Below are 230,686 nucleotides of genomic sequence, written 5' to 3'. Positions count from 1 at the left end.
ACCGTCTGCTGGCCCTTGATATGACACTGAAACGTGCACTGAAAGGCCGCCTGGACCTCATGACGCCTGCCATGAATGTGATGAAAGAGCTGATGAGCATTCCTGATTTCGGCAATGACGATGAAACACCTTTCAGCGCTGAGAAAAAAGCGGTCGCTAATTTCAAGAAAGCTATTCTGCTCGTAGCAGGTGGCGCTGTTCAGAAACTCATGCAGGACCTGCAGAATGAGCAGGAGATCCTGATGAACATTGCTGACATGGCCATCGAAACGTTCACCGCAGAAAGTGCGCTCCTGCGTCTGTTGAAAAGAGTGGAGCTGGAAGGTGAAAGCGCCAATGCCATTCAGGCGGATATCGTTCGTACTTATATCAACGATACTGCTGACCGTATCAACAAGTACGCAAAAGATGCCATCAATTCATTCGCCAGCGGTGATGAACAACGTATGATGCTACTCGGTATCAAACGTTTCACCAAAACCGCACCGTTTAACACCAGGGATGCACGCAGACGCATCGCTGATAAACTGATCGCAGAAAATAAATACGCCTGGTAAGCTTCGCCATCGCAATTTTTCAATATTTTCGAGTGCCATCCGTAAGAGCGGGTGGCATTTTTTTTATTACTTTGTCGTGGGACTATGAGGAGATTCGCACTATTACTACTGATACAAACAGCATATACAGGTCTACAACTGCATGCACAAGCATTCCTGAAGATGGCACAACCACTCAGGACAGAGATCAATTCCAGCAGCGCCAGACAATATTTCTCAGGCCGTACCTGCGAGAACTGCAAGGTATTGCTGAACAATGACAGCATTCATGTATACCCCAATGGCGTATTTGCACTAAAGCGTGATCTGAAACCAGGGAAAACGACCATGGTGCTTTCGGCTACCGACAGCTCCGGGAAATTTGTATCACGCACTTACCATTTTTACTACAATCCACCGCCACCAGTGCGGGTGACGCCTTCTTTCCGTATCGACTATGTGAATATCTCGCCTAAAACCAATGCAACTCTCTCTGCGGGCGATACCTTACGGGTACGTATGAAGGGGTACCCCGGAGCACAGGCCAGCTGGTTCAATGGCACGCCTGTACCGGAATTACCTGCTGCTCAGACAAGTGGTATACCCGGCTTTTACCAGGGGTATTATGTATTGACGGAGGCCGATTCCATGCTGGATGGCAAGATCAATGTTTACCTGAAATATAAGGGGCAGACAGCGGTATTGCCCGGCTCATTCCGTTACACTTTTCAACGCAATACGCAACTAATAGCCCGTACTATCGATGATCAGACCTACCTGACCATCTCTCCCGAAGGCGACAGATTAGGCCCGGAGAAAATGGGCTACCTCGACGGAGACGTGCTGCTACATGTGACCGGGAAAGAAGGTAGTCACTTCCGGGTAAAACTCAGCGCCAATCAGTTTGCTTATATACCCGAAAGCCTGGTGGACACCATGACGGTAACAGAACCCGTTCCTCAGAGCATCGTAAATGAGGCCCGGGTATGGAGTGATAAACAATTCGACTACATCTCTGTCGGCCTGGCCGACAAACTACCTTACCTCTCCACCCAGGAAGTAAATCCCGGTAAACTGGTCGTAGACATCCACGGCGCGATGTCAGAACCCGGTTTTCTGCCGGAGACGCAAAGCACCGGAGAGATCAGCCGGATAGACTGGAAACAGGTAAGTCCTGATGTGTTCCGCATAGCAGTTTCACTGGCACATAACCAACCCTGGGGTTACAAGATATTTTACACAGACAGCAACCGGCTCACCATCCGGATCAAACACCAGCCCGCCAGTCTCCAGTTAAAAGACCTGACTATCGCAGTAGACGCTGGTCACGGAGGGGGGAATATCGGCACCGCGGGTGCTATGGGCGTAGCCGAAAAGCAACTGGCCCTGAACATGGCAATGTTGGTGAAGGTGGCCCTGGAGAAAGAGGGCGCCCATGTCATCACAACCAGGGTGAGCGACGTATTTGTGGATAACCAGGCCCGTCTGTATAACTACCGCCAGCTGGCGCCCGACCTCCTGTTGAGCATTCACATGAATTCATCTGTGAATCCGGTAGACGTAAAAGGCACCGCCAATTACTATAAATATCCCTTCTGTGAACCCCTGAACCGGCACATCCACAACCGGCTCCTTGAAACGGGACTGGCCGATTTTAAGAACAACGCCAATTTCAACTTCATCCTGAATATGCCTACAGAGATGCCCACAGCCCTCATAGAAACACTTTTCCTCAGTTATCCGGAAGATGAGATCCGGATACTCGATGAGAACTTCCGGCTGGTACTGGCAGACAAGATCGTACTGGGTATCAAAGATTTTCTGCAGGAGCAGGCGGGGAACGACAGGTAATTTTTCCCTTTTGAGTAAAAACTTTTCCCGATGCGATATGATAAGTAAAGCTGACTACGTCAAATTTGCGCCTGATTTTCAACTACGCAAATACTATGATGAAGTTTACGGGCCATTATACGAGAGCAGCTTTACTATTTTTTGTCGTTCTGCTCGCTCTCTTCACCGCAGCCAATGCGGCTTCCTTTAATGAAGACAACAACGGTATCATAAAAGGGAAAGTAAAGACCTCAGATGGGAAACCGGCTGCAGATGTACCTGTGATCCTCCAGGGGACTACACATGCTACCACTACGGACGGTGCAGGTAGTTTCGCTTTCCGTGGTGTTCCGGCAGGCAATTACCAGATCATTATATCACAACCTGGCTTCGCCAATATCATAAAAGAAGTTACTGTCACCTCAGGACAGACCGTTACCCTGGACTTCCAGCTGGATATCTCGCGTAAGGAACTAAACGAGGTAGTGATCACCGGTACACAGAATAAACTGGTGAAACGCAGCAGCGAATATGTATCCAAATTGCCCCTGGCCAATATAGAGAACCCTCAGATATATACAACCATTACCAAAGACCTGATGGCGAATCAGCTGGTATACTCTGTAGATGATGCAATGAGGAATGCTCCTGGTATTGCCAGGCTATGGGAATCTACCAACCGTAGCGGCGATGGTGGTTCTTACTACAGCTCCCGCGGTTTTATCGTACAGAGCCAGTTGCGCAATGGCGTAGCAGGTAATGTGGCTGCCAAGATCGATGCTGCCAACCTGGAAAGGATTGAAGTGATCAAAGGCCCGTCTGCTACACTTTTCGGTAGTACACTCACTTCTTATGGAGGTCTGATCAACCGTGTCACTAAAAAACCATATGATCACTTTGGTGGAGAGATCACTTACGCTGGCGGTAGCTTTTCCTACAATCGTCTGCAGGCAGATATCAACACACCCCTTGACTCAACCGGCAAAGTAGCGCTGCGCCTCAACACCGCATATACTTACGAAAACAGCTGGCAGGACAATGGTTTTAATAAAAACTTTGCTTTTGCACCAAGCGTTTCATATAAAGTAAATGACAGACTCTCCTTCCTGTTCGATGCCGAGTTCTATAGCGGAGAAGGAACAGGTAATGCCATCTTCTTCTTCCCATGGGGCCTGAAGATGTCCAGCTTGAGTGCCCAGAGCGCTGATAAGGTGAATGTCGACTATAAACGCTCTTTCTTCAATGAGGATCTTACACAGAAGTCAAGGAATATGAACTTCTTTGCTACCATGAACTATAAGATCTCTGACGAGTGGACATCACAGACAGTCTTTACCAATACCAACAGTTTTTCTGATGGCGCTGGCCCTTATTTTTACCTGCTGCCCGGCGATTCAATTTCACGTAACGACCAGTTCACCGATAACAGTAAAGTAGGAATAACTGAAATACAACAGAACTTCATAGGTGACTTCAGGATCGGTAAAATGAGAAACCGTTTTGTAGGTGGTCTGGACTTCTTTTTCCTGAACGAAGATGAATACTACTCTGGCGGCACTTATGATATCGTTCCGTCTCATGGTACTATCACAGATTACAATGGTTTTAACCGCGCCAACATGGACAAGATCTATCAGAATGGCGGTTACTCCTTTACATATCCTGTCATCTACAAAGCTTACACTTACAGTGCTTATGCATCTGATGTACTGAACATCACAGATAAACTGGCCGTACAGGCAGCGTTGCGTATCGATTATTTCGATCGCAAGGGCACTTACGATAATACTACAGGTAAAACAGGAGCTGATGGTTACACCCAGACGGCTTTATCTCCGAAATTTGGTGTTGTTTACCAGATTATTAAAGACAAGCTGTCCGTATTTGGTAACTATCAGAATGGTTTCAAAAACGTAGCAGGATATGATTCCAGCAAGGGAAAAGCTTTCACACCCGAACAGGCTAACCAGATTGAAGGTGGGGTGAAAATGGACCTCTTCGATGGCAGACTGACCGGTACTTTCAGCTACTACGACATCCAGGTAAAAGACATTGTACGTACAGATCCTGAACGCCCGCTCCGCAACATCCAGGACGGTACACAGCTCAGTAAAGGATTTGAAGCACAGATCATTGCTAACCCGATCCAGGGCCTGAACATCATAGCCGGCTTCGCGTATAATGATTCCAAATACGAAAAGTCATCTGCTGACGTGGAAGGCCGTCGTCCGACTACGGCCGGATCTCCGGTTCTTGCAAACCTATGGTTGAGCTATCACTTGCCTATCAGCGCTACCCGGGGTCTGAACTTCGGCTTTGGCGGTAATTATGCCAGCGAAACCAAAGTAGTTAACTCTGCATCCCTAGGTATCTTCACGCTGCCCGAATACACTGTACTGAATGCAAGTATCTCTTACGATACTAACAAATTCCGTATCGGTGCAAAAGTAGATAACCTGACAGATAAGCATTACTGGATCGGTTATTCTACAATGAATCCGCAGAAGACAAGAAGCATTACGGGAAGTATCGCTTTCAAGTTCTAATACGCTTATTAAGTATAAAAGAAACCGCCGTCTTAAATGTTTGAGACGGCGGTTTCTTTTATACTACAGTAGCTATTCTTTCCTGTTTGACGCCAGCCTCTGGAATATGTCTGCAATCCTGATCAGTATTTATACCAGAGATTTTAAGCAAAGAACGCTTTCAAAGCTTCGCTGTAAACTGATCATGAACCTAAAAAGGCGGGCTTAAGCAACTGAGCAAACTTCCATACCCCTCCTAATCGATTCATTATCAGCCATAAAATGTTTAAATAAACTTTTGGCCATTCCCTATTTGTTCAACAATTTCGATTGTTCATGATTCATGAACATGAATAAAATATGAACAAGCTACACGAACCGGACATATTAAGGGATACCATCTCCAATTTCAGCAAGCTAACCGGAGGAAAGATAAAGCAAAAGCTATCACCTAATCCACTTGCAGATGCATATGTTCAAATTACTCTTGGTGAGCAGAACTGCGACTTACTGGTAGAAATTAAAAACGAAATCCGCCAGACGCATCTTCCAGCAATTATTCAGCAATTTGGCCGCGATAGGGAAAAATGGTTGCTGGTGGCGAGATATATTCCAGCTCCCCAGAAGGAACGCCTGAAGGCTGCATCCATCAACTATCTTGAAACAGCAGGTAATTGTTATATCAATGTGGTTGGCATGTTTATTTATATAAACGATAAGGAGGTGACTCCATGCAGGCAAACAGAAAATGGCAAATTATGGAGTGCCACAGGACTGAAATTCCTGTCTGCCTTACTGTCTAAGAACATGTCGGGTATAACTGATGTTACAGGTTCTATTACCACTTAGTACATGAACAAACAAAGAGCCGCCTCAATCAACTTGAGACGGCTCTTCCTTATATTTTCCCCCTGTTTATTTCTTCTCTATCTTCCCTGCAATATCCTCCCAGGAATAATAATGAAACACCTTACCATTACTCATCGCAACAAACAATCCTTTTGAGAATTTATTTCCCAGCGGCGTTGCTGTAACATCTGAGCCATCGCTTTCCAGCGTAGATACCGGCACTTCGGCAATAAGCGTATGTTCATTCGCATGACCATTATCGCCCTCTCTTCTGTACACCATGAAGGAGTTATTCTGCTGATTAGATACCAGTATATAACCAGTTGAATCAGTAGCGGGATAAATTGAAATCCCTTCATGGTCTGAAGCAAATCCTTCCTTTGCAAACAGTGCCAGTTCTTTGTTATCCCATTTGGAAGGATCAGCTGCATATTTGCGTACACCTACTGTTTCATCAGAATAATAAATATATCCCAGCTTATTATCCACCGCGATAGACTCAATCTCCTTCTTACCACTGTAGGCGCCAAACTTACGTACAAGCCTGCCTTTCACAGCACCACCTTCCTCCACCAGCCGGTATTGCCAGAGGTAACCATCTGCGGGGCCATTCTTGCGACCCACCACGGCAAAGATGGCGGCATCTTCAGGACGGGTATATAAGGCTATGCCCATAGGCGCCCTCTCCTTTTCTCCCAGGAACACAGGAATACCGCCATTATCCAGTGGTGTAAGGTCAGGAAGACGGAACATACGAATGCTGTTTGTTTCACGCTCTGTCAGCACGGCAATATCCACCGGCTGTCCATTTAATTTAAATCCGTAAGCGATGTCCACATTGTTGGGACGTTTCAAGCCCAGTACTTTGTTGACGATCTTTCCTTCCAGGTCGAAGGCATACAATCCTCCATCACTATTCTTATCAGTGCCGATGATCAGGCTTTTTAACGTATCTGCCTTATTGATCCATATGGCAGGATCATCTGTATCATATCCTGTTTCCTGTGTAACGATCACAGGCTTCAGGCCATCCTGCCTTACTACCGTCTTTGCCGAGTTCACCTGACAGGCCCCGAGCAACACCAGACCACTTAAAGGCGCCAATATATTTTTTAACATGTATTCTATCCTTTTTTATAAAACAACAAACCTCCAATGATTACAGATCGAACTTCAGACCGAAGTTATATCTTGGACGATAGTACTCTGCCTGCATCGTTCTTGAAGAAATACCCTGATAATAACGCAGCGGCTGGTTAGTCAGGTTATTGGCTTCACCGAATACCCTTAACTGTTTTGTCAGTTTAAAAGAAGCATTCAGATCCAGGAAAAATTGCTTATCATAAAAACGGTCGTCGAAATCATCGCCACCCAGTTCATCGAGATAAGATGCGGTATAGTTACCAGATAGTCTTGCAGTAAAACGGCTGCTTTCGTAAGAAAGAGATGCATTGAACATATGCGGCGCAGTACCGGGTAAAGTTACATCAGTACGTTTGTCGCCGTCAGCATTGTAAATACCATCTGCTTTAGATTTGGTGTAGGTGTAGTTCACATACACACCAAAACCTTTCAGGAAGCCAGGCAGGAAATCCAGCTGACGTTGCAGGGCTACTTCAAATCCGTATACTTTTACATTATCACCGTTACGTGCCTGCTTATAAGTCCACTCTTCTCCCGCAGGAATAGGATTGGTAGCTACATCTTTATAGTCTGCTGCAAATTTCTCCAGCGTATAAGCATTATCTCTGTAAGTATAGATAAAGTCACTGATGCTCTTATAGAAAACACCTCCTGACAGGATACCTACCGACTTGAAGTACTGTTCTGCCATCAGGTCAAAGTTCAATGCACGTGCAGCTTTCAAATCCGGATTACCTGCGCTCAGTTCTGCATCATCAGCAACGCTGCTCACATAAGGAGCGATGTCGTAGTAGTTAGGACGGGCAATAGAAGTAGTGACTGCCGCACGCAGTACCAGATCATTATTCACGTTGTATTTGAAAGTGATACCAGGCAATACATTCGTGTAACTGTTCTGTACCTTACGTGTTCCTTCCAGCTCTTCCTCCTCCGCCACAACGTTACCTTCATAATCAATATGTGTATTCTCAATACGTACACCGGCAATTACTGACAACTGTTTTGTCAGGTCCTGATCCCAGCGGATATAACCTGCGGTGATCCTTTCCTTTGCATTGAAGTTAACAGCCAGGTATTCTGCCGGGTTGTCGCTCTTTTCAAATTTACTTGCGTCATCCAACTGCTGAGCGCCCAGGAATGTATTGATCACGAATGTACCAGGAGTGTATTTCTCGCCTGGCTGATATCCCTTTCCGCTGATCTTGATATTGGAGATCTCCGCCAGATTACCGAATTCATTGATCGGCTCATATTCGAAAAAGTTATTCGTTCTTTCTTTGTCTTTCAGACGCAGCCTTCCACCTACACGCAGACGGCCTTTCTGACCAGGTACTACGCTGAAAGGAAAACGCAGGTTCAGTTTCAGGCCCAGTTCATTCTCACGTGTATAGTCGTGATTCTCTGACAGTGATTTGAAAGCAAAATCCTGGTCAGTCAGTGAATTGGCAGTCACCAGCGGGAAACGGTTATCTGACAGGTCCAGACTTACCGGACCATCATCCGCTCTGTATTCAATATAACGCTCATGAGGCCTGTCTTCGCTGGCAGTAGAGAAACTTGCTGCCCAATCCAGGTCTACTTTACTACCCAGGAGGTGCTCACCACGCAGGGAGTAGTTCTGAACGCGCTGATCTTCCAGCCTGCGGTTTTTGTTACGGCTGTTATCAATACCACCTTTTGTTTCGCGGCGTACGGAACCAACATACCCGGTAATAGCGTCATTATCATCGTATTCAGGCTCTATATCTGTAATACGCAGGCGATAACGGTTCTCCCTGTCATCGCGCCAGTTGTACATAGCATTCGCATAGATGGTGTTCTTTGCATTGATCTTATAATCCAGTGCTGCAGAAGCACTCCTCCGGATACGCTGTACATTATATTTACGTACTTCTGATTCAGAAGTAAAGATGTTTCCGAAATCATCTTTGCTCCAGGTAGCTTCCATATCGTCCGAACCGTAGTCATTATTATTGTAGGACGCACTCAGTACAGCACCCAGCTTGCTATCAAAGAAACGGTTAGCGAGTACAAGGCTTCCGGTATATAATGCTTTATTGCGGATAGGGTTCACACCACCGGAGAGGGTAGCTGAAACACGTGGGCCATTAGGAGCGGCGCGTGTTACCAGGTTTACAGAACCGCCAATAGCGTCTGCATCCATATCAGGTGTCAGGGTTTTATTCACTTCGATGGTCTGCACCATATCTGAAGGGATGAGGTCCATCTGTACGCGGCGGTTGTCGCCTTCAGCAGAAGGAATACGGTCGCCGTTCAGGCTTACGGAGTTCAGCTCAGGCGCCAGACCACGGATTATAATATTACGGGCTTCCCCCTGGTCATTCTGCATAGTGATACCAGGTATACGCTTGATCGCGTCTCCCACGTTCGCATCCGGGAAACGACCGATCTGGTCGGCCGATACGATATTGGTGATATTAGGATTGTTCCGCTGCTGGTTCAGGGCCTTCGCTTGTCCGCGGAGACGGTCCCCAATTACCAGTACTTCTTTTCCGGCTACGCCGCCAGCTTCCATTTTCAGCTTCAGATCAGTGGCTTTGCCCGGGGCAACGGTCACCTCCTGGCTGAAGGTCTGATAACCGATATAGGTTACTTCCAGGGTGTAAGTACCGGCAGGTACACTCAGGAATTCGAACTTACCCTGTTGGTTGGAAACGGTGTAGTGATTACCTGGTTTTAATTTAAGTGTCGCACCGGGTAACGATAATAGCTGGTTCTTATCGACAATGTTGCCGGTCACCAGTCCGGTTGTCTGTCCGAAGCATATGATGCTTAGCCAGGAAAAGAAAACAGTGAATAACAGTTTTTGCATATTGGTAGAGAGTTAATCCGTTTGTTCCGCAAAGGTGCATTTGGGTATTCCTGAAGCCAAATTGTAGGGGTATACAAAAAGGATACACCGTTACAATGGGCGTGAACAACAAGGCAACATGTGAAACAAAGTCGCTTTAACTATATGGTTATCAATCACAATCAGCGTAACAGAATGTCAGTTAAGAAAATATTACCGTAACATTAAGCGAATGTTAAGTGCTGCTTGCCTTCTCTTTTGCGGAACGTTTGTTGTTTTAATTTCCTCTTTTGGATATTGTTACCCGAACCGTTTACCGTTTCAGGTAACACAAACCGGGCTGTATCCTGTTTGGCTAATTGCAATCTTTGGATATTGTTACCTCGAACCGTTTGCCGTTTCAGGTAACACAAACCGGGCTGTATCCTGTTTGGCTAATTGCAATCTTTGATATTGTTACCCCGAACCGTTTGCCGTTTCAGGTAACACAAACCGGGCTGTACCTGTTTGGCGGCAATCGCTGTTCAGCTTTGTCAAGCGTATGAACTTTGGGAATATTATTTGGCGGCATCAAGCGTGGCCCAAACAGCTAAGGCCCGGTTTTGTGTTCCTGAAACGCTTACGGTTCTGATCTCCCAATGATTGGTAAAGTCCTTCTTTCTCTGACAACAGTTAGGTAGAGTTTAAATAAAACCTTATTACTCTGGTCGTATACTTGCTAACTATAACATCAATACTATCTCGATGCCTTCCCTCTGGTCTCGCACGGAGCAGATCTAGTCTTAAGTCAGCATACATGTCCAATATTTTAATCCCTGACTTAGTCAATATTTTAGTTGACATAGTCATTTTATATAATATATCTAACAGGATATCAACTCCCTACAACGAATACTGCTCATAACGACGAGTTGACTGATGAACCTTTTGTCTCCACAACAAATCGTCCTCTTTTGTTTACTGCATTTACCAGTTTTGAGAAGAGCATGTCCCTGTACAGCGTTAGTTTGACGACAATATTGATTGTATGCCCCCCGTCAATATTTCCGTCTACAGTCGCTAATTATAAACAGATCGTTAATAAGATCGGAATCTAATTGGGAGCCTGAAGTTGCGGGCGGTTTCAGGAAGGAATTGCGGGCCTTCGGCTCTTTGACACACGCTTGATGTCGCATAATCAAGATTCCAAAGCCCATACGCTTAATCATGTTCAATAGAAATCCAACTCAAAGAGGCGCCGACCGCAATCCTTTCCTGAAACCAAAGCAACGGAGGAAAACTGATGGCTTAAAGACCGTAACAATAAAAACCAAAGAGGCGCCGACCAGAATCCTTTCCTGAAACCGAAGCCTTAGAGACCGTAACGATAAAAACAGAAGAGGCGCACGCCATCTCGCAAACCCAAAGCGACGGAAGACAGCGATGCCGCAAAAAATCATAAACTCTGAATAAACGCCGTCAGGCTCTCGCCCTGCTGAAGATTGAGCTTCTTCCGAAGACGATACCTCACCACACGCAAACTGTCCTGGGAAATACCCAGCAAGGTGGCAATGTCATTAGATTCCATATTCATCTTGAGAAGCGCTACTAAGCGGAGGTCATTAGCAGTAAGTGTATCACAATACTTTTTCAGGTTGTCAAAGAAAGCCTGATGTACCTGTTCGAAGATATTGCGGAAATCGACCCAGTACTGGTCGTGATTGAAACTATGATTGATCTGGCTTAGCAGCTGTTTGAGCTGCTTCTTCTGATCGCGTTTGTCATCCTTCACCATTTCATCCAACCTGACACGCAATTCTTCCAGCAGCTGGTTTTTCTGAATAAGATGCAGCGTATGTGTAGTCAGTTCCCTGGAACGCACTTCTAATTCTTCCTTCAGCTTACCTTCCTGCAACTGTTTATTCTGCAAAGCCGCCTCCATGAGTTCTTTCTCCGTTTCAAATATCTGCGTGTGCTGCTGCCGGAGTATTTGTTCATTACGCAACTTCAGGCGCTGCCGGCTAATGATCAGCACTCCCATAGCCACCAGTAGGAGGATGACGATGATGATAGCGGCGGTGATGATCCGGTTCGTCTTACGGGCATTCTGCAGCCGCTCTATCTCGTTGTTCTTCTTTTCAATGTCATAGACCGTCTGCAACAAAGCCACCTGTTTGCTGTTCTCATCAGAATACGTTTCGAGCAGGTATTGCCGGCTCAGTTCCAGGTAATAAAAGGCGCTGTCATTAGCTCCAGCCAGGTGATGTGCTTTACCAAGATCGCGGAAAGCCCCACTTAGCTGCCGCTGCTCATGCAGCTCGAACGCCAGTAGCAGGGCCCGGCGGGTTTGTACCAGTGCATTCGCGTACTGACCGGTTTTACGGCATACATCTCCGAGGTTGTTCAGGATCTCGATCCGGGCGATCTTTTCTCCGCCCTGTATATTCAAATCCAGGGCTCTGTTGAAATAGTAAGAAGCCGAATCGTACCGGCCAAGATCTTCATAAATGCTGCCGATGTTCTCGTAGATCTTGGACATGCCCGGTTTATCATCTACAGAAAGGTAGGCCGCCAGTGCGCGGCGCTGGTACAGGAAGGCACTGTCATATCGCTGTTGCTTTTCGTAAAGGTGGCCGATCTTTCCATAGGTCAGCGCAACTCCTGTCTTATTGTTCAGCTGATGGAAGATGGCGAGCGCATCTTCATATTGCCGGTGGGATAGCTCCGGCTGTTTGTTATAATAATATAACATCCCGATGTCGTTCAGATTGCCGGCCAGCTGCTGCTGTGCGCCTTCTTTCCGGAAAATGTCACTGGCCTGGAGATGATAGTCCAGTGCCTGGGGAAAATGACCCAGGTGGAAACAGATCTGCCCCATCTGAACAAGACACCTGGCCGCCGCCAGGGGCTCTTTCTTTTCCACTGCCCGGTTGTAAGCTTCTTTTAGGGCCAGGAATGTAGAATCCGGCTTTATCTGCTCATAATCATCCTGATCCGGTAGCTGTAATCGGGAGAGTTTGTCGCTCTGCGCAAACAATCCACCCGACAGCAGCCCGCTTAATATCAGCAGTAAAAGGGAACGCATCACTAACATAATCAACAGGTAAAGCGCAAAGGAACGGGTTTAATGTTATCTTATTGTTAACCGGAGCCGGCAATTGGATTCTCCCGGCAGGCACCAAAGTACCGGTAGAGGTCTGCGATTCTCATCACTTCTTGTTATGAGCAATAACCCTGGGTTATTCCAGGCGATATAACTCATTAATATACAATTACTAAATAAATCAAGCCTTTAGTCGCCCGAAGCCATAGTCTACTGAATAAGTAGATTGATTTATATTTGGGAATCGTTTCATAGCTTTAAGGTGTGTAAACAAACAATAAAATGGCAGACGAGATACAAGCTTTTAATGATTACCGGGCCAAAATGAACGAGGTAATCCTGGGTAAACAGAACAAGGTCATTAACCGTTTATTTAATCTTGATACAAACACCTATGCAGAAGGCGCATTAAGTACCAAAGTGAAGGAAATGCTGGGATTGGTTTCATCTATGGTGCTCCGTTGCGACGACTGTATCAAATACCACCTCGGAAAATGCCATGAACAGGGGGTTACCACTGACGAAATGTATGAGATCTTTGCTGTAGCCAACATTGTTGGCGGTACTATAGTGATCCCACACACCAGAAGGGCAGCCGAATATTGGGAGGCGTTATTACAGCAGGAACAGGCTTAAAAGGGAACAGTTAGAAGTATTCCGTATTGCGTAAACCGCAGAGGACAAACAATTCGTAACTTTGCCAACCGTTTTTCACTTTTTCTTTAAAACATTCAGATGTCAACAGCTACTATAGCTCCGCAGGCGTTAACGGCGAAGGATTTTGCAACGGACCAGGAAGTACGCTGGTGCCCGGGTTGCGGAGATTATTCGATCTTAAAACAGGTACAGACTATCATGCCCGGCCTGGGCATTCCAAAGGAAAATATCGTGATCGTATCCGGTATCGGCTGCTCCTCACGTTTTCCTTACTATATGAACACATACGGTATGCACTCGATCCATGGTCGTGCTACCGCTATTGCATCCGGATTAAAAGCCGTACGTCCTGAGCTCAGCGTTTGGGTAGTGACCGGCGATGGTGATGGCCTCTCCATCGGTGGTAACCATACCATCCATCTGCTGCGCCGTAACTTCGACATCAATGTCATGCTGTTCAACAACCAGATCTATGGTTTGACGAAAGGCCAGTACTCTCCTACCTCAGAAGAGAACAAAGTGACCAAATCCACTCCTTTCGGCAGCATCGACCATCCTTTTAATCCGCTGGCGCTGGCATTAGGTGCAGATGCTACCTTCATTGCCCGCAGTATGGACCGCGATCCTAAACACCTGCAGGAACTGCTGAAACGCAGCCATGCACATAAAGGTGCTTCCTTCCTGGAAATATACCAGAACTGTAACATCTTCAACGATGGTGCATTCGAGATCTTTACCGAGAAAGGTAGCAAAATGGAAGAAACCCTGTTCCTGGAACAAGGTCAGCCGCTGATATTCGGCGCCCAGAAGAATAAAGGTATCCGCCTCGATGGCTTAAAGCCGGTAGTAGTGGAACTGGGTGGAGAATACAGTGCCAGCGACCTCTGGATCCATGACGAGAAAGACTTCTATAAAGCACAGATCCTCACCCGTATGTTCGACGATCCTCGTATAGAAGGTCACCTTCCCCGTCCTTTCGGTGTGTTCTACCAAGCCTTCCGTCCTACTTACGAAGAGCAGCTGAACGCACAGCTGGACGCCGCCATCGCTCAGAAAGGCCCTGGCGATCTGGACAAACTACTGGCAGGTAGAGAAACCTGGACTATCAAATAAGAAATTTTACCACCACCAATAAAAAGAAAAAGCCATTCGATATGAATGGCTTTTCTTTTTATCGTTAATTGCTTTATTCGTTAATGTGTGATGCTTCCCGGGTCGAGCAACACCTTATACAACAGGATCACCCCAAACAGGATCAGGCTTGCCCCTGCTATCTTATTCAACCATACCACATTGCTTAAGGTCAGCTTATGCCTGATCTTATCGGCTACAAATACTTTCAGAATATCCGTAGATAGTACCCACACCAAAGCCGTTGCATACATGATGATACGATGGCCTACTGCCGTCGAACTGGAAGATACGCACACCCCCAGCCAGAAAATGATCACACCGGGGTTCAGTGTATTCATCAGGAAGCCGGCCAGCCAGATCTTCAGATAGTCGTGAGTGCGGAACATTTCCGGTCGTTCATCGCCGGTGCTGATCATCACCTTTTTGAAAAAGAGTCCGTATATACCCATACCTATGAGCATGATACCACCAATGATGCCAATGTATTTTTTATATTCCTCAAGACCAGTAATGAACGATGTTGCCAGGTTGCCTGTCAATACAAAAAATATATCACTGAAAGACACTCCTAAAGCGAAGCTCACGCCTGCCTTAAATCCATTATTAATGCTGTACTTTATGATGGCGAAGATAACGGGACCTACAGAAATCGATAAAAATAAGCCCAACGCCATCCCCTGTGCCAGTGCTGATATCATGCGCTACAAAATTCCGTCGCCGTCGCTGCTACGGCTATCTTTATGTAAAAATAAAGGGTAACCTGATTGCTGAAGTTACCCCTCTTTTTATTTATAGAATCGTTAAATTTCTCAGACTGATTTTACACTCAGGAACTGCTCCCAGTCTTTTAGCTTGTCGCCCTTTAATACACGTGGGAATTTGTTCATAGCGCCTTCTTTTCCTTTCGCCCGCATATAATCAATGAACACTTCGTTAGGCAGTATTTCCACAAACAATTCCTTCAGGGCTGAAGTCCTTTCTACCGCATAATCATCATTCACCTCAGCCAGGGTCTGATCAATGATCTCGCGGACACGGTTAGCGTCTACATTCACATCGTCAGTACCGATATACCAGCGGTGCGCAAACAGGCTTTCATAAGGGAAACCTGCTACGGTGAATTCCTTGATGGTGATACCCATCTTCTTCTGCACCATATCGATGGCCTTGTTCATGTTATCGATACTCATGTGTTCCCCGCACAGGCTCAGGAATTGCTTGGTGCGACCCACGATCACGATCTCATGTTCCTTTACGGAAGTGAACTTCACCACATCGCCGATCAGGTAACGCCATGCACCGGCACAAGTAGAAAGCATAACAGCATATTCCACATCTTCCACCACTTCATGGATCATATACGCTTTCGGATTAGGCTTTACTTCACCATCTGACGTAAAGTTCTCTTCATTGAACGGAATGAACTCATAGAAGATACCGGTGTTCAGCACCAGCTTGATGCCCTTTACACCAGGCCTTGCCTGGAAACCGAAAGAGCCTTCGGAAGCCATATAAGTTTCAATGAAATTGATCGGTTTTCCCAGTAATTTCTGGAAGCTGTCCCGGTAAGGCTCGAACGATACCCCACCATGGATATATACGGCCAGGTTCGGCCAGATTTCGTGAATATTCTTAACGCCGTGGTATTTGATGATCTCTGCCAATACGATCTGTACCCAGGCAGGCACACCACATACGGTACCTACGTCCCACTGCGGCGCCTTGCGGACGATCAGCCGGATACGTTGTTCCCAGTTTGGCTTTTTGGAGATATTACCGCCCGGTTTGTAAAAACGTCTGAACCAGCGCGGAATGTTCTTGGCCTGGATACCACTCATATCCCCCTCATAGTAGTCTCCTTTCTCGTACAAGGCAGTGGTGCCACCCAGCATCAGGATACCCTTGGTAAAGGACTTGGGGGGTATATTGAAGTTAGCCATGGAATACAGCTGCTTTACGCCCACTTTCTTGACGTTTTTCAGCATATCCCGGGTAACAGGTATGTGTTTACTCGCCGACTCCGATGTACCGGAGCTAAGCGCGAAGTACTTTATTTTTTCCGGCCAGCTGACATTAGCCTGTCCTTCCAGACACTTATGCCACCATTCTGCGTGCATCTTGTTGTAGTTATGCACAGGTACAATCGAGCGGTACTGTGCCATGACATTCGGACTGTTCAGGATCTCCTGAAATTTATAATGTTGTCCGAATTGAGTGTCCTTGGCCTTCGCCAGCAGTCTGTGTAATACCTGGAGCTGATATTGGCGAGGTGTCCCTAACTTAAATGTAAATTTCTTCCTGATGCGCAGTGACCTGGATATAAGATTTCCTAAAATGGCCATTAATTTACCTTCTCATTTATTAACTGCAAAAATACGCCGAATTTCGGATTGCTACGGTTCGATTTTGGATTACAGGTACCTTACCTCTGGCAATCTTATACAAACATATTACTAAAAACGATATGGTTAGAAAAAAAATTCCCGCGTACCTTTGCCCCATGTTAAAAGCTACCCTACTCAAAGCAACAAAAGCCGGTGGAGATGTTCTAAAGCAGTACTTTAACGGCTCTTTCGAAGTATCCAGCAAAAGTTCCGTGAATGATCTGGTAACAGAAGCTGATAAGAATGCAGAAACTGCCATTTTCAGTGTGATCAGGGAAACATTCCCTCACCACTTCATCCTCAGTGAAGAGTCTGGCGAGATCACTTCAGATTCCAATATCAAGTGGATCATCGATCCCCTGGATGGTACGGTGAACTTTGCCCATGGCATTCCGATCTGTTGCGTTTCCATCGGCATTGAGCAGGATGGAGAGATGATCCTGGGAGCTGTTTACAACCCTTTCCTGAACGAGTTCTTCTTTGCAGAAAAGGGACAGGGCGCTACCCTCAATGACAAACCAATCAGGGTTTCTACCAAAGATGAAATGAAAAAGGCCTGCATGGTAACGGGCTTCCCTTATACCTGGCAGGAATATACTCATAGTCCGATCGACGTATTTGAGTACTTCGTAAAACAGGGACAACCGGTACGCCGGCTCGGGTCTGCCGCTATCGACCTCTGCTGGGTAGCTGCCGGTCGCTTTGATGGGTACTACGAGCATAGCCTCAACGCATGGGATGCTGCCGCAGGATTCCTGATCGTAGAGGAAGCAGGAGGTAAAGTAACCGACTTCAAAGGTCACCGCTACTCTCCTTACCAGCGTACGCTGATTGCTACCAATGGCCTTATTCATGAGCCACTGGTCAACATTGTAAACGGAAAATACTGATCTAATATCATACACCATGAGTGAAGAAAGAACAGAGATAAACTCGCTCGGCGAGTTCGGACTTATAGAACTACTTACCAAGAATATAGAGATCCAGCAGGCCAGTACTATCCTGGGTGTAGGTGATGATGCCGCTGTTATTGATCATTTCGGCCGGCAAACGGTGATATCCACCGATATGCTGGTAGAAGGTATCCACTTCGACCTGATGTATACGCCCCTGAAACACCTGGGCTATAAATCAGTTGTAGTAAACCTTTCTGACATATATGCAATGAACGCTACTCCTACTCAGATCACCATGAGTATTGCGTTCAGCAATCGCTTCTCTGTAGATGCACTCAACGAATTTTATGAAGGCGTGTATGCCGCCTGCGAAAAATATGGCGTGGACCTGGTAGGTGGAGACACTACTTCTTCCCAGAAAGGTTTTGTGATCAGCGTAACTGCTATTGGTGAAGTAGCGCCTGATAAATTCGTAAAACGCTCTACAGCACAAAAGGGAGACCTGCTCTGCGTATCCGGCGACCTGGGTGCGGCTTACCTCGGACTCACACTCCTGGAAAGAGAGAAACAGATCTACCTGGAAAGTCCGCAGTTGCAGCCCGACCTGGAAAACCAGACCTATATCATCGGTCGTCAGTTGAAACCGGAAGCCCGCCGCGATATCATTGATTTCCTGCAGGAACAGGATATCCAGCCTACCGCCATGATGGATGTTAGTGATGGCCTCAGCTCTGAGATCCTGCACATCTGTAAGCAGAGTAATCTTGGGGTGGTACTATATGAAGAGAAGATCCCTATCGCCAGCGAGACAAAGGAAATGGCCCTGAAGTTCTCTCTCGACCCTACAGCCGCAGCGCTTAGCGGAGGAGAAGATTATGAACTGCTCTTTACCATGAAACAGGCTGACTACGATAAGATCGTGCTATCTGAGCAGATCAGTGTTATCGGGTATATGACCGACATCAGTGAAGGCGCCCATATCCTGACAAAAGGCGGCAATAAATTTAAACTGGTGGCACAAGGCTGGAATGCCTTCCAGCAGTAAAGGAATAAATAAAAAGGAATCAGGGATTGCATGAACGCGTATATCGCAACATACAATCCCTGATTCCTTTTTTATGGTCTTATTCGACTACTACTGTTACTGTCTGGCTGTTATGTGTCGGAAAGAATATTCCGGCAAATACACAGAACTTCAGCTGATAGGTTCCCGGCTGGTCCGGCATGATCACTTCCATCCGGATGATACGCCGATCAATGGCCCTGCTCAAAGTAAGGTCTGATTTCACGCCGCCCAAAACCTGTTCCTTCTTTGCAAACGCGTATCCTATTACTGCTTCATGCGCTTTATCCACCGGTACCGGTGTATTGTAACCATTTCTCAACGACAGGATGAAAGGCATACGCTCGCCCCGTTTCGCCTTTACGTGTTTCATGGCAGGCACCAGCGTGATGAGCGAATAGGAATAATAATGATCCTCAGCGTAAGCATTCCATGGACCTTTAACTGTATTAAAGCTGTCTGTTACCGGCAAGGGATTATCAGGCGTAAAAACAATCAGCGCCGGCTTGCCCCATAACTGCTTTTCGGTATCCCAATAGTTATACTGGTTACGGCGGGTGTAACGATTGTTTACCACATAGCCCAGCTCACCACTATAGAACATGTACTTGGATGGCCATTGATAACTGTTGATGAACACTACTGGCCGACCGGCAGCCTGCCGCTTGATCTCGTCTGCCCAGGGTTTATTGTGATGTATCTCCGGACGTATTTCAACACCTGGCATAAAATCCCATATCATATAAACCCTGGTAGCCAGTACAAGGATCAACGTGAATGCAGCCATGTAAGGCAATATGCGGAGCGACCATTTCAGTGAACGTTTACGTCGAACTGACTGATGCGCCAGTACCATTGCCGGTGTAAACAACATCACCGTCCAGTTGGTCTCCACCCTGCCCTTGAAAGTACTTAACAGGAAGAATGCCAGTACACCTATCATACAGTACTTCAAAGTCCTTTCAAACGCACTCTGGATAGGGCAAACGAAAGCGTAATACAACACAAGCCATCCTGCCACCGGACCAAATAAAAGCACCTGCCCCAGGATATACTCAAGGGTAAACCCGATCTGATAAGTGCTCGCGTTCCTTTCTACCAGGTGGTACTGCAACGAGGGGAAATCGTGTGCATACTGCCAGTAAAGGTGTGGCACGAACAATATGGTGGTAATGATACAGGCAACATAAAATTTGAATACCCGCAGGAGGTTCAGGTTAGATATAACCGTGAAGGCCACCAGCAGAATACCATGGTATTTGCTGTAGAACATCAGGGCCATACTCAAAGCCAGCAGCAGGGTATTCTTCCAGCTCTGCTGTTCCAGGAAATCGCGGTATACCAGGAAATAGAAGGAGGCAAAAAACACCAGCGGTACGTCTGGCACAGCCAGCATACCACCCAATTGCATGGCCGCCATGGAACAGAGCAACAGGTAGAACAGCCGGTTATCTCTGCGGGGTATCAGCTTGTCAGTGATGACCAGTGTCAGTACACTAAGGATCACCATGCATAAACGAACACCAAACTCATTATGAAATAGCCCATACCCGATTTTGATCAGCAAGGCCACCATAGGTGGATGATCAAAATAACCCCAGTCAAGATGACGGGAGTATACCCAATAATAGGCTTCATCATCCATCAACTCGGTAAATCCAGCCTGTATCAGTCCAAGTAAAAGCCATACCAGGAGAAATAAGTTCTTGTACTGGTCTTTTTTAAAGTAATGTATGATGCCCATGAAAATTACAGGTTGAAACCGCTAAGATAACCCAATTAAATGTTTCAACTCCCAGTCAGTATCCAAAACTACCATGGCGTCCAGATACCCGGGTGCTATTTTGCCCAGTTCATGTGATACGCCGGCAACAATTGCCGGGTAGGTAGAAGCCATGCGCAGCGCTTCTTCCGGCAGGATGCGCACTTTGGTGATGCAGTTCTTTACCGCCTGGTGCATGGTAAGCCTGGAGCCTGACAGTACTCCCTGGGCATTCACATAACGGTCTTCCTGTTCCACATATACGTAGTCTCCTTCAGCGCAGGCTACTACGGCGTCTGTAATCAGGAACAAGCGGTTGCCCATCACCTTTTTGCTGATACGTACGGCGTTGAAATCTACGTGTATCCCATCGGCTACGATGCTGGCATGTACGGAAGGATGATCATAAATAGCACCCACCAGACCTGGTGCACGGCTCTGCAGGGGAGACATGGCGTTGAAGAGGTGAGTGGCGGTAGTGATGCCATCTTCAAATGACTGATAGGCAGTGGCATAATCGGCATTGCTATGCCCGGCGGACACTATCACGCCGGCGTCCTGTAATTGTTTTACCAGCGCCGGATCACAGCATTCCGGCGCGAGCGTCATCATTTTAATGATGCCTTTCCCGATTGCCAGTAATTCTTTGATATCAGCCGCAGTAGGTTGTTTGATATATTGGGGAAGGTGTGCTCCTTTTTTCTCGGGGTTAATGAACGGTCCTTCCAGGTGGAGGCCCAGTACACCTTTTCCTCCTTCCTCCCAGTATTGCCGTACGGCTTCGATTGACTTTCTTATCACCCCGGAAGAATGTGTAGGAATGGTAGGCAGAAAAAAAGCGGCGCCGCCGGCGCTGCAATATTCGTAAGTCGCCTTTAAGGTAGCGCTATCCGGCGTAAAAGGAAACAACCTGCCATTGCCGCCATAGATCTGCAGATCAATGAAAGCCGGCGCCAGTATAGCTCCTTTCAGATCGGTCAGTTCAGCCTCTGCTGGTATCTGTGCCTGCGGCAATACCTGTTGTATACGCCCCTCGTCCGTAACCACGGCATAGCCATCCAGCCATAAATCTCCTGTGAAAATCCGCGTGTTAATGTAAGCCCTAAGCATTGACAATGTTTTAAGTATCTATGATAACAGTCATAGTCAATACCAGCCGGCAAGTCCTATGAACTGCGTTACACTTCGTATAATTCCAGTGGCAGGCCGTCAGGGTCTGTAAAAAAGGTGAACCGCCTGCCGGTGTAAGGATCTGTGCGTATAGGCTCGGGAGTTACATTATGGGTTTTAAGATGGGCTACCACCTGTTCAATATTATTCACTGAAAAGGCCAGGTGCCTCAATCCAACGGCTTCCGGCCCGCTCACTCTTGGCGGCGGGTCAGGAAAGGAAAACAATTCTATCACGTAATGCCCGTTCAGGGACAGGTCCAGCTTGTATGACCGGCGTTCCAGCCGGTATACTTCACGAATGATCTTCAGTCCGAGCACTTCTGTATAAAAACGCTTACTTCGCTCATAGTCAGCGCAAATGATAGCAATATGATGTATACCCTTCAACATTAATTAAAATACCTGGAATTTATCTGCATCCTTCAGGAAAGGAAAGTTCTTCCTTGCCTCGTCCAGGCGGGAGCGTTCTAGTGTAGTAGTAAAAATATCCTCATCGTGCGATTTCCTGTAAAGGATCTCTCCCAGGGGATCGATCAGGCTGGAATCGCCGCTGTGGTAAATATTGTTGCCGTCGTTACCGACCCTGTTCACACCGATGGCATAACACTGGTTCTCAATGGCGCGGGCATGGATCAGTGTTTTCCATGGGGTACTTCTGCGCTCGGGCCAGTTGGCCACATTGATCAGGACGTCGTAAGCCGGCGCACCGGTTTCCGGAACGATCGCGTTCCTGGACCATACCGGGAAGCGCAGGTCATAACAAACATTCAGGCAGATCTTCCATCCTTTCACCTGGGCAATCAGGCGCTTGTCGCCCGGCTGGTAATGTTCATGCTCGCCGGCATAACCGAACAGGTGACGTTTATTGTAGATGCCGTATACTCCGTTAGGCTGCATCCATAGCAGACGGTTGTAATATTGGCCATTCTCTTCGATGATCAGGCTCCCGGTGAGAATGATGTTCTTCTCGGCAGCTTTCTTCTTCATCCACTGTACGGCACTACCGTCCATGGTCTGTGCCAGTCTTTCAGGGGCCATACTAAAGCCTGTGCTGAACATTTCCGGCAATATCACTATCTCTGTACGTTCCTGAATAGCGTTGATCTTTTCATCGAACATGCGAAGATTTTCCTCTATATTCTCCCAGTGCAGGTTGGTCTGTATAAGCGTTACCTTCAGATCTGACATAAATTTTCAATTAAATTCCTTCTTGCAAATTACGATGACTTCGTTTAAAAACTATGAAAATTATCCGCTATCTATCCGGGTTCTTTTGCGATTTGTTCAACTATGTCCTGTATCAGCTCGGGTTCATACCCCTTTTGCAACAGGTATTGCATGGTTTTATACTTCCTTTTAAGGTACTGTTCCCCCTTCAGGGAAGCATACTTCTTAGCTGCCAGGGTATTTAAAGTCTTGTCATAGTCGTCGCCATCGATCTCTTCCATACCCATTCGGATACAATACTCAGACACCTGCCGCTGCTTCAGCTCCTGCACGATCTTCTTACGGCCCCACTGTTTTGTACGAAACTTTCCCCCCGCAAAGGCGCGGGCAAAGCGTTCTTCGTTCAGGAAATTCTCCGATATCAGGTCGGCAATAGCTGCATCTATCTCCTCACCACGCAGTCCCAGCTCAATACATTTGTATTTCACCTCGCTGTGGCAGCGCTCCTGGTATGCACAATAATGGCGCAGTTTCAGTATGGCGGAAGACATATCGGTATAAATAAAAGCTGCAAGAGACGGGGATCCCTTCTCTTGCAGCCAGTTATAGTACGGTTATTTTTTAACGATCATCAGGCGGGCGTAGTTCAGCATGATCTTCTTTTCGCCACCGCCCTTAGGGAAGTTCACGGTCGCAATACGGTTGTTCATTGGCCCTTCCAGGTTCAGGATGGTGCCAAAACCGAACTTCTGGTGTTCCACTTCCATGCCTGGCTCCATGATAGCCGGATCATCCGGGGTAAAATTCGGAGAAGGCACATGGTTGCCGGGTGCCGCGTTAGGAACAGGTCTTGGCGCAGGACGCGGACCTGAGGACTGCGGTGCTGCCTGGGGCGATTTCTTCTGCATGCGGTCAAACATGTTGCCGCCACCGCCGCCCCATAAACCGTTGCCGCTATTAATAGGGCTGCGGTTCACATTACCGCCGCCGGCATAACTGCGGTCGATGTATTTTTCAGGCATCTCTTCCAGGAAACGGCTGGACTCATTGTTCACCAGCTGTCCAAAGCGATACCTGCTATTCGCATAAGTCAGGAACAGACGAGATTTTGCACGGGTGATCACCACATAGAACAGACGGCGCTCTTCCTCCAGTTCTTCCCTGGAGTTGATGGACAGGCCGCTTGGAAAGAGGTTTTCTTCCAATCCTACAGAGAATACCACAGGGAATTCCAACCCTTTTGCTGCGTGGATGGTCATGAGTTTCACAACATCGCTATCCTCATCATTCCCTTTATCTGCATCTGTCAGCAGGGTGATCTGCTGCAGGTAGGTACCCAGGGATTTTTCTGATTCCACCAGTTCACCATCTTCCGTAGGTGTTTCGGTGAATTCCTTGATAGAGTTCAGCAATTCCTGGATGTTCTCGTAACGGGCCAGGCCTTCTGTTGTTTTATCGTTGAACAGTTCCTTTACAATGTTGGTGGATTTTCCGACCTGTAAAGCGATGTCATAGGCATTATGTTTACCCAGCATCGCCTGGAAGCTGCGTATCATCATCACGAAATTCTCGATGGCTTCCAGCGTACCGGATTTAAATCCGAACTCCTGTGCCCTTTCCAGTACGTTCCAGAAAGTGATATTATGATCATTAGCCAGGACAGATACTTTGTCTATCGTGGTCTTACCGATGCCACGCACCGGATAGTTGATGATACGTTTGAGGCTCTCCTCTTCCTGTGGATTGGTAACGATACGCAGGTAAGCAATGAAGTCTTTGATCTCCTTACGCTGATAGAAGGACAAGCCTCCGAAGATGCGGTAAGGGATCGCTTTGCGGCGCAGGTTTTCCTCAAAGGCACGGCTCTGGGCATTCGTACGGTACAGAATGGCAAAGTCGCGGTTGGCGTAATGATAGCGCAGCTTTTGTTCGGCGATGGTATCGGCTACGAACTTACCCTCCTCATTGTCGGTCATGGTGCGCACCAGCTTGATCTTTTCCCCGTCGGCATTATCTGTCCACAGGTTCTTTTCGATCTGGCCTTTATTATTAGCGATCACCTCGTTAGCTACATTGAGGATGGATTTGGTACTACGGTAGTTCTGTTCCAGCTTCACCACCTTTGCATCTTCATAGTCCTTTTCGAACTGGAGGATATTCTGGATGGTAGCGCCACGGAAGGAATAGATACTCTGGGCATCGTCCCCCACCACACAGATATTTTCGTGGGCAGCGCCTAACAGTTTGATGATCTCGTACTGGGCAGGGTTGGTATCCTGGTACTCATCGATCATGATATATTTGAACTTGTGCTGGTATTTGTGCAGTACTTCCGGGAAGCTTTTCAGCAACACGTACATTTTGAACAGGAGGTCATCAAAGTCCATGGCGCCGTTCTTAAAGCAGCGTTTGGCATACATATCGTACAGCTTTCCGGTAAGCGGTCTGTTGGCCCGCATATCTTCCTGCTGAACGGCGTAGTCATGCTGATACTCCTCTGGCCCCATAAGGCTGTTTTTAGCCGCAGAAATGCGGTTATATACGAGAGCGGGCTTATAGTGCTTATCGTCCAGATTCTGCTCGTTTATAATGGTTTTAAGCACGCTTTTGGCATCATCGGAGTCATAGATCGTAAAGTCGTTCGGATAACCGAGGCGATGTGCTTCCGCTCTGAGCAGGCGGGCAAATACCGAGTGGAAGGTACCGATATAGAGGTTACGGGCTTCCGTACCCCCCAGGATCTTTTCCACACGCTCTTTCATTTCGCGGGCGGCCTTATTCGTAAATGTCAGCGACAGGATATTAAACGCATCCACCCCGTTGCGCAACAGGTGTGCGATACGGGTGGTCAGCACTTTCGTCTTACCGGAGCCGGCGCCTGCCACAATCATCAGTGGTCCATTGATATGTTCTACTGCTGCGCGTTGCCGCTCATTCAATTCATCTAAATAATTTGCCTTCATTCGATTTATTAAAGATCCCTGTCTTTCACCCGGGAAATGATGTTTGAATATTTAAAAAGGGAAGGCATAAAATTACGAAAGAAAGCATTAAGGGAGAAAAGGAAAAAGGAGAAAGGACACAGACCTGCCGCTACGCGTGGTTTCCGCGAGCATTATCCTCTCCCCTTTTCCGGAAGGGGTCAATATCTTGCAATACGGGATTTAAGCATTTTACGGGCAAAATGAATGCGGCTTTTTACTGTTCCCAGCGGCTCATTTAACATAGCAGCTATTTCATAATACTTATACCCTTCAAAATAAAGCATGAAAGGTTGTTTAAATATTACGGGGAGGTTATACACCGCCATATGTACATCTTTGATGCGCAGATTGGTCTCTGCAGAATTACCGATGCATGGCTGTTGCTGATGCAGCAGATATTCTCCGGCGGAATTGTCCAGCAAACGGAACTGCCTGTTTCCACGCCGGTAGTTGTTGATGAAGATATTGCGCATGATTGTATACAGCCATGCCCTGATATTGGTGCCTGCCAGGTATTTATCACGATTGGCCAGCGCCCGGAACAGCGTTTCCTGGTAGAGGTCCTTCGCAGATTCCGAATCTTTTGTTAAGGTAACTGCATACGGTCTGAGAAAATCCGCATTTCCCAGCAGCAACGTATTAAATTCTGTGGATGACATAATGGTGATAGTTTAAGCATCTGAAATAATTGTTGATTCAGCTGATAAACCTTGCTTTAAGGGAAACAGTTATTGTTGTAAATGTCAAATATCATATGTAAGGGTATTTAAAATGTACAAACAGTTATATCAATTCATGTGCGCAGAAATGAACATTCGAATGATACTTGGGGGGAATAAAAAAGGCTGCTTTCTCAAACTAATAGTACACTTTGCTACATTGTCCCACATGTTATGTTATACAGAAAATAGGCTGTAACTGCAATCCCGTTCGAACATGACTTACCTGTAACTTTCCGGGAAAGCCAGGACTATGCCACCTGGTGAATAGAGGTGTTTCCATAAATTTATTTTTTTGGTTAGTGTACTGGGGGAATGACTCTCTCTTACGGTTCCTGAATTGTTTTCTTATTTTTTAAAACTGATTTCCTTTTCCCGATTTTCAAGTATCTGATTTCTTAGGTGCAAAAAATGATCTGTTAGTTTACTTTATTGGGTATATCAAATACTTAAACACACACATTGAATATGCTAAATACAATACGAACTAAAAACATCCAACTGACTGACTCTTAACACAATTTAACGAAAGCTATTGTATTTACCAAAAAAAGAGAGGGGCGATAATATATAAATAATAAACGCTGATTATCGCTTTTTCTATATAGCGTTAATCAGCGTTCGTTTTTATGTAAGGTTGACCTTGTTATGCTTACAGGCAGGCAATTTTTCTTACTCTGTTTTCATGACGGCCGCCTTCAAATTGCGTATCAATAAATACATCCACAATTTGTTTTGCAACACTGTCATCAACAAAACGTGCAGGGATACACAGTACGTTGGCATTGTTGTGAGCACGCGCCAGGCGCGACAATTCCTCTCCCCAGCAGATAGCGGCCCGTATGCCCTGATGTTTGTTTGCTGTGATAGCAACACCGTTACCACTACCACATACCAGGATACCAAAAGCTGCCTGTTCCCTCTCTACAAGCGTGGCTACAGGATGCGCGAAGTCAGGATAATCTGCAGCATCACTTGAATGCGCGCCCACATCTTTTACTTTTAGTCCCTTTCCTTCCAGGTAAGAGATAATCTCTTCTTTATATTCAAATCCCGCATGGTCAGAGCCTACGGCTACCGGCAACGTAAGATTAAATAATGGTTGTGATGACATAAGACAAAAATTTAAAAAGTGAAGCAAAAGTCAGAAAGCGCAACGCGGAATATCCTATGCAGTTTTACAAGGGACATTCCGCGTTATGCCTAATTAACACGCGTCAGATTAAGACCATTCTTCTACTTCGTTCTCTTCTTTCTCCATTCCTTTCAATGCTCTACCCGAAATATAAATACTTATTTCGTATAAAAGATACAATGGCGTAAATACGATCAGCTGATCTATTACATCCGGAGGTGTGATGACAGCAGCCAGTACCAGTATCACCACTACGGCATGCCTTCTGTAAGTACGCAGGAAATCCGGCGTAATGAAACCGATCTTTGTCAGAAAGAAAACAAGGATCGGCAATTCAAATAAAACGCCCATCCCTAATACGATCTGGGTCATCAATCCAAAGTAATCGTCAATGAAGAACTGGTTGACTGCTTTATCTGTAACAGTATAACCCGCCAGGAAGTTGATGGTAAAAGGCGCCATCAGGAAATAGCTGAAGGCAATCCCCAGGAAGAACTGGAAGGATACCCAGAAAATGATTCCTCTTGCTCCCCTTAATTCACGCTCTTTCAGCGCAGGTTTAATAAAGCGCCAGAACTCCCAGAAAATATATGGGAACGCTACTACCAGGCCGAATATAAAAGCCAGTTTGAACTGCAACATCACCTGTCCTACCAGTACGTGGTTCTGAAAGACGATGGGCACAGGCGTAATACATAATTTATCTCCTAATCCAACCAGGTGGCCCAGTTTGCATAGAGCCACATATGAAGGGAAATTAGCGTTTGTTGGGCCAAAGATCACATCGTCCAGTATTTCTTTGGTATACACAAATCCGAAAATGCTCACTACTATCAGCGCAATGATCGAACGCACTATATGCCAACGCAGGTCTTCCAGGTGGTCAAAGAAAGACATCTCTGCTTTCTCCTCATTATTTGCAAAAATTTTCTTGAACATATCTTAAGTCGGGCTGTGAATGTTTTATCCTAAGGAGCACAAATATAGCTGTTGCGTTGAACAAAACAGAGCCTCTGCCCTCATTAGTACAAAGTTTTAAGGGAAATTAAAGGTAAGCGGTGGTTAAGACAGATCAATGATATGATACAGGGGATAAAGGGCTGAAAAAGGCAAAAATGAACCAGGAGTAAAGATGTTTGAAAAGTCAGGTTGAAAACCGGGTGGTGAAGCTGCGTAAATCAGCTCCGCTAGGAGCTGTGGTGTTTGTAGCCCGGTGTGCAACCCCGGCGAACAGAATGTGTCTGATTTTCAGACAAAAAAAGAGCCAGCCCGAGAAGAATCAAGAGCCGGCCTTTCATCCATTGTTTGTTAACCCCAAAAAAGTTGAATTCGAGAATGTCTTTGTTTCCAGATTCACATTGCATCCGATTGATGGCAAGCTTTCAAGATGTTTGTGTTTCTGGTTACTTTTAAATTTCTATCACAAAAATAGAAAGAAAATATGTTATTATCAATGTTGTAACAATTTTTTTTACATCCTTTTAACAAAAATCAAATCATTGTGTTACATCATCTGCAGCAAATGTATAAAATTAGTGTTAAATACCTACTACTTTTTTTAAATCGTTTTAGCAGGCTCGATGTTTAACGACATTGCAAATATATTAAAAAAATAATAACAATATCAATTCCTGATTTCTTTTCTTTTATAAAAAAGTAGTAAGCTCTCCTAAATAATTGACATTTAAGCAACTAAAAATTGTGATCCAAAGATAAAAAAAGTCAATTTATCCTGAATTTTATTAGAGAACCTTCATTTTTACCATTTCTATCCTCGTCTCCGTTACATTCAGCACATCAAACTCATAATCGTCGATGATAATCCTTTCCTTCAGACGAGGAATTTTTTCATGGTGATTGATGATATAACCCGACAAAGTTTCGCTCTCATCTTCCGGGAAATCAAAACCGTATTTTTCATTCAGGAAATCCAGCTCCAGCCTTCCTGAAAAAATATATTCCTTCTCTGCTATCTGTTTCTCCACGAATTCTTCCACGTCATGCTCATCCTTGATCTCTCCAAAGATCTCCTCCAATACATCCTCTATGGTCACAATACCGGCTGTTCCACCAAATTCATCTACCACCCAGGCAATACTTCTGCGTTCTTTATTGAATTTGCTCAGCAGGTCGATGGCGCTCATCGTTTCGGGTACTGCCAGGATCGGGTGAAGAATAGCTGAAATCTCAGCAGGACTTTTAAACATATCCAGCTGATGAATATAGCCAAGGATATTATCGATCGTATTTTCGTAAATGATGATCTTAGAGAGCTTGGTCTCCATGAATTTCCGTTGTGCTTCCGAGATCGGGCTGCTGATCTCCAGCGCTTCGATCTCCTTACGGGGTATCAGGCAACCGCGGATCTTCACATGTGCAAGCGACAATGCATTTTCAAACAACTCGGTATTCAGTTCCTGGTTCTCCGTTACATGCTGTTGCGACTGACGGATGAAATGCTCTACGTCTACCCGGGGAAAGGTAGTCGCTGTTTCCACTATACGTACGTTGAACAGGTATTTCAGTATCCACTCGGAAATAGACACCAGCAGGCTGCCAATCACATACAATGGTTTAGAGATCACGGAAATGGGTAAAGCAAAAAAGCTTAACAATCCTTCCGGACGGGAACGGAAAATAGCACGGGGAATAAAAAAGCCAAAGGTCAACAGAATCAATGTGCCTAATATCACATCAATGAAGAGGAATATTGGCTGCTGTATAGTGTTCTGCTGAGGGGGCAACATGAGGTTCCATATCGGCTGCAGAAAGCTATGGAACATAATCCCGTATATCACCACAACAATAGTTAATCCCAACAGACTGGTTGCCAGAAAGCGGGAGGGGTTGTCATTAAAGCTGGCCAGTATTTTACCGGTAGCCCGCCCCTGTTTCTTTTTCAGCTCAATGCTCAACTTGTTCACATTGGCGAAAGCCGTTTCCAACCCGGCGAAGAAACCTGCCAGCAATACCAGTATGGCCAGGATCAGGAGTGTATAAGTATCCATAATATAGTTCAAAAGTAAGGAATTATAGATTCCACATTATAAGTACGGTCATTCCTTATACAAAGATTGCACCGGAACCTTATGTGTCACTACAGGAATCCGGTCACCAGCTTCTTTACAGCTGCATATGCCGTTTCCAGATCATCGTTCACTACAATTTCATCAAATTCATGGGAGAATGACATTTCATACCGGGCCTTGCCAAGCCTTTCCTCAAGAGAGGCCTGCGTTTCCGTACCACGTTCACTAAGACGTACCCGTAGGGTGTCCAACGTTGGCGGTGCAATGAAAATAGTTAATACACCTGTATGATATTTCTCTTTTATGGACAGGGCTCCTTTCACATCAATATCCACCATCGGCACTTTTCCGTCGTCCCATATGCGTTGTAACTCACTTTTCAGGGTTCCATAGTATTTCCCCGCATACACCATCTCATATTCCGCGAAAGCGTTATCATCTATTTTCTGATGGAAATCGTCCAGGGACAGGAAATAGTAATCTTTCCCATGCACTTCTGTCTCTCTGGCAGTACGGGTAGTAGCTGAAATAGAAAATGCAAGCTGTGGCAGTTCAGACAACAACTTTTTTACAATGGTGGTTTTACCTGCTCCGGAGGGAGCAGTGATAATGATGATCTTATTGGTCATGTTCTACTGCTAATTATCCAGGTTCCGCTATAAATCACAAGCTGCAAGCGACTGGTGCGGGCATCGTACCATATGATATGATCGTTCGCGCCAATCTCTTGCAGCTTGCAGAATTCCTTATATTATCAGACTCTTTTAATATCTGCACCGAGTTTTCTCAATCGTTCGTCGATATATTGGTAACCGCGGTCTATCTGTTCAATGTTTTGAATAGTGCTCTTTCCTTCTGCGCTCAGTGCGGCAATCAGGAGGGATACACCTGCACGGATATCCGGTGAAGACATGGTAATACCTCTCAGGGCATGCTGTCTTCCCAGACCGATCACCACGGCACGGTGCGGATCGCACAATACGATCTGTGCGCCCATATCTATCAGTTTGTCCACAAAGAACAACCTGCTCTCAAACATCTTCTGGTGGATCATCACGCTACCTTTTGCCTGAGTAGCCACTACCAGCACTATACTCAGCAGGTCAGGCGTGAATCCCGGCCATGGATGGTCGGATATCGTAAGAATGGATCCATCCAGGAAAGTCTGGATCTCATATTTATCCTGTGCGGGAATGTAAATATCATTATCCCTGATCTCCAGCTGAATACCCAGCTGACGGAACTTCTCCGGAATAACACCCAGGTGTTGCACACCGGCGTTCTTGATGGTGATCTCAGACTGGGTCATTGCTGCAAGTCCGATAAAGGAGCCGATCTCGATCATATCCGGCAACATCGCATGACTACAGCCTTTCAGGGATGATACGCCCTGGATAGTCAGCAGGTTAGAACCTACGCCGGTAATGTTGGCGCCCATGCTGTTCAGCATTTTGCACAACTGCTGCAGGTAAGGCTCACATGCCGCGTTATAAATAGTGGTCACTCCGCTGGCCATTACAGCCGCCATTACGATGTTGGCAGTTCCGGTCACTGAAGGCTCGTCCAGCAGCATATAAGCTCCTTTCAGGCCACCGTCTCCGGCTTCCAGGCGGAAGTAGTTATCATCATTATCGTATACAAATCTGACACCCAGTTTCTCAAAACCGATGATGTGGGTATCCAGCCTGCGACGTCCTATCTTGTCGCCGCCCGGTTTGGGAATATATGCTTTCCCAAAGCGCGCCAGCAAAGGACCGGCTATCATTACCGACCCCCTCAGTCTACCGGATTTCTTCTTGAATTCTGCACTCTCCAGGTAAGGAAGATTGATCTGGTCAGCCTGGAACTCGCACGTATCACGGCTGATCCTGTTGATTTTCACTCCCATGTCTCCCAGCAACTCGATGAGCAGATTCACATCAAGAATATCTGGAATGTTGCTGATGGTTACTTTCTCGGCTGTCAGGAGGACAGCGCTGATGATCTGTAAAGCTTCATTTTTGGCACCCTGGGGCACAATTTCCCCTTTCAGACGGTTGCCGCCTCTGACTTCAAAAGCACTACTCACTTGTTCCTGTTTTTATTGTATTTGTTGTTACTGTGCTTGTTACTGCTTTTTCCGCTGTTGTTTTTGAACTTGTTCTGCTGGAAGTTCTTACGTTTATTACTTCCACTGCCGCTACCGCTACCGGTACGTGGCAGGAACTCAGCGCTTGTATTGAAGTTAGGTGCGTTGGCAATTGCAGCTGCACTTGGAGGAGGTGTATAACCTGGCTGGAACTCCAGTCTGCCATCGGTGATGCTGTTTAATTCTGCCTTGATAGCATCGTCATGCACACTTTCCTTGTGCCAGTTGCTATAGGCCAGTTTCATGTAGTTGCCTATACATTGGGTGAACCCTTCTTTCTTTTCAGGATTATCCTCATTGATCGCTTTATCGATCACCATCTCCAGGTTTTTACCGAAGTGACGGTTACGTGGATACTTTTTAGGGTAAGTCAAACGCTCCGGTTTTGCCCTCAACGTCTCCCTTGTAGGGATCGGATATGGTGATTCCACATCCAGTTTGAAATCGGATATTAAAAACAAATGGTCCCATAGTTTATGCCTGAAGTCCTCCACATTACGCAGGTGAGGATTCAGTGTACCCATCAGCTCGATCAGTGACATAGCATTCCGTTGACGGTGGTCCATATCCTCGATACTCAGCACGTATTCGATCATCTTCTGGATATTCCTTCCGTACTCCTTCATTATCAAATGGTTACGGGTTGTATTGTATTCCATATGGTTAATTAAAAAATAATCTGTGTAAATTTTGAAAGGTAAGATCTGCTTGCGCATTCACAAAGCAACAAAAGCTGATTGGAGAACATCTTTGTACCTGGTCTTCTTCCAGGACGGAATGACTTTTAATGTGAAAGCTACCGTTCCTTGCAAACATACCAAAAAAAATACTAATTAAGAATTATTCGAACGCCAGTTTCCCCCAGTTTTCGAGCTCTTCTTCTGTCCAGATCTCAGGGAAGAAGACGATCCGCTTATGACGGGGAGGCAAATACTGCTGCCAGTTGGTTCCTCCGGTTGCAGCAATGTCTTCGGGTTTGCGGTTCAGGTATCTGACGGCGGACTTATAATGCATCAGCGGCCACTTCACGTTAATGTTCAGGTCGTATTCTTTCAGCAGGGGCATTACCTCCTGTTGTACTTCCGGAGGTAACTGTTTATATCGCAGCTGCATATTATTGTCCCGGTAACGCTCTGCCAGGAACAGGAATTCATGCATATACTTCTGCTCAAACTGTCGCAGGGTCAGTGTTTTCTTACCGGTAGCCAACTCGGTAGCCCCGCTGCGCCAGTAAATATTATCCAGGACCTCAGACAGTTCTTTTCCATTCAGCCCTACCCGTTGCTGTTCATATACCAGGTTGACAAGACCGGTAGAACAGATCTCTATCTTACGGAACTGGCCACTCTGAAAACCGCTTGCCGGCAACAGCGCCATCCTGAATTGGAGGAACTGCTGCTTATCCATGCCATCCACCATGATCTCAAAAGAGTTGATCAGGTTGCGGAAATAGTTATTAATACGCTTCAGCTGCGTTTTAAACAGGTCTGCCGTCAGCACCGGCGCCTGACATACCTGCTCGATGGCCTGTAACGTCAGTTTGAAATATAGCTCAGTGATCTGATGATAAATAATGAAAATGTTCTCATCGGGTATAGGCGTACGGGGATGCTGCAGGTTTAATAAAACATCCAGTTGAATATAATCCCAATAGGTAAGGTAATCCGCATACAGGAGCCCGTCAAGATAAGAAGAAAGATCCTGACCCATAGCGGCATACTTCTCTTCCAGCCGCTTTATTTTATCGGCAATTTCTGTTGTAACCATAATAATGATAGAATTAGTGATCCCTTCCCGGCCGCCAGTCAGTCATATGCTACACTACAAGATAAGCAGACAGGAAGGGGTGGCGGGTCCCCCCTATTCCACAACGTTGATAGTGCGGTAAAAGCTTTCTTCCAGTGATATAAGTGTCTCGGTCCTTTCTATACCTTTTATCTTCTGTAGTTCGTCATGTAGTATCCTTCTCAGCTGGGAAATGTCCTTACAAATAATCTCTGCAAACATACTATAACTACCGGTGGTGTAGTTCAAACGAACCATTTCAGGGATCTTGCGCAATTCTTTAGCCACTGTGTCATACATGGAACTTTTTTCAAGGTAGATACCGATGAAGGCAATGACATCATAACCAATCATTTTTAAATCTACATGCAATTTTGTACCTTTAACGATACCCAGTTCTTGCAATTTCTTCATTCTAACGTGGATCGTGCCACCGGAAACGAAAAGCTTCTTCCCGAGGTCAGCGTAGGAGATTTCTGCATTATGCATCATTTCACTGATGATCTGCAAATCTAGTTTGTCAATATTCAAATTGTGGCTCATTTTTACAATTTGTTTTGGAATGTTTTAAACCTATATGCAAATATTTGAAAAATTTCGAAAATTCAAAAATTTTTCTTAAAAAATTTGCAAGAAAAAGGTTATGTCTTTAGATTTGCATCATAATAGTTCTTCAAACGGCGGTTTTCAACAAAATAGTCGGCCTAAAAACTGAATATAATTGAAAAAACACTGCAAATTATTGAATAACTAGCTCTTTTAAATTGTGGGGTGATGAAACTGGCAGACATGCCCTCTTGTCTCGGGGGTGGGGATCACAGGATAAACACAACATAATGGGTTGACCACTAATCTTATTTGTGTTGCGGCTAACTGCCTCGTGAAGGTTCGACTCCTTCCCCTACAGCGATTTTTTGAAGCCTGTTCCGGTAAGCGGAACAGGCTTTTTTGTTTTAAGCACTCCCCCACCGTCCAGCCTGCCTTAGCAACTTTCTTTTATTCCAGTTATTAATCAATCCCCTCTGATATACTTAATTGGGTGACATACAACACTCTACACCATAAGATTATTTTATTGTAACCCAGCACGTAAACAATTATTTAAATAATCCTTGTAAAGCCTTTACCATGGCCTATTCCCATATATAACCCATATATAAGCCATATATAAGCCATATACGACCCATATATAACCCATATTTAAGAGATATGGGTTATATATGGGTTATATATGGTTAGATAGTGGTTTATAGTTGAGTTACAGTAGGCAAGGCATAGGAATTACAACCATCTTAGAAGGTGTAGTAAAGCCATATTCCCGTTGGAGCCCCGGTTGATGATATAGCAAAAGGGTTGTATGCAGGGTGTCGAAGCATCGCCGCCCTGGCCCGTGGACATACTGTAGAAGGTCGAGTTAGAAGGGATGATTTCCCGCGAGATACAGCCCCCCGCAGTGGGCATGTGTTTGTAGCGCAGGGTGCAACCCCGGGGCCAGGTGGCCCCCGGGGATTTTAGGGCGTCCGGGGAAAACATTATTTTTGCAGCGATGGGACAAAAGAAATTACAACGCTTTGCAGAAATTGAGACGTTTCCGAATGTATTAATATACCCGGAAGGCATGCCGGGAAAATGGCATACGTTCTTCAAAAATAGCCATCCACTGACCCTGGAACTGGCCTGTGGTAAAGGAGATTATACACTGGGGCTCGCCCGCCGCTTCCCTGAAAGGAACTTCCTCGGCGTGGACCTGAAAGGCAACCGCATCTGGCGCGGCGCCAAGACTGCCCTGGAAGAACCATTACCCAATGCCGGCTTCCTCCGCACCCAGATAGATAAACTGGCCAACTATTTCGCCCCCGGCGAGATTAATGAGATATGGATCACCTTCCCTGATCCGTTCCTGCGCAATTCCAAGTCTAAAAAACGGCTGACACACCCCAGGTTCCTGCAGCTATACCAACCACTGCTGGCTAAGGACGGTACTATCAACCTGAAAACAGACTCGGCAGAACTATATGCCTTCACTCAGGAAGTGATCGCAGCGAGTGGCTGTACCTTAGTGGAAGATATTCCGGACATTTATGCCATGACGGAAGTACCTCCCCTGTTGCAGATAAAAACCTTCTATGAAGGAATGCACCTGGAAGACGGCCGTACTATCCGGTACCTGAAATTCAGACTGCCGGAGGCTCCGCTTGACTGGCGCGCCATAAAATTACCATCCGATGCCGAAGCCGTTGAAGGAGGGGATTGATTTCTACTACAATGAACACGGCTATATGGTGTTCACTGAACATTTCCTCCTTGAAAGGGGCTATTGCTGCGGTAACGGCTGCAAGCACTGCCCATACGCATATGAAAAAGTGCCCGAACCAAGACGTACCGATCTACTTGCCGGCCGGCAGACCGGCAATAAAGAAGAACAGAGTAACTATTGATGGAAGGCACGAAAAATAAAGGATGACGGAATATTAAATTTTAAAGCCGTACTTTGGCTTCCAGGAAAGCAACAGGTTAAACGGACTAAAACGACGCCCCTGGCGTATACTGTATTAGAAATTATTATATGTCGGTATTAAAGTTAAAGCTGGACCAGGATCAACTGCTGGAAGATTTCTTCGAATCGACCCACGTTATTGGTATTGTGTCTTCCGCCCGCGACTACCAACTGTGCTGGCAGATTAATAACTACATGCATCTTGATTTCCGGGTGAACAATTCCCTGGAAATTAACCTGTCCAAAAACAACAGGGCATTCTATTTCAGCGTTTTTGAGTTTGAGGAACCGACAAAATCGTCCGTTCATTATTTCTATAACAATCACTGTCAGGCAGAGTTCCTGCTGCCTGAACTGAAGAATGTAGACTATCTCTGGATGGTCAAAGGTGATTATTATCAGTTAGAGGACGTTAAGAAATTAATAGATCAATTACGCCACGTAGAGCTTGTACAATTAGTATCTTTATTGGATATTAGAGAGATCAAAAATAAGATGAATCTCATCTTCTGACCGGCACGCCTGGTCGTTCCTTCACCGAATTGCACCCGTGAACAAGGCTTTTGTTTCATGCTTAAATTCTTTTGTTATGTGGGAAGAAAAAAAGAACCAACTGTACCGTTCCTTCGAGTTTAAAAACTTCAGAGAAGCGTTCGCATTTATGACAAAAGTTGCCCTTGTTGCTGAAAAGATGGACCATCACCCTAACTGGACAAATGTTTATAACAAGGTAGAGATATACCTATGTACACATGATGCGGGAGGTGTGATCACGGAAAAAGACCATAAGCTGGCGAAAGCCATAGATGGCTTGTTGTAAAAATATATTAGCAAACAGTGATTCGTATTTATTTACTTTTCCTGTTGTTTTGTTACTCCATTAATGCTTCGGCCCATACATCCGCAAGAGACACCCTGGTAGCAGATTTCGATCATCTGTCTTCAACCGTCGATTTGCGGCCATACGTTATGAGCCTGGAGGATAAAGGGGGATTACTAACACCACAACAGATTATTTCAGCATCTTTTAACCACAACTATCACCTATTCCATGTAGAGAAAAAGCATATTGGAAAAGGCAATAATTGCTGGCTGAAACTGCATGTGAAGAATGCAGGCAGCCAGGATTCTGCACTGACACTTTTCACCGGCTGGCATGATGATATGAGCTGGTATGTGCAGGATACTACAGGCAGTCGTCCGCGCCTGCTGATGCAAACGGGTCTGATGAAAGACCGTGGCGATGTGGTGCGCTGGGAGCATTACGGATTCAATGTAATTGTACCTCCCGGACACACACGCACCTTCTTCCTTCATATCAATAACAAATATTACAACGAGAACGGGCTGATGCCTGTGCTCTTTGATGCCCTTCAATATAGCCAGTTCCGTACCAACCAACTGGAATATTTCCGGGGAGAAAGTATTCTGATCCATGTATTGCTCGGTATGTTGCTGGTATGCCTGGCTATTGCCGTCATCAACTACATACAGCTGCCAGACAAGTCATACATGTATTTTGCTGCATACATGCTGGGCCTGATCTTGTTCTTTACACTACGCCTGGAAAGCCAGCCCTATCAGCTATCGGTCTTCTATCGCTGGCCCATGCTCAAATATTACTGGGATGTTCCGGCGTTGCTGTTCTGCTTTTACCTGATGTACCTGGCATTCGGGAACACCTTCCTGAACCTGCAGGAGCGGTATCCTTTCATGGAGAAGCTGTTTACATCGGTGGCTGCAATTATCGGCGGTATTATCATTATCTGTTTCTATTGTATTGCCCAGGAGCAATACCAGGTGCCGGTGATGATATATAGCTATGTATACATTTCTACTTTACTTCCGCTGCTGGTGGTATTCATAGCACTGGCCAAACGTTCCCGGCATCATCCGCTGGTGCGCTTCTTCCTGTTTGGCTCCCTGTGTTTTTACATGGCCAGCTTCGGCTCCTTCCTGATGCTTATCCGCCCGCTGGGACTGATCAATGCTTTAGGTGAAATGTCGGCCCCTTCCCTACTCATCGTAGCAGGTGTATTGCTGCAATCCATGTTCTTCCTGGCAGGCCTTAGCTACCGGAACAAACTGGTGCATCATGAAAGGACCCGTACACAGGAACTACTCATCAAACAGCTGAATAAGAATAAAGAGCTGCAACATAAGCTGAATGAGCAACTGGAAGAACTGGTAAAAGAGCAGACCACTGAAATATTACGCAAGAAACAGGAGCTGGAAGAGCAACGCAAGATGCACCTGGAGACAGAATACGATAAAAAGCTGACGGAGATAGAACTGAAGGCCATCCGTGCGCAGATCAATCCCCACTTCATTTTCAACTGCCTGAATTCCATTCAGCTCTTTGTGATGCAGCGGGATTTTGAATACGCGCAGAAATATCTGTCAGACTTCTCTTATCTGATCCGTAAAACGCTGGACTTCTCCCGGCGTAATTTTATTTCCCTGGCAGATGAAATTGCTTATCTGAATACTTATCTTGGGTTGGAGAAGATGCGGTTCGAGCATAAGATGGAATACGAGATCATTGTCGATCCTGCCATTGCCACTTCAGAGCTGGAAGTACCTGCCATGCTGCTGCAACCTTATGTAGAGAATGCGGTGAAATATGGGATGACCAACAGTAATTATCCAATCGGTAAGCTGCTGATACAGTTCAACCAGACAGACCCCGATATGCTGGAATGCCTGATAGAAGATAATGGTATCGGCATCATCCGCTCCAAAACACTGCGCACATTGCCTAAACATCATCAGTCGTCTGGCATGGAGATCAGCTTTAACCGGGCGGAACTGCTGAACAAGATGTACAATACAGGTATACATATCGACGTCATAGACAAATCAGAAATTAATAATACAGAAAGTGGTACTATTGTAAGGATCCTGATTCCCCAACTCTAGCCATACAAGCATATTGGACTATGATAAAAGCAGTTATTATAGACGATGAACGCAATAGCCGGGACATCATATCCCTGATGCTGGAAAAATATTGCCCCGATGTACAGATCGCAGCTACTGCATCTGACTGCGCAGATGGCATTGCCACCATTCGTGAACATCAGCCGCAATTGGTATTCCTGGATCTTGAAATGCCCGATGGAACTGGCTTTGACGTATTACTAGGCACTAAGGATGTGCCCCCCTTTGAAGCAGTGTTTGTGACAGCTTTTGAGAAGAAGTTTCTCCACACCATACGCTTCAGCGAAGTAGAGATCATTCTGAAGCCTATTGACAGGGAAAGTTTGACGACTGCCGTCAATAAGATCACCAGCCGCATTCATGCAAATGCCAGCACTACCCGTTATAAGGTGCTCTTAGAAAATTTTAACAGCGGGAAAAATATCAACATGGACCTGGTGATCCCGCTTACACAGCAGGAGGATATGATCATCCCTCTGAATACGATCGCTTATCTCGAGGCCAATACTGAGAAGTGTACTATCCACCTGGTGGATAAGGAATTGCTGCAGGCGGAGCGTTCTTTCCGTTATTATACCGATCTGTTTGGCCCGCTGCGTTTCTATCAGATCAACAATCATCAGATGGTGCAGCTCTCTCAGATCAGTAATATTGAGAATGATGGTAACAAAGTGTTGCTGAAAAACGGCGTAAAGCTGGAGGTTGCTGACAGAAGGAAGAAGGATCTTGTCAGCCACTGGAAACAGTACAAATAAAAGAAAGAGGACGTAGTAAAATAAACGAAGGTCCCTGGAAACATAAAACCTACCTGATTCTCTCAGGTTCCCGGATAAAAAGAGGATGTAGCAAATTGATGAACGTCCTTAAAAGTGCATAAAACAGCTCATGACCGTATCAAATACCGGATAAAAGAGGACGTAGTAAAATAAACGAAGGTCCTTGGAAACATAAAGCCTACCTGATTCTCTCAGCTATGAGGATAAAAGAAAGAGCCTGCATCTTCCGATACAGGCTCTTTCTTTTATTTGTTGAAGGAAGTATTATCCGTTCATAGAGATCAGGAACTCTTCGTTGTTCTTAGTTCCTCTCATGTGTTGCAGCATGAAGTGCATAGATTCTTCTGTGTTCATGTCTGCGAGGTGATTACGCAGGATGTGGATGCGCTTCAGGATATCTTTTTCCAGTAACAGGTCGTCACGACGGGTAGAGGAAGCAGATACGTCAATAGCAGGGAAGATACGTCTGTTGGCCAGTTTACGGTCCAGTTGCAGTTCCATGTTACCGGTACCTTTGAATTCTTCAAAGATCACCTCATCCATTTTGGAACCTGTATCGATCAATGCTGTAGCAAGTATTGTTAAAGAGCCACCGTTTTCGATCTTACGGGCGGCGCCGAAGAACTGTTTAGGTTTCTGCATTGCGTTTGCTTCCACACCACCGCTCAATACTTTACCGGAGGCAGGAGCTACGGTGTTATGTGCACGGGCCAGACGGGTGATGGAATCCAGCAGGATCACTACATCGTGTCCGCATTCTACCAGGCGTTTTGCCTTCTGGAGAGCGATAGCAGATACTTTTACGTGTTTCTCAGCCGGTTCGTCAAATGTAGAGGCAATTACTTCTGCTTTTACACTACGTTCCATATCGGTTACCTCTTCCGGACGTTCATCGATCAGTACTACCATGAGGTATACTTCAGGATGGTTTGTTGCGATAGCGTTTGCTACTTCTTTCAGCAACATCGTTTTACCGACTTTAGGCTGTGCTACGATCAAGCCACGCTGACCTTTACCGATAGGGGTAAACAGGTCCATGATACGGGTTGAGTAGTTATTTGAAGTAGTAGTAAGGCGTAATTTTTCGAAAGGGAATAACGGCGTCAGGTAGTCGAATGGCACACGGTCGCGCACTTCTTCAGGAGACTTACCATTGATCGTTTCTACTTTCAGCAGTGCAAAATATTTTTCACCTTCTTTCGGAGGGCGTACGGAACCTTTAACAGTGTCGCCTGTTTTCAGTCCGAACAGCTTGATCTGTGAAGGAGAAACGTAGATATCGTCTGGTGAACTGAGGTAGTTATAGTCGGAGGAGCGCAGGAAACCGTAGCCATCAGGCATCATTTCGAGCACGCCTTCGCTGATAATTATACCATCAAATTCTATATTAAAAGCAGGTTCTTTCTTATTTGCAGGGAAGCGCTGTTTCTGCGCCAGCACCGGTTCTTCCGGCATTACGAAATCGTCTTCGTCCTCTTCTTCTTCCTCCTCTTCAGCTACGGGTAAAGATGTAATTACATCTTCCTCCTCTTCTTCTTCAGCATCTTCAGTAAATTGTGGAATGATCACATCATCATCATCGTCGAAAGTAAGAGAGGGGATGTCAAGGTCTATATCGAAGTTCTTTTTCTTTGGTTTGGTTTCCTGAGTTTTAGGTTCTTCCAATTCAGACTCTTTGCTTTTTACGCCACTGGCAGCTGGTTTTCTGCCGCGTTTGGGTTTTTCATCTGCAGCTGTGGTTTCTGCTACATGTGCTTCTTCAGCTTCTTCTTCTTTCTTTGATTTCCGCTTACGTGTTTTCTTTTCTTCTCCATTTGCCGGGTTACCTTCAGAGGCCATTACTGCCTGCTTATCGAGTATTTTGTAGATAAGATCCTGTTTGCTCAGTTTTTTGGCGTTTGGCACATCAAGTTTCTCTGCAATGTCAAGCAGCTCAGGAACGAGCATGTCGTTCAATTGTAAGATGTCGTACATCATCGTGTGTTGTCAAATTTAAAAGTGTTGTGAGGTGGGTACCACTACATACCAACATACACCAATTACAAATAATTGTTTTTTGAGTCCAATAAATTTAATCTGGTTATTAAATCTGATAGGGAATGTTGAGTTTAGGACTGCCGATGAAGATGGAAATTAGAACTTAATCAGGCAGATTATAACGCAAGATTAAAACAAGTTTCGCTATTATCCAAAAAAAATGCACTGCTCTAACCCGTTACAACAGCAGCCAGATAAGCTTCCGTGCAGTACATCCCCCTATAGAACCCTGTCCCATAGCCTGTCTATGGTCTTGACGCTGTATATCTATCAACATTCCTGCCAAACAGCGCGTAACAGGTAGCTATTTATTTTAACATTTTATTTACTCACCCGGCCCTATAACCCAATTCCACACTATGCAGTATGCTCTATATCTCTTAAATTTGCACACCAAAATTTATATTAATATGAGCCAAAGAGTGAAAGTCAAGCAGATACTGCAGGACGAAAAAACAGATTATCCTGTTGTGGTAAAAGGTTGGATACGGTCTTTCCGTAACAATCAGTTTATAGCGTTGAATGATGGCTCTACCAATAATAATATCCAGGTGGTACTGGACATTGATGCTGTTACGCCGGAATTGTTAAAACGTCTGACCACCGGCGCTGCCATCAGCGTATCCGGACAGGTGATCCCTTCCCTGGGTAAGGGTCAGCGCGTGGAAGTAAAAGCGATTGAACTGGAAATACTGGGCGACTGTGATCCGGAGAAATATCCACTGCAGTTGAAAAACCGCCCCAGTCTGGAATATCTGCGTGAAATAGCGCATCTGCGTTTCCGCACTAATACGTTCGGTGCTATCTTCCGTCTCCGTCATTCCCTGGCCTTTGCGGTACATAAATTCTTCAATGAGAGAGGATTTGTATATCTGCATACGCCAATCATTACGGCTTCAGATGCAGAAGGCGCAGGAGAAATGTTCCATGTAACATCCTTCGATCTTAAAAATCCGCCACTGACAGAAAGCGGCGAAATTGACTATAAAGAAGACTTCTTCGGCCGTGCTACCAATCTGACAGTATCCGGACAGCTGGAAGGAGAGCTCGGCGCCATGGCCTTTGGTGATATTTACACCTTCGGACCTACCTTCCGTGCAGAGAATTCCAACACTGCCCGTCACCTGGCGGAATTCTGGATGATAGAACCGGAAATGGCGTTCTATGATCTGGAAGACAACATGAACCTGGCAGAGGCATTCATTAAATCCGTTATTGGCTATGCACTGGAAAACAACAGGGAAGACCTGGAATTCCTCGCACAACGCCTGGCAGATGAAGAAAAACAGAAGCCACAGCAGGAACGCAGTGAAATGGGACTGATCGAAAAGCTGGAATTCGTACTGAACAACGAGTTCACACGTATCACCTATACCGAGGCCATCGACATCCTGAAGAACAGCAAACCTAACAAAACAAAGAAATTCAACTACCTCATAGAAGAATGGGGCGCCGATCTGCAGAGCGAACATGAACGTTACCTGGTAGAGAAACATTTCAAGAAACCAGTGATCCTGACGGATTATCCCAAAGCTATCAAAGCGTTCTACATGAAGCAGAACGAAGATGGCAAAACCGTACGGGCAATGGATATCCTCTTCCCTGGTATCGGTGAGATCGTAGGTGGTTCACAGCGCGAAGAGAACTACGATAAACTTGTTACACGCATGCAGGAAATGCACCTGCCTGTTGAAGAAATGAGCTGGTACCTCGATACGCGCCGCTTCGGTACTGCGCCTCACGCAGGTTTCGGACTCGGTTTTGAAAGGCTTGTGCTGTTCGTAACAGGTATGGGTAATATCAGGGATGTAATTCCATTCCCAAGAACACCGAAGAGCGCTGAATTTTAAATAAATTTGGAATTCATTGAGTAAGATATGAAACGCCGTTCCTGATCAGGGACGGCGTTTTTGCTTAATGAACATTGTTATCAGACACACGGCAACTATGGAGCCGATTGCCGCGATTGATCACGTTATGATGATGGCGGTGAATGATTACCTTATACATCATCTGGATTGTTTTATGGAATTTACCCGCCCCCGCATCTATATCCCTGAAAGCGCTTTCAGTCATTTATTCTTATACACTCTAAACCTATTCACTATGGCTGAAATAAATACCGGCAGCTCCGATCGCGGCCACAAAAGAGGAACCCGTTCAAGGAAATTAAGTACACGTGTAGACATGACACCTATGGTAGACCTGGGCTTTCTGCTCATCACTTTTTTCATGCTTACTACTGTGCTGACACAACCTCAGACGATGGACCTGAAGATGCCCGCAGATGATAAGGAACATCCACAAGCACTGGCGGAAAGCAAATCCCTCACCATTTTGCTCGGGGCCAACAACAGCGTTAGGTACTATGAAGGCATCGGTAATGATCCCCTCCATCCTCCGGTAGTAAAGGCTTCTTCTTTTGCCAATAACCATGGCATACGGGATGTCATTATAGACAAACGTGAGCGGGTCATCAAACAACATAAGGAAGACGGCCTGATGGTACTCATCAAAGCAGATAAATCTGCCAATTATAAGAACGTGGTGGACATTATGGATGAGATGCTGATCAATCATGTGGAAAGATATGCGATGGTAGACATTACGCCGGAAGATGTAGCTTACTTAAAATAAGTTAACTTAGTAATGTAAAACTCATTACTATGGCACTAACTCAATCCATTCCAGTTGTGGACCTCGCCGCCTTTACTTCGGGCGATGCTGCCAGTAAAGCCGCTTTCGTGGAGCAGCTTGGTAAAGCTTACGAAGAAGTAGGTTTTGTAGCGGTAAAAAATCACGGCATCTCCGACGAGCTCATTGCAAAACTGTACAAATACGTACAGCTGTTCTTCACATTACCGGCAGAGACCAAGCGATCTTACGAGATCCCCGAACTGGCCGGCCAGCGCGGTTATACCTCTTTCGGTAAGGAACATGCCAAAGGATATGAAGCGCCAGATCTGAAGGAATTCTTCCAGTTTGGACAAACTGTGGAAGATGATGATCCGATCAGTAACGAATATCCGCCAAATGTAGCGGTAAAGGAGATCCCTGCTTTTTCGCCCACCTTTTTCGATGCATACCGTGCTTTCGAAAAATCTGGTAAAGCACTGCTACAGGCGATCGCGATCTACCTGGGACTGGATGAGCATTACTTTGACGAATATATACACAATGGCAATTCCATACTGAGGGCCATCCACTACCCTCCTATTACGCAGGAACCTGCTTCTGCCATCCGTGCAGAGCAGCATGAGGACATCAACCTCATTACCCTGCTGGTAGGCGCTTCTGCTGATGGTTTGCAGATACTGGACAAACAGGATAACTGGGTGCCTGTCACATCACTGCCGGAGCAGATCGTGGTGAATGTAGGCGATATGCTGCAAAGACTGACAAACAATCGCCTGAAATCAACCACACACCGCGTAGTAAACCCACCCCGCGATATGTGGCATACGAGCCGTTTCTCCATTCCGTTCTTCCTTCATCCCAAATCAGAGATGCCACTGAACGCACTGGAGAGCTGTGTAACGGATGAAAATCCGCTGGCTTATGAACCCATCACCGCCGGTGAATACCTGGATGAAAGATTGAGAGAAATCGGCCTGAAGAAATAACGGCTGCTCATAGAAAAAACAGGGCTGAAAGACAGATCGTCTGCTTTTCAGCCTTGTTTATAGTCATATACACGAATATTTTCTAATTGACACTTTCCTGCGCCCCCAATTGCTTTTTGGCCAAGGTCTTTTCCACTTCCAGCACTGCCGTATTGCCACTGAACAATTGTACAAAATAGTCCTTCATCTCCTGCGTCATCCGGTAATCGTTCTGTGGGAAGTTCAGAAAATAACTGTGCTGCCGGCCTACCTGGTCGTGAAAGTTGACGTAACTCGCATTGTTCGCCAACGGACGTTTCAGCTTTTCTCCCAGCTGAGGCGTCATGGTAAGCAGGTGAGCCCCCTTCAGCTGCCAGTCTGACCGGTTGTAATGAATATAGATCTTATTCGCAAAGCGGATGCGCTCTACCCATTCCTTATGGCCTTTTGAAGGTACGCATGCCGCATTCAGTATAACATTGTCAATGAACGGCTCCGCATTCAACTGATCATAAGGCTGGTGTTTCATCATTTCCATGAAAATGATGTTTCCCATACTATGACAGAATGTAGAAACTTTTATATGCTCTGCCCAGTCTTCTTTTTCCCGGCGGGCCTGCTGTATGAGCTGCAGTAGCCGGAAGTAATGGGCCGCTGATAACCTCGCATTGCTACGGGCAAACTTAAAGTTCCTCGAGGGCTTGTAGGTCGTGTTGATGCTGGCATAATCAAACATGACTACATTCACATTATACTGCGAACGCATTAATAATGCCCGTTCCACGTTGGTAGTAAAGATCTTCCCCATCCCTTCCGCATATACGACTATATCGCGCTTCTCCGGCATCAGCCGCATTGCATCTGTCAGAGTCTGCACCTGGATGACGTTCCATTTACCGGCCTGTTTTTGCAGGACGAAGTATTTCAACCCTGCCGTATCCACAAATTCATCCACAAAACGCAGACTATCCTTGTACAGGTGCCTGTTAGTAACGAATACCAGGCAGGTATCCGTCACGGCCGGCCTGACACAAGTGGTCTGCAGGCTAAAATTGCCCCAATAAGCGTCGCTGTTGTAATATGACAATTGTGCATGTGCGCTGACTGAAATCGTTATGCATAGGAGAATGAGGAGTTTTCTCATAAACTACTTTATTATTAAACCATTCAATACCAACCGCTTAAAGGTTATCATACTAGGGTGGGAATATGGATTGACCTGAAAGTATAGTTTATATACAACAAGGATTATGCCTGTACGCTTCTCACTTAACAAAAGAAAATCAATTGTTTGTCGTTTTCCTGTTTGATATTGTCAGGAAATTATTGAAATTCGGGCAGCCGATTAATTGCCAAAAAGTGTTTCTGCGTCACATTCCTTTCTTACGGGCTGTTTTTATGCACAGCATCACTGCGTACGGGGGACCCCAGGGTCACCTGGCTATGATGTTGAAAACGTTCGTACACCAGAGAAGGGATGTAACCGAGCAGGAGCTGATGGAGTACAACGCATTCTGCCAGCTCTTACCAGGTGCGTCTTCCTCACAGACGCTGACACTCATTGGTTACAAACGGGGCGGCGTAACGCTGGCTGTAGCCACACTCCTGATATGGATAGCTCCTGCCTGCCTGTTAATGGGATCGCTCAGTTTCCTGTTGCAATATTTTGACCAGAAAGCCCTGAACGTAGATATCTTTAAGTACGTACAGCCAATGGCTGTTGGTTTTCTGATATATGGCAGCCTGCGGGCGTTTAAGATCAGCATCCGCAGCCTGGCTACTGCCGTCATTATGGCGGTTTCCCTGCTCACAGCATACTTTTTCAAATCTCCCTGGACCTTTCCCGCGTTAATCATCCTGGGTGGGATCGTATCCAATTTCAGTAATAAGCGTATTCCTGACATTAAAGACAAGCCTAAAAAGATACAGTGGACGAACATCTGGCTGTTTGCCCTGCTGTTCATACTGGCGGGTTTCTTTTCCGAGCTGGCGCGTACACATGACTGGATCACGCGCCGTCCGTTCAACCTGTTTGAGAACTTCTACCGTTTCGGTAGCCTGGTGTTTGGCGGTGGGGACATCCTGATAGCGATGATGCTGGAACAGTATGTATCACGCTCCAACACCCGCTTTATGAATGCGGAAGAGCTGCTGACCGGAGCCGGTATCATGCGGGCTTTACCCGGCCCTACTTTTTCTATTACTGCATATGTAGGCGGCATGGTAATGCGCAGCCTTGGGCCGGGTTATCAGTTGCTGGGATGCATGCTGGCGCCTATTGCCATCTTTCTACCCAGCCTGCTGCTGGTTTTATTCTTCTTTCCTATCTGGCATAACCTGAAGAAATACGTTGTCATCTACCGGGCATTGGAAGGTATCAATGCCACCGTAGTGGGGATCATGTGGGCAGCCACGATCATATTGTTCCTGGCTATCCCACTTACCTGGTACAACGTTGCAATTACCATTGCTACCTTAGTTATTCTCACTGCATCACGTATACCGTCCCCATTTATAGTATTGGCCTGCCTGCTACTGGGTTGGCTGATGTAAGGCTTTATTTAGGCTTGGTCGTTGTCTGATTCCTTTTGAACACCATTGCAGCCAGACCTGCTGCCAGCAAGCCAAGAATACCATTGGTGAAAAACACGTTACCGAACAGGTAGATCCAGAAATTATCTTCCGTCTGTGCACCTGAGATGAAGTGCAGGGCTATCGTAAACAATGTAACAATAAACACGGCCCATATCGTAGTTCTAAATCCCATAGCGAATAATGCCATGGCAGAGGTCTTTTCATGATGCTGGCTGTTATAGTGAATAACGGAGAACAACACCCCCAGGAACATCAGCAGATTTCCGAAGTACCCCGTCCATAAAGCGCCCGCCATATTAGTGAAATAAAATATAACAGTGAAGATAAGGGACACAACTGCTATAATGATCCCATAAACAGGAGCAAGATTGACATGATGGCGATGATTTGCTGTTTGCATAACGGTTCCGTTTTAAGGTGAAAAAATCATTGTGCTGTAGATTCAATATGCTGGATCACTTTACGCAGATCATTCTTTGTTTTATCTATATCTTTCCAAAGATCACCTACATCCCTGATCCTGTCTGCCATGTTCCCAATATTAAAATCGGCAATGGCAAGATCATCGGTCAGCTCATCCCAGTTCAAAGGTGCGGAAACAGTAGCTCCCGGCTTAGGACGTACGGAATAAGGAGAAGCGATGGTCTGTCCACGGCTGTTCTGCATATAGTCTATATACACTTTTTTATTTCGTTTCGATTTATTGCGGATCACACTTGTAATAGCTGGTAACTCCTGCTGCACCTGTTTCGCCACGTATTCGGCGAACAGGCGGCAGGTTTCATAATTATATTTAGCGCCAGTAGGCACATAAATGTGCAGTCCTGAAGCGCCGGAAGTTTTACAAAATGCCGTCAGCCCGAGTTGGTCCAGCAAGGCCTTGATAGCCTGTGCAGTTTCTACCACATGTTTAAAGGCAATATTCTCAGGATCGAGGTCCAGTACCAGGTAATCCGGGTTGTCCAGGTTTTTCACCCGTGACAGCCAGGGATTGATCTCGATACATCCAAGATTGACCATATACGCCAGCGTGGCGGCGTTGTTGCAAACGAGGTAATCCACATCACGGGAGGCAGAAGCAGCATGTAGTTGTACCGTTTTCAGCCAGTCCGGAGCCGATTCTGTATCAATATCCTTCTGATAGAAACCAGGGTCATTAATGCCATTGGGGAAACGGTGCAAGCTTAGTGGGCGGTCTTTCAGGAAAGGCAATACATAGTCGGCCATCTCCATATAATAATCCAGCAGTGTCCCTTTTGTGATCTTTTCGTCCGGCCAGTATACTTTCTGCTGGTTGGTCAACGTCACCTTTTTACCATTCAGGGTTACCACACGTTCCTTTTCATGCGAACGCGCAGCGGCTGGAGCAGCATGTGCTGCGGCTTTTTTTGTGGCCATCTTTGTAGGTTTTGCAGTTTCCTTATGGACTTCTTTTGCTGTCTTGTCCTTCCTCAATCCCATGAATATTGGCTGACGCAGATGCCTGTCGCTGGTCCAGGAGGAGAATTTCACCTGACATACCAGCTCGGGTTTCACCCAGGTGACAGGTGTATTCGTTTTTACCTTCTCCTTCAACGGAGAGGTCTTTTGCCGGTAAGGCTGCATCTTATCATACAGCTCGTTGATAAGCGCTCCATTCAATCCGCCGCCACAGTTACCGACATATTTCAATTCATTATTATCATCGTAGATACCCAGCACCAGCGATCCTATTTTCTTCCTGCTTCCCTGCGGATCCGTATACCCGCAGATGATAGCTTCCTGTTCATCCACAATCTTGATCTTCAGCCAGGACATAGATCTGCGGCCTTCAGCGTAGAGACTCTCTGCTTCTTTGGCAATGATGCCCTCCCAACCTTTCTGCTGGGCCGTTTTATACAGCTTTTCACTATCGTCCAGTACATGTTCAGAGTAGATCACTGTTTTGCTACCCAGCTGTGCGACGACATCTTTCAACAGTTCCTTTCGCTGAATAAGTGGCAATGCCTGCAGGTCCTGCCCATCCAACTGCAACATGTCGAACGCCACATACACCAGGTTGCCGGAGGCATCATTCTTATAGTTCTGCAACGCCTGAAAATCTGAGGTGCCGTCTTTTTTCAGGATCACTACTTCCCCATCCAGCACTACATCATGCTTCAAGCCTTCCAGTGCTTTCACTACTTTCGGATAGTCTTTATTAAAAGACAAATGATTTCTTGAATACAACTCTACTTTTCCTTTCCGCACGTCGGCTATTGCCCTGTAACCGTCCCATTTAGTTTCAAACAGCCAACCTTCCCTGCTAAACGGCTTATCTACCAAAGTCGCCATCATGGGCGTAAACAGCTCCTTCTTAGCGGATGCTGCTTTTGCTTTTGCCGGTGCTACTTTTTTTTTAGTACCCTTCATCTTCTCTTTCTCTTTCACACCTCTGTCCTTGATACGTTGCGGCGTAAAGTTTTCACTGTCGTAAGCTGACTTCACCGCATAATCGTCTTTATGTTTTAGCAGTAACCAGGCATTGTCATCCGAGTTTTTCATTTTCACGAGGGCAAACTCACCTTTCACTTTCTTACCTTTCAGGCGTATTTTCAGGTTACCTTCCCGGATTTCTTTGTTCGCTTCTTTATCAAAATCTTTACCCTCTTCATGCAGCAGTTCATAGTTCCCTTTGTCCCATACGTAGACGAAGCCTGCGCCATAATTCCCTTCCGGGATGACACCTTCAAAGTCTTTATAGTCATAAGGGTGGTCTTCCACCTGCATGGCCAGTCGTTTGTCAGACGGGTTCATGGAAGGGCCTTTCGGTACAGCCCAGCTTTTTAATACACCATCTACTTCCAGTCGGAAGTCGTAGTGTAAACGGGAGGCATGATGCCGCTGTATCACGAAGATGTGTTGTTTACCTGCACTCTTCTTCTTCGCGCCTTTAGGCTCGGAAGTGACGTTAAAATTGCGCTTCTCATCGTATGTTCTCAGACTCATGATGCACGTTTTTTATGACTACGGCTACTGCTGCTGCCAGACCCGCCGGTATTCCCCAGACTCGCTTTCAGCTGATCGAACAGATCGGTGCTCTTGGTATGTACGATCTTCATTTTCTTCACTGTACGGCGTTTGCCACTTGCTTTGGCTTTGATGATCTTGAGCAATTCTTCATGATAAGTATCTCTAAATTGACTGATGTCAAATTCAGTAGTATAACTTTCCACGAGTTGCACCGCCATATCCAGTTCTCTCTTGCTGATCTTGCTATCGGAAGGGAGAGACAATTCTTCCGGCGAACGTATTTCCTGTTCAAACCTCAATTGTTGCAACATCAGGTAGTTGTCGCGGGGACGTATAATGACGAGATGTTCACTCGTTCTGAGTACAAAACGCCCCAGTCCGGCCTTACCCGTTTTCTGCAATGTTTTCAGCAATAATTCGTATGCTTTCACGCCCGCTTTGTCGGGTTCTATGTAGTACGGTGTTTCAAAATAGATATCGTCTATCTCCGCCTGATCTACAAAGGACTCGATCGTGATGATCTTGCTTTTTTCAGGAGCAGCCTCCTGAAAATCTTCGTCTTCCAGGATAACATATTCATCGTTTAGCAGGTATCCCTTCACGATCTGTTCCCAGGGCACTTCTTTTCCTGTGTCTTCATTCACACGTTTAAACTTTATATGGGCGTGATCCTTTCTATCCAGCATGTCCAGGTCCAGTCTGCTGTCCTGCACGGCGCTGTACAATTTGATGGGTATATTCACTAACCCAAAACCGATTGTTCCTGACCAAACAGCTCTCATAAAAAATAATTTAAGGGTGATGTTGAATAAAAACCAAACTATATGCCATGGCACGCGATTTGGATTTTTATGCTTTGTAACAAAAACCTTTATTTATGGAAAAGCCAGGCGAAATGACCACCCTTAGCCGGGTGATGCAAAAATTGCATGACAAGGGCCTCGATCATGAATTAAAGATGAGTGACCATGGCAGAATGCAGAATGTTGAAAAACAAAAAATATACAATCCGGAAGAACTGAAGATCATTAAAACGTACAGGTTTGAGGGGGAATCTGACCCGGCTGATATGTCAGTGTTGTATCTGATAGAAGATCAGGACGGTGAGATAGGCTATGTACTGGATGCTTATGGCGCCTATAGTACACATGAGGAATCCGGATTTGACGAATTTCTACAGAAAATACCAGTAGAAGACAGGGAAGATCAGTTGATCTTCGCATAATATAACTCGTTTTAAAAAAGCAGGGACCAGGATTAAGCGACAGGGTGATATCAGCTTAATTCCTGCTCCCTGCTTTCATTTTAACAGGTTTCTTTTCCTGTGAGTGTGATTTCATGAATTTCAGCAGTACTTTTTCATCGTTATGAAGGCCTCCGGTGGATGCTTTATTCCTTCCGGCGCGTAATTCTTCCAGATAAGGTTCCAGATCACACCGTTCATAAGCTTCGAGAATCCTGGGATGGATATAGTATTTCTTGCAGACGGCCCTTGTATTACCCAGTTTTCCGGCCACACTGTCGATAATATGCACCAGGTTCTGTTTACATTCTGTTGCTGAGCTGAACGGGGTAAGATCAGCCAGCAGATTAAGTGCATTCACGGTACCTGACCATGTTCTGAAATCTTTACAGGTATACTCTTCTCCTGTCCACAGCTTCAGGTATTCGTTAATATCTCCGGAATCGAGGCTCTTATGCTCCTCTCCCTCGTAATATTGAAATAATTCCTGTCCGGGGATATCCCTGACCTTCTGTAGCAATTTGGCTAATTGGGCGTGTTTTAGCGTGATTTTGTGCAGGATGCCCTTCTTTCCCTTGAATTTAAAAAAGGCCGTATTTCCGTCTATTTTGACGTGTTGCACCTGTAATGTGGTAAGTCCGTATGAGCCATATAACTTTTCATAGGAAGCATTGCCTACCCGGATAAGGGTTTCCTGCATAACGCTGAGCGCGATAGCTGTAACCTTTTCTTTATCAAGGGTTTTCTTACGCAGGGCAGCCGCGATATGCTTGCGTAATTGCGGTAGTTTCTCCCCAAAATGTAGCAGGCGGTCGTACTTGGTTTCATTGCGCACCCTTGCCCAGGTGGAGTGGTAGCGGTATTGCCTCCGTCCCAAAGCATCAATACCAGTAGCCTGTAAATGGCCATTAGCATATGGGCAGATCCACACGTTTTCCCAGGCGGGAGGCAGTACCAGCCCCCGGATCCTGGAGAGGACCTCTTCGTCCGTAATAATCTCGCCGTGCTGATCACGGTACTGAAAGCCGTCTTTCACTCTTTCCCGGCTATACCCTGTAGTACCAGACTTCACATATCGTAATTTCACCGCTTTGGCTGTAGCCATCGCTTCTGCAATCAGGTCTATCATCTTTCAGTGTTTCTAGTAAGAAAGGCCTCTTACATTGTTGTAATGCAGAGGCCTCCCGGGTTCCCATCTATATCTTTCTTATTCAGCAGCAGCTTCTTCGTTTATGGAAGATTCTGCCAGTTGAGTAAGTAATACGTCTGTTTCCTTTTCTTCGTTCAGTGTCTGCTCGAGCAGTCGTGCTGCATCTTCATGTCCCATTCTGCCTGCCAGTGTACGGAGGCTGCCGTAGGTGGAGATCTCGTAATGTTCGATCTTCTGGCTGCAGATGATCAGACCTGCATCTCTAACAGCAGTATCTTCTTCTGTGTCATCTATACATTCCTGTCCTTCTGCTATCAGACCTTCCATGGCCGGGCATTTTTTTGCCTTAGGCGTCTGGCCCAGTGATTCAAATACCCTTTCAAGGCGGGTTACATGTTCTCTTGTCTGTTCCTGGTGGTGCGCGATGGCATCCATGAGTTCTTCTGAAGTAGCGGCCTTTTGCATTTTACCGAGGGCTTTCACCAGCGCTTTTTCTGCCCAGTACATGTCTTTTAACTGGTCCAGGAACAATTGATGGAACTTGGAGTTCGGCATGTCTTCATTTTGGTTTCTGCTGCTCCTGGAACGGGATGAGCTGCTTGTTCTGGATGAACTGCTACGGGACGTAGACATTGATTTGCTGTTTGCAGCACTTCTACCGGTTGTCCGGGACTGGGACTGATTATTGCCTGTCCGGGATTTTGATTGGGTTCTTGTTGCCATATTATTTGGAGTTTAATAGTGATCAATTTACTCTTCCGGAATTACTCTGGAGTCTTCTTCGTCGTAACTATTGAAGCTTTCCATGATCGTTTTGTCGGGGAAGAGATCCGGCGATCTTTCCTGTACATCTTCCCTGTCCTGCTCTGCGATGAATTCCGCCCTTTCTTCTGTAGCCAGTTCCTCTTCCTTTTTCTTTGCTTTCGGGTTAGGAGGGGAACGTTTGATATCGTGGTCAGGTACTTCATTCGGCACAGGAGGCGGAGGTCCTGGCGGCGATGGCGGAGGTGTTATTTCCGGACCTGATGGTCTTGGCGGTTCCTCTTTTGGAGGGGGCTGCTTTTCAGGCACCCCACCCGGAGGAGGATTACCCGCTGACATATGATAATATTGCATAGTCTGAGTTTTTTACGTGAATGATTGCTTTTACAGTTGTGCAGTAGTATCCGGGCGCTTTTCAACCATGTGCTGTTTGTTATAAAAGACAAAGTTCATTCCATCACCTATCAGCATACCTGCGGAATACATATCAGACATAGCTCTATTATGTCAAAACCCTTACCTGCAAAGCATTTAAACAGTATAATACTTACTGTAACGCTTATATGAAGCGATTTAGCAGCCACGACAGGAATGCCTGTAGAATATGCATTTCACTGTGTGGAAATTGTTGGATAGTTGTAAATTCGAAAACTTACTACAATCACCGGGAAAAATGCATATACCTGTACAAAAGAAGATCAGATTAGGATTCTTCATCGCTTTTACTGTTATCATAGTTGCCTCTATATGTTCCTTCCTGGTAACGAAAAATCTGCTGGACAATGCCCGCTGGCTGAATCACACCATAGAGATATCCAAAAGTCTGGAAGTGATCACAAAACAGCTGAAGGATGCAGAATCAGCTATCCGGGGGTACAGTATTACCAGAGATACCGCTTTTCTGCGGCCCACCATGCAGCAACGCAGTATCAAGATAGAAGAGGAGTATATGATGCTTCGCAGAATAACCGCCGACAACCAACAGCAGCAACTGCATCTGGACACTCTGAAAAAACTGCTGGACAAGAAATACCAGCAACTGATAGCCGGAGAAGCCAAACTGACCTCTCCGCAGAAGGACACCTCGGCGGTATGGGAGGGGGAAAAATCTATGGAGAGGATAGACCGTAAGGTCCAGGACATGTTAAACATAGAAAACACCAAGTTGCAGCAGAAATCGAGGTTACAGAGCTTCTTTTCGGCCATCTGGATACCGGTGATCTTTATTTCCTCGCTTATGGCCATCCTCATTGGCATCTATTCATATGTGACCCTCACACGGGAATTCCGGCTGCAATTGCATATTGAATCCCGTCTGAAGTCTTATCAGCATGACCTGCAGCAAAATATCAAACTGCTGAATAAATCTAACGAGGAACTGGAGCAGTTTGCCTATGTGGCGTCTCACGACCTGCAGGAGCCTTTGCGGAAGATCTCTACTTTCAGCGACCGCCTGCAGACCAAATACGGCGACCAGTTGCCTTCCGATGCTACAGATCTGATACACCGTATGGTGGGCGCCGTAGGAAGAATGCGGATACTGATCAACGACCTGTTATTGTTTTCGAGGGCGGGGCGTATCACTCCGGAAAATATCGTGAAAGTAGATATGACACAGCTTATACAGGAGGTGATCAGTGACCTGGAGGTCAGTCTGCAGGAAAAGAGGGCGGTCGTTAATATTGCATCCATTCCGGTTATAGAGGGAACGCCTACGTCCTTTCACCAGTTATTCCAGAACATTATCGCCAATGCGATCAAATTTGCTCATCCTGAGCGGCAGCTGGTGATTAACATCAGAGCTGAGCAGGAAAATAATGAATGTAAGATCTTCATTGAGGATAATGGTATAGGTTTTGACCCTGCATATGCCGAACGCATCTTTTTATTATTTCAAAGGCTACATGGTATGAGTGAATATTCCGGCACCGGTATAGGGCTGGCCATCTGTAAAAAAATAGTGGATAGCCATCACGGGCATATTACCGCATTGGGAACACCTGGCCGGGGCGCTACCTTTATCATTACTTTACCATTAACACAAACTCTCTATAATGAAGAAAGTTAAAAGCGCCGGAAAAATTAGCATTCTTATTGCTGAGTTGAATTTACCCATGTTGGGAAAATATCGGTTCAAATAACGGAACTGCCAAATGCTTAGAGAATGACAGATCAACCCGTACACATACTAATGATAGACGATGATGAGGACGATTTTTTCCTCGTCAGCCAGTTATTGCAAGACATTTCTCCGGGGCAGTACCAGCTGGACTGGGCGCCTACTTATTCTAAAGCGGTAGAACAAATAGACAGGAAGGTACATGACATTTACCTCGCCGACTATCGTCTGGGGCCTTATACAGGTATAGACATCCTTCACCACTTCCAGCAGCTGGATTACAAGGCGCCGGTGATTATGCTGACCGGTAAGGGGGACTATACGATAGATAAGGAAGCGATGCAGGCGGGGGCTTCCGACTACCTGGTAAAAGGCGAGATCAGTGCCGACCTGCTGGAACGCTCTATCCGTTATGCGCTGGACGAAGCCCGCCATCTTCGTATCATAGAAGAAAATGAGAAGAAGTATTTCGGTGTATTTGAAAAGGCACATGACCTCATTATCCTTGCAGACTGTAACAAGAATGTGATTGACGCCAATCCTTCTGCTATCAGGACTTTACAATACACCAAAGAAGAGATGTTACAGCTGAACCTCAAGCAGCTATTCTTCCAGGAGGAGCAGTGCAAACATTTCTTCGATCATATCTGCGGAGTAGAAACAAGTGTACGTACGGAGTATAACTTCCTCACCAAACAGGGAAAGAAACTCGATGTGATGGTGAGTGCTGTAACGCTGGATGAGCAGGAGCAGATCTTCCTTTGTGTGGTGCAGGATATTACTGAGAGAAAGCGGGAGGAGCTGGAAAAACAGCAACAGCAGAAGTTCGTTGTAACCGGCCGTATTGCGCGTGTGATAGCGCATGAGGTACGCAATCCGCTGACAAATATTCTATTGGCGGTAAGTCAGTTCAAAGGTGAGCCCGTCAGCGTGGAAGATAGCCAGATATATGTCGATATCATTGAGCGGAACTGTACCCGCATCAATCAGCTGATCACAGAACTGCTGCATTCAACAAGGATGATAGAACTGAACATCCGGCCTCACGGTATCAATGAACTGACAGACAAAGCACTGGCGCTGGCGCAGGACCGTTTGCAGCTCAATGAGATCAGCGTGAAGAAAGATTATCTCAAGCAGGATGTCATGATCCCTGCGGATGAAGATAAGGTGGTGATTGCGTTGCTGAACATCATCATCAATGCGGTGGAAGCTATGACACCCGGAAAGGGATTACTTACTTTACAGACCGCCAAACAACGGGATAAGGCGGTGATCACTATCACTGACAACGGTCCTGGTATTCCGGAAGAAACCAAAACACGGTTATTTGATCCATTCTTTACCAATAAGCCGAAAGGAACTGGTTTAGGGTTAACGAGTACACAGAATATCATCATGAACCATAAAGGCACTGTACATGTGGAGAGTGAGATCGGGGAAGGAAGTGTGTTTACAATTGTGCTGCCATTGAACTAAAAACATTAACAGTCAGGAAATGGATGCTACAGACATACCAGCATTCATTTCCTGATTTGCTATATCACTGCGCCTTCAGCTTTTCGTCTGCGTTCTCAATTGCTTCTTCCACTGAGTGGGATTCCTTCATTGCCATTCTTTTCTTTGTTTCTTCTGCCAGCCTCGTGTAATAGTTATGCAGCGTATCCAACTCTTCTTCTGTCAGGTTTTCCACTACAATGAGGCGGTTGCTGGCCAGCTTATTTGCTGCGATCAATTCATTCAGTTTCAGTTGTACTGACTTGGAGTCTTTATTCTGTGATTTCTGGATAATGAATACCATCAGGAAAGTGATAATTGTTGTACCGGTATTGATCACCAGCTGCCAGGTATCGGAATATCCGAAAAACGGCCCGGTAATACCCCATACAATAATAGCCGCCAAGGCAATAAAGAAAGCCCATTGCGACCCGGTAGCCTGCGCCACTTTCGAGGAAAAGCGCTCAAAGAAGCCGGCGCTTTTTTTATCCCCGTTCTCCATCTGCTGCTGATTATTTTGCGGATCCATAAATGCAAGGTTTTATACACATAAAATGGCAAATAGCATACCGGGCATAGAAAAGGCCCGCTGGATAACGGGCCTGTGTTCAGTATAAACAAACATTAAATTGATATCGCTAGTAATTAATATTGAGTAATCTTAGTTTATTGTACAAGGTTTTACGGTCGATGTTCAGTAGTTGCGCTGCTTTCGTCTTATTGTATTTCACCTCTTTGAGTACATTGATGATCTTGTTGTACTCTGCCTGCAGTGCGACTGTTTTCAGGTCATTCTCATTTGTGATGGAGATCAGTTCACCCGACATATTCACCTGGTGATCTTCCTCGTATGGTTGCTGTGCAAACGACTCTTTCATTTCCAGCGGCAATGTAGACAATGTGATGTCTTCATGCTCCGGGGTGAGGAGGCATGCGCGGCGTATCACGTTTTTCAGTTCACGGATATTACCAGGCCAGTTGTATCTGCTGAAACATTCCCATACTTCATTGGTGATCTTACCACAGTTCTTTTGCAGTTCTCTTTCCACCTGGCGCATAAATGCGTCGACAAACAGCGCAAGGTCTTCCACCCTCTCGCGCAGTGGCGGAATGTAGATGGTGAACTCATTGAACCTGTGGAAGAGGTCTTCACGGAAGCGGCCTTTTGCTACAGACTCAGAGAGTTTTTCGTTGGATGCTACGATAATCCGTACATCTATTGGTATCTCTTTGAGGCTGCCCACTCTGCGGATCACCTTTTCCTGGATCACGCGCAATAAGGCTACCTGGATATCGTAAGAAAGATTCGCTACTTCGTCCAGAAACAGGGTACCACCATGGGCCTGTTCGAAGGCGCCTATTTTGGTATTGATAGCGCCTGTAAAAGATCCTTTCTCATGACCGAACAGTTCACTTGCTGCCAGTTCTTTGGAAAGGCTACCACAGTCCAGCGCTACGAAGGGCTGGTTATGCCGTTTACTATGATGATGGATGAGGTGTGCTACAGATTCCTTACCTGTACCGGTTTCACCGAAGATGATCACACTGTAGTCGGTAGGCGCCACCAGTTTAATCTGGCGGAAAAGTTCCTTTGCGCCGTTACTTTCACCATAAACGTATTTATGGTTTTTGTCCAGCATTTCACCATCGGGCTCTCCATCTGAGGATTCGGGTACGGATCCGTTACCAGCGGAGGTACCATTTACTGTACGCATTGGCATAGATTCTTCACGTTCACGTTCAGCATCCATGTGAGCAAACGCTTTGTGCACCAGGTTCAATATTTCGTCGGGATAAAGTGGCTTGGAAAGGTAGTCGTAGGCACCGTTCTTCACCATATCCACCGCAACTCTGACATCGGTATACCCAGTGATGATGATCACGATAGTACGAGGGTTGATCTGAAGAATATCCTGCAGCAACTGCGCACCATCTGTGTCTTTCAACCGGTAGTCGCACAACACCAGGTCGAAAGTTTTTTCTTTCATCATTTTCAAAGCAGTTGCACCGCTCATGGTAGTATCCACCTTGAAGCCATGTTTACCTAGAAACTTGCTTAATAACGTACAAATATTGATCTCATCATCAATTATCAGAATATTTCTCATAATATTTATATGTGGTGTTTGACAACTGCTAATTTAAATTTACAAATTAATCCCGATCTACTTTCGTCTTAGCATATCGCTCATTAGCTCATCCAGGTTCGTCACATTAAATGGTTTTGCCATGAAGTAAGTAGCTCCGGCATTTAATGCTTTTTGCTTTTCCATACCGTTGTCGTACGCACTGATCGTAATTACCGGTAAGGCGGGGCATTTCTTTTTGATAGCTGGTAATGCTTCCAGGCCAGAGCCATCTGGCAAGTGTATGTCCAGGAAAAGCAAATCCGGTTGTTGATGCTGTAAATATTGCATTCCTTCTGTCAGTGCGTGAACATATTTTACTTTATATCCATGTTTGACCAGACTTAATTGCAACAGTCGACAAATATCAGGTTCATCGTCAATGATCAAAATAAACGACCCTTTTTTCCCCTCGGTAGTCAATATTTTATCAGACGGACGCTCCACGTCCGTTTTTATATGCTGTGCCATGCGTTCACTTGTACCATTAAATTGATTATCAAATGCTTGAAGATGTATTCGTACAAAAACCGGTTCTATATAATATTAAATCCTCCCTAATTCGTCCAAAAATACCCAGATACTATGCTTTCAAATATCAATCCATGACCAACCACATGATTTCCATGGCCTTTATATCCGATCCAGCCACAAAGGTGTGGAATTATCTCCACAGTATTTGTAGAGACTACCCGAAATGCGATCAGATACACAACAATTGTCCGGGGTAAGATCTGGTGGTATGGAAATTGAATCTTTATCTATGGAATAAAGATTTTTCATTCATAGCTGTTGTTTTAGTTATTGTCCCGGGTAGCGATTCCCGGGACAATTTTTTTTCATTAACATCTCATTCACACTTTTCTTATTTCAAGCATCTACATTTGAACATCCAATGTTTAATCCAATGCATCTGCGGGGTGCAGATGTCAAATATTTTAACAGGTTGTTTTCTTGTTTTAAGTGAAGAGCCAGGTTGTTTAGCCTGGCTCCTTATCATTCTTAATAATTTCTTAACCTGCTTTATTTTGTCCTCCTCTTTATTACTGTTAATATTAGTAGTCTATTAGCCGAACGTTGACCTGATATGAACTAGCCAACATCCCTCAAAGTAAATGTTACCTATATGAACGTGACTATAGAATATGGTATAGTCGGAATTCCAGAGCACCATATTAAAATAACCCATCAGTTGCCCCCACAGTATGCAGCTTATCACTGCGATTTTGCGGAGCCGGTACTTGTGACCAGTCCTCCAGTTGATATCATCTACCATACTACTACCGCCAACGGCTGCAGTCTGAGCAACAATATATTCATCGTTAAAGAGCCTGTACAGCTGTTACCGAGAGTTAAAGAAGGGTTGAGTGTGGTGTGCTGTATGATAGAAGGTAGTATCAACCTCTCCTATCTGGATATGACAAGCGTTCCCCTGCTCCAGGGACAGTATAATTGTTTTCACATCATCGGTCAGCAGCAACCTACGCTTTTTAGTCCCGGGATCTATGAAGTACAGTATTACGGATTTAGCCGGGATATGCTTGCGACATATGCGAGTCATTCCAAATTAGCTAAGAAATGGTTGTATAAGATAGACATGGACATGCCTGTACTCCTTACTCCGACTCCAGGGATTATCTGGGAGGGGCTGCATCATCTTAATCATGAACTCAAGTTCTCCGTCATTAATACAGGCCTCCGCAAAACATGGTTGCTGGGCAAGCTACAGGAACTCCTCATCCTCATTCTCGAACAACAGGATACTAATACTGTGTCCTCTTCGCATGATGTTACCTTTAATACTATTAAGACGTTTATCCGTAATAACATCGATAAAGAACTGACTATCTCTCAACTGGCGTCTACGTACTTTGTCAGTGCTTCTAAACTCCGGCAAAGTTTTATTAAGTACTGCGGTATGTCGTTCAGTGATTATCAGCTGCAGGTGCGAATGGAAAGAGCGAGGGCGCTATGTATAGAGAATGAAGTGAGTATAGCGCATATTGCGTATGTGCTGGGGTATAAGAACCCTTCGGCGTTGACGAAGGTGTATAAGCATTATTATGGAGAGACGCCGAGTGAGACGAGGAGGAATAAGGGGTATAACATGCCATCTTGAGGACAGCATGTTATAGTAGTAGCATTATCCTACGAACTGCAGCACGCTTTGTCTGCCATCCTGAGATGTGTTGTTAATCGTGTGCCACATAAATTCGAGATCATCTACATATATACTTTCGTCTATAAACATGGTTGCCGGTTTTGCAGTCGTAATTGTGTCTGCTGTCGCTGTACATGTATAAAACGAATCGATACGGTCGGGAATGCATGTAACAACACCAGGCAGTCCGAATACGCTGGCACTCTGAACACGCAAAGTTCCGTTCTTCAAACCGTGTGATTTTCTGTCTGGTATAATTGCAGCCGTCACCATGGAGGTAGCAGTCAAAATAAGTCCCAGCATTGAGAATTTTTCTATAGTTGTTCTTTTCATGCAAATGAGTTTACAAGGTTAAGAATGTTCAATGTTCCCGATACGATTATTAATTTACCGCTTTATCTGCGCGTGAGGTTAATAGATACGGCGGAGCATTAGTGAAAAAGACCATCTTCAGTAGTTCGAACAAAAAATGACTGCGAAAATGCCTATCGAGGATAAGTAAATATGCCTCCGCGGATAATTTGTGAAACAATTATTAACCTAACTTTAATATTGCGACAGTAAAGAATTCAGCCTATAGACGAATCGAGAACCCAACGGAAGAGTATTTTAACCCTGTTATTACCATTGTACATTTCTAACCGGACCAAGTAACAGCTTATGACCATCATGCTAAGCCCATCGGGCGAGGAATAGTATTTCCACCCCGTTAGCCCACAACATAATCAGACGTTGTTACTTTTTATTTAACCATACATTCTTTATATGGTGACCCAAATACAGAATCGCCTTTTAAGAAGGGACAATACAGATCAGCATGTGCATACTTATATCCCACACAGCTATCCTGTCACCTACGGAAAGCTGCGAAGGCCTTTGCAACTATAAACTAGCTAAACAGCCCCCCATTTATGGACTGGTATGCCTGCACTGATCTGAGCTGGAAGAGAATATGCTACCATTTTTTCTGCTCTGCCATAACCGATGTTCATAAACCTATTCCATCATAAATAATAACTAATCAATCATATGACAATCGACATTTTATATCGCCTTAAACATATAGATAATCTCATCCGCATTAAAGGAACAGGAACCCCTGATCAATTAGCACACAGGCTGGGCATGTCAAGAAGAAGCCTGTTTGATTATCTGAATCTGATGAAAGAATATGGGGCACCGATTAAGTATTGTTCTTCCCGACAGAGCTATTATTATGAGACGGAAGGCCGTTTTATGGCAATGTGTGCTTTTAAGGAAGAAGGAGAAGAAATTAATATCTAAAGACCCTCAAACCATTTATATGCAGGAAGATAAAAGTATCACCACGATTGTCAACTTAGAAGCGGAAGAAAACGTTGTAGAAGAAGCTCCGAAAGGAAAAGTTGAGAAGAAAAGCGGCAAACGTATCGGCTTCAATTATATCATTTACAAGAGCCTCAAAGAGAACCGCAAGAATGATGTAATGAAGTGTATCTATATTAAGGGACTGTTCAACTTTGGCACCTGCGTTATTAAGGAGGGTACGCTAGGTGACAGTACAGATAAACATGGCCGCGATATAAAGGACCGCCTTGTCTGGCAAAAGGAATTACATGAGAAACTTCATGGCAAAGTACGTGTTCCCCGTTATCTGGGAAGTTTCGAAGAAAATGGCAACTATTACCTGGTGATTGAACATATCAAAGGAGAATCTCTTGTACATGCATTCAGGAAACACAGCAAAGACTTGAGAGATGGTCTGATTACGAGGAATAGGCTGGGACAGAAATTCCTGGGATATCTGTTGAAAATAATTGATCTGCTGGAAGTACTTCACAAACATCAGGTAGTACACAGGGATGCGTCTTCTAACAACTTCATGATCACTCCAGGAGGGAAAATAGCGCTGATAGATCTGGAGTTAAGCTATTCGCTTGACCGGCAATTTCCATCTCCGCCGTTTCAGTTAGGCACACATGGCTTCATGTCTCCACAGCAAATAGCTACATTGACACCTACTGCAGAAGAAGACATCTTTGCGTTGGGTGCTATTATCTTCCAGATGTGGACACATATATCCCCTGGTAAAATTGTGGATATGTATCACACTGAGTTTGTTAAAAGAATTAACTTCTTTATTCCTGACCAAAAGATAGCCAACATTGTTGCGCTGTGTATGGACCCTGTAGTGGAGAACCGTCCAACATTAGATGCTATCAGGAAGGTCATACAGGAATATAAATCAACATCCCAAACTAAAAGTCAAAGAGGCCAAAGCCAGCCTTATCAATACAGCAGACAGGAGATACTAGACGCCGTGCAACAGTCAATTGCAACGTATAGCAGCCCATGGCTTGCAGACCCTGACAAAGGATGGTTCGCTGATAATGGCAAAGAACCAGCTAAGGATAACGAGAAGATTAGCAAATCCTGGTTTGGCAGTTTCAATCAGGGAGCCGCTGGAGTAATTTACATGCTGAGTACGGCTAAGTCTGTTGGTATTAATATAGATACGACGCTACCCTTCATACAAAAGGGTCTTGATCTGATTCAGCAAAAATATATTGATAAGAAAATCAGCTCCTCTCCCGGTTTACACTTTGGAGCAGCTGGTATTGCTGCAACTATTACCAATGCTATACAATCAGAATTACTCGAATTTCAACCGAAGTATGTCGATTGGATACAGAAATTATTGGATAAAGACAATAAGGGCCTTGATATTCTTAACGGCATATCCGGCCAGGGGCTTGCCAATATAATGTGTGATCCTGTCATTACGGACAAGCAACTTCGGGAAAGAACACACAGCTATGTACAACAGCTGCTTTCTCAACAGCAGGAAGACGGCTCGTGGATAACGTCTCCTAAGAGCAAGAAAAAGAAAGTCGCAAAGGGATTTTTAATAGGTATTTCAGGCATTGTATACTTCCTGTTAGAATATACCCAAGTGTATAATGATAAACAGGCACTTGCAGCAGCACTCAGAGGACTAAAGTGGCTAAGCAAAAGCGCGAAGCAAAATAAAGAGTCAGTCTATTGGCCATCAAATTCCGGCAAAAAGAAGCATAGTTCTAATACATGGTGGGCGCTTGGGGCTGCTGGTATTGCACTCTCTTTTATTAAAGCTTATGCCTTAACCCAGGACGCTGAGCATCAGAAATTTGCCACCAAAATACTAAACGCTCACAAAGAAAAAGGAGTTAATAATGGCCTCAGCCAGGCAAACGGCTTAAGCGGTTTAGGAGAAGTATATCTGGAGGCATACCAAACTTTCAATGACCCTGTTTGGCTGCAAAGAGCTGACTGGATAGCTCAGCATATAATGCACCTACAGAAAATTCACCTTAAAAATGGCCCTTACTGGCTGACAGAGCACGAAAAACAACCAGTTGCCAGTTTTGCGACTGGAAATAGTGGAATTCTTCACTTTCTGCTGAGATTTTGCTATCCAGATAGAATTGGGTTTCCAATGTCTCCATTTCATCACTCCGAAGCGGCCATTCAAACTCCAAACCTCATTACACAAACGCAAAGTGTATGAATATACTATTAATGGTAGACTCAGCTTCTACACTGTTTCAAAAAAAAGTAAACGTCACGCTCGTTCATGCAGAAAGTAAGGCAGTGATCAATAACCATGCACTTAATGACTTTCCTTTACCAGAGCAGTTCAATAAACCCACTATATTAGATATTGAAAATACACGCTGGCGAATTGTGAAAGTTGAAACTCTGCGTTCAGGTAATTACTTCCGTTCTGCTAAGGTTCAGTTATACGTGCTCCCACCGGATAGTATTGTGGATCCCAATAAATTCCTTGTGCCTACCTTGGTACCGCGGGAGCAAATTATAACTACTGACGCAGCGCAGGCATTTAATGATTTCACATTGCACCTTTCACATGATGAGTGGTTACAGTTCGAATTTCTCCCACTTTCAAATATCGAGCAGATACAAGAAACAACGGCAATAATAGAGTCTATCATAAATGCTCCAGATGAAAATAATAATCTATGGGGATATTCATCTTATCATATCAGAGATCTGACCTGGAATTATCGCCTTGGAATTCCATTTGAAGATTTCTGCGGCTTTACCGGTATTGCGGATAAAGGTAATATTGTACTCTCCAATGCAGCCTTCGTTAAAAATGGGTTTGCACTACGATCCAGTGATCATATTTACTATGGCATTGTTAATAATGGTGTGATTACCAAATTGGCAATAAAGAATTTCGACTGCCTTGATGAGGAACTTTCAAATGTACTATCTAAATATGGCTTAACGTTCGTGGACTGGTGTAACGCAAGTATATTAAGTTAACATCGCACACGCTAGTTCACCTATCGTACAAAATCAGAAAAGCTCTCCTAGGAGAGCTTTTCTGATTTTCCACTATGCTGGATCCTAAAAAGATGACGGCCTTTTATCAACAGGCCCTGAGACTGTTCACTTGTATGATCAGTATGAACATTAATAACCTTCGCATTGTAAAAAAGATCTACTTTTTCGGCTGACTGATAACCAGTCACTATCCTTTTTACATGGAAATGCCTCAATATATAATTGATTCGCCTTTCGTTGTCCTTTATCACCTCACTTTCAATACCGTCCGGAATATCAAAAATATCACTTACAACAGGAGCTTTAAATAACTTTTTAGGTCTGCTGGCCGTCTTAGCCAGGCCATTGATATCTTCAATGGTTTTAGTGCTGTAAAGCAGCCTGAGAGAAATACTGCCATGTACAAACAATGTATGTCCTATCTTCTCAACAAGATTTTTTGTTTTCAGCCAACGCCATAATTCGTTACTTCCATCATACAAGGCGGTAGATGCGCCGGGTCTGACATTTTCAGACTTCGCATACCTGGGATGTCGGAATCGCCAATCACCGTTAATATTTTCCAATTCATTATTTCCCCAAATGAAATGCACATATCCTTCATTTTTCTTTGCCTTTTCCTCCAGGGAATAGATCAGCCAAAGACACTCAAGGACATCGTCACTATCATTGAGGCAATTGCCCAATATAACTAAATGCCCATTCTCAAAAATCCAATTAAGCTGTTTATCTATGACCCTTGCGCGTCCCAATATTCTACATAAATTCCGAAAGTTCCCGCCGATGTCCGACACCACGAATATATTTTTATTCCTTTCAAAGACACTCATCTCATCTGCAAGTTCACGCTTTAAGCGCAGCGAAAAGAATCGATGTTGTTTTGCGGGATCGGTATGCGGTATTTGCAATGATATTTCTACTTTTTCGGGCATACGTCTTACTTTCTTGATCCTGAAAAAAACTCCCTTAAATCATCTCTCACAGTTACCGGGATCGCACTTACTTTCTTATAGGCCTTACGATTGTGTGTATAATAAATTGTAGGTCTATCAATGACCAGACCTAGACGATAAGATTGATTAGAGCTGTCTAAGATCAATTTATTCTCAATTACTGGCAACTCACCATGTTGCTCCTGGAAATATTTATTAACGGTTGCTTTCCCTCCATTTGCACTGATGATGATGTAATGGAGCTCCAATAAGTTCTCCTTGTGCTTAAGAATACTATCAATAGTCTTCTCCCGGCAACTTGGACAACTAGCCTCAATAGGCAATATCAGGAAGGCGAGCGAATCATTAACTTCCGCCTGGACGATTGCGCCGTTTACAACATTTATAAGACTCTTAAATATCGAATCCTTTTCTGTTTCTTCAGTTATCATTTGAACGCTTCTTTTGCTGACATCTGGCTTAGCACAAGAAAATATTGTTATAGATAAAATGACAATAGCATTTTGAATGGAATAGCTTTTCATTATTCTTTGTTTGACATGTGGGTTAACGGCATTTGAGTATTATCATCGGTATAGGCCAACCGTACAAAATGTAAGGCTTTCTTGTCTTCATATTTCGTCCTGGTATAGATCGATCCATCATTTAAAAAAAGCAGGAAACTAAAAGAAATTCCTTCGCCAAGCATGGTTTCACCAATTATCTTAAAATTCTCATCAAAGACCATAACACTTCTCTTCTTCCGGCCCTTTTTCGAGTCAAAATCCGCTTCCGTCATTTTTTGTTTTGCCAATCTGAGGTACCTTTTCCTGTGGGGATCGAATAAAACTTCACCATAGGAATCACGTAAAGAATATACTTTATAGCCATCTTCTTTCCTAAGCTGCTCTTTGGAAACGGGCTCAATATCCTCTTTCTGAAACTTACTTCTGCCAAAATAAGCGACATGATAATCAGTTAAATTAGTTTCATATAGATTAGGATCTGCCGCGAAACTAAATACGAAGTTTCCTTTATTATTTACACAGTAACCATAATCCACAAATGAATAACCTAGTAAATTATTTTGATAAACCTCCGGAAGAGAATAATATGGGGTTTTCTTTTTATTTTTCAAGTCAATTTCATATAAAGGACTCCACTCCCTTTGTGCTTTCAGTGATTTATCATCAATTGACGGTTTTATACACATATACACGAGACTATCTTTAAAAACTACTGGAGAAGTGCTGGTAACGTATGGTCTCCTGGATATATCCTCCGGAGATTCGAGCCTACCTTTTACTACACCTGCACTATCCAAAAGGTATAATGAGCTCAAAGTAGTAACGTATATGCTATCAAAGCACTTCACAAATATACTCGCCTTATCAAGTTTACCACTTTTAATCCAGGTGCGCAAAGAAACGTTTTTTATTAACTTACCAGAATAAAAATCATAAATGTTAAGCGACTTCGAACCGCGGTCGTAAAACGACATATAGACATTTGAATGATCATTAAATAAATTTAATGCATCTATACGCTGGGATGTATGCTCATCTAATGTGAAATGCAATGTATCCCCAACTGGCTTCAATCCAAGATCTCCATATACAGGATCTGTATATTTATAAACTGCTTTCGCCACTTCTTTTCTTTCACCACAGCCTATGAACAGCAAACAGATAACAAGGAGCATCACTAGCTGTTCCAAACCGCTAATTTTGTTACTTTCACTTTTCATTATATTGATTTTATATCTAAAAATGTTTGCTTTACGAACACATTCAAATTAGGATTGCGTGGTGCATTTTTTCTGCACTAGACCATCACTTGGCAGGGCTTCAACAAATATATGAATTGATATTTCCACCGTGTTTATAGTGTACAGCGATTCGTCGCGCTACATAAAATGGATAGCCTTACAAATGAACCGTCATAATGAATATGTATTATAGTATACTTATAAATAAAGGCAGGAAAAGTGCACTGCAAACAGCTAACTTAAAACAACGATATATCCCATTCCCGTGACCATCCTAATCTTACTTATGAAAAAAATATCTATCAAAAACACATCACTAGGCCTTATTCTCATAGCAGCATCCGCTGTTATAGCTGCTGTAGTTCCGGATACATTAAGTGGAAAAAGAGTCAACAGTGAAACATTGAGAGCCTTCGGTGACACTTCTTCCGGAGCTGACCAAGATGCTGGACAACCGGTCATTAGTTGTTGGCCTGAGGTAGAAGCAGTCATGAGTTGTACGGCTACTGCTGCCACCGACACAACAACTGGTTTCTTTGCTGTCAAAAGTTCACACCCAATCGGTGGGTTTGATTACCAAACTCAAGGTAATACTTCACTAACAGCCGGTCAAGCAGGTGATCAAAAAAGCATTTCCGTACTGGTCAGTTAAATCGCGTGTTTGATAGCCTGCTTTTAATAAACGGCCACTACTATCAAACACTAGGTAACACATCGCAAACAAACCCAAATGACGGAGTAGATCAAAATAGTCAGTTAGTACAAATACAAGTTTAATAAAAAGGGAAATATTCTTAAACCCTAAATGTAAAACACCGATTCAACTTTTATTCAAATTAATGTCATTACTAAAAACACCCATCTATGAAGAAGATTTCTGTTAAAAACATTTCTTTACTAGGCCTCGTGCTAATGGCAGCATCGGCCGCAACAGCCGCTATCATTCCTGATAAATCAAATGCAAGAAGAGCTAACAATGGAACATTAAGAGGCAACAGCGCAACTGCCGCGGGTGCAGATCAAGATGCTTCCTTCCTAGTTATATCTTGTATCAATGAGGTAGAAACAGTCATGTCGTGCACTGCTACAGCTGACACTAACACAACAACTGGCTTCTTTCAGAATGAAAGTCTATTGCAAATTGGATTATTTTTTTATCAAACAAACGGCAATACCTCACAAACTGGCGCAATTACTGGTGATCAGAACAGCATCCTACAAGTAGTAAGTTAAATATATTCATCCAAAATGTGTATCATACAATAACTAAAAAATTATCATGAAATATCCATCTTCTAAAAACATATCACTGCTAAGTGTAGTCTTACTAGTTGCATCCGCAGTTACTGCTGCTGTAATACCCAAAGGGCTAAACGGGAAACGGCTTAACAACGGAACCTTAAGAGCCGCAAGTGCCACACTTCACGGTGCAGACCAAGATGCCCCAGCAGCGATATCATGTATTCCTGAGATAGAGACATTAATGTCCTGCACAGCCACCTCATCCTGTACAACAACTCAAGGTTGCGTCAATAGTTGCGAAATGAAGGTACCCCCGTTCTACTATCAAACTCAAGGAAATACATCACAAACAGGTGCACAAGCGGGTGATCAAACAAGTATATCTGTTTCATGTTAGATGCAGAAAAAATGCATCCTCTATTGCTAACTTTAAAAAGCAATGATTTAATGGCCATTAAATCTATATATCGGTTTAATAACTATCAAAAAAAATTTCTATGAAAAAGGTTTCTGTTAAAAACTTATCATTATTAGGTTTAGTCCTAATGGCAGCATCTGCTGTAACTGCAGCAGTGGTTCCAGACAAATCAAATGCAAGAAGGATAAACAATGGATCATTAAGAGTCGCCAGCGATACAGCTGCCGGTGCAGATCAAGATGCTCCCGCAGCAGTATCATGTGTTGCTGATGTAGATACACTACATAGCTGCACAGCCACCGCTGGAAGTAATACAACAACTGGCTTCTTTCCTAACCAGAGTTTAATCCAAGTAGGTGGATTTAACTACCAAACTGTAGGCAATACCTCTCAAACAGCCGCTCAACAAGGTGAGCAAGAGAGTGTACTTGCATAATGATAATAATATAATATTTAATCGGGTTGTCAATATAGACAACCCGATTAATTGTATTCATTAGATCTACCCAAACTTAATTCTTTTGTTTATATGAAACTATAAAATCCCCTGTATTTAGAGGCCTCTTAGGTCATGCTTCACTATGGCATAACCAGTAAAAGCTTTGCCACCGCGGCATTTACCCTCTCCATGGGCACCAAGCAAGGGAACGGTATTTACACAAAAAAAGGTTCTTCCAGTTTGTATTAATATGTAACTTCTACTATTTATCCTTAAAGTTTCAACTCATCTGACACCTCTAACATCGTCAGACGAACTATGAAGCATTTATTTCTTTTGAAATCCACTCTGGGATTTGGGAGGGCATTCGAAAAGAAATATTGATTCAAATTAGCGCCAGATCAAGCTTAAACTACATTGTATAAGCTGTCGGATTAAATCTGAACTATTTCAAATAACATTCACATAAAAATCATTCCCTATCATGCCGAATCAATCAGAAAGAAGCATACTCCTCCCTTTTGAAATCGCCGGCACTATCGAGTAAAATTTTGCTACCTAAAGCATCAACTCTATATAACTTTTTATTTTCAACTAATAATGCTTCTGACTTACCATTCGCATGTCGGGTATCTGTATTTATAACTTTTCCGTCATAGTGTATGCTTATAGTATCACTTACCACTGTATGCCCTGTAACGATACATGAAGAAGAATAATAAGAAAGTATACTATCAATATGTTCATGAGCCAATTTTCCGTGATAATATCCTCTATACCAAAATGGTGAATATGAATCACTCATAACCGTCTTAATGGCGCCATCAGGGAATTGTTCAAAACTTTTATCGCAATACCTTCTTGCTATTGAATTTATCTCATATAGAGACAACTTCAATTTCCCAATTTCAGGGGAAATTCCGCCATGTGTGAATAAGAAGTCCCCAATTTTTTCAACTACATTTTTTGTCCTTAACCACTTGCCTAATTCAGTTTCTTGATTATACAACTCTTTAATTGACCTATTAAGCATGTCGGCATTACGCTTATACTTCTCATGTACATATCTACTATCTCCCTGAAGATTCATTATTTCATGGTTGCCCAATATAAAATGTACGTATCCTCCCTGTGCACGCGCTTTTTCTTCCAATGAATAAATTAGCCACAAGCATTCAGTCACCTGATCTCCACGATCAAATATATCACCTGATAACACCAAATGTCCCGTTCCGAAAGTCCAACTAAAATTTTCATCAATGACACCATTTGATTGAAGTAATTCTCTAAATGCTTTAAAATTCCCTTCAATGTCAGACAATACAAACAACTTATCTGCTTTTTCAAAGGAACTGGGTTCTTCATTTAACTCTTTTTTTAATGTCACCATGAAGGAATTTTCAAAACGATCGGTTGAAACCTTAAAAGAACTTCCCTTTTTTATATCATTACTAGTTATAGAAGCTCCATTAATTTTGGCAATTTCTACCGAACCTGGCTTGTTCCACACGTATGGCCCATCCTCCATCAATATCAATTGCCGTTTCACTAAATTAATCAGAGCTCTTCCACTGTCAGCTCTCGGATCAAGTTTAGGATAGTGAGGTATTAATTTGCCGCGATCATTCATAACAAATATACTGGGATAACTTTCCACACCTAAGTTGCTAACAATATCATGCTTGCTTCCCTCACCACCCGTATATAGACTTTTTCCATTTCCAGTTGTGTACTTTTTTTGTCGGATGCTTTTTTGCCATTGATCTTTAGCTTCATCAATACTTACACTGAGGAACACGACATTGGTATCTTCTTCAAAAAGATTTTCAATTTTTGTGAGAGCGGGTACCATTTGCATACATCCTTTGCATCCTGTAAACCAAAAATCAATGACAACCACCTTTCCCTTTACGTCATTCTCCGTGAAGGATATGCCTCCTGAATCCAACAATTTGAATTTCACGTCTCTTCCTCCCATTTGTTTCTTTCGTCGTTCGACTTCATACTCCCGGACAGCCTCTTTATAAGCTAAAAATCCGGGTTCCCGATAATAATCAGCCAGGATTTCTTCAATTTGTGGTTCAAACCCGATAGTTTTAATTACTCCATTAGTATAATGGAAGAAAAAGGCCAACACTTCTTCTCTTATAATACCTTTATATTTTCGTTTTGCCAGTTTATATCTAAGGACATATTCATCCACTTTCTCCTTTCCAAGAATGGAAGTATCAGATCTCTTATCTTTAAAAAATTTATTCCTTTCTCGAAGGGCGTCGTACCTTAACCTCTTCCATAAGTAGTACGGATCCCCAACAACTGGAGATTCAAATTGCAACCACTTAGCTGCTGGGCCATTCATTGTTGAATCATATATCTCGCATAGATCGTGATTGGTTAACCCAAATCGGTTAACCATTTCCGACTTCGACGAATCCATTGAGACAGCACTTCCAGTCAAAAACATGAACCTGGTCAATCGGCATTCCTCGATGTCATATAGCGCCTTCTCTTTAATTATACTGTACGAAAAATCAGATATTTTCCCTTTATAAGATTCAATTAACTTAGACGTAATGCTCAATTTATCATTTAAATAAGCATTCCACAGGAAATAATCATTCAAGCTTTTCAGGGGTTTAAGTTCTCCGGATAGAGCTTTAAATAAAACCGTGTTTTCTAGACTATCTTCAATTGAGCCTAAGCTTCTGATTAACTCCCATTTGGCATGCCCCCTGCCTGAAAAAACGGGTTGACCACTCTCATATGCTACCTCTATACTATCTCCAGCTTCAAGCTGATAACCTATTCTTGATTGTTTTCCAATAAAAGGCCCAACAATATGAAGTGGCTTAATTATCAAAAACTCGTGCTTTATCCGCTTATCAAATACCTTGACCTTTTGAGATTTGGGCTGGTCTCCAGTATAAGTAATTCTTTCTACTGGGAATGTTATTAGGTCTATCATATCCCCCTTGTAATCGGGCGGTACCTGCCCCTGAATTAAGGCTCTTTCCTCTGAAGGCCTATTCTTCTTTTGGGCATTACAGTCATAAATTTTAAAAAAGATGATCAATGATATAATCAGGAACTTGGGCTTCATTTTCAACAGTAGATTTTTCAGAAAAAAATTTGTCAATAAATTGTTCAATAAATTGATTAAACAGTTTTTACAAGATCAAACCTGGTTTAGCCTGACAAAACATTTATGCACTTTTGTTAATTCGAATGTCAAATCCTTCATATTACTCCTATTTGTATAATTAATCTGGCTCACACAGACAAGATTTACTAAAGATTTAATACCCATCATTCTGGCTTATATTTTCCAGCTTTATATCTGGAAGTGGAATGGGAGCAATTGCTTTTTCATTTGGATAAGTCAGCGTTTTGCGATCAGCATTTAGAGCATCCTCCCTTATAACCGGCTTATGCCACCGTTGTAGGTCATACATTCTAAGCCCTTCAAACGCTAATTCCTTTCTGCGTTCTTTATAAATCGAATCAATCAAAGCACGACCGGAAGCAGTTAGCAGAGGCACATTGGGATTCGCCCTCTGCCTAATGGCATTCAAATAACTACGGGCATTATCTTCATCCTTTAACATTGCGCATGACTCCGCAGCCATCAGGTAGGCTTCTGAGGAGCGGACAACGGGATGATAATAATCCGCTAGACCAACACTTCTAATCCCAGCTACATCAACCGGGAATTTCGTTACATTCCAGGATTCGCCCGAAATTGAAACCCATTTTGAGCGAACATCATTTGAATCACTTCGAAGTATAAACGCTATATCTTGGGTTGCGACAAAGTACAAAGTCTCTCCCCTCAAAAACCGGCCAGTGAAACTGGTTTCAAAAACATCACTGGGTGCTGTCTGAAACAGAACCTCTGTTTGCAAAAATGGCCTATTATAAAATAGCCCATTAGGATAGCCATTACTGATCGTCATGAGAGGTATCTGTTGGCATAACTCTTCTGCTAGGGCTCTTGCTTCAGCATAGTCACCTCTAAATAAATAGACTCGCGCTAATAAAGACTTTGCTGCGTATTTATTCATATACCTTATGTCCTCTACATGCTCTGGCATTAACTCAATGGCTGCCTTCAGATCTGAAATCATGCCTTTATAAACGTCCCCCACGCTTTGTCTTGTAAAGTGTTGCGTCACATCAGACGTTGTAATGTATGGAACCCCAGGATGGGACCCGTCAGAAGAAAAACTAAAGGTTTGAGCGAATACATTTACTAATTCAAAGTATAAAAGAGCCCTAAGCGCGTATGCTTGCCCTTTAATGTTGTCTGCCTTACCTGGATCCTCGGCATGATACTTATCAGCATTTTCAATAATAAAATTACATGCTCTTATTATAAAATAGTCGCCTTGCCATGTGCCATTCATATTTGTACCTGTTGGCATATCTAAATGTCCAGTTTGTTCTCCTTTTTGCTGAGACCAGGTATAATGTAAAAGCATCAGCTGGGGGGGTAATGCTAAGGGCTTTAAATTGTCCGCCGCAATCTCAGGATAAACTTCCCCCAAAGCATAAACAAAATTTTCGCTTATCAAGCCATAAGTACCGTTTAGAAATTCGCTCATACTATTTAGATCTCTAACATACGCTTGCCTATTTAATAACCGATTGTCAACCACTTCCAGAAAATCCTTCTTACAAGCGCACGTACCTAAATATATAAATAGAAGAAAAAATAAGTTCTTGCGACGTTTCATATAAATAAAGTATTAAATCCTATGAATTTAAATTCACTAATTAAAAAGTAGCATTCAAGCCTACACTGAAAGAGCGTTGCTGAGGGTACAAAAAATTGCCTGCACCATATGCGTTTACATTTTCTGGATCATCGCCTGAATATGTTGTCCACAAAGCCACATTATGTGCTTGAACGAATATTTTCAAACCTTCCAAATAAAATCGACTTAAATGTTTCTTATCTAATTTATACGTCAAAGAAATATTCGACAATCGGATAAAATCACCATCAAATAAATATCTGGTAGAAGCAGCGGTACCCATGTCATACTCAGTACCATTTGTGCTATTTAATAACCTTCGGGGATTGGGTGTCACATCGCCCGGTTTTTGCCACCTCTTCAGTGCGGCTATACTTTGATTAAGGTATGGGCTTTGACCATCATTTTGCAAAAATGCTCCATTGTAGAAAATCTTTGAGCCATATTGATAATAGAGCATTGCAGACAATTCTATTCCCCTCCATGAAAATGTATTTGTGAAAGACCCGAAACCGTCGGGCTGAGTTTTACCTACATATTCCATTTTAGCTGCATAATAGTCGTCTGTTTTTTTTCCCAAGGAATCAATCCACATAGGCCTGCCATTAACAGGATTCACACCCGCCCAAATCGGCAACTGAAAGGAATTATACTCATGTCCTACCTGGTTGACAACTCCACCTTCACCCATTATTAATGGATAGTATGCTTTCACCAATTTGTTGGTATTTCTGCTCCAATTCGCATTAACGTTCCATGTAAATTCCCCCTTACTAAGTATGCTTGCCGTTACCGCTAACTCTATGCCTGCATTTTTTATATCCCCAATATTGGATGTAATCGTATTAAAGCCGGTCGCCAACGGCAACGGAATATTATGGGCAATTAAGTTCTTTGTCTTTCTGCTATAGATATCGATTGTAATACCAACTCGTTGTTTTAAAGTCTGAAGTTCTAAACCGACATCCCAGGTAAAAGTCTCTTCCCATTTAATACTAGGGTTACCTGGATTGTTATATTTATTAGGGATGACACTGTTGCCATTCAGAAATTGTTGCATAAGCAATTCGTCATACCTTATATAATCTAAAATTGCCGCAGAATTACCCGCTGGGCCAAAACTTGCTCTTATTTTTAGATAATTTAGCCAATTCTTATACCTCTTTACAACCGCCTCTTCCGAAACGATCCAGCTTCCCCCCATTGACCAATAGGTTCCAAATCGTTCGTTTCTACCGAACTTAGAGGAACCATCGGCCCTAGCAGAACTCGTTAAATAATATTTATTCCTGAATCCAGTGTTCAACTGGCCAAAGTAAGATAGTGATGTATTTCTCCCAGCAGCACTCCCAGCTCCATACAATTGACCTCCATTTGCCTGATCAAGTAAAGGGTTGTTAGCAAATCCTCTTACCTCAACATTCGATGTTTTCCTTGTTCCTATCTGTACTTCTTGGCCAACCAAAAGCTGGACGTCAAAATCTCCACTAATTTTTTTAACATATTGGAGTGTATTTGTATTAATAATATTGGCCGTTTTGAAATTCTCTTCCCTTACTCTACCTCCATAGGCTAAAGTTCCATTAATTGCTAAGAAAGGATGTACCTTCTCCTTTAATTCATTAAGCATAAAGTCAACTCCAAAAGTTGAGCTTAGTAAAAAACCGTTTAAGAAATTTACCTCTCCGTAAAATTTGCTCAAAGACCTATATGCTGTGTTCTTATTGATATTTAGCTCAGCAGCAGCCAAGGGATTCGGTACTAATAAAGCTTCTCCCCCTTGTTGCCCCCACGAATAATTGTATATAAATTTACCAGAAGAATCATATATTGGATTCAATGGCGAAGCGGCCTGCATTCCGTCAAAATCAGCTTCGTTATTATAATTTTGAACATTATAAGATTGAGATGTATTAAAACCAAGTTTCAGCCAGTTTGTAGGACGAATCTCATAGTTTACGCGAAAAGACTTACGATCATAACCTGTATTTTTAACAACACCATTTTGCTTAGTATATTCAAGATTAATATAAAAATTAGACCGCTCATTTCCACCTGATATCGAAAGTTCATTTGCCATAGTCATGGCATTATTACTAAACAATTTATCTCCCCAATTGGGTGGCGGATAAAAGCTTAATTCCCCCTTTTCATTCAGGTAAGTATTAAATTTAGGCCGATCCGGGCTAGGAGTGACTTGTAAATCAGTTAAAATATCCGCATCTGTAATTCCCGGCTTTGAATTACGGTAGGCTTCAAACAGTAATTCAAGATACTCGCGCTGATTTAGTAAGTCTACCCGTTGCTTTAAACGTGAGGATATATCTGTCTGATGACGAAAGTTAAAGATAGTTTTACCAGCTTTCCCTTTTTTTGTCGTTATCAGTATTACTCCATTACTTGCCTTCGCCCCATATAAAGCAATTGCCGCAGCATCTTTCAGCACTGAAATAGATTCGATATCGGAGGGGTTTAACTGAGCCATTGGATTACTTACAGGAGATGATTTATCTGATAATTCACTAATAGGTCTTGCAGGATCCTGAGAAACGGGTATACCATCCATCACAATCAATGGATTTCTTACTGTCGCCCCACCAGCAACACTTCCGCCAGTAGCTATTCCTCTTAAAAGGAAATTAACGGGGGCACTTCCAGGCTGCCCGTTTCCACTCGTAACCACTAATCCCGGAACTAACCCCTGTAGACTTTTGTCAAAACTTCTATTTGGTAACGTTTGTATCTGCTCCCCTTTTATAACTGTTATTGCACCAGCTATCTGTCGCCTTTGTAATGTGCCATAGGCTGTCACAACCGTCTCATTCAAATTATTATCCCCAGGCTTTAATTGTACTTTTAAATTGGTTCTTCCAGCCAGCGGCATCTCGGCCGTCACAAATCCGGTATAACTCACCTGTATGATATCACGCTCACCTGCATGGTTCAACATGAAGGAACCATTTTCCTTAGTTGCTGTGCCAAATGCAGTTCCCTTAAGCCTCACGGTCGCCCCCGGCAACGGCACGCCCTTATCATCCGTCACCACCCCACTCACACTCATCACCATCACCGTATCTTTCTTTCTATCCGCCACAATTGATCTTATAAATATCTTATCCTTATTCCCCTTCACATACTCATACGTCAATCCCAGCGGTGGCAACATCTCAGCCAGCGCCTCTTCGATCGGCGTAGCAACGAACTTCACCCCCACCAGCTGGCTCGTATTCAACTCACCGAAAAACAACACCACTCCCGTCTGTTTCTCAATAACATTAAAAACATCTCTTAATGAAATATGGCCGTTTGTGATCGTCACATTACGACCAGGTTGCGCACTCTTCTGCGCATGTAAGTAAATGCTGGGAAGCAATAGCCAAAGCAAGGCCATTAAGCTACGCCTCGCATAGCAGTGAGTAAATTTTTGTTGCATAAGGACAAGACTAAAAATGGTTAGTTAATCACAGTACAGTCACCTGACGTTTTTATTAGTAATGAATTTAGGTAAGACATAGTTATCACCCTTTATACCCGTAATGATTAAAAACACCATTCATTGGGTGAGTCGCTGTGCTAAAAAAATCTGGCGGAGAAGTCACCCATGCATGCAAACCCTTGAAATTGTGGGATTCTGGGCTATGTTAACTCATTATTAAGAAAAAAAACCAAAGAAACCGTGTAACTTAAAGTATCGTACATCAGGACTGGCAACAATAAATTAATGGGGAATGCTATGATATTAACTTAAAGGAGGCTAAGTTTACACGTGCTTTTACCATAATAAATTTCACACCAACTCATCAGCCAGCATGCACACCGATGCGAACGAAGAACTGCTGTTAACAGAGTTGAAATCAGGAGACACAAAAGCCTACAAAACGATATACATGCGTTTTGAGAAACCATTGCTGTTTGAAGCCAATCGGCTACTAGGCAATATGGAGGAAGCTAAAGATGTGGTCCAGGATTTCTTCATCGATTTTTTCGAGAAACAGCGATATAAGAACATACATACCAACCTGAAGGGTTATCTGTTTATGTCTATAAGATATAACTGTATGTTGATGTTAAAGCGCCAGAAGAGCCTGCATAAGACCTTACAGGAATATTTTAATGTTCAGGAAGAGCCAACTGTATTCCTGGAAGCAGAACAGGAACCGAGCATCTACGACCTGATAGACAAAAAAGTGAACGATATATTACAATGTATGCCAGCACAGAGAAGCAAAGCATTCCAACTTTACGTATTACAGGGACTAAAAAGAAAAGAAGTAGCCAATGTCATGGGGCTTAGCGACAATACAGTGAAAACACACCTTGCCACTGCTATTAAAACAATACGCGAAAAATTGTCATAATCTTATATTAATTATCTCACCCATTTCGGGAGCAAGATACTCTTATACTTGAATTAATAATCACTCAATGGAATTAGACAGGGATCATATTCATCAACTGATGAATGAAAAAGTGATGGGGGTTATTAGCGAAACTGACGAGCAACACCTTCAAAATGCATTAAAAGAGTATCCGGACCTACAAGCCGAATTAGATGAGCTCCTGCTTGAATACACTAATTGGTTAGAACAGCCCGCCATACAGCAAATGGACAGTGAAGCCGCTTTCGCTTTAATAGAGGATGAAGTCAGAAGAAGGAAACAACTTCGTAGACGGAGAGGGTTTACTTATTTCTTCATCTCGGTAGCAGCGACTGTGGCGCTACTTATATTCTTTACATATCCCCTTTTTACAAACCGATCAAATAAATCCGATGCAGGCCCAAAATTAGCGTTCAACAAAACGCTTCAATTACAATTGTCTAATGGCGAAGTAATAGATCTTTCTACTAAACAAGACAGTATTACAGTCAATGGTGGTACTCAGCTCAATAACACCAACAAGACGCTGACATATACCACTAAAGACAAGACCCCGTCTGAAAGCCAGGTAAATAGCCTGTGGGTACCTCCTGGCATGGACTATCATATTACACTATCCGACGGAACCCTGGTTTTCCTAAACAGCGCCACCACTCTGAAATTCCCTTTCCACTTTGCAGGCAATATCAGAGAGATCTCTGTTGAAGGGGAAGCCTACTTACAGGTCGCCAAAGATCAAAACCGGCCTTTTGTCCTGCATACCCCAAGAGGGACTGTACAGGTATTAGGCACGACCTTCAACGTGAATACTTATGATTCCGGCAGAGTAAAAGTTTCCCTGGTAGATGGCGCTGTTGCTTTCGAATCTGCTGATAAAAAGACCGTCCTCAAGCCAGGTCAGGCCATTACTTATTTAGATGCAGAAGGATCGGATGTTACATCTCTGAATGAAAATGAACTGCTTTGGGTTAAAGGAAGATATAAACTGGATAATACGCCAATGACGGAAATCACTAAAGTATTACCCCGTTGGTATGGCGTACAGGTCGTAATAGATAATCAGAAGGTGGCGGAAAAGCGATTCACCGGTACTATTCTGAAATCAGAACCTATCCAGGAATTCCTGGATGCAATCAAACTCACAACGGGAGCAGAATCTTATTATAAAGACGGCATTTTACATATCCGTTAAAATAATATCCGCTACCTCCTAAGTAATAATATCAGCTACTAACTATATTTCCATATAGTTAAAGTAGTAGCTATGGAACCTAAGACCCTACCCCAAAAGAACCCTGACCGCATATACCTGTATGCTGCCATCATTATATCATTAATCCAGTTTTATACCTTCAAATACCTGTATCCCTACCCGAATTTCCTTCCGGACTCCTACAACTATCTGCGTAGTGCCCTAAGGAATATGAACGCCAATCTCTGGCCGGTAGGATATCCCAAACTGATCAGCCTTGTGGGGTTCTTTACGCATTATGATACGGCATTGATCTTCGTACAGTACTTTATCTATATAGCCGCAGCACTCTATTTCTTCTTCACTTTTCTCAGTATCATCCAATGCAGCAAATGGGTGAAGATCGGCATATTCGTTTTCCTGTTCCTGAATCCGGCTTTTATCTTCATCAGCAATTACATCTCCAGTGATATATTCTTTACCAGCCTTAGTCTGATTTGGATCTCACAGTTATTCAGAATAATAAAGACACCCCGTCCGGCACTGATCATTGCACATGTATTCATACTACTCTTCGCATTCGCCGTTAGATATAACGCATTGTTCTATCCTATTATCAGCATTGTTGTAATCCTGCTTTCAAATATGCCTAAAGGAAGAAAGGCATTCGGTATAGTGCCTATCTTTTTGACGCTGATGACCTTCGCTATGTACACATCGAACGAGAATAAAAGACTCTTCGGTACACAGCAGTTTTCAGCTTTCGGAGGCTGGCAGTTGGCCAGTAATGCGTTAACAGCCTATGAGTATGTAGAAGAAAGAAATCCTGCACCTGAGAAATTTGCAGCATTGCATACCATGGTCAATAATTACTTTGACACCCTGAAACTGAAGAAGCAAAGAAGAGCTGAATTGGAAGGTGAAGAAGAAGACGATGAAAACAGAAGTCTGACCGCCCACTACCTCTGGTATGAAAAAGGCCCTCTACAAAAATACTCCCGGGTCATAACACCTACCGGTTCCAAAAGGATGGCTACCGTTGGCCCTTTATTTAAAGACTACGGCACCTATCTTATTTTTCAACATCCAGGGGCTTTCTTCAAATATTATATTTTACCCAACACAAAACAATATTTCTTCCCTCGTCCTGAATTCTTAAGTAAATATAACATGGGAAGATCTGTTGTTAAAACCGAAGCTGTGAAGTGGTTTAATTATGATAGCGAGACCGTGGTTACCCGTATCGGAAGAGGAGATACCAGTCTCTTCGACTACTACCCCGTCCTCATCGTCTGCATCACCCTCCTCTTCCTCGGTGGTAGCATTCTCTATTTCATGAAGAAATGGTACCTCTTTACAACGGATCAATTCCGCCAGGCGCTGCTGATTGCCCTCCTCTTCTGGATCACCAACCTCTTCTTCAGCGTCTTCGCCTCCCCTATTGTATTACGGTACCAGCTGTTCAACATGGCCCTTGCCTTCACCTTCGCCCTTCCCCTGGTGGATTTCTTCCTTCGCGCAGAAACCCCTCCGGCAGATGCAGGCACCCCATTAGAGGATACAGAAAATCCGGATCCTGACCCGGAAACGACCGCCCTCCAACCCCTATAATAAGAAATCCGTACTTTTGCCCCAATGCAAAAATACGCTAACATACTCTCCGCCTTCAAAATCGACGCGCTCAATGAAATGCAGCTCGCGAGTATTGAAGCCAATCAAAAGGCTGACAACGTCATTCTCCTCTCCAATACCGGCTCAGGAAAAACACTCGGTTTCCTGCTTCCCGTGCTGGAACTATTAGATAAAAACACACCTGGTACCCAGGCGCTGGTCATCGCGCCTTCCCGCGAACTGGCCATGCAGATCGAAAAAGTCTGGAAGACCATGAGCACAGGTTTCAAAGTAACCTGCTGTTATGGCGGTCACCTTAGAGAAACTGAAGAAAACAACCTGCTGGAGGCACCGGCATTGATAGTGGGCACCCCGGGAAGACTGGGGGATCACATCCGTAGGGAGAATATCAAAACAGAAGGTATCAAGACATTGGTGCTGGACGAATTCGACAAGTCATTGGAACTCGGTTTCCAGGAAGAGATTGAATTTATCATAGAATCCCTGCCGAACCTGAAAAAACGTATCCTCACCTCTGCCACTGAAACAGTAGAGATCCCTGATTTCGTAGGACTACAAGACCCGGTAAAACTGAACTTCCTCACCGAAGAAAAATCAGAAGCACTGGCTATTCAATACGTCGAAAGCGAGGACAAGGATAAAATAGACACCCTGTTCAGGCTGATCTGCCACCTCGGCAACCGGTCAACCATCGTCTTCTGCAACCACAGAGAAGCTGTGGAAAGAACAAATGGCCTGCTAAAAGAAAAAGGCCTGACAACGGTATTCTACCACGGCGCCATGGAACAACAGGAAAGAGACGCGGCATTGTGTAAGTTCCGGAACGGCACATCGAATATATTAGTGACTACCGACCTCGCCGCCCGCGGACTCGACATTCCAAACATTCGATACATCGTTCACTACCACCTGCCGCACACCGCAGAAACATACACCCACCGAAACGGTCGTACAGCCAGAATGGACGCCAGTGGTACCGCTATCCTCATCATCGGACCAGATGAAAAGATGCCGGCGTATGTAGAGGAAGAAGCCACTCTGATTACATTAGAAGACAACTACGAACTACCGGAAAAACCCAAATGGACCACCTTCTTTATCGGCGCCGGTAAAAAGGACAAGGTAAACAAGGTAGACATCGTCGGCTTCCTCACCAACAAAGGACAGCTAAAGAAAGAGGACGTAGGGTTAATTGAGGTAAAAGACTTCTTCTCCTTCGTAGGCATCCGTAAAAGCAAAGCTGCTCACACACTCGCTCTCATCCAGAAAGAAAAGATTAAGAACAAGAAAGTCAAGATCGACGTAGCGAAATAAAAAATCCGGCCGTTCACCAAAAGGCGAACGGCCGGACAATGCAAAAAGAAATCACTTCGCAATCCACGGACGCGTATTCAGATCATCCGCACCCTGCCGGGTAACGGCTGTGTTACGGTTGGTCCCATTCAATGATTGCTCTTTCTGAGGGTAAATAAATCTTACAGGTACCTTGCCGTCATTCAGGTTGGAAGGGCCGGGAACTATCGCCGGCATACCAGTCCTTCTCCAGTCAAACCAGGCTTCCAGTCCGTTGAAGTAATAAGCGATCCATTTCTGCAACGCGATCTTCGCCAGTTTCTCCGCCTGCGTGCCAGTGTAGGCCACTGCCGTCTGTGTTAGATAGTTGGCAGGCATAGTCACATCAATACCATATTGAGATGGCACGATGCTCTTCCAGTAACTGAAGTTGGCAGTGATACCATTGGTGTAATAAGTAGCAGCATCACCCGTAGTGATCATGTTACGCTCCCTTGCTTCCGCCAGGGTGAATTGTAACTCAGCGTAGGTCATGAGTAAGGCTCTCGGCGCTGCTGGATCTGGTGGGGCCTGACCGATGTCATTACATACCAGGCAGGCGAAGGTATAACCCACCCTGGATACACTCTGTACACCACCATTATAGTTCAACGCATCTGCGTTGCTCAGTCCATTAGGAATACCAGCTATTACCGGTGTACCTGCAGCTACAGACTTTTGTGTCGGGCGACCAAATACTTTCAGACGCGTATCGCCCAGTGCTGTCAAACGGTCAACCAGCGTCTTACTCACCCTGAACTCATCAAATGAACCCACGCGGGCAGTATACAGCGGCCACTGGTTAGGCGCTGCAGAAAGATATTCCAGTTCCGCATTATCTTCATTACCGGTGAATACAGGATAAGTAACAGGATCAGCCACGATAGCAGACATTTCCGCACTTACATCCTTCTGCTTTGATAAACGCAGCAGATAACGCAAACGTAGAGAGTTGGCCAGCTTACGCCATTTCGTGATAGCTGTAGCACCGCCACCATACAGGATATCTCCATCAAGCGCTGGTGTAGCCTTTGCCAGCAGGGTATTGGCTGTTTTCAGATCGTTCAGGATGCCAGTATAGATGTCCTCCTGCTTGTCGTACTCCGGCTGATAAATGCCTTCCTGCTTCGCTCTTCCAGCCTGTGAATAAGGCACATCGCCATAAGCATCTGTTACCTGGGCAAACATCCAGGATTTCAGTACCAAAGCTACACCCAGATAAGGACTGGTAGAGTCAGTACCTACCGTAGCGAAGATGTTCTGCAGATTGCGGTAGTTGTTATATACGTCGTCCCAGATACCGTTCTGCTCTCCCCAGAGATAACGGTCTTCATTCACAAACTGGATCTTTGCATGATGCTGTACAACTATGTTGCCAATACCCCAGGCAGCGTTCACCTGCTCGTTCATCATATTCCTGATCACACCACTCAGCAGCAGATCAGGCGTTACATTGGTGGGGCTGTTCTCGTTCGTGTTCGTCTCACTGAAGTCATGCGTACAGGCGGATAAAAGGCCGGCTAGTAAAAATATCTTTAAGAATTTCATGATTGCTTGTTTTGGATGATCATCATAATTTGAAGCTCAGGTTCACACCGTAACTACGGCTGCTCGGTAAACTCATGTATTCAATACCTGGCAATGCAGTGCCACCGGAATAAGACAATACCTCAGGATCTACGTGTGGTACATTATCCCACAGGAAGAGGTTACGGCCCACCAGCGATACGTTCATGCCTTTAATGATCCCCTTTTTGAATGAACCCGGGAAGGAATAACCGATCTGCAACTCACGCAGCTTCACAAAAGAAGCATCGTACATCACACCCTCAGCTATATTACGCCCGCCGGTCCAGGCGCTGTGCCACTCACGCACACCTACCTTGGTTGTGTTCTGCGTGAAAGTACCATCTGCATTCGCTACCACACCATTACCAATTACACCATTACCTGGTTTGCTTATATCATAACCATCTGCTCGGCCTTCCAGGGTTTCCTTGATGATACCTCCTTCACGGCCCACCGTCTGCGTATGAGAATACAGTTTACCACCATGGCGGATATCGAACAGGGCGCTCAGTTTTACACCTTTATAGGTGAAACTATTACCAACGCCCATCAGCCAGTCCGGGTTATAGTTACCCAACCGGATCTTATCTGTAGTTGCTATCGGACGACCATTCGCAGCAAATACCATCTGACCGGTGAACTTACCGCTCTTATCATAGTATGGCGCATTTGCATCTGAGCTCTGTACTCTCGCGAAACCGATACCGTACAGATCTCCCATACGCTCTCCTACCCTCGCTTCTACAGATACGCTCCTGTCGGCCATTACATAGTTCTTCAGACCATCGGTCAGCTCAATTACCTTACTGCGGTTGGCAGAGAAGTTCACGTAAGCATCCCAGGCGAAGTTTTTTGTTTTCACAGGAGTGACGTTCAGCATCACTTCCCAACCATTGTTACGGATAGAACCAGCGTTGATCACACGTCTTTCGTAACCGCTGGTGTTGGATAAAGGAATATTCAGGATCTGGTTCTTGGTATTACTCTGATAATAAGTCACATCCAGTCCGATCCTGTTCTGCAGGAAACGGATGTCTGCTCCAAATTCAAACGCAGAGCTGATCTCTGGTTTCAGGTTCAGGTTAGATAAACGGTTGGTTTCTTCATACACCTGATATGCGCCATAAGGGTCGCTACGGTTGAAGGTCTGTGTAAATGCAAAAGGATCGGTGTCATTTCCCACCTGCGCAAAGCTGGCTCTCAATTTAGCGAAGCTGATGGCAGCTGGCAGTTTGATCATATCACTGATAATACCGCTCAGCGCTACGGAAGAATAGAAATAAGAATTCTGCTCATCACCGAAAGCTTTCAGATCTTCCGGCAATGTCAATGCACTGCTCCAGTCATTACGGCCGGTTACATCCAGGAACAGTTTGTTCTTGTAGGAAACACCCGCTGAACCGTAGAAACTGTTGATACGTTTACCAACATTGTTCTGGTTATTTACCAGCGCTATCCTGGAATTGGTCAGGCGATAAATACCAGGCAGGTTCAATTGTCCCGCGATATCTTCATTGAAACGGGAAGTCTGGCGCATCTGGTTACCACCCAGGGTAGCATTTACAGAGAAATTACTGTTGATCTCTTTGTCTGCAGTGAACAGGAAGTCCGTATTACGCTCCTGGTTGATGATGTTGACCTCGCGGTACTCTCCAAATGGGAAACGCTGCGTGCTGAATGCCCTGCGGTATTCCCTGCGCTCATTGCTCCAGTCGGTAGCAGTACGTACCTGCAGGTTCAGCCAGTTGGTCAGATCATATCTTAAGATGATATTGCCGATAATACGGTCGTAATACTGACCATTAGTGTTCTGATAAACAGTAAAGTAAGGATTGTCGTGATAGTTGTAGTTCCAGTTATACTGCTGTTTGCCTTCCAGCCCGCGCATCCACAGGCGTTTCAGGTCGCTTACACGTACAGAAGCTGGTAACCAGCAGTTGAACAGGTACATGATACTTTCTGTACCATAGCTGATAGAAGGACGGTTATCACTCTCGCCCTTGATATAACTTACAAATGCCCTTGCAGTGAATTTAGGTGTCAGGTGATACCCTGCAGAAAAACTGGTGGTATGCCTGTCAAGGCCTGTATTAGGTACGATACCCTTCTGGTGCAGATTGGTATAGCTCAGACGGAAATCGCCGTTGTCATTACCACCTACCAGGGCTACGTTGTTAGTAATAGTATTGCCGGTTTGCAGGAAGTTCTTCAGATTGTCATTGTCAGGCTCCCATAAAGTAGGCGTGATCACACTACCTGCCGGTGCGTTCATATCACCGCCGGTAAAAGGAATGGGCTGGCCATTCAGCGTACGGGGAGAATTGAACTGTGGGAAGAGCTGTCCTTTGAATGCTGGTCCCCAGCCTTCGTCAGTACCGTCGGCTAAACCGGCGCCACCTCCGTTTACAAAGGCGAAATCGCCACCGCTACCGTTACCCTGACCATATACTTTCTGGTATTCAGGCAACTTCAGGGCCGATTCGAAAGTAACATTGCTATTCACTTCCACACCCAGACCTTTCTGTTTACGGCCTGATTTGGTTTTGATCATTACCACGCCATTCGCTGCACGGGAACCATACAGCGCAGCAGCAGCAGGGCCTTTCAGTACGCTCATGCTTTCCACATCGTCCGGATTGATAAAGCTGGCGCCATTACCGAAATCCACTTCCGTGTTGTTACTGCCTGAACCACCGTTGATGGCATTGCTGATAGGTACACCGTCCACCACATACAGCGGCTGGTTCTTGTTCAGATCTACCGAACGCTCACCACGGATGGATACCCTGGCGGAACCACCTACTCCGGAAGGACTCCCGATCACCGTCACACCGGCCACCTTACCGGCCAGCTGATTCACGATGTTGGATTCCCTGGCTACGGTCAGGTCTTCGCCCTTTACTTCCTGTAAGGCGTATCCCAGTTTCTTACGTTCTTTTTTGATACCCAGGGCGGTTACAACCACTTCCCCCAGTCCCCTGGTATCTGTAGCCAGTACGATGTTGGCGGCAGCAGCGCCCTTTACTTCCTGTGTAGTGAAGCCTATGCTGCTGATAATAAGGATGTCATCATTGCCGGCGGAGAGGCTGAAGTTGCCGGCGTTGTCTGTAATCGTTTTTTTGTTCCCCCCTTTAACTTGAATAGTGGCACCAGGTAATGGTTGGCGGTCATCTCCGGATATTACTTTCCCGGTGATGACTTGCTGGGCCATCGCACCAAAGGAAAATAAAAGGAGGAAAATACCTGCAAGAAATGTCTTCAGGCGCAGACTGGTTGCGGTCATAGCAGAATATCGGTTTTAATAATTTGATGAATCTGCTGCGAAGGTTGCAAACCAATCTTACCTTGGCTTTAACAAAGTATTAACAATCAGTTAAATAAATCCTTTCTCCAGGGAAAGGAAGACTTCCCGGGGATTCAAATGCTGCCATAACATGGTGTAAACCGCCTGAGCTACAGGCATATAGGCGCCTACCTCCATATTCATTTCAAACAGGCACTTGCTGGCATAATACCCCTCAGCCACCATGTTCAGTTCCAGTTGGGCGGCTTTTACAGAGTACCCCTTACCGATCATATTGCCAAAAGTACGGTTACGGCTGTGGAGGGAATAACAGGTTACCAGCAGATCGCCCAGATAGGCGCTGGCGTTGTAATTGTGTGAGCCAGCTTCTGCATGGTCTTTTCCATACGTGTCCAGGAACTGTTGCATTTCCCGGAAGCAGTTGGTAATATATACACTGAGGAAGTTATCGCCATATTCCAGGCCATGGGCAATACCCGCCCCCATCGCATAGATGTTCTTCAGCACCGCTGCCAGCTGTACACCGATCACGTCGCGGTTCACGATCGTTTGCAGGTAACTGTTGGTGAACATATCCGCTATGGCCTGCGCTGATTTCTCCTGCAAGCCGGAAAATGTAAGGTAAGACAGCTTTTCATTTGCCACCTCTTCCGCATGACAAGGGCCAGTAATGGCAAAATACTGATCCAGGGGAAGATCGAACATTTCAGACAGGTAATCATTGATCAGCAGGTTGCTGCCCGGCACCAGTCCTTTCACCGCAGAGACGATCTTTTTACCTTTCAGGGCCTCCGGCGATAGCTGCAGCATTACTTCTTCCAGGAAAGCGGAAGGCACCGCAAGTACCAGCACATCACTGGCGGCAACCACCTCTTCCAGGTTGCTGCTCAGGTCTACCAAAGTGGTATCGAAATATACTGAAGTGAGATAATGCCTGTTATGATGGCGCAGCTGCATATAACGGATCGTGTCTTCATTCCTGATCCACCAGGAGATCTTGTTCCCATTATCTGTCAAAATCTTGGCTAACGCTGTTGCCCAACTGCCGCTACCGATAATACCTGCTTTCACGTATCTGTCTTTTTTCACCGCAAAGTAAGGAATTTACGGGCTAATATTACCATATCGTTAAGCCCGCACCGCCGATGGTTAAAATGCCTCCCTTGTGAAACTTATTCTCGTAGTACCTCATTATCCCGGCACTATTCATTAAAAGACAACTATTACGAACCTATGAAGACTCTCCTCCACAAACTGAGCCTGCCAGCTCTTATGTTCGTGCTGGCATCCATGATCCTCGTTTCCTGTAGCAAAGATGATGTACAGAAACTGAAACCAGAAACACTCGGCGCTACACAGGCCGATGTGAACTTTAATGAGGAACTGGCTTACCGCTGGGCGCCTGTACATTACCAGGATGTTGACCAGACCGGCGATTATGCTGTGGGTGGTAAATCTGACTACATCACCGCTATCAATTTCGATGGTGACTGGGTTGGTACCAACAACTGGAACAACATTGCAGGTAACTATGCCGCTGCCGCACATGTGTATTATTCAGTAGCGGAAACCAGCACTCACTGGTTTATCAACTACGCCTTCTTCCATCCGCGCGACTGGACAGATAACCCTTTCGGTTACTACCTCGACCAGCATGAGAACGACTTCGAAGGTATTGAAGTGGTAGTAAGAAAAGACGGTTCTACCTATGGCGCCCTGCAGGCAATGGTAACCACCTTCCACAAAGATTTCTATAGCTATACCGTTTCCGGCAGCTCATGGCAGAACAACCACGAGAACAACGACGGTACCATTACTATGGAAACTTACAACAACGAATCTCACCCTACTACCGGTCATGAAGCCAAAGGCCATGGTCTGAAGGCTTACCCTTACGTAAACATAGTAGGCGATGGTGTCCGCTATGTACCAGGCCGCACAGCCGGTGTTCCGACCAACGCGGATGACCGTAATGTTTCCTACAAACTGGTAGACGTATTTGCTGCCGGTGGCTTATGGGAACAGCGTAACAACACCCAGTTGTTTAACAGCCCTTCAGGCGGTCTGGTTAGCAGCTACGGTGACGGCGGGGCCAATGCTCCATGGGCATGGAACGACGGTGATGATGGCGATGTTCAGAGCGGTGAGATCGCAACCGATCCTGCCAAGATGTTCAACATCTACTACAAAAACCTGGGTACGTTCGATCTGAACTATATCCGTAACCAATACAAGGGACTGAACTAATTCTAATAACGGCCGGGTACTTAGGACTACTCATATATAAAATGTAGTCAAGCCATATATAACCCATATATAACCCATACCTTTTAGAGATGGATTATATATGGGTCATATATGGCTTGTATATGGGTTATATATGGGTTATATCCGGAAACAAGCTATGGTAGCAGCCTTACAAGGATTGTTTGAAAAGCTGCAGATGTACCCTCCTTGTTATCAGACAGTTTTATAAATACGGAATATACTATATCTATTGTTGGCGCCCTATTTCTGCTATCCATTTGTTACCCAGCCCCTGTTTCTCATCCGGCTTGTCGCCTGCCACAATCTCCAGTTTTCCTCCATTGGTGATCTCCGAATGAGTAATCCAGTTGCGGTCCAGTTTCTTCCCGTTCAGCCATACCTCGTGAATGTAGACGTTCCGATCGCCGAAGTTTTTCACATGAACAGAGAAGGGCTTCCCACCCGGCCATTGCCATTCTACTGACTCAAATAGGGGAACATTCAGATAGTATACCGGCGATCCTATACACGCAGGGAAAATGCCGGTAGAGACCAGTACGAACCAGGAAGACATCGTACCTGCATCATCGTCCATTGTTCTGACATAAGCTGCAGGCTGGTTCTTGTAAATAAGATCTATCTCAGAGCCGATACCACGGCTGTTGTCGTTGAAATAATGCTGTACCATGGTATCCACGGCTATCTTGTGTATCAATGCCTGCGACTTCCATGGCTGGTTGGTCACGTTATACATGAACGGCACCTGCAGGTCGGGCTGGTTGGCATGACAGTAATAGTCATTCCCGAAAAATTCATCCAGTTGGGAGATATATGCCTGCTCGCCACCACACAACTCCATCAGCCCTTTCAGGTCAAACGGTACGAACCAGCGATATTGCCAGATGGTGCCCTGGTACAATCCCCGGGCCTGCATACGGTCTACATCCCTGCGGCTGAGGTCCTGGAAATCTTTCTGCCAGTACTTTTTATACTCAGCCGCCTGTTGCCTGTACTGGTCACCGCGGGCCTTGTCTTTTAATGCGTAATAAATCTCTGACAGTGCCCAGGCATCGTAAGAAGACTCCAACGCCTTGTCAGGATGTGCATAATCCAGATTCATTATCTCCTTCTCCACTGAATCAGCAATCGCTTTGAAATCCAGTTTGTAGCCTTTTTTCATAGCGTCCAGGAGTACTACGATAGCATGTTCTGTTCTTACAGTAATAGAAGGCTCGTGCAGGGTAGCGTAATCCTTTTTGCCATGCTTATATAATCCGGCGATAGAGGTGGTCATATCCTGGTACTCCTGCGGGAAGGCGATGGACAATAAAGGCAGCTGCGCGCGATAGTTGTCCCAGATGGCCCAGCCATTGTAGATCTTACTACTGGTATGCTGCAGACTGCCATCGGTGGCTGCATAAGCACCATCAGGTTCTGATACTACATAGGGAGACTGCATGGACCTGTAAAACAGCGAATAGAACAACTTTTCCCTTGCAGGGTCACCGTTTACTTTGATATGCCCCAAGGCCCTGTTCCAGTCCTGCTCACTGTTGCGTTTTACGACATCAAAAGCATCTCGCGTGATAGCTGCTTTTGCATAGGAGGTGCCTACGGAAGATAATCCAACGCGTACACCCAGGTCATTGTCTGTGGTAGCCGCCACCAGTTCATGGGCTTTGGTGGCCGTCCATTTCACGGGATGGTCTGTTTCCAGGTAATAGTAGATCCTGTAAACACCAGCGCTGCAGGTGGTTTTTGACTCAATCCAGCCGCTTACTGCACTCCCGTCGATAGTATGTTCCTCTGCCACAAAACGGCCTACATGAGCATGTGCAAGGTCAACGAGCAGCCCTTTTTTGCCTGTGGGAAAATGGTACTGGTGCTGGCCGGCATTTTTATATACTGTGAAGGAAGCTTTAATGCCATTTGTAAATCCTACGTGATAATAACCGGGAGAGGCCTGTTCCTCATACTTGATCAGGTCTGCCTTTACAGGACCATCACCGAGAAAAGGACGCACCAACAGGTTACCACCACATCCCTGGCAGCCCACACCTTCCATACGGTTGTGGGTAAATCCGAGAAACTCTTTGGCCAGGTATTCATACCCCGTATGTGTATCGGGATAGGTTTCCGGACCAATGCTTAACATGCTGAAAGGATAAGAAGCGGAGGGAGACATTTGTCCATGATCGCCGGAAGAACCGAGGAACACATTCACCTGACTTGTTTGCTGAGCAGCTGCCGAAAGAGAGAACAGGCTCAGTAAGTATATAAGACTCTTTTTCATACAAAAGCCCTAAATATATAGCACACAGCCCGCATATAACAGTGAACTGTTACAGGCGGGCTGTTAAATATATATTATCAGAACTTGCTCCTGAGGGCGGTTATTCCGCAGCTTTTGCTGTTGCGGATTCCGCTTTAACTGGTTTCGCCAGTTTAGCGGCTTTCTTAGCTACCTTTTTCTTGGCAAGTGCTTTCTTTTTAGGTTTATCCAGGCCTTTACTCAATAGTTTCGCAGCTTTTTTGATCCTGTTTTTGAACTTGGTATCCCCCAGTTCTTTTTTCAGGTCTACTAATAAGAGGTCTAATTTCTTTTCTATGGTGGTGCGTGCTTCTTTACGGGATGCCTTGGCCGGCTTAGCGGTCTTCGCAGTATCTGTACTTGACATAACTTATGAAACGTTGGTTAAATATGATAACATAAATTTAATGTTAAATTAACACAGCCCAATGTTAAGTTTTTGCAGGCCAGTGCAACGGATCACAATTTCCCGGTTGTACAAAATACTAACATGCCCTCCAATGTTAAGTCTTCATGATAATTTGGCTTACCTCTTCCTTCAGCTCGCTGCTTCATCTATTTTTAGCAGCAGCCTGGAAATATGACAACAGATCAACCTGAGAACCCATCAGACCTCCTTACGGAAGATGCGCCCACCTTTGAAATCCTCTTTAACACTTACTGGGAATCCTTATACCAGTATACAGCCCGTGTATTGTGCAGCGAGGCCGATGCCCAGGACCTGATCCAGGACCTCTTTACTGATCTCTGGGAACGACGGCATCATTTGCACATTACCACCCACATCCGCTACTACCTGTTTAGCGCTGCAAGGAAAATGATACTCCGCAAGTTCAGGGACGACGGGGTAAAGGAGAGATATCTGGAAAAGCTTATGCAGTACGGTGAACAGGGTTCAGAACTTACGATGAGCACTATCATTCACAAAGACATCATTGCCCGGTTGCAGGATGACCTGCGGATGCTGCCAGAAAAGGAACGCCAGATATTTACCTGGTCACATTTTGATGAATTAAGCATCAGGGAGATAACATCAAAAACAGGAACGGCGGAACAAACGGTGCGGAATCAGTTAAACAGCGCTTACCGGAAAGCGCGGACGTTAGTGAATAAACTGATTATCATGCTATAGCCTTCATATTACCATTTAACCGCTAAAATAACAGACACAATAAAGAAGTGTATCAGAGATAGACAAATCTCCGGGCATCTTCTACATGCCTACCAGCCTTCGTCATGTACGTAAATCAAAAGAGCCTGTATCGTACATGATACAGGCTCTTCTCTTTATAATGGAATAGCTTTATTTTCCTTTGTTTTCGAACAACTCTTTCTTCGGTACCACTCTTACCTTTTTCCCCTGATCAAGATCTTTCGATACGGCGGAATAAGGAGCGCTGATCACCTGATCTCCCGGTTTCAGTCCTGACAACACTTCGATATTGGCATCATCCTGTACACCGGTAGTAACCGTTACCAGTTTCACAGTTTTATCTGCCTGCAGTACAAAAACCACCTCTTTCAGATCTTTACCGCTTTCCTTCGCAGCCGCCAGATCTTCTTTCTTAGCGCCTACGGCTTTGGAACTATCAACAATGTCGCGGGTAGTTACTGCATTGATAGGTACTGCCAGGACATTGTTCTTCCTGCGGGTCTGGATATCGACGCTGGCGCTCATACCTGGACGGAAAGGGAAATTCTTCGGGTGTGCAGGATCGATCAGATCTTTATAACTATCCGGCAGGATGCGGATATGTACGATATAGCTGGTTACCTGTTCTGCAGAAGAAGTTGAAGCAGAAGTGCTGCTCGTAGCTGCCCCTTTGCTGGAACTGGCGATCTGAGTCACAATCCCTTTGAATTTACGATCGCTGTAAGCGTCCACTTCTACGATGGCGGTGTCATTATATTTTACACGGGGAATATCATTTTCTCCTACATCCACCTGCACTTCCATCACATTCAGATCTGCGATACGCATGATCTCTGTACCGCTCATCTGACCGGTACCTACTACGCGTTCCCCTTTTTTAACTGGCAGCAGCGATACCACACCACTCATAGGCGCTACGATTGTAGTACGTTTCAGATTGGTGTTGGCTTCCGTTAGTCCGGCTTTTGCACTCTGCACCGCATAACGGTTGCTGTTCACCTGCTCGGCGGCAGCGTTATAGTCTGCCAGCGCAGAACGGTAAGTAGCTTCTGCTGTTTCAAATTCACTGCGGGACACTACTTTCTGTGCCAGCAGTTCCTTGTTACGGTCGTAAGCTGCTTTGCTCTGTTCCAGTTTAGCTTTGAATGCATTCAATGAAGCGGCGGTATTGGCCAGCTGGGCCTGGGCCTGGCTGAGGGAAGCAGTTGCCTTATCGCGTACGGAGCCGTATACATCGGCATAGATGCGTACCAGCACCTGTCCTTTCTGTACGGAATCGCCTTCCAGTACAGGAAGATCTACGATTTCGCCGGATACGTCAGAGCTGACCTTTACTTCTGTTTCAGGGTAGATCTTACCACTGGCAGAAACCACCTCTATAATAGTTTTTTCAGCGGCATTGTCTACTGCCACTTTAATGCTGTCGTCCTTGCCAGCTCTGCTTACGGCCACAATGACAACCAGCAAAATAATGATCCCCAAGATCCAGAAAAGTGTCTTTCTCTTCATAAAAAACGGCGTATTTCAAAAGGAAGGGAGCTGCTACAACGAGACCTTCTGGTCCCTGTAAAACTCCAGTAGTTTCATTCTAAATATATATTCGTATTGGGCTGATACCTTATCAATCTGCGCTCGGAACAGGTTGTTTTGGGTAGTAATATAGTCAATTGTATTCATTAAACCCAGATCGAACCTCTTGGTAGCAAAATCGTACGCACGCTGGGAAGACTCCACACCCTTGGATGAAGCGGAAAACTTCTGTATAGCGGCCATTGCATTAGCATGGGCCGTATAAATATCCCTGCGTAATTGCTGAAGGTCCTGATCTAATGTCAGCTTTTGTGTTTCAATATTCAGTTTGGCCTGTCTTACAGCAGTACGTTGTGACCATCCGTTCAGGATAGGAATATTCAGTGAAACGCCTACAGACTGACGGAAGTTGTTGTTGATCTGATCGCTGAAAGGAATGGTGACCAGTTTATAACTAGGCGTCTGGCCGGTGGCCTTTACCGTATAAGTGTTCCCATTTATTGCTACCTCACCGATATCCTGTGTAAAAGGTGTATACCCTGTAATGACCTGATTTTTTGCACTGTTGGCATAACTGGTGTTCAGGTTACCGGATGCCGACAGACTTGGATATAACAGCCCTTTCTGAGAAGCATAAGTACGTTCCAGGGATTTTATTCTTAACAGATCTCCTTTTATGCCAGGGTTATTGTTCTGTGCTGCACTGAAAACCATTTCCGGGTCTACTTCATCCAGGCGGGGAATAGGTATTTCGGCAATATTTGCAGGCACCTGCGGTACATAAGGCACGTCAAATCCCAGGTTCAGATACGCTTTCATTTCCAGTGTGGACATGATCACGTTGTTCTGTGCCGTGATCAGGTTTACACTATCGTTGGCCAGTTTTGTTTCCAGGTCGGCCTGGTCACTTTCCGGTTTGGAGCCGGCAATCACCAGTTTTTTGGTATTCTCCAGCTGGGAGCTGGTCAGCTTAACCTGCAGCTCACTGATATGTACCTGCTCCATGTTGACCAGGATCTGTAAGAAAGCTGCAGCAATGTTGAACGCCACATTATTTTTCGCCCTCTCCAGAAAACGGTCCTGCGCCTGCGCCTCATATTTATTGGAGGCTATCAGGTTACGACGGGAGAACCAGCTAAAGAGATTAGCACTGGCACTCACCCCCGCGCCAACGTTGAAGTAAGATTGAGTAATGATCGTATTGGTATACGGGTCAATGTTACGGCCGGAACCATAAGTAGCCTGCACGCCTGTGCTGAGGGTAGGGATCTGCGCCAACTTGCTCTGCTGGTACGTCAATGCCGCAAAACGCTTCTGTACGTCTTGTTGCTTGATCGATATGTTGTTTGCCAGCGCATAGTCAACAGAACGTTGGAGTGTCCAGGTGTCCTGCGCCTTTAAGGTCGCAGAGTTAGCAAACAAGATGCACAGTGCCAGGATACATCCCGGGATTTTGGATATTTTCATGACCTTCCAAAAATATAATAATTGTGATGATAACATAAATAAATTCTTTATGAATGGCGTAAAATATTCGCAAACAAACAATTCCCGACACCGGGATCCTCATCAGACCCAGTGCCTGCGCACAGCAGCTTGATAAGATTACCTGACGTCGGGAATTACCGGTAAGAAATTATGCGATTTTCCCGTCACGGATCTGTATGATCCTGTGACCATAAGTTGCATTAAGTTCGGAATGGGTTACCTGAACTATCGTAATCTTATCCTTTTCGTTTAACTGTTTGAACAACTCCATGATCTCCTTCGCCTGGTCTGAATGGAGATTACCTGTTGGCTCGTCTGCCAGTATCACTTTAGGCTCACCCACCAATGCACGGGCAATGCCCACCAGCTGCTGCTGTCCGCCCGATAACTGATTGGGGAACAGGTCTTTCTTGGCCACTATATTGAACCGGTCCAGGATGTCGGCTACACGGCTTTTCCGTTCAGCGGCCGGCATGTTCTTATACAATAAAGGCGTCTCGATATTTTCATATACGGTCAACTCGTCTATCAGGTGGTAAGCCTGGAAAACAAACCCTATTGCACCCCTGTGCAACTGTGTACGTTTCTTTTCATTCATTTTATGCACCGGCTCTCCGTCAAACAGGTACTCTCCCTGGGAGGGTTCTTCCAGCAATCCTAAAATATGTAAGAGGGTGGATTTACCAGAACCCGAAGGGCCCATAATGGATACAAACTCTCCTTCAAAGATTCTGAGATCAATATCTTTTAATATTTCATTCTTACCAAATCCTACGGGATAATGCTTGGAGATATGTCTTAACTGTATCATCAGTGTATGCTGTTTTATTAGTTACCCGGCCCGGTCCCCCCGGTTGCCGGTAGTTTATTTTTTCAATATAATCTATTCTGATCTTAATGCCTTCACGGGGTTCATGGCTGCTGCCTTTACCGATTGAATACTTACCGTAAGCAGCGCTATCATAACGGCAATAATACCCGCCAGCAGATAGATCCACCACTCCAGGGATATTCTGTAAGTATAATGCTGCAACCATCTCACCATAATGTAGGAGGCGATGGGACTTGCTATCAGAATTGCGATCAGCACCGGTTTCAGGAACTCCTTCGACAACAACATTGTCACCTGGGCTATGCCGGCCCCCAATACTTTACGGATACCAATTTCCTTCTTCCTGCGGGCAGCAGCAAATACAGACAGTCCCAGCAGACCAAGACAACTGATCATGATAGCCAATGTCGCAAACACGTTAATCAGCATTCCCAGTACCTGTTCGTAGGCGTATTTACGTTTGTAGGTCTCGTCAACGAAGGTATATTGAAATGGGTAGTCAGGATTGAACGACCGGTATATTTTTTCCATCCGCCGCAGGCATTCACTTACGGACAACTGTGGATTAAGCTTCATTGTAAGAAAGCCCCTCCAACCCGGATTGTAAGGAATAACAACAGGACTGGCCGGCATATAAGACTTCATCCATACAAAATCTTTCACCACGCCGGTGATGGTTCTGTCCTGGCCATTCACCCGCACCTGCTGCCCTACTACCGGCTCTTTCAGGTGCATTGTTTTTACGGCTGTCTCATTCAGCATCATCGACAGAGAATCGGCTGCGGAGAGAAAATCGCGACCTTCCTTTAAGGTAATGCCAAACGTTGATACAAAGTTCTCGGTTGCCGTGAGCACGCCAAAGTTGATATTCTCTTCACCCGGCAACTGCCCCGGCCATTTCAATGCCCACATACTGGCCCCTGCCTGCGCAATGGAACTCAGCGTAGCACTTCCGTTCACAGCCGCACCAGCGTTAATGACTTCCTGTCTGAACGCATCATAGTCATCATAAACATTGCCTTCCAGCTGTATATCAACCAACCCTTTGGGATCATAACCGATAGGTTGGTTACGTATAAAGTTAATCTGCCGGTAGATGACGATTGTCACAATGATCAAAACAATGGCCAGCGTAAACTGGAACATTACCAGTACCTGCCTTGGACGGAAATTACCCCTGACCTCCACTAACGCGCCTTTCAATACCTTAACAGGTTTGAATGCCGATAGAACAAAGGCAGGATAACTACCGGAAACAATGGCCGTGAACAAGGCCAGTAGTACAATGGCCAGCCAGAAGGAAGCCGGCGCCTGCGAAAGCTGTAAGGTACTATTGGCAAGGGTATTGAATGTTGGCAGGATGCTCCACATCAGCGCCAGCGCCAGTACAAGAGATATGACCACCAACAATAACGACTCATTCATAAATTGCCAGATCAGCATTTTCCTGTTAGCACCAACGCATTTCCTCACACCCACTTCCCTCGCGCGACGCTCACTCTGTGCTGTACTCAGATTCATGAAGTTCACACACGCTATCAGCAGAATGCCCAATCCCAGTAGAGCAAACAGGCGCACGGAGGATATCTCGCCACCCGCAATTTTGCCTTCCTTTATCTCTCCATATAATTTCCATTTATTCATGGCATGCAGCAAGAGGTAACTGGTAGCGGGAATTGTTGCGTTCTGTTCATGCAATACATTCCCGATCTTGCGCTCCACTACTGCAGGATCGGCGGCTGGTAGCAGCTGTATGAACGTATTGATACCAAAATTCCCCCATTCGTCTCCCCGCACCCAGGGCTCCATACTTCTGTATAAAGCCCAACTTAACAGATAAGAGAATTGAAAAGTAGAATTTGATGGAGGGTCTTTTACCACAGCAGTTACTATCAGGGGGCGCTGTACATCCAGCTTTACTATCTGACCTATAGGATCTGCATCGCCAAATAATTTCCTGGCAGTACTCTCTGTAAGAATAATAGTATTCTCCTCTGTCAGCTTACCCTGCCCCTTTATAAGCGGGAAGGTAAACACCTCCAAAAACTTAGGATCGGCATAAAGACCTGGCAACTTCATGGACTTCTCGCCTACCTTCAGCAAGTGAGGAAACGGATAGGAAGTGCGTATCACTTCTTTGATCTCCGGTGCAATCTTTTGCAGGAAAGGCCCTAATGGCACCGGTGTATTGCTCGCTCCTTCATCTCCTACCTTCACATGATATATGTAGCGGTTATTTTTATGAAAATCATCATAACTGAACTGGAACAATACATACAGAATCAGCGTGAAACTGACGGCCATCCCAATGGCAAGACCTGCAATATTGATGGAGGAGAATACGCGGTTCCTCCATAAATTCCTCCAGGCCATTTTCAGATAATTCTTTATCATAAAATTCCTTTTTGTAAGTAATTAAAAGCTATGGGCGGGTAGACACCTGCCCATGACACATTTCACTTGTCATATTTAAACGTAACTACTAAAGAAACTTCTTACTCGGTTCGCAATGACTTCACAGGGTTGGTCATTGCCGCCTTCATGGTCTGTATGCTGACCGTAGCCAGTGCAATGACCACAGCCACACTGCCAGCTGCCAGAAATACCCACCAGGGTACATTAATACGGTATGCAAACGCCTGCAGCCAGCGGTACATCAGGTACCAGGCCAGGGGTGTAGCCACCAGCAGCGCAACAGCTATCAATCTGATGAAATCTGTAGACAGCAACAAGAGAATATTACTAACGGAAGCCCCCAATACCTTCCTGATACCTATCTCCTTTGTACGCTGTATTACGATATAAGAGATCAATCCCAGCAATCCCAGCGTGGCCAGGAAAATAGCCAGAATGGCAAACGTCAGTACCAGCCGGCCAAAACGGAAGTCGCCCCGGTATTGCCTGTCGAAATCATCATCTACAAAGAAATAATCAAACCTTCCCTGGGGCAGGTACCTGTTGTATATTGTCTCTATACCGGCAATAACCTTTTTAATATTTTCAGGATCAACAGTAATGGTCATCGGCGCAAATGCTCCCGGTTCAATGCGCATCGTCAGTGGAGCAACTGTCTCTCGCAGAGAGCGATAATTGAAATTCTTAATTACACCAATGATGGTTCCCTTTCTACCCCACTGGTCGAATTTCTTTCCAATGATCTCTTCCGGTTTGCTATAGCCCATGGAAGATACAACTGCTTCATTTACCAGCATTGCCTGCGTGCTGTCAGTAGCCATTTCCGGCTGGAATGCACGTCCTGCCACTACTTTTATCTGGTATTGCTTAATAAAGTCATAATCTATAAAGTACAGGTTAATATTGCTGGCCTGCATTTCGCCATTCTTCATCTCAATATTACTATATGCTGAAGCCTGGAACCGGCCCGGTATGGCCGACGAAAAGGTGGCGCCCCTCACACCGTCTACATTCAATACCTGCTGCCGGATGTCATACCATTTCTCTTTCATATTGTCGATACCACCAAACTCCACCACCATCTGCTGCTCCTTCTTAAAGCCCAGATCCTGATTCTGCAGGTATAATAACTGGTGATACACGATCATTACACCGGCTATCAATACAATGGTGATGACGAACTGGAACACCACCAACCCTCGTCTCAGGAACAACCCTTTGTTGCTGCTACTAAAAGCTCCTTTCAGCACCACCACCGGTTTGTAAGACGACAATACGACAGCGGGATAAATGCCAGCCAGCAAACCTACACCTATCGCTATAAACAGGAACCATACGATAGTTCCGGTGCTGAATATATTGTATGCTATTTCCTTTCCGGCCAGCAGGTTAAAGGATGGCAGCAACAACTGGCTGAGCGTCACCGACAATACAAAAGCGAATAAGCTAAGTAACAGCGTCTCACACAAGAACTGAAACGTCAGCTGTGATTCGTAAGCGCCTACCGACTTCCGTACCCCTACCTCTCTTGCCCTTTCAGTTGCCCTGGCTGTAGCCAGATTGACGAAGTTGATAACAGCTATCAGGAGGATGAAGAGAGCAACGATGGAAAATATGTATATGTTGGTAAGACTTCCCTGTGCATTTCTTTTAGAGGTCATGTATACATCTCTCAAAGGTTCCAGATGTAATGTGTAATACATGTTGTTCCGTTTCATCATACTTCCTACATGCCTTTCCATAAAGGCCGGGAACTTCTTCTCCAGTTTAACAGGGTCTGCACCCGGTGCCAGCAACAGGTATGTACGCATGCCAAAGCCACCCCAGCTATCTGTAAGGTTATCACCCATCTTTTCAACTGTAGCCATAGAGAGTACCATATCAAACGGCAGATGTGAGTTCTCTGGCACATCCTTCATTACGCCTGTTACTCTAATGGTAGCTTTTCCTCCATCTATCTGAAAGGTCTTACCCAAAGGATCTGCCGATCCGAAATATTTCTTTGCCTTACTTTCAGTCAGTACAGCTGTAAAAGGTTCTGTCAATACCTGCTTTGCACTACCCCTGGTAAGAGGGAACGAGAATATATTGAATAAAGTAGAATCAGCTATCGCCAGTCTATCCTCAAAATATTTGTTAGTGCCGAGGGTTACTAATGTGTTTGATAAGTTTATCCTGACAGACGAAGCCACCTCAGGGAAGTCAGCCTTAATATTGGGCCCCATAGGAGCAGACGTGATATCTGCCTCTATCAGCTCGGTTGGCGTCTTTACATCGGTTACCAACCTGTATATCCTGTCTTTATTCTTATGGAATAAGTCATAGCTCAACTCAAAGCGCACATACATAAATATCAGGAAGCAGCAGGTCAGCCCTATTGTCAGACCCAGTATGTTGATGAAGGAATAGAACTTCTGCTTTCTGATGTTCCTCCAGGCTATCTTCAGATAATTCTTGATCATACAGTTTCTTTTTACGGTTGGCTATTCAGTTCTCAAAGAGCGTACAGGATTTGCCAATGCTGCTTTTATTGCCTGAAAGCTTACTGTCAGCAGCGCTATTGCTACCGCCAGGCCTCCGGCCATTATAAATACCCCCCAGTTGATATTGATGCGATATGCATAGTCTTCCAGCCATCTGTTCATAATATACCAGGCTACAGGCACTGACAGGGCAATGGATATTATAACGATCTTCAGAAAATCGCTGGTCAGCAGTGTTACAATGTTGGAAACAGAAGCACCCAATACCTTCCTGACGCCTATTTCTTTCACCCTTTGTCCGGTAGCAAATGTGGCCAACCCGAACAGGCCCAGGCAGCTGATAAAGATGGCGATGCCTGCGAAGTAGTTAAACAGTATGCCCGTACGTCTGTCCAGTTTATATAGCTTATTGAGATTATCGTCGATGAATGTATACCTGAAGGGAAACCCTGCATTGTAGCGCTTATAAAGCCGCTCTGCCGATGCGACAGCCTTGTCCATTTCCCCGGGTTTTGTCTTTACGTACACTTTATAGCTAACAGGACGGTAATGCACTACCAGAGGGCCGATCTTCTCATGGAGGGATGCATAGTGGAAGTCCTTAATGACACCAATGATGGTGCCGTCAATGTCCCAGAGTCTGAATTTCTTGCCCACAGGATCCTTCATTCTCATCATTTTTGCAGCCGTTTCATTGATAATGAAATGCGCAGAATCAGCCTTTGAATTGGTAAAGTTTTGTCCTTCGGCAAAGCCGAACTTCATCATTTCCATGAAGTTCTTATCTGCGGAGAATACATGCGCGATCAGCGTTTCATTCTTCTCTTTACCATCCCAGTAGGTATCGCCGGTACTGTTGTCGATACCCGTCATATTATGATTGGCGGTTGCCGCTGCCGCTACGCCGGGAGCTGCTGACAGCTCCTGAACAGCAGCTTCCAGATGATCATACATCTGGTTGGAGGAGAAGGAAAAGACATTCTCTTTATCGTAACCCAGTGCTTTCGATTTTATGTATCGCAGCTGCTGTCCTACTACCAGCGTACTAACTATCAATACGGTGGCAATGAGGAACTGCACTACCACCAACACACGGCGGAAGGAGACATTACTGCCGGAAAGCGTCAGTCCTCCTTTTAATGTTTTCAGGGGGTTAAACGAGGATAATATAACTGCGGGGTAAATACCGGCTACTATCAACGTCACCAGCATAGCCAGACCGATGGCAAGCACCATCTGCAGATTTTGCAGGCTGAAAGAAAGATGTTTGCCAGTAAGGTTGTTGTAGAATGGTATCAGTAACAGGATGATCGCAATAGCCAGTACCAATGCCAGCATAAATACCAGCACAGACTCCCATACAAACTGGATGAACAGTTGCCTTCTGCTGGCGCCTACTATTTTACGAACACCCACTTCAGCAGCTCTTTGCATGGCCCTTGCAGTGGAAAGGTTTACATAGTTCACACAAGCGATCAGCAGTATCACAACAGCAATGATCAGGAATATCCGTACTATTTTGATGGCGCCCTCACTTAGGTCCGGGTTATACAGATGGACGTCGAACAAGGGCTGTACATTATATTTTATGCCTGGTTCCTGGTTGCTGTCAGGACGTAATGTAGCCAGGGCAGCTGCCACTTTCGCAGTGGAAGTATTGGGCGCCAGTTGCAGGTAGGTGGTGAAATAAAAATCTCCCCAGTCGGCATCCAGAGACGGCCAGGACTCACTTTTCACGAACTTTGCCTGGAGTATGCTGAACGGCAGCATAAACTCATACCGGATACTGGACTGTTCAGGAAAATCTTCCATCAGACCGGTAACAACATAATTCTTACCATCTCCTGCTATGACCTTTCCCATTACGTCAGTAGTACCAAAATATTTCAGGGCAGCGCTGCGTGTTACAACGAGAGACATATTGTCCGGGAAAGGATGCTGTGCGTCGCCCTTCAACAAAGGGAACGTAAACAGTGTAAAGAAGGAAGGCTCTACAAAACCCATCCTGATATCAAAGAAGTCGTTGTTGTTGTAAGTGAACTTCGAGACATCTCCCCAGTTATCCCTGGTGCGTACAGCTTTCTGTACGCCTGGAATATCTTTTACAGCGTGTATCGCAATAGGTCCCGGCATCCCCTCCCATGTCTGTACATCACTGCCGGAGCTAAAGCTGACGGTCAGCTTATACAGGTTCTTTCCGTTCTCATGAAACCTGTCATAACTTAACTCATCCTGCACCCATACAAGTATCAGGATACCCACTGCAAGGCCGATAGCAAGACCACCTATATTAATACTGCTGTACATTTTATAGCGGCGCAGGTTACGCCAGCCAATCCGCAGATAGTTGTTAAGCATATGAGTAAGTTTGGATGATGATGATGGATATTATATCAGCTGATCAGACATGGAATTGTTCCTTGATATTCTCAGTCACGACACGGCCATCGAACAGGTTGATCACACGATGCGCAAAACCGGCGTCATAAGGGCTGTGTGTTACCATGATCATGGTAGTACCGGCTTCGTTCAGTTCCTGCAACAGTTTCATTACTTCTTCACCATTGGTGGAGTCCAGGTTACCGGTAGGCTCATCCGCCAGGATCATTTTAGGATTCGCTACTACGGCACGGGCAATAGCCACACGTTGCTGCTGACCACCGGACAGCTGTTGCGGGAAGTGGTTACGGCGGTGCATGATGTTCATGCGTTCCAGCACTTTTTCCACTTTATCCTTTCTTTCGCTTGCTGGCACTTTCAGGTACAGTAATGGCAACTCCACGTTCTCGAATACGGTCAGCTCGTCTATCAGGTTAAAACTCTGGAATACGAAACCGATAGAACCTTTTCTGAGCTGTGCACGCTGACGCTCGCTCATTTTGGCCACTTCATGGTCCCAGAAGTGATATTCACCGCCACTGGGATTATCCAGTAGTCCGAGGATATTCAGTAAGGTAGATTTGCCGCAACCGGAGGGGCCCATAATAGCCACAAACTCTCCATCTTTCACTTCCATATTGATCCCATTCAGGGCAGAAGTTTCTATTTCTTCTGTTGTAAAAATCTTTTGCAGATTGACTGTACGTATCATCGACTTCGGTTTAATAATTTGTAAATCGGGTGTTTATTATTCACTTCTCAACAGCCCTGTAGGGTTTGCACTGGCAGTTCGGAAGCATTGTAAAGCAATCAGAATATAGGTTAAACTGAAGGTAATGATACCTGCAATTATAAATGGCACTACGCTCATGCTGGTGTGGTAGGCATAATCGTCCAGCCAGCGATCGGCTACGATATAGGCCACCGGCCACGCAATGATATTGGCAATCAGTATGACTGATGTATACTCTTTCAGGAACAGGTAGATAATATTGCGGGTATCCGCCCCCAATACTTTTCTTACGCCAACTTCTTTCGTGCGGCGGGTGAGGCTGAAGGCCACCACTCCGGCAGCTCCCAGCAATATAATAATAAAGTTCAGTGCAGTAGCTACATTGGCAGCCTGCTTCAGGCGGGTTTCGTTACTGTACATGGCCTGAAATTTATCATCCATAAAGAAATAATCGAACGGAGAATCGGGGAAACGGGCTTTCCACACTGATTCAATACCGGCGATAGACTTCCTGACGTCTGCAGTTTGCAGTTTAATGCTAAGGAAGCGATAGTATGCACCGGTATTCTGGGAAAAGAAGATCATAGGCGCGATCTTCTGTTGCATAGTTGTGAAGTGAAAATCCTTCACGATACCCTTTACCCGGAATGTTCCTCCCTGTGGGCCGGCAGCCACCAGCTGTTCTCCTACTCCTGTTTTCAGGTGTAGTACTTTCACAGCGGCTTCGTTGAGCACCACATCTTCAGGATTGTCCTGGTCTGTAAAGAAAGTGCCTGCCAGCATCTTTAGTCCGAAAGTAGTTGCGTAATTCCCATCGGTTACCAGCGTTTCCACATTCACGGGCGCATCGCTGGTACCACCGGGAGGTATGATGGGCGCACTTCCACCATTCATGCCGTCGGGCACTTCGTAGGAAATTGTTGCGCTCTTTACTCCCGTATTTCTCATCATTTCATCCCTTACCAGTTGTATACGTTTTAAACCTGCGGTATCCCACTGGCGTGGTACGGAAGAGATGACCACCACCTGCTCTTTGTTATATCCCAGCTCTTTTTTGAAGAAATAATCGATCTGCCGGGAGATGTACAATGTGCATACAAATACCAGCACCGCCAATGAGAATTGAATTACCAGAGAGCCCTTTCTAAACAATAATTCCCCTTTACCTACGGAGATCTTCCCTTTCAATACTTTCAGCAGATGGCTGGCCGTCAGCACGAAAGCAGGATAGACACCGGCAATCAGTCCTACGATAGCCACCAGCAATACATAGAACAACACCATTATTCCTGAGAAGGACCATACATGGGGCAGGGTTTTGTTCAGCACCTGTCCGAACAACGGACGCAACATTTCAAAAAAAGCAATGGAAAGAAAGGCCGCTATAGCAGTCAGTACAAAAGATTCCGCCAGAAATTGTGCGATCAGCTGCTGGCGTTTACCACCGAATACTTTCCGCAAACCGATCTCTTTTAACCTGTACACAGAGGTCCCTATACTGATATTCACATAGTTGATCACTGCCATCAGCAGGACGAAGAAAGCAATGACCATCAGAATGTAGCTCATCTTTCTTACCAGTCCGTTATTCGTATCCAGGTAGAAGGTATCCATAGGTACCATCTGAATACTCATGTTATCTTTCAGCTGCTGGTTGCAATGCATGGTTACCAGGTTTTTGACAGGCCCGGCCAGCTGCTCCGGCCTTACGCCTGGTTGCAGTGTTATGTACGAAGCCATGCTTATACTGTTCCAGTCCTTGTCGGCATCCGGTGCAAGGAAGTATGCAACATTCTGCATGGGCAGGAAAATGTCCGTCTTAAAACTATTGATGGTCGTCACTGTATTGAGACGTGTTTCACGTTTCAATACCCCGGTGATTGCGTAGTTCTTTTTACCGTCCCTGCGTGTATCAATGGTCAGGACTTCATCCAGTACATCTGTTCTTCCGAAAAACTTCATAGCCGTTTCTTCCGTGATCACAATGGAATTGTTATCCCGGAAAGGATGGGCAGGGTCTCCCTGCAAGAGGGGTAATCCGAAAGCGCTTATGGCTGTAGTATCGCCTGGCTGCAATGACATGCGGAAATGGCGGTCTTTATAGGAGGCGTTCGCACTACAGGGAAAAGTTCTGTAGTAGTTGGCCACCAGGGAAGGATATTGCTCCTTTAATGTTTTGGCCAGCGGGGCCGGTGTGATGAGGGGCATGTACATATTATCTGCCTTCCAGGCGGATTGCAGGTAATACTGTTGGGGCAGATCTTTCAGGTTACTGTTTACCTGTCTTTCTTCCCAGATATATACAGCTATCAGCAGAGAGAACGTAATACCAATGGCCAGACCGGCAATATTTATAAAAGAAAACAGCTTCCTTTTGGCCAGGTGCCTCAATGCAATAGTGATGTACATGCCTGTCATGCTGCATATGATTTATCAGGTGAGCGTCCATGGCGCCACCTCTGCCTGCTTGCAGAGGTTGGCACCGGAACTAAAACAACTGTAACTGCCAGATTAAAATACTAAAACCTCTTTGTCTCCGAAATTCTCATACGATGACGTGATCACCTGTTCGCCCTCCTGCAAACCTTCCAGCACTTCGAAATACTGCGGGTTTTTCTGTCCAAGGGAAATATTACGTTTCACAGCCCTCTTACCGCCCTTGTCCAGCACATACACCCAGTTACCACCGGTATCGGAGAAGAAGCCACCTACCGGCAGCAGGATAGCTGAAGAAGACTTGCCCAGCTCCAGGCGGATAGGAGAAGATTGTCCGCGGCGTATGCCCTCCGGTGTCTCCTTTTCAAACTTCATGTCCACATTAAAACGCCCGTTCTTTATCTCCGGGTATACTTTAATGATGGATAAGGGATAACTTTTATTGTTGAAATCAAAAGTAGCTTTCAATCCGGGGAACACTCTGGACACGTAATGCTCGTCTACTTCAGCACGCATCTTAAACCCATCCAGGTCGTCTATCTGGCCGATGTTCTGACCAGCGGTGATGCTACCCCCTACTTCAGCATCCACGGAAGACAGCTGTCCGTCAATGGGTGCTTTCAATACCAGGTTGCTAAGGTTATCTTTCATCATCTGCAGGTTACGCTGGGTACGTGCAATGGTAGATTCCAGGCGGTTGATCTGTATCAGGGCGTTCTCCTCCTGGAAGCGCTGGCTCTCTATTTCTATCTGCCGCTTTTTCACAAGACGCTCATAGTCAATCTTATTCTTATTGAACTCCTGGCGGGATACGATCTTCTCGTCTACCAGCTGTCTGGTACGGTCGTACAGGTCTTTGGCCTGCTCTATCTGGTAGTCCAGGTCAGCAACCGTCTGCTGCATAGTGTAGCGGTTCTGTTTCAGGGACTGCCGGGTATTCTGTAATTCATTGATCAGGCGGTAGATCTCTGTCTCATGGTTCACGAAGTCCATCATCAGGTTCTGGTTGTCGAGGCGTAGGATACTGTCTCCTTTTTTGACCATACTACCCCCTTCGAGGTATTTCTGGCTCACATATCCCCCTACAATGGCATCCAGGCGGATGGTTTTCAATGGCAATACAACGGCTGTTACGGCTATATATTGATCAAAGGTCCCTTTTGAAACGGTAGACACTGTGATTTTATCCTTCTCGACATTCAGTTTCGAGCGGTGATCAGCGAATATGAGGTTATAAAGAAGCAACAGCGCGACAACGGCTCCTCCGCTGATAAAGGAGATCCTCTTTTTTGACCAGTACTTCTTTTCTATTTTTCTGTCCATAGGTTAAACTAAATTCCTGTTCCAGGTAAGACAACCGGCATGCCAAAGCGGGAAACTCAATACCACAGAGGGATTTCGGCAGGAACACCTGTTTTTATCGTCCTGTAACGCACACGGGACGTTCATTTCCGGACAATTTCCTTTAAGCCCTCCATGGGCCGCAGTAAAACCGAAATCTTTTTATAATATTGCCAGTGGCCGCATCCGCCAGGGCTGTCATTCCACTCCTCCTGTCAGGAACACTGTTTGCGGATCATTTGCAAAAACAATAGACAAGATCTTATTATGACTACACCGTTGCCCGGTAAAATTCTTATTGTAGATGATGACATGGACGTGCTCAGAGCCGCCCGGCTGTTATTGAAACGTCACTTCGAACAGGTAGACTTTGAACGTAATCCTCAGAAGATCCCCTATCTGGTGTCCAATTTCGAGTATGATGTGATACTGCTGGATATGAACTTCACGCGCGACCTGAGTAGCGGCAAGGAGGGATTTGAGTGGCTGGACCGCATCCTGGACATACGCCCTGAAGTAGCAGTGGTACTTTTTACGGCTTACGGAGACGTAGAGATGGCCGTAAGGGCTATCAAAGCCGGGGCGGTAGATTTTGTACTCAAGCCATGGGAGAATGAAAAACTCCTGGCTACCATGCAGGGGGCCTACAATAAAAAACACGGCAGTAAGGATAAGATCAATGCTACGCCGGCAGCTCCACATTCGGATGTACATATTATTGGCAACAGCCCTGCTATGTTACAGGTGCTGGACACCGTAAACAGGGTGGCTGCTACCGACGCCAATGTGCTGATACTGGGGGAGAACGGTACGGGAAAGGACCTGCTGGCCCGGCATATTCACCAATTGTCCCTGCGGAACAAAAAGCCCTTCGTGAGTGTGGATCTGGGTGCTATCAGCGAAACATTGTTTGAAAGTGAGCTGTTCGGTCATGTGAAAGGCGCCTTCACGGACGCACGGGAAGACAGGAGCGGTCGCTTTGAAGAGGCAAACGGAGGCACTATTTTCCTGGATGAGCTGGGAAATATCTCATTGCCCCTGCAGGCTAAACTGCTGACCGTACTCCAGAACAGGGCCGTGACCAAGGTGGGAAGCAACAAGACCATTCCGATAGATGTCCGGCTGATCACTGCCACCAACAGGAACATACAGCGTATGGCCGCGGAGTATCAATTCCGGCAGGACCTTCTTTATCGTATCAATACTATCGAAATACAACTGCCTGCGCTGAGAGACCGTCAGGAGGATATTGTTCCGCTGGCAGAATACTTCCTGCAATTATATGCCACGAAGTACAAGCGGCCGGTAAATTCCCTGCATGAATCGCTGGTACAGCAGCTGCGCCAGTATGACTGGCCGGGCAATATCCGTGAGCTGCAGCATGCCATGGAAAGGGCTGTGATCCTTTCACAGGGTAAAACACTCATGCCCAAGGATGTATTCGTCAAGAATCCCGTACAGGACCAATCCCTTAATACCGGCTACAACCTGGAGGAAATGGAACGCAACATCATTACCCAGGCCATGAGAAAATGCAATGGCAACATCACTGAAGCGGCCAGGGAACTCGGCTTAAGCAGGGCAGCCCTTTACAGAAGACTGGAAAAGTATAACATTTAGCGCTTACAATGAACAGGTTCAGTGTCAATATATTACTGCGCATCATCTTACTCACGCTCAGCACTATCACCAGTGTGTGGGTATGGACAGCACTTGGCGCCTTTCCGGGAGTAGCCATGGGTATCCTTATCTGTATGCAGATATATGGCATGTATTATTACATCAACCGGGTGAACAGGAAGCTGACGCTTTTCCTGGAATCTATCCGGTATGAAGACTTCTCCATCCGTTTCAGCGCAGACAATAAGCTGGGGAAAAGTTTCCAGGCGCTGAACCATCAGTTCAACGAAGTGCTGGAAGCTTTTCGTCAGACCAGAGCAGAGAAAGAAGCGAACCTGAAGTATATAGATACCATCGTTCAGCATATCAGTATCGGCGTGCTGTCGTTCGATGCTGAAGGCCGGATAGAGCTGATCAATCCGGCTGCCTTCCGCCTGCTCGGCATCTACCGGTTGCGTAACATTTCGGAACTGAAAACAAGCCATCCCGCCCTGCCGGAATACCTGATGGAAATACGCTCGGGCAATAAACTGCTCTACCGCACCCGGCAGGAACAGCAGCTGTCCATTCACGCCGCCAGCGTACGCCTGCAGGGACGCCTGGTCAAACTGATCTCCATCCAGAACATTCATGCAGAGCTGCAACAGAAAGAGCTGGAGGCCTGGCAGAACCTTACCAAGATACTCCGCCATGAGATCATGAACTCCGTCACTCCTATTGTGTCCCTGATCGGCACCATGCAGGATATCGTAGAGCAGGACATCTCGCCGGAGGCTGCACAGAAAGAGGCCATTGCCGATCTGCAGGAAGCCCTGGAAACCATCAAGAGCCGCAGTAAGGGTATCATGAATTTTGTGAACGCATACCGCGACTATACCACCCTTCCCAAACCGCAGTTCACCCATGTAAATATTAAAGAACTGCTGACCGGGGTAAGTAGCCTGCTGTTGCCAGAACTGAAACAGGCGGGTATCTACTACCACTATGAAATAGAATCGGCAAGCACAGAAATACATGCAGACGTGGCACAGCTACAGATGGTGCTTATCAACCTCATCAAAAATGCGATGGATGCCCTGGAACAAACGCAGACGCCATCCATAGAGGTAAAGGCCACCATGAACAATCCCAACCAGGTGCATATAGAGATCACCGATAATGGTCCTGGTATAGACGCCGACGCGATGAATAAGATCTTCATTCCATTCTATACCACTAAGAAAAAGGGCAGTGGCATCGGTTTAAGCCTGTCACAACAAATCATACAGTCCCACGGCGGACAACTGAAAGTGAGCCGCTCGGGGCATAACGGTACCACCTTTTCTGTTTTATTACCGGTTGCCTGAAACTATTCAGTCAAAGAAATCGTACTTTAAGTACATAATGCTAGTCTATGTACAAAGCAAGCTCTTTTAACCTGCTCTATACTGCCACGTTATTAGTTCACCTGTCCGCTATCTTTTTCCACCTGGACATCCTCTGCTACATTTCCAAGTTCCTGTTGCCGTTCATATTAGCAGCTTATTTCATTACCGGAACGGAGGGCATCCCCGCTATTTTCCGTATATCCCTGCTGGCGGCGCTGTTGCTTTCGGGCTTTGGAGATATGTTCCTGTTGTTTTCTGAACAAAGTACACTTTTCTTTACCTGCGGGCTGTTCACCTTCATGCTTTCACTGCTTTCCTATATTGGCTTTTTCCTGAAGATCAGGTATACGAATTATCCGCTTCCATTATGTAAGTGGCCCTTCATCCTGGGAATGGCTGCCGGTATCATTGCGTTCATTTTCTTCATGTTGCCTTATCTGGGGCAGATGACGCTGCCGGTACTCTTTTTTGCCGTTACCGCCTATATCATGCTACAGTCTGTGATGCATGCCTTCCGGCTCGGGGAACAGCCGTCGGGCTGGTATTCACTGGCAGGTGCCTGCCTCTATATCGTTTCGTGTACGCTCATAGCCATTCATTACTTTTACCGTCACCTGGAGATGGGCACTTTCTTTATCATGCTGACCTACGGGATAGCACAATGGGGATTGGTGACCGGTGGCCTCCGTTACCTGCAGATGCGCCGCGGCTATGCCGTGCCGCAATGAATGGGAACAAATTAAACCGTACATTTGGTGCTCGCTTGAGTACTTATGCAACAGACAGATTTCTTAGTGATTGGCTCTGGTATTGCCGGACTTACTTATGCCCTTAAAGTGGCGGCAGCATGTCCTGATAAAAAAATTACCATCATCACGAAAACACGTGAGGACGAGACCAATACAAAATACGCACAGGGTGGAGTAGCCGTAGTTAATGATCTGGAGAATGACAGCTTTGAAAAGCATATTGAAGACACGCTGATTGCCGGCGATGGCCTGTGCAATGAGCAGATCGTGGAGATCGTTGTGAAGGAAGGACCGGAACGTGTCAATGAGATCATAGAATGGGGCGCCAATTTTGACAAGAATGCCGCCGGAGATTTCTCTCTTGGCAAAGAAGGAGGGCATTCCGAATTCAGGGTGATCCATTATAAAGACGTTACCGGCAAGGAAATAGAACGCGCCCTGCTGGATGCAGTACATAAACACCCGAATATAGAGCTGGTTACCCACTGCTTCGTGGTAGACCTCATTACCCAGCACCATTTAGGTTATCTTGTTACCAAGGCCATGCCCGATATAGAGTGTTACGGCGTATACGTGCTGAACCTCCTTACCAATAAAATTGAAAAGGTCCTCAGCCGCATTACTGTACTGGCAACAGGCGGGAATGGCCAGGTGTACCGCAGTACCACCAATCCGACCATTGCTACCGGCGATGGTGTTGCCATGGTGTACCGCGCCAAGGGAAGGATAGAGAACATGGAGTTCATCCAGTTCCATCCTACAGCTTTGTATCAGCCGGGTGTGAACAACGCCTTCCTGATCACAGAAGCGGTACGTGGCGACGGAGGTATTCTTCGTAATATCCATGGGGAAGATTTCATGCATAAGTATGATCCACGTCTGTCCCTCGCTCCGCGCGACATTGTAGCAAGGGCAATAGATAGTGAAATGAAGATCACAGGTACAGAATATGTCTACCTTGATTGCCGGCATATGGACCAGGAAAAGTTCGTTCATCATTTTCCGAACATCTATGAGAAATGCCTGTCTGTAGGTATTGATGTGAAGAAGGATATGATACCGGTGGCTCCGGCGGCTCACTATAGCTGTGGGGGCATCAAGGTCAATGAATACGGCCGTACTTCTATTAATAATCTATACGCCTGTGGGGAATGCTCCAGCACCGGACTACATGGGGCTAACAGGCTTGCCTCCAACTCCCTGCTGGAGGCAATGGTATTTGCACATCGTTGCTACCTGGATGGTGTAAACAAAATTGACAGTACCTCGCACAAGCTCAATGTACCGGACTGGAATGCGGCAGGTACTACTGCACCAAAAGAAATGATCCTCATCACCCAGAGCCTCAAGGAGCTGAAACAGATCATGAGCGATTACCTGGGTATTGTGCGTACCAATGAGCGTATGCAACGCGCCAGCCGCAGGCTGGACATTCTGCACGAAGAGACCGAATCATTATACGAAAGAACAGAGGTATCGCCACAACTGTGTGAATTAAGAAACCTGATCACCGTTGGCTATCTCATTGTAAAAGGCGCCGCCTTCCGTAAGGAAAGCCGTGGCTTACATTTTAATACTGACTATCCTGAAAAGAGTTCCCTGGTACAGAATATTGTGTTATAGAAATTGATGACATGTATTATTTGTTACTGGTATTTATGTACGGCATTTCAATACTGCCGTTATGGTTATTATATCGCATAAGTGATGTTTTATACCTGATCGTTTATCACATTGTTGGTTACCGCAAAGCAGTAGTATTTGACAACCTGCGCCAGGCATTTCCGGAAAAGACACCTGAAGAGATCACCCGGCTGGCGAAACAATACTATCTCAATCTGACAGATATGATGGTGGAAACCGTCAAGCTGCTGACCATGAGCCGCAAAGAATTACAGCGCCGCTTTACCTGCGACCTCACCGTGCTGCATGAGTTATATGCAAAGGGTAAAAGCTGCCAGATGCACCTGGGCCATAATTTCAACTGGGAATGGGCCAACCTGTTCTGCATGCAGGGCGTTAAATATCCTTTTCTCGTCGTTTATATGCCATTGACCAATAAAGCGGGCGACCGCATGTTCAGGCATTTCCGTGAAAAATCGGGTAGCATACTACTACCGGCCAACGACATCAAGGAAAGCATGCAGCCGTGGATCAACAAGCAGTACCTTATAGCGCTGGTAGCAGATCAGAACCCCGGTAATCCACGCCGCAGTTACTGGTTTCCCTTTCTGAACAGGATGACTGCTTTTTATAAGGGTCCGGAAATGACCGCAAGGAGAAGTGATATACCTGTAGTGTTTGTAGACATCCGGAAAACAAAAAGAGGATATTATCATGCCACCTTAAAACTGGCATTTGAAGAGCCTTCATCGGTGCCGGAGGGAACAATTACCGAATCGTTTGTAAAATACCTGGAACATAATATCCGGGAGCAACCTGAAGTATGGGTATGGAGCCACAGAAGGTGGAAACATGAGTACAAAGGGGAGCAGGAAAGCTGAATTGACCAGCGTAACAGCTGAGGCGTTCTCCTGATCAATTCAGCCTTTAAAACTATTGCACTGCAGCACTGTCTCTCTTCATTGTAGTATCAGTAGCTGCCGGTGGGGGCGGTGGAGGTACTGCTGCCTGCACCATAATGTTATTTGTAACGGCTTTTACACCGTTCACGCCTTTAACGGCATCTTCTGCAGCCATTTTAGCTGCTTCGTCAGGCACTTCACCATTTAGCGTCACAACTCCCTCCTTCACTTCAGCGCTTACACCCGGAGTAGCCGTCAGTTTTTCATTGACTGACTGCTGAACATTACTGTCGCTAGGCTGACAGGCGAACAAGCATACGGCCAGGAACATCATTCCCGCCATCAGGAAAGTTTTACATTTCATGGTTAAAAGTTTAAAAATTTAAAACAAATAACATGCTAGACTGTTGGATTGTTCGGCTACAAACAATTGTTAATCAGCCATTATCTGCAAAACCGGGGTATAATGTCATTCCTCCATCCACGAAAAGGGTGGTTCCTGTTACGTAATCACTCTCATCACTGGCCAGCCATACAGCAGCTTTAGCCACATCTTCGGGCACCCCTACTCTGCCGTATGGGATCAGTTCCAGGAGCTTTTTCTCATCTTCAGGAGTATCCCATGCGTCTTCATTGATTCGCGTTTTAATAGCGCCGGGAGCAATACTGTTGACCCTAATTTTATGTGGTGCCAGTTCCTGTGCCATAGACTGCATCAGCAATTTTACGCCGCCTTTGCTCGCAGCATAATTCACATGTCCTGCCCAGGGTATCACTTCATGTACGCTACTCATACAAATGATCTTTCCCGCAGCCTTTGAACGGCCCTCCACAACGCCTCTCCGTTTAAATTCACGGGCGGCTTCCCTTGCACAGATAAACTGACCGGTAAGATTTGTATTGATCACCTTATTCCATTGCTCCATTGTCATATCCAGCAGGGAAGCATCCTGCTGAATACCAGCATTGGCAACCACTATATCGATCGTACCAAAGCGGGAAAATATTTCCGCAAACATGGCTTTGACTTCCTCCTCCTTACTGATGTCGCATTGCCTGATAAAGCCGTCGCCACCGGCAGCTTTGATCTTTTCCAGCACTTCTTCGGCGCCCTTCAGGCTTTTGTCGCTGTGGTGGTTCACTACCACTTTAGCCCCGGCTTCACCAAATGCTCTGGCTATAGCAGCACCTATACCGCTGCTGCTGCCGGTAACAAGTGCAATTTGTCCGTCTAAAAGTTTTCCCATTGCAAGGTTTTTCCCTTAAGGGGTCAAAAAGCATACCTGCAAAAACAGCGAAGGCTCCGCAGCAGAACCACGGAGCCCTCATTTTGAGTATTGTAACCTTAGTTTAGTACATTCTTTTCCTTTACAACCTTCAGCCCTTTCTGTGCTTTCATGGCATTGAAGCCACCTTCTACGTTGCGGAGGTTGTGAATACCTTCCCGTTTCATAATAGAGCATGCAATGATGCTACGATAACCTCCCTGGCAGTGTACATACAGATTGTGATTATCGTCGAAATCAGCCAGATTTCCGGGGTCTGTCATGTCGCTGAGGGTAATGTTCATCGCGCCTTCAATATGGCCGTCTGCATACTCCGCAGGCTTACGTACATCCACAATTACGAGGTTGTCATCATGTGGCAGGTCCATCGCCAGTTCGTCGGCTTCTACGGTAATGATCAGGTCACGTTCTTCACCAGCAGCGACCCAGGCTTCATAACCACCCTGCAGGTAACCGGCTACGTGGTCGAACCCAACACGCGCAAGACGTACGATGGTTTCTTCTTCTTTCCCCGGGCTGGTCACCAGTATGATCTCTTCTCCGAATGGCAGCAGGCTGCCTGCCCATTCAGCAAAACGTCCTTCCAGGCCAATGCTGAGAGAGCCGGGTACAAATCCTTCTGCGAACTCATTTGCAGGACGTGTATCCAGTATCAGGACTTCTTCCTTCATTTTCTGTTTGAATTCAGCTACCGATAAGGGACGGTTGCTTTTTTTCATCACTGCCTGCAAAGCATCATATCCTTCCTTGTTGATACGTGCATTGATAGGGAAATAAGAAGGGGGCGTATTAAGACCGGAAGTTACTTCTTCGATAAACGCTTCTTTACTGTCAGCCTTCAACGCATAGTTTGTGCTCTTTTCATCACCCAGTGTGCTATAGGTATGAGGACCCAGGTTTTTACCGCAGGAAGAGCCGGGACCATGCGCCGGATACACGATCACATTGTCGGGTAATACTTTGATCTTATTATTGAGCGAATCATACAGGTATCCTGCCAGTTCTTCTTTGGTAAGATTGCCACTGAACAGATCAGGGCGTCCCACATCACCTACAAAAAGCGTATCGCCGGTGAAGAGGCTATGCGGCTGTCCGGCTTCATCACTCAACAGGTAGCAGGTCGATTCCAGCGTATGACCGGGTGTATGCAATACTTCAAGTGTCAGCTTGCCGATGGTAAATTTCTCCCTGTCTTTAGCGAGGTATATCGGGAAGTTGGTAACAGCCTCAGGACCGTATACGATTGGAGCATTGGTAGCAGTAGCGAGGTCGAGATGACCAGACACAAAGTCAGCATGGAAGTGCGTCTCGAAAATATACTTAATGGTAGCGTTGCGCTCTTTGGCCAGATCAAGGTAAGCGTCTATATCCCTCAGGGGATCTATCACAACGGCTTCACCCTCAGACTCAATAAAGTAGGCGGCTTCTGATAAGCAATTGGTATAAAGTTGCTTGACGAACATGGTTTTTGATTTCTGCAAATTTACGGATTTATCCGCAGGCGAAACGTCTGACAAATAGCCATATATGTACGGCATTAAAATGTCTTCTGTAACCTTTATTACATAATCAGCGACAAAGCGAAGATGGGAGGTTGCCGCATTTCAGCCATTGTTCCAGGCGGGCTGCAGGTTTGTAGCCCCGGTGCAACCGGGTCAATGCACACAGATATTTGCATACGTTTCAGCAACGTACACACAAATACATCTGAAAAAATCAGGGTCTAACTAAAAGTTTTCATAGATATACTCTTAGTTAGACCCGAATATTTTTTGTACTCTGTTCGACCAGTACTCCAAAACCAGATTAGCCTACCAGCTCCTCCACGAATTTGGCAACTTCTGCTATACGTTGTTTGTTGATCGTATAGTGAATGAATTTACCATCTCTCTCTGTAATCACAATGCCGGCACGGCGCAGAATAGCCAGATGTTGTGAGGCAACTGACTGCTCAAGACGCAGCTTAACGTAGATTTCAGTTACTGTCATTTTCTTATGATCTTCCAGCAACTTAATCATTTGCTGGCGCAGCTTATGGTTTATTGCACGCAAAACCATAGCAGCCTTCTTAACGGCAATGTAATCCAATTTAATTTGGTCTTTTTCATTGGTACCTCTAGAAATAATAAGAGTATTAGAAGAGGTCGTTAATAATGTTTTTTCCATCGCATAATAGTTTTAAAAAATGATGAAATGAAAGGGATCAACGGACAGTAAACCCATAACTTGTTAGAAAACAATAACCGGGTATCGATTTATACAAAAATATAATATTAGTCGTAATAAAAAAAACTTCTATACCTTATTTTTTAATATATGGATGGGGTTTACTTGCCAAATAAACATAATTTGACAGTTCCATGACACAAATTGACGTAAGTGTAGGGATTACGCTTCTTAATAAGACATAAAAAGCCCGTTATCATGACGATGGAGGTCATTTTCTACATTACAAACGACCTATTTTTTCATTGTAGAGTGGAAGGGTTTGAGGTAAAAAGGGCTAAAATATGCTACATCTTCGAACGCTTTGCGTTCATAAGCAGCAGTAGCCAACGGCACCATATCCGCAGCGTTTAATATATAAGGAACAAATAAGGCGTTAGGATTGTGCGGCATTAGTTGCTGCCATTTATCGCTGCCATTACCAAAAAAATATGTCTTCCTGGCTGCAATCTGTTCAGTGAATGCTTCGGGCGTGAGTACTAACGCATGAGGAGCTACCAGAATATTCAGGGCGACATCGTACACTGCTGTATATACTTCCATTCTTCGCGCATCCAGCATAGGGCAATATAAGGCGTCTGTATCTTTCACGCGGGCCAACATGCCCTGCGCCATCATCTGTAAAGTAGATACTGCTATCAATGGTTTCTCCCAGGTGTAACACAGGCCTTTTGCTGTAGCTACGCCTACACGTAGTCCTGTATATGAGCCAGGTCCTGCACTGACAGCGATAGCGTCAATATCAGCTGGACTCACCTGCTGCTCCCGCATGATCTCCTGTACAAACAATACCATACTTGCAGCATGGTCCTGTTGTTTATCATTTACCAATGTCTGTAAAGGTTGCCCGTCTTTCGACAGACAAACAGACCCAATTGTAGTAGCAGTATCGATATGCAGTATCAGAGACAATGTATACAGTTTAATTATTTCATACAGCGGTCACATTGATGCCGGCTTCCTGTGTCAGCAGTGCACTTATTTTGTACCGTTCATTTCCTGTGGCCTTATATACAGCGTCCAGCACGGTATATACCCGCCTTACGCCAATTTCCTCACACCATTCAAAAGGCCCCTTCGGATAATTGGTACCCAGGCGCATCGCGATATTGATATCTTCACGGGATGCTGTTGCTTCCTCTGCAGCCATATAGGCTTCGTTAATGATCATGCAGACAACTCTCGGCGTTACCAGTCCTACCCTGTCTTCCACTATTTCATATTCCCAGCCTAACTCTTTCATGATCTGTGCCAGCAGAGGTTTTTGCTCCTCTTCTATCACAGATACTTCCGTAACGGGCATCGCCACAAATCCGGGGAGCCAATTGCAACCTATCAGATTAAATCCCTGTTCAAAAGCATAATTATTCATTACGTCTGCGAGGGAAGTTCTTACGATAGCTGCCAGTACAGGCACCTGCGGATATTTCGCATACACGCGTGCACGGTCAGTATGTTCATCAAAATCCAGGTCTATGATCAGCCCGTAATCTTCCAGCGTCCCTATGCGATCTGCTGTACTCACCCGCTGCACCCGGTGCCCACTTAAACCACCCTTTTGAAGGAAAGCAGCATAATGTTGCTCTTCTCCTATAACGAGGATATTCATGTGCAAAATTTTCGCAAACCTATTAATTAATAACTAATAATAAGGCCCTATTTTTACGGTCATGGAAAAACAGATCGTCAATACTAAGAATGCGCCTGCTCCAATCGGCCCGTACAATCAGGCTATACGGTCAGGCAACCTGCTATTTGTATCCGGACAAATAGCACTCAGCCCGGACACCAATCAACTGGTACTGGATGATATCAAGACCGAAACCCACCAGGTAATGAAGAACCTGAAAGGTATTCTCTCCGAGGCGGGTATGGACTTCGATAATGTACTGAAGACGACCATCTTCATTATGAACATGAACGATTTCGCGCAGATCAACGAAGTATACGGTTCTTATTTCACCGGCGACTATCCTGCCCGCGAAACCGTTCAGGTAGCTGCGTTGCCTAAGGGTGTGAATGTAGAGATCTCTGTGATTGCCAGCAAATAATTTCTGCATACAGATGGCTGGCGTGCCGGCCATCTGTATGCCCATTATCATGTTAAGCGGCTATTTGGTTCCAAATAATGTAGCCGCCAGTCTGGCGTCGTGCCCATACACATCATCACGGAAGTTCAGCCGGCCGTCACTGTCTATAAACGCTGTAAAATATCCTATATATACAGGTACCTTCTCTTTCAGCGTAATGAACTTTTCCTTATTCCCGTTCATAGCCGCTACTATCTTTTGCTCCGTCCAGGCAGAATCCTTACGCAGGAGCCATTCCGCCAGACGCTGAGGCTCTGACACGCGTATACAGCCGTGGCTGAAAGTACGTTTGCTCTCTCCGAAAAGCCCTTTGGAAGGCGTATCGTGCAGGTAAATATTATATTCATTCGGGAACAGGAACTTGACCTTGCCCAGTGCATTTTTACCTCCGGGTTTCTGGCGAATGATGTAGGGGAAGTTGCCTCCTGTATATTTAGCCCAGTTCAGCGAGCCCGGATTAACAGGACTACCGCTGCCTGTTACCACTTCCATGTTCTGACGGGCCAGGTAACCGGCATTCCTTTTCATGGCTGGCAATACCTCATGTACCATGATGCCGGGAGGCACATTCCAGTAAGGACTGAATACGACATACTTCATTTCATTACTGAAAATAACCGTGTTTGTACCAGGTTTTCCCACTACCACATTACAGCTCCAGTCCAGTTTATTGCTGTCGTATACATATAGTTTGAAGGCAGGAATATTCACGAGCAGGTATTCAGCAGGAGGCTCCGCGGGTACCCAGCGGATACGTTCCATATTGATCAGGATCTGCTGGATACGTTTGTGGGGAGATACGTTCAGTGCATTCAGCAGGGACGGCTGGATAGCGCCGTCCCGCTTTAAACCCATACGGTCCTGGAAATTGCGTATAGCCGTATCCAATACGGGTGTAAACAGCTGGGAAGTGTCAGCAACCGCCAGATCGCCCAAGATATACAGACGCTGTTTTACAGCGGCAACAATGCTATCGCGTTCGCCTTGTTTATACAGTTTCCGTGATGCTTTCAGCGAATCCCAGGGTGCCTTCTCCAGTACCGCCAGTTTTTTCAACTGATTCCGGAGCAGTTTATATTGTTTGTTCACCGGTTCCTCAAAAGCACTCGCAGGTCTGTTCACCATTGAATCGAGTAGGCTTTGCATGTTGATCTTCTTCCGGGGAATGAACCATTCCAGCGATTTGGCGCTGTCTGAAGTCAGGCCGCTCCAAACTTTATTACCATAGGCGAAAAACTGGGCGGTCAGCAGTAATTCTGCTCTGGGCATGGCTTTGTCGTTCCGGCGGAACCTGTCTCCCTCCATGACCAGCGTATCGTACAGTTCGCGTAGCGGTTTACTGATGATGGTACTGTCGTTCAGTCCGTAGTCGGCATCGGCCTTCATCATATTAATAAAGTTACCTGCCTGTTCTGTAAGCCGGCCGTCGTTCCCTACCCAGGCATAGTGAAAATCGCGTTGCCGGTAGAAGTCCCGGATATATTCTGCATTGGCGGTATCACTTTGCAGGAAACTATTTACCTGATTACTGTCCAGTTTAAGATCAATGTATTCCTGTCTGGTGTAATGGCTGGTATCCCTGTCCCGTCCTTTTTTTCTTCTGCGGCCCTCACCACAGGAAGAGAGTATGACGGTAGTTAACAACAAAAAATGGCACATGTAACGTAAAGACATAAACGCAACGGAGTTTTAGTAGTAAGTCTGATTGTCCCCTGCGGGTAGTTGCTTTGTAGAACAACAGCTATCCCGGTAAAATGTTTGATGGCACAAATGTAAAACGCTTAACACGATATTGTGTTAAGCGTTTTAGATAAAGCTTTAGGCTGGAATTATAATTTGATCTCTTCTTCGTTGGCGTCGAAGAACCGATATTCAGTAAGGTGGTAGTTAGAGTCAGCTTTGATCTTGACCCATTTCTTATACTGGAAGTACCACTTCCACCGGCGGGAGGTCAGGAAACCTTTAGCCAGATAGGCATAAAATATAGGGTGCACCCTGATGGTAAGCCCCTTATGCTGATGATTAATGAGGTATTGCAGGTTCTTTTCGATTTCGTCGATAATCAGTACGGAGGCCCCGATCTTACCGGTACCATGGCAGGTAGGGCAATCTTCCGCCACTGAAATAGTGACTTCAGGTTTCACGCGCTGACGGGTGATCTGCATCAGGCCGAACTTAGAGATAGGCAGGATGGTGTGTTTCGCCCTGTCCTGCGACATGAATTTCTCCATGGCTTCATAGACTACCTTCTTATTCTCCGGCAACTTCATATCAATGAAGTCGATGATGATGATACCTCCCAGGTCGCGAAGCCTCAACTGACGTGCTATTTCTGCAGCTGCTTCCAGGTTGGATGCAAGTGCATTCTGTTCCTGGTTATTGCTGGAGCTTTTGTAGCCGCTGTTGACATCTATGACATGCAATGCTTCTGTTGCTTCAATGATCAGGTATACGCCGCTGTCCAGGTTGACGGTCTTCCCGAAGGAAGCTTTCACCTGGCGGGTAACGCCATAGTGATCAAAGATAGGAGCGCCGTTATGGTAATGCTGAACGATGTCCTGTTTTTCGGGGGCTATTTTTTGTATATAAGCCCTCGTATCAGTGAACATGTTCCTGTCATTGATAACGATCTTGTTAAAGCTTTCGTTAAGAAGGTCACGTAGTATGCTGGTTGTTTTAGCCTGTTCACTCAGTATCTTCTGCGGTGGCTGTGCTGCGCGCAGGTTAGCCTGTATATTTTTCCAGGTTTCGACGAGTGTGGTCAGGTCCTCATGCAGTTCTGCCGTTTTCTTTCCTTCAGCCGCCGTACGGACAATCACACCGAAATTGGGTGTTTTGATGGCCTCTACGATCTTCTGCAATCTTTTTCTCTCTTCGGAAGAGTGTATCTTTTTAGATACAGCAACAATGTCATTAAAGGGTGTTAACACGATAAACCTTCCGGGTAGAGAAATTTCGCAACTAAGACGGGGACCTTTAGAAGAAATAGGCTCTTTTAGTATCTGCACCAGGATATTGGGCTTTCCGCCCAGCACATCTGTGATTTTGCCGGTCTTTACAATCTCCGGCTCATTCTTAAACTTTGTAAAGTCAAACCCCTCGGGGGTTTTATCTGAAATAGCCTGCTGGGTAAATTTTAGTATAGAACGTATATATGGGCTAAGATCTGTGTAATGTAAGAAGGCATCTTTTTCAAACCCTACATCGACAAAAGCCGCATTAAGGCCCGGGATCAACTTTTTCACCCGCCCCAGGTATAAATCCCCTACAGAAAAGTTGGGATTGCCGCTTTCGTGATGCAATTCCACCAGTTTCTTATCTTCCAGCAACGCTATTTCCACACCAGTTGGTGCCGCATTTATAATAAGTTCCTTGTTCAAGCGTCCAAAATTTTAACCATTATAACTTCACCTTGAGTTATGCACGGCTATTTAATAACAGCTTACTGCATACCAGATTACAGCTGGCGAAACGCCAGCATACGTAGATGATGGATTGCTTAAGGGTTTAGCGATCAGCAGGTAATATCCGGAATTCTAAGCGGGATTTGTGGAAAAACCTGCATGACTCCAGCAATTTAATAATAATCGCCAAAATCATGCAGGATATATAAAAATTTTTGTCCGATCACCGCGCCGCAAATAAAACCTGGTTAGTATAAATGGCGGGAAACAGGAGAAAATTATTTCTTATTCTTCTTATGCCGGTTCTTTCTCAGTCTTTTTTTACGTTTGTGAGTAGCAATCTTATGTCTTTTTCTTTTCTTACCGCAAGGCATACGCTAATAAGTTTTTAAATGTTTAAAAAATGAATATTATTTAATACTCTTGATATAATTGTCTATTTCAGCCTTCAGCGAGGGATCCTTCAACAGTGTCTTACATTTTTCCAGCAATTCAACTGCTTTTTTTACGTCACCTTTGCCTCGATAAGCTTCTGCCAGTACAAATACAGCTTTAGCCTCGTCGGGATGTTTCTGAGTGAACGTCTCCATCCTGTCTATGGCTTTATCAAACTGATTTGACTGAATAGCAAGATTTGCCAATGTGATCTGAGCTTCTGCATTATCAGGATTGGCTGCTACCACATCCCTGAGTTTCTGGACACCTACCATAGGCTCTGTATTCATATACAGAAGCGCCTGTTTTATTTTAAGGGAATCATTACCCGGACTAAGCGTTATCGCCTGGTCCAGGAGGGTAATGGCCTGTTTGGTCTCCCAATTCATTACAGCAGGGTCCTCTGCGTGTTCCAGATGTTCTAAAAATAAATTGGCTGCAAAGGTGAGGCTTTTTTCGGAATTTTCCAACTTGGCGGCTTCGCCAAGATAATACGCAGCTACGGGTAGTTGGTTAAGGCTATCCCAGGAGGCATATAATTGTTTGTAAGCGGCTATCTGCTGGTTCTTAACATCACCCCGGACAATGTTCTCCAGGCGGGCAATAGAAATTAATTTATCAGCGGGGACTTTTTGCTTGGCGGAAGCCAGCAATTCGTCGAAGGCAATAGTTTTTCCCTCCTGACCCTCATGTAAATGAGTGGCAGTTGGCATCGCTTTTTTATCCGAATGAGGTACGGTGCGGCCAAACGCTACCAATACTACAAGTATTGTCGCTGCGGCACCGACCAGGAGAATTTGTGATTTTTGCACGCCTTAAATATTAGGCTGCAAAATTACGAACTTTTAAGCTTCTTTACTTCTGCAACGAATTCTTTAGAAGGCTTAAAGGCAGGAATGAAATGCTCCGGAATCTCAACGGCAACGTTCTTCTTGATGTTACGGCCAATTTTAGCAGCTCTCTTTTTAGTAATGAAGCTACCAAAGCCCCTTATATAGATATGCTCGCCATTAGCCAACGCTTCCTTGACCTCCTTAAACATGGCTTCTAGTGTTACTAACACATCTACTTTAGGTATGCCGGTTTTTTCAGCAATATTGTTAATTAAGTCAGCTTTTCTCATAATTGAAGCGAAGGATTACTTGTCCCAAAATTATTTATTTTTTTTTAATTGCTGAATTTTAAGCAAATAAATTTTATCTTTTTTTCTTATACCAAGGTTTTGTATAATATATCTATCTGTAAATCACTTACTAATACTCTCTAACTCTAAGAACGGGCAACCGGAAAAAGAGAGGGACTCCATGCTCTAACCCAGTACAAGTACACTTCCGATTAGGGTAATCACAAAATTTCACTAAACCACTCATTAACGAATATACAAAAAATAATATTCATTTAGTCTTTTTTTTCTTGACTTAATGAAAAAAGATCCATCCAGATCAAGCACTAACAGATAAAAGGTCTTTGCTTATTATAACGCATTTTTCGACATATTCGTCTATCGTTCAACAAGTTCTGTTAATTATTACTGCAAAGCCGCTACAGCTGAATATTATCAAAAATAAATCTAATGCAATCCTGCTATTTTTCCAATAGTGTCGTTACCACAATCTTTAATTTCCGGTAAATACATAAACATGTAGGCTGCCTTCTCCCCTGTGTCCTTTTCACTGATCCTTTTATATTTGCAGAAATGAAGCAGTTTTTTACGAACACCTTGCTGGAGTGGAACAAACATGAGAATACCCGCTCCATGCCATGGAAAGGTGAGAAAGACCCCTACCGGATATGGCTGTCTGAAATTATTCTCCAACAAACGCGTGTAGAACAGGGATGGGCTTATTATGAAAAGTTCGTACTAAACTATCCGACAGTGAAGGAGCTGGCGGCGGCACCAGAAGAAGCAGTATTCCGCCTGTGGCAGGGATTAGGTTATTATGCACGTTGTAAGAATATGCTGGCAGCTGCAAAACAGATCGTATCTGCCTATCATGGCCACTTTCCCAACACATACGACACGATACAATCACTCAAGGGCATTGGCCCCTACACGGCTGCAGCCATTGCCTCCTTTGCGTTCAATCTGCCACATGCCGTTCTGGACGGCAACGTGTTCCGTGTACTGTCCCGCTTTTTTGATATAGATACTCCGATAGACAGTACGGCAGGCAAAAAACAATTTGCTGAACTGGCTCAGGAGTTGTTACCTCACGGACAATCAGCTTCGTATAACCAGTCCATTATGGACTTTGGCGCCGTAGTATGCAAGCCTCAGCAACCTGCCTGCAACATCTGCCCCCTGGCAAGTAAATGTAAGGCCTTTCAGCTGGGACTCACCGGCCTGCTGCCTGTCAAGGCGAAGAAGCTGGTCATCAGAAAACGCTACTTCTATTATCTCGTATTACAGTATAAAGACCATGTCTTCATCCGCAAACGTACGGAAAACGACATCTGGCAGAACCTCCATGAGTTCATTCTGATAGAAACTCCCGGGCCGGAAGACGTAACAGCGTTACAGTCTACAGCCGCCTTTAAAAATATTATGAAAGATATACGTTACAACACAGATGCGGTCTCCGGGACATTCAAACAACAGCTTACACACCAGACAATCCATAGTCAATTCCTCATACTATCGACTGACAAAAAGCCTGAAATGCCCGGCTACACGGCCGTTCCACGGAATCAACTGGATCATTACGCCTTTCCTAAGACCATCACAGACTTCCTTAAGAATAGGAATATCACCCTATTCTAATACGAAAACCTACTGTTTACCAACAGCGCCCAACTTGCTGCGGCAAGGTATTTGAGCTAAAGTATACGTTAAAATTTTCACTGTCGATTTGAAAAAAACATTAACTTTAGAAAGGTTGTTCATTTAAAAGAAGCGTATATTTTCAATAGTTTAAAATCAATAGATTAAAACCTGCAACAATGAGAGGTGTTAATAAAGTAATCCTGATTGGCAACTTGGGTAGAGATCCAGACGTACAGTTCTTAGAAGGCAATATTGCCGTAGCCAAATTCTCTCTGGCAACGACAGAAACATTCAAAGACCGGGCTGGCAAGCTTATATCCCAAACAGAATGGCATACAGTAGTATTATGGCGCGGACTGGCTGAACTGGCTCAAAAGTACCTGCATAAAGGCAGTCTTGTTTATATAGAAGGACGCCTCCGTACCCGTAGCTGGGAAGACAAAGAGGGTAATAAGAAATTTGCCACTGAAGTGGTGGGCGACAATCTGGTTATGCTGGACAAACGTATGGACCTTAATAACTCCGAACACGCCATACATCATAGCAATACAGGGAGTAACACTGGTGACAATTTCCCCAATATGGAAATCCCCCCCCAATTGAACGATACAGCGGACGATCTTCCTTTTTAACTATCCGGTAAAAAATACTAATTCTTTTTTGATTGATAATCCCATTATGGGACATTACTTATATTTGCATATAGGGAAAGCGATTCAATTTAAGACCTGAATTACTTTCCCCTTTTTTTGGAACTTACTTTGCTATAAGCAGGGAGTTCTAATATTTCTCACGTCAAAGTTGAACAATTTGTACACCTATCCGGCAAGCATTTTACCTGGTAAGCTTACCCTGTTGCAAGCAGCGGCGCCAATCGCCACTCCGAACGTGGTTATTTATCTGCTTGTGATATTCATACTCCTACTCATGGCTTTTATTGTTTCCGGTGCTGAAGTAGCTTTCTTCTCCCTGAACTATAAAGACCTGAATGCCCTGAAAACCAGACAAAACACCAGTGGTAAGCTGATTACCAAACTCCTGGAAAAGCCCCGCTCCCTGCTGGCCTCCCTCCAGATAGCTGGCATCCTCCTATCCCTGGCGTTTATTATGGTGACCAGCTACCTCATCACCCAGATGGAAGATCTTCAGACCTTCCCTGTAGTGTCTCTGGTAGTACGTATAGCCATCATCATTTTTGTACTGCTTTTCTTCGGGCAGGTGCTTCCCCGCGTATGGGCCGCCCAGAACAATATCCGGTTTGCCACCTACTTTGCCTGGTTTGTCAGCATTGTACATGCCACCCTGGAACCCGTAAGCGACTTTTACGTAAGTCTTAGCGAAAGCATAGAGGCCCGCTTCTTCCACCGGGGCGCTGTCAACTACCAGGAGATAGACGAGGCCATTGAGATGAGTGTAGACCCTACTGCTTCCCAGGAAGAAAAAAATATCCTGAAAGGCATCCTCAAATTCGGCAATATCACCGTTAAACAGATCATGCATACCCGCCTGGATGTATCAGGCATCGAGTATGAAGATCCCTTTGACGCCGTTGTAAAAAGAGTGGCTGACCTCCATTATTCCCGCCTCCCGGTGTATAAAGGCAACCTTGATAATATCGTGGGCGTGATCCATACCAAAGACCTCCTGCCCCACCTCGATAAAGGCAAAAGCTTTGACTGGCACACCGTAATGCGGCAGCCATTCTTTGTACATGGCCATAAACTGATCGAAGACCTGCTGTCTGAATTTCAGACCAGGCGTATGCATTTTGCGGTTGTCGTGGACGAATTTGGCGGTACTTCCGGTATCGTTACCCTGGAAGACATTGTGGAAGAAGTGATCGGTGATATCAAAGACGAATTTGACGAAGAAGAATTCAACTACAGCAAAGTAGACAACTATACCTACGTTTTTGAAGGCAAGACCATGCTCAATGACGTCTGCCGTATCATGAACATTCCTCCCGATACCTTCGAGGTAGTAAAGGGCGAAAGCGACTCTATCGGGGGCCTGATCCTGGAACTGGCAGGTAAATTCCCTGAAGAGAACAGCGTCATATCGCATGACGACTACGATTTCACCGTACTGGAAGTCAGCAAGATGCGCATCCAGAAGGTACAGGTAACCGTCAGGCAAAATGTGGAAGACGAGAATTAGTGCGGGACTTTTAATACAAGAAACTACTATGAAATTAACCGGGAATACTCTTTGTCTGCTGTTGCTGCTGGCTTTTTCCGCCTGTCAGCAAACCTATACTCCCAAGCCGCGCGGCTATTTTCAGATCAACTTTCCCAAGCGGGAATACCGTCTGTTTGACGTTCCCGGCTATCCATACACCTTCGAGTATCCTGTATATGCCAGTGTTGTAAAGGATAGTCTCTTCTTCGGCGAGAAAACAGAGAATCCCTACTGGATCAACGTGGAATTCCCATCTCTGAATGGTAAGATCTATATGAGCTATAAAGAGATCGGCAAGGGCGGAAAGAACAATTTCCAGCAACTGGTGAACGACGCCTTCAAAATGACCTATAAACACACCTATAAGGCGGAATACATAGAAGAAAAGGCCATCAATACTCCTTTCAATGTAACAGGCCAGTTCTACGACGTAGGTGGCAACGCGGCCTCCGCCAAACAGTTTTTTGCCACCGACTCTTCCCGGCACTTCCTCCGTGGCGCCCTTTACTTCGATGCCACCCCCAATGCTGATTCTCTCGCTCCGGTACAACAGTTCCTGCAGCAGGATATGTGGCACCTGGTGGAAACACTGAAGTGGAGATAGGCCATTTACTATTTTTGTACCTTTGCGTCTTTAAAGGAATACCCGTCCGGTAAGCTCATTGCCAACACATCCGGCCGGCCATCGTTTTTATATGATCATCATTGACGACAAGTACATCAGCGACGAATTAATTGAGGAACAGTTCGTCTGCAACCTGGGAGCCTGTAAAGGCGCCTGCTGCGTTGCGGGCGATTGCGGGGCGCCGCTGGACAAGGAAGAAGTAAAGATCCTGAAGAAGATCTATCCGAAGATCAAGTCTTACCTCCGTCCCGATGGTATCGCTGAAATAGAGCAAACCGGCACAAACACCATCGACGACGAATATGGTTATGTTACGCCCATTGTAAATAAAGGCATTTGCGCCTACGCCACTATCGATTCCCATGGTATTGTGGGCTGCGGCATTGAAAAGGCCTTTAACGACGGCGTAATTGACTACAAAAAGCCGATTTCCTGCCACCTCTACCCTATCAGGGTCACGAAATATGAATCTTTTGAGGCATTGAACTATGACCGCTGGGATGTGTGCAAACCCGCCTGCAAGAACGGTAGAAGCCTGCGTGTGCCGGTATACCGCTTCCTGCGCGAAGCACTTATCCGTAAGTATGGTGAGGAATTCTACCAGGTGCTGGATAAAATCGCCACCAAGCAGTATAAGGCAGAGTAACCGTAACTGCTGATGCTATCCCTCATTTCCCTATCTTTACCAGTACTAATTGTTGTTTAATCATCCCGGCGTATAGCAACGCTGGTATGGGTTTTGTAATTCCGAATCAGCAATCCGACAACTTATGCATCAGAATGCCTCCACTTTTCTTGAAAATAGTGAGAAGAAAGCGACAAACCTCAGTCATCGCCAGACGATCAATTATAACATTGGTAAGTACAATACGGCCGTCAAAGCGGGGAAACAACAGTTTGCCGATCTGAATACCGCGCGTGAAAGAGCCAAGAACATCAAGTGGAGGGCACTGGAGAATCTCGACAAACACCTGGAAGAATTTGAGTCAAACTTTACCCGCCGCGGCGGTAAAGTGATCTGGGCAGAGAATGCACAACAGGTGCTGGACGAGATCCTGGCTATCTGTGAGGCCAAACAGTGCAAAAGTATTGTGAAGAGCAAGTCTATGGCCACAGAAGAAGTTCATTTGAATCACTTCCTGGCACAGCATAATATTGAATGTGTAGAAACAGATCTCGGAGAATATATCCAGCAGCTGGATGGCGAACCGCCTTACCACATTGTTACACCGGCCATGCATAAAAGTAAGGAAGACGTAGCTAAATTGTTCGCCGACAAACTGGGCACCGCGCCTAACCTGACGCCCCAGGAGCTGACCATGATAGCCAGGGAAAAGCTGCGGCAAAAGTACCTGGATGCTGAAATTGGTATAACAGGCGCCAACTTTATCATTGCAGATATAGGCGGTGTAGCAGTGACGGAAAATGAGGGTAATGCGAGACTCAGTACCGCATTCCCCAAAACACATATCGTGCTGGTCGGCATTGAAAAAATGCTGCCTTCCATCAATGACCTGGCGCTGTTCTGGCCTTTACTGGCTACCTATGGTACCGGTCAGCAGGTGACAGTATACAACTCCATCTTCAGTGGTCCCCGCCAGGAAAATGAAATAGACGGTCCGGAAGAAATGTATGTGATCCTGATGGACAACGGCCGTACCAATATACTGCAGGACACGGATGCCCGGGAAAGTCTGTATTGCATTCGCTGCGGCTCCTGCCTGAATGCCTGCCCGGTTTATAAAAACATTGGTGGCCATAGCTATGGCACTACCTATAGTGGCCCCATTGGTTCTGTTATTACCCCTCATCTGCAGGGAATGGAGTCCTTTATGCATCTCAGCTATGCCTCCTCCCTCTGTGGCAACTGCACGGAGGTATGTCCTGTAAGGATCAATATTCACGAATTACTGCTCCATAATCGCCATAAAGCCGTTGAGGAGAACTATACCTCCGGCGGCGAAAAAATGTCCTGGTTTGGCTGGAAACAGGCCAGTCTGAGTCGCAGGATGATGAACCTTGTGGGAGGTAAAACCAAAAACCTCTTCATGAAAAAGTTCTTCGCCGGGGCCTGGGGAGACAACAGAGAGCTGCCTGTGTTTGCGCCCAAATCTTTTAACCAGCTATGGAAAGAGAGAAAAAAATAGTATCTTTTTAATATGACACTTATCGCTATACTGTTACCCTGGCTTTCCTTTATGCTTAGAGGAAGGATACTCACAGGCATTTTATGCCTGATATTACAGATCACTTTGATCGGTTGGATACCTGCAGCTGTCTGGGCCTGTATATCATTACAGAACTCCCGGGAAGACAGAAGGACCAGGAGATTGATCAGGGCTATGAAGGAAAGCAAATAATTATCTGGGGCCAAAAGGCACATCTATCTGAACGCGGGTTGCCTTCCCATCGGAAGCGGGTTTCCATTCCGGGCCTTCCTTTACGACTCTCAGTGCTTCCGCGTCGCAGTCCGGCTGTAATCTTCTGGTTATTTTGATGTCTTCCAGCGTGCCGTCTGGCATTACGCGGACAGATACTCTTACCCTTCCGGTTATATTTGCAGCAGCGGCTGATGCCGGATAATGTACATTTTTAGCCAGGTATTCCTTGTATTGCTCATACCCTTTCACAGGCGTAGGACGCTGATAAACACTCTCCTGCTGATGCTGGCCCTTGTATTTTTTATTGTAACCGGTTGTAACCACTTCTGACAATGCACTTGCCTGCTCTTTCAGTGTAATATCCAGATTATTATCCGTCTGGTTCAGGTCCAGCTTCTTTTGATTGTAGCCAATGGCGGCTACTACCAGCTTTAAATCTTTTGTGGTGTCAGCTACGCGGATAGAAAAATTACCCTCATTATCGGTCAGCACTCCTTTACCGGTGCCTTCGACAGTAACAGCTACGCCCGGCACTCCTTCTGCATTTAAGGCTTTTACTCTCCCCTGGATCAGTCGGGTGCTCATAGAAGGCGCCGGGGCAGGGGCGGGAGCAGCAGCAACGGGATTTCGGGCAGCCATTTCCTCCGTCGATTTATATGGAGCAGCAGCGGCGACCTCTGTCATTCTTCCATCCAGACTGTCGGCCAAAGAAGGTGCAGCAGCCAGCGGTCTGCTGGAATCATCGCCTCTCATAACGCTGGCCAGCGGCGATTCAACAGCAAATGCACCTGCTCTACGGTCTTTAAGGGCGAGCAAACCAGTGTCTGCAGGTATCGATACGGCAAGCGGTTTTTCCGGGGTCGCGTTCCCCCATGCTACCGGCTCTTCCCGGTTATAGTACTGTAAAGTATCAGTTATAGAACTGTCAGAGACAGCAACATGCTGAGATACAACAGGCCCCCTGAATCTATTCACCTGCATGAGCCAGATCAAGCCGGTGCAGACCAGTAAAAGCACCCCTGCAGCGGCCAGCCAGCGGTAATTCAGCACAAATAGTCCTCCTTTCTTTTCTTCCCTACCCTGTACCCTTCTTTCAAGACGCCTGTTCAGATCGGCCAGGTTAACACGCTGATCCGGCTTGCGCTCAGCGAAACCCTCCAGTGCATCAGCCAGGAACGGATCGTCCAATGCCTGTTTTTCCAGGGCATGCATCGCCTTGTTATCCAGCTCTCCTGCCAGATACCGGCGGATCAGCTCCGGATCCACATTATGGTTCATATGACTGTGCTTATCAGGCATCTTGTTGTTCCATACAAATTTTCAGGTTTCGCTTACCGTTCTGGATATAGCTCTTCACTTTCTTCATATCATATCCGGTAATATCCGCTACTTCGCGATAGCTTTTTTCCTTCAGGTAAAACAGGTCCACACTGCGCTTTTGCTCTTCAGGCAAAGCTTCCAGGCATTTTTCCATGCCCTGCAGGTGCATCTCTATGTTTACTCCGTTCTCATGATGTGCAAAAGAGTCATTTTCCATAACGGGGAGTCCTTCGAGAGAAATTTCCCTTCCCTCCCTGTTTTTCATGGAGCGCAGTTTCATCAGGCAATGGTTCTTCGTCAGCACATGTAACCAGCTCTTAAAATTTTGAACCTCATGCTGCTGCAACTTGGCAATCAACTCCTCAAAGATTTGCATAACAGCATCCTTACTGGCCTCTTCATCAAAATAGCGCAGGCATACACCATACACCAGGTTCATGTAGCGCTGGTACAGCGCAGCCAGATAATCCAGCTGACCGGAGCGTTTGAACTCCTGTATCAACACTGCATCATCTGCATCCTTCATGATATTATGGTGTAAAAATGCCATAGCTTAGATGAACAATAGTAAAGAATTTTTAGCAAAAAAGCACTGGCGTTTGCCAGTGCTTTTTTTATGCTTTCAGCGCCTGAGAGGCTTAGTGTCTGAAGTGACGGGTACCAGTCATTACCATTACCATACCGTTCTGCTTACAGAATTCTATTGAATCATTGTCCCTTACGGAACCGCCAGGCTGGATCACTGATGTGATACCTTCCTCATGAGCAATGCGCACACAATCATCGAATGGGAAGAATGCATCAGAAGCCATTGCAGCACCTTTCAGACCAAAGCTGAACTGGTTCGCCTTGGCGATAGCATGACGTAATGAGTCGATACGGGATGTCTGGCCACAACCTTTACCGATAAGTTGTTTGTCTTTCACCAAAGCAATAGCATTGGATTTCAGATGTTTACATACGATGTTGGCAAATTCGAGGTCGGCCTTTTCAGCAGCTGTTGCTGGTCTTGCGCCAGCCTCGTTCCACTCCTGGTAGTTACCCTTATCATTTTCCTGCAGCAATACGCCGTTCAGGACATTCTTGTATACATAAGGCGCCTTCACCGGCTGCAATTGCTGCAGCAGGATGCGGTTCTTCTTTGCCTGCAGCACAGTCAGCGCATCAGCATCAAAACCAGGAGCTATCAATATTTCGAAGAAGATCTCGCTGATAGATTCAGCAGTAGCCTTGTCAATCACAGCATTGGTTACCAGTACTCCACCAAACGCGCTTTCTTTATCACCCGCCAGTGCAGCATCCCATGCAGCCTTCAGGGTTGGACGGCTGGCAATACCACATACGTTGGTATGTTTGATCACTGCAAAGGTGGTTTCTGTAAACTCCTGGATCAGCTGGCAGGCAGCATCTACATCCACAAGATTGTTGTAAGACAGTTCCTTGCCATGCAGTTTATTGAAGATCTCCGACAGGTCACCATAGAATACACCTTTCTGGTGAGGGTTCTCTCCGTAACGCATTACCTGACCCTGCGGAGCTGATACCTGGAAGTATGCAGCAGGCTCATTGTTCAGGAAGTACTGCGCAATTGCTACGTCATAATTTGCACATACTTCAAATGCTTTTGCAGCAAATGCCCTACGTTCTTCTACGCTGGTAGCACCGCCATTGTCAGTCAGCACTTTTTCCAGGTCGGCATACTGATCTTTGGAAGCAACAATCACTACATCTTTGTAGTTCTTAGCTGCTGCCCTGATGAGGGATACGCCACCGATGTCTATTTTCTCAATGATTGTTTGTTCTTCTTTGGTGCTCTTCACTGTTTCCTCAAACGGATACAGGTCTACAATCACCAGATCCAGCTCAGGAATAGCATACTGTTGCAGTTGCTCGAGGTCCTGTGGATTCTCACGACGAGCCAGAATGCCTCCGAATACTTTCGGATGCAGGGTCTTTACACGTCCGCCCAGAATAGATGGATACGCTGTCAGGTCTTCCACCGCTTCACACTTCACTCCCAGGTCCTCAATAAATTTCTGGGTACCGCCAGTCGAATAAATAGTTACTCCCTGTTCGCCTAACTTTTTTACAATGTTCTCCAGGTTATCTTTATAGAAAACGGAGATCAATGCTGATTTAATTTGCTTTTGCATGTATGGAAATCATTAGAAATTTACAACGTAGGCTCCCTGATCCGGAACCGAAAAGAAGCGCAAAGTTAGCACGTAACAATCACTTTTCCATTGTCGAATGTTCCGCAGTGAACTGGAAGCATCAAAAATATAGCATCCCACTTCAAACATCCGCTCCAATTGTCTGATATCCACCTGTGGATTATGTGATAGTAAAAGATAATCTGTCCGGAACTTTTTCTGCAGATCAACCTTGGGAAGGGCACTGTCTACAATAACAAGCCTTTTTTGCCCCAGCGTTAGGATGTGCACACCGGCAAGTCCGGTATTGGTCGTATCATCGGTTGTATTCAAGCGCTGTTCGATGCCATACAACATATGCGCAGGCCGTAAATAACGGTTGTATAAAGAGTCATACCCTGTCACTTCCACATCGCCCATGGTAGTTACCCGGCGCCCTTCAATGGCATCCACCAACGTATGGCTGGGTATATTATAAACAACCATTTTATGCTGATACTGTTCATTTATCCGCGGGAACATTATACTGATACTCCATACAGCGGCCCCTGTCAGCGCTACCAGTAATCCCTGCCGCCATTGATGCAGCCACCAGATGAGCAAGCCGGCTATACAGATATACAGGCAGACCACACTCAGCAGAGATATATTGATGTCCGTGATCAAAGCGCCAGGCAAATGCCCTATCCAGCTAACAACCTCGTTCATCCACTCCATTAATGCCTTCAACGCCACGCCGGTAGCATGCGCAAGTACCGGCACGCATCCGAAGATCAACAGCAGAATTTCACCATACAACACAATGGTCGATAAGGGTACCGCCAGCATATTGGCAGGAAGAAAGAAAACAGGGAACTGATGGAAGTAATAAAGACAGACCGGCAACGTCATTACCTGTGCAGCTAATGTGAGTGCTGTCATATCCCATAACTTATCCAGCCATTTACTACGGCTCTGGAATAAATAGTACGTCCGCCGATAACAGATCACGATACTTAATACTGCCAGGTATGATAGCTGGAAGCCGGCGTCAACAAGCAAGCGTGGATCATAACACAGTAACAGGAAAGCCGATGCAGCCAGTGTGTTATATATATTCGTATAGCGGTCCAACATAAATTTCCCAACCGTGATGAAGGTAAACATCACGGTCGCACGTAATACAGATGCAGCACCTCCGGTTAATAGCGTAAACGCCCATAATAACAGGATAATAAGGATTCCTTTAAGTTCTTCTGAAAAACGATGCTTTGGCCACCAGCGCAATAACCATAATAGTCCACCGTAGATAAGGGCCAGGTGCATTCCTGAGATAGCAATAATATGCACAATGCCTGTATTGGTGTACTCCTGCACCATCTTCCGGTCCAAATCATAACGGTAGCCGATTAACAATGCTGCTGCAAGTCCTGCTTCCCGGCCGCCAATGTACTGCTGCAGTGTATGCAAACAATATTGCCGGCACTGCAATATCCATTGCATAATGAGGTTCGCTTCCCTTCCTTGCAGGCCTTTCCACTGCCCTGCTCTCAGGAAAACCTGATGGTATATCTGCTGATTTGCGCAATAGCGACGGTAGTCAAAAGCACCGGGATTACCACTGTATTGCACTGGTGTTGTCTGTGATTGTATCAGTAAGCGGTCGCCGTATTGCAGATGTGCTGCAGCGCTATCTTTCGTTAGGTATACTAACAACTTTCCCTTCGCAGGCATACTGATGTTATCACGGATGATATGACGTATGCTAACGACTGTTTTATACGATCGTGCTTTGGGTTGTAATGGTTCACTTACCGTTGCCAGCAACAGGTCTCCCGGTTTCACCAATGCCTCAAAATAATAGCGGCTATGGCGTATATCTGATTGATATATGAGCAAACCTCCACTGCAAACAACCAACAGTTGTAGTGCAAGACCACGCAGCCAATCGTACTGGAAGCGGATATAAAAAGGCAGTTTTTTGAACACGAGTAATACCAATCCCAGCAAACCCGCAGCAGCAAGAAGTATCAGCGGATTAAACGGTATATATAACTGTACTGATATACCGGCGGATAAGGATAAAATCAGGCGCAAAAATGGCGCACGCTTAAGAAAGGCTACAAACATGACAACTTTATATGGTTAACGAATTCAAGTGGTGAAAGTAAAGCTTTCACACATGAAATATGTTTTTAAGGTATGATAAATATCCACCTACTTGATAAGTTTAAAGGACGGAAAATATTTTTAAAATAGGACTGTTTTTACATATTCATAAATTTCGATAATTGTTAACTAATTGTTTTACAGTAGAGTAACAAATTACATATTACCACATCTGTTATTGATTAGTTAACATCTTTTTAATATTTAATATTTATAGTAAACTGCATTACCGGTCACGCTATTTATACACATAAATAGTCGTGTCTTTAATGGTTATTTTGAGGGAAAAGAAAGAGCCTGATCTTCATCAGGCTCTGATTATTTTAAGACCTGCCAATACTTTTTCAAGGCAATTATTAGTTGTTCTGCAAAAGCCTGAGGGGCTTTAGTTCACCGTTTTTAATGTACTACCACTTCGCTACTACTTCGCTACCACTATACTACGAATGTATATCTACAGGCGCTGTAGTCCTGCGTTACGCCTGCTATTCTATAGCCAGGGCTATAGAATAGTGGCTATAATGCTATAGTAGAGAGCCTATAAGCTATAGACTTCACCGAATAGGTACCGGATAGGTACCGGATACATACCTCGGTGCCCCCTACGGGATATTTAACACACATTTCCCGGGGATGAATCCCCGGGCTACAAACACACGACCCCTAACAGGGTCGATTGACTGGGATATTGATCAACACACTCCCCGGGGATGAATCCACGGGCTACAAACACACGCCCCCTAACAGGGTCGATTGACAGGGATATTGATCAACACACTCCCCGGGGATGAATCCACGGGCTACAAACACACGATCCCTGGCAGGGTCGATTGACAGGGATATAAACAGCTACAAAAGCCATTTAACATCCTTTATTCTCCGGGAAAAGTATAAATTAGTACACACACATCAACTGCTTAACACCAACAAAATGCGTAGAAAACCTATTACCCTGCTTATGTTGACAGGCTTTGCCTGCCTTACGGCCAGGGCACAGTCAACAGAGACCCAGCTATTGCGTTCCCCATCTATCAGCCAACATCAGATCGCTTTTAACTATGCCGGCGATATCTGGACAACAGATGAAAACGGACAGCACCCTCAGCGTATCACTGTCAATCCGGATGTAGAACTGGATCCTATGTTATCTCCTGATGGCAAATGGATCGCCTTCAGCGGTAATTATGAAGGCAACGTTGACATCTATGTAGTGCCTGCAAATGGTGGCACTCCACGTCGTATTACCTATCATCCGGATGCCGATATCATACGGGGATGGCATGGTAACGATAAGATCCTTTTTGCCTCTACACGTTATTCGATCTCACCTCGTTTTCAGCAGCTGTATGAAGTAAGCCTGGATGGAGGCATGCCGGTAAAGCTGAAAATGCCGGAGGCACACCAGGGCAACATCTCTCCTGACGGATTATACACTGCCTACATTAAACAACCCGATCCAACGGAAAGAGGTGGTACCTATCATCCTTTTAAGCACTACAGGGGCGGTAATATGCCGCGTGTCTGGATATTTAACAACCAGACCAATGCGGTGACAGAGATTCCGGATGCAGGCTCTAACAACATCCATCCAGTATGGTTGGGCAATGATGTATACTTTCTAAGTGACCGTAATGGCACCATGAATGTTTTCCGGTATTCTTTGTCTGCAAAGACGGTTACACAGGTTACAAACCACAAAGACTTTGACGTAAAAACGCTTTTCTCTGATGGGAAAACGCTTGTCTATGAGCAAGGCGGCCGTATCAACAAATGGGATGCTGGCTCAGGCAAGAGCACGGCACTCAGCATCAGTCTGCAGGCAGACCTGCCTTATAAGCGTCCTCATTTCGTTAATGCGTCCCTCAATACACTCAGCAGCATTAGCCTTTCCCCAACCGGTGTGAGGGCGGTGGTACAGTTCAGGGGTGATGTACTGACAATTCCGGCCGACAAAGGCGATGTGCGTAACCTGACCGCTACAACCGGTATTCATGAGCGCACACCTGTATGGTCTGCAGACGGTAAATCCATTGCTTATTTCTCTGACGCCAGTGGTGAATATGCTTTGCATATCCGCGACCAGAAGGGCCAGCAGCCTCCTGTTATCATTCCCCTGGAACCTGGCTTCTATTATAGCCCTGTCTGGTCGCCGGATAGCAAAAAGATCGTATTCAGAGATAAACGCCTGCGTTTACAATACTTAGATCTCGACAGCAAGAAGATCACGCAGATAGATGAAGACACTTACGATCGTCCTGACCAGAACTTCAACTCCAACTGGAGTCCCGATTCCCGCTGGATCGCCTACAACAAAAGGCTTCCTAACAACCTGCAGGCCATCTTCCTGTACAACCTTGCCGACAGGAAGAGCTATCAGCTCACTGATGGACGCAGCGAGGCAAATGAGCCCGCGTTCAGCAAGGACGGCAAGTACCTGTTCTTCTATGCGAGCACCAACTATGCGCTGAATACAGGCTGGCTGGATATGACCTCATTTGAGCGTAACACCATTAGCAACATTTATGCTGTAGTACTGGCCAACAATGTGCCTTCTCCACTTGCTCCGGAGAGTGATGATGAGCAGGAGAAAAAAGAGCCTGCCGCTAAGGATACCTCGAAACAGACACGCATAGACCTCGAGAATATTGACCAGCGCGTAGTAGTGCTTCCCGTGCCTGCCCAGAGCTACAGGCAACTGAATGGTTTAGTGAATGGTAAACTGTTATACCGGTCAGATAATACCCTTTACAGTTACGATATCGCAAAGCGCAAGAGCGATGTGCTCATGAGCGGCATCAATGGCTATGCCGTGAGCCAGAATGGAGAGAAACTACTGTATGTCACCGCTACAGCAGCTGGTATTGTAGGTACTGCCACTAAAGCAAATGTAGGGGAAGGTACGCTGAACATCAGCAACATCCGGACCCTGGTAGATCCTACCGCAGAATGGAACCAGATGTTTGATGAACTATGGCGCATAGAACGTGATTTCTTTTATGTAGATAATATGCATGGCGCCGACTGGAAAGCCGTGAAAAAGAAATACCAACGCTTCCTGCCCTATGTGGGACATCGCGAAGACCTCAACTACCTGTTCAACGATATGATGGGAGAACTGGTAATTGGCCACAACTATGTTGGCCAGGGAGATTTTCCTAAACCGATCACTGAATCTGTAGGCCTGCTCGGCGCCGACTACAGCATTGAGAATGGTCGTTACCGCTTTGCGAAGATCTATTCCGGCTTGAACTGGAATCCACAATTCCAATCACCGCTGACACAACCGGGTATCAATGTTAAAGAAGGGGATTATCTGCTGGCGGTGAATGGTATTCCCCTGGATGCGAAGACTAATCTTTATAGCCTGTTCCAGGCCACTGCCGGCAAGCAGGTACGCATACTGGTGAATCAGCAACCAGATACGAACGGCGCCAGGGAATATACGGTGGTGCCTGTTACCAATGAGGTGATGCTGCGTCATATGAATTGGGTAGAAGGCAACCGTAAAAAAGTGGATCAGCTCAGTAACGGTAAACTGGCATATGTCTACATGCCTAATACCGGAGGTGATGGTTATAACTATTTCAACCGCTACTACTTCTCCCAATTGGATAAGAAAGGCGTGATCATAGACGAACGCTTTAATGGCGGTGGATCGGCAGCTGACTATGTAATAGACCTGCTGAACCGGGACCTGCTGAACTATTGGGCTACCCGCGAAGGCCGGCCTATGACCACTCCCGGCAACGCTATATTCGGTCCGAAAGCCATGATAATAAATGGCTATGCGGGTTCCGGTGGTGACCTGATGCCGTTCATGTTCCGCGAAAAGAAACTGGGACCATTGGTCGGCACCACTACTATGGGCATCCTGGTCGGTATCTACAATTATCCGCAACTAATGGATGGCGGTTTTGTGACGGCGCCGCGATTAGGCATTTTCAGTAAAGACGGCAAATGGATCATTGAAAACAAGGGTGTAGAACCTGATGTACAGGTGGAAATGGCCCCGGCTGATGTTATTGCAGGGAAAGATCCTCAGTTGGAAAAAACAGTGGAATTGCTGATGAAGGAGGTTAAAGATGCTCCTGTCGTGAAGAAGCCAAACGGACCTGTAAGGGCGGAATAAACCTGTTGGGTTGACATCAACCTGCCATCATAGGATACTCGCAGGTGAGCTCACAGGAGCAGGACAAGCCTGCCGGTATCATCAGTCTTTTACACTGCCGGCAATTATCTATCGCCAAACAAAATATCAAAAGTGGTGTTATTTTAACAGAGGAAGTATCAGAGGAGCATTCCATAGGGAGAAAGCAATCATTTCCCCCTATTACAGAGGGCTTTGGAGTGCTTTTGATATGGATTTGAGGTGGACTTGAGTTGGACTTAATATCAACAAGAGGAGGTTAAGATAATATAAGAAGAGGGAGTATCAGCTAACTGATACTCCCTCTTTAGTATGGTAAAAGGTTACCCTTATTTGTTGCTCAGGTACATGCTCTTCTCCTTATACAGGGTTCTGAAGTAAGGATCCCTTAGATCTTTGATGAAACGGATCGCTTCACCGGTAGATTTCATTTCAGGGCCGAGTTCCTTGTTCACGCCCGGGAACTTATTGAAGGAGAATACCGGCTCCTTGATGGCAAAACCGTCCAGTTTCTTTTCGATCTTGAAATCAGTGAGCTTATTGGCACCCAACATTACTTTAGTAGCGATATTCAGGTATGGTACCTGGTATGCCTTCGCAATGAACGGTGTGGTACGGGAAGCACGTGGGTTAGCTTCGATCACGTATACCTGTCCGCCCTTAACAGCAAACTGTATATTGATCAGACCACGGATGTCGAGCGCGCGGGCGATCTTTTCCGCATAATATTCCATGGTGGTCACTTCCATCGGGCTCAGGTTGAACGCTGGCAGCACGGCGTTACTATCGCCACTGTGGATACCTGCTGGTTCTATGTGCTCCATTACGCCCATTACATGGAAGTTCTCCCCATCAAAAATAGCGTCGATCTCTGCCTCCTGGCAACGGTCCAGGAAGTGGTCGATGAGGATCTTATTACCTGGCAGGTGTCTCAGCAGGCTGAGTACAGATGCTTCCAGTTCTTCCTCGTTGATCACGATACGCATACGCTGACCACCCAGTACATAAGACGGGCGCACGAGTACAGGATAGCCTACTTCTTTGGCTACTTCTATCGCATCGTCAGTAGTATATGCGGTACCATATTTCGGATAAGGGATCTTCAGCTCTTTCAACAGGTCAGAGAAACGGCCACGGTCTTCAGCGATATCCATGTTATCGAAAGAGGTACCTATAATTTTGATACCTTTTTCTTCCAGGCGTTTTGCCAGCTTCAGTGCTGTCTGTCCACCCAGCTGAACGATCACCCCTTCTGGTTTTTCCAGTTCTATGATCTCCCACAGGTGCTCCCAGAATACCGGTTCGAAGTACAGTTTGTTTGCCATATCGAAGTCGGTAGATACTGTCTCAGGGTTACAGTTCACCATGATAGCGTCATATCCGCAATCCTGGATGGCCTGCAGACCATGTGTACAGCAGTAGTCGAACTCGATACCCTGACCAATACGATTAGGACCGGAGCCCAGCACGATTATTTTCTTTTTGTCGGAAGGCTTGCTTTCGTTTACAGTATCGAATGCAGAATAGAAGTATGGCGTTACCGCTTCAAACTCAGCGCTACAGGTATCCACCATTTTATAGGTACGGGTGATGCCGAGTGCTTTACGTTTCTGATATACTTCGTCTTCTTCACAGTTACCGAACAGGTGAACCAGCTGCATATCGGAGAAGCCCATCCTCTTGGCGTCGCTCAGCAATTCTTTTGGAACAGTATTCAAATCATGCTCCATCAGCTGCTTTTCCATGCTCACGATATCGTTGATCTGGTTGAGGAACCACTTATCGATGTACGTCATCTGGTGGATGTGTTTCACGGAAACACCTTCCATCAGGGCGTCTTTAATACGGAAGATACGGTCCCAGGTAGGCGTCTTCAGTCTTTCCAGCAGCTGCTCACTCTTCATGGCAGACTTACCGTAGTAACCGAGGCCCAGTGCATCATTTTCCAGGCTCTGGCAAGCTTTCTGCAAAGCTTCCGGGAAGGTACGGCCGATAGCCATTACTTCACCTACAGACTTCATCTGTAATCCCAGGGTCTGATCAGCACCTTTAAATTTATCGAAGTTCCAGCGCGGCATTTTTACGATCACGTAGTCCAGCGCAGGTTCGAAGAAAGCGGAGGTAGTTCTGGTGATCTGGTTTTCCAGTTCATCCAGGGTATAACCGATAGCCAGTTTCGCAGCGATCTTGGCGATAGGATAACCGGTGGCTTTAGATGCCAGTGCGGAAGAGCGGCTTACACGAGGGTTGATCTCGATCGCGATCAGCTCTTCATTTTCTGGATTCAATGAGAACTGTACGTTACAACCACCGGCAAAGTTACCGAGGTCGCGCATCATCATCATGGCTTTATTACGCATGTCCTGGAAAGCGGTATCGCTCAGGGTCATGGCTGGCGCCACAGTGATAGAGTCACCCGTGTGGATACCCATTGGATCCAGGTTCTCCACTGTACAGATGATCACCACGTTGTCCTTGCTGTCGCGCAACAGTTCAAGTTCGAACTCTTTCCATCCGAGTACCGCTTTTTCCACGAGTACCTCATGGATAGGAGATGCCTGTAAACCGCGCTGCAGCGCTTCGTCCAGTTCATCCTTGCTGTGTACGAAACCGCCGCCGGTACCACCCAGCGTGAAGGAAGGACGGATTACCAGCGGGAATCCTATTTCCTGTGCAAACTCTTTACCTTCCAGGAAGGAGTTAGCGGTTTTGGCCGGCGCAACAGGTACACCCAGCTGGATCATCCACTGACGGAACTGTTCACGGTCTTCAGCCTTGTCTATGGCCTTGATGTCCACACCGATCAGGCGAACGTTGTATTTTTGCCATATTCCCAGCTCATCCACCTCTTTACAAAGGTTCAGCGCTGTCTGTCCACCCATGGTAGGCAGTACGGCATCAATCTGCTGTTCTTCCAGTATCTGTTCTATACTTTCTACCGTTAACGGCAACAGGTATACCTTATCGGCCATCATAGGGTCAGTCATGATAGTAGCCGGATTGGAATTGATCAATACTACCCTGATACCTTCCTCACGCAGCGAACGGGCTGCCTGGGAGCCGGAATAGTCAAATTCACAAGCCTGGCCAATAATAATAGGACCAGAACCAATAATAAGAACAGATTTGATAGAAGAATCTTTCGGCATTTGCGTATTCTATTGAAAAATTTAAAACCTAACTGATTTTAATACCATTCACCAGACAAAAAAATCGTGCAAAATTAAGGGTTTCAAAGTTTATTGTTGCAATTAAATTTAACGCCTTCGAAGAACCATACCTGCAAAGCCTTTACAGACAAGCCCTTAGCCTGACGAATAATATTAATACACATATTTCCCTGGTGTCTCATCTATTTCTGCGGGGGAAGACACCTCACATATCCGGAAAAACGCATATATTTATGGCATAACTGTTATTGCGCTTTTCCACCCGGTATGAAAAATTGGATTCCTTAATACTGTAGCGAAATCCCGGAGATGGATGTAGCCGTATATTAATATGATTTACTAGTCATATTATTTTTATAAGACAAATGGGGTGGCAATATTTCTGAGATTAAGAGACACTTGTAAACGAACGATGAGCATTAGATCGCAATTTTTATAACAGTAATTATATATCTGATCTTTAATTCAAACCCTGATACCTGATGAAAAAAATTCTATTTTTCGGAATACTGGCATGCAGTCTTGCATTTAACGCCTGTAAAAAGAGCTCGGACGACCAGGGCGGCGACACTGAGCAACCGACAAAAATCGACACTGTTTATCTGAACGACAGAGTAGCACTGGCCTCCAAAGTAAAAGTTGCCTATGGCATATCCACCCCGGGAAGCATACCTGCAGCAACCACCGCAAGCGGTACTCCTGTACTGGTTGAAAACAAAAACATTGTAGACGCTATCAGCGGCCGATACATTGTCATTAAACCATCCTTCAGCTATTATGAGTCAACGATCAAGGGGTATTATGTATCCATCGTTGGCAGCAGCGTGCATTTTGAAGTAGATTATTCCGCCAGCCGTGGTTTTTACAGACAGGCGCCACAGGTGCAAGGCTCCCTGTTTCGAGAAGGCGACTATGTAGACTCGTCCATTATCGTGAAACTACCCAAATATATTATAGGAGATACATTGTCCCTCTCCTACGCCGCTTACGATTCGTTGGGCCATGTCAGCAACAAGGTAATGGCACATGTGCGTATTCACAGCCAGAACGGTATTGCAGACTATCAGGACTTTGTGGGTAGCTGGAAAGTGAACAGGAAAACGGATGCAAATGGCGTATGGCAGAACTATTATATTCCGGATACATCCCGCACCAACTTTGCCTGTGAGAGCGGCAAGGTGCAATACTGCCTGAATAATCAGCAGAGCTGTTTCCCTGGCATTGCAGCTATAACAGCGGTTACCAAATATGACCTGATGTTCACAGACATGAATGAATACAGTGAGTTATTCTCTGCCACGATCTCCCGTGTCATCATGGACAATTCGACCTGCGATAAACTGAACTATGGTACGCAAACAATCAGCAAGCTGGAGAAAGGCGGATGGTCATTTAATCCGGAAACAAAGATCATGACCATAGTGGTTGATAATAATGGCATTGAATTCAACAACTTTTATTCGTACCAGGTGAAAGTCCTGGAAATGACGCCTCAGCTGGTTACTTTGGTGAGGCTCGACAACACCTCTTATACAGTGGAACTTGTTAAAAAATAATCATCTCTTTATTTCGTCATATGTGAAGGGCTGATCATAATGATCAGCCCTTCTATTTTCTAAAACCTCCGGTTGCACCGGCTACAAACGTGCGGCACTTACGGAGCCGATCTATGCGAATGATTTCGTTATGTTCCCCAGCCGCCATATTATCGTTTGTTCCCGGGGTTGAAACCGCGCCCTACAAACACACAGCACCTACTGAGCCGATCTATGCGACCTGCCCCGGTTCAACGAAAATTACGCTTTCACTTTCTTGCTCATCACTGCTATAAACAAACCCATCAGGGCGATAATTGTGAATGAAATACGCAGACTGGTAGCCTGTGCTACAAACCCTATTAAAGGAGGTCCCGCCAGGAAGCCCAGGTAACCAATGGTGGATACTGCTGCCAGGGCCATACCGGGTGATGATGGTTTGCTCCGGCCCGCTGCACTATAAACCAGCGGCACCACAGAAGATACACCCGCTCCCACCAGCAGGAAGCCAAATATCGCTGTACTGAAGTATGGCAATGTTACCGCCAGCAACAAGCCTCCTGCTGTCAGGGCGCCGCTCACCTGCAACATCCGTTTGGTACCGAAACGTACGGTCAGCCAGTCGGCCACAAAGCGGAAAGCGGCCATTGTACTCATAAAGGCGGTATAACCCAGACCGGCGGTTCTTTCTGAAGCGCCGACCACTTTTTTGAAATACACGCCACTCCAGTCAAACATCGTCCCTTCACAGATCATCGAGCAAAAAGCGATGATGCCCAGTGTCAGCAGGATCTTATCAGGCCAGGCAAACAAAGGCGTCTTTTCCGTTCCGGCTGGCGCATCGTGCGTTACCGCATACCTGATAGCAACACCCACGATAGCAATTCCCAGCACCATGATGAGCAGAAAATGCTGATAAGGCACTACCGTCAGCGCAGCCATACCGGAACCGATGGACGCACCGGCAAATCCTCCCAGGCTCCAGAGCCCATGGAAGGAAGCCATAATAGAGCGACCATACATGGCTTCTACAAGTACTGCCTGTGTATTTACAGCGATATTGGCCAGGTTGCCACAAAAACCGAACAACACGAGGCAGCCGAACAACTGCCAGCTGGTTTCGGTCAGACCCAGCGTAGGCAGTACGCCTGCATATAATAATCCGGCAATCATCAATACCTGACGACTACCATACTTGCTTACAAGTACTCCTGCCACGGGCATAGATAACATTGAACCTATGGGCAGTGCCAGCAACATACTACCCAGCGCGCCTTCGGAGAGGTGCAGCTTTTCCTGGATAGCCGGAATCCTGGAAGCCCAGCTTGAAAAGCATAGTCCTGTCAGAAAAAACAAAGCGCTTACGGCAATGCGTGTAGTTCTTTTGTGCGAATGACTGATTGTCAATTCCATATTGTTGATACTTTGAAATACTAAAATTGGCTGTTTGTCAGATCACGTTTATTCCAAGCTGGCGATACGGCGCCGCCAGGGCTAAGCCGGCTTCGTCGGTTATGATGGTGTCCATCGCCGTTATATTACATACCTTATAGGGTTCTGCAGTCCCCATCTTATCGCTGGTCACTAAGGCAATCACTTTATTGGCCGACTGGACCATTACGTTCTTCACGGCTGCTTCATCCATATCCGGCCCTGTTACCCCCACTTCGGTATGCAGACTGCATACACCCATAAAGCAGATGTCAGCCCGTAGCTTTTCCAGCATCCTGATCGTATCCAGCCCGGAGGTTACCTGCGAGCTTTTGAAGATCCTGCCACCGGTGAGTATTACATCTACTCCCGGGTGCTCCATCAACTGCATGGCAATGGGAATACTGGGCGTTACTACGGTGAGCTGAAGAGAAGGGGGGAACAGCTTTACCAGGGCATAGGTGGAAGTTCCACCGTCCATAATAATGGTCTGTCCGTTATGCAAAAAGGATAATGCTTTCGTAGCAATGGCCTTCTTGTCGTCCTCATGGAGGAGGATACGCTCGTTGAAGGCAAAAGGGTTGGGCGAATGGGGAATAGCACCTCCCCTGACTTTGATCAGCAGGCCGTTCTGAGCCAGCGCTTCCAGGTCGCGTCGTACGGTATCTTCCGACACCTGCAGATCATTACTCAGCTCTGTATGCAATACCTTATGGTCTGTCTGCAACTTCTTGAGTATATAGTCAAACCGCTCTTCTTTCAGCATAATCTTGCAATTTCCTGCAAAAATATGAAACATCTTGCAATATCATGCTATGAATTTTCAGCAAAATGGCTAACTTTGCAAAAAACAGCAGAATATGGCAAGAATTGCAATAGACATGGACGGCGTTATGGCAGATACCACGCAGCAATATATTAACTGGTATGCGGAACGCTATGGTGTACAGGTAGATAAAGCGTCATTGTATGGACAACCGGAAACGTCTGGCTTTCCTCATGGCAAGGAAGTGATCCGCGGGTTTTTATATGAACCCGGATTTTTCAGGAGCAAGCCTGTTATAAAAGACAGCCAGGAAGTGATCAAAGCTTTGTATGATAAACATGAGGTGTTCATCGTATCGGCTGCAATGGAGTTTCCCAACTCATTACCGGAGAAGCTGGAATGGCTGGGAGAGTTCTATCCGTTTATAAGCTGGCAGAATATTGTTTTCTGTGGGTCGAAGACAATCGTGCAGGCAGACTATATGATAGACGACCACGTAAAGAACCTGCAGCCATTCAAGGGAGAAGCATTGATGTTCACTGCTCCGCATAACGTTCATGTAACCGATTTTAAAAGGGTGAACAGCTGGGAGGAAGTAGGCACATTGTTACTATAAGTTTATAAATCGATGTTCGCCCTGTTGTTTACGCTATTATAGGCATAGCCTTCAGGAGCGGTGGCCAGTCCTTTCCATACGGGCAGGTATAACAATTCATAGGCCCGGTGCTCAAATGCTTTAGCATCGGCAATACGTTCGGAGGTAAAATCGCACCACGACAAGCCTGCCCCGGGCCAGTTTTTATTCAGGTCTTCAAGGATGGCGTCCATAAACGCGGGCCACCACATATTCAGGGAAAGGGCGCCCTCGCGTACCATTAAGTGTACGGCAGCAGGAAGAAAAGTATAGTCCTCCACTTTTATCAGGGCGTTCTGCTGGTCATTATTCAACCTGTCGGCCAGTATACTGGCATACCGTTTTCCGGTAAACACCTCTCCGGTAGCGCCACAAAGAGGCATTACCAGATACCACACAGGAGGATCAAATGCATTTGGCAGATAGTTCATCAACACTGGTTTGATAATACTATTCTCATTATAGTACTTCGCGTAAAACTATAATAATTTCATTACACCATAAAAAACCGGGAATCCCTTTCTGAATGTTGTGAGTTGAGAATGAAAAGAATATGGTTAATGTGTGTGTATAGTGTCTTTACAACAGATATGCTTCTTTCCTGACTACCCTTTTTTTGAGCGGGCCTGTTTACGTAACTGCAAAATGTCTTTCTTAGCGCTCTCCAATCCTTCTTTCAGCGAAGAATAACTTTTAAGTAACTGGTTGTGCTCTTCCAGCAGCTTGTAATATTTTTCCCGGAGTGCGAGCATTTCGTCATTCTCTGCTTGTCTTGAGTCCTCCATTGAACCAGGGTGCAGAAATGCATTGGTCGTCATCTCCAGGGCCCTGACCACCCTGTCCAACTCTTCGGCGCCGAAAACTTCTTTTTCAAAAAGGTTATACATCGTCCTCCGGCTCATGCCAAGGCGTTTCGCCAGTCTTGTTTTATTCAGGCCCCGTTCTCCGATAAGTTCCATCAGCCGGCCGCCATGATGCAATACTGTACTCTCGCCTCCTTTTTCACCATTGGAAGAAGGAACGCTGTTCCATTCATAGAATTCTTCGGGAGTAATGCTGATAATCTCACAAAATTTTTCGAGTGTGCTCCGCTTCATATCACTTTTACGCAAATGATAATGCGCAATCTGGTTGGTGAAGCCTGCCATGTCGGCAAAGTCGACTATCTTGATTTTCTTCTGTTTTAATATTTGTTTAAGGCGTTGGCCCATGTGGATTAACCTGGACATTATTGCTATATTTTACTAACAGTGGATTGCAGTGGTGCACAATTCATACAATATAATAATAATTTCCATTTCATTATCACAATTGGAAATTCATATAGACAATATAGTTATCTCCTTTATCATGTTAAACGGCTATCATTTTCCCAATAACAATTCCGTTTACGATCTTCTCCCGATAAAAATGTTGACATTTCTTTTAGTGACAGATAAATAAAACTATATAAATATCTGTAAATTAAATTGTTAAAAATGGGATAATAATTTTGAAATATAGTTGTGCAAATTTTTTCAGGATAATAGGTTTATAAATATATTTGCTTATATCGCAATCATAATTAGTACAACAATGAAATACTCTCAATTAATCGTTAACACATTTAATCAAAATCAATCAAAATGAAAAAAACAATGCCTTCGACGACACATCCGGTTAATTTATTACAGGATGTTCATTCAAGGATGATCAATTTGCCCATCTATTTCCGTGAGCGCGTATGTGCAGAATGTGCCTGGAGCATTCCCACATTCTACCGTAAGATGCGTAGCGCGCTGAAACCCGGTAGCGACAAAGAAAGGATTACTCCTAATCTTAGCAATGCAGAAAAAGAAAAGATCATTGCGATTCTTGACGAAGTGTACGAAAGCTTCTGGCAGTACTGTGAAAAATACAGGAAAAAACCAACCAGGAAGTAATTAAGTCTCCGGACACTCATGCCTATGCCCTCTTTAGAGTTTTCATAACCGCCCCTTTCTGATCCCCATAGCGGAAAACCCCTTACCAAGCCCCTTCTTACACTTTTTACACATATACAGGATTGTTATTGACTATTGGCCATTTTTACTAAATTTAAGCTGCAGATTGATAACACGTTATTTATAATGACCAACAAAAACTGATTGCAGCTATGGCTTATCCGTACCAGATAAAGAGCTTAGAAGAGTATCAAGAGAATTACCAGCAAAGTGTAATGGACCCGGAAGGCTTCTGGGCGAATGTAGCTGATCACTTTTATTGGCGGCGCAAATGGGACAAAGTCCTGGAATGGAACTTTAAAGACCCTGATGTGAAATGGTTTACCGGTGGTAAACTGAATATCACTGAAAACTGCCTTGACCGCCACCTTGGTACCCTGGGAAACACTCCTGCCATTATCTGGGAACCCAATGACCCCGAAGAGCGCCACCGTGTCATCACCTACCGCGATCTCTATAATAAAGTATGCCAGTTCGCCAATGTGCTGAAGAACAACGGCGTTAAAAAAGGCGACCGTGTCTGCATTTATATGGGTATGATCCCTGAACTGGCAATTGCAGTACTGGCCTGCGCCCGCATAGGCGCTATTCACTCGGTAGTATTCGGCGGTTTTAGCGCCCAGTCTATTGCCGACAGGATCCAGGATGCACAGGCAAGCCTCGTTATCACCTGCGACGGCGCTTTCCGCGGTAATAAAGATATTCCGCTGAAATCCGTTATTGACGATGCACTCATGGGCTGTCCTTCCGTTAAAAAAGTAATTGTATGTACCCGCACACGCACGCCTGTCAGCATGATCAAAGGCCGTGACCTATGGTGGGAAGACGAGATCAAACAGGTGGAAACCATGGGCAATCCGCCATGCCCGGCCGAAGAAATGGATGCAGAAGACATGCTGTTCATCCTTTACACTTCCGGTTCTACCGGTAAACCAAAAGGCGTTGTACATACATGCGCCGGTTACATGGTGTACGCCAACTATACCTTTGTCAATACTTTCCAGTATCAACCGGGCGAAGTTTACTTCTGTACTGCTGACGTAGGCTGGATCACCGGTCATAGTTACATCATATACGGCCCGCTCAGCGCCGGCGCTACAACGCTGATGTTTGAAGGTGTGCCTACTTATCCGGACGCAGGCCGCTTATGGTCCATCGTCGATAAATACCGCGTTAATATACTGTATACTGCCCCTACCGCTATACGCAGCCTGATGGGTTATGGCCTGGGTCCGGTAAATCACAAAGACCTGAGCTCTCTGAAGAAACTCGGAAGCGTAGGTGAGCCTATTAACGAGGAAGCATGGCATTGGTTCAAAGACCACATTGGTAAAGGACGCTGTCCTATTGTTGATACCTGGTGGCAAACTGAAACCGGTGGTATCATGATCACGCCGATCGCCGGCATTACCAAAGAAAAACCTGGCTATGCCACGCTGCCGCTGCCAGGTATACAACCTATCCTTGTTGATGAGAATGGAAAAGAAGTGAAGGGCAATAACGTAAATGGTAACCTCTGTATCAAATTCCCATGGCCAGGTATGTTGCGTACCACCTATGGAGATCATGAACGTTGCCGTACCACCTACTTTGCCACTTACGAGAACTTATACTTCACAGGGGACGGTTGTCTGCGCGACGAAGATGGCTACTACCGTATCACCGGCCGTGTAGATGATGTGCTCAACGTAAGCGGACACCGTATCGGTACTGCTGAAGTAGAAAACGCTATCAACATGCACGCTGGCGTGGTGGAAAGTGCTGTTGTCGGTTATCCGCACGATATCAAAGGCCAGGGTATCTATGCATACGTCATCACAGAAAGACTGGTGCACGATCCTGAGCTGACCAAAAAAGATATCCTTCAGACGGTTTCCCGCATCATCGGTCCGATTGCCAAACCAGACAAGATCCAGTTTGTAAGCGGCCTGCCGAAAACACGTTCCGGAAAGATCATGCGCCGCATTCTGCGTAAGATAGCGGAAGGTGAACTGGACAACCTGGGAGATACTTCTACCCTACTCGATCCGGTAGTGGTAGACGAGATCAAGAGAGGAAGACTTTAACATAAAATTATATTCGTATTATACTAAGGGCTGAATGTGTTCAGCCCTTTTTTTGTATCATTGTACACCCGCAAACAACAAAAAGTAAACCCACATACACAATACCTATTAAATACTATAGCGTTAGCAACACAATTCATCTATGAAAAAATTATTTACCCTTTCCCTGCTGTGCGGCCTTTGGGCGTGCAAAAAGGACGACAAAACGCCTCTGCCTTTGCCAGGCGGATCGGTTCAGATCACTGTTTATGATGCTACAACATGGGACGCAGCAAATAGAAAAGGAGGGCGTACGCAGGAAGCAACTGTACAGTTGTTTGCATCCCGCGCAGACTATCTGGCTAAAAAACCAGCCTTCACTGCCACCACTAACAACATAGGTCTGGCAGAATTCAAACAGGTACCGGCAGGCTCCTATTTCATTGTGGCTTTTAAGGAAGACAAAAGTAATACCTGGGACAACGGCAAGGGCCAGACATGGGTATCTGACACGATTTTCCAGACAGAGGCGGAAATTAAAGCCCCACAGACTCCCGTACAGCAAAATGCCATTGCCGGCGACTTCAGGTTCAAAGATCTGAATGGCGATGGTATGATCTCAGAAAGTGATGTTACAGAAGCGCCTTTCACAAGCATTACCGCAGCCATCGACTCGACTATTAGCAAGGACATTATCATCGGCTACAAATCCAACTCACAGGCCTCCCTTTATAAGTCCTTTGAGGAAGTTGATGTGGCCCTGCACGACCGGATATCAGGTATCAGCTACCTACATAGAGATGCCGCTATGCTGGATGGCATACTCAGTGATGATGCAGACTGTCGCGACTTTCCTGACTGGTGCATGTATGATCAGTTCACGCTCAGCGCATCCTCTTCTGTTATCAGTTGGGTTTTCTGGGAGAATGCCTTTACTTCAATCCGCGAATTAAACAGAACGCTGATAAGCCTCCAGCAAATTGGTGGTGACAATGCTGCACTGATAGCTCAGGCAAAGGCCGCCCGCGCTTTTGTATACCTTGAACTAAGTACTTACTTTGGCGCATTGCCATTAGTTGAGAAAACGACCATTCCCGGCGATATCTCCCGCGCATCCCTGGAAGAAACGAGAGCCTTTATTAAAAAAGATCTCAACGACGCACTGCCATCATTACCTGACGCGCCGCCAGCGAATAGAAGGACTGAGCTGACCACCGGTGCGGCTAATATGATGCTGGCCAGGCTGGCACTGCTGGAGAAAAATCCTGTCACCATGATTAGTTACACAGACAAGATCATCTCTTCCGGAAAGTATACGCTTGCCGATTCCGCGCAGGTCTTTGTATCTGCCTCCAATAGTGAGATCATCTGGAATCAGGAACAGTCTTCCGGCCTGATCTCTCCATTCAAAGAATACTTTGTACGCGGCGGTCTTACAGTGAATTTCCTTCCTGTTATCCGTTATACAGAGACATATCTCCTGAATGCCCTGGCACACACTATGATAAATGATATCGATGGTGCAACTGAAGCGATCAATAAAATACGTACCCGCGGTAAAAAACCTGCTATCTCCTTCACGACAATTGAAGATGCAAGGAAAGAGGTGGATGCACTTTCCAAAGAAGAATTGTATCGTGAGGGTTTCCGCTTCAGATATCTTGTAGCAACAGGTCAAGCAATGCAGGTGCTCTCCTCAAAAGGATATCATGAATACAATGCACTATTACCTGTTTACATGGATAAACTCAGCACTTATCCTAATTTATATCAGAATGTTGGCTATTAGTCACTATTACTGATGATACTTCCAAAAAGCGGGTGGAGCCCAATGAGGATCCACCCGCTTTTTTTACTTTTACTCCATGAAGCTTCTGAAACGTACCTTTCGCGTACTCCTTATATTATTCCTCCTATTGAATATCATAGCCGCTTTCCATGCCTGGAAGTTCACCCACTTCTATGCCCCGGGTAGCTTTAAAAATAAACTCCCCGAACAAATGAGCGTCATGGAAAAGGCGCAGATCCTGCTGCTCGGCGTACGTCTTTCAAAGTCCATTGTCAGGCGCACGCCCGAAGTCCGCTATGAAATCATTCACCTCACCACCAGCAATGGCTTACGGTTGGAAGGATGGTGGATGCCAGTTCCCTCCTCCAAAGGAACTGTTATTCTCTTCCATGGTTATGGTGGCAGTAAAGACGGTCCTATTCCTGAAGCAGAATATTTTCAGACGCTTGGTTTCAACACACTACTGATGGACTTTCGCGCACACGGCAACAGTGAGGGTAATGTATGTACTGTGGGTTATAAAGAAGCGGAAGATGTGATGCTGGCCTACAATTTTGTACAGCAAAAAGGGGAAAAGCATATCGTGCTATGGGGCGCTAGTATGGGAGCAGCGGCTATTCTGAGAGCCGTGCCCACCTATCACCTGCATCCTGATAAACTGATCATCGAATGCTCTTTCGCCACACTTACTGACGCTGTTAAAGGCAGGATGCGGGCTGTAGGCCTGCCCGGCACTCCTTTTTCGCAACTGCTTACCTTCTGGGGAGGTATAGAAAACGGCTTCTGGGGCTTTAACCACAATCCGGACGATTATGCCAAAAGCATTACCATGCCTGCGCTGGTTAACTGGGGCGCACATGACAGCCGTGTTACCAAACAGGAGACCATCAGTATTTACGAGCATCTCGGTACGAAGAAAAAAGAGTTGGTCATTTTTGAAGACTGCGGGCATCAGTCATTCTGCAGAAAAGAAGGAAAAAAATGGAAACAACATGTACAAGCATTCCTGAAAGCCAGATAACCCCTCTCACGAATAAAAAAGCACGCTCCACCCGAATGAAGCGTGCTTCACAAGACCAACATCCGCCTTTATGATAATCATGATACCAGGTTGCGCCCGGTATCACTACAATGCTCCTGGCCAGGCCATAGCGGCACCGTTCTTAATCATGAATAGCATGTAAGATCTTTACGAATGCGTTTCTTAATGTAAAGGTAAATATGCACACTGCTATGTGCATTACAGCATTAACGTCTTATTACAACAGGTGTCCCAACCTTGATAATATCATACAGTTCACTCACGTCTCCGTTTTTCATGCTCACACAACCCAGGGTCCAGTTAATGCGGCCCTCTACATAGTTGTCCCGTATGCCGGAATTCCATTCCACACCATGAATACCGATACCGCCACCGGGCGTAGCGCCGGCAGAGAGTTGTCCACTCTCCTGCAGTTCATGAAACCTGTTCCATGCTGCCTCGTTGGGATAATCCAACAGCATAAAACGATTCCAGAGCTTATCTATTCTCTTGCTTAATATATGAAACGTTCCTTCCGGCGTCAGGCGATCGCCCTCCTGTCTTTTAGGCGACTGGTCCTTGTTTCCAAAAACTACCTTATAGATCTTTCTCAACGTGACATCCTCATAAAGATATAACCGGTAGTCACTCTTGTCAATCAGTAAAAATACTTTGTCAGGATCAATGCTGCCAGGAAGTATTTTCACTTTGTACAGGTAATCTTCATCACCTTTATTAGTAGTAAATCCTGATACACTCAGCGTCAGCACCAGGAGTATCAACAAGCAATAGCGATTCATTTTCACAGGGATTTTGCATTAATGTTAACGTTGACTGTCAACCGATTATTGCAAATGGTTAAAAATTTCAGATAGCAAAAATAAAGAACCATCCGGAATTTCCCTCAGATGATCTCTGTACGGAACCGGATGGTTCATGAATATATACGGCAGTGCCGCTATGTATTTTGCATTATTGTTGTTCTGCTTAGTAACCGAAGATTTCCTCCAGCGTCACTTTCTTCACATTTCCATACTTCTTCAGATCGTCCACGCTTACTTTCTTCTCTGAAGCAAGGATGCAATAAGTGTAAGGCTTCTTCGCAATGTTCTGTTCATGGAACTGCTTCACATTATCAAACGTGATACCGTCGATCTGTGAATACACTGTTTTACGGTAATCATTGTCCAGTCCCAGTTTTTTTGCTGCCAGGTAGTTGAAGATGATACCGTCCTGGGTAATGCGTTCCGTTTCAATATCCTGTTTCAGACTCTGTCTGGCAGTTTCAAACTGTTTATCAGAACGCGGCATATCATTCAGCAATTCATTCATACCGTTGATGGCCTCGTTCATTTTATCTGCCTGACTACCCACATAAGCTACTACAGAGTAACGGGCATCCTTTCGGTCGGGACTAGCGTAATAAGCGTAAGTTGAATAAGCCAGCGCCTTAGATTCACGAATGGTCTGGAATACGATGGAACCCATGTTACCGCCAAAGTAGCCGTTAAACATATCTACCAGCGCAGTATTCTCAGCTTTGTAGGTGTCTGTGTTCCTTACCCAGTTCACCTCAGATTGTACCATGTCGTAGTCTGTAAACAATACCTGGTTGCTGCCCTGGTCTATCTTATCAAACTTTATAGCGGCAGGTACTGGCTTAAGGGCCGCCGGCACAGTATGTTCTTTTTGTACAGCAGCGATCGCCGCGTCCAGCGTCTGTGGGCCATAGTAAATAACTGAGTGCTGATATTGCGGCAGAGAGTGCAGGATATCTACCAGCTGCTGTGCGGTGATACCGTCCAGCTCTGCCTGGCTTAGCTGGTTATTGAAAGGATTTTTTGAACCATACATAGCGTAGCTCGCCAGACCTTTCAGGATGTTGCCTTTATTCAGTTTGCTATCTGAACGGCTTTTGGTCAGACGGCCTTTGAATGCTGCCAGCGCCTGCTCGTTCGGTTGACAATTCGCCAACAGATGCTCGAACAGGGATACTGCTTTATCAAAGTTCTCCTGTAAGCCACTGATGCTGATAGTTGTCACATCAGTACCTGCGGATACGTTGAAGTTACATGCGATGTTGTAGAATTCTTTACTGATCTGCTCAGTAGTGTATTTATCAGTTCCCAGGAACTGAAGATACTGTGCTGCCAGCGGTAACAGTTTATTGTTCCAGCTACCCATTTCGAAGCGGTAGTACAAACGGAACAGGCTGTTGTCTTTATTCTGTACATACAGTACATCTGCCGCACCAAGTTTACCCTTCTGGATATCTTTATTGAAGTCCAGCCACAGCGGTTGGATCTTGGCTGCAGGCATTTCGTTGATCTCTTTCAGGAAGGCAGATTGCGCCTCACGGTTTACTTCCACCGGTGTAATGGCCGGCTTCTCTACCTTCTGGATATTCTTGTCTTCGCCTTTACGTTTATAGAGCAGTACGTAGTTATTAGCGAAGTATTTGTTAGCGAAATCAACAATCTGCTGTTTCGTCACCTTACCCATATCATCCACGAAAGAAACATCTGTTGCCCAGTTCTTTCCTCTGTGTTTGATAAAGCCATCCATTAATGCGTTCGCACGGGTGTTATTGCTTTCCAGCCCCTGCAGCTCAGATAGCTTGGCGTTATTTACGATGGCCCTTACCATTGTCTCGTCAAACTCTCCTTTTTTCAGAATTTCCAACTGTCCCAGCAACAGGTCTTTTACCTCTTCCAGGGTCTGTCCCTGTTTGGCAGTCCCACTCAGGCTAAATACAGAATAGTCTTTCCAGGGCATGACACCAGCACTTGATCTCAGCACCTTCTGCTGTTTGTTGATATTCAGATCAAGCAGACCAGCCTTACCATTGTTCATCACCTCAGATACTACTGACAGAAGTACGTTGGACTTTACATCCAGCGCTCCCGGCATACGGAAAGCGATCATCACGTTTTCGGCGTCAGGACCAAATACTTCCTTCACGATAGGCGCAGTGATTGGCTTCTCTACCGGCGATTTGTACTCGTTAACCGGCTTGGGTTGCATGTAAGAGAAGTTCTTCTCCACCTGTCTGATCACCTGGTCAGGATCGAGATCTCCTGCCATTACAATGGCCATATTATCAGGCACATAATAGGCGTTATAAAAATCGCGGATTGCTTTCAGAGAAGGATTCTTCAGATGCTCTATTGTACCAATGGTGCTCTGCTGACCATAATTATGTGTCGGAAACAGGGAAGACAGCATCAGCTCATAAGACTTACGGGCATCATTATCCAGGCCCCTGTTCTTTTCTTCATATACAGCTTCCAGCTCGGTATGGAACAAACGGAAAACCGGGTCTTTGAACCTTTCCGCCTGTACTGCCAGAAATTTGTCTACCACATTGGAAGGAATATCTTCCTGATAGATGGTTTCTTCTACCCAGGTATGTGCATTGGTACCCTGTGAGCCCATACCTGCCATCAGTTTGTCGTACTCGTTGGCAATGGCATACTTTGCCGCCAGTCCCGATACGCTGTCAATCTGATGGTATACTGCTTTACGGGCAGTCACATCGTTGGTATGATTGTAAGTATCATACAGCCCCTCGATCTCATCGAGATAGGGTTTTTCCCTTGACCAGTCCAGTGAACCGAACCGCTGGGTACCTTTAAAAAGGAGGTGTTCCAGGTAGTGAGCCAGACCGGTATGATCGTGCGGATCGTTGTTGCTACCAGCGCGGGTACCGATCAGGGTCTGAATACGTGGATCCTTTTTGTTAACGCTGAGAATTACGGTCAGCCCGTTTTTCAGGGTGTAGAAGCGTGCTTTCATCGGGTCGTTAGTGATATACTTATATGTATATCCTCCGGATGTGCCCTCCTTCCACTCATACTTCTTCTGTTGTGCGCCTGCAATATTGGAGATAGCACAGGCTACAAGCAATGAAGAGATTGCTTTTGTAATGAGGTTCATGTATTGGTTTTTGAAAATAAAAAAAACATTACCAAATATAATGGTAATGGCCGGATGTGAGGCAACAGGAATTTGTTAAAAGGGACTAAAAGATGAGCAATGGCCTATCTTTTCCAGTCGTGTTCAGTGGCAGGTCCGTACTCGATATTAACAAACAGTGCATCAATAGCTACAGGGGCTTCCGTATGAGCTAACAACAAAGGGCGCTCGTAAGTGAGGCCATTAAACGATAATCCATCATTTTCACCCGGCTGATGAGCATAAACTTTCACCCCTACAATTCTCTTCTCACATGAATGTGCCCATACAATAAACCCGGTACAGGCCAGAAAAGCAATAAAAGAACGCATACTAATATAGATTTTGATCCCCCAAAAACGGTTAAAAGCTATTAAAACGTATCCCAATTGAGAAAGGATACTGTTCCAGGCCATAATCATGTAAAGGAGTTAATGCAAAATTACCATAAAGTTTGAGAGGTCCATAACCTATATCTCCTGTCAGGCTTAATTTCCATTTGTTGAGGTTGAATTCATCCACTTTCTTTTCCTTTCCACGCTCTCTGCTGATCTGTTTCGTCCGGGCCTTTACCAGGTATCCTCCCATCACTCCCATCCCCATTTTGAAGGCTCTGGAAGGGCGGGCCGGGTTACTATTGAAGTTCAGCATTAATGGTACGCTCAGGTATTCGGCGAACAACTTATTCTTTGAAAAATTAACATTGTCACGTATGATCTGGGTGGGGTATCCGGGGACATAGGTAATATTTCTCGCAAAGCGGTAGTTATTCATTTCAACTCCTAAGGCATAGATCAGGTTCAGTTTATGTTTATAGATATTCAACCGTTGCTGGAACAGCCAGATATTAACATTGATCGACTTTCCGGTAATCAGTTTAAACTCCGATGGCGTAAGCGGCGTGCTCCCTCCGCGGGGGGCCAGAGTATTCAAACCAGCTGCTGAATAAGTAAAAGACTTATTATAGACATCTGATACTCCATTAGGCGCATAGTAGGATAAAGCGACAGCCCCTGTATAATCACTACGGTCTATATAATTATTGAAACCTACGTCCACCACGAACCATCTGGTTTGCAGGTTCTTTTTCAACCTTTCCTTGGCATATGCGGTATCGTTATAGACCTTGAAGATGCGCTTACCCTTTGTGTCTTTCCCCTTAACAATGATCAGCCCTTTGATCTGGATAGTCTCCACCAGGCTGTCGGCGGTCTGGGCATTTGCACCAACACTTACAATAAGTAGTAACAATAAATAGCGTAAAACTTTACACTTCATATCAAAAAAGTTCATTCATCGGATTATTTCTTCTTGCGGGACAGGAACCTGGCTACATTGGCCACTCCATTAAGCAGTTTACTGTCTCCATTCATCGTCACTGCCACTACCAGTTCGCCATTTGCCGGTGCCGCAGCTGCAGCTGGTGATGCAACAGGCGCGTTATCAATCTTTTCTGCATTGGCCATAACAGCGTTTTTCTCGGGTACAGGCGCAACGTTCTGTGCCAGTATTTTCTCCTGCTGTGCCGTTTTCTCCTGCAGCTGCTGCACTACTTCCCCGGAAGTAGATGCTGGTTGCGGTATGTTAGCCAGCACTGGTAAGCGACTATCAGGCAGGCGGTCAACGCCGGTCCCCTGTTTCTGCTCAGCCGTAGTTGCTTCAGATACGGTAGCTTTATTTGTTCTGCCATCCGGTCCTTTTTGAGCAATGACATTAGTGGCTGAAGTCCTACTTTGAATATCGCTATCGCTTGTGGTCCTGGCAATCACATCTGCGTTACCTTTCTGGTCAGCGGCAGCAGGTGTAGACTCTTCTTCTGCTGAACTGCCCGCTTGTTTAGCCGCATCCGCGAGAGAAGGGGTGTTAATCTGCCTGCCAGCTGACTGCTGTACTGCAGGTGAATCGCCTGTAGTGGACGGCTGATTAACAGCCACTTGTGATTTATCGCCTGAACGCTGACCAGGGAGCATCCAGACGCTAAGCCCGACAACCACAGCGGCAGCAGCGCTCCACCACCACAATGGGCGTACGGTTGTACGTTCCCTTTTCCTATATAGCGATGCTTTATTCCCAAATGTTACAGAGAGATCAGGGCTTAACCTTGTAGCCTGCAGGAGCGACAACTCCTTTTGAATATGAGGGTACTGGCCGATCAATGCCTCCAGTTCCCTCTTTTCTGACGCACTCAGTTCATTATCAACGTAATCCAGCAGGAAACGTTCATAATTTGTGGCAGACAGGCCACTGGTATGTTTGTAGAGCGCTTCTTTGGCATCAAATTTCATTTCCTCATCAGGATGCAACTTTGTGGCCTCCAGCAACGCCAGTTCCTTGCGGACTTCCGGATGCTGTTGCATAAAGGCTTCCAATGCGGCCCGCTCCTCCCCGTTCAGCTCACCATCAATGGCGCTGAGCAGGAATTCCTCGTAGTTCGATATGTTTATATTAACTGCCAACTCAAAAACATATAATTAATATGCAATATTACTCGATTCCCGTCACCTGTGCTAGATCACATTCTCCATCTTCACCAGGTACTGCTTCAGGTGTAACCTGGCCCTGTGCAGATAAACCTTTACCTGTGAGGGATTTAACTGCATAATTTCTCCTATTTCCTCATAGCTGTAGCCTTCATAATCCTTCAAGAGTATGAGTGAGCGCTGAACATCTGTCAGTTTGTCCAATGCCTTCTCCAGTACCTTTTTTGCATCATGGATCCTTTGCTCTGAGATCTTAGTCTCTTCTTTAAAATCGTCTACCAGTGTAATACGCTTCACCTTGCGGACATGATCTATCATATTGTGGTAGGCAACAGTAAACAGGTATGACTTGCCTTTCTCAAAAGGCACATCGTTACAGTGCTTCCACAATATTTCAAACGCATTCTGTACAACATCTCTGGCGTCCTCGGTATGGTCTAAATTTTTAACAATAAACCGGAAGAGATTGTCCGCGTACAGGTCCACGCATTGATTGTACTCCTTTTCCGTCATCCGGGTGTTGCGGGATTTTAGTGCTAATGTCCGACAATTACTTTATATCCGCTCATCTCCCCCTCATTTCTAATCCCACATTCGTCTGTGCGCCTATGTCCTGCACGTATCACTCTGGACGGCAAGTTCCCGCATGGACGTTGCCATCCTTCAATAGCGCGGAAATTTCAACTCAGTCCGGACCCCGCTGCCACACAATAACCAATCTACGCGGGATCGACGTGCAGACATTACTATGACGCAGAGCAGTCCCCAAATGTTACAGACCCGTCAAACTTTTTCGGCTTGGGCACAAAAGCCGTCACGGGTGAGAGAATCGCAATACATTTATTGCCATAACTTTGAACCAGGTTATAAAATCTGCTACTTATGAACCAAAAATTCATTGCCCGCCTTCAACAGGAACTGGATGAAATACGCTCCGCCGGACTTTTTAAGAACGAGCGGGTGATTACCTCTGAACAGGGAGCCGAGATTCAGGTAGGTGGAAACACCGTTATTAACTTCTGTGCTAATAACTACCTGGGCCTTTCCAGCCACCCCGATGTGATCAAGGCGGCCAAAGATGCCATAGATACCCATGGATATGGCATGAGCAGTGTCCGCTTTATTTGCGGCACCCAGGACATTCACCGCGAGCTGGAACAGAAACTGGCGGAATTCCTTGGTACTGAAGACACTATACTGTACGCTGCCGCTTTCGACGCCAACGGTGGTGTATTCGAACCTCTCTTCAATGAACAGGATGCCATCATCTCTGATGCGCTCAACCACGCTTCTATTATCGACGGTGTACGCCTCTGTAAAGCGCAGCGTTACCGTTACGAACATAACAATATGGCTGACCTGGAAGCCAGACTACAGGAGTCAGCTCACCTTCGTAGCCGTATTATCGTTACTGACGGATCTTTCAGCATGGACGGCACCATTGCCCAGCTGGACAAGATCTGTGATCTGGCAGATAAATACGATGCGATTGTAATGATTGACGAAAGCCATTCCTCCGGCTTCCTGGGTAAAACCGGCCGTGGTACCCACGAATACCGTAATGTAATGGGCCGTATCGATATCATCACCGGTACCCTGGGTAAGGCCCTTGGCGGTGCATCAGGCGGTTTCACCAGCGGTAAGAAAGAGATCATAGACATGCTGCGCCAGCGTAGCCGTCCTTATCTCTTCTCCAACTCTGTAGCCCCCAGCATAGTCGGCGCTTCTATTTCCGTACTGAAGATGTTAAGCTCTACTACGGCCCTCAGGGACAAACTGGAATATAATACCCGCTACTTCCGGACTAAAATGACGGAAGCGGGCTTCGATATCAAACCAGGCGACCACCCGATTGTTCCGGTAATGCTGTACGATGCGGTACTGAGCCAGCAGTTTGCAGACAAACTCCTGAAAGAAGGTATCTATGTGATCGGCTTCTTCTTCCCTGTGGTTCCGAAAGGCCAGGCCCGTATCCGTGTTCAGCTCAGTGCTGCTCATGAACAGGCGCACCTGGATAAGGCTATTGCCGCCTTTACCAAAGTGGGTAAGGAACTGGGTGTAATCAAGCAATTAGTTCAATAATACATACATACGAAGCCGTCTTTCCCAAGGCTGGCTTCAGAAAAATCAAAAACGACTTCCAGGGGCTGGTCTGCGGACCGGCCCTTTTTCTTGTCTCCGCTACCAGGCATTGCCAGCCTTATCACTTCACCGTCATTTCTATATCGAATGGATATATATGCCCCGATTTGCTACTTTTGCAGCACTAAAAAGAAGTATATGAAACAAACTGGCTGGATACTCCTGCTGGTAGCCATGCTGGCGAACGCCTGCGCTCCGAACAACGTTAAGGTTGAAAAAGACTGGGAAAAGTATTTTACCGAATACAAAGTAGAAGGATGCTTTATGCTGTTCAACAACAGCCAGGGTACCTTTAAGGTATATAATATAGACCGGGCGAAGGAACGTTTCGTGCCGGCCTCCACCTTCAAGATCTTTAATTCTCTCGTAGGACTTGAAACCGGCGTACTGAAAGACACTTCCACTGTCATTCCCTGGGATGGTATTGTACGTTCAGTTCCTGAGTGGAATCAATCCCTCAGTATGAAGCGGGCGTTCCAACTGTCAGCTGTCCCTTACTACCAGGAAGTGGCCCGCCGCATCACCAAACCTGTCATGCAGCATTGGCTTGACACTGTCAAGTATGGCAATATGAAGATCAGTCGTATTGACACATTCTGGCTCGACAACAGCCTGCAGATCTCTCCGGATGAGGAACTTGGTTTTGTCAAGAAGCTGTACTTCGATCAGCTACCCTTTCATAAGCTGACTATGCAATGGGTCCGCGCCATTATGCTGATGGAGAAAACTGACAAGTATGAACTCAGCTATAAAACCGGTATGGCAACAGTAGGTTCCAAAACGATTGCCTGGATCACTGGCTGGATCGAAGAAAATGGTCATCCTACTTTCTTTGTCCTGAACTTCGATACGGAAGATAAAGCCCTCGACATCAGCAAGGTTCGTATGGACCTGCTGAAAAGTCTGCTGAAAGATGCAGGTTATATGGAGGGGTTGAAATAAATAGAAACTCATTCAAGGCCATAGTTGCACAGGTCAGATACCTGTTGAACTATGGCTTTTTTAGTGCCTTTTCACATATTTGCCACCGTCAACAATCAATCGTTAAGGCAAAAATCGCTATTACTCACATATTTGCCGGCGTCAATCAATTAGTGCTCAGCCCTTTATCATAGCCGCTCTCAAGGTCTGCAATTGCTGGCACCAACGTATCCTGTCTAAACAAAACTTTTGCTCCGGGACCTTTGGCCCTCTTTTTCGGCTGTACTCTCCTCTATGCTCTCCGGTAACTGCTTATCTATCACCTCTTCTGCCCTTATAGCGTTAAAAAACTCCTAAATCACCACTTACATATGATGTAAAACGTACTAAAAAAATTATATTTGATCCCTGTGTCCGGTCCCCTCACGACCGGCAGAAGAAATCTTTATTGGATGATGTTACGTTTTCAGCATAGCGAATACTTATGGGCACTGGTCTTATTACTGGTACTGCAACTGGCATTCCTCAGCATATCCTGGTGGAAAAGGCGCTCCGTTCGCAAACTGGGTGACCCTGTACTTGTAGAGAAATTATTTACCGGTTATTCCCGCCGGCGCTTCACCTTCCGTTTCCTGTTGATCTTCCTTGCCTTCCTTTTCGGAGTAATTGGTCTTGCCAATATTCAGAAAGGTAGCCGGATGGAAAAGATCACCCGGAAGGGCGTAGATGTGGTGATCGCGCTTGATGTCAGCAAAAGTATGCTGGCAGGAGATGTGAAGCCCGATCGTCTTACCAGGGCCAAACAACTCATCTCCAAACTGGCAGACAAACTGGATAATGACCGCGTTGGCCTGGTAGTATTTGCCGGCAACGCCTATCTCCAGATGCCACTGACCATAGACTATTCTGCCGCTAAGATGTACCTTTCTACTGTTGGACCAGAAATGATCCCTACTCAGGGTACCGCTATCGGACAGGCGATCCAGGTCAGCAATGATGCTTTTAATAAGAAGGAGAGAAAACATAAAGCCCTCATCATCATTTCCGATGGTGAAGACCATGACGAAGCCGCTATATCGAAAGCCAACATGGCTTTTGACAATGGTGTGGTGATCAATACCATCGGTATAGGTTCCCCGACAGGTTCTCCCTTACCGGATCCGGAAACAGGCACCTACAAAAAAGATAAGGAAGGCAATACAGTTATTTCCAAACTGAATGAAGATGAACTAAAATCCATCGCTGCTGCCGGCCGGGGTATTTATGAACACCTCGATAATAATACTGAAGAGGTGGTGAATTCCCTGGTCCAGAAGATAGATAGCATGGAGCAGAAAGAATTCGGGGAGAATATCTTCACAGACTATAACAGCTATTACCAGTACTTCCTGGCTATCAGCCTGTTACTGCTGGTTGCCGAGTTCTTTATACCTGAAATCAGGCGCCGTGTACGCCCAAATGTTGTTGTTACCGCTACAGAAAAACCATGACAAAACTACAATTGACATATCGAACCTTGGTGGCTGGCCTGGCGATCTGCCTGTGCCAGAGCGCTTTCGCCCAAACCGGAAATAAGTATATCCGCAAAGGCAATGAGCTGTATAAGAATAAACAGTACACTGACGCCGAAGCCAATTATAAAAAGGCGCTGGAGGTAAACAAGCAGTCTGTGGAAGGCCGCTATAACCTGGGTAACTCCCTGTATGAGCAGAAACGTTTTGACGACGCCCGCACTCAGTACGCCAACAGCTTCAAGATGGCTCCTACCCGTGAGGGCAAGGCCGATGCCAGCTACAACATCGGTAACACCTTTATGGAGGGAAAGAAATGGGAAGAGAGCATCAAGGCATATAAAGAAGCGCTGAAACAAAATCCTTCAGATGAAGAGGCCCGCTACAACCTGGCTTATGCACAGGCCATGCTGAAAAAACAGCAAGGTGGCGGAGGTGATAACAAGGACAAAAAAGACAAGGATAAGAATCAGCAGAATAAAGACCAGCAGAATAAGGATCAGAACAAAGATCAGCAGAACAAGAACAAACAGGACGAAAACAAGGACCAGCAGAATAAAGACAAGAATAAGAATAAAGAGCAGCAGGACGAGAAGCCAGAACCACAGCCCAGCAAATTGAACAAACAGGAAGCAGAACGTTTGCTCCAGGCATTAGGCCAGGAAGAGAACAAACTGCAGGACAAAATGAAGAAGGCTAAAGGACAGGTAGTGCCGGTTGATAAAGACTGGTGATCCGGGATGGCGCCTGCCCGGTATACTTCCTGCAATCTCTGATAAAATGGTTCTGATCATAATAGCCGCTATCCAATGCTATGCTGATAAGGTCAGCATCATTTTGCATCAGGCTGAAATAGGCATGCAGGAACCGAATACTACTGAGGTAAGCCTTGGGCGTTACGCCCAGATATCGCCGGAAATTCCGTTCCAGCCATTTATAGTTCAGACGCAACCGGCTACAGATATCAGACACTGCTATCCGGCCCTGATGATCTCTTATAAGTTGTACCGCTGATTGCAGCATATAATTCACCGCTGTATATGCAGGCAGCTCTTGAAGCAAAAAGGCTTCCAGCAATCCCAGTTGCTCCTTTCCGCGGCTATTACAGATCGTTTCTGCCAGGTCTTCTCCCGGCTTTCCCCATATCTCACCGATCCCACACAATGCACGCTGGATTCCCATGGCCGGTCGTTGCAATAAATGATATAATCCACAGTTCGTAAACCTGACTACCAGTAGTTCCATTCCCTTGGGCAGATGAGTAATGTAGGTATCCTGTAATCCGAAACTGCAGAAAAATGCCCGGTTAAAGACCCGGTTGTGCCCACCTCTAAATGTAATCCGGTACGGTGCGTTCAACAGGAAGACCAGCACGGGCGCTCCATCCAGGCTTGCCCATACGTCCTTCTCGCGGCCTTCCCAGGTCACGTGATAATAACCTTCCACAATATCTGCCAGCCCCGGGTCGGGTTTGGCCAGCGGAAGCCGTTCCATAAAAATATGTGCGAGCAGATCTACCGGCATAGCATTGTAAAGATAGGTAGAATCACCCCCATCGCCATTCTGCCTGTTCACGGATGTCGAAAATGTGCTATCGTGGCCAGGCGGTATGGTCGTTCTTCGCAACAAAAACATGATACGACCCATTCTCGCCTATGGCGCTCCCATACTACGGCAACAGACCAGGGAGCTAAGCAGGGAAACACCAGGACTTCAGCAACTGATCACGGATATGTGGCAAACCCTGGACAATGCCGCCGGCGTAGGATTGGCGGCCCCTCAGATTGGTCAGCCGCTGCGCATCTTCCTGGCCGATAACCGGGATGAAGCTGAACACTTACGCCAGGTATTCATCAATGCTTCCATACTGGAGTACGGCAACACCTTCTCCACAGAAGAAGAAGGATGCCTGAGCATACCCGGACTCTCCGTTCCTGTTACACGGCCCGATAGTATTATCATCCGGTACCAGGACGCAGATTTTCAAACCAGGACGGCCACTTTCGAGGGTATGAACGCACGTATTATCCAGCACGAATACGATCATGTGGAGGGCAGGCTTTACCTCGACCGTCTTTCGTCGCTCAGCCGCACACTGCTGAGGCATAAATTGCAGAAGGTGAGCAGGGGCAAATTCCGGCCCTCCTATCCTATGCAATTCCCGCTGCGCAATTGATCCATTCGCGATTCTATTCATTACCTTTGCTGGATATTTGGATTTCTTTTATGCAGCTATATTGTAATTCACTAACGGAGTATAAGCGACTGGCCACTTTAGAAGTAAAGGTTGGAGACCTGCTGATAGGTAATAATCATCCCATACGTATCCAGACCATGACCACTACAGATACCATGGATACCAAAGCAACTGTGGAACAGGCTATCCGTTGCATAGAAGCCGGTGCGGAACTGGTGCGTATTACCGCTCCGAGCAAGAAGGAAGCAGAGAACCTGCTGCCTATCCGCAATGAACTGCGCAAAAGAGGGTATACCACTCCCCTTGTGGCAGATATACACTTTACACCGAACGCTGCTGAAATAGCCGCCCGGATCGTGGAAAAGGTGCGTATCAACCCCGGCAACTACGTGGACAAAAAGAAGTTTGAGACACTCACTTATACAGACAGCGAATACCAGGAAGAAATAGACCGCATCCGTAAACAGTTCACGCCCCTGGTGAAAATATGCCAGGAACATGGGACTGCAATGCGTATCGGCACCAACCACGGCTCCCTGAGCGACCGTATCATGAGCCGTTATGGCGATACCCCAATGGGGATGGTGGAAAGTGCGATGGAATTCCTCCGTATTGCGGAAGATCTGAACTACAGGAACATCGTGCTCAGTATGAAATCCAGCAATCCTCAGGTGATGGTACAGGCTTACCGCCTCCTTATCCAGACCATGCAGGACCAGCTGGGGCACTGCTATCCGCTGCACCTGGGCGTAACTGAGGCAGGCGACGGTGAAGACGGCCGTATCAAATCTGCCGTTGGTATTGGCACCCTGCTGGAAGACGGTATCGGCGATACCATCCGTGTCTCCCTTACCGAAGATCCCGAATTTGAACTGCCCGTATGCCGCGACCTGGTGAAACGCTATACCACCCGGCAGGATCATACGCCTATCCCTCCGGTAGAACAGCTGCCTTATTCTCCTTTTGACCATAAGCGCCGCGAAAGCATCGCCGTAAACAATATCGGTGGCAGGCAGGTGCCTGTTGTGGTTGCTGACTTCAGCACCAACACTGGTATAACGCCGGAACAGCTACAGGCAGTCGGCTATCATTATGACGCCAATACTGATAAGTGGAATATTGCCGATGCGGCGGCCGATTACATATTTACCCGCGGGCTACTCTCTTTCTCCCTGCCAGGTACCCTGAAAGTGATCGTACCGCATGATATCTGGAATGCGGCTACAGATAAAGAGAAATATATGCCGCTCTTTTCTGCGGAAGAATACCTGCAGTCTAAAGAGCGTTCGGCGGTTATCAACTTCATTGATCATAATACCGGAGTAGACATCCCCGAAAACTTACTGCTGCAGATGGCTAAAGACCATACCATCGTACTCTGCCTGCATTCTTCCAATGAACATGCGATGCCGGAAGTAAGGCGTACTATGATCACCCTGCTGGAGCGGCAGATACAGCAACCTGTAATACTGAAATGCTTCGCGGAAGATAATACGGCGGATGAGCACCTGATACATTATGCAACTGAAACCGGCGCCCTCCTGCTGGATGGCTTTGGCGATGGTGTATGGCTGATCAGTGAGGCAACCGGTGCTCAAGCGCCAGGGCATGCCCTTCTCAATAACATCGCCTTTGGCATTTTACAGGCCACCAGGACACGTATCTCCAAAACCGAATATATCTCCTGTCCTTCCTGCGGGAGGACCTTATTTGACCTCCAGGAGACCACTGCAAAGATCCGGGCGGTGACCAACCACCTCAAAGGGGTTAAGATCGCCATCATGGGTTGTATTGTAAATGGTCCCGGCGAGATGGCCGATGCCGACTTTGGATATGTGGGCAGCGGCGTTGGAAAGATCACACTTTATAAGGGGAAAGAGGTTGTAAAGCGGGGACTGAACAGTGAGGTGGCCGTTGACGAGCTGATCTCCCTCATTAAGGAGAACGGAATGTGGGTCGACACGGCGAATTAAAAAATTAAACATAACAGGATATTAAGTGAAAAGGTCTCGCAGTTGCGAGACCTTTTTAATCAAGGTTAACAGGATGATTCATAAATCAATAAAGGGGGTCACTATATGTTCGTCAGACAATCGAATTGTACGCTTCATCAACATTCACACTCCTTAACCACTTATTATAAGTTAAGGGGTTATCAAACATTTTGGGGTTAACTGTTATACTTTGTCAGGTGATACAAAGGTACGTCCACTCAATGCCCTTTGTCAAGCGTATCAATACGCAATCTCTTGCGGAAACTACGTTTCAAGAAATTGCAAATCACTACGTTAAAACATCCGAATAAATATTATGGGTCAGGGCATCTACCTATTAAAAAAATCATTAATTTTTCAGCTTAATCCAACAATGAGAATGAAAAAGATTTTAACAGGAGTGTTAGCACTTTTCATGGGCGCATCTGTTGCCATGGCCCAGACTCCGGCTACCCAGCAGGCACCGGCAAAAGCTGAACACAGATCAGAAAAACCAGGTCAGAAAGCACAACGTCCGGCATTGGACAGCACCTCCGGTAAACCAGTGAAAAAAGACGGTACTCCGGACAAACGTTTTAAAGAAAACAAAGAGACCAAGGAAAACAAAGCACAGGGTCCGGTGAAGAAAGATGGTACGCCTGATAAGCGTTTCAAAGAAAACAAGGAAGCAAAAACAGAAGGCCCTAAAAAGGCGGACGGCACTCCTGACAAACGCTTTAAGGAGAATAAGGAAAAGAAAGCCGAAGCCAAAAAAGCTTAATAACAATTCACATTTTTCACAAGCGGATATCCTGCCCCGGTAGGATATCCGCTTTTTTTCTTCGTACATTTAGCCAATGTTGGATTTCAGGTTAAAAGTATTCTATACAGTAGCCAGGCGCCTCAGCTTCACAAAAGCTGCAGAGGAATTATTCATATCACAACCGGCCGTGACTAAACATATTCACGAGCTGGAACAGCAATTAGGCATGGCGCTGTTTGAACGCATTGGCAATAAGATCAAGATCACCCGGGCCGGTCAGGTGATGCTTAAACATGCAGATGATATCTTTACCAGTTATCGCAACCTGGAGTATGAGATCAACCAGCTAAAGCATGAACAGGGCGGCCTGCTCTCCCTTGGAGCCAGTACGACCATTGCACAGTACTTCATTCCGCCCCTGCTGGCACAGTTCAACCAGCGTTATCCTGAAATAACTGCCTCCCTCATCTCCGGCAATACCGAACAGGTGGAACAGGCCCTCTTCGACAAAACCATCCAACTGGGACTGATAGAAGGCCGTTCAAAAAATCCTGTGCTGAAATATGTGGAGTTTGCGAAAGACGAAATAGCCCTCATTGGGAACGTGAAATATAACTATGGCGATCCGGATACCCCGCTGACAGCTGCCGAGCTGAAATCTATTCCCCTCCTCATGCGTGAACAGGGTTCGGGCACACTGGAAGTGATCACGGATGAACTCAAGCGGCTTAAACTGAAGCTGACTGACCTGCAGATAGCCATGTACATGGGCAGCACTGAAAGCATCAAGTCATACCTGCACCATGCGCCATGTGCTGCTTTCCTGTCCCTGCATGCCGTAAAACGTGAACTGGAAGCAGGCGAATTCAAGATCCTGCCTGTAAAGAATTTCAAACTGGTAAGAAAGTTCCACTTCATTTATCTGCAGGGACAACAGGATAAACTGGCCCAGTTATTTATGCGTTTTGCGCGACAGCACGCCGGCATTCAGGCCACAGACACTGAAAACAAAAACGCTTAACACTTCACATGGTTGCGGCCATGTAAATGTTAAGCGCTGTATTATATTAACGTATAAACCCGTACGACTTAGCTGCGCTGCAGGGTATATATGATGTAAGCTGTTTTGCCTTCAAAATCTACCGGCGCTCTCCATACCATTGAAGTATTGTTCAGAGAGCTGATCTCTACGCGGTAACCTTCCGTTACATTCTTAGCTTTTACGCCGGAACCTACTTTCTTGAACTGGAACATGTCAACGCCGCCCTGTTTGTATATAGACCATACGATGGACTGCGTAGCTGTCGTACAACCATCTTCGGTAGAAGATAATGTATAAGAACCGTTGTTGTTGGATGGCAGGATCCACTGACTACCCTTAAAGCAGTTGTAAGATGCCTCATCAAAAACAGTCACCTTAGACCCCCTTGGAATTCCGTCAAAACTAATATCTGTAATAACCCAGTTTCCTTTAACGGAGCCTTTGCTGGCGCTTTGTTCTGTATTGGTAGCTCCCGATTGGGTTTTACAGGATATCGCAAATACAGATGCTACCATGCATAATACTGCAAGTGTAAGGTGTTTCATGTTCAAATAATTTGATGTTTAAATTGTCAGGAATGCAATGCATTACGGACGCAAGGTGGGAAAAAACAAGAAACGTACCAAATCGCTTAGTGTACATCAGGAGGCGCCATTTCCGTATGAGTTGGGTATAAGCGCATTAAACGCTCTTCCATATTGCGGAACTGCTGGTAAAAATAAACGGTACTGGCCACAAGCGCCATGATGAGCACCATCATCGCAATAACAGTACAACGCCACCATATGCTGACAGTAATCGTGTTACTACGTGGTTGCAGAATATATGTATGGGGCCCTGCTGTTTGCTGTCTGCCCGCGCCTGAATAATAGCCATTCGGCCCGTGAGGCGTAAGCCGCTCAGCAATTTTATTCCATACGACTGCCGGAGGCTCTATGCCGCCATCGTCCATTACCTTCTGTAACCTGTATTCGGCCACTGAGATTTCAGCATTCAACTCCGGATACAAATTGCGCATATGCTCGAACAACTCAGCTTCCTCGTCAGAAGCTAAGCCCAGCAGATAACTTTCAATAATGCCACTTTCTATGTAATCATGAAGATCCAAGGCGAAACGTATCTATTTTTATTAGGGCGAATATTCCAGCCGCAACCTATTCCCTGCACATAACCTTCAAATGTCAAATTAAGCTAATTCATTTCCAAATAAAAATCACTGGATAGCCTACACTTTGTTTAGAGCAAGCTGATAATGAGACATTTAATTTGAACAGCATAAGTATATCCACCTATGTTACCACAAATATCTGACTATTTTGGGGATGTAACCTGCTCAGAATGTAATTGCTGTGATGCTGCTTTTTTTTCCTTAGACTGCTGGTATTTGAGAAAAAAATAGATCGCAAAGAAAAGACAGACTTTGGAGAGGATAAAGGTGATAATAAAGAACAGGCGCCACCATTTATGAACGGTAATATGTTGTTCATCCTTCGAATGTATATTGATGAAGGTATAACGGGAATTATCATCTGTTGGCGGTAATTTATCCCGCCAGTTGATATGCTGGAATATACGTTCTTTGAGATATGGCGATGGCAATACTGCCTCTGCAAGGGCCGTTTTCTCAATTCTGCGTTCCACGGCCAACACCTCAGCATTCAGTGATGGATACAAGCGCCGCATCTTCTGCAATTCTTCCATCTCACTGGCTGTTGCGATCCCAAGCACATAGCTCTCAATGATCCCACTCTGTATGTAATGATTAAGTTCCAATTATTCCCCTAAAAATTTTCTGAATGCAACCATGATGTCTTTCAGTTTTGCCATTACTTCATCTGGTTGAGCCCCTAACATACGGGCTACCGCTTCCTTTGGCAGTCCTTTATAATAACACAAGTGGAATATTGTCCTGCTTTCTTCCGGGAGCTTGTTTGCAAAACGCTGTAACAGACTGCTGTCGTGTTTTATAATATCACTGCTGTTACCCTCGTTCTCTTCCATTATGGCGGCTTCCTTTACGGCCTGCTCACGGGCCATTCTCATCAGCCATCCGAATAAAGTAGCACTCCCGGTGTCTTTGTATGCTGTAATGTTCTTAAATACATGAATAAATGTCCTGGTCAGCACCTCTTCCGCGGTTGCCGTATCGCCGACCACCTGTAGTATGATACTGTATAACGCGGGGCCGTAATAGTCATAGACCAGTTCCTGGGCAACGGGATCTCCTGCTATCAATCGTTCAGTGATGATGTATTCGTCAATATGTACAGCTGATTGCTGCAAGTGTTATAGGTTTAAGAGTAAACTAAGATAAACTATTAATTATTAACGATCAATTTCTTGTTATAACATCTTATTTTACCTTAGCGCCTCCCAAACAAACGCTCAATCGCTTCTTTCCGGAAAGCAAAGATGTCCCGCAGCTGCCGCTGCACAAAGAGCGCATGGGCAATATTACCTAATACTCCTAACGGCATTGAATAATGGACAATATCCGTCATTCTGACGCCTTCCGGCACAACTTCAAAATGGTGCTGATGGTGCCATAAGCCGTACGGTCCCTGCCGCTGTTCATCAATGAAGTACCTGCCTTCCACTACATGTGTGATCTCTGTCATCCACTTCAACGGAATACCCAGTACGGGACGGATGATATAAGTAATGATCTGTCCCGCGTATACCGGCTTGTCTGTCGGTGGTGAAGTGATAGCATAACGCATATACGCCGGTGTGATCTTTTCCAGGTTCTCCGCCCGTGAAAAGAATGCCCAGGCATTGTCCATACTGGTGTTTAATACCTGCTCATACTGCAAACGATAAATTTTTCCCATAACTTCATGTATGTTTTGTGTGGCCCGATGCCAAGTTCAAATATAGTCATGTCCAGAGATCAGTACCAGCGTCATTTCAGGGAAGTCTATGCCCGGCTGAACGGGCAGCAGCGCAAGGCCGTCGATCAGACGGAAGGCCCTGTCATGGTTATTGCAGGTCCCGGCACAGGCAAAACACAGATCCTGGCCTCGCGTATCGGGAAAATACTCCTGGATACCGACTATCTGCCGCAGAACATCCTCTGCCTTACTTATACTGATGCCGGCACAGTGGCCATGCGCAAACGGCTAACGGATTTTATCGGTCCCGATGCCTACCGCGTCAATATCCATACCTTCCACTCCTTCTGTAACGAAGTGATCCAGGATAACCTGGGTCTGTTTGATAAACATCATCTCGACCCGGTTTCCGAGCTGGAAAAGATCCAGCTGCTCAAAAAGCTGATCGACGGCTTCACAAAAGATAATCCGCTGAAGCGTTACCGGGGCGATGTGTATTTTGACATGAAGCACCTGGACCATCTCTTCTCCACCATAAAAAAGGAAGGCTGGTCTGTGGAATATATCACTGATGCTATCTCAGCCCATATTGAAAGCCTCCCCGAAAGGGATGCCTTCATCGCTAAGAAAGCAACGAAGCAATTTGCCAAAGGCGATATCCGTACAGACAAGATCGCCCTGGAAAAGGAAAAGATGGTACGCCTTCAGGCTGCTGTAGAGCAGTTTCCCATCTATACAGCCTTAATGCATGCTGCTGGCCGCTATGATTTTGACGATATGATCAACTGGGTCATTGGGGCATTTGAAACGAACGCTAACCTGCTGGCCGATTACCGGGAACGGTTCCAATATATCCTGGTGGATGAATACCAGGATACCAGTGGTACGCAAAACAAACTGGTGCAACTGCTGATAGATGGCCAGGAAAGCCCCAACATCTTTGTGGTGGGCGATGATGATCAGTCTATTTACCGTTTCCAGGGCGCCAGTATCGAGAACATGGCACAATTTGCAGATACCTTTGCAGATACATTACATACCATCGTTCTGACACACAATTACCGCTCTGTACAATCTATTCTGGATGTATCCATGTCCCTGATAGAAAACAACGGAGACGCCAGGCTGGTGAACCAGCTAGCGGGACTGAGCAAACACCTGACCGCTGCTGCCAGCCATCTGATCCCATTGGATATCCCACCTGTCATCCGGCGGTATAACACACCCCGGGATGAAATGATAGACATTACCCGGCAAGTCGCACAACTACTGGATAGTGGCGTAGCGCCCGGCAGGATTGCTGTTATTTACAGAGAAAATAAATACGGGGAAGAACTGGCCCGCTACTGCCGGTTCCTGCAGATTCCTTTCTATTCCAGGCGAAGCATCAACCTGTTTGAAATACCATTTGCCCGCAAGGTGCTGACCATCCTCCGCTACATCGCCTGTGAGATAGACACGCCGTATAGTGGAGATGATCTGCTGTTCTCTATTCTTCATTATGACTTTTATAATATTCCTGCCATCGAGGTGGCGAAAATCAGTATAAGGGCGGCTGAGAAAGGTTACCGGGAAAAATCTTCCATACGCCAGTACCTCCAGGAATGGCAGCATACCCGCAATCTGACACTGTTTACGGCGGCTCCCGAACAGGCACTGATCGACTTCACCCGTATCATGGAGAAGCTGATAAAGGACGCCCATAACCTGACGCTCCAACAGCTATTTGCTGCCATCATCAATGAATGCGGGGTGCTTTCCTATGTGATGCAGTCGCCGGAGAAGCCCTGGCTTATGAAAGTGCTGCAGTCGCTCTTTGACTTTATAAAAGCGGAAACACACCGGAATCCGGATCTGACACTGGTCCCTTTTATGGACATGACAGACCTGATGGAGCACAATAAGATCACGATTCCCATTGTCCAGGTTTCAGGAAACGAAAAAGGGATCAATCTGCTCACCGCCCACGGCGCCAAGGGACTGGAATTTGAGTACGTATTCATTGCCGGCGCCAACTCCCACCTGTGGGAGAAAAAAACTAAGAGCAATACCGGCTTTGCCTTTCCGGATACGCTCTTTAGCACAGCGATGACCAGCACCGACGAACAGGAGCTGCGCAGGCTGTTCTATGTTGCGATGACCCGGGCGGAGAAATACCTGTATATCAGTTACCCCGAGTTTAAAACAGATGGCAAACCACTGGAACCCAGCCTCTTTGTGACAGAGATACTGGAGCAACATACCCTGCCTGTGGAGCAGGTGATTATTCCGGAGGATGTGCTGTTCACATTTGAAACCCTCCAATATACGCATGGTGTAGCGCCTGAAATAGCGCGGACGGATCAGCAGTTCATCAACAGCCTGCTGGCCAGTTTTGTGATGAATGTGACTGCCCTCAATAACTACCTGGACTGCCCGCTGGGCTTCTATTATAAAAACCTGGTAAGAGTACCTGCCGGTCGCTCGGAAAACACGGAATTCGGCTCCGCCGTTCACTATGCGCTGGAGAAGCTGTTCCAGAAAATGCAGGAAGGCAAACAGTATGTATTCCCCTCCAAAGAAGAATTCATCCGCGACTTTACCTGGAGCATGCTGCGCAACCGGGAAAGCTTCACCCGGGAATCTTTTGAAAGAAGGCTGGAATATGGAAAAGACATCCTCGACAGCTATTACGATACCTATCTGTCACAATGGAACAAGGTTGTGAGTGTGGAACGGAATGTCAGGAACGTAGTGGTCAGTGGTGTACCGCTGAAAGGCAAGATTGACAAGCTGGAATTTGAAGGTAACCTGGTGAATGTAGTGGACTACAAAACCGGCGATTATGAAAAGGCCATCAGGGAATACCAGAAATTTGCACGACCTGACCAGCAGCACCCCGACGGCGGGGATTATTGGCGGCAGGCAGTGTTTTATAAAGTACTGCTGGACAATTACCACCAGAAGAACTGGAAAGTGGTAAGTACGGAGTTTGACTTTATTGAACCGAACAGGCAGAAAGTATATCACAAAGAAAAGGTGGTGATCACCCCGGAAGATGTCAGCCTTGTTACGCAGCAGATCGTAGCCACCTGGACAAAGATCCAGAACAGGGAATTTTATACCGGTTGCGGTAAAAAGGACTGCGTATGGTGCAATTTCGTGAAAGATAATAAACTGTATGTAGCGCTTCACGAGCCGGAAGAGCATGAAATGGCGCTTCCCGCCCGTTTGGGAGACTGAATAGGGCGTACGGCAGACTGATTTGGATTTTACTGTTTGGAATTTGATCTTTGGAGCCGGTTTTTGGTATAATACTCTAGATAATGAATCATAACTTCCGTGGCTGGGCCTACTGGCTGATAGTGATAAGTGCCTCCATCTTTTTATTACCGGGCTGCGCCAACATTGTTCCACCCAGTGGCGGACCTAAAGATACGCTTGCTCCGAGGCTGACCAGCATTACGCCACCGGATTCTACGCTCCAATTCAAGGCGAAGAAGGTCACCTTTACATTTGACGAATATGTACAGCTGGACAACGTCTTCGAAAAGCTGATCGTGTCCCCTACCCTCAAACGTACACCCACGGTAACTTCCAAGCTGAAAACCGTTACTATGGTGATCAAGGATACGCTGGCAGAGAATACTACCTATACTTTTAACTTTTCAGATGCCATCCGCGACAACAACGAAAGCAATCCTATACAGGATTTTCAATATGTTGTATCTACCGGCGACTACCTGGATTCCCTCCAGGTAAGGGGCTTTATCATAGATGCAGAAACCGGGAAACCTGACAGTAACGTGTCTGTAATGATCTACCGGAATGCGATAGACTCAGTAGTATCAAAGGAGAAACCCGTCTATTTTGCCCGTTCAAAGGGAAACGGAGCCTTCTGGTTCAGGAATATGGCTCCCGGCGATTACAAGCTGTTTGCCCTGAAAGAGGAGGACAGAGACCTCCAGTACAATCAGCCTAAGGAGCTGATCGCTTTCAGTGATAGTTTGCTCCATTTGAGAGATCAGAATCTGAAAGATATCACCCTGCTGTTGTTCATGGAACAGGATAGTACCATCAAGAAGCCGGAGGATGTAGCACAGGAACAGGCACCGGCAGAAGAAGAGGCTGATAAAAAAGACAAGGAAAAAGAAAAAAAGAAGAAACGTACCCTGAATATTTCCCCCGACCTGGCTGACAATAAGCAGGAACTGGGCAAACCTTTGCTGCTCACATTCAGTGCACCTGTGAAAACGCTGGACAGCACCGCCTTCCGTCTGACACAAGATACAGTGTTTACGCCGGTGACCTTTACTACCTCATTCGATTCTACCCGCACTAAACTATCTGTGCATTTTGACTGGAAAGAAGGCAAGCCTTACAGGCTCATCATTCCTAAGGAATCAGTGGCCGATACGGCTGGCATCCAGCCGGCAAAAGCAGATACCATCAGCTTTGCCGCCAAAAAGGAATCGGACTATGGTAAGATCATACTGACCCTGACCCTCAGCGACAGTACCAAAGCCATGGTGAGTGACACCATGCACTACGTAGCCCAGCTGGTCAGTAATAAAGAGGTGAAATATTCCGGAAAGATAGAACGGAACACCTGGGTCCAGAAACGAATTACGCCTGGGGAATATGAGGTGTGGATACTCCTGGACGACAACAATAACGGAAAATGGGACCGCGGTGTGTATTATGGTACGCCAAAGAAACAGCCGGAAAGAGTAGTCAGCTTCCCGAAAAAAGAGAATATTAAAGCCAACTGGGGGGTAAAGATCCCGCTGACGTTATAATTCCTAATTTTACATCATGATATTTTCCTCAGCCCTGATAGAAAATGCAGTTAATGAGTTTGCGCGGTTGCCGGGCATTGGCAAAAAAACGGCGTTACGCCTGGTGTTGCACCTGCTTAAGCAGGACCCTGCACAGGTAAAGCTGTTTGGTGAAGTAGTAACCCGCATGCGGGACCAGATCAAGTTCTGTAAGATCTGCCATAATGTTTCCGACCAGGAAATCTGCAGCATCTGCGGCAATCCGTCCAGGAATAAGGCCCTGGTATGTGTTGTAGAGAATATCCGTGATGTGATGGCTATTGAAAATACCCAGCAGTTCAACGGGACCTATCATGTACTGGGAGGGATCATCTCGCCTATTGACGGTGTTGGGCCGGAGCAGCTGAATATCTATACACTGGTGGACAGGGTCCAGCAGCAGGGGATTGAAGAGATCATTATGGCGTTGAGTCCAACAATTGAAGGAGATACGACGATCTATTACCTGTCTAAAAAACTCAAGGAGTTCCCGGTAAAGATCACGACAATTGCCAGGGGTATTGCCTTTGGCGGCGAGCTGGAATATGCAGATGAAATGACGCTTGCCAGGTCTATCTCCAACAGGTTGCCGTTGGAGAACTATGTGCAGAAGTGATGATAGCACTGATCAGATGGCAGACACATCTGAATATTATAAAAAATTAAGCAAAACGCTTAACGCAGAATGGTCACCCATTTCGTGTTAAGCGTTTTGCTTAAAGAGATACGAGTGCTGAACAACACCCGTGTGTGTTTAACCTGTAATTCCACGTTATGAAAATCGCTATGGTTGGTTAATGCTTTTTTATGATGAATGCTCATCGCGCTGTTCACCCTCCTGTTCCCGCAGTTCTCTCCAGCGCTGCATCTCGTATTTATTCAAAAAACAGATCTTAAAGACCTCTGATCCCTCCCTGTCAACATCTGCAGGCACCGGGTACAATCCGTACTGGGCCAGGTGTTGCTGCAAGCTTTGTACATGCTCGGCAATACTCATTGTAATAATGATTTAATGCAGGTTAAAAACTAAACGGTCAAATGGTGGTAATGCGCCGGTTAGCAGCAACAGCCCTGGTTATAATGGCTATTGCATGTAAGCATGTTCTGGGTGTTGAAATGCCTTAACGATTGTTGTACGTCTTTTTGCATCGTAATTCTCATTGCGGAAGCGTTGCTCCCTATTACCCTACAAATATAGTAGACTTTGCAAATCCAAACAAATTTTTTCTCTGTTATGTACAATAAACCAAAAGGGATGGGCGCCTCCCCCCATGTTTTACGCTGAAGTTATTTTATCAAAATGCTTCAGTAATTCTTCTACGGTAGACAACTTTGTTTTCTCTCTTTTCTCTCTGAGCTTGATTTTCTCGTCTTCGCTTATAGAAGGATCTATCAATAGATCATCTATTTCCTTAATTACTTCCTCTCGCGTTTTATCAATTTCCTTTTGTTGATAATACTCCAGCACTTTAGACCAAATAAACTTTATGCCCAAGGCCAAAGCCGGAGCCAAAATTATAAGCCATGATTTGAGAGGGTTATCTTCAGGTAAATTACGTGCGAGACTTGCGATTAACATTCCTCCACCGGCTCCTGCGATACTATCACTGTTATCTTTTTTTACATCTCTGGAGGTTGCCGTGGAATTTTTTGGGGACGAAACCTTTGCCAAAAATGTATCTATTTAAGTCCTAAGAATATATCGGTAAACCGGTTAACTGTATTTATGTCGTTCTTCTTCTCCAGATCAAGTTCAACAATTTCCCCGCTTTTGCTGGTGATCTTGATTTTCCTTGTCTTTTTAAAGTGGCTGATAATGATTCCACCAAACTTTAAAACGACAGATACCGCAAATGCAATAGCAAGCGTTATCGTGATTATTGAATTGGTCATAAGTGTTGTTTATGCTATTTATATAGCAAAAGTAGGCAGTTCCGCGTTAAAAAAACCCATTTTTAAGAATAAAAATTCAAATATAATACACTGATTTATAATTAAATGTAACTATCAAAACGACATTTAATGTCTCGATTTGTCCACCACAATATTAAGGACCGCACCTTCACCTCAGGTAGTTTTTCTCTGCACATCATTTCATACTTCGTCCTTCATATTGAGTCCAGCTCTTTCGCCACGCCGCTTACTCATGTAATAAGGCAATTATTAAGTACCTTTGTTTATTAGTCTCCGTGGGTGGATTTGTTTATTGTTCGACCTGCGGGTATTATTAAACCGTAACTAATAAACGTATTACAATTATGAAATCATTATCCCAATGCGCCGCAGAGCGCATTCTGATCATTGATGGGGCAATGGGTACCATGATCCAGCGGTACAAGCTGGAGGAAGCGGATTACAGGGGTGAACGCTTCAAAGATTATCATCTGGATGTGAAAGGTAATAATGACCTGCTCTGTCTTACACAGCCCCATATCATCGAAGCAATACATAAAGAATACTTGGAAGCCGGCGCCGATATTATCGAGACCAATACTTTCAGCAGTACTTTCATTGCCATGGCCGACTACGATATGCAGTCGCTGGCCTATGAACTGAACGTGGCCGCTGCGCGTATTGCCAGGAAAGCTGCAGATGAATATACTGCTAAGAACCCTGATAAACCAAGGTTCGTGGCGGGTGCAATAGGTCCGCTCAACAAAACGCTCTCTCTTTCTCCGGATGTAAACAATCCGGGCTTCCGTTCCGTTACTTTTGATGAAGTAGTAGATGCCTACTATGAACAGATCAAGGGACTGCATGAAGGCGGCGTAGACATCCTGCTCATCGAGACCATCTTTGACACGCTGAACAGTAAAGCGGCCATCTTTGCCACAAAGAAATATTTCCGTGATATTGCCCAACCGGAATTGCCGGTGATGATATCTGGTACTATTACGGATGCTTCCGGAAGGACCCTGAGCGGCCAGACACTGGAAGCATTCTACATCTCTGTGATGCACGCAAAACCATTCTCAGTAGGGCTCAATTGCGCCCTGGGTGGAGAGCAGATGCGCCCTTATATATCCGAACTGTCGCAGATAGCAGCCTGCAATGTAAGCTGTTACCCCAATGCGGGTTTGCCGAATGCCTTTGGCGAATACGATGAAACACCAGATCATACGGCGCATATCATTGAAGATTTTGCCCGTGAAGGGTTCGTGAACATCGTAGGTGGCTGTTGTGGCACAACACCAGACCATATCCGCCACATCGCAGAACATGTGAAAACGATGCCTCCAAGGCCTCTGCCGGTACAGGTGGAAGAACTGGCGTAGTCCATACTGATAAAAGGAGTATTCTAATTACTACAGCAACACAATGAGCGAAACAATCACTTCAGCAGATACTTTACAGGCACCCGGAACCAAAGTGATAAAACCTTTCCTCCGCCTGAGTGGTTTGGAGCCACTGGTGGTAAGGCCTGAAACCAACTTCATTAACATCGGTGAACGTACCAACGTAACCGGTTCGAAGAAATTTGCCCGCCTGATCCGCGAAGGCTTATATGAAGAAGCCCTCTCCGTAGCCCGCCAGCAGGTAGAAAATGGCGCGCAGATACTGGATGTGAACATGGATGATGCCCTTCTGGATGGAGAAAAGGCCATGACCACCTTCCTGAACCTCCTGGCTGCCGAGCCAGACATCTCCAGGATCCCGGTGATGATCGATTCCAGTAAGTTCAGCATCATAGAAGCGGGCCTCAAATGCCTGCAGGGTAAATGTATCGTGAACTCTATCAGCCTGAAGGAAGGTGAAGCGAAATTCATCGAGCAGGCCCAGATCTGCAAAGCCTTTGGCGCCGCCGTGGTAGTCATGGCCTTCGATGAATACGGACAGGCAGATACCGAAGAGAAAAAGGTCAGCTTCTGCCACCGCTCGTATAAGATATTAACAGAAAAGGTAGGCTTCGACCCGCAGGATATCATCTTCGACCCTAATATCTTCGCGATCGCTACGGGTATAGAAGAGCACAACAACTATGCGGTAGACTTCATCAACGCTACCCGTCGTATAAAAGAACTGATGCCCCTCACCAGCGTAAGCGGCGGGGTAAGTAATATTTCCTTCTCCTTCCGTGGTAACGATGTGGTGCGTGAAGCGATGCACTCTGCGTTCCTCTTCCATGCCATCAAGGCGGGTATGAACATGGGTATCGTGAATGCCGGTATGCTGCAGATCTATGACGAGATAGAGCCGGAACTGCGCGAGCTTTGTGATGACGCTATCCTGAACCGCCGCGAAGATGCTACTGAACGCCTTATCGCTTTTGCCGAAACGGTGAAGAGTAAAGGTAAAGTGATCGAAAAGGATGAAACCTGGCGTCAGGGTACCGTGGAAGAACGCCTGAGCCATGCCCTGGTGAACGGTATTACAGACTATATTGACGCTGACACAGAAGAGGCCCGCCAGAAATATCCACGTCCGCTGGATGTTATTGAAGGCCCACTCATGGCCGGCATGAATATCGTGGGCGACCTGTTTGGCAGTGGTAAAATGTTCCTTCCCCAGGTGGTGAAAAGCGCCCGTGTGATGAAGAAATCTGTAGCCGTACTCACCCCTTATATAGAGGCTGAAAAGCAGAAACTGGTAGAGCTGAATGGCGGCGTGGTAAAATCCGCAGGAAAGATCCTCCTCGCTACCGTAAAGGGCGACGTGCATGATATCGGAAAGAACATCGTGGGCGTAGTACTGGGCTGTAATGGTTATGACATTATTGACATGGGTGTGATGGTACCGGCGGAGAAGATATTGCAAACCGCCCGGCAGGAGCAGGTGGACATCATTGGTCTCAGTGGCCTGATCACCCCCAGCCTGGACGAGATGGTAAATGTGGCCAGGGAAATGAAACGCCAGCATTTCGAAGTGCCCCTGATCATCGGTGGCGCTACTACTTCCCGTACGCATACCGCTGTAAAAATAGCCCCGGAATATGAACATGGGGTGATACATGTACTCGATGCCTCCCGTAGCGTAACAGTGACCGGAAGCCTTCTAAACAAGGCGCTCAAGAAGACCTTCCTGGACGATGTGAAGATCGAATACCAGAAACTGAACGAAAACTTCCGGAACAAGAAACCGGTAAAACAATACCTCCCGATTGCCGAAGCGCGCCAGCACAAAGCCATCACAGACTGGAGCAACTATAAACCAGTTGTGCCCAAAAAACTCGGCGTACAGGTGTTCCGTAACTACGACCTGGCTGAAATAGCTGAATATATTGACTGGCAGCCCTTTTTCATCTCCTGGGAACTGCATGGCAAATTCCCGCAGATCCTTACGGATGAAATCGTAGGTAAGGAAGCCTCCCGCCTGTTTGAAGACGCGAAAGCCATGCTGAAACGTATCGTGGAGGAAAAATGGCTGACCGCCAATGGCGTGATAGGCCTGTTCCCGGCCAACAGAAGCGCGGACGATACCATCTCCGTATTATCGCCCAAACCCGGCGCCGGTACGGTTCACCTGGAATGCCTCCGTCAGCAGATCAAAAAGGCTCCTGGTCAGCCGAACCTCTCCCTGGCCGATTTCATTGCTCCGGCAGAAGCAGGCATCCAGGACTATATGGGCGCCTTTGCCGTTACAACGGGCGGTGATATAGAAAAGTGGCTGGAAAAGTTCAAGGCAGACCATGACGATTACAGCAGCATTATGCTGAAAGCTCTTGCTGACAGGCTGGTAGAAGCCTTCGCAGAGTTAATGCACAAACGTGTAAGACAGGAGTTCTGGGGTTATGCCACAGATGAAAAACTGGACAATGATGCGCTGATCCGCGAGGAATACTCCGGCATCCGCCCTGCGCCAGGGTATCCGGCATGCCCTGAACATACCGAGAAATATAAGCTGTTCGATATGCTGGATGCTACTGAGAATACCGGTATCATCCTTACCGAATCCCTCGCGATGTACCCTGCCTCCAGTGTTAGTGGCTGGTATTTTGCCCACCCTGAGGCTAAGTATTTCGGCCTTGGCAAGATAGAGAAAGACCAGGTGGAAGACTATGCTGCCCGCAAAGGATGGACGATAGAGGAAGCCGAAAAATGGCTGCGCCCCGTACTCGAATATGACATGTAAATGAGTCGATATACCGGTAGTCCATCCAACATGGACTACCGTTTTTTTTATAAACAACACCAATATTGTCCATAGACCGTGGACGAATGACCTACCACACCATGAGAATTGTTTCCTATAATGTAAACGGACTGCGTTCCGCCATGACCAAAGGCTTTACAGAATGGCTGAAAACTGACCCCGCAGACATCGTATGTCTGCAGGAGATCAAAGCCCACAAAGACAATGTGGATTACCGCCAATTTGAAGAACTGGGTTACGAACACTACTGGTACCCCGCAGAGAAAAAAGGGTATAGCGGAGTGGCCGTGCTGACAAAGATAACCCCTACCCATGTACAGTATGGTAACGGCTTCATGCAGAGCGATGCAGAAGGACGTGTTATAAGGCTTGATTTTGGCGATATTACCCTTGTCAATACCTACATCCCTTCCGGCACCAGTGGAGACGAAAGACAGACCTATAAATACCAGTGGCTCGATGAATTTTATGGCTATCTGGATCAGCTGAAAAGCACCAGACCTAATCTCGTGGTATGTGGCGACTACAATATATGTCATCAGTCAATAGACATCCACGACCCGGTGGGTAATAAGAAATCATCAGGCTTTTTACCGGAAGAGCGGGCCTGGCTGGACAAGCTGTTCAGCAATGGATTTGTGGACACCTTCCGCCATTATCATCCGGAACCGCATCAGTATAGCTGGTGGAGCGTACGGTCTAATGCCAGGGCCAATAACAAGGGCTGGCGTATCGATTATATCAATGTAACCACTCCGCTGCGGGAAAGGCTGAAAGATGCCCAGATCTGGCAGGAAGTGAAACATTCAGACCATTGTCCCGTATATCTGCAATTGGGATCTTAAAGCCGTTTTCCGCACATGATAATCTACAATGTCACGACCAAGGTAACACACTTCATCAACGACAGGTGGCTGCAATGGATGAAAGAAGAGCATATTCCGGCTATTATGGCCACGGGACTTTTCCACGATTACCGCATCTGCAGGCTCCTTGAGCAGGATGACCAGGATGGTCCTACCTACTCGGCTCAGTACTTTACTGACACGCTGGAGAACTATCAAACCTATCTCGAAGAGCATGCACCGGCCCTCCGGAAGGCCTCGTACGACCTGTTTGGGAACCAGTTTGTATCCTTTAACACAGTAATGCAGGTAGTATAGATGTTAAACTTATCCACAGGAAATCCACTGATCATGGGGGGTTTAGACTTTGGTACAATACTTGAAACACATACGCGTTTACATCAAATAGTACAGCAAATGGCCTGTCATAGCGGTTTTCATCAAAGTAAGGGGTTTGCCCTACCGCTGCCATGTCATGTGTTAATCTGCTGTAACCGTTACCTGTAGGCGTTTTCAGCCGATGATTTTTTGATTAAAAAAGATTCAAAAAATTTGGTAATCTGATAAAACGCGCTATATTTGCTCACATCAAACATTTTATTCACTAGTTAAATCTTACTAGCTATGAACAAAGCCGAATTAATCGACAAGCTGGCAAAAGATGCCGCTATCACTAAAACCCAAGCTAACGAAGCACTGGATTCTTTCACTAAAGCTGTTGCTGATACCCTGAAAAAAGGTGGTAAAGTAACCTTAGTAGGTTTCGGTACTTTCTCTGTTTCTAAACGTGCTGCTCGTAACGGTAGAAACCCACAGACTGGCCAGATCATCAAGATCAAAGCTAAGAAAGTTGCTAAATTCAAAGCTGGTAAGGCTCTGTCCGACAAGCTTTAATCTGTTAGCTTAACTTATTCAAGCAAGGAACACTACTGTTTCTTGCTTTTTTTTTGCATTTAACAGCGGCTATTACGTAATTTGCGCCTGATTAGCGGGAGTTACATCCTCAGATTAACAAACATCAAATAATAAACATCAAACTGTTTACAATGGGTAGAGGTGATATCAAAACCAAAAAAGGTAAGATTTCTAACGGTTCTTTCGGCAAGTCAAGACCTGCTAAACCAAAGAAAGCTGCTGCTGCCAAAGCTGAAAAAAAGGCTTAAGGCAACTGGGAATTAGGAATTAAGAATTCGCCCGAAACGATAATTCCTAATTCCTAACTTTATAACTTATCTGCGCATCAAGGCGCCAGGCGCTCTATCTTCCACTCATTACCTTCCAGCCTGTATAATATTCTGTCGTGTAAACGGCTGCTGCGTCCCTGCCAGAATTCCATTTGCAAAGGTTTTACCACATAACCGCCCCAGTATGCCGGACGTACCGGATCCTGTAACACATATTTTTCAGCTACCATCCTCACCTGGTCTTCCAGGAAACTACGGTGTGGTATCACACGGCTCTGTGGAGAAGCGATAGCGCCTATACGACTACCGGGAGGCCTGCTGTTATAATATTCGTCACTCACGTCGGCGCCTACCTTGCTAACAGTTCCGTCTATACGCACCTGCCTTTCCAGCTCCTGCCAGAAAAATAACAATGATACGTTCGGGTTAGCTGCCATCTCTGCTCCCTTACGGCTTTCATAGTTTGTAAAGAACACAAAGCCATCCGCATCAAAACTTTTCAATAACACAATACGCGCTGAAGGATGCCCGTCAGGTGTACTGGTAGCCAATGTCATGGCATTGGGCTCATTCAGTTGTCCACTGGTTGCGTCATTCCACCAACGTTCAAATTGTTCTATGGGATCCTTTGCCACATCCCCCTCATCAAGGGAAGCCAGCCGGTAATCTTTGCGCAGATCTGCTACTTCTTTGTTCAACATGGTCCTGGTTTTAACTGCCACAAAGATACTCATAAACACAGCATGTATCCGGTTAGAGCTGCAGATTGATATATGACAGTGGTCAGTTTATTTAGTAATTTTATCGCATGAGAACCATATTATTATTAGCTATTACCTGTTGTGTGTTCGTCTCCTGCGGCAAGAAAACAAAGCAGCAGACACAGACTGCAAAGATCCCTGATCCTACCAAAACTGCTTTTTATTATCTCCATCTGAAAGGTACCATCGGAACAGAATCTGTAACTATGGATCTTGTTAAATCGGGCATCTGGATCTTCCGCGGATATTACACCTATGATAAGATCGGGGAACCTATTATGATATGGGGCAGCCCTGAAGGCGATAAAGTGATCCTGTATGAGAATACCGACCGCAACGAGGAAAGGCTGTTTTCGGGCAAACTGGACAGTCTGGGCAACTTTACGGGTAAATGGCGAGGTAAGGGTACCTCCTATCCTTTTGTGCTCAAACCAAGCCTTGAAAACATCGTTCCGCTGGATGTGCTGTATGCTGCCGACTCAGTAGATCTTTTCCCCGGCAATCCTAATACACCTACCGGCCAGGCAACCAACAGCATTGTATGGCCTGCTGCTGGCGTTGATGATGCCACTTCCGCTTTTCTACGTAACTGCATCACCGATGGCAAACCCGCCAATGATGCGAATAAATATATACGCAGAGATATTGACTCTTTCCTGGTGACCTACAAAGTCAATGAAAAAGACCTGGATACCACGGATGGTATTCCCCCTACAGCCAACTGGGGCGCTGATGCAGATATAAAAGTAGTGTGGAACAAATATCCCCTGCTGGTATTGGAATATTTCAGTTATGAATTCACTGGTGGCGCACACGGCAACTATGGTGCACACTATCAGGTGCTGGATCTGGAAAAAAAGAAGATCCTGAAACCCGAAGATTTCCTGAAACCGGACTATAAAACCGAACTGATACCAGAGCTGGAAAAGTCTTTCCGGGGCATCTATAAACTGGCCGATGGGGAGCGACTGGAAACAATGCTGCTCACCAAAGAGATCGTTCCCAATGATAATTTCCTGGTAACAGACAAGGGCATCGGATTCAGTTATACGCCCTATGAAATCGGGCCTTATGCGTTAGGTCAGGTAACGTTGTTCGTACCTTATAAGAACATCAAATCCCTGCTTAAATAGAAACAGGGATCAGGGATTAAGAACGTCATTCTTAATTCTTAATCCCTGATCCCTGATATCAGTAATACTGCAATCAGATTAACCCTTAACGAGCGTACCTACATTCTTGCCCATTATTACCTGCAACAGGTTACCACCCTTATTCATATCAAATACGATGATAGGCAGTTTATTCTCCTGGCAGAGGGTGAATGCGGTCATGTCCATCACGTTGAGTGATTTCTGATATACTTCAGAGAAGGTGATGGATTCGAAACGGGTAGCAGTAGGATCTTTCTCCGGATCTGCGGTGTAGATACCATCTACACGGGTTCCTTTGAGGATCACATCTGCCTGTATTTCTATAGCACGCAGGGATGCGGCGGTATCTGTGGTGAAATAAGGATTACCGGTACCGGCACCAAATATTACCACACGACCTTTTTCCAGGTGGCGGATAGCACGGCGGCGGATGTACGGTTCAGCGATCTGTTCCATTTTAATGGCAGACTGGAGACGGGTGTAGAGTCCAACTTTTTCCAGGCCACTCTGCATGGCCATACCGTTGATCACTGTTGCCAGCATACCCATATAATCGCCCTGGGCCCTTTCAATGCCGGTTTCTGCCTCGTTCATACCACGATAAATGTTACCTCCCCCAATTACCACGGCTACCTGTACTCCCAGGTCGGTCACAGCTTTGATATCGTACGCATACTGCGTGATCACTCTGTGATCGATACCGTAATTACCTTCTCCCATCAGGGATTCACCGCTCAATTTGAGTAAAATACGCTTATACTTTGGCAACATGACTATAGAAAAATGATATGAAAATGTTAGTTAGTAAATGGTTTACAGGGCCCGAATATATAAAAAAATGCGGAACACCTTACTTCCGGTGTTGATGAAGGGTAAGTATTGACAATGTCAGGCCCGTTTGCATTCCCGATATAAAGCACAAAAAAAAGGAGAGAATTGTGATTCTCTCCTTTTAAACAGATAATAAGATTATCCTAAAGCGATTCTTGTGAATCCGGTTACTTTCAGATCTGCGCTAACAGACTTCAGGTAATCGCCAACAGATTTGTTGCTGTCTTTTACGAATGCCTGAGGTAACAGGGTATTTTCTTTGAAGAATTTGTTCACTTTACCGATAGCGATCTTTTCAGCCATATCGCCGGTTTTACCTTCAGCAGCGATCTGCTCGATGGCGATAGCTTTTTCGCGGGCAACCAGTTCAGGAGAAACGCCATCAGCGTCTACTGCGATCGGGTTCATTGCTGCAATCTGCATAGCGATATCTTTACCTACTTCTTCAGAAACAGGAGCAGAGAAGCCAACCAGTACACCCATACGGTAGTTACCGTGGATATAAGCGGTTACAGAAGCTGCGGTGATCTTTTCAAATTTAGCCAGGGTGATCTTTTCACCGATCTTAGCTACCTGATCGTTCACTTTATCATTTACAGTCGCGCCATCCAGGCTAGCTGCACCCAGTTCTTCCAGGGTGTTAGCGCCTGTGCTCAGGGCCAGGTCAACGATAGACTGTGCGAATTTTACGAAATCTTCGTTTTTAGCAACGAAGTCGGTTTCGCAACCCAGTGCTACTACAACACCGGATTTACCGTCTGCAGAAGTTTTAGCGATGATAACACCTTCTTTGGTTTCGCGGTCAGAACGCAGGGCTGCTACTTTCTGTCCTTTTTTACGCAGGTAGTCTACTGCTTTTTCGAAATCACCATCACTTTCTACTAACGCTTTTCTGCAATCCATCATACCTGCACCAGTTTGCTGACGCAGTTTGTTAACATCAGCGGCTGTAATTGTTGCTGCCATAACTTATAATGAGTTTAATATAGATTAATATTTATCCTTTATCAACTATTAGCTGAATTGCGAATCATGGAACAAAGAGTCTAAGTCCACGATTCGCAATTGCTTTATGATTGTTGTCTGTATACGGGGGAGATTATCTTCCGCCACCGCCTGGGCGAGGACCACCGGAACCAGCAGGACGACGCTGTCCGCCGCCACCGCCGCCTGGACGGTTACCACCACCGCCACCTGGGCGATTACCACCGCCACCAGGACGGTTACCACCACCGCCACCAGGACGGTTGCCACCGCCGCCACCAGGGCCACGGCCACCACCGCTACCCGGACCACGGCCACCGCCGCCACCAGGACCACGGCCACCACCAGGTTTACGGCCTCTTTCACCACGATCGTCGCCACCTTCCAGTTCAAATTTCATTGCCTGGTTGTCAGCTTCTTCTTCTTCAACTACATCGTCAGTTTTCTCATTTGCTCTTTCTGCCAGACCTTCTGCGATTGCAGCTGCGATATAGTTAGTGATGATAGCGATAGATTTAGTCGCATCATCGTTTGCAGGAACTGCGAAGTCTACTTTAGTAGGATCAGAGTTAGTATCTACCATACCGAAGGTAGAGATACCCAGACGACGGGCTTCTGCCAGTGCAATGTGCTCATGGCTGATGTCAACGAGGAACAGCGCTGCAGGAACACGTGCCAGCTGAGCGATACCGCCCAGTACTTTCTCCATTTTTTCCTTATCGCGGGTTAAGGTCAGACGCTCTTTCTTGGTGATGCTATCCAGGGTACCATCAGCCAGCATCTTTTCGATGCTCTGCATCTTCTTAACGCTCTTACGGATAGTAGCGAAGTTGGTCAGCATACCACCTAACCACCTTTCAGTAACGAAAGGCATGTTAACGCGTTTTGCAGCTTCAGCTACGATTTCTTTAGCCTGTTTTTTAGTGGCTACGAACATGATCTTTTTACCGCTCTTAGCGATAGATTTCAGGGCTGCAGCTGCATCCTGTAAACCTTCAACGGTTTTATTCAGATCTATGATGTGAATACCTTTCTTTTCTGCGAAGATGTAAGGCAGCATCTTCGGGTTCCATTTTTTCTTCAGGTGACCGAAGTGTACACCCGCCTCCAGTAACTGCTGCTGTAATGAGGTATTATTTTCCATGTTATTATGCTCTGTTATAAAAGGTCAATGTTAATAATCTGCGCTTCACATATAGCTCCACGCATTCATCACTATTAGCGTTTAGAGAACTGGAAGCTTCTTCTAGCTTTAGCTTTACCTGGTTTCTTACGTTCAACGCTTCTCGGATCACGTTTCAGCAGACCTGCTGCTTTCAGCGCCGGACGGTACTCGATGTTCACTTCGCAAAGTGCACGTGCAATACCCAGCTTAATAGCTTCAGCCTGACCCTTGATACCACCACCGGCAGCATTTACCTTTATATCAAATTTATCTGTAGCGTCGATAGTCTTCAGCGGCAGTTCTACCTGGTTCTGCAGGTATACCAGTGTGAAGTATTCTTTATAGTCTTTGTCGTTCACAACAACGTTACCTGTACCCTTGCTGATATACACACGGGCTACGGCTTCCTTACGACGACCAATAGTATTTTTTTGCTTTTCCATGTATCAGAGAAAAATTAGAAAGTTAATGTTTTCGGTTTCTGCGCAGCGTGTGGATGCTCAGCGCCTGCATATACAAACAGTTTTTTGTACATGGCACGTCCCAGACGGTTCTTAGGCAGCATACCTTTTACAGCTCTTTCTATGATCAGTTCTGGCCTGCGACGAACCAGGTCTTTAGCAACTTCTGCTTTCTGACCACCTGGATAACCAGAGAAAGTCAGATATTCCTTGTCATTCCATTTATTACCGGTAAACTGAACTTTCTCAGCATTGATAACAATAATGAAATCACCACAGTCAGTGTGAGGTGTATAGTAAGGTTTGTTCTTACCTCTTAAGATTGCCGCAATCTTAGCGCTCATCCTACCCAATGTCAGGTTGGTAGCGTCTACGATGTGCCATTCACGCGTTACGGTAGCGTCATTGGCCGATTTAGTCTTGAAGCTTAAAGTGTTCATTATAGTATATAATAAAGTTTTTACGTTCTGATATAACTATCCCAAACAAAATGGGAGTGCAAAACTAATCCTCTTAATTCATAAAACAATACTTTTAGAGAAGTTTTTTGAATCGCACCTTTGTAATTAATTGATTTTCAATAATAATTTTGACACAGAATTATTAACATAGCCGGTGAATATTTCCCGGATACCAATTTTTAATTATAAGTCAAATGCTAATACATATATTGATTTCATAATAAGACACAACGTCTGAAAAAACAGGCAACCCCTTTTAACCGTATTGGGGTTGTCCAGGACTGTATTATATCCCAGCTCCCTCATTTATACCAGGACCCGGGTTGGTATTCTTGCCCGAAGCGTATCGCCGTAGTATGTATCCGGTACCAAAGGGGTTGCATAATACCTTGAAACCAGATTACCTGTACAGGGCGCCTGAAATATACCAGAGAGATTCGCTCGACCTTCGGTTAAGGTAGCCTCATCCTCCCTTAATCTTCCGTTCGGGAACGGAAGATTAAGGGAGGATGAGGCTACCTTAACCGAAGGTCAACTATACCTTAACCGAAGCAGCGCATAATTCGCAGAGGCCTCTTTCCCACCGCATACCACCGGGCATAAAAAAGGCCGGGAAAGAACCTTCCCGACCTTTAGCATATTGATTAACAGATGATAATAAAATTATTCCCTGTTCCTTGCGCCAGCATAGATCATGATGTATTGTATAAGGGTCACTACGGATGCGATCGCCGCTACTACATAAGTCATAGCCGCCCACCACAGCGCGTCTTTCGCCTTATCATGTTCTTCCCTGCGCATCAGGGTCGTATTGTCCAGCCAGGCCAGCGCCCTCTTAGAGGCGTCAAACTCAACCGGCAGCGTTACGAGGGCAAAGATCGTCGTTACGCCAAACAGGATGATACCACCCAGTAACAAGGCCGGAAAGACATTTATCAGCAAAATACCGCCCAATAATACCCATTGTACCAGGCCGGAGCTGAACTGCACCGCCGGTACGAGCTTAGAACGCAGGTTTAGCCAGGTATATGCCCGCTGGTGCTGTACAGCATGCCCGCACTCGTGCGCCGCCACCGCCGCAGCCGAGACATTCGCCCCGGAATAGACCTCAGGGCTGAGATTTACCGTTTTATTTGTCGGATCGTAGTGGTCAGATAAAAAGCCATCCACGGAAACAACCTGCACGTCATATATCCCATTGTCTTTCAACATCTTTTCCGCAATCTGCTTACCGGTCAACCCCGAAGAGGTCGGTATAGCACTGTATTCCCTGAATTTGCTCTTCAATCTCCAGCTTATCAACATGCTGACCCCGATAAAGATCAGCGACATAAACATAATGCCAGGTGTCATATTACTTAAAATGAGGTTTTAGTTCGATACAAAATTACTGGTAAGTATGATCAAATTATCGTCCAAACCATCCCTCACGGGGCGATTTAGGATTTCCTTAAGAATTGGTCTGCCGTCCACTATTTTTTACTGCCAATTACGGAATTTACGCCTGTCAATATGGCGCTTCTCAAAATTTTGAAATGTCAATCCCGACGTTATGACAGATATATTTTATGCTTTTATGACGCAGATTTCATATATAATTTATGGCGGCATCATTCCTATTTATCAACCCTTTACGCTCTTCCAATGAAAGTATAATTGAATGCTTCTAACCGCTGAAACGTGCTATGGTGGCAGATCTGTCACATTATGAAAAGTCGTCAAAAGTTATTCACATCAATTAAATAAACTTTTTTATTCTGTAGCCATTTAGTAATTTAGACGTGAATTTAATGGGTTAGTAAGTAGAAAGAGTCAGCAGAAATTTCTGTTGGCTCTTTTCTTTTTTACCCGATTTTCTTCTGCCCCTTTTTCATGAAAATCTGAATGCCTTCAACTCCCTTTTTTCTGATTTTTTTCATCATTGCTTCATCGTTTATTTTTTCTTTTTTACGGAGCCGATGATTTCCGTTTTAAATTTGCTGCATGAAAATTAAAACTGCGTTCTTCTGTCAGAATTGTGGATACGAATCAGCTAAATGGACAGGTAAATGTCCAAGTTGTGGTCAATGGAATACATTCGTTGAAGAGAAAGTACAAAAAGATATCCCTTTACGTAATACCAACTGGCAACCTGAAAAAGAGAACGGCAGATCAGATAACATTGTGAACCTTTCTGAAGTAAGCGGAATAGAGGAAGACCGCCTGCTGACACCTGATGCAGAACTAAACCGTGTATTGGGCGGCGGTATAGTTCCGGGTTCCTTGGTACTTGTAGGAGGTGAACCTGGTATTGGTAAAAGCACCCTGTTCCTTCAGAACGCATTGCAACTCAAAGACATCACTACCCTGTACATCAGTGGCGAAGAAAGTGCGCAGCAGATAAAAATGAGAGCAGACAGATTACAGGTAAAAAATGACCTGTTCTATCTGCTGACTGAAACATCTACACAAACCATCTTCCAGGAAATAAAGAAGCTACGTCCGCAACTGGTTATAGTTGACTCGATTCAAACACTACAATCACCTTTTATCGAATCTGCTCCCGGCAGCGTATCACAGATCAGGGAAACAACCGCTGAAATGCAACGCTTTGCCAAAGAAAGCCATACGCCTGTATTCCTCATCGGTCACATCACCAAAGATGGCTCCATCGCCGGACCGAAAATACTCGAGCATATGGTGGACACCGTACTACAGTTTGAAGGCGATCAGCATTATGCTTACCGCATACTCCGTACTATCAAGAACCGTTTCGGATCAACAGCGGAACTGGGTATTTATGAGATGACCGGCGCCGGATTAAGACAGGTAACCAACCCTTCAGAGATACTGATATCACAACGGGAAGATCAGCTGAGTGGTGTGGCTATTGCCGCCACTATGGAAGGCATGCGTCCCATGCTGGTAGAAGTACAGGCGCTGGTAACCCAGTCTGTATATGGCACTCCTCAGCGTACCGTCACCGGTTTTGATCTGCGCAGGCTGCAACTGCTGCTGGCAGTGCTAGAAAAACGCGGTGGTTTTCACTTCGGTGTCAAAGACGTTTTCCTCAATATTGCGGGTGGTATTCGTGTGGAAGATCCTTCTATTGACCTGGCTGTATTGTGTGCGTTGCTTTCTTCTTATGAAGATGCGTCAATCAGCAGCAAGATCTGCTTTGCCGGAGAAGTAGGCCTCAGCGGAGAGATCCGCGCTGTGAACCGGATAGAACAACGTATTGCAGAAGCAGAAAAGCTGGGCTTCGAAAAGATCTTCATCAGCCGCTACAATAAAAAGGGAACTGATTTCAGCAAGTTCAATATTGAAGTAGTGCCCGTTGGGCGGGTGGATGAAGTATACAGAGCCCTCTTTTAATTTTCTGATTATCAGGTTTTCATTATTTTCAGTAGCTAACTACCCATACCTGAAAAATGAAAAACCTGTTATCCCCGCTGTTAGATCTATTCTATCCGCATACCTGTGATGGATGCGGTACAGACCTTACCCGTACCGAAAAGGTCCTTTGCCTTCGCTGTCAGCGCCGGCTGCCGCTTACCGGCTATCAGCACCTGCCCGGCAATCCGGTGGAAAAGATCTTCTGGGGAAGAGTGAATATCCGGCATGCCATGGCTGCTTACTATTACCGGAAGTCTTCTTTATTACAGCAACTCATTTACCAGTTTAAATACAATCAGCGGGACGACATCGCCACTCATTTAGGTAAGCAAATGGGCAATATCCTGCTGCAAAGCAAGTGGCTATACGAAATCACCAACATCATTCCTGTTCCCATACATCCCGCCAAACTGCAGCAACGGGGATATAACCAGGCCATGCTTCTCGCCAATGGTGTTGCCACTATAACAGGAAAACCGGTCATGGAAGACATACTTTTCAGGAACAACTATTCCCCCTCGCAAACCAATAAGGGCCGCCTGCTGCGCTGGCAGAATGTATCGGGCGTCTTTTCTATCAAACAAACCGACCAGCTGAAAAACCAGCATGTCCTGCTCATTGACGATGTGCTTACTACCGGTGCTACCCTCGAAGCATGCAGCAGTTTATTGGTGAGTGCCGGAGCCGCTGTAAGCATTTATACGCTGGCCTTTGCTCACCATTAAAATAGCAAGGAGTCCGCTTATCATTAACACCTTATATACAATATTTTACTTAATTTTATTTGCTCACTGTTTTTACATTCACTCTACAATTCTAATTATATGACACTGAAGACACTGTTGATTTCAATACTATTATTCATGAAGAGCGGAGCTATATATGACTTCAAAGTAGATGGCGTTGATGGAGGCAAGATCAATTTTGCAGACTATAAAGGAAAGAAGATCCTGATCGTAAACACCGCCTCTATGTGTGGAAACACCCCTCAGTACGCTGATCTGGAAAAACTATACAAGAAATACGAAAAGAACCTGGTGATCATCGGTTTCCCTGCCAATAATTTCGGCTCACAGGAACCGGGTTCCAACGCTGAAATCCATGAGTTCTGCACCAAGAAGTATGCAGTAACCTTCCCGATGGCTGCCAAGATCTCAGTAAAAGGCAATGACATCCACCCTATCTATAAATGGCTGCTGGCTGAAAGTAAAGCCAAACACCTCGAACCGTCAGAAGTACAATGGAACTTCCAGAAGTACCTGCTGGACGAAAAAGGTAACCTGGTAGCCGTGTTCTCACCTAAAACCCAACCTCTTTCCCCTGAAGTAACGGCCGCGATAGAAAAGAAATACTAATTTGCGTTCATGCTTTTTTCGAATGTCATAGGTCAGGAAGATATACGACAACAATTAATAAAGTCCACGGAACAGCACCGCCTGAGCCACGCCAACATCATACTGGCGCCTGAAGGAACCGGGGGACTTCCGCTGGCACTTGCGTTTGCGCAATACCTCGTCTGCGAAGACAGACAGCCGGATGGGGCTTGTGGCAAATGTGCGTCCTGCGTGAAAGCAGGTAAGTACATGCATCCTGATATACATTTCTCTTATCCGGTTATTCCCCGTAAACCGGGCGATAAACCGGTAAGTTCCGATTACGCTGCCGAGTGGCGGGAATTTGTCGACGCCCAGCCTTATGGCAATGCATATGATTGGTTACAGTTCATCGGAGCAGAGAATAAACAGGGGAACATTACCGCTACAGAGTGCCAGGACATTATCCGCAAACTGAGTCTGAAAAGCTTTGAGAGCACCTATAAGATACTTTTGATGTGGATGCCTGAATACCTTGGCAACGAGGGCAACAGGCTGCTGAAACTGATAGAGGAACCACCAGACAATACTATTTTTCTGCTGGTGGCAGAAAACCAGGAGCAGATCCTGGCCACCATCCTCTCCCGCACACATCTGATCAAAGTGAATCCACTGCCGAAAGAGGTAATGATAGATGCACTCATCAACCGGGCACAGATACCAGCGGCCAAGGCCAGACAGGCTGCAACCATCGCTGCCGGCAATTACCGGGAGGCCTTGTACATGCTCCAGCATTCAGACGACGACTATCATGAACTGCTGCGCAACTGGCTCAACTACATTTTCACGGGCAACCGGGTAGCTCTCCAGGGCTGGATAGAAGGCATCGCCAGCACCAAAATGGGACGCGAGAACCAGAAACAGTTCCTGCGTTATTTCATCAACCTCCTGGAGCATACCCTGCGGCTGAAGTATATTGATAAAAGCCAGCTGGCCTTTTCAGATGAGGAATCGGACTTTGCGGCGAAGCTGCAAAAGCTGGCAGATCTTCAGCAAATGGAGCAGATCATGCAGGAACTGGACAATGCCTGCTATTATATAGAGCGCAATGCGAACGCCAAATTGCTGTTTCATGCACTTTCAGTGAAATTGCAGTATATCTTTAAAAAGAGGCCGATTCCGGCAATATGACATATTAAGGGCATTTTCCGTTATCTTTGTTAATTCCGACCCTATATGTAATAGGGAGGAATTATATATATTAAGGCATCCGGTCCAATGCCCGGATGTATTTCAATTAATAATTTAAATCGATTAATATGGCTTGTGCCGGATGTGGTACAGGTGCAGAGGGGAAGCCGTCAGGATGCAAAAGCAATGGAGGATGCAGTAGTGGAGGCTGTAACAGGCTGAATGTATTTGACTGGCTGGCCAATATTCCCTTAAGTGACAGCTTAGCACCATTTGATATTATAGAAGTAAGTTTCAACAACGGTAGCAGAAAGGATTTTTTCCGTAACACCACCAAACAGTTGCTCGATAAAGGAGAAATGGTAACTGTAGAAGGCGTCAGTGGTTTCGACATCGGACAGATCAGCCTCACAGGCGAACTGGTTAAGTTACAGATGAAGAAAAAGCGTATCGAAGATACCCCCGAAGTTAAAAAGGTACTTCGTCGCGCCACAAATGAAGACCTTGCGCGGATGAACGATAACAAGGCCCGCGAAAAGGACGCCCTCATCAAGGCCCGGGCCATAGCCCGCAGTATTGGTCTGGAAATGAAACTCGCAGAAGTGGAAATCCAGGCTGATGGCCGTAAAGCCACTTTCTTCTACACCGCTGACGATAGGGTGGATTTCCGTGAGCTGATCAAACTCTACGCCGGTGAATTCCGTGTAAAGGTGGAAATGCGCCAGATAGGCGCCCGCCAGGAAGCCGGAAAAGTTGGCGGTATCGGCAGTTGCGGAAGAGAACTTTGCTGCGCTACCTGGTTGACTGACTTCAAGAGCGTTAATACCACCGCTGCCCGTTATCAAAATCTGTCAATTAATCAGGCAAAACTTTCCGGCCAGTGCGGCCGTCTGAAATGCTGCCTGAACTATGAACTGGACACTTACCTGGATGCACTGAAGGAATTCCCTGAAGATGCAGACAGTATCGAAACCGTCAATGGCGTGGCTACCCTTCAGAAGAGAGATATCTTCAAAAACCTGATGTGGTACTCCTACGGCGACAGTAATAAGCAATATCCGCTTACTATTGCCCGCGTGAAAGAGATACGCCAGCTGAACAAGCAGAATATCAGGCCGGAAGACCTGAAACCTGTGGAAGTTGTGACGGTGAAACCGAAAGAAACTGACCTTGGCTTCGCAGATGTTGTAGGACAGATCAGCTTACGTTCCCTGGAAAAAGCTTCCCAGAAACGTAAACACAAAGACAAGGAAAAACAGAAACATAAACAGAAACAGGAGCAACAACCGCAGCAGCCGGCTAACAAAAAACAGGAGGGTAAAGGTGACAACCAGAACCGTCCTGCACAACAGCAAAAACAGCAGCAGGAGAACCGGCCGCAGAAACAGGATAATCGTCCACAGCAGCAGCAACAAAAGCCTAAACAGGAACAACGCCCGCAGCAACATGCTCCCAAGCAGAAGCAGGAACAGCGTAATCAGCCAAATGGGCCTAAACCGCAGCAGGACAAGAATAATCCTAACAATCCTAAACAACAGGGAGGAGGAGGACAAAACAGGCCACCGAAACCCCGCGAAAAACAGAAATAAAATATCAGTTTAATACATTGAGAAGGCGCATCAGTAACATGATGCGCTTTTTTATTTAGCGCATTGCAGGAACGGCTTCAGCATGATCTACCGAAAACATCCATCGCCCACAATAGCAATAGTGTATCAACCTTGCACAACTAGAGATTGCTCGCGTGGGAACGTTCCCGGATCCTATACACTAAAAGGCCGCCCGGAAGAACAGCCTTTGTTTAATAATTGGTTTTTGCTTATGAAAAAAAGATAGATCAAGTTTCGTTTTCAAACAATAACTTATAGTAATACAAATTGGTAGCCTCATCAAAACCACGCTCGATCATTTCTCTGTTACCATGAATATATATGTGAAAGTTCTTGTCCAACTTCAGTATGCTCTTAAAAACCTTTTGCTGTTTCTTTACAGCAGGAGATGAAATATCAAACTCGTCGGGGAACTCTTGCTGAAACTCCTGTTGAAACTGCTCTTTATATTCCTTGAATGACGCGATGGCATCAGGATGGCCCAATACTTCCTGTGCAAAATCATCCAGCTGGAACTGCTCTTTTTCCTTGAAATAGGTTGCTGATTTGTTAAGAAGGTCCACCTGATCTACACGGCTTATCTCGTATTCGCCGGGCAGTTTATCGTGGATAAACTTCTTACACATGTTCACCGCCAGTTCTGTCTGGTGATAGCTGTCCTCACGGCGTTGTACCTGCAGGAATGCATCCTTCCAGTAAACTGCTTCGTTTTGTTTGCTGATGCTGTCTATTATGCTGACTTTGTACCCATTTTCTTCTTCGGTGTTACACACCAGGCAACCCTTATCAAGTTTATTGATATTGATCCCATCTTCATAGTTCACCTCATAGTTGTCATTGGCCAGAAATACCTTGAGATAAGTATCCCTGTTCTCGGATTTGAAAATACCTATCGCCTCGACGTCTTCTCCATCCACCTGACACTTACTAAAGTACGCAATGTATAATTCTCCACCCTTAATCTTTGGATGAGTGGAATGCTTGTATAGATGCCTGGCAATATTTACTGATTGCTCGTGAAAATTGTCCCTGTTTTCAAAGATACGGCGACAGTATTGAAATATCTCATTTAATTGTAAATCAGCCTCATGATAAAAACGGAAGTACTCCGCGCTGTTGGTAAACGGCTGTATAAAATACGTCAGCAACAGCTGGCTGATCGTTTCGTCCTGCAACTCTAGCGGCGCCTGCGAGCAAATCAGCGGTTCTTCCTGTGAGGCATTTCCTACCTTATGTATTGAAAGGTGTTCAAGGTCTTTAAAGTCTGAAACATGTATCATGGCCCGGCGAAAATAGTGAAAACTATTTCACAAATTTCCCCCCTGGCGTAATGTGCAGTTCTTTACCTGTCAATTTGATAATTGCATCGCAGGTGAGCCTTCCTCTCCTGTCATTGTAATCACCCTCCCTGTTCTCCATTTGTTTCGCCTTCACGTCTGCCAGTTTCTGTTTCTTCAGATTATTGTAGACGATGTATCTGTCAATAATCTTATTATCCTTGTTCACCGTTAAGAACTCCAGGAAGTTTTCCCCACCTTTATTAAACTCATGCAGCCCTACCAGAATATTGTCTTTGGCCCGGATATGGAACAACGAAGCATAGTGATGATTTCCCCGTTTGCCTTTGAAATATTTAATAAGTGCCTTTTCATTGTACAGCTTAGAGCTATGTACAATAGACGTGGCCTGCCGGCCGATGATCTTACCACCGGGTAGCACCTCGTACTGCATATTGTACACCGTCTTGAAGCGGAAACTGCTATCCAGCTCCCTCATATCTTCTTCCTGCAGATTAATGCTGGCATCTTTGTCCACCATACATTTTCTGTAGATAGTTTCTGAATGTTCTCCCAATCTGCCGCCGTACACCACGAGCCTGTCCACCTCTTTACCTTTCTTATAGGTGATCAGTTTTACCTCCGGATAAGTCAATCCTTCATCCAGGTAGATGGTGTCTCTGGCATATAACAAGGCCGTTGCCCTTCCTGCTATGTCCAATCTGCCCAATGCATATAAAGGATCCGGGCTTTCTTCCTTAAAGTCGTAATAAGGCGTAAGCCTGGATACAGCTTTCAACTCTTTTGTACTGACGGTATCCAGTGTGGCGGGTAATTTATGTTCCGGGAAACGGTTAGCATACTTCTCAAAAGAGTCTTTCTCCTTTGGTACTTCCTTTATTGTTCCTTTACGGCTGATTTTATAAAAACGCAGGGATGTATTCACTTTCTGACTAGCCTGCACATAAGTGGAATGCCGGGCTCTTACTTCAATCAGGGAATCCAGTCCTATATAGAACCACTGGTTGGTAAACTCCGTAGAGGTGGTATCCTTTACAGCCACAACGGCGTCTTCCTCTTCTCCCCGTTCCCTGCTTACGTTGGCAGCTATCTGCAGGCGGGATTTCTCTGCACCGTTGTCGTTATATACGACCAGGTAAGTTCTCTTCTCATGATCATTGATCTCACAGGCATAGATTACAGGGGTAAATCCATTGACGGTAGCAAAGCGGCCTGCCGTTACCCGCTGAAAGGTGTCGGTACCCAGGTAATGGGCATAATCTTTTATTTCCTTCAGCTCGTAAGCATTCGGATAGGGTAACTTCAACTGGGTCAATCCGTTGATGAAATCCAGGTGTTTCATTACACTATCCGGCACAATAGGCGCAATATTGATGCTCTTATTCTGTTTAACGGCAGCGGGTTGAGAGCTGTTGTTACATGATGAGTGAAGGATCAACCCCAGCAAGCAAACAATAGGTATAACTCTAAACATAATAGGACGTTTACACAGGACTAATAACTTTACAAATATATAAGTACTTCTCTAATATATTAATAGCTTGATTACTATATTTTTGAACGGTAGTTATTTGACGCATTTTAGCCTGTGAAGGCGTAGCAACGGTCAATTTTGTCTCATTATGCGTTCAATTACTCCTTTCTTTTCTTAACTTGATACCTCAACGTAATCTTTTATCATGAAGCAGCATATCTGTTTATTACTGGCATTAACAGCCGGTTGTGCAGTCATGGCACAGGACAAATCCACGGCATTGTACCAGGCGCAGGATCTTACAAAAGAAAACATGTTCTCTGTCAACATTGAGGGGCCCAACTTTGATAAGGCCGGCAATCTCTACGTGGTGAACTACCTGAAGGACGGTACCATCGGAAAGATCAGCACAAAAGACGGTAGCGGGGAAGTATTCGTGACATTACCCGATAGCAGCATCGCAAACAGCATCCAGTTCAATAGCAAAGGGAATATGTACCTGCCGGACTTCAAAGGGCACAATGTACTGGAAGTGGATATGAAGACAAAAAAGGTAAGCGTCTATGCGCATTCAGATAAAATGTTCCAGCCAAATGACCTTTGTATCAGTAAGAAGGATGTGCTCTTCGCATCAGATCCTGACTGGAAAAACAGCAAAGGACAGATCTGGCGTATTGATAAAGGCGGTAAAGCCGTACTCCTGGACGGCAATATGGGAACTGCCAATGGGATCGAGCTAAGCCCGGATGAAAAGACCCTGTACGTAAATGAAAGCGTTCAGCGTAAGATCTGGAAGTTCGATGTGGATAAGGAAGGTAATATCAGCAACAAAAAGCTGTTTGCCGAATTCCCTGACTATGGCTTTGACGGTATGAAATGTGACAAGGCAGGCAACCTGTATGTAGCCCGCTGGGGAAAAGGAGTTATCGTTGTGTTAACCCCAGAAGGTAAAGAAGTACGGGAAATTCCGCTGAAAGGTAAACAGTGCAGCAATCTCACTTTTGGAGGCAAGGACGGTAAAACTGTGTTTGTGACGCTGCAGGACAGGAAGTGTATGGAAACATTCAGGGTGGAGACTCCGGGAAAACGATATTAAACAATCAGGGATCAGGAACTGAGAGAGCAATGCTGCATTCAATTCCTGATCCCTGATCAAATATTATATACTACATATTCAGTCCACCGCAGGCGCTGATCACCTGGCCGGTTACATAAGCTCCCATGTTGGAAGCCAGGAACAGACATACGTTAGCGATGTCTTCAGTGCTACCGAAGCGACCCAGCGGAATCTGAGACAGGTAGTTCTTCGCGCCGTCTCCATCTTTCAGGTAGTGGGTCATATCCGTTTCAACGAAACCAGGAGCTACTGCATTACAACGGATGTTGCGGCTACCCAGTTCAGCTGCGATAGATTTGGTAAAGCCGATGATACCAGCTTTGGAAGCAGCATAACTGCTTTGGCCTGCGTTACCTTTCATTCCGATAATGGAGCTCATATTGATAATGGAACCGCTCTTTGCCTTCATCATCGGGCGGATCACATGTTTGGTCATGTTATAAACACTCTTCAGGTTCACGTCCATTACTTCATCCCACTGGTCCGGGCTCATACGCAGCAGCAGGTTATCTTTGGAAATACCGGCGTTATTCACGCAGATATCTATAGCGCCGAATTCTTTCAGTACATCATTTATCAGCGCCTCGCTCTCTTCGAAACTGCCTGCATTGGATTTATAGGCTTTTGCCTTTACACCCATTGCCTGTAGCTTTTGTTCCAGTGCTTTGGCCTTTTCATCAGAACTAAGATATGTGAATGCAACGTTTGCACCTTCTTCAGCAAATTTGATCGCGATAGCTTCCCCTATACCTCTGCTGGCACCTGTTACAATAGCTACTTTGTTCTCCAGTAATTTCATATAGACGTAATAGTTGTTAGATGATTAAATTTAGATTTTGCCAGTGATGCCGGCGAATTTAAGAATTTCTTCCACATGCTGCCGCTCGTTATTGAGGCGGGGTACTTTATGCTGACCACCCAGTTTACCTTTACTCTTCAACCAGTCGGTAAAGGTGCCCTTGGGCAAAACATGTACTACAGGGCGGCGCAGCGCCATATCTTTATGACGTTTGGCCTCATAGTCAGAGTTGATGGATTTAAGGGTATTATCCAACACATCAATAAACTGTTCCAGGTTTCCAGGCATCACATCAAAGTCTAACAGCCACTCATGACCACCAGCTTCGCTATCGCTAAAATAGATAGGGGCCGCAGTATAGTCGTTCATCACGGCGCCGGTCACCTCACAGGCTTTGGCGATGGCTACATCAGAGTTCTCTACGATCAACTCTTCGCCGAAGGCATTGATAAATGACTTGGTACGTCCGCTTACCCGTACGCGGAAAGGTGCGAGGGAAGTAAATTGTACGGTATCACCTACCAGGTAACGCCACAGTCCTCCATTAGTACTAATGACGAGGGCATAGTTCTTACCCATTTCCACATCCTGCAGTTGCAGGGTTTGCGGACATGGTTTGCCATATTCCTCCATAGGCATGAACTCATAGAAAATGCCGTGATTGAGAAATAAGAGCAGGCCTTCCTCCCCTATTACGTCCTGTGCGGCAAAGAAGCCCTCAGAAGCGTTATAGGTCTCCTGGTAATACATGTCCGGTTTACGGATCAGTTTTTTAAACTGCTCCCGGTACGGTGTAAAACTTACGCCACCGTGCATATATAGTTCCAGGTTAGGCCATACATCGGCCAGGTTATCTTTTCCGGTGATCTCGAATATACGTTTGATCAATACCAGTGTCCAGGTAGGAACACCGGCTATGGAAGTGACATTCTCATGTATCACGGCATTGGCCATACGCTCTATCTTTTCTTCCCATTCGTCCATTAGGGCAATGGAAAGGTCGGGCGTACGGATCATATTGCCATAGAAAGGCATGTTTTGCAACATCACGGCACTCAGGTCGCCAAAGTAGGAATCACTTTCAGCATCCAGTTTATTCACCTGGTGGCTACCACCTATTACCAGCGATTTACCGGTCAGCAGGCGGGAGTCAGGGAAGTTATTATAGTACAGTGATAATACGTCACGGCCGGCACGATAGTGGCAGTCGTCCAGGCTCTCCACAGAGACTGGTATAAACTTGCTTTTATCGGCAGTGGTACCGCTCGATTTAGCGAACCATTTGATCGGCGTATTCCATAAGATGTTCTGCTGCCCTTCCATCAATCGCTGGATATAAGGCTTCAGAGTATCATAATTATGAATAGGTACCCGTTGCTTGAACTCGTCTATCTTATATATCTGTGAAAAGCCATATTGCTTGCCAAACTCGGTATACTGAGCGGCGCTGATAAGGTTTTGGAACACCTGCTGCTGCACCTGCTGGGGGTATTGCATAAAATATTCTATGCGCCCCATACGCAAACGTGCCAATTGTGATATTGCAGGACTTAATATTCTCATAATAGGATCAGGAGCGTAGTAGTTTATTGTTGTTTAGCAGCTTCGTCCAGGTAATTCTTACGACGTAAAATAAAATTCTGGCCAAGATACACTTTTCTTACCTGTTCGTCTTCGGCTAACTCTTCTGCAGTACCGGCCTTGAGTATCTTTCCTTCAAAGAGAAGGTAAGCCCTGTCGGTGATGGAGAGTGTTTCCTGTACGTTATGGTCTGTTATGAGGATCCCTATGTTTTTGTATTTAAGACGGGCAACGATTGACTGAATGTCTTCTACGGCTATGGGGTCGATACCGGCAAAAGGCTCATCCAGCAGGATGAACTTAGGATCTACCGCAAGGGCGCGCGCTATTTCCGTGCGCCGGCGTTCGCCTCCACTCAATACATCTCCGGGGCTTTTGCGCACATGGGTAAGACGGAATTCTTCCAGCAGGCTTTCCAGCTTTTCTTTCTGCTCTGCTTTCTTCAGGTTCGTCATTTCCAGCACGGCGGAAATATTATCTTCCACACTCAGCTTACGGAATACAGAAGCTTCCTGCGGCAGATAGCCAATTCCCATCTTTGCCCTTTTGTACATTGGCAGCTTTGTGATATTCACCTCATCCAGGTACACCTGTCCCTCGTCAGGCTTGATCAGCCCCACTACCATATAGAATGTGGTTGTTTTACCTGCTCCGTTAGGACCAAGCAATCCCACTATCTCTCCTTGTGTCACTTCTACAGATACATGGTTAGCTACGGTCCTGTGACCATAGCGCTTTACCAGTTGATCTGTATGTATTTTTAATGCCATATGTTCAAACTTAGCAAAAATACACTTTTCATTTAGCTTTCAACATCTAACTGTCGTCAGTCCCTCAATTTGTGCAAGATCGCTACATTTTTTATCTATGAATGGAGTACAATGTATTAAAATATTCGGCCATTTAGCGAAAAATCAGATGATAATTCTAATGGATGTATTATTTTTGCCCGGCATTAACTTAAGCTCACTTTTATTTCTACTATGAAAGTAACAGAACATATTGCGCAGGCAAAAGATACGCTGATCTCCTTTGAGATCCTACCGCCCCTTAAAGGTAAGAGTATCGATTCTATATACGAACACCTTGATCCGCTGATGGAATTCAAGCCAGCCTTCATTAACGTTACTTACCACAGAAGTGAGCATATGTTTAAGAAAAGGGGCGACGGCACCTTTGAAAAGGTGGAGATCCGTAAACGGCCCGGCACAGTAGCCATCTGCGCGGCATTGATGAACCATTATAACGTAGACGCAGTTCCACATCTGATCTGTGGTGGTTTCAGCAGGGAAGAAACCGAAAACGCGCTGATCGATCTCAATTTCCTGGGTGTGGACAATGTGCTGGTATTGCGGGGAGATGCGCCCAAAAATGAGACCTTTTTTGAACCTGAACCACATGGGCACCGTTATGCAGACGAACTGCTACAGCAGGTTATGCATATGAATAATGGTATCTACCTGGAGGAAGACCTGCAGGGTGGCGTAAAAACAAACTTCTGCATAGGTGTGGCAGGTTACCCTGAGAAACACTTTGAAGCGCCTAATATGCAAACTGATATGAGCTACCTGAAGAAAAAGGTAGAAAACGGCGCCGACTATATTGTGACACAGATGTTCTTCGACAACCAGAAGTTCTTTGACTTCGTGGCCAAATGCCGCGAAATGGGTATTACCGTACCAATTATCCCGGGATTGAAGCCTATCACAACCCGCAAACAGCTGACCGTGTTGCCACGTACCTTCCATGTAGACATTCCGGCTGATCTTGCCAACGAGATCCTGAAATGTAAGACAGATAAAGAAGTGGAAGCCGTAGGTACCGAGTGGCTGATACAACAGTCAAAAGAATTGAAGGCTTTTGGCGTGCCCGTACTGCACTACTACACATTGGGTAAACCTAATGTGATCCGTAAGGCGGTTGAAGCAGTGGTATAAAAGAGAATAATTAGCCGCAGTTTATAAAGGAAAGCGGTCAGCCCTGGGGCTGACCGCTTTTTTATAATAGAATGGTAACCGTTTTTCCTGATAAAAATGCCATTACGTGGAAACGTAGCAGCATGTCCGAATAACTGTCACACTTTTTGTCATTTTTGTTGCTGATAATTGTAGTGAATTATCAATCCCTAAGACGGTTATATCAGACACCACCCCTATTACGCCTTAAAAAATTAAGGGAGCCCCCTTTCAGGAACTCCCCAGTATATTTTGAATGCTTTTTATCGTTTAGTAATCTTCCCGGTTCAACAGCACGCCAAGGCTCATCGAAAAGTAGCTGTTTGTAATCTTTGCAGAAGATGTCCGGTCAAGATTCAACAATCCGCGGCTCAGATTGGCGCCAAACACCATTAGATTATTAAACTCCAGTCCGAACATCAGATTGGCCCCTGCATCAAATCTGCTTAACTGTGCTCCTGGAGCAATGCCCCTGTCTTTATAATTGAATTCAATTGAATGTGAATCCGTGCTAACAACAGACCCATTGTACATAAGGTCGAGGTCGTAGGTACCGCTCAGTCCATAGGCCGCATAGGGACCAGCTCCGATTACAATCTTACCCAGAGAAACCGGGAATTTGAGCACCATATTCAATGGCACTTCCAGGTAATGGAGTTTAAGCTGATTGGCTGATTCTACAAATATGCCTTGTTTGGAAGGTAGCGGGCGGAGGTAAGCACCTTTGGTAATGTATCTCACCAGGGGCTGAAAGTAGAGTTTCTTGTAGACAGGCACGTTGATAATCAGGTCAGCATGCAAATTCGTTAGTTGGCTGCTGGTACCAAGGCTGTTACTTTTATATCCCTGGCTGTTTTTTATCTGTGTGGCAGATACAGTGTAACCACCTCTTAATCCAAGGCTTACCTGGGCATAAAGTGGCAATAGGGAAGTTAACAGCGTTAAAAGAAAGAGTGTAAAAAATTTACTCATGCGTTTTACGTTGTGTTGTAATAATGTGTGGCATTGTCCTCTTAATAGGGTCTTCCAGGGTTCATAACACGGGGTGTTCCCGTCATAAATACGGGCATAAAAATAACCTAAATACTCACAAATTGGATTAAATATTGAGCATTCTCAACAAAAGGGGGAAACTTTCGAAAAAATTAAAAAAGTCCCCCCGTCAGTGACGGGAAGGACTCTTTATCAAAATATTGCTTGCCTTAGAATTTATAACCTACAGACACACCAAAAGAGGTGTTTCTCCAGCTACGATCATTGTCAGTGTTATCATACGCATTCACCAGGCCCAGATCAGCGTTGATACCGAGGTACAGACCGGCTTTCATTTCATAGCCAGCCACAATACCCAGACCAGCATCAAAACGTTTCAGCTTGCCGCCGATAATAGTTGATTCATCGTCAAAAGCTTTCCATTCTGCCGATACGTTACCAACGGTACCTTTGTGTTTACCACCCAGACCATAAGCAACATAAGGACCGGCGCCAAGGTTCAGCCAACCGGCGCCTACTTCTGGTTTGAACAGGAAGTTGATAGGCACCTGCAGATAAGACAGCGTCGTTTTCAGGTTGTCGCTGGTCTTGCTGCCTTTACCAGCATATAGTAAGCCTGTACCAATGAAGAATTCATCTGCCAGCGGTAAATCAGCGGTAACTCCGGCTCTTACACCAACTATCAGATCGCCGGTTTCTTTGTTACCTGTAGCACTTTTAGTGGTTGCACTTGAGAAATTGGGTCCTGCCACGATACCGAATTTTGTCTGGCCGAAAGTAATGCCTGCAATCATCAGTGCGGCAATGGATAATAATACCTTTTTCATATGGTTCTTTGGTTTTGGGTATAGCATCCTACAGGCGTTAAAGGATGCTATACCAACTTCTTAGCTATTGTTTGTTATTAGTAGGCGTTGCCTGTTTACGCCCGGTTAAAAAAAGTGACTTAATTGCCGTCAGACGATTAGAACAGATAACCTAAAGACACGCTGAACACTCTGTTCTTATTCTTGTCATTTCTGCTGTCTTCTCCACCGGAGTTAATTTTACCAAAGCCGTGTCCATACTGTGCTGACACCAGGAAGTTCCTGAACTCTGCACCTACCTGGACATTACCACCCCAGTCAAACCTCTTGTACTTGTCCAGTCCCTGGTTAGGATCTCCGTCATGGAATGGGGTGTCGTCGTCCCATTTAATGTTAGACTCTGTGCTGGTAGTTACTCCTGCAAGCGTGGTAGACACTTTATTCTTACCTGCCACACCAAATGCCATGTAAGGGCCTATACCGGCAAACAGCCTGGTATTTGTACCAACAGGTATCTTACCAACAACATTTAAAGGAATCTCAATGTACTGGGGTCGGGTTGTATATTTCCTGTAAGGAACGGTAGTGCTGTTATCTTTGTCTCCGGATTCCAGTTTAGCACCTTTAGTAGTATAGAACACTCCCGGCTGGAGGGAGAGTATTCTTGGCACCAACGGAACATCCGCTATAACACCGATATGGTAACCTGATAATGACCGGTCGTTATCTACCGAACCATTATTGTTTACAGAAATGTTAGAAAGGTTCCAACCACCTTTCACACCAACGCGCACCTGAGACATTGCTCCAAAAGAAATTGCAAGGGCCGCAAACGAAAGGATAATCTTTTTCATAATCTTAACAATTTGATTACAACATCAAAATTCCAAAGACTATGCCAAAGCAGTTCGCAGCAAACTTATCTGGCTGCAAACAAGTGAATTACAATAGATAATATTTTTTATATCTGATTATTTGCGGACTGTTCCGTCCTTCGTGTCCATCTTTTCAAGGAAATCATTGAGCTGTTCAACCCCCAATCTTTTGGCCAGAATCTTCTTTTTTTCATCCAGCAGATACACCACGGGTGTGCTGTATACATCGTAAAGACGGCGGTAATTGCTCTTGGCATCAGGGTCCCATGCATGGATCCATCCATTGAGCTTGTGCTCTTTAATGAAGGACTGCCATTCATCTTTGGTGCCTTCTGTTTTAAAACCTATCAGGGCTACTCCCTTGTTTTTCCAGCTGGCATTGAAGGCGGAATCGAGTTTGGGAACTTCTATCTTACAGTGACCACAGGTAGGGTCCCAGAAAACGAGGACAGTATATTTAGCTTTTGTAGTATAAAGGGAGACTGGCTTGAGGGAAGTGTCCTTCACTTCCAGTGGCGGCGCCTGTTGTCCTATCAGATTAGGCGCCATGGCATAGGCCCGGGAGATGATCTTGTTCAATTGATCATCCTTCAGCCAGTATGCTTCGCCAGATACGTAGTATTTCTCTACCATGTGTACGAATACGGCATCCATACCCATATATTTGGAGGTTTCGTAGTTATAGGTCAGCCACCATACCACGAACTTGAACATTTCTTTATCTTTCCTGGTCTTCGCGACAATATTGTCTGCTTCCGCAATGATGGAATCAGGATCCATCGCGACCAGCTGTGTGAAATACCTGTTCAGTTTCTTCTCTATAATATCTGTTCTTACCAACCTGCCGTCAGTCAGGTTTACACTGTCCCAATAGTGCGCTTTGTAATAACGGTAGCCGAAGCTGGAATCTGCGCCGGCGGGCGCTGGTGGTACCTCAGGATCTTTCATAGCCCTGAAGATGCTGGTCAGCAGACTTTTGGGGTGTTCTGCCACAATGCCGTTACGGAAGTTCTGAAGTTTCTTGCCCAATTCCTGCTGTAAAGATTTGGCCGCCGCACTGTCCGCCGCCGTACGTTTGGCCAGCATGGCATTGAGCTGCCTGTCCTGTGGCGCTATTTCCTTCGACAGGAACTTATTATATGACTGGAAGATTTCGTTTTCTTTGGAAGTTTTGAAAACGGTCTTGTTGATCAGGTCTGTTGTATCGATGCTAACAGAGAACTGCTGGTCTTTATTATCGAGCAGCATTTCAAAATAGCGTTGCCTGCCGGGAAGCAGCACGATATAAATACCACCGGGAAGTGCTTCCTTGTTCTTCATCACGGCAACGCCCTGCGCATTGATCTGGGCGGAATCAGCCATGTAAAAGCTCTTACCCATATAGTGGGCAAGACATAATTGCCCTCCGGTATATTGTTTTAACTGGAAAGTAAGCTGGTAGCCCTGCGCCTGTAGCTGCCAGTGGCAGAAAATGCAGGCGAGTAATAACATGAGTTTACGCATAGGGTATCGGTTACTGTAAAAGTAGCAAGGAAAAGGGAATTTCACAAAATCAGTGATCAGCTAAAATCCTACCTTTGCACCCGTGAGGAAAAAAAATGTTATTCTTGAAAAAGTCCCTGTAAGCGCTTATGCAGCAGAGGGGAAGGCACTGGCCCGGATAGATGGCAAAGTGGTATTTATTGAAGGCGGCGTTGTACCGGGAGATGTGGTGGACGTACGTCTTGGTAAGAACAAAAAAGACTGGGCAGAGGGCAAGGCCATCCGTTTCCATTCTATAGCGTCTAACCGTGTTGACCCTTTCTGTGAACATTTTGGTAACTGTGGCGGCTGCAAATGGCAGATGCTGCCTTATTCCCTGCAGCTGGAATACAAACAACAGCAGGTGGCCGACAACCTGCAGCGTATCGGTAAACTGGAACTGCCGCCTATGCAACCCATCCTGGGCTCCCGGCATACCACGCATTACCGCAATAAACTTGAATTCACCTTCAGCAATAAAGCATACCTCCCTGCAGAGGAACTGAATGAAGATGGCAGCATTCCCCAGAAGAATGCGCTGGGCTTTCACGTACCGAAGCTGTTCGACAAGGTTCTCGACATCAATACCTGTTATCTGCAGGCAGAACCGGTCAACGCCATCCGGAACACCATCCGGGAATATGCGCTGGCCAACCAGCTCTCCTTTTATGACATCCGTGCCAAGGAAGGATGGCTGCGTAACCTGGTCATCAGGATCTGTACCACCGGTGAGGTAATGGTCAATCTCGTGATCCATCATGAGCATAAAAAGGACAGAGAAGCCCTGCTGGACCACCTGCTGGCTACTGTTCCCGGCATCACCTCCGTGTTGTATACGATCAATCCCAAGCTGAACGATACTATTTTCGACCTGGAACCGAAGGTCTACTTCGGAAAGGGATACGTGGAAGAGAAACTGGAAGATTTTACTTTTAAAATAGGTCCTAAATCCTTTTTCCAGACCAATACCTACCAGGGTGAGGCATTGTACCAGGTAACCAGAGAGTTTGCCGGATTAACAGGAACAGAAATTGTTTACGATCTCTATTGTGGTACAGGCAGTATTGGTATTTTTGTGTCCCGGCAGGCAGGCAAGGTAGTCGGTATAGAGCTGATAAAAGAGGCGATTGACGACGCTATTGAAAACGCTGCCCGCAACAACGTGAACAATGCACAATTCTTTGCCGGAGATGTAGTGGATATTTGCAATGACGCTTTCTTTGCCCAACACGGGCAACCAGATGTCGTGATCACAGACCCGCCAAGGGCCGGTATGCACGAAAAACTGGTCAACAAGCTACTCGAAATTGCTGCCCCCCGCATAGTATATGTAAGTTGTAACCCTGCTACACAGGCCAGGGACCTGGCGCTACTGGACGCTATGTACAGTGTCAAAAGGATACAACCGGTGGATATGTTCCCACATACACACCACATCGAAAACGTGGTGTTGCTAGAGAAAAGAATTAATCATTAAAGTATAAGGAGAAATGAGCGAGTTCAGGCCCGGCAGATTTGAAATACTCCCTACGGTGATCAAAAACCTACTGATCATCAATGGTTTGGTGTTCCTTGCGCAGAATACATTGGGGAGCAGCATCGGGAATAACAGGATTGACGATATTTTCGCGTTACACTACTGGGGGTCGGACCTCTTCAGGCCTCACCAGTTTATTACACACCTGTTCATGCACGCCACACTGGGGCATCTGTTCATGAACATGTTCACCCTCTGGATGTTTGGCGCTACGCTGGAAAACATCTGGGGGCCTAAACGCTTTCTGATCTTTTACATGGTATGTGGTCTGGGAGCTGCGCTTTGCCACATGGGCGTGCTGACCTACGAAAACGTCAATCTGGCGCATGATGTTAAGGCCTTCCTCAATGATCCTTCTATCTCTAATTTCAGAGTGCTGGATAATCATTATGACCTTGACTCAGGCACATTCCGGGCTGAAGGCACAAAGAATATATTCTACCAGTTCCCGCACGATCCCGGCGTCATAAACGATACCAAAGCGTTCATCCGCCAGTTTGCGCTGGAGTACCCGGACACGGCTACCCTTGGCGCCTCCGGTGCTGTATTCGGACTGCTGTTCGCATTTGGATACCTGTTTCCCAATAATCTCATTTACCTTTACTTCCTGTTCCCCTTAAAGGCAAAATACTTTGTAGGGATCCTCATCCTCCTGGAACTGTATTCTGGTATCCAGAACTCAGCCGGAGACAATGTAGCCCACTTCGCCCACCTCGGTGGAGTACTCTTCAGCTACCTGCTGCTCAGGATGTGGAACAGGCATAACCGCCGGCATTTTTATTAACATAAAAGATCTTGTGACATGATGCACGTTGAGGAAAGGAATACCACTCCCCTGTCCCTGGGAGAAGAAAAGAATATGGTTATCCAGCTTTTGCTGATAAATATTACCGTATTCGCGCTGCTGTTTTTCACAGAAGTCATCTACCGCATGGAAGGCAATCCGCTGGCCCGTTATCATGACGATGTATTGTCCCACCTGATGCTACGTGCCAGCTTTACAACACTACTGCACAATCCCTGGACACTCGTCACTGCCATGTTCGTTCATGACAGTTTCTGGATGATCGTCAGCAATATGATATGGCTGGCCTGCTTCGGCACCATGCTGCAAAATCATGCAGGCCGTCAGCGCGTACTGCCACTGTACCTCCTGAGCGGAATCGTAGGCGCCGTGTTTTATCTGTTGGGCATGCAATTCATACCATCTTTCCGGGAGCTGCAGCCATTTGCCAGCACAACGGGGGCTTCTGCGGCCATTATGGGCCTGGCCATCGGAGCAACTGTGGTGGCGCCCAGATACAGGCTACTACCTGACCTGCCGATTCCCTTCTGGATCATCACCCTTGTCTTCCTGTTCGTTAATTTCGGTACACATGTAGTTAACGGCCATGACCTGACCATGGTACCTTCTCTGATCGGCGGTGGTTTAACTGGTTTTTTATATATGCAGCAGTGGAAAAAAGGCAATGACCTCGGAGCAGGCTTTAACAAAACCCTGCACAGGATCACGCACCTGTTCCACCCGAAAACACATTTGCATATCGTCAAATAACATAAACGATATTTTATATTCAGGCCCTCCGGTATACTGTCATTCGTAGTTTCATCCGGAGGGCTTTTCTTTTTTCTTTCCGGATGCATTTCTGCACAAAACCTATTGCATACACAACGCATTCTCTTTTTGATGCAATACGGCGGATTGCTTACATCCTGGCACTATCAGCCTGCAGATCTGAGCTTATTCAATTTACGCCTGGAAAGGGTTTCCATATTTTCCTGAATGGCAAGCTTATCATTATAACGGATGAATTCATCATTTCTCCTATCTTTAAGCAAAAATGCGATAGGAGTTGAGATTTCTGAGGCTATTCACAAAAGGTTTCTTTCTAACGGTTAACACCATTGTAGTGCTCCTTTTTCTGGTAGCCTGCCTGGCTCCTTATGTATCTCCTGAACAATGGTGGCCTATCAGTTTTATCACCCTGCTTTTCCCATTGTTGCTGCTGATCCTGATACTCTTCTTTATCTGTTGGCTACTCTTCGATTTCAAATACTGTCTCTTACCCATGCTGCCGATACTGATCGGATGGAAGTCCATTTCCGCTTTCATTGCATTCAATTATCCTACAGCAGGGAAACAATTTGCCAATCCTGCCGGCAGCCTGACCATCATGAGCTATAATGTGGCTCAGTTTGGATTATATCGCGAAAAGGACAGCAAATACAACCGGGAGGCGATGTTTGCCCTGATCAAGAAACAGGAACTGGACCTTCTCTGCATACAGGATTTTTATACGTCTGAAAAGAAGAACGACTTCAATAACCGTGAGGACATTTCCCGGGAAATGAAACTGCCCTACCGTTTCTTTTCCAGCGACTTCAACCGGGATGGCATGCAGCATTGGGGCTCTATTATTTATTCGCGCTATCCTATCATAAAATCAGATAAGCTGAAACTGTCGCAGGGCCCCCTCAGCGAAAGCCTGATCTATGCAGATATTATAAGGGAGAGTGATACTTTCCGTGTTATTAATATGCACCTGGCCTCTTACCGGTTCAACGAAAGGGATTACCGTTCCATAGAAAAGATCAGGAAACAGGAAGATACCGGCCTGGTGGCCACCCGCAACATTGTTCAGAAAATGCGCGACGCCTATGTAGGCCGCAGCAGACAGGCCGATATTGTGGCTGCATTTGTCAAGACAAGCCCCTACCCGGTCATCCTGTGCGGGGACTTCAATGATACACCGGCATCTTACACATACTTCACTATCAGAGGGCCCTTACAGGATGCCTTCCTGAGAAAGGGCAGTGGTATCGGCCGGACTTATGCAGGACTGGCCCCGACCTTGAGAATAGACTACATATTTGCAGACAAATCATTCAGAGTCAATTCATTCCGAATGATTAACTCCGGCCTTTCCGATCATTATCCCGTGATCGCCAATCTTAGTCCCTCGCGGTAATGTCACTCACGAAACAATAATTATCTTTGCAATCCTAACAAAAGGAAGTGTAGCTTACACTCTCTGAAATTTTCTGATATGTCTGAGCTTAAAATATACAATTCGCTACATCGGCAAAAGGAAGTATTCACATCTCTCTATCCCGGACATGTCGGTATGTATGTATGTGGTCCTACCGTATCGGGGGAATCACACCTGGGTCATGCCCGCCCGTATATCACTTTTGACGTTGTTTACCGGTACCTTCAGTATCTCGGTTATAAGGTACGCTATGTAAGGAATATCACAGATGCCGGCCACTTTGAGGAAGAAGGCCGTGAGGCGGAAGATAAGATCGCCAAACGCGCCCAGCTGGAAAAGATGGAACCTATGGAACTGGTACAGAAATATACCAACCTGTTCCACTGGGCATTTCATCGCTTCAACTGTCTGGAACCCAGTATAGAACCCACCGCTACCGGTCATATCATTGAGCAGATCGAAATGATCAAAACGATCATGGAAAAAGGCTATGCCTATGAAAGGAATGGCTCTGTATACTTTGATGTGAAGAAGTACGCCGAAACCCATGACTATGGCATTCTGAGCGGACGTGTACTGGAAGACATGCTGGAAAGCTCCAACCGTGAGCTGGAAAATCAGGAAGAAAAAATAAATAATGTGGACTTTGCCCTCTGGAAAAACGCCCCGCCCGAGCACCTTATGCGCTGGCCCAGCCCATGGGGTGAAGGTTTCCCCGGATGGCATATTGAGTGTTCTGCCATGAGCAGCAAATACCTCGGTAAACAGTTCGATATTCACGGCGGAGGTATGGACCTACAATTCCCTCACCATGAGTGCGAAATAGCACAAAGTGAGATCGCCCATGGCGAACTGATGGCCCGTTACTGGATGCACAACAACATGATCACCATTAACGGTCGTAAGATGGGTAAAGCTTATAACAATACCATCAAGCTGACAGAACTCTTTACCGGCAATCACCATTTGCTGGAAAGAGGCTACAGCCCAATGACCATTCGCTTCTTCGTATTACAAACGCATTACCGCAGTACGCTTGATTTTTCCAATGAAGCCCTGCAGGCGGCAGAGAAGGGGTTACACCGTTTATGGTCAGCTTACGAAGTACTACAGAAACTCACTTATACTCCGGCAAACGGCCAGCCGGTAAATGAAGAACTGGATAAACAGGTTCGCGATTGGTGCCATGAATGCCACGAGTTCCTCAACGATGACTTCAATACGGCCAAAGTACTGGCGAATTTATTTGAACTGGCCCCTGTGATCAATTCCATAAAGGGTGGGCAAGTGAAAATGCACGAGCTGAGTGAAGAAACATTCCAGTTGTTACAAAAGACCTGGAGCACCTTCCTCATCGAAATACTGGGCCTGCAACCAGAAACACTTAACACTGACAACAGTAAGCTGGATGGCGTAATACAACTGCTTATTGAAATGCGTAAAGAGGCAAAAAGCCGCAAGGACTATGCTGCCTCCGACAAGATCCGCAATCAGCTGTTAGCTGTAGGTATACAACTGAAAGATGAAAAAGATGGTAGTATGACCTACTCCATACAGTAAAGCCGTTATGATCAAACAGCCACTTGTTAATATGTACAAAATACTCAGCATTGCTGCAGGCCTCGCATTGTTCGCGCTTGCCTGTAAGCAACCGGCCAAAACCAACCAGCAGGAAGACGCCAATAACGCACAGCAGGCGGCTGCATCTAATGTAAAAGTACCTGTGTTTGCCGTAGACAGCGCATATGCCTATACTGCCAAACAGGTAAGCTTCGGCCCCCGTATTCCAAATACGCCTGCCCAGAAAAAATGTGCAGACTGGCTGATCGCTCAATTGAAACCACTGGCAGATACCGTGTATGTACAACGTACGAATGTGATTGGTCCAAAGAAAGTATCACTTCCTTGTATCAATATCATCGCCAGTTTTAATCCGGCGGCTACACAGCGTATCCTGCTGCTTTCCCACTGGGATACCCGCCCGTACGCAGACCAGGACGCCTTCGATAAAACAAAGCAACTGGATGGTGCCGACGATGGCGCCAGTGGTGTAGGTGTACTGCTGGAAACAGCCCGTCAGCTTCATGCGCAAAAACCACAGGCAGGTATTGATATATTGCTGACAGACGTGGAAGACTCGGGAGTGAGCGAAGAGGAAAATAGCTTCTGTTTAGGTACACAATACTGGGCGAGAAATCCGCACGTAAGAGGTTATAAAGCGAACTACGGTATCCTGCTCGATATGGTTGGCGGCCGTGCTTCACAGTTCTATATGGAAGCGGGCTCCCAGCAGTATGCATATGGTCCGATGAAGATGTTCTGGGACGTAGCTAACCGCCTGGGATATTCCGATTACTTCCGCTATGAGAATATCGGCGCCGGCATCACTGACGATCATGTTTATGTCAATACTATAGCTAACATTCCTACTTTTGATGTTATTGCGCTACAGCCGAACGGTAACTTTGTTCCACACTGGCATACTACCAACGACAACATGACTGTGATCGACAAACGCACTTTACAGGTAGTAGGACAAACTATTCTTGAAGTTATTTATAAGCAACCTTTCGAATACTAAATAATTCCGAAGTAGCCTTCCGGCAATGCTCCTGGTGATGCAAAATTTAATACCTTGCTTCATCAGGAGCATTCCTTTTTTATCAAGGTGTATTTTTTAATCGTGATCTATGAAACAATCCGCTGAAGAACATCTGGTACATCTCAGTAAAGACAAAAAACTTGCGGCTATAATGGCCAATCCTCTGCCAGCGTTGACGAAGCGTAAGAATATTGCGTTAAGGCTGATAGCATCCATTATGAGCCAGCAACTGAGTGTGAAGGTCGCCACTGTGATCTATGAACGCTTCCTGGCATTGTACGGCGGAGAGGAACCTTCTCCACAGCAAATCGTGGATACGCCGGCGCCCACGCTAAGGGCTATAGGTCTTTCGAATGCCAAAGTGAGCTACGTACACAATGTGGCACGCTTTGCGGTAGAAGAGCAACTGACAGACAAACAGCTGGAGAAAATGCCGGATGAGGAAGTGATCAAATATCTCACACAGATCAAGGGTGTGGGCAGATGGACGGTGGAGATGCTGCTCATGTTCTATCTGGGGCGGGAAGATGTCTTTGCCATTGATGACTGGGGCTTACAGCAGGCGATGATTAAGATCTACAAACTCGATAACACGGATAAGAAAGCTTTTAAGGAAAAACTACTGAAGATCTCTGGTAAATGGTCTCCTTACAGAACTTACGCGTGCCGTTATTTATGGGCCTGGAAGGATATGAAGCCAACGGCGTAACCATAAAGCTTGACCATGAGAATGGTACAAAAAAATATCCCCGCCCAGGAGAAGGCAGGGATTTACGTTAATACTAACTAACCCAATGCTTATATCTAAAACTAAAACAACTCTTTTTTAAGGCGGTAGTGCCTGACTTACCTCTCTGAAAAGTGACAGTACTTCACCAGGCGGCGCCTATTACATGCACCACTACTCTTCATCCTGTACCTTCGAGACAGTAATATTTAATCAGGCCTGCGCTTGTTGCTCTGCCAGTTTCGCCTTGATCTTGCCTTCAATTTCTGCTGCCACTTCAGGGTTATCAAGCAGCAATTGTTTCACGGCATCGCGGCCCTGGCCCAGCTTGTTGGTATCATAACTGAACCAGCTGCCGCTTTTCTGGATGACGCCGTATTCAACACCCATATCGATAATTTCACCCATCTTGGAAATACCTAATCCAAAGATGATATCGAATTCAGCCTGGCGGAAGGGAGGTGCAACTTTGTTCTTTACTACTTTTACTTTTACGCGGTTACCCACAGCTTCATCACCATCCTTGATCTGGGTCATACGACGAATGTCCAAACGCACAGAAGCGTAGAATTTGAGCGCGTTACCACCGGTAGTAGTCTCCGGATTACCAAACATCACTCCTATCTTTTCACGCAGCTGGTTAATAAATATGCAGCAGCAATTTGTTTTTGAAATGGTAGCGGTCAGTTTACGCAGCGCCTGAGACATCAAACGTGCCTGTAAACCCATTTTGCTTTCACCCATCTCTCCTTCCAGTTCACCTTTTGGTACCAGGGCGGCAACAGAGTCAACCACCACCACGTCCACGGCTCCGGACAGGATCAGACGGTCTGCAATTTCCAGGGCCTGCTCACCATGGTCAGGCTGGGAAATCAGCAGTGCGTCCACATCTACACCCAGTCTCTGGGCATAGGAGCTGTCAAACGCGTGCTCCGCATCTATGATAGCGCAGATACCACCCTTCTTCTGGGCTTCTGCAATTGTATGAATAGCTACTGTTGTCTTACCGGAAGACTCTGGTCCATAAATCTCAATGATCCTTCCTTTAGGAAAACCACCGATACCGAGCGCAATATCCAGCCCCAGGGAGCCTGTTGATATTACTTCCATCGGCTCTGTGCCTTTCTCTCCCATCATCATCACGGATCCCTTACCGAAATCCTTCTCAATCTTGTCCATTGTAAGGCGCAGCGCCTTGAGTTTGTCAGTATTGGCTGTAGACATATTAGTAAGTGTTTTTTACAAATTTAATGGTGTGCTAAGTTATGATCTAATTTTCTATTATCCTAAAATTTTTAGCATTTTGGCCATAAATACTAAATGTTGTAGTAAATAGAATCAACCTTTCACATTTATTGTTATGCTGTTATTATAAGTTTAAGGGCTAACGCACAACAGAAGCATATGTCAATGTTCAAATAACACTACAAAGATGAGCAGGCTTTACGCACTGGATGTGCGTAGTCAAAAAAAGTTTTTTTCAGGCTGTTTTTAGCCTGCTATGCCATATGCTATCAGCTGTGAGAGAATACCCAGTATAAAGCCGGTATAGATTTCCGCCGGGGTATGGGCCCCCAGTATAAGACGGGCGGTACCCACGATTCCTGAGATCAGGAAAGCGATCATCAGCGCGAGGCTGATATTCATATTTAACCCGGTCATCAGCATCAGCAGGAAACCGATCACACCTCCCCACCCTATCGTATGCATACTGATCTTCACATAGGTATTGGCCACCATACCGATCACAATGGCAATAAAAACACCCAGGAAGAATGCATTGAAGAAAGGAGGCGCTACGCCCTGACGCTTAAAGGCAAAATAAGTCCAGAAGTAGAAAGTAGTACAGGCTACATAAGGAATGATACGGTCTTTCTGTGACCGTAACTGAAATGACGTTACAAAACCCAGCGCCTTACACAAGGCTACCACAAACAGTGGCAGGAACAATGTGGTAAACAGCACCCTGATATACAGCAGGTCAAACGGATACCGGATACTCTCCTGTTTGAACAGGACAAAGTACTCGGGCATGGCATTCACCAGCAGCACTGTTACCAGTATTGGCAGGAATAAGGGATGCGACAGGTAAGAGATCACTTCAGCGACCTTCTGCAATGCAGGTGAAAATACCGGCTTGTCCTGCCGGGAATTATCCGTTGTGGGTATGATTACTTGTTCCATTCACAGTTTCCGTCACTTTTAAGGCAGGACGGCCGCCAGGTCATTAAAGTTCTTTCCTCAGCCTCGCCACCGGAATGTTCAGCTGCTCACGGTATTTAGCTACTGTACGGCGGGCAATGTTGTATCCCTTGTCCTGCAGCATCTTCGTCAGGTTCTCGTCGCTGAGCGGTTTCCGCTTATTTTCTCCCTCTATCAGATCAGATAGAATCTTTTTCACCTCACGGGTGGAAACTTCTTCCCCGCTATCGGTTGAAAGCGATTCACTGAAGAAGAATTTCAGCTTGAAAGTACCAAACTCCGTCTGCACATATTTACTGTTAGCCACACGGCTGACAGTAGAAATATCCAGCTGGGTGATATCGGCAATGTCTTTCAGGATCATTGGGCGCATGGTCGTCTCATCTCCTGTCAGGAAGAACTCCCGCTGGTAGGACATGATGGATTCCATTGTTGACAGCAGGGTATGCTGCCGTTGCTTGATTGCGTCAATAAACCATTTGGCTGCGTCAATCTTTTGTTTGATGAACAACACAGCTTCTTTCTGACGCTTATCTTTTTTGTCTCCCCTGTCATATTCTTTCAGCATGTCCCTGTATCCCTCGGAAATGCGAAGGTCAGGAGCATTCTTGGAGTTCAGCGTCAGTTCCAGCTTACCGTTGTTATTCAGGATAAAGAAGTCTGGCACCACATAACTTTCGGCCTTGTTCAGGGTGGCAAAGTTCCCCCCTGGTTTTGGCGTCAGCCTGATAATCTGCCCGATAGCTTCCTTCAGGCCTTCGTCATTCATATTCAGGCCCTTCTGGATCTTCTCGTAATGCTTCTTGGTAAATTCGTCAAAGTAGTTCTCCAGTATCTGGTAGGCGCCTAACACACCCGGATCATCCTGTGGCTTGCGTTTCAATTGCAGCAACAGGCATTCCTTCAGGTCAGTGGCCGCCACGCCCGGAGGATCAAAATCCTGGATTTTGCGGATCAGGTCCCTGATCTCATCCTCATCTGTCACAACATTCTGAGAAAAAGATAGGTCATCCACGATCGCACTCACTTCACGCCGCAGGTAACCATCATCGTCAATGCTGCCGATGATCTGTTCTGCAATGCTATTCTGCCGGTCGTCCAGTTCCAGCATGCCCAGCTGGCCGAGAAGATGCTCATGAAACGATGTTTCCACCCTCACCGGGATCGTTTTGTTCTCATCCTGGTCCGGATAGTTATCGTCCCTTAGTTTATAGTCGGCTATATCATCGTCTCCCTCGCTTACATACTCAGATATATCAATATTGTCGTATTCGTTCTCACTGCCATCAGGTTCAAACTCGTCATCTCCTTCCTCGGTATCTGCACTGTTAAATTCCTCCTGAGGATCCTTAAATTCATCTTCATGCGCCTCTTCCCCGTATTCCAGGGCAGGGTTTTCCTCCAGCTCTTCCTTGATACGCTCTTCAAGTACAGCTGTAGGAACCTGCAGCAGTTTCATCAGCTGAATCTGCTGCGGCGACAATTTCTGTAATAGCTTCTGCTGTTGTGTCTGCTTTAACATAGTCTAATCCTATCCAAGGGCAAAATTAATAAACAATAGTTTTTACTAATCCTCTATCTCATCCGGTGAAACCACTCTCACCACCGTATATTCCTGTACGGGAGTATCAAAATCCAATTCCAGTTGTTCGTCGGGCAACAATCTAAATGATTTTCTATGAAATGGCGTATCGCCATGTTCACGGATTGCATCCCGATGTTGTTGTGTAGGATATCCTTTATTCTCCAGCCATCCAAAATGAGGGTATTGCTCATGCAGTTGCTGCATATATTCATCCCTGTAGGTTTTCGCCAGTATGGAAGCTGCTGCTATGGAGGCATATATGCCATCGCCCTTTATTATACAGGCATGAGGAATATTTCCATAAGGTACAAAGCGATTCCCATCCACTAATATATAACCAGGTTGCTGCTTCAGTTGTTCCAGCGCCAGGTGCATGGCCCTGAAAGAGGCCTGGAGAATGTTGATCCTGTCAATCTCCACGTTATCCACGCTGGCCACCGCATAGGCAATCGCTTCTCTTTCTACTACAATACGCAGTTTTTCCCGGTCTGCAGCCTTCAGCTGCTTAGAATCATTCAACAACTTATTCCTGAATCTGGGCGGTAATATCACCGCTGCAGCAAACACAGGACCGGCGAGGCATCCCCTTCCGGCTTCATCACAGCCGGCTTCAAAAGCGATATCTTTTTGGTGATAAGAACGTAACAAGGCTTTTTAGTATGATCTTTGCGGTAAAGGTAGGGAATTTCATTTCTTATCCCTACCGGAATAATTCCTTGAAATCCGCTTTAAACTCCTTCCACTCCCTGTCCGTTTTTTTCATCAGGGTATCAATATCATTCCGGGTACTATCCCAGGCGTCGGCACTGCTGTTTTTTAACGCGTCAAGTTTACCGTCTATCTGATCTCTCAGTTTCTCAAGTTTAGTCCTG

The 230,686-nt window shown here is 45.7% G+C and carries 193 protein-coding genes (2 of these 193 only partly in view); 86 read left to right on the top strand and 107 right to left on the bottom strand.

Translation table 11 applies throughout. The features are described 5' to 3' along the window. The 4 genes from L3C95_RS04780 to L3C95_RS04765 all read left to right on the top strand — a co-directional run. Positions 1-557, top strand: the final stretch of a protein-coding gene (locus tag L3C95_RS04780; RefSeq protein ID WP_236385607.1) for an acyl-CoA dehydrogenase family protein. The gene continues 1,237 nt to the left of window position 1, outside the view; the window shows 557 of its 1,794 coding nt (coding positions 1,238-1,794); its start codon lies off the left edge, out of view; its stop codon occupies positions 555-557. An 84-nt stretch (positions 558-641) separates the two neighbouring features. Further along, complete coding sequence (locus tag L3C95_RS04775) at positions 642-2,387, top strand: N-acetylmuramoyl-L-alanine amidase (protein WP_236385606.1); 1,746 nt, start codon at positions 642-644, stop codon at positions 2,385-2,387. A 95-nt stretch (positions 2,388-2,482) separates the two neighbouring features. Next, positions 2,483-4,912: a TonB-dependent receptor gene (locus L3C95_RS04770; protein ID WP_236385605.1), complete on the top strand. Its 2,430-nt coding sequence runs from the start codon at positions 2,483-2,485 to the stop codon at positions 4,910-4,912. Between the two features lie 339 nt (positions 4,913-5,251). Beyond that, positions 5,252-5,740 carry a hypothetical protein gene (locus tag L3C95_RS04765; RefSeq protein ID WP_236385604.1) on the top strand — a complete coding sequence of 163 codons (489 nt, stop codon included), beginning with the start codon at positions 5,252-5,254 and terminating at the stop codon, positions 5,738-5,740. 66 nt (positions 5,741-5,806) lie between these two features. Here L3C95_RS04765 and L3C95_RS04760 read toward each other — a convergent pair whose 3' ends face one another. From L3C95_RS04760 to L3C95_RS04750, 3 genes are all read right to left on the bottom strand, one after another. Beyond that, on the bottom strand, positions 5,807-6,859 hold the full coding sequence (locus tag L3C95_RS04760; protein WP_236385603.1) for a phytase: 1,053 nt from the start codon (positions 6,857-6,859) through the stop codon (positions 5,807-5,809). 40 nt (positions 6,860-6,899) lie between these two features. Further along, complete coding sequence (locus L3C95_RS04755) at positions 6,900-9,716, bottom strand: TonB-dependent receptor (protein WP_236385602.1); 2,817 nt, start codon at positions 9,714-9,716, stop codon at positions 6,900-6,902. A gap of 1,414 nt (positions 9,717-11,130) precedes the next feature. Then, entirely contained in the window at positions 11,131-12,768 is a 1,638-nt protein-coding gene (locus tag L3C95_RS04750; RefSeq protein WP_236385601.1) for a tetratricopeptide repeat protein, read from the bottom strand. A gap of 291 nt (positions 12,769-13,059) precedes the next feature. Here L3C95_RS04750 and L3C95_RS04745 point away from each other — a divergent pair, with 291 nt between their 5' ends. Both L3C95_RS04745 and L3C95_RS04740 read left to right on the top strand, forming a co-directional pair. Beyond that, on the top strand, positions 13,060-13,413 hold the full coding sequence (locus L3C95_RS04745; RefSeq protein ID WP_236385600.1) for a carboxymuconolactone decarboxylase family protein: 354 nt from the start codon (positions 13,060-13,062) through the stop codon (positions 13,411-13,413). Positions 13,414-13,512: 99 nt separating this feature from the next. Continuing rightward, positions 13,513-14,547 carry a 2-oxoacid:ferredoxin oxidoreductase subunit beta gene (locus tag L3C95_RS04740; protein WP_236385599.1) on the top strand — a complete coding sequence of 345 codons (1,035 nt, stop codon included), beginning with the start codon at positions 13,513-13,515 and terminating at the stop codon, positions 14,545-14,547. 80 nt (positions 14,548-14,627) lie between these two features. Here L3C95_RS04740 and L3C95_RS04735 read toward each other — a convergent pair whose 3' ends face one another. Both L3C95_RS04735 and L3C95_RS04730 read right to left on the bottom strand, forming a co-directional pair. Continuing rightward, a complete protein-coding gene (locus L3C95_RS04735) occupies positions 14,628-15,266 on the bottom strand; it encodes a LysE family translocator (protein WP_236385597.1) in 639 nt (212 codons plus the stop codon). Between the two features lie 111 nt (positions 15,267-15,377). Then, positions 15,378-16,910: a GH3 auxin-responsive promoter family protein gene (locus L3C95_RS04730; protein WP_236385595.1), complete on the bottom strand. Its 1,533-nt coding sequence runs from the start codon at positions 16,908-16,910 to the stop codon at positions 15,378-15,380. A gap of 158 nt (positions 16,911-17,068) precedes the next feature. Between L3C95_RS04730 and L3C95_RS04725 the strand changes: the two genes are divergently transcribed. Both L3C95_RS04725 and thiL read left to right on the top strand, forming a co-directional pair. Further along, a complete protein-coding gene (locus L3C95_RS04725) occupies positions 17,069-17,842 on the top strand; it encodes an inositol monophosphatase family protein (RefSeq protein WP_236385594.1) in 774 nt (257 codons plus the stop codon). Positions 17,843-17,858: 16 nt separating this feature from the next. Further along, the gene (thiL, locus tag L3C95_RS04720; RefSeq protein WP_236385592.1) at positions 17,859-18,893 is read left to right on the top strand and encodes a thiamine-phosphate kinase; all 1,035 of its coding nucleotides are present in this window, start codon (positions 17,859-17,861) and stop codon (positions 18,891-18,893) included. A gap of 79 nt (positions 18,894-18,972) precedes the next feature. Here the strand turns inward: thiL and L3C95_RS04715 are convergent, their stop codons facing one another. The 15 genes from L3C95_RS04715 to L3C95_RS04645 form a co-directional block, all read right to left on the bottom strand. Continuing rightward, positions 18,973-20,655 (bottom strand): ArnT family glycosyltransferase, encoded by a 1,683-nt coding sequence (locus tag L3C95_RS04715; protein ID WP_236385590.1) that lies wholly within the window; start codon positions 20,653-20,655, stop codon positions 18,973-18,975. Between the two features lie 21 nt (positions 20,656-20,676). Next, on the bottom strand, positions 20,677-21,783 hold the full coding sequence (nagA, locus tag L3C95_RS04710; protein ID WP_236385588.1) for an N-acetylglucosamine-6-phosphate deacetylase: 1,107 nt from the start codon (positions 21,781-21,783) through the stop codon (positions 20,677-20,679). A gap of 68 nt (positions 21,784-21,851) precedes the next feature. Then, positions 21,852-22,235, bottom strand: a complete 384-nt coding sequence (locus L3C95_RS04705; RefSeq protein ID WP_236385586.1) for a VOC family protein — start codon at positions 22,233-22,235, stop codon at positions 21,852-21,854. A 3-nt stretch (positions 22,236-22,238) separates the two neighbouring features. After that, the gene (locus L3C95_RS04700; protein ID WP_236385585.1) at positions 22,239-23,033 is read right to left on the bottom strand and encodes an amidohydrolase; all 795 of its coding nucleotides are present in this window, start codon (positions 23,031-23,033) and stop codon (positions 22,239-22,241) included. 71 nt (positions 23,034-23,104) lie between these two features. Continuing rightward, positions 23,105-23,563, bottom strand: coding sequence for a regulatory protein RecX (locus tag L3C95_RS04695; protein WP_236385583.1), 459 nt, complete (start codon positions 23,561-23,563; stop codon positions 23,105-23,107). 63 nt (positions 23,564-23,626) lie between these two features. Next, positions 23,627-25,975 (bottom strand): ATP-dependent helicase, encoded by a 2,349-nt coding sequence (locus L3C95_RS04690; protein WP_236385582.1) that lies wholly within the window; start codon positions 25,973-25,975, stop codon positions 23,627-23,629. Between the two features lie 179 nt (positions 25,976-26,154). Beyond that, positions 26,155-26,655 carry an RNA polymerase sigma factor gene (locus L3C95_RS04685; RefSeq protein ID WP_089834563.1) on the bottom strand — a complete coding sequence of 167 codons (501 nt, stop codon included), beginning with the start codon at positions 26,653-26,655 and terminating at the stop codon, positions 26,155-26,157. A gap of 712 nt (positions 26,656-27,367) precedes the next feature. Continuing rightward, positions 27,368-27,829 carry a ribose 5-phosphate isomerase B gene (rpiB, locus tag L3C95_RS04680; RefSeq protein WP_149698885.1) on the bottom strand — a complete coding sequence of 154 codons (462 nt, stop codon included), beginning with the start codon at positions 27,827-27,829 and terminating at the stop codon, positions 27,368-27,370. Between the two features lie 108 nt (positions 27,830-27,937). After that, on the bottom strand, positions 27,938-28,789 hold the full coding sequence (tatC, locus tag L3C95_RS04675; protein ID WP_236385581.1) for a twin-arginine translocase subunit TatC: 852 nt from the start codon (positions 28,787-28,789) through the stop codon (positions 27,938-27,940). A gap of 803 nt (positions 28,790-29,592) precedes the next feature. Then, positions 29,593-30,870: a hemolysin family protein gene (locus tag L3C95_RS04670; protein ID WP_236385580.1), complete on the bottom strand. Its 1,278-nt coding sequence runs from the start codon at positions 30,868-30,870 to the stop codon at positions 29,593-29,595. Between the two features lie 77 nt (positions 30,871-30,947). After that, the gene (gene gmk, locus L3C95_RS04665) at positions 30,948-31,508 is read right to left on the bottom strand and encodes a guanylate kinase (protein ID WP_236385579.1); all 561 of its coding nucleotides are present in this window, start codon (positions 31,506-31,508) and stop codon (positions 30,948-30,950) included. Positions 31,509-31,633: 125 nt separating this feature from the next. Then, positions 31,634-32,947 (bottom strand): UDP-N-acetylglucosamine 1-carboxyvinyltransferase, encoded by a 1,314-nt coding sequence (gene murA, locus L3C95_RS04660; protein ID WP_236385578.1) that lies wholly within the window; start codon positions 32,945-32,947, stop codon positions 31,634-31,636. After that, positions 32,944-33,666 carry a DUF4290 domain-containing protein gene (locus tag L3C95_RS04655; RefSeq protein WP_262915816.1) on the bottom strand — a complete coding sequence of 241 codons (723 nt, stop codon included), beginning with the start codon at positions 33,664-33,666 and terminating at the stop codon, positions 32,944-32,946. The genes murA and L3C95_RS04655 overlap by 4 nt, the downstream gene beginning before the upstream one ends. A gap of 181 nt (positions 33,667-33,847) precedes the next feature. Further along, on the bottom strand, positions 33,848-34,774 hold the full coding sequence (locus tag L3C95_RS04650; protein WP_236385573.1) for a tryptophan 2,3-dioxygenase family protein: 927 nt from the start codon (positions 34,772-34,774) through the stop codon (positions 33,848-33,850). 93 nt (positions 34,775-34,867) lie between these two features. Further along, complete coding sequence (locus tag L3C95_RS04645) at positions 34,868-35,335, bottom strand: Lrp/AsnC ligand binding domain-containing protein (RefSeq protein WP_110053192.1); 468 nt, start codon at positions 35,333-35,335, stop codon at positions 34,868-34,870. A gap of 1,003 nt (positions 35,336-36,338) precedes the next feature. Between L3C95_RS04645 and trmB the strand changes: the two genes are divergently transcribed. The 6 genes from trmB (at position 36,339) to L3C95_RS04615 (ending at position 40,984) form a co-directional block, all read left to right on the top strand. After that, the gene (gene trmB, locus L3C95_RS04640) at positions 36,339-37,046 is read left to right on the top strand and encodes a tRNA (guanosine(46)-N7)-methyltransferase TrmB (protein ID WP_236385572.1); all 708 of its coding nucleotides are present in this window, start codon (positions 36,339-36,341) and stop codon (positions 37,044-37,046) included. Continuing rightward, positions 37,018-37,230, top strand: a complete 213-nt coding sequence (locus L3C95_RS04635; RefSeq protein ID WP_236385570.1) for a DUF5522 domain-containing protein — start codon at positions 37,018-37,020, stop codon at positions 37,228-37,230. The genes trmB and L3C95_RS04635 overlap by 29 nt, the downstream gene beginning before the upstream one ends. Before the next feature lie 128 nt (positions 37,231-37,358). Continuing rightward, positions 37,359-37,802, top strand: coding sequence for an IPExxxVDY family protein (locus L3C95_RS04630; RefSeq protein WP_236385568.1), 444 nt, complete (start codon positions 37,359-37,361; stop codon positions 37,800-37,802). 37 nt (positions 37,803-37,839) lie between these two features. Beyond that, positions 37,840-38,109, top strand: coding sequence for a 4a-hydroxytetrahydrobiopterin dehydratase (locus tag L3C95_RS04625; RefSeq protein WP_317207678.1), 270 nt, complete (start codon positions 37,840-37,842; stop codon positions 38,107-38,109). 17 nt (positions 38,110-38,126) lie between these two features. Beyond that, positions 38,127-40,208: a histidine kinase gene (locus L3C95_RS04620; protein ID WP_236385565.1), complete on the top strand. Its 2,082-nt coding sequence runs from the start codon at positions 38,127-38,129 to the stop codon at positions 40,206-40,208. Between the two features lie 20 nt (positions 40,209-40,228). Continuing rightward, positions 40,229-40,984 (top strand): LytR/AlgR family response regulator transcription factor, encoded by a 756-nt coding sequence (locus L3C95_RS04615; protein ID WP_236385564.1) that lies wholly within the window; start codon positions 40,229-40,231, stop codon positions 40,982-40,984. Positions 40,985-41,269: 285 nt separating this feature from the next. On the opposite strand, the gene rho is transcribed toward L3C95_RS04615, so the two are convergent. After that, positions 41,270-42,952 (bottom strand): transcription termination factor Rho, encoded by a 1,683-nt coding sequence (gene rho / locus L3C95_RS04610; RefSeq protein ID WP_236386008.1) that lies wholly within the window; start codon positions 42,950-42,952, stop codon positions 41,270-41,272. A gap of 500 nt (positions 42,953-43,452) precedes the next feature. On the opposite strand from rho, the gene asnS reads away from it, so the two are divergent. The 3 genes from asnS (at position 43,453) to L3C95_RS04595 (ending at position 46,665) form a co-directional block, all read left to right on the top strand. After that, complete coding sequence (asnS, locus tag L3C95_RS04605) at positions 43,453-44,892, top strand: asparagine--tRNA ligase (RefSeq protein ID WP_236385563.1); 1,440 nt, start codon at positions 43,453-43,455, stop codon at positions 44,890-44,892. Positions 44,893-45,148: 256 nt separating this feature from the next. Further along, on the top strand, positions 45,149-45,679 hold the full coding sequence (locus L3C95_RS04600) for an ExbD/TolR family protein (RefSeq protein ID WP_236385562.1): 531 nt from the start codon (positions 45,149-45,151) through the stop codon (positions 45,677-45,679). Positions 45,680-45,708: 29 nt separating this feature from the next. Then, entirely contained in the window at positions 45,709-46,665 is a 957-nt protein-coding gene (locus tag L3C95_RS04595) for an isopenicillin N synthase family dioxygenase (RefSeq protein WP_236385561.1), read from the top strand. Between the two features lie 82 nt (positions 46,666-46,747). On the opposite strand, the gene L3C95_RS04590 is transcribed toward L3C95_RS04595, so the two are convergent. Next, a complete protein-coding gene (locus L3C95_RS04590) occupies positions 46,748-47,788 on the bottom strand; it encodes an alpha/beta hydrolase (protein ID WP_236385560.1) in 1,041 nt (346 codons plus the stop codon). 254 nt (positions 47,789-48,042) lie between these two features. Here L3C95_RS04590 and chrA point away from each other — a divergent pair, with 254 nt between their 5' ends. Further along, positions 48,043-49,197: a chromate efflux transporter gene (chrA, locus tag L3C95_RS04585; RefSeq protein WP_236385559.1), complete on the top strand. Its 1,155-nt coding sequence runs from the start codon at positions 48,043-48,045 to the stop codon at positions 49,195-49,197. Between the two features lie 4 nt (positions 49,198-49,201). Here the strand turns inward: chrA and L3C95_RS04580 are convergent, their stop codons facing one another. Genes L3C95_RS04580 through L3C95_RS04570 form a run of 3 tightly spaced genes read right to left on the bottom strand, consistent with a single transcriptional unit; the run spans position 49,202 to position 53,012 of the window. Then, positions 49,202-49,639 carry a hypothetical protein gene (locus L3C95_RS04580; protein ID WP_236385558.1) on the bottom strand — a complete coding sequence of 146 codons (438 nt, stop codon included), beginning with the start codon at positions 49,637-49,639 and terminating at the stop codon, positions 49,202-49,204. A 26-nt stretch (positions 49,640-49,665) separates the two neighbouring features. Next, a complete protein-coding gene (gene ligD, locus L3C95_RS04575) occupies positions 49,666-52,206 on the bottom strand; it encodes a DNA ligase D (RefSeq protein WP_236385557.1) in 2,541 nt (846 codons plus the stop codon). Beyond that, on the bottom strand, positions 52,203-53,012 hold the full coding sequence (locus tag L3C95_RS04570) for a Ku protein (protein ID WP_236385556.1): 810 nt from the start codon (positions 53,010-53,012) through the stop codon (positions 52,203-52,205). Before L3C95_RS04570 ends, ligD begins: the two co-directional genes overlap by 4 nt. Positions 53,013-53,107: 95 nt before the next feature. Here L3C95_RS04570 and L3C95_RS04565 point away from each other — a divergent pair, with 95 nt between their 5' ends. Further along, the gene (locus tag L3C95_RS04565) at positions 53,108-53,455 is read left to right on the top strand and encodes a hypothetical protein (RefSeq protein ID WP_236385555.1); all 348 of its coding nucleotides are present in this window, start codon (positions 53,108-53,110) and stop codon (positions 53,453-53,455) included. 55 nt (positions 53,456-53,510) lie between these two features. Here L3C95_RS04565 and L3C95_RS04560 read toward each other — a convergent pair whose 3' ends face one another. The 3 genes from L3C95_RS04560 to L3C95_RS04550 form a co-directional block, all read right to left on the bottom strand. Further along, positions 53,511-54,602, bottom strand: coding sequence for a DNA topoisomerase IB (locus L3C95_RS04560; protein ID WP_236385554.1), 1,092 nt, complete (start codon positions 54,600-54,602; stop codon positions 53,511-53,513). A 78-nt stretch (positions 54,603-54,680) separates the two neighbouring features. Continuing rightward, on the bottom strand, positions 54,681-55,178 hold the full coding sequence (locus L3C95_RS04555; protein WP_236385553.1) for a ferritin-like domain-containing protein: 498 nt from the start codon (positions 55,176-55,178) through the stop codon (positions 54,681-54,683). Positions 55,179-55,373: 195 nt separating this feature from the next. Beyond that, the gene (locus tag L3C95_RS04550; protein ID WP_236385552.1) at positions 55,374-55,739 is read right to left on the bottom strand and encodes a hypothetical protein; all 366 of its coding nucleotides are present in this window, start codon (positions 55,737-55,739) and stop codon (positions 55,374-55,376) included. A 319-nt stretch (positions 55,740-56,058) separates the two neighbouring features. Between L3C95_RS04550 and L3C95_RS04545 the strand changes: the two genes are divergently transcribed. Both L3C95_RS04545 and L3C95_RS04540 read left to right on the top strand, forming a co-directional pair. Next, positions 56,059-57,453 carry a sensor histidine kinase gene (locus L3C95_RS04545; protein WP_236385551.1) on the top strand — a complete coding sequence of 465 codons (1,395 nt, stop codon included), beginning with the start codon at positions 56,059-56,061 and terminating at the stop codon, positions 57,451-57,453. Between the two features lie 96 nt (positions 57,454-57,549). Beyond that, positions 57,550-58,983, top strand: coding sequence for a hybrid sensor histidine kinase/response regulator (locus L3C95_RS04540; protein WP_236385550.1), 1,434 nt, complete (start codon positions 57,550-57,552; stop codon positions 58,981-58,983). A gap of 64 nt (positions 58,984-59,047) precedes the next feature. Here the strand turns inward: L3C95_RS04540 and L3C95_RS04535 are convergent, their stop codons facing one another. The 3 genes from L3C95_RS04535 to L3C95_RS04525 form a co-directional block, all read right to left on the bottom strand. Beyond that, positions 59,048-59,530, bottom strand: coding sequence for a low affinity iron permease family protein (locus tag L3C95_RS04535; protein WP_236385549.1), 483 nt, complete (start codon positions 59,528-59,530; stop codon positions 59,048-59,050). 109 nt (positions 59,531-59,639) lie between these two features. Then, positions 59,640-61,109, bottom strand: coding sequence for a sigma-54-dependent transcriptional regulator (locus L3C95_RS04530; protein WP_236385548.1), 1,470 nt, complete (start codon positions 61,107-61,109; stop codon positions 59,640-59,642). 57 nt (positions 61,110-61,166) lie between these two features. Continuing rightward, positions 61,167-61,598: a response regulator transcription factor gene (locus L3C95_RS04525; RefSeq protein ID WP_236385546.1), complete on the bottom strand. Its 432-nt coding sequence runs from the start codon at positions 61,596-61,598 to the stop codon at positions 61,167-61,169. A gap of 655 nt (positions 61,599-62,253) precedes the next feature. Between L3C95_RS04525 and L3C95_RS04520 the strand changes: the two genes are divergently transcribed. Then, positions 62,254-63,246 (top strand): helix-turn-helix transcriptional regulator, encoded by a 993-nt coding sequence (locus L3C95_RS04520; protein ID WP_236385545.1) that lies wholly within the window; start codon positions 62,254-62,256, stop codon positions 63,244-63,246. 24 nt (positions 63,247-63,270) lie between these two features. On the opposite strand, the gene L3C95_RS04515 is transcribed toward L3C95_RS04520, so the two are convergent. Next, positions 63,271-63,621: a hypothetical protein gene (locus L3C95_RS04515; protein WP_236385544.1), complete on the bottom strand. Its 351-nt coding sequence runs from the start codon at positions 63,619-63,621 to the stop codon at positions 63,271-63,273. 696 nt (positions 63,622-64,317) lie between these two features. On the opposite strand from L3C95_RS04515, the gene L3C95_RS04510 reads away from it, so the two are divergent. The 3 genes from L3C95_RS04510 to L3C95_RS04500 are packed head-to-tail and all read left to right on the top strand — an operon-like array spanning position 64,318 to position 67,596. Beyond that, positions 64,318-64,572, top strand: a complete 255-nt coding sequence (locus L3C95_RS04510) for a helix-turn-helix domain-containing protein (protein WP_236385543.1) — start codon at positions 64,318-64,320, stop codon at positions 64,570-64,572. Positions 64,573-64,591: 19 nt separating this feature from the next. Next, positions 64,592-66,814 carry a protein kinase/lanthionine synthetase C family protein gene (locus tag L3C95_RS04505; protein WP_236385542.1) on the top strand — a complete coding sequence of 741 codons (2,223 nt, stop codon included), beginning with the start codon at positions 64,592-64,594 and terminating at the stop codon, positions 66,812-66,814. Further along, positions 66,811-67,596: a hypothetical protein gene (locus L3C95_RS04500; RefSeq protein WP_236385541.1), complete on the top strand. Its 786-nt coding sequence runs from the start codon at positions 66,811-66,813 to the stop codon at positions 67,594-67,596. Before L3C95_RS04505 ends, L3C95_RS04500 begins: the two co-directional genes overlap by 4 nt. 47 nt (positions 67,597-67,643) lie before the next feature. On the opposite strand, the gene L3C95_RS04495 is transcribed toward L3C95_RS04500, so the two are convergent. The 3 genes from L3C95_RS04495 to L3C95_RS04485 are packed head-to-tail and all read right to left on the bottom strand — an operon-like array spanning position 67,644 to position 70,296. Next, positions 67,644-68,549: a hypothetical protein gene (locus L3C95_RS04495; RefSeq protein ID WP_236385540.1), complete on the bottom strand. Its 906-nt coding sequence runs from the start codon at positions 68,547-68,549 to the stop codon at positions 67,644-67,646. 5 nt (positions 68,550-68,554) lie between these two features. Beyond that, positions 68,555-69,094 (bottom strand): hypothetical protein, encoded by a 540-nt coding sequence (locus tag L3C95_RS04490; RefSeq protein ID WP_236385538.1) that lies wholly within the window; start codon positions 69,092-69,094, stop codon positions 68,555-68,557. Further along, positions 69,094-70,296, bottom strand: a complete 1,203-nt coding sequence (locus L3C95_RS04485) for a DUF4221 family protein (protein WP_236385537.1) — start codon at positions 70,294-70,296, stop codon at positions 69,094-69,096. The genes L3C95_RS04490 and L3C95_RS04485 overlap by 1 nt, the downstream gene beginning before the upstream one ends. A 307-nt stretch (positions 70,297-70,603) precedes the next feature. Between L3C95_RS04485 and L3C95_RS04480 the strand changes: the two genes are divergently transcribed. The 3 genes from L3C95_RS04480 to L3C95_RS04470 all read left to right on the top strand — a co-directional run bounded on the left by L3C95_RS04480 (position 70,604) and on the right by L3C95_RS04470 (position 72,413). Further along, positions 70,604-70,969: a hypothetical protein gene (locus L3C95_RS04480; protein ID WP_236385536.1), complete on the top strand. Its 366-nt coding sequence runs from the start codon at positions 70,604-70,606 to the stop codon at positions 70,967-70,969. A gap of 212 nt (positions 70,970-71,181) precedes the next feature. Next, positions 71,182-71,550, top strand: coding sequence for a hypothetical protein (locus L3C95_RS04475; RefSeq protein ID WP_236385535.1), 369 nt, complete (start codon positions 71,182-71,184; stop codon positions 71,548-71,550). 506 nt (positions 71,551-72,056) lie between these two features. Further along, positions 72,057-72,413 carry a hypothetical protein gene (locus L3C95_RS04470; protein WP_236385534.1) on the top strand — a complete coding sequence of 119 codons (357 nt, stop codon included), beginning with the start codon at positions 72,057-72,059 and terminating at the stop codon, positions 72,411-72,413. A gap of 499 nt (positions 72,414-72,912) precedes the next feature. On the opposite strand, the gene L3C95_RS04465 is transcribed toward L3C95_RS04470, so the two are convergent. From L3C95_RS04465 to L3C95_RS04455, 3 genes are all read right to left on the bottom strand, one after another. Beyond that, positions 72,913-75,516: a metallophosphoesterase gene (locus tag L3C95_RS04465; protein ID WP_236385533.1), complete on the bottom strand. Its 2,604-nt coding sequence runs from the start codon at positions 75,514-75,516 to the stop codon at positions 72,913-72,915. Positions 75,517-75,712: 196 nt separating this feature from the next. Then, complete coding sequence (locus L3C95_RS04460) at positions 75,713-77,149, bottom strand: RagB/SusD family nutrient uptake outer membrane protein (RefSeq protein WP_236385532.1); 1,437 nt, start codon at positions 77,147-77,149, stop codon at positions 75,713-75,715. A 40-nt stretch (positions 77,150-77,189) separates the two neighbouring features. Next, positions 77,190-80,603 carry a SusC/RagA family TonB-linked outer membrane protein gene (locus L3C95_RS04455; RefSeq protein ID WP_236385531.1) on the bottom strand — a complete coding sequence of 1,138 codons (3,414 nt, stop codon included), beginning with the start codon at positions 80,601-80,603 and terminating at the stop codon, positions 77,190-77,192. Between the two features lie 376 nt (positions 80,604-80,979). On the opposite strand from L3C95_RS04455, the gene L3C95_RS04450 reads away from it, so the two are divergent. The 4 genes from L3C95_RS04450 (at position 80,980) to L3C95_RS04435 (ending at position 85,687) form a co-directional block, all read left to right on the top strand. Continuing rightward, positions 80,980-81,528, top strand: a complete 549-nt coding sequence (locus tag L3C95_RS04450; protein ID WP_236385530.1) for an RNA polymerase sigma factor — start codon at positions 80,980-80,982, stop codon at positions 81,526-81,528. A 67-nt stretch (positions 81,529-81,595) separates the two neighbouring features. Next, positions 81,596-82,741, top strand: coding sequence for a FecR family protein (locus tag L3C95_RS04445; RefSeq protein ID WP_236385529.1), 1,146 nt, complete (start codon positions 81,596-81,598; stop codon positions 82,739-82,741). 72 nt (positions 82,742-82,813) lie between these two features. Continuing rightward, positions 82,814-84,352 carry a hypothetical protein gene (locus L3C95_RS04440; RefSeq protein ID WP_236385528.1) on the top strand — a complete coding sequence of 513 codons (1,539 nt, stop codon included), beginning with the start codon at positions 82,814-82,816 and terminating at the stop codon, positions 84,350-84,352. Positions 84,353-84,376: 24 nt separating this feature from the next. Then, positions 84,377-85,687: a DEAD/DEAH box helicase gene (locus L3C95_RS04435; protein WP_236385527.1), complete on the top strand. Its 1,311-nt coding sequence runs from the start codon at positions 84,377-84,379 to the stop codon at positions 85,685-85,687. A gap of 51 nt (positions 85,688-85,738) precedes the next feature. Here L3C95_RS04435 and L3C95_RS04430 read toward each other — a convergent pair whose 3' ends face one another. The 3 genes from L3C95_RS04430 to L3C95_RS04420 all read right to left on the bottom strand — a co-directional run bounded on the left by L3C95_RS04430 (position 85,739) and on the right by L3C95_RS04420 (position 91,667). Next, a complete protein-coding gene (locus L3C95_RS04430; protein WP_236385526.1) occupies positions 85,739-87,253 on the bottom strand; it encodes a SusD/RagB family nutrient-binding outer membrane lipoprotein in 1,515 nt (504 codons plus the stop codon). 22 nt (positions 87,254-87,275) lie between these two features. Beyond that, positions 87,276-90,557 (bottom strand): SusC/RagA family TonB-linked outer membrane protein, encoded by a 3,282-nt coding sequence (locus tag L3C95_RS04425; protein ID WP_236385525.1) that lies wholly within the window; start codon positions 90,555-90,557, stop codon positions 87,276-87,278. A 90-nt stretch (positions 90,558-90,647) separates the two neighbouring features. Then, positions 90,648-91,667, bottom strand: a complete 1,020-nt coding sequence (locus L3C95_RS04420; RefSeq protein WP_236385524.1) for an NAD(P)H-dependent glycerol-3-phosphate dehydrogenase — start codon at positions 91,665-91,667, stop codon at positions 90,648-90,650. 144 nt (positions 91,668-91,811) lie between these two features. Here L3C95_RS04420 and L3C95_RS04415 point away from each other — a divergent pair, with 144 nt between their 5' ends. Further along, a complete protein-coding gene (locus tag L3C95_RS04415; protein ID WP_236385523.1) occupies positions 91,812-92,825 on the top strand; it encodes a hypothetical protein in 1,014 nt (337 codons plus the stop codon). A 247-nt stretch (positions 92,826-93,072) separates the two neighbouring features. Here L3C95_RS04415 and L3C95_RS04410 read toward each other — a convergent pair whose 3' ends face one another. Next, positions 93,073-95,118: a glycoside hydrolase domain-containing protein gene (locus tag L3C95_RS04410; RefSeq protein WP_236385522.1), complete on the bottom strand. Its 2,046-nt coding sequence runs from the start codon at positions 95,116-95,118 to the stop codon at positions 93,073-93,075. Between the two features lie 100 nt (positions 95,119-95,218). Continuing rightward, a complete protein-coding gene (locus tag L3C95_RS04405) occupies positions 95,219-95,503 on the bottom strand; it encodes a hypothetical protein (protein ID WP_236385521.1) in 285 nt (94 codons plus the stop codon). A 213-nt stretch (positions 95,504-95,716) separates the two neighbouring features. On the opposite strand from L3C95_RS04405, the gene L3C95_RS04400 reads away from it, so the two are divergent. Then, complete coding sequence (locus tag L3C95_RS04400; protein ID WP_236385520.1) at positions 95,717-96,268, top strand: RNA polymerase sigma factor; 552 nt, start codon at positions 95,717-95,719, stop codon at positions 96,266-96,268. A 171-nt stretch (positions 96,269-96,439) separates the two neighbouring features. On the opposite strand, the gene L3C95_RS04395 is transcribed toward L3C95_RS04400, so the two are convergent. The 9 genes from L3C95_RS04395 to L3C95_RS04355 form a co-directional block, all read right to left on the bottom strand. Beyond that, complete coding sequence (locus tag L3C95_RS04395; RefSeq protein WP_236385519.1) at positions 96,440-97,798, bottom strand: efflux RND transporter periplasmic adaptor subunit; 1,359 nt, start codon at positions 97,796-97,798, stop codon at positions 96,440-96,442. 33 nt (positions 97,799-97,831) lie between these two features. Beyond that, positions 97,832-99,286: a TolC family protein gene (locus L3C95_RS04390; RefSeq protein ID WP_236385518.1), complete on the bottom strand. Its 1,455-nt coding sequence runs from the start codon at positions 99,284-99,286 to the stop codon at positions 97,832-97,834. Positions 99,287-99,455: 169 nt separating this feature from the next. Next, complete coding sequence (locus L3C95_RS04385) at positions 99,456-100,118, bottom strand: ABC transporter ATP-binding protein (RefSeq protein ID WP_236385517.1); 663 nt, start codon at positions 100,116-100,118, stop codon at positions 99,456-99,458. A 72-nt stretch (positions 100,119-100,190) separates the two neighbouring features. After that, positions 100,191-102,533 carry an ABC transporter permease gene (locus L3C95_RS04380; RefSeq protein WP_236385516.1) on the bottom strand — a complete coding sequence of 781 codons (2,343 nt, stop codon included), beginning with the start codon at positions 102,531-102,533 and terminating at the stop codon, positions 100,191-100,193. A gap of 101 nt (positions 102,534-102,634) precedes the next feature. Then, the gene (locus L3C95_RS04375) at positions 102,635-105,016 is read right to left on the bottom strand and encodes an ABC transporter permease (protein ID WP_236385515.1); all 2,382 of its coding nucleotides are present in this window, start codon (positions 105,014-105,016) and stop codon (positions 102,635-102,637) included. 21 nt (positions 105,017-105,037) lie between these two features. Continuing rightward, complete coding sequence (locus L3C95_RS04370) at positions 105,038-107,395, bottom strand: ABC transporter permease (protein WP_236385514.1); 2,358 nt, start codon at positions 107,393-107,395, stop codon at positions 105,038-105,040. A gap of 43 nt (positions 107,396-107,438) precedes the next feature. Next, positions 107,439-108,128: an ABC transporter ATP-binding protein gene (locus tag L3C95_RS04365; protein WP_149693914.1), complete on the bottom strand. Its 690-nt coding sequence runs from the start codon at positions 108,126-108,128 to the stop codon at positions 107,439-107,441. A 36-nt stretch (positions 108,129-108,164) separates the two neighbouring features. Further along, positions 108,165-110,567, bottom strand: coding sequence for an ABC transporter permease (locus tag L3C95_RS04360; RefSeq protein WP_236385513.1), 2,403 nt, complete (start codon positions 110,565-110,567; stop codon positions 108,165-108,167). A gap of 93 nt (positions 110,568-110,660) precedes the next feature. Beyond that, entirely contained in the window at positions 110,661-111,908 is a 1,248-nt protein-coding gene (locus L3C95_RS04355; RefSeq protein ID WP_236385512.1) for an efflux RND transporter periplasmic adaptor subunit, read from the bottom strand. A gap of 285 nt (positions 111,909-112,193) precedes the next feature. Between L3C95_RS04355 and L3C95_RS04350 the strand changes: the two genes are divergently transcribed. From L3C95_RS04350 to L3C95_RS04330, 5 genes are read left to right on the top strand one after another with little or no spacing between them, the layout of a single operon-like run. Then, positions 112,194-113,546, top strand: coding sequence for a sigma-54-dependent transcriptional regulator (locus L3C95_RS04350; RefSeq protein WP_236385511.1), 1,353 nt, complete (start codon positions 112,194-112,196; stop codon positions 113,544-113,546). 8 nt (positions 113,547-113,554) lie between these two features. Continuing rightward, positions 113,555-114,892, top strand: coding sequence for a sensor histidine kinase (locus L3C95_RS04345; protein WP_236385510.1), 1,338 nt, complete (start codon positions 113,555-113,557; stop codon positions 114,890-114,892). Positions 114,893-114,939: 47 nt separating this feature from the next. Then, a complete protein-coding gene (locus L3C95_RS04340; RefSeq protein WP_236385508.1) occupies positions 114,940-115,641 on the top strand; it encodes a lysoplasmalogenase family protein in 702 nt (233 codons plus the stop codon). A gap of 45 nt (positions 115,642-115,686) precedes the next feature. Continuing rightward, complete coding sequence (gene nadB / locus L3C95_RS04335; protein WP_236385507.1) at positions 115,687-117,285, top strand: L-aspartate oxidase; 1,599 nt, start codon at positions 115,687-115,689, stop codon at positions 117,283-117,285. Between the two features lie 11 nt (positions 117,286-117,296). Then, a complete protein-coding gene (locus L3C95_RS04330) occupies positions 117,297-118,166 on the top strand; it encodes a lysophospholipid acyltransferase family protein (RefSeq protein WP_236385505.1) in 870 nt (289 codons plus the stop codon). Between the two features lie 52 nt (positions 118,167-118,218). Here L3C95_RS04330 and L3C95_RS04325 read toward each other — a convergent pair whose 3' ends face one another. The 6 genes from L3C95_RS04325 to L3C95_RS04300 form a co-directional block, all read right to left on the bottom strand. Continuing rightward, the gene (locus tag L3C95_RS04325) at positions 118,219-118,551 is read right to left on the bottom strand and encodes a BON domain-containing protein (protein WP_236385503.1); all 333 of its coding nucleotides are present in this window, start codon (positions 118,549-118,551) and stop codon (positions 118,219-118,221) included. Between the two features lie 73 nt (positions 118,552-118,624). After that, positions 118,625-119,434 (bottom strand): SDR family oxidoreductase, encoded by an 810-nt coding sequence (locus L3C95_RS04320; protein ID WP_236385502.1) that lies wholly within the window; start codon positions 119,432-119,434, stop codon positions 118,625-118,627. Positions 119,435-119,532: 98 nt separating this feature from the next. Next, complete coding sequence (locus L3C95_RS04315; RefSeq protein WP_236385501.1) at positions 119,533-120,936, bottom strand: MBL fold metallo-hydrolase; 1,404 nt, start codon at positions 120,934-120,936, stop codon at positions 119,533-119,535. A gap of 343 nt (positions 120,937-121,279) precedes the next feature. Then, on the bottom strand, positions 121,280-121,639 hold the full coding sequence (locus L3C95_RS04310; protein ID WP_012788619.1) for an ArsR/SmtB family transcription factor: 360 nt from the start codon (positions 121,637-121,639) through the stop codon (positions 121,280-121,282). Between the two features lie 294 nt (positions 121,640-121,933). Next, a complete protein-coding gene (gene tsaB, locus L3C95_RS04305; RefSeq protein WP_236385500.1) occupies positions 121,934-122,611 on the bottom strand; it encodes a tRNA (adenosine(37)-N6)-threonylcarbamoyltransferase complex dimerization subunit type 1 TsaB in 678 nt (225 codons plus the stop codon). A gap of 19 nt (positions 122,612-122,630) precedes the next feature. Continuing rightward, positions 122,631-123,308, bottom strand: a complete 678-nt coding sequence (locus L3C95_RS04300; RefSeq protein ID WP_236385499.1) for a 3-hydroxyacyl-CoA dehydrogenase family protein — start codon at positions 123,306-123,308, stop codon at positions 122,631-122,633. Between the two features lie 61 nt (positions 123,309-123,369). Between L3C95_RS04300 and L3C95_RS04295 the strand changes: the two genes are divergently transcribed. After that, the gene (locus L3C95_RS04295; RefSeq protein ID WP_236385498.1) at positions 123,370-123,750 is read left to right on the top strand and encodes a RidA family protein; all 381 of its coding nucleotides are present in this window, start codon (positions 123,370-123,372) and stop codon (positions 123,748-123,750) included. 60 nt (positions 123,751-123,810) lie between these two features. On the opposite strand, the gene L3C95_RS04290 is transcribed toward L3C95_RS04295, so the two are convergent. The 4 genes from L3C95_RS04290 to L3C95_RS04270 form a co-directional block, all read right to left on the bottom strand. Next, complete coding sequence (locus L3C95_RS04290) at positions 123,811-125,463, bottom strand: murein L,D-transpeptidase (protein ID WP_236385497.1); 1,653 nt, start codon at positions 125,461-125,463, stop codon at positions 123,811-123,813. Positions 125,464-125,618: 155 nt separating this feature from the next. Further along, positions 125,619-127,169, bottom strand: coding sequence for an Rne/Rng family ribonuclease (locus L3C95_RS04285; protein WP_149693929.1), 1,551 nt, complete (start codon positions 127,167-127,169; stop codon positions 125,619-125,621). Positions 127,170-127,603: 434 nt separating this feature from the next. Continuing rightward, entirely contained in the window at positions 127,604-128,440 is an 837-nt protein-coding gene (locus tag L3C95_RS35090) for a tetratricopeptide repeat protein (protein WP_236385496.1), read from the bottom strand. Between the two features lie 23 nt (positions 128,441-128,463). Then, on the bottom strand, positions 128,464-128,751 hold the full coding sequence (locus tag L3C95_RS04270; protein ID WP_073084475.1) for an HU family DNA-binding protein: 288 nt from the start codon (positions 128,749-128,751) through the stop codon (positions 128,464-128,466). A 573-nt stretch (positions 128,752-129,324) separates the two neighbouring features. On the opposite strand from L3C95_RS04270, the gene mutY reads away from it, so the two are divergent. From mutY to L3C95_RS04235, 7 genes are all read left to right on the top strand, one after another. Further along, positions 129,325-130,389, top strand: coding sequence for an A/G-specific adenine glycosylase (gene mutY, locus L3C95_RS04265; RefSeq protein ID WP_236385495.1), 1,065 nt, complete (start codon positions 129,325-129,327; stop codon positions 130,387-130,389). Between the two features lie 179 nt (positions 130,390-130,568). Continuing rightward, complete coding sequence (locus tag L3C95_RS04260; RefSeq protein WP_089834641.1) at positions 130,569-131,024, top strand: single-stranded DNA-binding protein; 456 nt, start codon at positions 130,569-130,571, stop codon at positions 131,022-131,024. A gap of 169 nt (positions 131,025-131,193) precedes the next feature. Further along, positions 131,194-132,549 (top strand): gliding motility-associated protein GldE, encoded by a 1,356-nt coding sequence (gene gldE, locus L3C95_RS04255; protein ID WP_262915815.1) that lies wholly within the window; start codon positions 131,194-131,196, stop codon positions 132,547-132,549. A 28-nt stretch (positions 132,550-132,577) separates the two neighbouring features. Next, positions 132,578-133,174: a gliding motility lipoprotein GldD gene (gldD, locus tag L3C95_RS04250; RefSeq protein WP_236385491.1), complete on the top strand. Its 597-nt coding sequence runs from the start codon at positions 132,578-132,580 to the stop codon at positions 133,172-133,174. A gap of 91 nt (positions 133,175-133,265) precedes the next feature. Further along, entirely contained in the window at positions 133,266-133,841 is a 576-nt protein-coding gene (locus L3C95_RS04245; protein WP_236385489.1) for a DUF3109 family protein, read from the top strand. A 124-nt stretch (positions 133,842-133,965) separates the two neighbouring features. After that, the gene (locus tag L3C95_RS04240) at positions 133,966-135,342 is read left to right on the top strand and encodes a LutB/LldF family L-lactate oxidation iron-sulfur protein (RefSeq protein WP_236385486.1); all 1,377 of its coding nucleotides are present in this window, start codon (positions 133,966-133,968) and stop codon (positions 135,340-135,342) included. A gap of 12 nt (positions 135,343-135,354) precedes the next feature. After that, positions 135,355-135,555 (top strand): YqaE/Pmp3 family membrane protein, encoded by a 201-nt coding sequence (locus tag L3C95_RS04235; protein ID WP_236385484.1) that lies wholly within the window; start codon positions 135,355-135,357, stop codon positions 135,553-135,555. Here the strand turns inward: L3C95_RS04235 and L3C95_RS04230 are convergent, their stop codons facing one another. The 4 genes from L3C95_RS04230 to L3C95_RS04215 all read right to left on the bottom strand — a co-directional run bounded on the left by L3C95_RS04230 (position 135,556) and on the right by L3C95_RS04215 (position 141,125). Further along, the gene (locus L3C95_RS04230) at positions 135,556-136,854 is read right to left on the bottom strand and encodes an energy transducer TonB (RefSeq protein WP_236385482.1); all 1,299 of its coding nucleotides are present in this window, start codon (positions 136,852-136,854) and stop codon (positions 135,556-135,558) included. It abuts the gene before it with no gap. A 13-nt stretch (positions 136,855-136,867) separates the two neighbouring features. Continuing rightward, positions 136,868-137,422: an RNA polymerase sigma factor gene (locus L3C95_RS04225; protein ID WP_236385481.1), complete on the bottom strand. Its 555-nt coding sequence runs from the start codon at positions 137,420-137,422 to the stop codon at positions 136,868-136,870. A 112-nt stretch (positions 137,423-137,534) separates the two neighbouring features. Continuing rightward, a complete protein-coding gene (gene purH / locus L3C95_RS04220) occupies positions 137,535-139,049 on the bottom strand; it encodes a bifunctional phosphoribosylaminoimidazolecarboxamide formyltransferase/IMP cyclohydrolase (RefSeq protein ID WP_236385480.1) in 1,515 nt (504 codons plus the stop codon). A gap of 12 nt (positions 139,050-139,061) precedes the next feature. After that, on the bottom strand, positions 139,062-141,125 hold the full coding sequence (locus tag L3C95_RS04215) for a ComEC/Rec2 family competence protein (protein ID WP_236385479.1): 2,064 nt from the start codon (positions 141,123-141,125) through the stop codon (positions 139,062-139,064). Between the two features lie 1,003 nt (positions 141,126-142,128). On the opposite strand from L3C95_RS04215, the gene L3C95_RS04210 reads away from it, so the two are divergent. After that, positions 142,129-145,326, top strand: coding sequence for a S41 family peptidase (locus tag L3C95_RS04210; RefSeq protein ID WP_236385478.1), 3,198 nt, complete (start codon positions 142,129-142,131; stop codon positions 145,324-145,326). Between the two features lie 347 nt (positions 145,327-145,673). Here the strand turns inward: L3C95_RS04210 and carB are convergent, their stop codons facing one another. Next, on the bottom strand, positions 145,674-148,493 hold the full coding sequence (gene carB, locus L3C95_RS04205) for a carbamoyl-phosphate synthase large subunit (protein WP_236385477.1): 2,820 nt from the start codon (positions 148,491-148,493) through the stop codon (positions 145,674-145,676). Between the two features lie 503 nt (positions 148,494-148,996). Between carB and L3C95_RS04200 the strand changes: the two genes are divergently transcribed. After that, positions 148,997-150,070, top strand: coding sequence for a hypothetical protein (locus L3C95_RS04200; protein WP_236385476.1), 1,074 nt, complete (start codon positions 148,997-148,999; stop codon positions 150,068-150,070). Positions 150,071-150,310: 240 nt separating this feature from the next. Here the strand turns inward: L3C95_RS04200 and L3C95_RS04195 are convergent, their stop codons facing one another. Together L3C95_RS04195 and L3C95_RS04190 are read right to left on the bottom strand one after the other, a co-directional pair. After that, on the bottom strand, positions 150,311-151,462 hold the full coding sequence (locus L3C95_RS04195) for an MFS transporter (protein ID WP_236385474.1): 1,152 nt from the start codon (positions 151,460-151,462) through the stop codon (positions 150,311-150,313). Positions 151,463-151,499: 37 nt separating this feature from the next. Further along, entirely contained in the window at positions 151,500-152,246 is a 747-nt protein-coding gene (locus tag L3C95_RS04190; protein WP_236385472.1) for a DeoR/GlpR family DNA-binding transcription regulator, read from the bottom strand. 94 nt (positions 152,247-152,340) lie between these two features. Here L3C95_RS04190 and L3C95_RS04185 point away from each other — a divergent pair, with 94 nt between their 5' ends. After that, entirely contained in the window at positions 152,341-152,862 is a 522-nt protein-coding gene (locus L3C95_RS04185) for a 5' nucleotidase, NT5C type (RefSeq protein ID WP_236385470.1), read from the top strand. Between the two features lie 2 nt (positions 152,863-152,864). On the opposite strand, the gene L3C95_RS04180 is transcribed toward L3C95_RS04185, so the two are convergent. Continuing rightward, a complete protein-coding gene (locus L3C95_RS04180) occupies positions 152,865-153,311 on the bottom strand; it encodes a hypothetical protein (protein WP_236385468.1) in 447 nt (148 codons plus the stop codon). Between the two features lie 174 nt (positions 153,312-153,485). Further along, complete coding sequence (locus L3C95_RS04175; protein ID WP_236385466.1) at positions 153,486-154,109, bottom strand: helix-turn-helix transcriptional regulator; 624 nt, start codon at positions 154,107-154,109, stop codon at positions 153,486-153,488. A gap of 396 nt (positions 154,110-154,505) precedes the next feature. Between L3C95_RS04175 and L3C95_RS04170 the strand changes: the two genes are divergently transcribed. The 4 genes from L3C95_RS04170 (at position 154,506) to L3C95_RS04155 (ending at position 159,717) form a co-directional block, all read left to right on the top strand. Beyond that, on the top strand, positions 154,506-154,802 hold the full coding sequence (locus L3C95_RS04170) for a hypothetical protein (RefSeq protein WP_236385464.1): 297 nt from the start codon (positions 154,506-154,508) through the stop codon (positions 154,800-154,802). A gap of 212 nt (positions 154,803-155,014) precedes the next feature. After that, a complete protein-coding gene (gene acs / locus L3C95_RS04165) occupies positions 155,015-156,928 on the top strand; it encodes an acetate--CoA ligase (protein ID WP_236385462.1) in 1,914 nt (637 codons plus the stop codon). A gap of 142 nt (positions 156,929-157,070) precedes the next feature. Further along, positions 157,071-158,696, top strand: a complete 1,626-nt coding sequence (locus tag L3C95_RS04160) for a RagB/SusD family nutrient uptake outer membrane protein (RefSeq protein WP_236385460.1) — start codon at positions 157,071-157,073, stop codon at positions 158,694-158,696. 76 nt (positions 158,697-158,772) lie between these two features. Further along, complete coding sequence (locus tag L3C95_RS04155; RefSeq protein ID WP_236385458.1) at positions 158,773-159,717, top strand: alpha/beta hydrolase; 945 nt, start codon at positions 158,773-158,775, stop codon at positions 159,715-159,717. 227 nt (positions 159,718-159,944) lie between these two features. Here L3C95_RS04155 and L3C95_RS04150 read toward each other — a convergent pair whose 3' ends face one another. The 6 genes from L3C95_RS04150 to L3C95_RS04125 all read right to left on the bottom strand — a co-directional run bounded on the left by L3C95_RS04150 (position 159,945) and on the right by L3C95_RS04125 (position 166,664). Next, positions 159,945-160,517, bottom strand: a complete 573-nt coding sequence (locus L3C95_RS04150) for a murein L,D-transpeptidase family protein (protein WP_236385456.1) — start codon at positions 160,515-160,517, stop codon at positions 159,945-159,947. A 187-nt stretch (positions 160,518-160,704) separates the two neighbouring features. Beyond that, positions 160,705-163,653: a M16 family metallopeptidase gene (locus L3C95_RS04145; RefSeq protein ID WP_236385454.1), complete on the bottom strand. Its 2,949-nt coding sequence runs from the start codon at positions 163,651-163,653 to the stop codon at positions 160,705-160,707. Positions 163,654-163,757: 104 nt separating this feature from the next. Next, positions 163,758-164,003, bottom strand: a complete 246-nt coding sequence (locus L3C95_RS04140) for a hypothetical protein (RefSeq protein WP_236385452.1) — start codon at positions 164,001-164,003, stop codon at positions 163,758-163,760. A 31-nt stretch (positions 164,004-164,034) separates the two neighbouring features. Then, positions 164,035-164,949, bottom strand: coding sequence for an outer membrane beta-barrel protein (locus L3C95_RS04135; protein WP_236385449.1), 915 nt, complete (start codon positions 164,947-164,949; stop codon positions 164,035-164,037). A 23-nt stretch (positions 164,950-164,972) separates the two neighbouring features. Further along, on the bottom strand, positions 164,973-166,127 hold the full coding sequence (locus L3C95_RS04130) for an anti-sigma factor family protein (protein WP_236385447.1): 1,155 nt from the start codon (positions 166,125-166,127) through the stop codon (positions 164,973-164,975). A 51-nt stretch (positions 166,128-166,178) separates the two neighbouring features. Further along, positions 166,179-166,664 (bottom strand): RNA polymerase sigma factor, encoded by a 486-nt coding sequence (locus L3C95_RS04125; protein WP_089829804.1) that lies wholly within the window; start codon positions 166,662-166,664, stop codon positions 166,179-166,181. 369 nt (positions 166,665-167,033) lie between these two features. Between L3C95_RS04125 and kbl the strand changes: the two genes are divergently transcribed. The 4 genes from kbl (at position 167,034) to L3C95_RS04105 (ending at position 171,459) form a co-directional block, all read left to right on the top strand. Continuing rightward, complete coding sequence (gene kbl / locus L3C95_RS04120; protein ID WP_236385446.1) at positions 167,034-168,233, top strand: glycine C-acetyltransferase; 1,200 nt, start codon at positions 167,034-167,036, stop codon at positions 168,231-168,233. A gap of 198 nt (positions 168,234-168,431) precedes the next feature. Beyond that, the gene (gene blaOXA / locus L3C95_RS04115; RefSeq protein WP_236385445.1) at positions 168,432-169,235 is read left to right on the top strand and encodes a class D beta-lactamase; all 804 of its coding nucleotides are present in this window, start codon (positions 168,432-168,434) and stop codon (positions 169,233-169,235) included. A 431-nt stretch (positions 169,236-169,666) separates the two neighbouring features. Next, positions 169,667-170,704 carry a VWA domain-containing protein gene (locus L3C95_RS04110; RefSeq protein WP_236385444.1) on the top strand — a complete coding sequence of 346 codons (1,038 nt, stop codon included), beginning with the start codon at positions 169,667-169,669 and terminating at the stop codon, positions 170,702-170,704. Further along, entirely contained in the window at positions 170,701-171,459 is a 759-nt protein-coding gene (locus L3C95_RS04105) for a tetratricopeptide repeat protein (protein ID WP_236385443.1), read from the top strand. The genes L3C95_RS04110 and L3C95_RS04105 overlap by 4 nt, the downstream gene beginning before the upstream one ends. Here the strand turns inward: L3C95_RS04105 and L3C95_RS04100 are convergent. Next, positions 171,422-172,360, bottom strand: a complete 939-nt coding sequence (locus L3C95_RS04100; RefSeq protein ID WP_236385442.1) for a helix-turn-helix domain-containing protein — start codon at positions 172,358-172,360, stop codon at positions 171,422-171,424. The genes L3C95_RS04105 and L3C95_RS04100 overlap by 38 nt on opposite strands. Between L3C95_RS04100 and def the strand changes: the two genes are divergently transcribed. The 4 genes from def to L3C95_RS04080 all read left to right on the top strand — a co-directional run bounded on the left by def (position 172,359) and on the right by L3C95_RS04080 (position 176,679). Continuing rightward, a complete protein-coding gene (gene def, locus L3C95_RS04095) occupies positions 172,359-172,901 on the top strand; it encodes a peptide deformylase (protein ID WP_236385441.1) in 543 nt (180 codons plus the stop codon). The two genes, L3C95_RS04100 and def, sit on opposite strands and share 2 nt — an antisense overlap. 50 nt (positions 172,902-172,951) lie before the next feature. Then, positions 172,952-174,895, top strand: coding sequence for a (E)-4-hydroxy-3-methylbut-2-enyl-diphosphate synthase (gene ispG, locus L3C95_RS04090; protein WP_236385440.1), 1,944 nt, complete (start codon positions 172,952-172,954; stop codon positions 174,893-174,895). A 400-nt stretch (positions 174,896-175,295) separates the two neighbouring features. After that, positions 175,296-175,676: a hypothetical protein gene (locus L3C95_RS04085; protein ID WP_236385439.1), complete on the top strand. Its 381-nt coding sequence runs from the start codon at positions 175,296-175,298 to the stop codon at positions 175,674-175,676. Between the two features lie 76 nt (positions 175,677-175,752). Then, complete coding sequence (locus L3C95_RS04080) at positions 175,753-176,679, top strand: LysR substrate-binding domain-containing protein (protein ID WP_236385438.1); 927 nt, start codon at positions 175,753-175,755, stop codon at positions 176,677-176,679. A gap of 68 nt (positions 176,680-176,747) precedes the next feature. On the opposite strand, the gene L3C95_RS04075 is transcribed toward L3C95_RS04080, so the two are convergent. The 5 genes from L3C95_RS04075 to L3C95_RS04055 form a co-directional block, all read right to left on the bottom strand. Beyond that, a complete protein-coding gene (locus L3C95_RS04075; RefSeq protein ID WP_236385437.1) occupies positions 176,748-177,245 on the bottom strand; it encodes a lipocalin family protein in 498 nt (165 codons plus the stop codon). 86 nt (positions 177,246-177,331) lie between these two features. Continuing rightward, positions 177,332-177,808, bottom strand: coding sequence for a hypothetical protein (locus L3C95_RS04070; protein ID WP_236385436.1), 477 nt, complete (start codon positions 177,806-177,808; stop codon positions 177,332-177,334). Positions 177,809-178,011: 203 nt separating this feature from the next. Then, positions 178,012-178,473: a hypothetical protein gene (locus tag L3C95_RS04065; RefSeq protein WP_236385435.1), complete on the bottom strand. Its 462-nt coding sequence runs from the start codon at positions 178,471-178,473 to the stop codon at positions 178,012-178,014. After that, entirely contained in the window at positions 178,474-178,983 is a 510-nt protein-coding gene (locus L3C95_RS04060) for an RNA polymerase sigma factor (protein WP_236385434.1), read from the bottom strand. 80 nt (positions 178,984-179,063) lie between these two features. Continuing rightward, positions 179,064-179,531 (bottom strand): SRPBCC family protein, encoded by a 468-nt coding sequence (locus L3C95_RS04055; protein ID WP_236385433.1) that lies wholly within the window; start codon positions 179,529-179,531, stop codon positions 179,064-179,066. A 48-nt stretch (positions 179,532-179,579) separates the two neighbouring features. On the opposite strand from L3C95_RS04055, the gene L3C95_RS04050 reads away from it, so the two are divergent. From L3C95_RS04050 to recR, 3 genes are all read left to right on the top strand, one after another. Next, the gene (locus L3C95_RS04050; protein ID WP_236385431.1) at positions 179,580-182,753 is read left to right on the top strand and encodes an ATP-dependent helicase; all 3,174 of its coding nucleotides are present in this window, start codon (positions 179,580-179,582) and stop codon (positions 182,751-182,753) included. Between the two features lie 83 nt (positions 182,754-182,836). Continuing rightward, entirely contained in the window at positions 182,837-184,309 is a 1,473-nt protein-coding gene (locus L3C95_RS04045) for an Ig-like domain-containing protein (RefSeq protein WP_236385429.1), read from the top strand. A gap of 16 nt (positions 184,310-184,325) precedes the next feature. Continuing rightward, entirely contained in the window at positions 184,326-184,943 is a 618-nt protein-coding gene (gene recR, locus L3C95_RS04040; RefSeq protein ID WP_236385428.1) for a recombination mediator RecR, read from the top strand. A gap of 189 nt (positions 184,944-185,132) precedes the next feature. Here recR and L3C95_RS04035 read toward each other — a convergent pair whose 3' ends face one another. The 3 genes from L3C95_RS04035 to L3C95_RS04025 all read right to left on the bottom strand — a co-directional run bounded on the left by L3C95_RS04035 (position 185,133) and on the right by L3C95_RS04025 (position 186,220). Beyond that, complete coding sequence (locus tag L3C95_RS04035; RefSeq protein WP_236385425.1) at positions 185,133-185,324, bottom strand: hypothetical protein; 192 nt, start codon at positions 185,322-185,324, stop codon at positions 185,133-185,135. 279 nt (positions 185,325-185,603) lie between these two features. Continuing rightward, positions 185,604-185,999 (bottom strand): hypothetical protein, encoded by a 396-nt coding sequence (locus L3C95_RS04030; RefSeq protein ID WP_236385424.1) that lies wholly within the window; start codon positions 185,997-185,999, stop codon positions 185,604-185,606. Between the two features lie 8 nt (positions 186,000-186,007). After that, positions 186,008-186,220 (bottom strand): hypothetical protein, encoded by a 213-nt coding sequence (locus tag L3C95_RS04025; protein WP_236385422.1) that lies wholly within the window; start codon positions 186,218-186,220, stop codon positions 186,008-186,010. Positions 186,221-186,585: 365 nt separating this feature from the next. Here L3C95_RS04025 and L3C95_RS04020 point away from each other — a divergent pair, with 365 nt between their 5' ends. The 6 genes from L3C95_RS04020 (at position 186,586) to L3C95_RS03995 (ending at position 192,425) form a co-directional block, all read left to right on the top strand. Next, on the top strand, positions 186,586-187,602 hold the full coding sequence (locus L3C95_RS04020; RefSeq protein WP_236385419.1) for a homocysteine S-methyltransferase family protein: 1,017 nt from the start codon (positions 186,586-186,588) through the stop codon (positions 187,600-187,602). Between the two features lie 43 nt (positions 187,603-187,645). Then, complete coding sequence (gene metH / locus L3C95_RS04015) at positions 187,646-190,396, top strand: methionine synthase (protein ID WP_236385417.1); 2,751 nt, start codon at positions 187,646-187,648, stop codon at positions 190,394-190,396. A gap of 65 nt (positions 190,397-190,461) precedes the next feature. After that, positions 190,462-191,262: an exodeoxyribonuclease III gene (locus tag L3C95_RS04010; protein ID WP_236385415.1), complete on the top strand. Its 801-nt coding sequence runs from the start codon at positions 190,462-190,464 to the stop codon at positions 191,260-191,262. A 15-nt stretch (positions 191,263-191,277) separates the two neighbouring features. Further along, positions 191,278-191,580 (top strand): DUF4286 family protein, encoded by a 303-nt coding sequence (locus L3C95_RS04005; protein WP_236385413.1) that lies wholly within the window; start codon positions 191,278-191,280, stop codon positions 191,578-191,580. 306 nt (positions 191,581-191,886) lie between these two features. Continuing rightward, a complete protein-coding gene (locus L3C95_RS04000) occupies positions 191,887-192,156 on the top strand; it encodes an HU family DNA-binding protein (protein ID WP_029465307.1) in 270 nt (89 codons plus the stop codon). A gap of 152 nt (positions 192,157-192,308) precedes the next feature. Next, complete coding sequence (locus tag L3C95_RS03995) at positions 192,309-192,425, top strand: 30S ribosomal protein THX (RefSeq protein ID WP_089829760.1); 117 nt, start codon at positions 192,309-192,311, stop codon at positions 192,423-192,425. A gap of 77 nt (positions 192,426-192,502) precedes the next feature. Here L3C95_RS03995 and pdxH read toward each other — a convergent pair whose 3' ends face one another. Then, on the bottom strand, positions 192,503-193,147 hold the full coding sequence (pdxH, locus tag L3C95_RS03990) for a pyridoxamine 5'-phosphate oxidase (protein ID WP_236385411.1): 645 nt from the start codon (positions 193,145-193,147) through the stop codon (positions 192,503-192,505). A gap of 107 nt (positions 193,148-193,254) precedes the next feature. Here pdxH and L3C95_RS03985 point away from each other — a divergent pair, with 107 nt between their 5' ends. Then, positions 193,255-194,340 carry a DUF3298 and DUF4163 domain-containing protein gene (locus tag L3C95_RS03985; RefSeq protein ID WP_236385409.1) on the top strand — a complete coding sequence of 362 codons (1,086 nt, stop codon included), beginning with the start codon at positions 193,255-193,257 and terminating at the stop codon, positions 194,338-194,340. Positions 194,341-194,418: 78 nt separating this feature from the next. On the opposite strand, the gene pyrH is transcribed toward L3C95_RS03985, so the two are convergent. The 6 genes from pyrH to L3C95_RS03955 form a co-directional block, all read right to left on the bottom strand. After that, positions 194,419-195,132: a UMP kinase gene (pyrH, locus tag L3C95_RS03980; protein WP_110053295.1), complete on the bottom strand. Its 714-nt coding sequence runs from the start codon at positions 195,130-195,132 to the stop codon at positions 194,419-194,421. A gap of 198 nt (positions 195,133-195,330) precedes the next feature. Further along, on the bottom strand, positions 195,331-196,158 hold the full coding sequence (tsf, locus tag L3C95_RS03975; protein WP_236385408.1) for a translation elongation factor Ts: 828 nt from the start codon (positions 196,156-196,158) through the stop codon (positions 195,331-195,333). Positions 196,159-196,291: 133 nt separating this feature from the next. Beyond that, the gene (rpsB, locus tag L3C95_RS03970) at positions 196,292-197,320 is read right to left on the bottom strand and encodes a 30S ribosomal protein S2 (protein ID WP_236385407.1); all 1,029 of its coding nucleotides are present in this window, start codon (positions 197,318-197,320) and stop codon (positions 196,292-196,294) included. A 74-nt stretch (positions 197,321-197,394) separates the two neighbouring features. Next, positions 197,395-197,784 (bottom strand): 30S ribosomal protein S9, encoded by a 390-nt coding sequence (rpsI, locus tag L3C95_RS03965; RefSeq protein WP_149693980.1) that lies wholly within the window; start codon positions 197,782-197,784, stop codon positions 197,395-197,397. A 14-nt stretch (positions 197,785-197,798) separates the two neighbouring features. Continuing rightward, entirely contained in the window at positions 197,799-198,242 is a 444-nt protein-coding gene (rplM, locus tag L3C95_RS03960; protein ID WP_110053299.1) for a 50S ribosomal protein L13, read from the bottom strand. Positions 198,243-198,926: 684 nt separating this feature from the next. Next, a complete protein-coding gene (locus L3C95_RS03955) occupies positions 198,927-199,616 on the bottom strand; it encodes a zinc metallopeptidase (protein ID WP_236385406.1) in 690 nt (229 codons plus the stop codon). A 630-nt stretch (positions 199,617-200,246) separates the two neighbouring features. Between L3C95_RS03955 and radA the strand changes: the two genes are divergently transcribed. The 5 genes from radA to ricT all read left to right on the top strand — a co-directional run bounded on the left by radA (position 200,247) and on the right by ricT (position 205,731). Next, entirely contained in the window at positions 200,247-201,617 is a 1,371-nt protein-coding gene (radA, locus tag L3C95_RS03950) for a DNA repair protein RadA (protein WP_236385405.1), read from the top strand. Positions 201,618-201,673: 56 nt separating this feature from the next. Further along, entirely contained in the window at positions 201,674-202,363 is a 690-nt protein-coding gene (locus L3C95_RS03945) for a ComF family protein (RefSeq protein ID WP_236385404.1), read from the top strand. A gap of 99 nt (positions 202,364-202,462) precedes the next feature. Beyond that, positions 202,463-202,993, top strand: a complete 531-nt coding sequence (locus L3C95_RS03940) for a glutathione peroxidase (protein WP_089829740.1) — start codon at positions 202,463-202,465, stop codon at positions 202,991-202,993. Positions 202,994-203,002: 9 nt separating this feature from the next. Next, on the top strand, positions 203,003-204,142 hold the full coding sequence (locus L3C95_RS03935) for an ATP-binding protein (RefSeq protein WP_236385403.1): 1,140 nt from the start codon (positions 203,003-203,005) through the stop codon (positions 204,140-204,142). 128 nt (positions 204,143-204,270) lie between these two features. Further along, positions 204,271-205,731: a regulatory iron-sulfur-containing complex subunit RicT gene (gene ricT / locus L3C95_RS03930; RefSeq protein WP_236385401.1), complete on the top strand. Its 1,461-nt coding sequence runs from the start codon at positions 204,271-204,273 to the stop codon at positions 205,729-205,731. A 248-nt stretch (positions 205,732-205,979) separates the two neighbouring features. On the opposite strand, the gene L3C95_RS03925 is transcribed toward ricT, so the two are convergent. Both L3C95_RS03925 and L3C95_RS03920 read right to left on the bottom strand, forming a co-directional pair. Then, positions 205,980-207,032: a nucleoid-associated protein gene (locus L3C95_RS03925; protein WP_236385399.1), complete on the bottom strand. Its 1,053-nt coding sequence runs from the start codon at positions 207,030-207,032 to the stop codon at positions 205,980-205,982. 22 nt (positions 207,033-207,054) lie between these two features. Next, a complete protein-coding gene (locus tag L3C95_RS03920; RefSeq protein WP_236385398.1) occupies positions 207,055-208,524 on the bottom strand; it encodes a hypothetical protein in 1,470 nt (489 codons plus the stop codon). Positions 208,525-208,729: 205 nt separating this feature from the next. On the opposite strand from L3C95_RS03920, the gene L3C95_RS03915 reads away from it, so the two are divergent. After that, positions 208,730-209,620, top strand: coding sequence for an SMP-30/gluconolactonase/LRE family protein (locus L3C95_RS03915; protein ID WP_236385395.1), 891 nt, complete (start codon positions 208,730-208,732; stop codon positions 209,618-209,620). Positions 209,621-209,690: 70 nt separating this feature from the next. On the opposite strand, the gene fabG is transcribed toward L3C95_RS03915, so the two are convergent. From fabG to lptB, 3 genes are all read right to left on the bottom strand, one after another. After that, entirely contained in the window at positions 209,691-210,440 is a 750-nt protein-coding gene (gene fabG, locus L3C95_RS03910; protein WP_236385393.1) for a 3-oxoacyl-[acyl-carrier-protein] reductase, read from the bottom strand. Positions 210,441-210,470: 30 nt separating this feature from the next. Continuing rightward, positions 210,471-211,937 carry a GH3 auxin-responsive promoter family protein gene (locus L3C95_RS03905; protein ID WP_236385392.1) on the bottom strand — a complete coding sequence of 489 codons (1,467 nt, stop codon included), beginning with the start codon at positions 211,935-211,937 and terminating at the stop codon, positions 210,471-210,473. Positions 211,938-212,026: 89 nt separating this feature from the next. Next, positions 212,027-212,791 carry an LPS export ABC transporter ATP-binding protein gene (gene lptB, locus L3C95_RS03900; RefSeq protein ID WP_236385390.1) on the bottom strand — a complete coding sequence of 255 codons (765 nt, stop codon included), beginning with the start codon at positions 212,789-212,791 and terminating at the stop codon, positions 212,027-212,029. 213 nt (positions 212,792-213,004) lie between these two features. Between lptB and metF the strand changes: the two genes are divergently transcribed. Continuing rightward, a complete protein-coding gene (gene metF, locus L3C95_RS03895; protein WP_236385388.1) occupies positions 213,005-213,958 on the top strand; it encodes a methylenetetrahydrofolate reductase [NAD(P)H] in 954 nt (317 codons plus the stop codon). 288 nt (positions 213,959-214,246) lie between these two features. Here metF and L3C95_RS03890 read toward each other — a convergent pair whose 3' ends face one another. The 4 genes from L3C95_RS03890 to L3C95_RS03875 form a co-directional block, all read right to left on the bottom strand. Then, on the bottom strand, positions 214,247-214,948 hold the full coding sequence (locus L3C95_RS03890; protein ID WP_236385387.1) for an outer membrane beta-barrel protein: 702 nt from the start codon (positions 214,946-214,948) through the stop codon (positions 214,247-214,249). A 230-nt stretch (positions 214,949-215,178) separates the two neighbouring features. Further along, a complete protein-coding gene (locus tag L3C95_RS03885) occupies positions 215,179-215,796 on the bottom strand; it encodes a porin family protein (protein WP_236385386.1) in 618 nt (205 codons plus the stop codon). A 137-nt stretch (positions 215,797-215,933) separates the two neighbouring features. Beyond that, positions 215,934-216,629 carry a porin family protein gene (locus tag L3C95_RS03880; protein WP_236385385.1) on the bottom strand — a complete coding sequence of 232 codons (696 nt, stop codon included), beginning with the start codon at positions 216,627-216,629 and terminating at the stop codon, positions 215,934-215,936. Positions 216,630-216,746: 117 nt separating this feature from the next. Continuing rightward, the gene (locus tag L3C95_RS03875) at positions 216,747-218,153 is read right to left on the bottom strand and encodes a redoxin domain-containing protein (RefSeq protein ID WP_236385384.1); all 1,407 of its coding nucleotides are present in this window, start codon (positions 218,151-218,153) and stop codon (positions 216,747-216,749) included. Positions 218,154-218,235: 82 nt separating this feature from the next. Here L3C95_RS03875 and rlmD point away from each other — a divergent pair, with 82 nt between their 5' ends. The 7 genes from rlmD to L3C95_RS03840 all read left to right on the top strand — a co-directional run bounded on the left by rlmD (position 218,236) and on the right by L3C95_RS03840 (position 226,009). Further along, positions 218,236-219,648 (top strand): 23S rRNA (uracil(1939)-C(5))-methyltransferase RlmD, encoded by a 1,413-nt coding sequence (gene rlmD, locus L3C95_RS03870; protein WP_236385383.1) that lies wholly within the window; start codon positions 218,236-218,238, stop codon positions 219,646-219,648. A gap of 13 nt (positions 219,649-219,661) precedes the next feature. After that, positions 219,662-220,492, top strand: a complete 831-nt coding sequence (locus L3C95_RS03865) for a rhomboid family intramembrane serine protease (RefSeq protein ID WP_236385382.1) — start codon at positions 219,662-219,664, stop codon at positions 220,490-220,492. A gap of 18 nt (positions 220,493-220,510) precedes the next feature. Further along, positions 220,511-221,263: a rhomboid family intramembrane serine protease gene (locus L3C95_RS03860; protein WP_236385381.1), complete on the top strand. Its 753-nt coding sequence runs from the start codon at positions 220,511-220,513 to the stop codon at positions 221,261-221,263. A 298-nt stretch (positions 221,264-221,561) separates the two neighbouring features. Then, positions 221,562-222,677, top strand: a complete 1,116-nt coding sequence (locus L3C95_RS03855; protein WP_236385379.1) for an endonuclease/exonuclease/phosphatase family protein — start codon at positions 221,562-221,564, stop codon at positions 222,675-222,677. Between the two features lie 78 nt (positions 222,678-222,755). Beyond that, a complete protein-coding gene (gene cysS, locus L3C95_RS03850) occupies positions 222,756-224,258 on the top strand; it encodes a cysteine--tRNA ligase (RefSeq protein WP_236385377.1) in 1,503 nt (500 codons plus the stop codon). Positions 224,259-224,289: 31 nt separating this feature from the next. Next, positions 224,290-225,279, top strand: a complete 990-nt coding sequence (locus L3C95_RS03845; RefSeq protein WP_236385376.1) for a M28 family peptidase — start codon at positions 224,290-224,292, stop codon at positions 225,277-225,279. 109 nt (positions 225,280-225,388) lie between these two features. After that, positions 225,389-226,009, top strand: coding sequence for a DNA-3-methyladenine glycosylase family protein (locus L3C95_RS03840; RefSeq protein ID WP_236385375.1), 621 nt, complete (start codon positions 225,389-225,391; stop codon positions 226,007-226,009). Positions 226,010-226,240: 231 nt separating this feature from the next. Here the strand turns inward: L3C95_RS03840 and recA are convergent, their stop codons facing one another. The 5 genes from recA to L3C95_RS03815 form a co-directional block, all read right to left on the bottom strand. Further along, the gene (recA, locus tag L3C95_RS03835) at positions 226,241-227,251 is read right to left on the bottom strand and encodes a recombinase RecA (protein WP_236385374.1); all 1,011 of its coding nucleotides are present in this window, start codon (positions 227,249-227,251) and stop codon (positions 226,241-226,243) included. A 267-nt stretch (positions 227,252-227,518) separates the two neighbouring features. Further along, positions 227,519-228,211 carry a phosphatase PAP2 family protein gene (locus L3C95_RS03830; protein WP_236385373.1) on the bottom strand — a complete coding sequence of 231 codons (693 nt, stop codon included), beginning with the start codon at positions 228,209-228,211 and terminating at the stop codon, positions 227,519-227,521. 43 nt (positions 228,212-228,254) lie between these two features. Beyond that, positions 228,255-229,751, bottom strand: coding sequence for an RNA polymerase factor sigma-54 (rpoN, locus tag L3C95_RS03825; protein ID WP_236385372.1), 1,497 nt, complete (start codon positions 229,749-229,751; stop codon positions 228,255-228,257). A 45-nt stretch (positions 229,752-229,796) separates the two neighbouring features. Further along, on the bottom strand, positions 229,797-230,462 hold the full coding sequence (locus L3C95_RS03820) for a ribonuclease HII (protein ID WP_236385371.1): 666 nt from the start codon (positions 230,460-230,462) through the stop codon (positions 229,797-229,799). 52 nt (positions 230,463-230,514) lie between these two features. Then, positions 230,515-230,686, bottom strand: partial view of a hypothetical protein gene (locus tag L3C95_RS03815; protein WP_236385370.1) — the 3' end only. The gene runs 260 nt beyond the window's last position; only the last 172 of its 432 coding nucleotides appear in the window; its start codon lies beyond the right edge, outside the window — the gene reads right to left on this strand; it ends in the stop codon at positions 230,515-230,517.

The sequence above is a fragment of the Chitinophaga filiformis genome (assembly GCF_021646545.1).
GTDB lineage: Bacteria > Bacteroidota > Bacteroidia > Chitinophagales > Chitinophagaceae > Chitinophaga > Chitinophaga filiformis_A.
Note: the sequence above shows the minus strand (reverse complement) of the source record. Positions and strands in the feature narration are given on the sequence as shown.

Coding starts and splice junctions, on each gene's coding strand:
- L3C95_RS04475 (WP_236385535.1), top strand. CDS start 71,182: ATGAAGAAGATTTCTGTTAAAAACATTTCTTTACTAGGCCTCGTGCTA.
- L3C95_RS04615 (WP_236385564.1), top strand. CDS start 40,229: ATGATAAAAGCAGTTATTATAGACGATGAACGCAATAGCCGGGACATC.
- L3C95_RS03890 (WP_236385387.1), bottom strand. CDS start 214,948: ATGAGTAAATTTTTTACACTCTTTCTTTTAACGCTGTTAACTTCCCTA.
- L3C95_RS04375 (WP_236385515.1), bottom strand. CDS start 105,016: ATGATCAAGAATTATCTGAAGATAGCCTGGAGGAACATCAGAAAGCAG.
- L3C95_RS04370 (WP_236385514.1), bottom strand. CDS start 107,395: ATGCTTAACAACTATCTGCGGATTGGCTGGCGTAACCTGCGCCGCTAT.
- L3C95_RS04435 (WP_236385527.1), top strand. CDS start 84,377: ATGCAAAAATACGCTAACATACTCTCCGCCTTCAAAATCGACGCGCTC.
- L3C95_RS04330 (WP_236385505.1), top strand. CDS start 117,297: ATGTATTATTTGTTACTGGTATTTATGTACGGCATTTCAATACTGCCG.
- L3C95_RS04355 (WP_236385512.1), bottom strand. CDS start 111,908: ATGGACAGAAAAATAGAAAAGAAGTACTGGTCAAAAAAGAGGATCTCC.
- L3C95_RS04565 (WP_236385555.1), top strand. CDS start 53,108: ATGGAAAAGCCAGGCGAAATGACCACCCTTAGCCGGGTGATGCAAAAA.
- recA (WP_236385374.1), bottom strand. CDS start 227,251: ATGTCTACAGCCAATACTGACAAACTCAAGGCGCTGCGCCTTACAATG.
- ispG (WP_236385440.1), top strand. CDS start 172,952: ATGCAGCTATATTGTAATTCACTAACGGAGTATAAGCGACTGGCCACT.
- L3C95_RS04440 (WP_236385528.1), top strand. CDS start 82,814: ATGGAACCTAAGACCCTACCCCAAAAGAACCCTGACCGCATATACCTG.
- L3C95_RS04105 (WP_236385443.1), top strand. CDS start 170,701: ATGACAAAACTACAATTGACATATCGAACCTTGGTGGCTGGCCTGGCG.
- ricT (WP_236385401.1), top strand. CDS start 204,271: ATGGCTTGTGCCGGATGTGGTACAGGTGCAGAGGGGAAGCCGTCAGGA.
- L3C95_RS04630 (WP_236385568.1), top strand. CDS start 37,359: ATGTCGGTATTAAAGTTAAAGCTGGACCAGGATCAACTGCTGGAAGAT.
- L3C95_RS04595 (WP_236385561.1), top strand. CDS start 45,709: ATGGCACTAACTCAATCCATTCCAGTTGTGGACCTCGCCGCCTTTACT.
- L3C95_RS04695 (WP_236385583.1), bottom strand. CDS start 23,563: ATGTCTTCCGCCATACTGAAACTGCGCCATTATTGTGCATACCAGGAG.
- L3C95_RS04210 (WP_236385478.1), top strand. CDS start 142,129: ATGCGTAGAAAACCTATTACCCTGCTTATGTTGACAGGCTTTGCCTGC.
- L3C95_RS03935 (WP_236385403.1), top strand. CDS start 203,003: ATGCTTTTTTCGAATGTCATAGGTCAGGAAGATATACGACAACAATTA.
- L3C95_RS04505 (WP_236385542.1), top strand. CDS start 64,592: ATGCAGGAAGATAAAAGTATCACCACGATTGTCAACTTAGAAGCGGAA.
- L3C95_RS03995 (WP_089829760.1), top strand. CDS start 192,309: ATGGGTAGAGGTGATATCAAAACCAAAAAAGGTAAGATTTCTAACGGT.
- L3C95_RS04050 (WP_236385431.1), top strand. CDS start 179,580: ATGTCCAGAGATCAGTACCAGCGTCATTTCAGGGAAGTCTATGCCCGG.
- kbl (WP_236385446.1), top strand. CDS start 167,034: ATGAACCAAAAATTCATTGCCCGCCTTCAACAGGAACTGGATGAAATA.
- L3C95_RS04635 (WP_236385570.1), top strand. CDS start 37,018: ATGCCGAAGCCGTTGAAGGAGGGGATTGATTTCTACTACAATGAACAC.
- L3C95_RS04730 (WP_236385595.1), bottom strand. CDS start 16,910: ATGGCCATTTTAGGAAATCTTATATCCAGGTCACTGCGCATCAGGAAG.
- L3C95_RS04360 (WP_236385513.1), bottom strand. CDS start 110,567: ATGACAGGCATGTACATCACTATTGCATTGAGGCACCTGGCCAAAAGG.
- L3C95_RS03840 (WP_236385375.1), top strand. CDS start 225,389: ATGAAACAATCCGCTGAAGAACATCTGGTACATCTCAGTAAAGACAAA.
- L3C95_RS04055 (WP_236385433.1), bottom strand. CDS start 179,531: ATGGGAAAAATTTATCGTTTGCAGTATGAGCAGGTATTAAACACCAGT.
- gldD (WP_236385491.1), top strand. CDS start 132,578: ATGAAATTAACCGGGAATACTCTTTGTCTGCTGTTGCTGCTGGCTTTT.
- L3C95_RS04395 (WP_236385519.1), bottom strand. CDS start 97,798: ATGAAGAGAAAGACACTTTTCTGGATCTTGGGGATCATTATTTTGCTG.
- L3C95_RS04390 (WP_236385518.1), bottom strand. CDS start 99,286: ATGAAAATATCCAAAATCCCGGGATGTATCCTGGCACTGTGCATCTTG.
- L3C95_RS04085 (WP_236385439.1), top strand. CDS start 175,296: ATGAAAAAGATTTTAACAGGAGTGTTAGCACTTTTCATGGGCGCATCT.
- L3C95_RS04035 (WP_236385425.1), bottom strand. CDS start 185,324: ATGAGTATTGCCGAGCATGTACAAAGCTTGCAGCAACACCTGGCCCAG.
- L3C95_RS04150 (WP_236385456.1), bottom strand. CDS start 160,517: ATGAATCGCTATTGCTTGTTGATACTCCTGGTGCTGACGCTGAGTGTA.
- L3C95_RS04445 (WP_236385529.1), top strand. CDS start 81,596: ATGGAATTAGACAGGGATCATATTCATCAACTGATGAATGAAAAAGTG.
- L3C95_RS04180 (WP_236385468.1), bottom strand. CDS start 153,311: ATGAACTATCTGCCAAATGCATTTGATCCTCCTGTGTGGTATCTGGTA.
- L3C95_RS04645 (WP_110053192.1), bottom strand. CDS start 35,335: ATGAGCCACAATTTGAATATTGACAAACTAGATTTGCAGATCATCAGT.
- rpoN (WP_236385372.1), bottom strand. CDS start 229,751: ATGTTAAAGCAGACACAACAGCAGAAGCTATTACAGAAATTGTCGCCG.
- L3C95_RS04520 (WP_236385545.1), top strand. CDS start 62,254: ATGAACGTGACTATAGAATATGGTATAGTCGGAATTCCAGAGCACCAT.
- L3C95_RS03915 (WP_236385395.1), top strand. CDS start 208,730: ATGAAGCAGCATATCTGTTTATTACTGGCATTAACAGCCGGTTGTGCA.
- L3C95_RS04100 (WP_236385442.1), bottom strand. CDS start 172,360: ATGTTTTTGTTGCGAAGAACGACCATACCGCCTGGCCACGATAGCACA.
- L3C95_RS04430 (WP_236385526.1), bottom strand. CDS start 87,253: ATGAAATTCTTAAAGATATTTTTACTAGCCGGCCTTTTATCCGCCTGT.
- blaOXA (WP_236385445.1), top strand. CDS start 168,432: ATGAAACAAACTGGCTGGATACTCCTGCTGGTAGCCATGCTGGCGAAC.
- L3C95_RS04685 (WP_089834563.1), bottom strand. CDS start 26,655: ATGTCATCCACAGAATTTAATACGTTGCTGCTGGGAAATGCGGATTTT.
- L3C95_RS04415 (WP_236385523.1), top strand. CDS start 91,812: ATGAAGACTCTCCTCCACAAACTGAGCCTGCCAGCTCTTATGTTCGTG.
- tatC (WP_236385581.1), bottom strand. CDS start 28,789: ATGTTCAAGAAAATTTTTGCAAATAATGAGGAGAAAGCAGAGATGTCT.
- pdxH (WP_236385411.1), bottom strand. CDS start 193,147: ATGTTGAACAAAGAAGTAGCAGATCTGCGCAAAGATTACCGGCTGGCT.
- L3C95_RS04315 (WP_236385501.1), bottom strand. CDS start 120,936: ATGTTCGTCAAGCAACTTTATACCAATTGCTTATCAGAAGCCGCCTAC.
- L3C95_RS03985 (WP_236385409.1), top strand. CDS start 193,255: ATGAGAACCATATTATTATTAGCTATTACCTGTTGTGTGTTCGTCTCC.
- metF (WP_236385388.1), top strand. CDS start 213,005: ATGAAAGTAACAGAACATATTGCGCAGGCAAAAGATACGCTGATCTCC.
- L3C95_RS04380 (WP_236385516.1), bottom strand. CDS start 102,533: ATGATAAAGAATTATCTGAAAATGGCCTGGAGGAATTTATGGAGGAAC.
- L3C95_RS04755 (WP_236385602.1), bottom strand. CDS start 9,716: ATGCAAAAACTGTTATTCACTGTTTTCTTTTCCTGGCTAAGCATCATA.
- L3C95_RS04350 (WP_236385511.1), top strand. CDS start 112,194: ATGACTACACCGTTGCCCGGTAAAATTCTTATTGTAGATGATGACATG.
- carB (WP_236385477.1), bottom strand. CDS start 148,493: ATGCCGAAAGATTCTTCTATCAAATCTGTTCTTATTATTGGTTCTGGT.
- L3C95_RS04295 (WP_236385498.1), top strand. CDS start 123,370: ATGGAAAAACAGATCGTCAATACTAAGAATGCGCCTGCTCCAATCGGC.
- gmk (WP_236385579.1), bottom strand. CDS start 31,508: ATGACCAATAAGATCATCATTATCACTGCTCCCTCCGGAGCAGGTAAA.
- L3C95_RS04745 (WP_236385600.1), top strand. CDS start 13,060: ATGGCAGACGAGATACAAGCTTTTAATGATTACCGGGCCAAAATGAAC.
- tsf (WP_236385408.1), bottom strand. CDS start 196,158: ATGGCAGCAACAATTACAGCCGCTGATGTTAACAAACTGCGTCAGCAA.
- lptB (WP_236385390.1), bottom strand. CDS start 212,791: ATGGCATTAAAAATACATACAGATCAACTGGTAAAGCGCTATGGTCAC.
- asnS (WP_236385563.1), top strand. CDS start 43,453: ATGAGCCAAAGAGTGAAAGTCAAGCAGATACTGCAGGACGAAAAAACA.
- fabG (WP_236385393.1), bottom strand. CDS start 210,440: ATGAAATTACTGGAGAACAAAGTAGCTATTGTAACAGGTGCCAGCAGA.
- L3C95_RS04490 (WP_236385538.1), bottom strand. CDS start 69,094: ATGAAAAGCTATTCCATTCAAAATGCTATTGTCATTTTATCTATAACA.
- L3C95_RS04540 (WP_236385550.1), top strand. CDS start 57,550: ATGACAGATCAACCCGTACACATACTAATGATAGACGATGATGAGGAC.
- L3C95_RS04580 (WP_236385558.1), bottom strand. CDS start 49,639: ATGCAAACAGCAAATCATCGCCATCATGTCAATCTTGCTCCTGTTTAT.
- L3C95_RS04455 (WP_236385531.1), bottom strand. CDS start 80,603: ATGCAACAAAAATTTACTCACTGCTATGCGAGGCGTAGCTTAATGGCC.
- L3C95_RS04770 (WP_236385605.1), top strand. CDS start 2,483: ATGATGAAGTTTACGGGCCATTATACGAGAGCAGCTTTACTATTTTTT.
- def (WP_236385441.1), top strand. CDS start 172,359: ATGATACGACCCATTCTCGCCTATGGCGCTCCCATACTACGGCAACAG.
- L3C95_RS04750 (WP_236385601.1), bottom strand. CDS start 12,768: ATGTTAGTGATGCGTTCCCTTTTACTGCTGATATTAAGCGGGCTGCTG.
- L3C95_RS04425 (WP_236385525.1), bottom strand. CDS start 90,557: ATGACCGCAACCAGTCTGCGCCTGAAGACATTTCTTGCAGGTATTTTC.
- L3C95_RS04345 (WP_236385510.1), top strand. CDS start 113,555: ATGAACAGGTTCAGTGTCAATATATTACTGCGCATCATCTTACTCACG.
- L3C95_RS04025 (WP_236385422.1), bottom strand. CDS start 186,220: ATGACCAATTCAATAATCACGATAACGCTTGCTATTGCATTTGCGGTA.
- L3C95_RS04705 (WP_236385586.1), bottom strand. CDS start 22,235: ATGTTGAAGGGTATACATCATATTGCTATCATTTGCGCTGACTATGAG.
- L3C95_RS04530 (WP_236385548.1), bottom strand. CDS start 61,109: ATGAGAAATATTCTGATAATTGATGATGAGATCAATATTTGTACGTTA.
- L3C95_RS04270 (WP_073084475.1), bottom strand. CDS start 128,751: ATGAGAAAAGCTGACTTAATTAACAATATTGCTGAAAAAACCGGCATA.
- L3C95_RS04550 (WP_236385552.1), bottom strand. CDS start 55,739: ATGCAATATTATCATATGTCAGCGGGTAATCCTCCTCCGGGTGGGGTG.
- L3C95_RS03830 (WP_236385373.1), bottom strand. CDS start 228,211: ATGGAACAAGTAATCATACCCACAACGGATAATTCCCGGCAGGACAAG.
- L3C95_RS04495 (WP_236385540.1), bottom strand. CDS start 68,549: ATGCCCGAAAAAGTAGAAATATCATTGCAAATACCGCATACCGATCCC.
- L3C95_RS04340 (WP_236385508.1), top strand. CDS start 114,940: ATGTACAAAGCAAGCTCTTTTAACCTGCTCTATACTGCCACGTTATTA.
- radA (WP_236385405.1), top strand. CDS start 200,247: ATGAAAATTAAAACTGCGTTCTTCTGTCAGAATTGTGGATACGAATCA.
- L3C95_RS04125 (WP_089829804.1), bottom strand. CDS start 166,664: ATGACGGAAAAGGAGTACAATCAATGCGTGGACCTGTACGCGGACAAT.
- nagA (WP_236385588.1), bottom strand. CDS start 21,783: ATGCTTAGGGCTTACATTAACACGCGGATTTTCACAGGAGATTTATGG.
- L3C95_RS04400 (WP_236385520.1), top strand. CDS start 95,717: ATGACAACAGATCAACCTGAGAACCCATCAGACCTCCTTACGGAAGAT.
- L3C95_RS04535 (WP_236385549.1), bottom strand. CDS start 59,530: ATGGATCCGCAAAATAATCAGCAGCAGATGGAGAACGGGGATAAAAAA.
- L3C95_RS04170 (WP_236385464.1), top strand. CDS start 154,506: ATGAAAAAAACAATGCCTTCGACGACACATCCGGTTAATTTATTACAG.
- L3C95_RS04190 (WP_236385472.1), bottom strand. CDS start 152,246: ATGCTGAAAGAAGAGCGGTTTGACTATATACTCAAGAAGTTGCAGACA.
- recR (WP_236385428.1), top strand. CDS start 184,326: ATGATATTTTCCTCAGCCCTGATAGAAAATGCAGTTAATGAGTTTGCG.
- L3C95_RS04225 (WP_236385481.1), bottom strand. CDS start 137,422: ATGAAGGATGCAGATGATGCAGTGTTGATACAGGAGTTCAAACGCTCC.
- L3C95_RS04325 (WP_236385503.1), bottom strand. CDS start 118,551: ATGAAATGTAAAACTTTCCTGATGGCGGGAATGATGTTCCTGGCCGTA.
- ligD (WP_236385557.1), bottom strand. CDS start 52,206: ATGAGTCTGAGAACATACGATGAGAAGCGCAATTTTAACGTCACTTCC.
- L3C95_RS04460 (WP_236385532.1), bottom strand. CDS start 77,149: ATGAAACGTCGCAAGAACTTATTTTTTCTTCTATTTATATATTTAGGT.
- L3C95_RS04185 (WP_236385470.1), top strand. CDS start 152,341: ATGGCAAGAATTGCAATAGACATGGACGGCGTTATGGCAGATACCACG.
- L3C95_RS03940 (WP_089829740.1), top strand. CDS start 202,463: ATGACACTGAAGACACTGTTGATTTCAATACTATTATTCATGAAGAGC.
- L3C95_RS04600 (WP_236385562.1), top strand. CDS start 45,149: ATGGCTGAAATAAATACCGGCAGCTCCGATCGCGGCCACAAAAGAGGA.
- L3C95_RS04570 (WP_236385556.1), bottom strand. CDS start 53,012: ATGAGAGCTGTTTGGTCAGGAACAATCGGTTTTGGGTTAGTGAATATA.
- L3C95_RS04725 (WP_236385594.1), top strand. CDS start 17,069: ATGTTAAAAGCTACCCTACTCAAAGCAACAAAAGCCGGTGGAGATGTT.
- L3C95_RS04145 (WP_236385454.1), bottom strand. CDS start 163,653: ATGAACCTCATTACAAAAGCAATCTCTTCATTGCTTGTAGCCTGTGCT.
- L3C95_RS03955 (WP_236385406.1), bottom strand. CDS start 199,616: ATGACACCTGGCATTATGTTTATGTCGCTGATCTTTATCGGGGTCAGC.
- L3C95_RS04700 (WP_236385585.1), bottom strand. CDS start 23,033: ATGTCAGATCTGAAGGTAACGCTTATACAGACCAACCTGCACTGGGAG.
- rpsI (WP_149693980.1), bottom strand. CDS start 197,784: ATGGAAAAGCAAAAAAATACTATTGGTCGTCGTAAGGAAGCCGTAGCC.
- L3C95_RS04075 (WP_236385437.1), bottom strand. CDS start 177,245: ATGAAACACCTTACACTTGCAGTATTATGCATGGTAGCATCTGTATTT.
- L3C95_RS03865 (WP_236385382.1), top strand. CDS start 219,662: ATGAGCGAGTTCAGGCCCGGCAGATTTGAAATACTCCCTACGGTGATC.
- L3C95_RS04140 (WP_236385452.1), bottom strand. CDS start 164,003: ATGCGTTCTTTTATTGCTTTTCTGGCCTGTACCGGGTTTATTGTATGG.
- L3C95_RS04510 (WP_236385543.1), top strand. CDS start 64,318: ATGACAATCGACATTTTATATCGCCTTAAACATATAGATAATCTCATC.
- L3C95_RS04235 (WP_236385484.1), top strand. CDS start 135,355: ATGACACTTATCGCTATACTGTTACCCTGGCTTTCCTTTATGCTTAGA.
- L3C95_RS04200 (WP_236385476.1), top strand. CDS start 148,997: ATGAAAAAAATTCTATTTTTCGGAATACTGGCATGCAGTCTTGCATTT.
- rplM (WP_110053299.1), bottom strand. CDS start 198,242: ATGAACACTTTAAGCTTCAAGACTAAATCGGCCAATGACGCTACCGTA.
- L3C95_RS04515 (WP_236385544.1), bottom strand. CDS start 63,621: ATGAAAAGAACAACTATAGAAAAATTCTCAATGCTGGGACTTATTTTG.
- L3C95_RS04000 (WP_029465307.1), top strand. CDS start 191,887: ATGAACAAAGCCGAATTAATCGACAAGCTGGCAAAAGATGCCGCTATC.
- L3C95_RS04045 (WP_236385429.1), top strand. CDS start 182,837: ATGAATCATAACTTCCGTGGCTGGGCCTACTGGCTGATAGTGATAAGT.
- L3C95_RS04545 (WP_236385551.1), top strand. CDS start 56,059: ATGCATATACCTGTACAAAAGAAGATCAGATTAGGATTCTTCATCGCT.
- L3C95_RS04650 (WP_236385573.1), bottom strand. CDS start 34,774: ATGGTTACAACAGAAATTGCCGATAAAATAAAGCGGCTGGAAGAGAAG.
- metH (WP_236385417.1), top strand. CDS start 187,646: ATGAGCGAAACAATCACTTCAGCAGATACTTTACAGGCACCCGGAACC.
- L3C95_RS04480 (WP_236385536.1), top strand. CDS start 70,604: ATGAAAAAAATATCTATCAAAAACACATCACTAGGCCTTATTCTCATA.
- L3C95_RS04735 (WP_236385597.1), bottom strand. CDS start 15,266: ATGATATCAGCACTGGCACAGGGGATGGCGTTGGGCTTATTTTTATCG.
- L3C95_RS04310 (WP_012788619.1), bottom strand. CDS start 121,639: ATGGAAAAAACATTATTAACGACCTCTTCTAATACTCTTATTATTTCT.
- L3C95_RS04135 (WP_236385449.1), bottom strand. CDS start 164,949: ATGAAGTGTAAAGTTTTACGCTATTTATTGTTACTACTTATTGTAAGT.
- L3C95_RS04760 (WP_236385603.1), bottom strand. CDS start 6,859: ATGTTAAAAAATATATTGGCGCCTTTAAGTGGTCTGGTGTTGCTCGGG.
- rpsB (WP_236385407.1), bottom strand. CDS start 197,320: ATGGAAAATAATACCTCATTACAGCAGCAGTTACTGGAGGCGGGTGTA.
- purH (WP_236385480.1), bottom strand. CDS start 139,049: ATGCAAAAGCAAATTAAATCAGCATTGATCTCCGTTTTCTATAAAGAT.
- L3C95_RS04290 (WP_236385497.1), bottom strand. CDS start 125,463: ATGTCTTTACGTTACATGTGCCATTTTTTGTTGTTAACTACCGTCATA.
- L3C95_RS04020 (WP_236385419.1), top strand. CDS start 186,586: ATGAAATCATTATCCCAATGCGCCGCAGAGCGCATTCTGATCATTGAT.
- L3C95_RS04765 (WP_236385604.1), top strand. CDS start 5,252: ATGAACAAGCTACACGAACCGGACATATTAAGGGATACCATCTCCAAT.
- L3C95_RS03875 (WP_236385384.1), bottom strand. CDS start 218,153: ATGCGTAAACTCATGTTATTACTCGCCTGCATTTTCTGCCACTGGCAG.
- L3C95_RS04450 (WP_236385530.1), top strand. CDS start 80,980: ATGCACACCGATGCGAACGAAGAACTGCTGTTAACAGAGTTGAAATCA.
- L3C95_RS03905 (WP_236385392.1), bottom strand. CDS start 211,937: ATGCAATACCCCCAGCAGGTGCAGCAGCAGGTGTTCCAAAACCTTATC.
- L3C95_RS03860 (WP_236385381.1), top strand. CDS start 220,511: ATGATGCACGTTGAGGAAAGGAATACCACTCCCCTGTCCCTGGGAGAA.
- mutY (WP_236385495.1), top strand. CDS start 129,325: ATGAAGCAGTTTTTTACGAACACCTTGCTGGAGTGGAACAAACATGAG.
- L3C95_RS04690 (WP_236385582.1), bottom strand. CDS start 25,975: ATGAAGGCAAATTATTTAGATGAATTGAATGAGCGGCAACGCGCAGCA.
- cysS (WP_236385377.1), top strand. CDS start 222,756: ATGTCTGAGCTTAAAATATACAATTCGCTACATCGGCAAAAGGAAGTA.
- L3C95_RS04155 (WP_236385458.1), top strand. CDS start 158,773: ATGAAGCTTCTGAAACGTACCTTTCGCGTACTCCTTATATTATTCCTC.
- L3C95_RS03885 (WP_236385386.1), bottom strand. CDS start 215,796: ATGAAAAAGGTATTATTATCCATTGCCGCACTGATGATTGCAGGCATT.
- L3C95_RS04300 (WP_236385499.1), bottom strand. CDS start 123,308: ATGAATATCCTCGTTATAGGAGAAGAGCAACATTATGCTGCTTTCCTT.
- L3C95_RS04560 (WP_236385554.1), bottom strand. CDS start 54,602: ATGATAGACCTGATTGCAGAAGCGATGGCTACAGCCAAAGCGGTGAAA.
- rho (WP_236386008.1), bottom strand. CDS start 42,952: ATGCTCGTTCCTGAGCTGCTTGACATTGCAGAGAAACTTGATGTGCCA.
- L3C95_RS04500 (WP_236385541.1), top strand. CDS start 66,811: ATGAATATACTATTAATGGTAGACTCAGCTTCTACACTGTTTCAAAAA.
- L3C95_RS04175 (WP_236385466.1), bottom strand. CDS start 154,109: ATGTCCAGGTTAATCCACATGGGCCAACGCCTTAAACAAATATTAAAA.
- L3C95_RS03925 (WP_236385399.1), bottom strand. CDS start 207,032: ATGATACATGTTTCAGACTTTAAAGACCTTGAACACCTTTCAATACAT.
- L3C95_RS04005 (WP_236385413.1), top strand. CDS start 191,278: ATGATAATCTACAATGTCACGACCAAGGTAACACACTTCATCAACGAC.
- L3C95_RS04410 (WP_236385522.1), bottom strand. CDS start 95,118: ATGAAAAAGAGTCTTATATACTTACTGAGCCTGTTCTCTCTTTCGGCA.
- trmB (WP_236385572.1), top strand. CDS start 36,339: ATGGGACAAAAGAAATTACAACGCTTTGCAGAAATTGAGACGTTTCCG.
- L3C95_RS04465 (WP_236385533.1), bottom strand. CDS start 75,516: ATGAAGCCCAAGTTCCTGATTATATCATTGATCATCTTTTTTAAAATT.
- L3C95_RS03920 (WP_236385398.1), bottom strand. CDS start 208,524: ATGTTTAGAGTTATACCTATTGTTTGCTTGCTGGGGTTGATCCTTCAC.
- L3C95_RS03945 (WP_236385404.1), top strand. CDS start 201,674: ATGAAAAACCTGTTATCCCCGCTGTTAGATCTATTCTATCCGCATACC.
- chrA (WP_236385559.1), top strand. CDS start 48,043: ATGCACAGCATCACTGCGTACGGGGGACCCCAGGGTCACCTGGCTATG.
- L3C95_RS04555 (WP_236385553.1), bottom strand. CDS start 55,178: ATGCCGAACTCCAAGTTCCATCAATTGTTCCTGGACCAGTTAAAAGAC.
- L3C95_RS04365 (WP_149693914.1), bottom strand. CDS start 108,128: ATGATACGTACAGTCAATCTGCAAAAGATTTTTACAACAGAAGAAATA.
- acs (WP_236385462.1), top strand. CDS start 155,015: ATGGCTTATCCGTACCAGATAAAGAGCTTAGAAGAGTATCAAGAGAAT.
- L3C95_RS04385 (WP_236385517.1), bottom strand. CDS start 100,118: ATGATACAGTTAAGACATATCTCCAAGCATTATCCCGTAGGATTTGGT.
- L3C95_RS04655 (WP_262915816.1), bottom strand. CDS start 33,666: ATGGAATACAATACAACCCGTAACCATTTGATAATGAAGGAGTACGGA.
- thiL (WP_236385592.1), top strand. CDS start 17,859: ATGAGTGAAGAAAGAACAGAGATAAACTCGCTCGGCGAGTTCGGACTT.
- L3C95_RS03845 (WP_236385376.1), top strand. CDS start 224,290: ATGTACAAAATACTCAGCATTGCTGCAGGCCTCGCATTGTTCGCGCTT.
- L3C95_RS04405 (WP_236385521.1), bottom strand. CDS start 95,503: ATGTCAAGTACAGATACTGCGAAGACCGCTAAGCCGGCCAAGGCATCC.
- nadB (WP_236385507.1), top strand. CDS start 115,687: ATGCAACAGACAGATTTCTTAGTGATTGGCTCTGGTATTGCCGGACTT.
- L3C95_RS04590 (WP_236385560.1), bottom strand. CDS start 47,788: ATGAGAAAACTCCTCATTCTCCTATGCATAACGATTTCAGTCAGCGCA.
- L3C95_RS04230 (WP_236385482.1), bottom strand. CDS start 136,854: ATGAACCATAATGTGGATCCGGAGCTGATCCGCCGGTATCTGGCAGGA.
- L3C95_RS04080 (WP_236385438.1), top strand. CDS start 175,753: ATGTTGGATTTCAGGTTAAAAGTATTCTATACAGTAGCCAGGCGCCTC.
- L3C95_RS04470 (WP_236385534.1), top strand. CDS start 72,057: ATGAAAAAGGTTTCTGTTAAAAACTTATCATTATTAGGTTTAGTCCTA.
- L3C95_RS04110 (WP_236385444.1), top strand. CDS start 169,667: ATGATGTTACGTTTTCAGCATAGCGAATACTTATGGGCACTGGTCTTA.
- L3C95_RS04245 (WP_236385489.1), top strand. CDS start 133,266: ATGATCATCATTGACGACAAGTACATCAGCGACGAATTAATTGAGGAA.
- L3C95_RS04740 (WP_236385599.1), top strand. CDS start 13,513: ATGTCAACAGCTACTATAGCTCCGCAGGCGTTAACGGCGAAGGATTTT.
- L3C95_RS04195 (WP_236385474.1), bottom strand. CDS start 151,462: ATGGAATTGACAATCAGTCATTCGCACAAAAGAACTACACGCATTGCC.
- pyrH (WP_110053295.1), bottom strand. CDS start 195,132: ATGTTGCCAAAGTATAAGCGTATTTTACTCAAATTGAGCGGTGAATCC.
- L3C95_RS04320 (WP_236385502.1), bottom strand. CDS start 119,434: ATGGGAAAACTTTTAGACGGACAAATTGCACTTGTTACCGGCAGCAGC.
- L3C95_RS03880 (WP_236385385.1), bottom strand. CDS start 216,629: ATGAAAAAGATTATCCTTTCGTTTGCGGCCCTTGCAATTTCTTTTGGA.
- L3C95_RS04485 (WP_236385537.1), bottom strand. CDS start 70,296: ATGAAAAGTGAAAGTAACAAAATTAGCGGTTTGGAACAGCTAGTGATG.
- L3C95_RS04260 (WP_089834641.1), top strand. CDS start 130,569: ATGAGAGGTGTTAATAAAGTAATCCTGATTGGCAACTTGGGTAGAGAT.
- L3C95_RS04525 (WP_236385546.1), bottom strand. CDS start 61,598: ATGGCACAGCATATAAAAACGGACGTGGAGCGTCCGTCTGATAAAATA.
- L3C95_RS04715 (WP_236385590.1), bottom strand. CDS start 20,655: ATGGGCATCATACATTACTTTAAAAAAGACCAGTACAAGAACTTATTT.
- L3C95_RS04240 (WP_236385486.1), top strand. CDS start 133,966: ATGCATCAGAATGCCTCCACTTTTCTTGAAAATAGTGAGAAGAAAGCG.
- L3C95_RS04775 (WP_236385606.1), top strand. CDS start 642: ATGAGGAGATTCGCACTATTACTACTGATACAAACAGCATATACAGGT.
- rpiB (WP_149698885.1), bottom strand. CDS start 27,829: ATGTCATCACAACCATTATTTAATCTTACGTTGCCGGTAGCCGTAGGC.
- L3C95_RS04160 (WP_236385460.1), top strand. CDS start 157,071: ATGAAAAAATTATTTACCCTTTCCCTGCTGTGCGGCCTTTGGGCGTGC.